The organism is Paraburkholderia sp. BL6665CI2N2 (assembly GCF_004366535.1).
Classification (GTDB): domain Bacteria; phylum Pseudomonadota; class Gammaproteobacteria; order Burkholderiales; family Burkholderiaceae; genus Paraburkholderia.
The window spans coordinates 4364485-4595170 of the sequence record NZ_SORC01000001.1; the positions used below are offsets into that span (position 1 = coordinate 4364485).

General features: G+C 63.4%; 194 protein-coding genes, 9 tRNA genes and 2 pseudogenes (2 of these 205 running past the window's edge). 82 read left to right on the forward strand and 123 right to left on the reverse strand.

Features of this window, described 5'->3' with window-relative positions; genetic code table 11:
- The 7 genes from thrS to B0G81_RS19480 all read right to left on the reverse strand — a co-directional run.
- On the reverse strand, positions 1-298 hold the start of the coding sequence (gene thrS / locus B0G81_RS19445) for a threonine--tRNA ligase (RefSeq protein ID WP_134138043.1). The gene continues 1610 nt to the left of window position 1, outside the view; 298 of the gene's 1908 nt are visible here — the first part of the coding sequence; it begins with the start codon at positions 296-298; the stop codon falls past the left edge of the window.
- Between the two features lie 253 nt (positions 299-551).
- Positions 552-628, reverse strand: a tRNA-Val gene (locus B0G81_RS19455).
- Between the two features lie 132 nt (positions 629-760).
- Positions 761-3004: a bifunctional (p)ppGpp synthetase/guanosine-3',5'-bis(diphosphate) 3'-pyrophosphohydrolase gene (locus tag B0G81_RS19460; RefSeq protein ID WP_134138044.1), complete on the reverse strand. Its 2244-nt coding sequence runs from the start codon at positions 3002-3004 to the stop codon at positions 761-763.
- Positions 3005-3062: 58 nt separating this feature from the next.
- Positions 3063-3416 carry a RidA family protein gene (locus tag B0G81_RS19465; RefSeq protein WP_106279733.1) on the reverse strand — a complete coding sequence of 118 codons (354 nt, stop codon included), beginning with the start codon at positions 3414-3416 and terminating at the stop codon, positions 3063-3065.
- An 83-nt stretch (positions 3417-3499) separates the two neighbouring features.
- Positions 3500-4414, reverse strand: coding sequence for an alpha/beta hydrolase (locus B0G81_RS19470; RefSeq protein WP_134138045.1), 915 nt, complete (start codon positions 4412-4414; stop codon positions 3500-3502).
- A gap of 288 nt (positions 4415-4702) precedes the next feature.
- The gene (locus B0G81_RS19475; RefSeq protein ID WP_106279198.1) at positions 4703-5344 is read right to left on the reverse strand and encodes a CoA transferase subunit B; all 642 of its coding nucleotides are present in this window, start codon (positions 5342-5344) and stop codon (positions 4703-4705) included.
- A gap of 2 nt (positions 5345-5346) precedes the next feature.
- The gene (locus tag B0G81_RS19480; protein ID WP_106279196.1) at positions 5347-6051 is read right to left on the reverse strand and encodes a CoA transferase subunit A; all 705 of its coding nucleotides are present in this window, start codon (positions 6049-6051) and stop codon (positions 5347-5349) included.
- 241 nt (positions 6052-6292) lie between these two features.
- Here B0G81_RS19480 and B0G81_RS19485 point away from each other — a divergent pair, with 241 nt between their 5' ends.
- A complete protein-coding gene (locus B0G81_RS19485) occupies positions 6293-6838 on the forward strand; it encodes a LuxR C-terminal-related transcriptional regulator (RefSeq protein WP_106279195.1) in 546 nt (181 codons plus the stop codon).
- Positions 6839-6980: 142 nt separating this feature from the next.
- On the opposite strand, the gene B0G81_RS19490 is transcribed toward B0G81_RS19485, so the two are convergent.
- Positions 6981-7412 (reverse strand): thioesterase family protein, encoded by a 432-nt coding sequence (locus B0G81_RS19490; protein WP_041758509.1) that lies wholly within the window; start codon positions 7410-7412, stop codon positions 6981-6983.
- Between the two features lie 186 nt (positions 7413-7598).
- A complete protein-coding gene (locus tag B0G81_RS19495; protein WP_012433748.1) occupies positions 7599-8375 on the reverse strand; it encodes an SDR family oxidoreductase in 777 nt (258 codons plus the stop codon).
- A gap of 187 nt (positions 8376-8562) precedes the next feature.
- On the opposite strand from B0G81_RS19495, the gene B0G81_RS19500 reads away from it, so the two are divergent.
- Positions 8563-10236, forward strand: coding sequence for an electron transfer flavoprotein-ubiquinone oxidoreductase (locus B0G81_RS19500; protein WP_134138046.1), 1674 nt, complete (start codon positions 8563-8565; stop codon positions 10234-10236).
- 66 nt (positions 10237-10302) lie between these two features.
- Here the strand turns inward: B0G81_RS19500 and B0G81_RS19505 are convergent, their stop codons facing one another.
- From B0G81_RS19505 to B0G81_RS19520, 4 genes are all read right to left on the reverse strand, one after another.
- Positions 10303-11781, reverse strand: coding sequence for a tetratricopeptide repeat protein (locus B0G81_RS19505; protein ID WP_134138047.1), 1479 nt, complete (start codon positions 11779-11781; stop codon positions 10303-10305).
- A gap of 54 nt (positions 11782-11835) precedes the next feature.
- The gene (gene aroC / locus B0G81_RS19510; RefSeq protein WP_106309582.1) at positions 11836-12936 is read right to left on the reverse strand and encodes a chorismate synthase; all 1101 of its coding nucleotides are present in this window, start codon (positions 12934-12936) and stop codon (positions 11836-11838) included.
- A gap of 374 nt (positions 12937-13310) precedes the next feature.
- Positions 13311-15248, reverse strand: coding sequence for an MFS transporter (locus B0G81_RS19515; protein ID WP_134138048.1), 1938 nt, complete (start codon positions 15246-15248; stop codon positions 13311-13313).
- A 280-nt stretch (positions 15249-15528) separates the two neighbouring features.
- Entirely contained in the window at positions 15529-15990 is a 462-nt protein-coding gene (locus B0G81_RS19520; RefSeq protein ID WP_012433753.1) for a CBS domain-containing protein, read from the reverse strand.
- 240 nt (positions 15991-16230) lie between these two features.
- Here B0G81_RS19520 and B0G81_RS19525 point away from each other — a divergent pair, with 240 nt between their 5' ends.
- The 3 genes from B0G81_RS19525 to B0G81_RS19535 all read left to right on the forward strand — a co-directional run bounded on the left by B0G81_RS19525 (position 16231) and on the right by B0G81_RS19535 (position 18903).
- Positions 16231-17574 (forward strand): O-acetylhomoserine aminocarboxypropyltransferase, encoded by a 1344-nt coding sequence (locus B0G81_RS19525; RefSeq protein ID WP_134138049.1) that lies wholly within the window; start codon positions 16231-16233, stop codon positions 17572-17574.
- Complete coding sequence (locus tag B0G81_RS19530; protein WP_134138050.1) at positions 17571-18404, forward strand: alpha/beta hydrolase; 834 nt, start codon at positions 17571-17573, stop codon at positions 18402-18404. The genes B0G81_RS19525 and B0G81_RS19530 overlap by 4 nt, the downstream gene beginning before the upstream one ends.
- 178 nt (positions 18405-18582) lie before the next feature.
- Positions 18583-18903 carry an Mpo1-like protein gene (locus B0G81_RS19535; RefSeq protein ID WP_012433756.1) on the forward strand — a complete coding sequence of 107 codons (321 nt, stop codon included), beginning with the start codon at positions 18583-18585 and terminating at the stop codon, positions 18901-18903.
- Between the two features lie 44 nt (positions 18904-18947).
- Here the strand turns inward: B0G81_RS19535 and B0G81_RS19540 are convergent, their stop codons facing one another.
- Entirely contained in the window at positions 18948-20261 is a 1314-nt protein-coding gene (locus B0G81_RS19540) for a YihY family inner membrane protein (RefSeq protein WP_208328545.1), read from the reverse strand.
- 121 nt (positions 20262-20382) lie between these two features.
- On the opposite strand from B0G81_RS19540, the gene wrbA reads away from it, so the two are divergent.
- From wrbA to B0G81_RS19565, 5 genes are all read left to right on the forward strand, one after another.
- On the forward strand, positions 20383-20985 hold the full coding sequence (wrbA, locus tag B0G81_RS19545) for an NAD(P)H:quinone oxidoreductase (RefSeq protein WP_106309597.1): 603 nt from the start codon (positions 20383-20385) through the stop codon (positions 20983-20985).
- Positions 20982-21506 (forward strand): DUF2069 domain-containing protein, encoded by a 525-nt coding sequence (locus B0G81_RS19550; RefSeq protein ID WP_134138051.1) that lies wholly within the window; start codon positions 20982-20984, stop codon positions 21504-21506. The genes wrbA and B0G81_RS19550 overlap by 4 nt, the downstream gene beginning before the upstream one ends.
- A gap of 55 nt (positions 21507-21561) precedes the next feature.
- Positions 21562-22980: an FAD-binding oxidoreductase gene (locus tag B0G81_RS19555; RefSeq protein ID WP_134138052.1), complete on the forward strand. Its 1419-nt coding sequence runs from the start codon at positions 21562-21564 to the stop codon at positions 22978-22980.
- A gap of 49 nt (positions 22981-23029) precedes the next feature.
- On the forward strand, positions 23030-23836 hold the full coding sequence (locus B0G81_RS19560) for a metallophosphoesterase (protein WP_134138053.1): 807 nt from the start codon (positions 23030-23032) through the stop codon (positions 23834-23836).
- Positions 23837-24170: 334 nt separating this feature from the next.
- Positions 24171-24893 carry an SOS response-associated peptidase gene (locus tag B0G81_RS19565; protein WP_134138054.1) on the forward strand — a complete coding sequence of 241 codons (723 nt, stop codon included), beginning with the start codon at positions 24171-24173 and terminating at the stop codon, positions 24891-24893.
- 173 nt (positions 24894-25066) lie between these two features.
- Here the strand turns inward: B0G81_RS19565 and B0G81_RS43730 are convergent, their stop codons facing one another.
- Both B0G81_RS43730 and B0G81_RS19570 read right to left on the reverse strand, forming a co-directional pair.
- Positions 25067-25225, reverse strand: coding sequence for a hypothetical protein (locus tag B0G81_RS43730; protein WP_166679038.1), 159 nt, complete (start codon positions 25223-25225; stop codon positions 25067-25069).
- A gap of 227 nt (positions 25226-25452) precedes the next feature.
- Positions 25453-26391, reverse strand: coding sequence for a LysR family transcriptional regulator (locus tag B0G81_RS19570; protein WP_106286393.1), 939 nt, complete (start codon positions 26389-26391; stop codon positions 25453-25455).
- Positions 26392-26546: 155 nt separating this feature from the next.
- Here B0G81_RS19570 and B0G81_RS19575 point away from each other — a divergent pair, with 155 nt between their 5' ends.
- From B0G81_RS19575 to B0G81_RS19590, 4 genes are read left to right on the forward strand one after another with little or no spacing between them, the layout of a single operon-like run.
- Positions 26547-28286 (forward strand): efflux transporter outer membrane subunit, encoded by a 1740-nt coding sequence (locus B0G81_RS19575; protein WP_134138055.1) that lies wholly within the window; start codon positions 26547-26549, stop codon positions 28284-28286.
- A gap of 2 nt (positions 28287-28288) precedes the next feature.
- On the forward strand, positions 28289-30508 hold the full coding sequence (locus tag B0G81_RS19580) for an FUSC family protein (RefSeq protein WP_134138056.1): 2220 nt from the start codon (positions 28289-28291) through the stop codon (positions 30506-30508).
- The gene (locus B0G81_RS19585) at positions 30498-30698 is read left to right on the forward strand and encodes a DUF1656 domain-containing protein (RefSeq protein WP_106286390.1); all 201 of its coding nucleotides are present in this window, start codon (positions 30498-30500) and stop codon (positions 30696-30698) included. The genes B0G81_RS19580 and B0G81_RS19585 overlap by 11 nt, the downstream gene beginning before the upstream one ends.
- 13 nt (positions 30699-30711) lie before the next feature.
- Positions 30712-31587 (forward strand): HlyD family secretion protein, encoded by an 876-nt coding sequence (locus tag B0G81_RS19590; protein WP_106286389.1) that lies wholly within the window; start codon positions 30712-30714, stop codon positions 31585-31587.
- A 223-nt stretch (positions 31588-31810) separates the two neighbouring features.
- On the opposite strand, the gene B0G81_RS43735 is transcribed toward B0G81_RS19590, so the two are convergent.
- Together B0G81_RS43735 and B0G81_RS19595 are read right to left on the reverse strand one after the other, a co-directional pair.
- Positions 31811-31966 (reverse strand): hypothetical protein, encoded by a 156-nt coding sequence (locus B0G81_RS43735; protein WP_166679039.1) that lies wholly within the window; start codon positions 31964-31966, stop codon positions 31811-31813.
- Between the two features lie 360 nt (positions 31967-32326).
- A complete protein-coding gene (locus tag B0G81_RS19595; protein WP_116117830.1) occupies positions 32327-34000 on the reverse strand; it encodes a methyl-accepting chemotaxis protein in 1674 nt (557 codons plus the stop codon).
- 502 nt (positions 34001-34502) lie between these two features.
- Here B0G81_RS19595 and B0G81_RS19600 point away from each other — a divergent pair.
- Together B0G81_RS19600 and B0G81_RS19605 are read left to right on the forward strand one after the other, a co-directional pair.
- Positions 34503-35777, forward strand: a complete 1275-nt coding sequence (locus tag B0G81_RS19600) for an MFS transporter (protein WP_134138057.1) — start codon at positions 34503-34505, stop codon at positions 35775-35777.
- 267 nt (positions 35778-36044) lie between these two features.
- The gene (locus B0G81_RS19605; protein ID WP_134138058.1) at positions 36045-37949 is read left to right on the forward strand and encodes a propionate--CoA ligase; all 1905 of its coding nucleotides are present in this window, start codon (positions 36045-36047) and stop codon (positions 37947-37949) included.
- 75 nt (positions 37950-38024) lie between these two features.
- Here the strand turns inward: B0G81_RS19605 and B0G81_RS19610 are convergent, their stop codons facing one another.
- Positions 38025-39011, reverse strand: coding sequence for a 5'-methylthioadenosine/adenosylhomocysteine nucleosidase (locus tag B0G81_RS19610; protein WP_134138059.1), 987 nt, complete (start codon positions 39009-39011; stop codon positions 38025-38027).
- The gene (locus B0G81_RS19615) at positions 39008-41359 is read right to left on the reverse strand and encodes a UvrD-helicase domain-containing protein (RefSeq protein ID WP_134138060.1); all 2352 of its coding nucleotides are present in this window, start codon (positions 41357-41359) and stop codon (positions 39008-39010) included. The genes B0G81_RS19610 and B0G81_RS19615 overlap by 4 nt, the downstream gene beginning before the upstream one ends.
- Before the next feature lie 306 nt (positions 41360-41665).
- On the opposite strand from B0G81_RS19615, the gene B0G81_RS19620 reads away from it, so the two are divergent.
- Both B0G81_RS19620 and B0G81_RS19625 read left to right on the forward strand, forming a co-directional pair.
- Positions 41666-42805, forward strand: coding sequence for an IS481 family transposase (locus B0G81_RS19620; RefSeq protein WP_134138061.1), 1140 nt, complete (start codon positions 41666-41668; stop codon positions 42803-42805).
- A 265-nt stretch (positions 42806-43070) separates the two neighbouring features.
- Positions 43071-43298 carry a sulfurtransferase TusA family protein gene (locus B0G81_RS19625; protein ID WP_134143172.1) on the forward strand — a complete coding sequence of 76 codons (228 nt, stop codon included), beginning with the start codon at positions 43071-43073 and terminating at the stop codon, positions 43296-43298.
- Between the two features lie 127 nt (positions 43299-43425).
- On the opposite strand, the gene galU is transcribed toward B0G81_RS19625, so the two are convergent.
- From galU to B0G81_RS19640, 3 genes are all read right to left on the reverse strand, one after another.
- Positions 43426-44307 (reverse strand): UTP--glucose-1-phosphate uridylyltransferase GalU, encoded by an 882-nt coding sequence (galU, locus tag B0G81_RS19630; RefSeq protein ID WP_116117836.1) that lies wholly within the window; start codon positions 44305-44307, stop codon positions 43426-43428.
- A 70-nt stretch (positions 44308-44377) separates the two neighbouring features.
- Positions 44378-47257, reverse strand: a complete 2880-nt coding sequence (locus tag B0G81_RS19635) for a valine--tRNA ligase (RefSeq protein ID WP_134138062.1) — start codon at positions 47255-47257, stop codon at positions 44378-44380.
- Positions 47258-48172: 915 nt separating this feature from the next.
- The gene (locus tag B0G81_RS19640) at positions 48173-49900 is read right to left on the reverse strand and encodes a ShlB/FhaC/HecB family hemolysin secretion/activation protein (RefSeq protein ID WP_134138063.1); all 1728 of its coding nucleotides are present in this window, start codon (positions 49898-49900) and stop codon (positions 48173-48175) included.
- Between the two features lie 409 nt (positions 49901-50309).
- On the opposite strand from B0G81_RS19640, the gene B0G81_RS43740 reads away from it, so the two are divergent.
- Positions 50310-50471: a hypothetical protein gene (locus B0G81_RS43740; RefSeq protein WP_166679040.1), complete on the forward strand. Its 162-nt coding sequence runs from the start codon at positions 50310-50312 to the stop codon at positions 50469-50471.
- A 281-nt stretch (positions 50472-50752) separates the two neighbouring features.
- Here the strand turns inward: B0G81_RS43740 and B0G81_RS19645 are convergent, their stop codons facing one another.
- The 3 genes and pseudogenes from B0G81_RS19645 to B0G81_RS19655 form a co-directional block, all read right to left on the reverse strand.
- Positions 50753-51562 (reverse strand): hypothetical protein, encoded by an 810-nt coding sequence (locus tag B0G81_RS19645; RefSeq protein WP_134138064.1) that lies wholly within the window; start codon positions 51560-51562, stop codon positions 50753-50755.
- Positions 51559-52110, reverse strand: coding sequence for a hypothetical protein (locus B0G81_RS19650; RefSeq protein ID WP_134138065.1), 552 nt, complete (start codon positions 52108-52110; stop codon positions 51559-51561). Before B0G81_RS19650 ends, B0G81_RS19645 begins: the two co-directional genes overlap by 4 nt.
- Positions 52111-52648: 538 nt before the next feature.
- Positions 52649-56467, reverse strand: a pseudogene (locus B0G81_RS19655) (hemagglutinin repeat-containing protein); the annotation flags it as partial.
- Positions 56468-56572: 105 nt separating this feature from the next.
- Between B0G81_RS19655 and B0G81_RS19660 the strand changes: the two are divergent.
- A complete protein-coding gene (locus B0G81_RS19660; RefSeq protein WP_134143108.1) occupies positions 56573-57955 on the forward strand; it encodes an IS4 family transposase in 1383 nt (460 codons plus the stop codon).
- A gap of 9 nt (positions 57956-57964) precedes the next feature.
- Here the strand turns inward: B0G81_RS19660 and B0G81_RS19665 are convergent, their stop codons facing one another.
- From B0G81_RS19665 to B0G81_RS19685, 5 genes are all read right to left on the reverse strand, one after another.
- Positions 57965-62995 carry a filamentous hemagglutinin N-terminal domain-containing protein gene (locus B0G81_RS19665; RefSeq protein WP_243856547.1) on the reverse strand — a complete coding sequence of 1677 codons (5031 nt, stop codon included), beginning with the start codon at positions 62993-62995 and terminating at the stop codon, positions 57965-57967.
- 294 nt (positions 62996-63289) lie between these two features.
- On the reverse strand, positions 63290-63571 hold the full coding sequence (locus B0G81_RS19670; RefSeq protein ID WP_243856549.1) for a hypothetical protein: 282 nt from the start codon (positions 63569-63571) through the stop codon (positions 63290-63292).
- A gap of 114 nt (positions 63572-63685) precedes the next feature.
- On the reverse strand, positions 63686-64729 hold the full coding sequence (locus B0G81_RS19675; RefSeq protein ID WP_134143174.1) for a Gfo/Idh/MocA family oxidoreductase: 1044 nt from the start codon (positions 64727-64729) through the stop codon (positions 63686-63688).
- Complete coding sequence (iolG, locus tag B0G81_RS19680) at positions 64729-65745, reverse strand: inositol 2-dehydrogenase (RefSeq protein WP_116117843.1); 1017 nt, start codon at positions 65743-65745, stop codon at positions 64729-64731. Before iolG ends, B0G81_RS19675 begins: the two co-directional genes overlap by 1 nt.
- Entirely contained in the window at positions 65738-66619 is an 882-nt protein-coding gene (locus B0G81_RS19685; protein ID WP_106309638.1) for a MurR/RpiR family transcriptional regulator, read from the reverse strand. The genes iolG and B0G81_RS19685 overlap by 8 nt, the downstream gene beginning before the upstream one ends.
- 274 nt (positions 66620-66893) lie before the next feature.
- On the opposite strand from B0G81_RS19685, the gene B0G81_RS19690 reads away from it, so the two are divergent.
- The 7 genes from B0G81_RS19690 to iolB all read left to right on the forward strand — a co-directional run bounded on the left by B0G81_RS19690 (position 66894) and on the right by iolB (position 75924).
- Positions 66894-67940 (forward strand): sugar ABC transporter substrate-binding protein, encoded by a 1047-nt coding sequence (locus tag B0G81_RS19690; RefSeq protein WP_106283663.1) that lies wholly within the window; start codon positions 66894-66896, stop codon positions 67938-67940.
- A 147-nt stretch (positions 67941-68087) separates the two neighbouring features.
- The gene (locus tag B0G81_RS19695; protein WP_106283664.1) at positions 68088-69245 is read left to right on the forward strand and encodes an ABC transporter permease; all 1158 of its coding nucleotides are present in this window, start codon (positions 68088-68090) and stop codon (positions 69243-69245) included.
- 13 nt (positions 69246-69258) lie between these two features.
- Positions 69259-70119, forward strand: a complete 861-nt coding sequence (locus B0G81_RS19700) for an ATP-binding cassette domain-containing protein (RefSeq protein ID WP_243856551.1) — start codon at positions 69259-69261, stop codon at positions 70117-70119.
- Positions 70120-70183: 64 nt separating this feature from the next.
- Positions 70184-72229, forward strand: a complete 2046-nt coding sequence (iolC, locus tag B0G81_RS19705) for a 5-dehydro-2-deoxygluconokinase (protein ID WP_134138066.1) — start codon at positions 70184-70186, stop codon at positions 72227-72229.
- Complete coding sequence (iolD, locus tag B0G81_RS19710; protein WP_134138067.1) at positions 72226-74199, forward strand: 3D-(3,5/4)-trihydroxycyclohexane-1,2-dione acylhydrolase (decyclizing); 1974 nt, start codon at positions 72226-72228, stop codon at positions 74197-74199. The genes iolC and iolD overlap by 4 nt, the downstream gene beginning before the upstream one ends.
- Positions 74200-74209: 10 nt before the next feature.
- Positions 74210-75127 (forward strand): myo-inosose-2 dehydratase, encoded by a 918-nt coding sequence (iolE, locus tag B0G81_RS19715; protein WP_134138068.1) that lies wholly within the window; start codon positions 74210-74212, stop codon positions 75125-75127.
- Entirely contained in the window at positions 75124-75924 is an 801-nt protein-coding gene (gene iolB, locus B0G81_RS19720) for a 5-deoxy-glucuronate isomerase (protein ID WP_134138069.1), read from the forward strand. Before iolE ends, iolB begins: the two co-directional genes overlap by 4 nt.
- A gap of 40 nt (positions 75925-75964) precedes the next feature.
- On the opposite strand, the gene B0G81_RS19725 is transcribed toward iolB, so the two are convergent.
- From B0G81_RS19725 to B0G81_RS19765, 9 genes are all read right to left on the reverse strand, one after another.
- Positions 75965-78322 (reverse strand): hypothetical protein, encoded by a 2358-nt coding sequence (locus tag B0G81_RS19725; RefSeq protein WP_134138070.1) that lies wholly within the window; start codon positions 78320-78322, stop codon positions 75965-75967.
- Between the two features lie 392 nt (positions 78323-78714).
- The gene (locus B0G81_RS19730) at positions 78715-79428 is read right to left on the reverse strand and encodes an ABC transporter ATP-binding protein (protein ID WP_106283670.1); all 714 of its coding nucleotides are present in this window, start codon (positions 79426-79428) and stop codon (positions 78715-78717) included.
- A complete protein-coding gene (locus B0G81_RS19735) occupies positions 79425-80177 on the reverse strand; it encodes an ABC transporter ATP-binding protein (RefSeq protein WP_134138071.1) in 753 nt (250 codons plus the stop codon). The genes B0G81_RS19730 and B0G81_RS19735 overlap by 4 nt, the downstream gene beginning before the upstream one ends.
- Positions 80174-81466, reverse strand: a complete 1293-nt coding sequence (locus B0G81_RS19740) for a branched-chain amino acid ABC transporter permease (RefSeq protein ID WP_134138072.1) — start codon at positions 81464-81466, stop codon at positions 80174-80176. Before B0G81_RS19740 ends, B0G81_RS19735 begins: the two co-directional genes overlap by 4 nt.
- Entirely contained in the window at positions 81459-82397 is a 939-nt protein-coding gene (locus B0G81_RS19745) for a branched-chain amino acid ABC transporter permease (RefSeq protein ID WP_134138073.1), read from the reverse strand. Before B0G81_RS19745 ends, B0G81_RS19740 begins: the two co-directional genes overlap by 8 nt.
- Positions 82398-82401: 4 nt before the next feature.
- Positions 82402-82851 carry a thioesterase family protein gene (locus B0G81_RS19750; protein WP_134138074.1) on the reverse strand — a complete coding sequence of 150 codons (450 nt, stop codon included), beginning with the start codon at positions 82849-82851 and terminating at the stop codon, positions 82402-82404.
- A gap of 178 nt (positions 82852-83029) precedes the next feature.
- On the reverse strand, positions 83030-83560 hold the full coding sequence (locus B0G81_RS19755; protein WP_134138075.1) for an NUDIX domain-containing protein: 531 nt from the start codon (positions 83558-83560) through the stop codon (positions 83030-83032).
- 57 nt (positions 83561-83617) lie between these two features.
- Positions 83618-84649 (reverse strand): low specificity L-threonine aldolase, encoded by a 1032-nt coding sequence (locus tag B0G81_RS19760; protein ID WP_106283676.1) that lies wholly within the window; start codon positions 84647-84649, stop codon positions 83618-83620.
- A gap of 124 nt (positions 84650-84773) precedes the next feature.
- The gene (locus B0G81_RS19765) at positions 84774-86108 is read right to left on the reverse strand and encodes a YbfB/YjiJ family MFS transporter (protein ID WP_134138076.1); all 1335 of its coding nucleotides are present in this window, start codon (positions 86106-86108) and stop codon (positions 84774-84776) included.
- Positions 86109-86222: 114 nt separating this feature from the next.
- Between B0G81_RS19765 and B0G81_RS19770 the strand changes: the two genes are divergently transcribed.
- Complete coding sequence (locus B0G81_RS19770) at positions 86223-87140, forward strand: LysR substrate-binding domain-containing protein (RefSeq protein WP_116117854.1); 918 nt, start codon at positions 86223-86225, stop codon at positions 87138-87140.
- Positions 87141-87303: 163 nt separating this feature from the next.
- On the opposite strand, the gene alaS is transcribed toward B0G81_RS19770, so the two are convergent.
- Positions 87304-89928, reverse strand: a complete 2625-nt coding sequence (gene alaS / locus B0G81_RS19775; RefSeq protein ID WP_116139849.1) for an alanine--tRNA ligase — start codon at positions 89926-89928, stop codon at positions 87304-87306.
- Positions 89929-90238: 310 nt separating this feature from the next.
- Here alaS and B0G81_RS19780 point away from each other — a divergent pair, with 310 nt between their 5' ends.
- The gene (locus tag B0G81_RS19780; RefSeq protein ID WP_134138077.1) at positions 90239-91459 is read left to right on the forward strand and encodes a CaiB/BaiF CoA-transferase family protein; all 1221 of its coding nucleotides are present in this window, start codon (positions 90239-90241) and stop codon (positions 91457-91459) included.
- Positions 91460-91568: 109 nt separating this feature from the next.
- On the opposite strand, the gene B0G81_RS19785 is transcribed toward B0G81_RS19780, so the two are convergent.
- Positions 91569-92129, reverse strand: a complete 561-nt coding sequence (locus B0G81_RS19785) for an alpha/beta hydrolase (protein WP_134138078.1) — start codon at positions 92127-92129, stop codon at positions 91569-91571.
- Positions 92130-92217: 88 nt separating this feature from the next.
- Positions 92218-93945: a gamma-glutamyltransferase gene (gene ggt / locus B0G81_RS19790; RefSeq protein ID WP_134138079.1), complete on the reverse strand. Its 1728-nt coding sequence runs from the start codon at positions 93943-93945 to the stop codon at positions 92218-92220.
- 570 nt (positions 93946-94515) lie between these two features.
- Between ggt and B0G81_RS19795 the strand changes: the two genes are divergently transcribed.
- The gene (locus B0G81_RS19795) at positions 94516-96225 is read left to right on the forward strand and encodes a glutamine--tRNA ligase/YqeY domain fusion protein (protein ID WP_134138080.1); all 1710 of its coding nucleotides are present in this window, start codon (positions 94516-94518) and stop codon (positions 96223-96225) included.
- A 140-nt stretch (positions 96226-96365) separates the two neighbouring features.
- Positions 96366-97340, forward strand: coding sequence for a transporter substrate-binding domain-containing protein (locus B0G81_RS19800; RefSeq protein ID WP_116119600.1), 975 nt, complete (start codon positions 96366-96368; stop codon positions 97338-97340).
- A 26-nt stretch (positions 97341-97366) separates the two neighbouring features.
- Here B0G81_RS19800 and B0G81_RS19805 read toward each other — a convergent pair whose 3' ends face one another.
- Both B0G81_RS19805 and B0G81_RS19810 read right to left on the reverse strand, forming a co-directional pair.
- A complete protein-coding gene (locus B0G81_RS19805) occupies positions 97367-97816 on the reverse strand; it encodes an NUDIX domain-containing protein (protein WP_134138081.1) in 450 nt (149 codons plus the stop codon).
- Positions 97817-97922: 106 nt separating this feature from the next.
- Positions 97923-98312, reverse strand: coding sequence for an RT0821/Lpp0805 family surface protein (locus B0G81_RS19810; protein WP_134138082.1), 390 nt, complete (start codon positions 98310-98312; stop codon positions 97923-97925).
- A gap of 294 nt (positions 98313-98606) precedes the next feature.
- Here B0G81_RS19810 and B0G81_RS19815 point away from each other — a divergent pair, with 294 nt between their 5' ends.
- Positions 98607-98846 carry a hypothetical protein gene (locus tag B0G81_RS19815; RefSeq protein ID WP_134138083.1) on the forward strand — a complete coding sequence of 80 codons (240 nt, stop codon included), beginning with the start codon at positions 98607-98609 and terminating at the stop codon, positions 98844-98846.
- A gap of 48 nt (positions 98847-98894) precedes the next feature.
- On the opposite strand, the gene B0G81_RS19820 is transcribed toward B0G81_RS19815, so the two are convergent.
- Positions 98895-100277: a cytochrome c peroxidase gene (locus B0G81_RS19820; protein ID WP_134138084.1), complete on the reverse strand. Its 1383-nt coding sequence runs from the start codon at positions 100275-100277 to the stop codon at positions 98895-98897.
- Between the two features lie 248 nt (positions 100278-100525).
- Here B0G81_RS19820 and B0G81_RS19825 point away from each other — a divergent pair, with 248 nt between their 5' ends.
- Positions 100526-102103, forward strand: coding sequence for an acid phosphatase (locus tag B0G81_RS19825; protein ID WP_134138085.1), 1578 nt, complete (start codon positions 100526-100528; stop codon positions 102101-102103).
- A gap of 247 nt (positions 102104-102350) precedes the next feature.
- The gene (locus B0G81_RS19830) at positions 102351-102734 is read left to right on the forward strand and encodes a DUF427 domain-containing protein (RefSeq protein ID WP_134138086.1); all 384 of its coding nucleotides are present in this window, start codon (positions 102351-102353) and stop codon (positions 102732-102734) included.
- Between the two features lie 67 nt (positions 102735-102801).
- Here B0G81_RS19830 and B0G81_RS19835 read toward each other — a convergent pair whose 3' ends face one another.
- The 3 genes from B0G81_RS19835 to B0G81_RS19845 all read right to left on the reverse strand — a co-directional run bounded on the left by B0G81_RS19835 (position 102802) and on the right by B0G81_RS19845 (position 104870).
- Positions 102802-103314: a universal stress protein gene (locus B0G81_RS19835; protein WP_243856553.1), complete on the reverse strand. Its 513-nt coding sequence runs from the start codon at positions 103312-103314 to the stop codon at positions 102802-102804.
- A 342-nt stretch (positions 103315-103656) separates the two neighbouring features.
- Positions 103657-103733, reverse strand: a tRNA-Arg gene (locus B0G81_RS19840).
- 306 nt (positions 103734-104039) lie between these two features.
- A complete protein-coding gene (locus tag B0G81_RS19845; RefSeq protein WP_106283690.1) occupies positions 104040-104870 on the reverse strand; it encodes an undecaprenyl-diphosphate phosphatase in 831 nt (276 codons plus the stop codon).
- Positions 104871-105522: 652 nt separating this feature from the next.
- Here B0G81_RS19845 and B0G81_RS19850 point away from each other — a divergent pair.
- The 3 genes from B0G81_RS19850 (at position 105523) to B0G81_RS19860 (ending at position 107878) form a co-directional block, all read left to right on the forward strand.
- Entirely contained in the window at positions 105523-106431 is a 909-nt protein-coding gene (locus B0G81_RS19850) for an aldose epimerase (RefSeq protein WP_134138087.1), read from the forward strand.
- A gap of 196 nt (positions 106432-106627) precedes the next feature.
- Positions 106628-107338, forward strand: a complete 711-nt coding sequence (locus B0G81_RS19855) for a peptidoglycan DD-metalloendopeptidase family protein (protein ID WP_134138088.1) — start codon at positions 106628-106630, stop codon at positions 107336-107338.
- A gap of 213 nt (positions 107339-107551) precedes the next feature.
- Complete coding sequence (locus B0G81_RS19860) at positions 107552-107878, forward strand: hypothetical protein (protein WP_134138089.1); 327 nt, start codon at positions 107552-107554, stop codon at positions 107876-107878.
- Positions 107879-108703: 825 nt separating this feature from the next.
- On the opposite strand, the gene B0G81_RS19865 is transcribed toward B0G81_RS19860, so the two are convergent.
- A complete protein-coding gene (locus tag B0G81_RS19865) occupies positions 108704-109432 on the reverse strand; it encodes a pentapeptide repeat-containing protein (RefSeq protein WP_134138090.1) in 729 nt (242 codons plus the stop codon).
- Positions 109433-109540: 108 nt separating this feature from the next.
- On the opposite strand from B0G81_RS19865, the gene B0G81_RS19870 reads away from it, so the two are divergent.
- Both B0G81_RS19870 and B0G81_RS19875 read left to right on the forward strand, forming a co-directional pair.
- The gene (locus B0G81_RS19870) at positions 109541-109849 is read left to right on the forward strand and encodes a DUF2288 domain-containing protein (RefSeq protein ID WP_134138091.1); all 309 of its coding nucleotides are present in this window, start codon (positions 109541-109543) and stop codon (positions 109847-109849) included.
- Positions 109846-111213: an MATE family efflux transporter gene (locus B0G81_RS19875; protein ID WP_134138092.1), complete on the forward strand. Its 1368-nt coding sequence runs from the start codon at positions 109846-109848 to the stop codon at positions 111211-111213. The genes B0G81_RS19870 and B0G81_RS19875 overlap by 4 nt, the downstream gene beginning before the upstream one ends.
- Positions 111214-111421: 208 nt before the next feature.
- On the opposite strand, the gene B0G81_RS43745 is transcribed toward B0G81_RS19875, so the two are convergent.
- Positions 111422-111592, reverse strand: a complete 171-nt coding sequence (locus B0G81_RS43745; RefSeq protein WP_166679041.1) for a hypothetical protein — start codon at positions 111590-111592, stop codon at positions 111422-111424.
- 182 nt (positions 111593-111774) lie between these two features.
- On the opposite strand from B0G81_RS43745, the gene B0G81_RS43750 reads away from it, so the two are divergent.
- The 5 genes from B0G81_RS43750 to B0G81_RS19895 all read left to right on the forward strand — a co-directional run bounded on the left by B0G81_RS43750 (position 111775) and on the right by B0G81_RS19895 (position 114451).
- Positions 111775-111948: a hypothetical protein gene (locus B0G81_RS43750; RefSeq protein ID WP_166679042.1), complete on the forward strand. Its 174-nt coding sequence runs from the start codon at positions 111775-111777 to the stop codon at positions 111946-111948.
- Between the two features lie 354 nt (positions 111949-112302).
- A complete protein-coding gene (locus B0G81_RS19880) occupies positions 112303-112461 on the forward strand; it encodes a DUF3309 family protein (protein WP_106283697.1) in 159 nt (52 codons plus the stop codon).
- A 93-nt stretch (positions 112462-112554) separates the two neighbouring features.
- Positions 112555-112631, forward strand: a tRNA-Pro gene (locus B0G81_RS19885).
- Positions 112632-112851: 220 nt separating this feature from the next.
- On the forward strand, positions 112852-113310 hold the full coding sequence (locus B0G81_RS19890; protein WP_106283715.1) for a histidine phosphatase family protein: 459 nt from the start codon (positions 112852-112854) through the stop codon (positions 113308-113310).
- Positions 113311-113638: 328 nt separating this feature from the next.
- Positions 113639-114451 carry a GNAT family N-acyltransferase gene (locus B0G81_RS19895; protein WP_106283716.1) on the forward strand — a complete coding sequence of 271 codons (813 nt, stop codon included), beginning with the start codon at positions 113639-113641 and terminating at the stop codon, positions 114449-114451.
- A gap of 120 nt (positions 114452-114571) precedes the next feature.
- Here B0G81_RS19895 and ppx read toward each other — a convergent pair whose 3' ends face one another.
- Positions 114572-116197, reverse strand: a complete 1626-nt coding sequence (ppx, locus tag B0G81_RS19900; protein ID WP_106283717.1) for an exopolyphosphatase — start codon at positions 116195-116197, stop codon at positions 114572-114574.
- A gap of 200 nt (positions 116198-116397) precedes the next feature.
- Between ppx and ppk1 the strand changes: the two genes are divergently transcribed.
- Positions 116398-118461 carry a polyphosphate kinase 1 gene (gene ppk1 / locus B0G81_RS19905; protein WP_106283718.1) on the forward strand — a complete coding sequence of 688 codons (2064 nt, stop codon included), beginning with the start codon at positions 116398-116400 and terminating at the stop codon, positions 118459-118461.
- A 100-nt stretch (positions 118462-118561) separates the two neighbouring features.
- On the opposite strand, the gene phoR is transcribed toward ppk1, so the two are convergent.
- From phoR to B0G81_RS19960, 11 genes are all read right to left on the reverse strand, one after another.
- Positions 118562-119875, reverse strand: coding sequence for a phosphate regulon sensor histidine kinase PhoR (phoR, locus tag B0G81_RS19910; RefSeq protein ID WP_134138093.1), 1314 nt, complete (start codon positions 119873-119875; stop codon positions 118562-118564).
- 109 nt (positions 119876-119984) lie between these two features.
- Positions 119985-120686 (reverse strand): phosphate regulon transcriptional regulator PhoB, encoded by a 702-nt coding sequence (phoB, locus tag B0G81_RS19915; RefSeq protein WP_006051991.1) that lies wholly within the window; start codon positions 120684-120686, stop codon positions 119985-119987.
- Between the two features lie 26 nt (positions 120687-120712).
- Positions 120713-121417, reverse strand: coding sequence for a phosphate signaling complex protein PhoU (phoU, locus tag B0G81_RS19920; RefSeq protein WP_106283720.1), 705 nt, complete (start codon positions 121415-121417; stop codon positions 120713-120715).
- A 27-nt stretch (positions 121418-121444) separates the two neighbouring features.
- Positions 121445-122293, reverse strand: coding sequence for a phosphate ABC transporter ATP-binding protein PstB (gene pstB / locus B0G81_RS19925; RefSeq protein WP_106283721.1), 849 nt, complete (start codon positions 122291-122293; stop codon positions 121445-121447).
- Positions 122294-122310: 17 nt separating this feature from the next.
- Complete coding sequence (gene pstA, locus B0G81_RS19930; protein ID WP_106283722.1) at positions 122311-123207, reverse strand: phosphate ABC transporter permease PstA; 897 nt, start codon at positions 123205-123207, stop codon at positions 122311-122313.
- Complete coding sequence (gene pstC, locus B0G81_RS19935) at positions 123204-124205, reverse strand: phosphate ABC transporter permease PstC (protein WP_121307444.1); 1002 nt, start codon at positions 124203-124205, stop codon at positions 123204-123206. The genes pstA and pstC overlap by 4 nt, the downstream gene beginning before the upstream one ends.
- Before the next feature lie 160 nt (positions 124206-124365).
- Positions 124366-125397: a phosphate ABC transporter substrate-binding protein PstS gene (gene pstS, locus B0G81_RS19940; protein ID WP_134138094.1), complete on the reverse strand. Its 1032-nt coding sequence runs from the start codon at positions 125395-125397 to the stop codon at positions 124366-124368.
- A gap of 453 nt (positions 125398-125850) precedes the next feature.
- The gene (gene glmM / locus B0G81_RS19945) at positions 125851-127209 is read right to left on the reverse strand and encodes a phosphoglucosamine mutase (RefSeq protein ID WP_134138095.1); all 1359 of its coding nucleotides are present in this window, start codon (positions 127207-127209) and stop codon (positions 125851-125853) included.
- Between the two features lie 28 nt (positions 127210-127237).
- Positions 127238-128137 (reverse strand): dihydropteroate synthase, encoded by a 900-nt coding sequence (gene folP / locus B0G81_RS19950; RefSeq protein ID WP_134138096.1) that lies wholly within the window; start codon positions 128135-128137, stop codon positions 127238-127240.
- 83 nt (positions 128138-128220) lie between these two features.
- Positions 128221-130110, reverse strand: coding sequence for an ATP-dependent zinc metalloprotease FtsH (gene ftsH, locus B0G81_RS19955; protein ID WP_012433842.1), 1890 nt, complete (start codon positions 130108-130110; stop codon positions 128221-128223).
- Positions 130111-130298: 188 nt separating this feature from the next.
- The gene (locus tag B0G81_RS19960; protein WP_134138097.1) at positions 130299-130961 is read right to left on the reverse strand and encodes an RlmE family RNA methyltransferase; all 663 of its coding nucleotides are present in this window, start codon (positions 130959-130961) and stop codon (positions 130299-130301) included.
- Between the two features lie 183 nt (positions 130962-131144).
- On the opposite strand from B0G81_RS19960, the gene B0G81_RS19965 reads away from it, so the two are divergent.
- Positions 131145-131672 (forward strand): YhbY family RNA-binding protein, encoded by a 528-nt coding sequence (locus B0G81_RS19965; protein WP_134138098.1) that lies wholly within the window; start codon positions 131145-131147, stop codon positions 131670-131672.
- A 146-nt stretch (positions 131673-131818) separates the two neighbouring features.
- Here B0G81_RS19965 and B0G81_RS19970 read toward each other — a convergent pair whose 3' ends face one another.
- From B0G81_RS19970 to gloB, 7 genes are all read right to left on the reverse strand, one after another.
- Complete coding sequence (locus B0G81_RS19970; RefSeq protein WP_106309784.1) at positions 131819-132328, reverse strand: DUF4149 domain-containing protein; 510 nt, start codon at positions 132326-132328, stop codon at positions 131819-131821.
- 20 nt (positions 132329-132348) lie between these two features.
- Positions 132349-132825, reverse strand: a complete 477-nt coding sequence (gene greA / locus B0G81_RS19975; protein WP_012433846.1) for a transcription elongation factor GreA — start codon at positions 132823-132825, stop codon at positions 132349-132351.
- Positions 132826-132976: 151 nt separating this feature from the next.
- Positions 132977-136231, reverse strand: a complete 3255-nt coding sequence (carB, locus tag B0G81_RS19980) for a carbamoyl-phosphate synthase large subunit (RefSeq protein ID WP_106283729.1) — start codon at positions 136229-136231, stop codon at positions 132977-132979.
- A gap of 241 nt (positions 136232-136472) precedes the next feature.
- On the reverse strand, positions 136473-137627 hold the full coding sequence (gene carA, locus B0G81_RS19985) for a glutamine-hydrolyzing carbamoyl-phosphate synthase small subunit (RefSeq protein WP_134138099.1): 1155 nt from the start codon (positions 137625-137627) through the stop codon (positions 136473-136475).
- Positions 137628-138121: 494 nt separating this feature from the next.
- Positions 138122-139363 (reverse strand): MFS transporter, encoded by a 1242-nt coding sequence (locus B0G81_RS19990; protein WP_134138100.1) that lies wholly within the window; start codon positions 139361-139363, stop codon positions 138122-138124.
- Between the two features lie 208 nt (positions 139364-139571).
- Positions 139572-141266, reverse strand: a complete 1695-nt coding sequence (locus B0G81_RS19995) for a transglycosylase SLT domain-containing protein (protein ID WP_134138101.1) — start codon at positions 141264-141266, stop codon at positions 139572-139574.
- 156 nt (positions 141267-141422) lie between these two features.
- On the reverse strand, positions 141423-142214 hold the full coding sequence (gene gloB, locus B0G81_RS20000) for a hydroxyacylglutathione hydrolase (RefSeq protein ID WP_116117953.1): 792 nt from the start codon (positions 142212-142214) through the stop codon (positions 141423-141425).
- A 19-nt stretch (positions 142215-142233) separates the two neighbouring features.
- On the opposite strand from gloB, the gene B0G81_RS20005 reads away from it, so the two are divergent.
- From B0G81_RS20005 to B0G81_RS20025, 5 genes are all read left to right on the forward strand, one after another.
- Positions 142234-143097 (forward strand): class I SAM-dependent methyltransferase, encoded by an 864-nt coding sequence (locus B0G81_RS20005; protein WP_116117954.1) that lies wholly within the window; start codon positions 142234-142236, stop codon positions 143095-143097.
- Complete coding sequence (gene rnhA / locus B0G81_RS20010) at positions 143094-143540, forward strand: ribonuclease HI (RefSeq protein ID WP_106283734.1); 447 nt, start codon at positions 143094-143096, stop codon at positions 143538-143540. Before B0G81_RS20005 ends, rnhA begins: the two co-directional genes overlap by 4 nt.
- 84 nt (positions 143541-143624) lie before the next feature.
- Complete coding sequence (gene dnaQ / locus B0G81_RS20015; protein ID WP_134138102.1) at positions 143625-144359, forward strand: DNA polymerase III subunit epsilon; 735 nt, start codon at positions 143625-143627, stop codon at positions 144357-144359.
- A gap of 48 nt (positions 144360-144407) precedes the next feature.
- Positions 144408-144482, forward strand: a tRNA-Val gene (locus tag B0G81_RS20020).
- A 497-nt stretch (positions 144483-144979) separates the two neighbouring features.
- The gene (locus tag B0G81_RS20025) at positions 144980-146860 is read left to right on the forward strand and encodes an ABC transporter ATP-binding protein (protein WP_134138103.1); all 1881 of its coding nucleotides are present in this window, start codon (positions 144980-144982) and stop codon (positions 146858-146860) included.
- Between the two features lie 185 nt (positions 146861-147045).
- Here the strand turns inward: B0G81_RS20025 and B0G81_RS20030 are convergent, their stop codons facing one another.
- The 3 genes from B0G81_RS20030 to B0G81_RS20040 all read right to left on the reverse strand — a co-directional run bounded on the left by B0G81_RS20030 (position 147046) and on the right by B0G81_RS20040 (position 149822).
- The gene (locus B0G81_RS20030) at positions 147046-147510 is read right to left on the reverse strand and encodes a DUF2214 family protein (protein ID WP_134138104.1); all 465 of its coding nucleotides are present in this window, start codon (positions 147508-147510) and stop codon (positions 147046-147048) included.
- 151 nt (positions 147511-147661) lie between these two features.
- Positions 147662-148522 carry a hypothetical protein gene (locus tag B0G81_RS20035; protein ID WP_134138105.1) on the reverse strand — a complete coding sequence of 287 codons (861 nt, stop codon included), beginning with the start codon at positions 148520-148522 and terminating at the stop codon, positions 147662-147664.
- A 235-nt stretch (positions 148523-148757) separates the two neighbouring features.
- Positions 148758-149822, reverse strand: a complete 1065-nt coding sequence (locus B0G81_RS20040) for a glycosyltransferase family 4 protein (protein ID WP_134138106.1) — start codon at positions 149820-149822, stop codon at positions 148758-148760.
- A 690-nt stretch (positions 149823-150512) separates the two neighbouring features.
- Here B0G81_RS20040 and B0G81_RS20050 point away from each other — a divergent pair.
- Positions 150513-152348 (forward strand): ABC transporter ATP-binding protein, encoded by a 1836-nt coding sequence (locus B0G81_RS20050; protein WP_106283741.1) that lies wholly within the window; start codon positions 150513-150515, stop codon positions 152346-152348.
- Positions 152349-152464: 116 nt separating this feature from the next.
- On the opposite strand, the gene otsA is transcribed toward B0G81_RS20050, so the two are convergent.
- Both otsA and otsB read right to left on the reverse strand, forming a co-directional pair.
- Positions 152465-153925 carry an alpha,alpha-trehalose-phosphate synthase (UDP-forming) gene (gene otsA / locus B0G81_RS20055; protein WP_134138108.1) on the reverse strand — a complete coding sequence of 487 codons (1461 nt, stop codon included), beginning with the start codon at positions 153923-153925 and terminating at the stop codon, positions 152465-152467.
- Between the two features lie 55 nt (positions 153926-153980).
- Entirely contained in the window at positions 153981-154730 is a 750-nt protein-coding gene (otsB, locus tag B0G81_RS20060) for a trehalose-phosphatase (RefSeq protein ID WP_134138109.1), read from the reverse strand.
- A gap of 406 nt (positions 154731-155136) precedes the next feature.
- On the opposite strand from otsB, the gene B0G81_RS20065 reads away from it, so the two are divergent.
- The 3 genes from B0G81_RS20065 to B0G81_RS20075 are packed head-to-tail and all read left to right on the forward strand — an operon-like array spanning position 155137 to position 157127.
- Positions 155137-155751 (forward strand): SCO family protein, encoded by a 615-nt coding sequence (locus B0G81_RS20065; RefSeq protein WP_134138110.1) that lies wholly within the window; start codon positions 155137-155139, stop codon positions 155749-155751.
- A gap of 18 nt (positions 155752-155769) precedes the next feature.
- Positions 155770-156231, forward strand: a complete 462-nt coding sequence (locus B0G81_RS20070; RefSeq protein WP_134138111.1) for a copper chaperone PCu(A)C — start codon at positions 155770-155772, stop codon at positions 156229-156231.
- Positions 156232-156248: 17 nt separating this feature from the next.
- Positions 156249-157127: a cytochrome c oxidase assembly protein gene (locus B0G81_RS20075; RefSeq protein WP_134138112.1), complete on the forward strand. Its 879-nt coding sequence runs from the start codon at positions 156249-156251 to the stop codon at positions 157125-157127.
- A 51-nt stretch (positions 157128-157178) separates the two neighbouring features.
- On the opposite strand, the gene B0G81_RS20080 is transcribed toward B0G81_RS20075, so the two are convergent.
- The 9 genes and pseudogenes from B0G81_RS20080 to uvrC form a co-directional block, all read right to left on the reverse strand.
- Positions 157179-157673, reverse strand: coding sequence for a GNAT family N-acetyltransferase (locus B0G81_RS20080; RefSeq protein WP_134138113.1), 495 nt, complete (start codon positions 157671-157673; stop codon positions 157179-157181).
- A 74-nt stretch (positions 157674-157747) separates the two neighbouring features.
- Positions 157748-158037: pseudogene (locus B0G81_RS20085) on the reverse strand (GGDEF domain-containing protein); the annotation flags it as partial.
- Positions 158038-158219: 182 nt separating this feature from the next.
- Positions 158220-158978: a TraB/GumN family protein gene (locus B0G81_RS20090; protein WP_134138114.1), complete on the reverse strand. Its 759-nt coding sequence runs from the start codon at positions 158976-158978 to the stop codon at positions 158220-158222.
- A 287-nt stretch (positions 158979-159265) separates the two neighbouring features.
- Positions 159266-159412 (reverse strand): hypothetical protein, encoded by a 147-nt coding sequence (locus B0G81_RS44750; protein ID WP_243856556.1) that lies wholly within the window; start codon positions 159410-159412, stop codon positions 159266-159268.
- A 526-nt stretch (positions 159413-159938) separates the two neighbouring features.
- A tRNA-Cys gene (locus tag B0G81_RS20100) sits at positions 159939-160012 on the reverse strand.
- Positions 160013-160117: 105 nt separating this feature from the next.
- Positions 160118-160193: transfer RNA gene (locus B0G81_RS20105), tRNA-Gly, on the reverse strand.
- Positions 160194-160255: 62 nt separating this feature from the next.
- A tRNA-Gly gene (locus tag B0G81_RS20110) sits at positions 160256-160331 on the reverse strand.
- A 217-nt stretch (positions 160332-160548) separates the two neighbouring features.
- On the reverse strand, positions 160549-161139 hold the full coding sequence (gene pgsA / locus B0G81_RS20115) for a CDP-diacylglycerol--glycerol-3-phosphate 3-phosphatidyltransferase (protein ID WP_106283830.1): 591 nt from the start codon (positions 161137-161139) through the stop codon (positions 160549-160551).
- A gap of 155 nt (positions 161140-161294) precedes the next feature.
- Positions 161295-163478, reverse strand: a complete 2184-nt coding sequence (gene uvrC / locus B0G81_RS20120; RefSeq protein WP_134138115.1) for an excinuclease ABC subunit UvrC — start codon at positions 163476-163478, stop codon at positions 161295-161297.
- Positions 163479-163746: 268 nt separating this feature from the next.
- On the opposite strand from uvrC, the gene earP reads away from it, so the two are divergent.
- The 4 genes from earP (at position 163747) to B0G81_RS20140 (ending at position 168104) form a co-directional block, all read left to right on the forward strand.
- The gene (earP, locus tag B0G81_RS20125) at positions 163747-164940 is read left to right on the forward strand and encodes an elongation factor P maturation arginine rhamnosyltransferase EarP (RefSeq protein WP_134138116.1); all 1194 of its coding nucleotides are present in this window, start codon (positions 163747-163749) and stop codon (positions 164938-164940) included.
- 408 nt (positions 164941-165348) lie between these two features.
- A complete protein-coding gene (gene efp / locus B0G81_RS20130) occupies positions 165349-165906 on the forward strand; it encodes an elongation factor P (protein ID WP_012433870.1) in 558 nt (185 codons plus the stop codon).
- A gap of 282 nt (positions 165907-166188) precedes the next feature.
- A complete protein-coding gene (locus tag B0G81_RS20135; RefSeq protein ID WP_012433871.1) occupies positions 166189-166395 on the forward strand; it encodes a CsbD family protein in 207 nt (68 codons plus the stop codon).
- A gap of 326 nt (positions 166396-166721) precedes the next feature.
- Positions 166722-168104, forward strand: a complete 1383-nt coding sequence (locus B0G81_RS20140) for a sigma-54 dependent transcriptional regulator (RefSeq protein WP_116148300.1) — start codon at positions 166722-166724, stop codon at positions 168102-168104.
- Positions 168105-168210: 106 nt separating this feature from the next.
- On the opposite strand, the gene nagZ is transcribed toward B0G81_RS20140, so the two are convergent.
- The 22 genes from nagZ to B0G81_RS20255 form a co-directional block, all read right to left on the reverse strand.
- Positions 168211-169239 carry a beta-N-acetylhexosaminidase gene (gene nagZ, locus B0G81_RS20145; protein ID WP_116117969.1) on the reverse strand — a complete coding sequence of 343 codons (1029 nt, stop codon included), beginning with the start codon at positions 169237-169239 and terminating at the stop codon, positions 168211-168213.
- A 69-nt stretch (positions 169240-169308) separates the two neighbouring features.
- On the reverse strand, positions 169309-169734 hold the full coding sequence (gene acpS, locus B0G81_RS20150) for a holo-ACP synthase (RefSeq protein ID WP_116117970.1): 426 nt from the start codon (positions 169732-169734) through the stop codon (positions 169309-169311).
- 15 nt (positions 169735-169749) lie between these two features.
- Positions 169750-170514 (reverse strand): pyridoxine 5'-phosphate synthase, encoded by a 765-nt coding sequence (gene pdxJ, locus B0G81_RS20155; RefSeq protein ID WP_134138117.1) that lies wholly within the window; start codon positions 170512-170514, stop codon positions 169750-169752.
- On the reverse strand, positions 170511-171419 hold the full coding sequence (recO, locus tag B0G81_RS20160) for a DNA repair protein RecO (RefSeq protein ID WP_134138118.1): 909 nt from the start codon (positions 171417-171419) through the stop codon (positions 170511-170513). Before recO ends, pdxJ begins: the two co-directional genes overlap by 4 nt.
- Entirely contained in the window at positions 171406-172305 is a 900-nt protein-coding gene (gene era, locus B0G81_RS20165; protein WP_134138119.1) for a GTPase Era, read from the reverse strand. The genes recO and era overlap by 14 nt, the downstream gene beginning before the upstream one ends.
- Positions 172306-172358: 53 nt before the next feature.
- The gene (rnc, locus tag B0G81_RS20170) at positions 172359-173642 is read right to left on the reverse strand and encodes a ribonuclease III (RefSeq protein ID WP_134138120.1); all 1284 of its coding nucleotides are present in this window, start codon (positions 173640-173642) and stop codon (positions 172359-172361) included.
- A gap of 185 nt (positions 173643-173827) precedes the next feature.
- Complete coding sequence (lepB, locus tag B0G81_RS20175; protein WP_134138121.1) at positions 173828-174721, reverse strand: signal peptidase I; 894 nt, start codon at positions 174719-174721, stop codon at positions 173828-173830.
- Between the two features lie 31 nt (positions 174722-174752).
- A complete protein-coding gene (gene lepA / locus B0G81_RS20180; RefSeq protein WP_106283758.1) occupies positions 174753-176546 on the reverse strand; it encodes a translation elongation factor 4 in 1794 nt (597 codons plus the stop codon).
- 261 nt (positions 176547-176807) lie between these two features.
- Positions 176808-177071: a glutaredoxin family protein gene (locus B0G81_RS20185; protein ID WP_134138122.1), complete on the reverse strand. Its 264-nt coding sequence runs from the start codon at positions 177069-177071 to the stop codon at positions 176808-176810.
- Positions 177068-178585: a DegQ family serine endoprotease gene (locus B0G81_RS20190; RefSeq protein WP_106283760.1), complete on the reverse strand. Its 1518-nt coding sequence runs from the start codon at positions 178583-178585 to the stop codon at positions 177068-177070. Before B0G81_RS20190 ends, B0G81_RS20185 begins: the two co-directional genes overlap by 4 nt.
- A gap of 35 nt (positions 178586-178620) precedes the next feature.
- The gene (locus B0G81_RS20195; protein WP_106283832.1) at positions 178621-179664 is read right to left on the reverse strand and encodes a MucB/RseB C-terminal domain-containing protein; all 1044 of its coding nucleotides are present in this window, start codon (positions 179662-179664) and stop codon (positions 178621-178623) included.
- A gap of 4 nt (positions 179665-179668) precedes the next feature.
- A complete protein-coding gene (locus tag B0G81_RS20200) occupies positions 179669-180289 on the reverse strand; it encodes an RseA family anti-sigma factor (protein ID WP_134138123.1) in 621 nt (206 codons plus the stop codon).
- An 84-nt stretch (positions 180290-180373) separates the two neighbouring features.
- Positions 180374-180973: an RNA polymerase sigma factor RpoE gene (gene rpoE, locus B0G81_RS20205; protein WP_006051939.1), complete on the reverse strand. Its 600-nt coding sequence runs from the start codon at positions 180971-180973 to the stop codon at positions 180374-180376.
- 101 nt (positions 180974-181074) lie between these two features.
- Positions 181075-181560, reverse strand: coding sequence for a hypothetical protein (locus B0G81_RS20210; RefSeq protein ID WP_347877465.1), 486 nt, complete (start codon positions 181558-181560; stop codon positions 181075-181077).
- Positions 181561-181574: 14 nt separating this feature from the next.
- Positions 181575-182813, reverse strand: a complete 1239-nt coding sequence (gene fabF / locus B0G81_RS20215) for a beta-ketoacyl-ACP synthase II (RefSeq protein ID WP_106283835.1) — start codon at positions 182811-182813, stop codon at positions 181575-181577.
- 232 nt (positions 182814-183045) lie between these two features.
- Positions 183046-183285 carry an acyl carrier protein gene (gene acpP / locus B0G81_RS20220; RefSeq protein ID WP_004197638.1) on the reverse strand — a complete coding sequence of 80 codons (240 nt, stop codon included), beginning with the start codon at positions 183283-183285 and terminating at the stop codon, positions 183046-183048.
- Between the two features lie 151 nt (positions 183286-183436).
- Complete coding sequence (gene fabG, locus B0G81_RS20225) at positions 183437-184186, reverse strand: 3-oxoacyl-ACP reductase FabG (protein ID WP_134138124.1); 750 nt, start codon at positions 184184-184186, stop codon at positions 183437-183439.
- A gap of 99 nt (positions 184187-184285) precedes the next feature.
- Positions 184286-185221, reverse strand: a complete 936-nt coding sequence (gene fabD / locus B0G81_RS20230; RefSeq protein WP_134138125.1) for an ACP S-malonyltransferase — start codon at positions 185219-185221, stop codon at positions 184286-184288.
- 111 nt (positions 185222-185332) lie between these two features.
- On the reverse strand, positions 185333-186322 hold the full coding sequence (locus B0G81_RS20235; protein ID WP_134138126.1) for a beta-ketoacyl-ACP synthase III: 990 nt from the start codon (positions 186320-186322) through the stop codon (positions 185333-185335).
- Entirely contained in the window at positions 186322-187428 is a 1107-nt protein-coding gene (plsX, locus tag B0G81_RS20240) for a phosphate acyltransferase PlsX (protein WP_106283764.1), read from the reverse strand. The genes B0G81_RS20235 and plsX overlap by 1 nt, the downstream gene beginning before the upstream one ends.
- A 172-nt stretch (positions 187429-187600) precedes the next feature.
- On the reverse strand, positions 187601-187780 hold the full coding sequence (gene rpmF, locus B0G81_RS20250) for a 50S ribosomal protein L32 (RefSeq protein WP_006051932.1): 180 nt from the start codon (positions 187778-187780) through the stop codon (positions 187601-187603).
- Positions 187781-187881: 101 nt separating this feature from the next.
- Complete coding sequence (locus tag B0G81_RS20255) at positions 187882-188523, reverse strand: DUF177 domain-containing protein (RefSeq protein ID WP_134138127.1); 642 nt, start codon at positions 188521-188523, stop codon at positions 187882-187884.
- A 258-nt stretch (positions 188524-188781) separates the two neighbouring features.
- On the opposite strand from B0G81_RS20255, the gene B0G81_RS20260 reads away from it, so the two are divergent.
- A complete protein-coding gene (locus B0G81_RS20260; protein ID WP_134138128.1) occupies positions 188782-189399 on the forward strand; it encodes a Maf-like protein in 618 nt (205 codons plus the stop codon).
- Complete coding sequence (locus tag B0G81_RS20265) at positions 189396-190115, forward strand: SAM-dependent methyltransferase (protein WP_134138129.1); 720 nt, start codon at positions 189396-189398, stop codon at positions 190113-190115. Before B0G81_RS20260 ends, B0G81_RS20265 begins: the two co-directional genes overlap by 4 nt.
- A gap of 89 nt (positions 190116-190204) precedes the next feature.
- Here B0G81_RS20265 and B0G81_RS20270 read toward each other — a convergent pair whose 3' ends face one another.
- From B0G81_RS20270 to B0G81_RS20285, 4 genes are read right to left on the reverse strand one after another with little or no spacing between them, the layout of a single operon-like run.
- Entirely contained in the window at positions 190205-191209 is a 1005-nt protein-coding gene (locus B0G81_RS20270) for a S49 family peptidase (RefSeq protein WP_134138130.1), read from the reverse strand.
- 34 nt (positions 191210-191243) lie between these two features.
- The gene (locus tag B0G81_RS20275) at positions 191244-191648 is read right to left on the reverse strand and encodes a Rieske 2Fe-2S domain-containing protein (RefSeq protein WP_134138131.1); all 405 of its coding nucleotides are present in this window, start codon (positions 191646-191648) and stop codon (positions 191244-191246) included.
- On the reverse strand, positions 191645-192304 hold the full coding sequence (locus B0G81_RS20280; protein WP_134138132.1) for an HAD-IIIA family hydrolase: 660 nt from the start codon (positions 192302-192304) through the stop codon (positions 191645-191647). Before B0G81_RS20280 ends, B0G81_RS20275 begins: the two co-directional genes overlap by 4 nt.
- Positions 192297-193322 (reverse strand): RluA family pseudouridine synthase, encoded by a 1026-nt coding sequence (locus tag B0G81_RS20285; RefSeq protein ID WP_134138133.1) that lies wholly within the window; start codon positions 193320-193322, stop codon positions 192297-192299. Before B0G81_RS20285 ends, B0G81_RS20280 begins: the two co-directional genes overlap by 8 nt.
- Before the next feature lie 729 nt (positions 193323-194051).
- Between B0G81_RS20285 and B0G81_RS20290 the strand changes: the two genes are divergently transcribed.
- The 6 genes from B0G81_RS20290 to B0G81_RS20315 all read left to right on the forward strand — a co-directional run bounded on the left by B0G81_RS20290 (position 194052) and on the right by B0G81_RS20315 (position 201520).
- Complete coding sequence (locus tag B0G81_RS20290) at positions 194052-197354, forward strand: Rne/Rng family ribonuclease (RefSeq protein ID WP_134138134.1); 3303 nt, start codon at positions 194052-194054, stop codon at positions 197352-197354.
- Positions 197355-197558: 204 nt separating this feature from the next.
- Positions 197559-198668: a GTP 3',8-cyclase MoaA gene (gene moaA, locus B0G81_RS20295; RefSeq protein WP_106283773.1), complete on the forward strand. Its 1110-nt coding sequence runs from the start codon at positions 197559-197561 to the stop codon at positions 198666-198668.
- Positions 198669-198678: 10 nt separating this feature from the next.
- Positions 198679-199293, forward strand: coding sequence for a molybdenum cofactor guanylyltransferase MobA (mobA, locus tag B0G81_RS20300; RefSeq protein WP_134143178.1), 615 nt, complete (start codon positions 198679-198681; stop codon positions 199291-199293).
- A 74-nt stretch (positions 199294-199367) separates the two neighbouring features.
- Complete coding sequence (gene glp / locus B0G81_RS20305) at positions 199368-200669, forward strand: gephyrin-like molybdotransferase Glp (protein WP_134138135.1); 1302 nt, start codon at positions 199368-199370, stop codon at positions 200667-200669.
- Between the two features lie 87 nt (positions 200670-200756).
- Positions 200757-201032: a hypothetical protein gene (locus B0G81_RS20310; protein ID WP_106283775.1), complete on the forward strand. Its 276-nt coding sequence runs from the start codon at positions 200757-200759 to the stop codon at positions 201030-201032.
- Positions 201032-201520, forward strand: a complete 489-nt coding sequence (locus tag B0G81_RS20315) for a GNAT family N-acetyltransferase (RefSeq protein ID WP_134138136.1) — start codon at positions 201032-201034, stop codon at positions 201518-201520. The genes B0G81_RS20310 and B0G81_RS20315 overlap by 1 nt, the downstream gene beginning before the upstream one ends.
- An 85-nt stretch (positions 201521-201605) precedes the next feature.
- On the opposite strand, the gene rmuC is transcribed toward B0G81_RS20315, so the two are convergent.
- The 5 genes from rmuC to pncB form a co-directional block, all read right to left on the reverse strand.
- Entirely contained in the window at positions 201606-203054 is a 1449-nt protein-coding gene (gene rmuC, locus B0G81_RS20320) for a DNA recombination protein RmuC (protein WP_134138137.1), read from the reverse strand.
- On the reverse strand, positions 203051-204040 hold the full coding sequence (locus tag B0G81_RS20325; RefSeq protein ID WP_134138138.1) for a D-glycerate dehydrogenase: 990 nt from the start codon (positions 204038-204040) through the stop codon (positions 203051-203053). The genes rmuC and B0G81_RS20325 overlap by 4 nt, the downstream gene beginning before the upstream one ends.
- A 42-nt stretch (positions 204041-204082) precedes the next feature.
- Positions 204083-205513 (reverse strand): sodium:proton antiporter, encoded by a 1431-nt coding sequence (locus B0G81_RS20330; RefSeq protein ID WP_134138139.1) that lies wholly within the window; start codon positions 205511-205513, stop codon positions 204083-204085.
- 74 nt (positions 205514-205587) lie between these two features.
- A complete protein-coding gene (locus B0G81_RS20335; protein ID WP_134138140.1) occupies positions 205588-206250 on the reverse strand; it encodes a lactate utilization protein C in 663 nt (220 codons plus the stop codon).
- Between the two features lie 141 nt (positions 206251-206391).
- A complete protein-coding gene (pncB, locus tag B0G81_RS20340) occupies positions 206392-207588 on the reverse strand; it encodes a nicotinate phosphoribosyltransferase (RefSeq protein ID WP_116117991.1) in 1197 nt (398 codons plus the stop codon).
- A gap of 299 nt (positions 207589-207887) precedes the next feature.
- On the opposite strand from pncB, the gene fdxA reads away from it, so the two are divergent.
- The 8 genes from fdxA to B0G81_RS20380 all read left to right on the forward strand — a co-directional run bounded on the left by fdxA (position 207888) and on the right by B0G81_RS20380 (position 212645).
- Positions 207888-208211, forward strand: a complete 324-nt coding sequence (gene fdxA / locus B0G81_RS20345; protein WP_064268471.1) for a ferredoxin FdxA — start codon at positions 207888-207890, stop codon at positions 208209-208211.
- 117 nt (positions 208212-208328) lie between these two features.
- Positions 208329-208404: transfer RNA gene (locus B0G81_RS20350), tRNA-Asn, on the forward strand.
- 62 nt (positions 208405-208466) lie between these two features.
- Positions 208467-208542 (forward strand) — tRNA-Asn (locus B0G81_RS20355).
- Positions 208543-208732: 190 nt separating this feature from the next.
- Positions 208733-209209, forward strand: a complete 477-nt coding sequence (locus tag B0G81_RS20360; RefSeq protein WP_116148296.1) for a CreA family protein — start codon at positions 208733-208735, stop codon at positions 209207-209209.
- 98 nt (positions 209210-209307) lie between these two features.
- On the forward strand, positions 209308-210138 hold the full coding sequence (locus B0G81_RS20365; RefSeq protein ID WP_134138141.1) for an AraC family transcriptional regulator: 831 nt from the start codon (positions 209308-209310) through the stop codon (positions 210136-210138).
- Between the two features lie 367 nt (positions 210139-210505).
- Positions 210506-211267 carry an AzlC family ABC transporter permease gene (locus B0G81_RS20370; protein WP_134143179.1) on the forward strand — a complete coding sequence of 254 codons (762 nt, stop codon included), beginning with the start codon at positions 210506-210508 and terminating at the stop codon, positions 211265-211267.
- On the forward strand, positions 211264-211587 hold the full coding sequence (locus B0G81_RS20375; RefSeq protein ID WP_106283783.1) for an AzlD domain-containing protein: 324 nt from the start codon (positions 211264-211266) through the stop codon (positions 211585-211587). Before B0G81_RS20370 ends, B0G81_RS20375 begins: the two co-directional genes overlap by 4 nt.
- Positions 211588-211871: 284 nt before the next feature.
- The gene (locus tag B0G81_RS20380) at positions 211872-212645 is read left to right on the forward strand and encodes a DUF4088 family protein (protein WP_116117995.1); all 774 of its coding nucleotides are present in this window, start codon (positions 211872-211874) and stop codon (positions 212643-212645) included.
- Between the two features lie 87 nt (positions 212646-212732).
- Here B0G81_RS20380 and B0G81_RS20385 read toward each other — a convergent pair whose 3' ends face one another.
- From B0G81_RS20385 to B0G81_RS20395, 3 genes are all read right to left on the reverse strand, one after another.
- Complete coding sequence (locus B0G81_RS20385) at positions 212733-214886, reverse strand: ATP-dependent helicase (protein WP_134138142.1); 2154 nt, start codon at positions 214884-214886, stop codon at positions 212733-212735.
- Positions 214887-215121: 235 nt separating this feature from the next.
- A complete protein-coding gene (locus B0G81_RS20390; RefSeq protein ID WP_106283786.1) occupies positions 215122-215385 on the reverse strand; it encodes a hypothetical protein in 264 nt (87 codons plus the stop codon).
- Between the two features lie 102 nt (positions 215386-215487).
- The gene (locus B0G81_RS20395; protein WP_116117998.1) at positions 215488-215934 is read right to left on the reverse strand and encodes a hypothetical protein; all 447 of its coding nucleotides are present in this window, start codon (positions 215932-215934) and stop codon (positions 215488-215490) included.
- 315 nt (positions 215935-216249) lie between these two features.
- Here B0G81_RS20395 and B0G81_RS20400 point away from each other — a divergent pair, with 315 nt between their 5' ends.
- The 5 genes from B0G81_RS20400 to fumC all read left to right on the forward strand — a co-directional run bounded on the left by B0G81_RS20400 (position 216250) and on the right by fumC (position 222935).
- Positions 216250-216468, forward strand: coding sequence for an RNA-binding S4 domain-containing protein (locus tag B0G81_RS20400; RefSeq protein WP_011489423.1), 219 nt, complete (start codon positions 216250-216252; stop codon positions 216466-216468).
- A gap of 287 nt (positions 216469-216755) precedes the next feature.
- On the forward strand, positions 216756-218168 hold the full coding sequence (locus tag B0G81_RS20405; RefSeq protein WP_134138143.1) for an MATE family efflux transporter: 1413 nt from the start codon (positions 216756-216758) through the stop codon (positions 218166-218168).
- A 454-nt stretch (positions 218169-218622) separates the two neighbouring features.
- Complete coding sequence (locus B0G81_RS20410) at positions 218623-219582, forward strand: bile acid:sodium symporter family protein (protein ID WP_134138144.1); 960 nt, start codon at positions 218623-218625, stop codon at positions 219580-219582.
- Between the two features lie 302 nt (positions 219583-219884).
- Positions 219885-221519, forward strand: coding sequence for a phospholipase D family protein (locus B0G81_RS20415; RefSeq protein ID WP_166679147.1), 1635 nt, complete (start codon positions 219885-219887; stop codon positions 221517-221519).
- A gap of 15 nt (positions 221520-221534) precedes the next feature.
- Positions 221535-222935, forward strand: coding sequence for a class II fumarate hydratase (gene fumC / locus B0G81_RS20420; protein ID WP_116139655.1), 1401 nt, complete (start codon positions 221535-221537; stop codon positions 222933-222935).
- A gap of 136 nt (positions 222936-223071) precedes the next feature.
- Here fumC and B0G81_RS20425 read toward each other — a convergent pair whose 3' ends face one another.
- The 4 genes from B0G81_RS20425 to B0G81_RS43755 all read right to left on the reverse strand — a co-directional run bounded on the left by B0G81_RS20425 (position 223072) and on the right by B0G81_RS43755 (position 226505).
- Positions 223072-223578 (reverse strand): acyl-CoA thioesterase, encoded by a 507-nt coding sequence (locus tag B0G81_RS20425; RefSeq protein WP_106283791.1) that lies wholly within the window; start codon positions 223576-223578, stop codon positions 223072-223074.
- Between the two features lie 146 nt (positions 223579-223724).
- A complete protein-coding gene (locus B0G81_RS20430) occupies positions 223725-224990 on the reverse strand; it encodes a helix-turn-helix domain-containing protein (RefSeq protein ID WP_134138146.1) in 1266 nt (421 codons plus the stop codon).
- A complete protein-coding gene (locus tag B0G81_RS20435) occupies positions 224990-226246 on the reverse strand; it encodes an MFS transporter (RefSeq protein WP_134138147.1) in 1257 nt (418 codons plus the stop codon). The genes B0G81_RS20430 and B0G81_RS20435 overlap by 1 nt, the downstream gene beginning before the upstream one ends.
- 115 nt (positions 226247-226361) lie before the next feature.
- Positions 226362-226505: a hypothetical protein gene (locus B0G81_RS43755; RefSeq protein ID WP_166679043.1), complete on the reverse strand. Its 144-nt coding sequence runs from the start codon at positions 226503-226505 to the stop codon at positions 226362-226364.
- A gap of 227 nt (positions 226506-226732) precedes the next feature.
- Here B0G81_RS43755 and B0G81_RS20440 point away from each other — a divergent pair, with 227 nt between their 5' ends.
- Complete coding sequence (locus tag B0G81_RS20440) at positions 226733-227452, forward strand: helix-turn-helix transcriptional regulator (protein ID WP_134138148.1); 720 nt, start codon at positions 226733-226735, stop codon at positions 227450-227452.
- A gap of 181 nt (positions 227453-227633) precedes the next feature.
- Positions 227634-230288, forward strand: coding sequence for a DUF6600 domain-containing protein (locus B0G81_RS20445; protein WP_134138149.1), 2655 nt, complete (start codon positions 227634-227636; stop codon positions 230286-230288).
- A 106-nt stretch (positions 230289-230394) separates the two neighbouring features.
- Here the strand turns inward: B0G81_RS20445 and B0G81_RS20450 are convergent, their stop codons facing one another.
- A protein-coding gene (locus B0G81_RS20450) for a thymidylate synthase (protein WP_134138150.1) crosses the window boundary here: on the reverse strand, positions 230395-230686 show its 3' end. It continues 680 nt past the right edge of the window; only the last 292 of its 972 coding nucleotides appear in the window; the start codon falls outside the window, past its right edge — the gene reads right to left on this strand; the stop codon is at positions 230395-230397.

Genomic DNA, 230686 nt, shown 5'->3' on the forward strand with positions numbered 1-230686 from the left:
TGTCGATGACCGGGCCGATGGTGACCTGCGCTTCCGGGTAGAGATCCTTCACCGCGTATGCGAGCAAGTGCGCGGTGGAGTGACGGATGATATCGAGACCGTCCGCGTCTTTCTCGGTGACGATGGCCAACGCCACGTCGTGATCGATCAGCGTAGATGTATCGACCAGTTCACCGTCGATCTTGCCGCCAAGCGCGGCTTTCGCGAGGCCGGGGCCGATCGAGGCGGCCACTTCGGCGACGGTCACCGGATGCTCGTACTGTCGAACAGAACCGTCAGGCAGACGTATCGAAACCATTGCGTTCTCCGAGGTGCCGACCGGCGGTGGCACATACAACCAGGTCAAAAAAACAAAAAAAATGCGGCCCCGCTTTCGAGCGGGCCGCATTCACATTTCCTGCTAACTACAGTGGCGAAAGTGGTCCTCGACTAGCGTCGCTCCGAAGTAGTCTCGGTCAACGTTCGCGGTGTCATAACCGTATTCGCCTTTTGCGCCAAAGGCGCTTACTGCAGCTTGCGAAACCCCGGCAAAGCCGGAATTTCTCTTTCGTTGGTAGGCTCGATTGGACTCGAACCAACGACCCCCACCATGTCAAGGTGGTGCTCTAACCAGCTGAGCTACGAGCCTGAAGAAACGAGATTATATGGAGCGCCACACTGCTTGGCAAGTACTTTTATGCACCGACTTTAAATTTCTACTCACGCGCTCGTGCATCCACCAGCGGATACGTCAATTGGCCATGCGTGCGCCGCACACTCGTCAACTCCTGCGTGAAGCGCGCACCACGCCCGTGACTTCGCCGAGCAACGTGCACGCGCGCTGAATCTGCGCCGCGCTCGACACCTCGACGGTAAATTGCATGAACGCAGCGTTACGGCGCGTCTGCGTTTTCACGCCGATCACGTTCATCTTCTCGCGCGCGAACACTTCGGAAATATCGCGCAGCAAGCCCTGCCGATCCGTTGCATCGATCGAGAGATCGACCGGATAGACCGACTGCCCGCGGCCGCTCATCACCTCCGCCGACCACGCCGTTTGCAACACGCGCTCCGGCGCGCGATCGGCCATGCGCAGGAACGTCGGGCAATCGCTGCGATGAATCGACATGCCTTTGCCGCGCGTAACGAAGCCGCAGATATCGTCAGGCGGCGCGGGCCGGCAGCAGCGCGCGAGTTGCGTGAGCAACGCATCGACACCGACCACCAACACACCAGTGGACGCGCCGCGCGCCACGCTCGCGCCACTACTGCGCTTCTCGAATTGCTCCGGCGCTTCGACCACCGGCTCAGGCGGCGGCGCATCGTGCAGCGCCTGCTCGACGAGCCGCAAGCTGAATTCTTCCTTGCCCACCACGGAGAACAAATCGTCGGTAGTCTTGAAGCCAAGCTTGGCCGCGAGCTGATCCAGATTGACCGACGTCTTGCCCTCGCGCTGCAAGGTCTTCTCGACCATCGCGCGGCCGCTCGCGATATGTTCCTGCACTTCGACCGCATTGAACCACGCGCGCACCTTCTGCCGCGCGCGCGGACTTTGCAGATAGCCGAGTTGCGGGTTAAGCCAGTCGCGCGACGGCCCGCCCTCCTTCACCGCGACGATCTCCACCGTCTGACCGTTTTGCAAAGGCGTGTTCAACGGCACCATCGCGCCGTCGACGCGCGCGCCGCGGCAACGGTGCCCCAACTCGCTATGCAAGTGGTACGCGAAATCGACAGGCGTGGCGCCGTGCGGCAACGGAATCACCCGCGCCTGCGGCGTCAGCACATAGATGTGGTCGTCGTCGAGCGTGGCCTGGCGCAGTTGTTCCCACGGCTGCGACGCGCGCTTCTCACCGTGCTCGCCTTCGGAGACTTCATCTTTCCATGCGAGCAACTGACGCAGCCACGCGATCTTCTCGTCGTACTTCTCGTTGGCGGCGAACTGGCCGCCGTAGCCGCGCGTGCCGGCTTCCTTGTAACGCCAATGCGCGGCCACGCCGTATTCGGCGAACTGATGCATTTCATGCGTACGGATCTGCACTTCGAACGCGCGGCCGTCGTCGCCGATCACCACCGTGTGCAGCGACTTGTAGCCGTTCGGCTTGGGCCGCGAAATGTAGTCGTCGAACTCTTTCGGCACCGGTTGCCACAGGTTGTGCACGATGCCGAGCACCGTGTAGCAATCCTTGATGTCCGGCACGATCACACGAAATGCGCGCACGTCGTACAGCTCGGCGAAATCCAGTTCCTTGCCGCGCATCTTGCGCCAGATGCTGTAAATGTGTTTTGGCCGACCGCTCACTTCCGCGCGAATATGCGCCGCGGCCAATTCCTTTTGCAGGCGTTCGATAGCCTGCGCGACATAGCTCTCGCGCTCAACGCGTTTTTCGTCGAGCAGTTTGGCGATGCGCTTATACGTGACCGGCTCTTCGAAGCGCAGCGCGAGATCCTCGAGCTCCCACTTCAGTTGCCAGATCCCGAGACGGTTGGCGAGCGGCGCATAGATATCGAGCGTCTCGCGCGCCACGTCCGGTGAAGGCGTGATTTTCGCCGCCGCGTAGTAACGCAGCGATTGCAGGCGCGATGCGAGCCGGATCAGCACCACCCGAATATCCTGCGCGAACGCGAGCAGCATCTTGCGCAGCGCCTCGACCTGCGCGCGGCGCGCGGTCTGCGCATCGCGCCCGGCTTCAGGCATGGCGTTCTGCGCGGCCCGCATGCTCACCGTGCCAAGGCGCAGCAACTTGCGCACGTCGCCGACCAGTTGCGCGACTTCTTCGCCGAAGTTGTCGGCGATCAGGCGCTCCGGGTCCTGCAGATGCGGCGTCAATGCAAACAGCGCCGCCGCCAGCACCGCCGGCGGATCGACATTGAGCTTGCGCATGATCGACGCCGTGCCCGCCGCGTGATCCGCCAGCATTTCGCCCGACGACAGCCGCACGTCGCCCGCATGTTCGCGCACGAACGCCATCGCTTCATCGAAAGAAGGAAGAGGGTTCGGCGCGTTCGTAACGGTTTCAGTATTCATGGTGCGACGGCCCACCGGGCCAGACGATTCAACGGAATTTCAACTGCACGTGCCCAGCTTACGCGCGCTGCGCAGCGACTACACAGATTTCGACCAGGCACTTCGGATTGGCGAGCTTTGCTTCCACGGTTGCGCGCGGCGGCGTGGCGCCTTGCGCAACCCACTCGTCCCACACCGCGTTCATGCCGGCGAAGTGCACCATGTCCGAGATGTAGATCTGCACCGACAGCAAGTGCGACTTGTCGCTATTCACCTCGCCCAGCAGACGGTCGATGTGGCCGAGCACTTCGCGCGTCTGACCCGTGATGTCCTGATCCGCGTCTTCGGCGATCTGGCCCGCGAGGTACACGGTGCCGTTATGCACGGCGATTTCCGAGAGGCGCTTACCGACGTGGTGACGAATGACTGCCATGGCGAATCCTGAGTTGGTTTGAAAATTGATCGGAGATGCGTTGCGCATCGCGCCTCGTCGAGGACGCCGCGCGGAACTGCATATTATGACGCGTCGGCGGCCGGTCCGATAAAGAACTGCCTCGCGATGTCGATCTGATCGGCCGACAGAAACGCCGGCGCGTGTCCGACACCGGCGATTTCCGCGCTCGACACCGCACGCCCGGTCTCGACCATCTTCGCAACGGTTTCACGCGAGAGCAGATCGGACAGCTCGCCACGCACCACCAGCACCGGCCCTTGAAACGAGGCCAGCGAATGCCACAGCGCGGCCTCGCCGAGCTTGGCCGCTTCCTCGGTGGTTGCCGTAAAGGGCTGCGCGATCCGCGGGTCGTAACGGAACAGCCACTTGCCGTCCTGTTCGTGCAGAAGCGGGGTGTTGATTTCGCGCCAGTCGTCAGGTGTGAGCGGACCAAAAGTCTGCGCGAGCAAGGCCGCGTAGTCGATACCTTGCTGCAGCGTTTCAAACTGCACGGGCTTGCCGAGATACTCTCCGATGCGTTGTACCGCAGCCGGCTCCAGATGCGGACCCACATCGTTCAGCAACATTTTGCGGATCGGCGTTTCGGGCAACCCGGCAAGTCCAAGCCCAATCAAGCCGCCCATGGACGTGCCGAACCAGTCGACCGTCTCGACATTCAGGCGCGCGATCAGCGTGACCATGTCGGCGACGTATTGCGGCACCGTATAAAAGTTGGGGTTGGCAAGCCACGATGACAAGCCCCGCCCCGCGACATCCGGGCACACCACGCGGTAAGTGCCCGCGAATTCCTCCGCGAGCCGGTCGAAATCGCGCCCTGAACGGGTCAAGCCGTGCACGCACAACAGCACGCGCGGATTGGCCGGGTCGCCCCACTCGGTATAAGCGATGCGGTGCAAGCCACCGGCGCTCGCGCACTGCACATAACGTTGGCGCGGCGCAAGCCGTCCGGTGATGGAAGCGAACGTGGTTGCGGTCATCTGGGTTCCTTGCAAAAGCGCTGCGAGTTCGGCCTGGGCACGGCAGGGACAGATATGCGTTCAATCTTCAAACGATTGTAAACCGCTTTGCCGAGCGGCAAGAGTCGGCCGGATGGCATAGGACGGCTCGAAACGAATGTCCGGCGCACAAAACAAAACGGGCGAGACTCACGCCTCGCCCGCCTGGGAACCGCCTCGCGGCCGCCTGCTGCTCACACCAGCCGCATCCGGCCGCACAGCGGCCTCAACAAGCCTCAAACCGCTTCAGACGGCCTCGCCGCGCGCCATTCAGCTAACCGCGCTCACATCGAGCGGCGCGCCCGTCTTGGCCTTGATTTCCTCGACGCTCACGCCCGGCGCCAGTTCGGTCACCTTCAGCCCGTTGTCCGTGACTTCGATCACGCCAAGGTCGGTGATGATCTGGTCGACCACGCCCACGCCCGTGAGCGGCAGCGTGCATTCGTCGAGGATCTTGTGCTGATCGCCCTTCGCGACGTGCTCCATCAGCACGACCACGCGCTTGACGCCCGCGACCAGATCCATCGCGCCGCCCATGCCCTTGATCATCTTGCCCGGGATCATCCAGTTGGCCAGATCGCCCTTCTTGCTGATCTGCATCGCGCCGAGAATCGCCAGATTGATGTGGCCGCCGCGAATCATCGCGAACGAATCCGCCGACGAAAAAATCGACGAACCCGGCAGCGTGGTCACCGTCTGCTTGCCCGCGTTGATCAGGTCTGCGTCCACTTCTTCTTCGGTCGGCGATGGGCCGATGCCGAGCAGGCCGTTTTCCGACTGCAGCCACACTTCGACGCCCGCCGGCACGTGATTGGCGACCAGCGTCGGCAAGCCGATGCCGAGGTTCACGTAGAAACCGTCCTGCAATTCTTTCGCCGCGCGTGCGGCCATTTCGTCACGAGTCCATGCCATGATCAGTCTCCTTTCGCGCGGACAATGCGTTGTTCAATGCGTTTTTCCGGATTCGCATTGAGCACAATGCGCTGCACGAAAATGCCAGGCGTATGGATCGCGTCCGGATCGAGTTCGCCCACTTCGACGATCTCTTCGACTTCCGCGACGGTGATCTTGCCGGCCATCGCGCACATCGGGTTGAAATTGCGCGCGGTGCGGCGGTAGATCAGGTTGCCCGACTTGTCGGCCTTCCACGCCTTCACCAAAGCGACGTCGGCCGTCAGCGAGTGTTCCAGCACGTAGTGGTTTTCGCCGAACTGGCGGGTTTCCTTGCCTTCGGCGATCAGCGTGCCGTAGCCGGTATTGGTGAAAAACGCCGGGATGCCCGAGCCGCCCGCGCGCAGCTTCTCGGCGAGCGTGCCTTGCGGCGTGAATTCGAGTTCGAGTTCGCCGGCCAGATACTGGCGTTCGAACTCCTTGTTCTCGCCGACATACGACGAGATCATCTTCTTGACCTGGCGCGTTTCGAGCAGCAGACCGAGGCCGAAACCGTCGACGCCCGCATTGTTGCTGATGCAGGTGATGCCCTGCACCTTCGAATCGCGCAGTGCGCCGATCAGCGCCTCCGGAATGCCGCACAGCCCGAAGCCGCCGACGGCAAACGTCTGCCCGTCCTTGACGATGTCTTTCAGCGCCTCGGCGGCGCCTGGATAGACCTTGTTCATCAGTATGTCCCTTCCTTTATGGAAACCCGAATTCGGATCGTTGCGGCTGATACGACGTTGCGCGGGCTCGAGCCCGACACGTCATTCTAGTCATCCCCGGCGGGCCGCGCCCCGATTTCGCTGCGCGTAGTACAAAGCCCGCCGCGGACGGCTTCGCCGCGTTGTCATGTGCTCGAAAGAGTACGCTGGGCGCGCCATGCGGCACAATACGCAAAAATACATAAGTACTTGCCGCCAATTCATGCCCGCACTGGATTATCAAACCGCGTTCCAGCTCGCTCCAATCGGACTCGTCCTGTCGCGCGAACGAACTATCGAAGACTGCAATGACGAGCTTGCGTCCATATTCGGCTGCACGCGAGAGTCGCTGCTCGGCCAGTCGTTCCAGGTGCTGTATCCGTCCACAGACGAATTCGAGCGGATCGGCGCGCGGATTCCGCCCATCATGACGGCGCACGGCAGCTACGCGGACGACCGCATCATGAAGCGGGCCAACGGGGAATTGTTCTGGTGCCACGTGACGGGCCGCGCGCAGGAACGCGCCGACCCGCATGCGGCGGGCGTCTGGACCTTCGAGGACTTGAGCGCGACACGGCGCGTGGCGGTCGAGCTGACACCGCGCGAACGCGAAATCGCCGCGCAACTGGTGACGGGAAAGACCAGCAAGCAGATCGGCCGGGTGCTGGATATCAGCCCGCGCACCGTCGATGTCTACCGGGCGCGGCTAATGCGCAAATACGATACGGGTAACGCGACGGAACTGTTGCAGCGCCTGCTCGGGCATTGAAGCAGCGGCGCGTGTGTCGGGACGCTGGTTCGCGCGACGCTGAGTCGCGCCTTTAGCAGGCCACCTCAAAGGCAAGCGGCAATGCACGGCGACGTTAGCGAACGCCGCCAGTTCGCCACGAAAATCGGCTGAGGGCCGGCTATTACGCCACCTTGACCAGCGCCGCCCGCTCGATAGTTTCGCGCAGCAGGTCCGGCACCGGCACCGACTTGCCCGCCGCGTAATCGATCCAGACGCAGCGCGCGGCGCCGCGTGCATAGACGGTATTCGGATCGTCCGCGCGCACGAGTTCGAAACCCGTGTCAAAGCTGCTGCGGCCGGGCGTGGCCACCGTCATCCGGCCGATCACGTCGCCGGGATAATGCAGTTGCTTGAGAAACTCCATCGACGCATTGACGATCACCGGACCCTGGCCGTCGGCGTTGTTACCGGCCAGGCCCAGCTGTTCGAACCAGGAAATCCGCACCTGCTCCATGTAGCGGAAATAGACCGTGTTGTTCACATGGCCGAAGGCGTCCATGTCGCCCCAGCGGATCGGCATCGACATCTCGAAAACTGCGTGAAAATCGCTCATCGTACTTCTTTAACGGGTTGAAATCAGGTTGAAGCCGGCGCGCGGACCGGCGTAGAGACAGGCAACAACATAGCGCGCGCCCTCAAAGAGACAAAGGCCCGAGGTTGTAAAACAGTTTCTTCGAACGGACGCAAATCCGGGCCCTCGCGACCTGCAAGCACGAGCGCCGGCCGCGCCGTCTTGCGTTCAGGAGAGCCCGAAGCCGTCGTCGGCGGCAATCACCGAGCCGTTGATGAACTGCGATTCGTCCGCCGCCAGCAGCAGCAGGAGCCCGTCCAGATCTTCCGGTTTGCCGACGCGGTGACGCGGCAGCATCGACACGAGCTTCTGCCCTTGCTCCGTCGACCAGTGATGGTGATTGATCTCCGTGTCGATATAGCCCGGGCAGATCGCGTTCACGTTGATGCCGTGCTTGCCCCACTCCAGCGCCATGGCTTTCGTCATATGCACGACAGCCGCCTTGCTGATCGAATACAGGCCGATCTGCGGCAGCACGCGCAAACCCGCCATCGACGCGATGTTGATGATGCGGTACGACGGCTTCTGCGCGCCGTTGCCGCGCATGATCATGCGCTTGGCGACTTCCTGAGCGACGAAGAACGCGCCGCGCGTGTTGGTATCGAACACATATTCGAAGTCGGCGGGCGTGACTTCCGAGAGCTTCTGCGTGGTCGACACGCCCGAATTGTTCACCAGAATATCGATCGTGCCGGCCTCGGTCTCCGCATGGGCGACCGCCGACTTGATGCTCTGGTAGTCGGTCACGTCGAGCGAAACGACGTGCGCCGCGCCGCCGGAGGCCTCGATCTCGGCGCGCAACTCCTTCAGACGCTCGGTCCGCCGGCTCGCCAGCACGACCTTGGCGCCCGCCTGCGACAACACTTGAGCAAAGCGCTTTCCCAACCCGCTTGAGGCGCCGGTAATCAGCGCGACCTTGCCTTCCAGATTGATCGAACGGCCCATTGTCGTTCCTTGTTCGGTTGTTGTTACGGCTGCGGTTGACGGGTGCGGTAAGACCGTCACTACGGGTCATACCGTATCATAGAAATAGAACGATCGTGCTAATCTCTGCTCATCTGGTTGCAGTGCGGGTGTGCATCGCCCACAATACGAACCCGAAAAAAGCATTCTAACGGTAAGAGGAGCATCAATGACCCCCGCAAGTCTCATTGAGCAATACGGTCCACGCGAGTCGATGGAATACGACGTCGTGATCGTCGGTGGAGGCCCGGCCGGCCTGTCCGCAGCGATCCGCCTGAAGCAGCTGGCAGCGGAAAAAGGCGTCGAGCTTGGCGTGTGCGTACTGGAAAAAGGCTCGGAGATCGGGGCGCATATTCTCTCGGGCGCGGTGATGGATCCGCGCGCGATCACCGAACTGATTCCGGACTGGAAAGAAAAAGGCGCGCCGCTGACGGTGGACGTGACCGAAGACAAATTCCTGTTCCTGACCGAAACCGGCTCAAAGAGCGTGCCGACCTGGGCGTTGCCGGACAATTTCAAGAATCACGGCAATTACGTGATCAGCCTCGCGAATGTCACGCGCTGGCTGGGTCAGCAGGCCGAAGCGCTGGGCGTGGAAATCTTCCCGGGCTTTCCGGCGGCGGAGATTCTGTATAACGACGATGGTTCGGTCAAAGGCGTCGCGACCGGCAACCTCGGCATCGGCAAGGACGGCGAGCCGACCGAGAACTTCCAGCTCGGCATGGAACTGCACGCGAAGTACACGCTCTTCTGCGAAGGCGCGCGTGGGCACCTGGGCCGTCAGCTGAACGATAAATTCAAGCTGCGCGAAGGCGCCGATCCTCAGGTCTACGGGATCGGCATCAAGGAACTGTGGGAAATCGATCCTTCGAAGCACAAGCCCGGTCTGGTGATGCACACCGCCGGCTGGCCGCTGGAGAACGATACTTACGGCGGCTCATTCCTGTATCACATGGACAACAACCAGGTGGTGGTGGGCTTTGTAGTCGGCCTCGGCTACACGAACCCGTATCTGTCGCCGTTCGAGGAATTCCAGCGCTACAAGACGCATCCGGCGATTCGCGCGGTGCTCGAAGGTGGCAAACGTGTGTCGTACGGCGCACGCGCGATCACGGCCGGCGGCCTGATGTCGCTGCCAAAGCTGGTGTTCCCGGGCGGCGCGCTGGTCGGCGACGATGCGGGTTTCCTGAATGCGTCGCGGATCAAGGGCTCGCATGCCGCGATCAAGACCGGCATGCTGGCTGCCGAAGCTGCTTTTGAAGCCGTGCAGGCAGGTCGCACCAGCGATGAACTCACCGCGTATCCGGAGAGTTTCAAGACTTCGTGGCTGCACACCGAACTGCACCGCGCGCGTAACTTCAAGCAGTGGATGAGCAAGGGCCTGTACCTCGGCACGCTGATGGTGGGCATCGAGCAGAAGCTGCTGGGCGGCAATGTACCGTGGACGCTGCATCACCAGCATTGGGATCACGAGATGCTGAAACCTGCGTCCCAATGCAAGCCGATCGTGTATCCGAAGCCCGATGGCAAGCTCACGTTCGACCGGTTGTCTTCCGTGTTCATCTCGAACACGAATCACGAAGAGAATCAGCCGGCTCACCTGACGCTGAAAGATCCGTCCGTGCCGGTGAATGTGAACTGGCAGACCTATGCCGGGCCGGAGTCGCGCTATTGCCCCGCTGCGGTTTATGAGTTCGTGAAGAACGACGACGGCAGCGAACGCCTCGTGATCAACGCGCAGAACTGCGTGCACTGCAAGACCTGCGATATCAAGGATCCGACGCAGAACATCGTGTGGGTCACGCCTGAAGGTGGCGGCGGTCCAAACTATCCGAACATGTAATCGATGCTTCACTTGCCTTCGCAGCGCCTGCTTCTGAAAGCGGGCGCTCTGTGAAGGCAAGCAAACTCAACCCCGCCCCACCGCTTCAATCCGCTCTCGCACCTTCGCCACCACCGGCGCCCAGTCGCCGACATGCGGCTGTCGAACTAACTCGATCGAATCGTACCAGGCCGTCTCCGGCGATCCATCGCCCCAGAACCAGGCGGACACGTGGTCGATCATCAAACAGGTCGGCACGCCGAGCGCCCCCGCAAGATGCGCGGGCCCGCTATCGATCGTGACGACCAGATCCAGATTCGCAAGCAACGCTGCGACATCGTCGAAGCCTGATTGAAAATGATGCGTTAGATCGACGACGTCGAGACCCTTGGCCCGCCACTGCGCGACCGTCTCTCCGCGCCCCGGCGACACAGCGAAATAGGTCACACCGGCTACATTCAACAGCGGTTCGATTTGCTCGGCCGGCACCGAACGCCGCATATCGCGGATATGGTCCGGATTGCCGTTCCACACCAGACCGACCTTGCGATTGCCGCGCTTACCCGCCGTGTGCGCTTCGACTCGCTCACGCCATGTCTGCTCAAGAGCAGGATCAGCGCTCAAGTACGGCGCGCCCCACCCCGTTGCGTCGACAATACCAAGCCGCAGCGGCAGGCTCATCAGCCCGCAATGAAAATCCGGCTGCGTCTCCAGACTCGTTTCGAGCGGCAAATCGGCGGGCAGCATTCTTTCGAATAGATGTCGCAACGGTCCGTCGTGGCCGAAAATCACGCGGCCGCCCTCGCGCCGCGCCCGCTCGGCCAGCATCGGCAAAAAACGCACTGCCCAGAGGCAATCGCCATTGCCTTGTTCGCCGTACACCACCAGCGTTTTGCCGGCAAGCGATTCGCCCTGCCAATGCGCGCTGATCGCCGCGAGGGCTTGCTGCGCGTTATTCAGCTCGCCCGCCGCGAACGCGATGCGCGACTCGTAATGCGTCCAGCCATCGGCAAAACGTCCACTGCGAATCTCGAGTTCCGACAGATCGAACAACGCATGGGCGTTGTGCGGCGAAAGCGCCAGCACTTGCCGTAGCAACGCCTCGGCCTCGGCGAATCGCGCCTGCTCCTTGATACACAGCGCCAGCTTGTGAAGCGCGACCGGATTACCCGGCACGACGCGCACGGCTTCGCGTAAATACGCTTCGGCTGCGGCGAAGTCATCGCGCTGCTGGACGGCCGCCGCGCGCCAGATCAACGCGTTGGCGTCTTCGGCATGACGCGCGAGCAGCAGGCCGGTGGCCGAGTCGACCAATGCCCAGTCGCGCAACACGAACGCCGTTTGCGCAATCGTATGCAGCAGTGTCGGTTCGCAGGAAGGATCGAGTTGATAGGCGCGCACCAGCGCGGCAAGTGCCTCGCGCTGGCTCGCCTTGTCGCGGCCGGCGTGTTGCAGCAGCGCCAGACCGAACGCCAGGCAGTCGCCTGCGGCGGCGTCGGGCGCGGCGGCTTGCGCACGCAGACCCGCGAGCTGGCTCGCGGACGGCGCGGAGTTGAGATCGGTCATGGAGAAAGGCACTGCCCTCGGAGAACGGGTACAGAGCTGCCTGAAGCAGGCCCGTTAAGGCGCGCTCGCCGCGATCTTCGGCGTGCTGACGGCTACGTCGCCGCATTGCGCGCGATGGCGCAGCGCATGGTCGATCAGCACCAGCGCGAGCATGGATTCAGCGATCGGCGTCGCGCGGATGCCGACGCACGGGTCATGCCGTCCGAACGTTTCGACGACGACCGGCTGCCCCGCCTTGTCGATCGAGCGGCGCGGAGTGCGAATGCTCGACGTCGGCTTGATCGCGATCGACACTGTCACGTCCTGGCCGGTCGAGATACCGCCGAGCACACCGCCCGCGTGATTGCCGACGAAACCCTCCGGCGTCAATTCGTCGCCATGCACCGAGCCGCGCTGCGCGACGCTGGCAAAGCCCGCGCCGATCTCGACACCCTTCACTGCGTTGATGCCCATCATGGCGTGCGCAATGTCCGCGTCGAGGCGGTCGAACAACGGCTCGCCGAGGCCGACCGGCACGCCCGACGCCACGACGTTGATGCGCGCGCCGATCGAGTCGCCGTCTTTGCGCAGCGCGTCCATGTAGGCTTCGAGCTGCGGCACGATCTGCGCGTTAGGCGCGAAGAACGGGTTCTCGCGCACGTGCGCCCAATCGACGAACGGCACGTCGATCTCGCCGAGCGCCGCCATATACCCGCGAATCTCGGTGCCGAATTTCTCGCGCAGCCATTTCTTGGCGACCGCGCCCGCGGCCACCGTCGGCGCCGTGAGGCGAGCCGACGACCGGCCGCCGCCGCGATAGTCGCGGATGCCGTATTTCTGCCAATAGGTGTAGTCGGCGTGGCCCGGGCGGAACGTGTCGGCGATGTTGCCGTAGTCCTTGCTGCGCTGGTCCGTATTGCGGATCAGGAGCGCGATCGGCGCGCCGGTGGTCTGGCCTTCGAACACGCCCGACAGAATCTCGACCTTGTCTTCTTCCTGACGCTGCGTGACGTGGCGCGACGTGCCGGGCTTGCGGCGGTCGAGTTCGAACTGGATGTCGGCTTCGTTGAGCGCCATGCCCGGCGGGCAGCCGTCGATCACACAGCCGATAGCGGGACCGTGCGATTCGCCGAAGGTCGTGACAGTGAAAAGCGTACCGAGCGTGTTGCCGGACATGGGCGTCGTCCAAAGAAATGCGGGGAAAGCGTCATTATGCCAGCCCCGTGGCGTCTGGACCGCGTCGCGCGGCCGCTTTGGCCGATCGGCCAGGGGTGCCTGCACGAGCGCTTCCCGCTCGATCACCCAGTTTGTCAGGACACACGCCGCGCGATGTAGGAACGTTCGCATCGCCGCCGGCCCAAGTCACTCAGGCTGCGGGAACGCAAAACATCGCGAGTCGGAAATTTCTGCGCCGATATTGCGCACAGCCTGGCCGGGCAATCTACGCCTGGCCGGCGCCGGCATTTCACCACCTTTCACCCGAGCCCCGCCCGCGCTGGCATCTTTCGTTTTCCGTGACGCCGTTGGCGGGCTTCAGCGCCGTGGTCACGCTATTTCCGTGCTCCGCGCAACTCGGTGACGATCTGCTGCAACTTCTCCGGCGTCGCCAACGCCGGCTCGATCGGCTCGCCCACCGCCAGCGTCAGGCGACTCATGACGCCCTTCTGGATCGGCCGCGGCCAGCGCGCGTCGCCCGCGCGCGAAAACACGCTGCCCCACAGGCCGCGCAACGCCATGGGAATGACCGGCGCCGGCGTGCGCCGGATGATCTCGGTGACGCCATGACGGAACGGATTCATGTCGCCGGTTCTGGTCAGCTTGCCCTCCGGGAAGATGCAGACCAGATCGCCCTCCGCGAGCGCCTGCGCGCAGCGCTCGTAGGCGCGCGTCAGCAGTTGGGGATCCTGATGCGCGGGCGCGATCGGAATCGCTTTGGCGTGACGGAACACCCAGCCGGCGAACGGCGATTTGAAGATCTGATGGTCCATCACGAAACGGATCGGCCGCGGGCTCTCGGCCATGATGACGATCGCGTCGACGAAACTCACGTGATTGCAGACCAGCACGGCCGCGCCCTCTTCCGGAATGCGCTCGGCATGGACGAGGCGAATCCGGTAGAACGTGTGCACCAGCACCCATGCGATGAAGCGCAGCAGAAACTCCGGCACCAGCGAGTAGATATACGTCGCCACCACGATGTTGAGGAGCGCGGTGACGAGGAAAATCGCGGGAATGCTGAAGCCCGCAGAAGTCAGAGCGACGGCCATCAGCGACGAGACGATCATGAACAGCGAGTTCAGGATATTGTTCGCCGCGATGATGCGCGCACGGTGGCTCGGCTGGCTGCGGCTCTGGATCAGCGCATACAGCGGCACGCTGTAGAAGCCGCCGAACATGGCGAGCAGGAACAGATCGGCCAGCACTCGCCAGTGCGGGGGCCGCAGAATGAACTCGCCGACGCTCAGCAGATGTCCCGGCAGCGGCAACGCGTGGCTGGCGAAAAACAGGTCGATCGCGAACACGCTCATGCCGATCGAACCGAGCGGCACGAGCCCGATTTCGATGCGCCGCTTCGAGAGCTTTTCGCACATCAGCGAGCCGAGGCCGATGCCGATCGAGAAGGTGCCGAGCAGCACCGTCACGACGTCCGGATCGGCGGACAGCACGTTCTTCGCGAAACTGAAAAACGACGACAGGAAAATCGCGCCGACGAACCACAACCAGGAAATCCCGAGCAGACTCAGAAACACGGTGCGATTCTCGTGCGCCAGTTTGAGGTTGCGCCACGTCTCGCTGACCGGATTCCAGTTGATGCGCAAATCGGCCTGCGGCGCCGGCGTGGCCGGCACAAAGCTCGACACCACGCGCCCCACCAGCGCGATCGCGACGCACGCGCAAGCCAGCACCACCGCGCCATGTTCGACAAAACCCGCGCCCACCCCGCCGACGATCGTACCGATCAGGATCGCCACGAAGGTGCCCATTTCGACCATGCCATTGCCCCCCACCAGTTCCGACTTCGACAGATGCTGCGGCAAATAGGAGTATTTGACCGGCCCGAACACGGTGGAATGCACGCCCATCAGAAACGTGCACAGGTACAGAAGCGGCGCGCTATGCAGCCAGAAACCCGCGCCGCCAACCAGCATCACGACGATTTCGAAACTTTTGACGAAGCGCGTGAGCATCGCCTTGTCGTACTTGTCGGCGATCTGGCCGGAAGTGGCCGACAGCAGCACGAACGGCAGAATGAAAATGGCCGAGATCAGGAACGCCGCCGTTTTCGGATCGACTCCGGAAAAGCGCGCCGCCTGATACGTGACAAGCGACGTGAAGCCGATCTTGAACACGTTGTCGTTCATCGCGCCGAGGAACTGGGTCCAGAAAAACGGCGCGAAACGGCGCTGACTGAGCAGCCGGAACTGGGATTCGTGCGCCTCGTGTTGACGGGCAGCGCGGCGGGCAGCAGGTAACGGACGATCGCTCATGGAATTCCAAACACAGGCTGGAAGAACGACATGGAAGAAAGTGCCATGCACGGTGTTGCGTGTGGGCGGGTCGCCGGGCGGCGCGCGGTGCCGGACTGCAAATCCATTGCGCGCGCTCGCACCGGCCTCGGCGTCGAGCCGGCCACCGAACTGGACAGCAAACTGCAACTGAGGCTGAACCCAGCGCCGGACACAAAAAAAGCGCACGCTTTCGCGCGCGCCTCGACTGCCTTTTCGCGCTCACAGCAACGACCAGCGCGTCGCAGTGAATCGCCGCGCCTTAACGCGCCGGCTGCTGTTCCTGCTGTTCTTCCGGCCAGTCGCGGATGTAGGCCTTAAGCATGCGGTTTTCGAAGCCCTGCTCTTCGACCACTGCCTTGGCGACGTCGTAGAACGAAATCACGCCCATTAGCGTGCGGCTTTCCAGCACCGGCAGATAACGCACGTGATGCTCGAGCATCATGCGGCGGACCTCGTTGACGTCCGTTTCCGGCGTGCAGGTGAGAGGATGGTCGTCCATCACCTTGCGGATCGTGGAAGTTCCGACGCTGCCGCCATTCTTGCTCAGCGTCAGCATGATTTCGCGGAATGTGAGCATGCCGACGAGGTCGCCGTACTCCATCACCACCAGCGAGCCGATGTCGTGTTCGGCCATGGCATTGACTGCGTCGTGCAGCGTGGTATCCGGCGTGACCGTGAATAGGGTATTGCCTTTGACTTTGAGAATGTCGCTGACTCGCATGATCTGTCTCCCGTAGTGCCCGCTAAGCTGGTAAAGCATCGATGTTTTTCGATCCTAGCGGAAAGACCCATAAAAGGAAAGCGGCCCGCCCACCAAGGCGCAGCGGGCGTTCGCCGGTTCGAAGCGGTGCTTGCGCGCGCACCCGCATCGGGAAAACCGCGCTTGAAGCGCCGCATGCCGGTGATAGGATGGCCGCCACTTTCACCATTCGCGAGGCCGTCCGTGGCCTCGCCGTCCAGCATGTCCGCCAACCGTTTCGACACGCTTGCGCTGCACGCCGGCGCTGCTCCCGACCCGACAACCGGCGCGCGCGCCACGCCGATTTACCAGACTACCTCGTTTTCGTTCCGCGACTCGGACCACGCCGCGGCGCTCTTCAATATGGAGCGCGCCGGTCACGTGTACTCACGCATCTCGAACCCGACCGTGGCCGTGTTCGAGGAACGCGTCGCCGCGCTGGAAAACGGCGCGGGCGCGATCGGCACGGCGAGCGGCCAGGCGGCTTTGCATCTGGCCATCGCCACACTGATGGGCGCGGGCTCACACATCGTCGCCTCCAGCGCGCTGTACGGCGGCTCGCACAATCTGCTGCACTACACGTTGCGGCGCTTCGGTATCGAGACGACCTTCGTCAAGCCCGGCGACCTCGACGCGTGGCGCGCCGCGCTGCGTCCGAATACGCGGTTGCTGTTCGGCGAAACACTCGGCAATCCGGGCCTCGACGTGCTCGATATCGCCGCCGTGGCGCAGATCGCGCATGAGCACCGCGTGCCGCTGCTGGTCGACTCGACGTTCACCACGCCTTATCTGCTTCGACCGTTCGAACACGGCGCGGACTTCATATATCACTCAGCGACCAAATTTCTCGGCGGCCATGGCACGACGATCGGCGGCGTGCTGGTGGACGGCGGCACGTTCGACTTCGAAGCCTCCGGGCGTTTTCCCGAAGTCACCGAGCCTTACGACGGCTTTCACGGCATGGTGTTCAGCGAGGAAAGCACCGTCGCGCCGTTCCTTCTGCGAGCACGCCGCGAAGGCCTGCGCGACTTCGGCGCCTGCCTGCATCCACAGGCCGCGTGGCAACTGCTGCAAGGCATCGAAACGCTGCCATTGCGGATGGAGCGGCACGTTGCCAATACACGCCGCGTGGTCGAATTCCTGGCCGGTCACGCGGCAGTCGAATCGGTCGCCTATCCGGAGTTGCCCACGCACCCGGATCACGCCCTTGCGAAGCGCCTGCTGCCGCGCGGCGCCGGCGCGGTGTTCAGCTTCAATCTGCGCGGCGACCGCGCCGCCGGGCGCAGTTTCATCGAGGCGCTCTCGCTGTTCTCGCATCTCGCGAACGTGGGCGACGCGCGCTCGCTGGTGATCCATCCCGCATCGACCACGCACTTTCGCATGGACGCCGCCGCGCTCGCCGCGGCCGGCATCGCCGAAGGTACGATCCGCCTCTCGATCGGCCTTGAAGACCCGGACGATCTGATCGACGACCTCAAGCGCGCGTTGAAAGCCGCACAGAAAGCGAGCGCGACGAGCGCGCCGCGTGACGGCTCAGCCGCCCAACCCCGCCCGGAGTCAGCATGATCCTGACCGTTCAAGGCAAACCCGCCTACGCGTACACCGGCGGCAAAGCGTTCGATGCGAACCTGCCGACCGCCGTCTTCCTCCACGGCGCCGAGCACGATCACAGCGTGTGGGCGCTGCAAACCCGCTACTTCGCGCATCACGGCTTTGGTGTGCTGGCCGTCGATCTGCCCGGCCACCGCCGCAGCGCGGGCCCGGCTATGACCGCGGTGCCGGCCATGGCCGACTGGCTGGCCGCGCTGCTCGATGCCGCCGGTGTGCAACGCGCCTTCGTGGCCGGCCACAGCATGGGCTCGCTGATCGCGCTCGACTTCGCGGGCCGCTATCCGGAGCGGGCAACGCATCTCGCCCTGCTTGCCACGGCGATTCCGATGGCCGTCTCCGACGCGCTGCTCGACGCCGCCTTGCACCGTGAGCCCGAAGCGATCGCCATGGTCAATCAATGGTCGCATTCGACCTTCGCAGCCAAACCGTCCTTCCCCGGCCCCGGCTTCTGGCTGCACGGCATGAACCAGCGTTTGATGGAGCGTGTCTCGGCAAGCGGCGAGCCGAACCTGTTCCACACCGACTTCGCCGCCTGCAACAGCTACGCGGACGGCCTCGCCCGCGCCGCGCAGGTGCGCTGCGCCGTACGCCTGATCGTCGGCCGGCGCGATGCGATGACGCCGCCGCGCGCCGCCAAAGCACTTGCGGGCGCCCTGGCGCAGGCGGGCGTACCGGTCGACACGGTCACGCTCGAAGCCGGTCACGCGCTCATGTCCGAGCAACCCGACGCCACGCTCGACGCCCTCTTCGGCTTCGCTTCCAGAACGCCCCGCGAGGTCCGATAAACGTCACGAGCCGTCACGATAACCGCGCGAAGAGTGGCGCGCCATCGGCCGAATGGCCAGGTTGCGCGCGTCGGCCGATAGCCGCACAATGGGCCAAGCCTGTCCTGTTTTCGAGCGCGTGCATCTGCATATTCGTACGCGCCGAAGCATCGAGAAGCGTCGCAATCCGGAGGCCGTGATGGCTCAAACCGCGCACACCGATCACTTCGCGAGTTTCGCGGAGTTCTATCCGTACTATCTGAGCGAGCATCGCAACACGGTCTCGCGGCGGCTGCATTTCGTGGGATCGCTCGGCGTGATCGGCTGTCTCGCCATGGCGCTCGCCACTGGCGACTGGTTATGGCTGCCCGCCGCCGTGATCTGCGGATACGGCTTCGCCTGGGTCGGGCATTTCTTCTTCGAGAAGAACCGGCCGGCTACCTTCCGGCATCCGCTTTACAGCCTGATGGGCGACTGGGTGATGTTCAAGGACATCTGCGTCGGCAAGATTTCGCTGTAGCAATGCGCTGGTTTTCAGCGCCGACAGTACGCATTCCACGCGACTCAAGCCGCCTGATGCGGCATGGAAGGTGTGCCGGGTTCGCTCTGCTCGGCAGGCGCCGCACGAGCGGTCGCGCGCGCGGTCATCAACGCGGCGAGTGTGACTTTCAGCTTGTCGTTTTCCAGCGCCGCCAGCAGCATCTGGCCATCCACGCGGGTGGACGCCAGTTGCAGCTGATACTCGAGTTCGGCGCGGTCGATCACGAACAGCTCGAACAGGCGCTCAACCGTGATCTGCGCCGGATTCGCCAGCAACAGGAAGTGCGGACGCATGCCGTCCTCCTGCAAACGCGCGATCCATTCGATCTCCTCGAGTTTCTGCAGCAGGTTGATGGTGGTGTCCATATCGCGTCGAAGCATTCGCGAAAGTTCGGGTACGGTGTAGCCGCGCTTGCCGGCCTCACGCGCTTCCGAGAGCCGCGCGAGCAGTTCGAGCGAGTCGAACAGATTGCTGCCCTCGAAGGTGGGCCGATGAAACTGGCCGATGCGAATGGCCGGCAACGCGGACGCGATCATCGCGCCGGCAAGCGTAATGAACCAGCACAGATACATCCACACCAGGAATAGCGGCACGGCCGCGAAGGCGCCGTACACCGCGGTGTAGGTCGGAATGCGCCGCACGTAATAGCCGAAGCCGCGCTTCGCCAGTTCGAAGGCGATCGCCGCGGTCACGCCGCCAATCACCGCGTCGCGCCATTCCACGCGGCAATGCGGCAGGTAGACATAGAGAATCGTGAAGGCGAGCGCGGTGAGCGGCAGCGCCGCGCCCGCGAGCGCCCACTCGATGACGGGCGTCATGCGCTGCGCCGCCGTGAAGGTCATGGACTGCGTGAACAGATACGACGATATCGACAAACTCACGCCGATCAGAATCGGCCCGAGCGTGATGATCGCCCAGTACACCAGGATGCGCTGCGCGATAGGCCGCGCTTTGCGCACGCGCCAGATCACGTTGAAAGCGGATTCGACCGTCATCATCGTCATCACGGCGGTGACGAACAGAAAGATCATGCCGATGGTCGTGAGGCCCTTCGCCTTCGACGCAAACTGATTCAGATAGTTAAAAATCTGACTGTTGAGCTGCGCGGGCATCAGATGGTCGGCAAGAAAAATCTGCAGCGACATCTGGAACGAAGCAAAGATCGGAAACGCGGTGAACAGCGCGAACGCGACCGTCGCGAGCGGCACGAGCGAGAGCATGGTGGTGAACGTGAGGCTGCCGGCCACCTGCGGAATGCGGTCTTCGCTACTGCGCTGCGCGGCAAATTGCGCGAGCCGTTTGAGCGTGTCGAGATCGAAACGCACCCTGGACAACAAACCCCACCTCCTTGCTGCATGCACCGGTATGACAGGACCGCGCGCGAGACCTGGCCGAATGGCTATGGGCGGCCTGTGGAGCGGACCCAGCCCCTATAATACCCGTTCACCGATGAGGCCTATGAAAGACATTCTCGTGCTCTATTACAGCCGTCACGGCGCCACGCGCGAGCTCGCGCTGGCGATCGCGCACGGCGTCGACAGCGTTCCCGGCATGCAGGCTCGCGTGCGTACGGTGCCGGCGGTGTCCACCGTCTGCGAAGCGACCCAGCCCGATATTCCCGCCGAGGGGCCGCCCTACGTCGAACTGCGCGACCTTGAAGATTGCGCCGGTCTCGCGCTCGGTTCGCCTACCCGCTTCGGCAACATGGCCGCGTCGCTGAAATATTTTCTCGACGGCACCACGCCGCAGTGGCTGTCCGGTGCGCTTGCCGGCAAACCCGCTTGCGTGTTCACGTCGACCGGCAGTTTGCACGGCGGCCAGGAATCCACCCTGCTCTCCATGATGCTGCCGCTTCTGCATCACGGCATGCTGATCGTCGGTATTCCGTACACGGAGAGCGCATTGAGCACCACGCAAACCGGCGGCACGCCGTACGGCGCGTCGCATTTCGCGCGCGCGGGCAGCGCCGAACATGGTATCTCCGCGGACGAGAAGACGCTCGCCATCGCGCTCGGCGCGCGCGTCGCGCGCACGGCGGCATCCATGAGTGAAAGGCCGTGAACGAGCCGCAAGCGCAACCGGCCGCCGCGCCGAACACCGGCACCGCAACGCAGGCGCCCACGCCTCCAGCCGCTCCGCCCGTGCCGCGAAATCGCGCCGCCGCGCTCGGCGCCACCACGACCCTGGTTGCGCTGATCGTCGTGTCCGTCGTGTGGGAATGGTGGCTCGCGCCGCTGCGTCCCGGCGGTTCGGCGCTTGTGCTCAAGGCGGTGCCGTTGCTGCTCGCATTGCCTGGCGTCTGGCGGCATCGGCTCTATACGCTGCAATGGGCGTCGATGCTGATCCTGCTGTATTTTGCCGAAGGCATTGTGCGTGGCTGGAGCGACCGCGGGCCGAGCGCAGGGCTCGGCTGGCTGGAAGCCGTGCTCTCCGTGGTCTTCTTCGTCTGCTCGCTGGCCTACGTCGCGCCGTTCAAACGCGCGGCGAAACGAGCAGCAAAGCAGGCTGCAATTCGGCCCGAAATTCAGCCAGCCAATCACGCCGGAAGCGAGCCGGCAAATCACGCCAATCCGTCCGGCTGACAAAAAACGCTCCACCTCGCCCGACATTTCCGCCCGAATACGCTGACCGACCGACATGACCCAAACCGCTTTCCTCGCCCCCTGCCGCGACGCCGTCGGCACCGCGCAGGTGCTGACCGATCCGCATGACACCGCCCCGTATCTGACCGACTGGCGCCGCCGCTACACCGGCGCGGCGTGCGCGGTGCTGTGCCCGGCCACACCTGACGAAGTCGCGGCACTCGTGAAGCTCGCCGTCGAGCATCGCATCGCGCTGGTTCCGCAAGGCGGCAACACGGGCCTCGCCGGCGGCGCCACGCCGGACGCAAGCGGCGCGCAGGCGGTCATCAGCTTGCGGCGTCTGAACCGGGTGCGCGACATCGATCCGCACAACAATACGATCACGGTCGAAGCCGGCGTGATTCTCGCCGAAGTGCAGAAGCACGCCGACGAGGCCGGCCGCCTCTTCCCCTTGAGCCTTGCCGCCGAAGGCAGTTGCACGATCGGCGGCAATCTCGCCACCAATGCGGGCGGCACCGGCGTACTCCGCTACGGCAACGCCCGCGAGTTGTGCGTCGGGCTCGAAGTGGTCACGCCGCAAGGCGAACTGTGGGACGGCCTGCGCGGACTGCGCAAGGACAACACCGGCTACGATCTGCGTGACCTGTTCATCGGCGCGGAAGGCACGCTCGGCATCATCACCGCCGCCGTGCTCAAGTTGCATCCGCAACCGGCCGCGCGCGTCACGGCGCTCGCCGCGCTCGCGTCGCCGCATGCCGCGCTCGACTTTTTGTCGCTCACGCAGGGTGCCGCCGGGCCGCTGTTAACCGGTTTCGAATTGATGTCCGATTTCTGCCTGCGGCTGGTCGGCCGGCATTTCGAGCAGATGCGCTATCCGTTCGCCGAGCCGCACGCGCAAGTCGTGCTGCTCGAACTGTCGGACAGCGAAAGCGAGGAGCACGCGCGCCAACTGTTCGAGCGTCTGATGGAGACGGCGCTCGAAAGCGGCCTGGTGCAAGACGCGGTGGTCGCGGAAAATCTCAGCCAGTCGCGGGCGTTCTGGAATCTGCGTGAACACATTCCTCTCGCCCAGGCCGAGGAAGGCCTGAACATCAAGCACGATATCGCGGTGCCGATCTCGAGTATCGGCCACTTCATCGAGGAAACCGACGCGGCGATCGCGCGGGCCGTGCCCGGCGCGCGCATGGTGACGTTCGGCCATCTCGGCGACGGCAATCTGCACTACAACGTGCAGGCGCCCGAGGGCGGCGACGCGAAAGCGTTCCTCAGGCAATACCAGAGCCCGATCAACCGGATCGTCTACGACAGCGTGCACCGGCATCGCGGCAGCATCAGCGCGGAACACGGGCTCGGCCAGTTGAAGATCGACGAGGCGATGCACTACAAGCAGGACGTCGAGGTGCGGTTGATGCGAACCGTCAAACATGCGCTCGACCCGCTGAATCTGATGAATCCTGGCAAGGTGCTACGCTAACGTCTGAAGCTCCGCGTCCCCTGCGGAGGCCATTGCAGGAGTCGTGGTCGTGAAGATTCGAGTGCTGTCCGATCTACATCTGGAGAACGACGAGCCCGAGCTGATTCCGCATGCGCAGGCGGATCTGATCGTGCTGGCCGGCGACATCCACAATCACGCGGCCGGACCGCGCTGGGCCGCGCAAACTTTCGACGGCTCCGTGCCGGTGGTCTACGTGCCCGGCAATCACGAGTACTACGACGGCGAGTTCGGCGCGCTTGACGCCGCGCTTTATGACGCGGCAGCGCAGGTTGATAACGTGCACGTTTTGAACAACGCCGCGCTGGTCGACCCGCAAGGCCGGTGGCGCGTGCTCGGCACGACCCTGTGGACCGACTTCGCGTTGTACGGAAACGATCCGGACATGCTCGCCGAATCGATCGAGGCGTCGCGAAAGGCGATGCTCGACTTCCGCGGACTGATCCAGATGAACTGGCCGCACGACACCCACGACGCCACGCGCGACTTCACGCCCGGCGACTCGCTCGCGTTGCACCGGCAAGCGCGCGCCTGGCTCGAAAGCGAGCTGGCCAAACCGTTCGGCGGCAAGACGATTGTTGTCACGCATCACGCGCCGCATCGGCTGAGTCTGGCCGAGCGCTATGCACAAGACCTCGTGTCGGCGGGCTTCGTCAATCACTTGCCGGACCTCGTGGGGCCGCCTGTCGCGCTGTGGATTCATGGGCATACTCATACGCCGTTCGACTACAGCGTGAACGGCACGCGCGTGGTCTGCAATCCGCGCGGCTATCGCGACCGGCGTACTGGCCAGTTGGAGAATCCGCTTTTTGCGTGGGATAAGGTCGTCGAGATTTAGCGGTCGCTTGAGGTGGCTTGGGGCGCGCACGACTTGGCGCCGCTGATCGCTCGGGACGGCTGGGCTGGGCTGGGTTCGGCTGGGCTGGGTTCGGCTTGGCCGGTGCGGCGTTGCTCGGGTCGGCTTCGCTTAAATCCGCTTGGCTTGAATCGGCATGGATTGGATCCGCTTAGAGCCACTCGGGCCGACTCGAGTCCCTCGGCATAGTTGCCGCCTTGGGGCCGATCTGAATAGCGCGCCCGCACAGCACGCACTACGCTGTCGTAGGTTGTCGAATCGCGGTTATCCAGCCGCGGTGATCGAAACCCAGGCCGGTCGTCCCCGGAGGTCGCTCATGTGTGGTCGAATCAGCCAGTATCGCGAGCCGCGTTTCTACGCCGAGCACCTCGGCCTCGCCGACCCGCTCATGCTCTTCGATTCCGCCGACCGCCGTCCCGGCTACAACCTCGCGCCCGGCACCCACCCGCTCGCCATCTACCCGGATCAAACGGTGCACGCGATCCACTGGGGTTATTGCCCTGACTGGGCGCGCGAACAGCATCTGCCGCAGACGATCAATGCACGCGCCGACGCGGCGCCGAACGGGCGCTACTTCAAGGGGCTGTGGAAAACCGGACGGGTATTGGTGCCGGCAGACGGCTGGTTCGAGTGGCGCATGGAAACCGCGGCCGTGTCCACCATCGAGGATCGTAAGGACAGACCAGACGAGCCGTCAGGCCGCCAGCCCTACTTCGTGCATTTGAAGAGCGACGCGCCCATGTATCTCGCGGCGCTCTCAAGCGTGCGCGGCACTGAACCGCAAACGGAAGGCATGGGGATGGTGATCGTGACGGCCGTCGCCGACGCGGGCCTCGTCGATGTGCACGACCGCCGTCCGCTGGCATTCGCACCGGACGCGGCGCGCCACTGGCTAGACCCTGAATTGGCGCTCGATGAACTTGAGCAGTTGACGCGCACCGCCGGCATCGCCGCCGCGCGCTTTCGTTGGCATAGAGTGAGCCACGAAGTGGACCGCACGCTGAACGACGAGCCGGGTCTGATCGCAGCAGTAAGCTGAATTTGAGCGCCTGATAGGGGCGCGGAAGGCGGGTGAACCACGGCGGGTCAAGGCTTAAGCGCCCAATCGCCGTACACAGAACTCAACGTAAGCGAGGGACGTGAGCCCGCGTCACCCCCAATACCCCAAGGACAAAAAACAGGCTGCCCGCTAGCGAGGCGCTGCGTCGAATCTCAACGATCGCGCCGCTGCCCCTGCAAATCCGGGCGTTCGACCTTGACCGGCACCAGTTGCGGCTGCTGTTCGCGCAGCCGGCGCAGCAAATCGCGCGACGCGGCAATCCCGATCAAGCCAAACATGACGGCCACGCCGATCATCAGATGCGTATCCATGAATCCCTCGTCCTTCTGTCGTTGCGATTTGTAGCGATTTGCCGAACGGCGGCGAATTCAACGCGTCCGGTGCGCGAGGTGCAGGACCACAGCGCATAAGCGACACGTTAGCAAATCGACCGCGCGGCAGAAGTAAGGAAATGTTGCGACGCGGCAGTTATGTAACAGGCGCTCGCGCCAACTCCGGCGACCGTCGACAATCCTCGGAACCCTCGCGCGGCGAGGCTTCAGGTCCGCGCGAACTCGCGCAACTCCTCCTGGTCGGCGGCCAGCGTGGCGGGCAATTCGTCGCGCAGGAATTCGACCCACGTGCGAATCTTGGCGTCCAGGTACTGCCGCGACGGGTACAACGCGTACAGATTCATTTCCTGCGACGTGTATTCCGGCAGCAGCCAAACGAGTTCGCCCTTTCGCAAACCACTGATCGCCGAGTAGATCGGAATCAGCCCGACGCCCATGCCGCTCGACACGGCGACCGCCATGGCTTCGGCCACGTTCACCTGAAACGTGGTCGCGCCAAGGGCGATGGTTTCCTCACCGTTCGGGCCGTCGAAAGTCCACTTGTCGGTCGGGAACACCGGCGTGACCATTTGCAGACACGCGTGGCGCGAGAGGTCCGCCGGCGTTTGCGGCACGCCGTGCCGCTCCAGATAGGCAGGCGACGCGCAAGCAATGCTGAACGCGCTACCGAGCCTTTGCGACACCAGCCCCGAATCCGGCAGACCGGTGGCGAGCGTGAGCGATACGTCGAAGCCTTCGTCGAGCAGATCGGGCATGCGCTGCGCCAGCGTCAATTCGATTTGCACGTCCGGGTAACGGTCCTGATAGCGGCCGACGGCCGGCACCACATAGTGCTGGCCGAAGCTCGTCATGGCGTGGACCTTCAGCTTGCCGGACGGGCGGGCGTGGGCGTCGCTCGCCTCGGCTTCCGCCTGGTCCACGTACGCGAGGATCTGCTCGCAGCGTTGCAGGTAGCGCTCGCCGGCCTCGGTCAACGCGATGCGGCGCGTGGTGCGGTTCAACAAGCGCGTGCGCAGATGCGCTTCCAGATCGGACACCGCGCGCGACGCGTAGGCCGTGGTCGTATTCAGATGCTGCGCGGCGCCCGTGAAGCTGCCCGCTTCGACGACACGGACAAATACGCGCATGTTTTGAAGCGTATCCATAACTTTCCCTTGTATCCGGAAGCGATTGTTACACGATTCGCAAAGGCGATTGTCTCATATCTCGTAAAAATGCCTTGCATCTTTACCGGTTATTCCCCAATCAATCAAAAAATATAATGACGCACATGCTTCTATAGTCAATTTTGGAGGAAATCGTGCAGTCTCCGGTACAGAAAGGGATCGCCGCAGCCGCGGTTCTTACGATCCTATTAACAATCGCCGGCTGTGCAAGTACCGGAGGCGTCGCGCCGCAGGCCAGCGGAATCGAACCCGCTTCGCTCGACGCGGGCAACGCGATCCGCGCCGCCAATGCGGACGCCCAATGGCCCGCGGTCGACTGGTGGCGCGCCTATAACGATCCGCAACTGAACCAGTGGATCGAAGAGGCGCAAACGGGCAACCCCAGCCTCGCCGCCGCCCAGGCGCGCGTGCGCGAAGCCATGTCGATGGCCGGCGTAGCCCGCTCGGCGCTGTCGCCGCAAGTCAACGGCAGCCTGTCGATCCAGCGCCAGAAGTGGGCCGACAATCTTTACTACGGCCCGGGCCCGCTGGCCGGCGAGCAATCGTGGAACAACACTGGCACGCTCGGCCTGTCGTATCACCTCGACATCTGGGGCAAGGACAAGAACGCCGCCGAGCGCGCTCTCGACGCCGCGCACGCGAGTTCGGCGGATGCGCGCGCTGCCCAGCTCGAACTGGAAGGCAACGTGGTGCGCACCTATATCGAGATGTCGCTGAACTACGCGCTGCTCGACATCGCCAAAGCCACCTTGCAGCAACAGCAGCAGATCGTGGATCTGGCCAACCGGCGTCTGAAAGGCGGCATCGGCACGCAGCTCGAAGTGAGCCAGGCCGAAACGCCGCTGCCGGAATACGAACGCCAGATCGACGAAATCGAAGAAAAGATCGCGCTCGGCCGCAACCAGCTGGCCGCGCTGGCCGGCAAGGGTCCGGGCGCGGGCGATTCGATCCAGCGCCCGAGCCTGTCGCTCGAGATGGGGCCTGCCGGCCTGCCGAGCGCGTTACCCGCGGACCTGATCGGCCATCGGCCGGACGTGGTCGCGGCGCGCTGGACGGTCGCGGCGCAAGCGCGCGGCATCGATGTCGCCAAGGCGGACTTCTACCCGGACATCAACCTGCTGGCGTCGATCGGCGGTTATGCGGCGATGGGGCCGCTGTTCCAGTTCCTGAAGAGTCCGTCGCATAGCTGGAGCGCGGGGCCGGCGCTGTCGCTGCCGATCCTCGATGGCGGACGGCTGCGTTCGCAACTCGGCGCGGCGTCGGCGGGCTATGACGAAGCCGTCGAGAGCTATAACCAGTCGATTGTCGGCGCGCTCAAGGACATTTCCGATCAGGTGATCCGCATCCGTTCGCTCGCCACGCAGGCCGAGGATGCCGACCGTTCGGTCGCGGCGGCGCGCAAGAATTACGATTTGTCGCGCGAAGGATATCGGCGCGGCCTGACCGATTATCTGAACGTGCTGATCGCGCAGAACCAGTTGCTGCGCGCGCAGGAAGGCGTGGCGAAGATTCAGGCCGAGCGGCTGGGCGCGCATGCGTCGCTGGTGACGGCGTTGGGCGGGGGACTCGACGACCCGGCTAACGGTCCGCAGGCGAATGAGACGCTGGCGGCGCATGGGAAGGGGAAAGTGGCAGCGGGTTCGGCCGTTGGCGTTTTGCCGGCGAACACGTCGGCGAGTTCGGGTGCCGGATCGAAGTCGTCGAACGGGGCGGTGAAGTCGAGCGCTGGGTCAATGTCGGCGAATGCGGCGGCGAACTCGAACACTCTGTCCACGTCGCCAACGACATCGGCGAATTCGCGCGCTGGATCGACACCCGCAAACGCGTCGGCGAGCACTAACGCTGCTGCCCGGTCGGCCAAGTCAGGAAGCTGATCATGTCCGCCTCCCCTGCTTCCGCGTCGCGGTCGGCGTTTACAGCGAAGTTCGCCGCGTTCTACGCGGCCGCCGCCGACTGGGCCCGCAACGACGGCCTCACGTGGATCTACCTCTTCAAAGCGCTCGCCGCCTGCTTCCTCGCGCTCGGCGTCGCAATGAAGCTCGACCTGCCGCAGCCGCGCACCGCGATGACCACCGTATTCATCGTGATGCAGCCGCAAAGCGGCATGGTGTTCGCCAAAAGCTTCTACCGGATCTGCGGCACGCTCGTCGGTCTCGTCGTGATGCTCGCGTTGATCGGCCTGTTCGCGCAGCAGCCCGAACTGTTCATCGTCACGACCGCCATCTGGGTCGGCATTTGCACCGCCGGCGCCGCACGCAACCGCAACTTCCGCTCGTACGGTTTCGTGCTGGCCGGCTATACCGCCGCGCTGATCGGCATTCCCGCCTCGCAACATCCGGACGGCGCGTTTCTGAGCGCCCTCACGCGGGTGGCGGAAGTGGTGGTCGGCATCGTCTGCGCGGGCGCGGTGAGCGGCCTCGTGTTTCCGCAGTACGCCGGCTTGCAGATCCGCGGCACCGTGCGCGCGCGGTTCTCGGCGTTCGTCGAGTATGTGTCGGCGTCGCTTGCCGGCCGCAACGACCGCGCGCAGATCGAAGCGACCAACGCGCGCTTTGTCGCCGACATCGTCGGTTTCGAAGCGGCGCGCAGCGTGGCCGTGTTCGAAGGCCCCACTTCGCGCATGCGCGGCGGCCGTCTCGCGCGTCTGAACAGCGAGTTCATGACCGCGTCGACGCGCTTTCACGCGCTGCATCAGTTGATGAACCGCTTGCGCAACACGAACACCAGCGGCGCGGCCACCGCGATCGACGCGCTCGAGCCGTACTTCAAGGAAATCGCCCCGCTGCTCGCGAAGTCCGGCGAACCCGTGCTGAGCGCCGCCGATGCCGCGCATGCCGCCGCGCAACTCGAAGCCTACAAAGCCGAGTTGCCCAAGCGGGTGCGCGCGACGCGCGCGGAACTGGAAACGCATCCCGAGGCGCCGCTGCTCGACTTCGACACCGGTGCCGAACTGCTGTACCGCTTCATCGACGATCTGCATGCGTACGCGGCCACCTACGCGTCGCTTGCCGTCGATACGCACGAGCGCGAGCGCTGGATCGAGCGTTACGAACCGAAGACGAATGCGATCGCGGCGGGCGTCGCGGGCGTGCGCGCCGCCATCGTGATGATGGCGCTCGGCGCGTTCTGGATCGCGACCGCGTGGCCGAGCGGCTCGACCTTGACGCTGAATGCCGCGGCGATTTGCGCGCTGGCGTCGTCATCGCCGAATCCGAAGCGCACCGCCTTCCAGATGGCCGGCGGCACACTGGTCGCCACGGTGATGGGCATGATCGCGGTGTACGGTGTATTTCCGCACATCGACGGCTTTCCGCTGCTGTGCGCCGCGCTCACGCCGTTCCTGCTGCTCGGCGTGTTCATGACGACGCGTCCCGCGCTGGCCGGCTATGGCGTTGGCTACTGCATCTTCTTCTGCTTTCTTGCCGGACCAGACAACGTGATTCACTACGACCCGAGCGCGTTCATGAACGATGCGATGGCGCTGGTGCTGTCGATGCTGGTGTCGTCGATCGCGTTCGCCGTGCTGCTGCCGCCTTCGACGCCGTGGCTGCGCAACCGCCTGCTGGTGGATCTGCGCCGCCAGGTCGTGCTGGCGAGCCGCGCGGGCCTGCGCCGCGTAAGGTCGCGCTTCGAGAGCGGCGCGCGCGATCTGATGTTCCAGATCAATGCGCTCGCTCAGCACGAGCCCGAACTCAAACGCGACACCTTGCGCTGGCTCTTCTCGGTGCTCGAAGTGGGCAACGCGATGATCGACCTGCGCCGCGAAGTGGCGGCGCTACCCGCCGACGCGCGCTATGCCCGGTCGATGCCGTGGCGTGTCGCGTTGCGTTCAATGCGCGATGCACTGGCCGCGCTCTTCGAGCGGCCGCGTGAAGAGCGCTTCGACCGCGCGCTGGCCGCGACCTCCGATGCCATCGCTGCCGTCCAGCAGATGCTGGCCGCTTTCACGCCGCCGCGTGAAGAGCGGCATCGGCTGCAACGCATTTTGAGTCAACTGCATTTCATTCGTACCGCGCTGCTCGATCCGCAATCGCCGCTTGAACCGCTGATGAGCGGACGTGCCGACGCGTCAGAAGGAGTTCTTCATGCCACGTGATATCGCCGTTTTCGACGCCTACGTGCCGGCCATCGTACTGCTGTTTATCGCAGGCGCCGCGCTCACCTGGATGTTGGACCGCGTGATCGCCTATACGGGTTTGTATCGCGTGGTGTGGCATCCGTCCTTGTTCCGGGCCAGCTTGCTCGTGTGTGTGTGCGGCGTGCTGGGTCTCGCCGTTTATCGTTGATCAGAGTCGAAACATGACCATCCGAAATCTTGTGGGCTTCGTCGCGACAGCCGTCATTTTTATCGTCGCGATTTTGATTGGACGCGTGCTGTGGGTTCATTACATGGATGAACCGTGGACACGCGATGGGCGCGTGCGCGCCGAGATCGTGAATGTCGCGCCGGATGTTTCCGGCGCGGTTGTGGATCTGCCTGTGAAGGACAATCAACTGGTGAAGAAGGGCGATCTGCTGATGCAGATCGATCCGTCGCACTATGAGATTGCGGTTGAGCAGGCGCAGGCTGCGGTGGCGGCGCGAAAGGCCGAATTGCAGATGAAGCGCGATGATGCGCAGCGGCGCGCGGATATGGATGCTTTGGTTGTGTCCAAGGAGAGCCGGGAGAATGCGACTCATACGGCTTCGGCTGCGGAGGCTTCCTATCAGCAAGCTTTGGCGGCTCTGGATGCGGCCAAGTTGAATCTTTCGCGGACGCGGGTGGTGTCGCCGGTTGATGGGTATGTCACCAACCTCAGCGTGTTTCGCGGCGATTATGCGACGGCGGGTTCGGCCAAGCTGGCGATTGTCGATAGTCACTCGTTCTGGGTGTATGGATACTTTGAGGAGACCAAGCTTCCTCATGTGCGGGTCGGGGATAAGGCTGAAGTTCGGTTGATGAGCGGTGGCACGCTGCAAGGGCACGTCGAAAGTATTTCTCGTGGCATCTATGACCGCGACAATCCGGAAAGCCGCGAATTGCTCGCCGATGTGAATCCTACTTTTAATTGGGTGCGGTTGGCGCAGCGCGTGCCTGTGCGGGTTAGGATTGATTCCGTGCCGGAAGATGTTGTGTTGGCTGCCGGGATTACTTGTACTGTTGTTGTTACGCCTGAAGTTCGGAAGGCTGGGTGAGTTGTTCGGATTTCTAAGTGGTTGGCCTTTCCTTGTTTTGCTGGTGGTCTATTAGCGTTGCCCCTGTGCGGGGCGGCACCTACTTCTCTTTGCCGCCGCAAAGAGAAGTAGGCAAGAGAAAGCGGCTCACACCGCTAATTCTTAAGCGGGTCTCTCGCGCAGTTGCGGTAGTGGCGCATCTGGAATCCGTGTTCTCGCACACTCCGCGTAAGTGACAAAGCCGTCATTCTTCCGGCGGCGCTGCGCGCGCCGTCGTGGTCGTTCGGCACGCAATCGCACTGGCTATTTTCGGATTTTCAATAGTTTGCGATCCGAAATTTAAGATGCTGAACGGCAGGCTAAAGCCATGCAGAAAATTCGGCAGCTCGTCTTCTTTCACCCACCAAAACCAGGGCAAAGCTGATAGCCCCACAGCGCGCATGCGCACCCACTGGTTTTCAGGCAGACCGCTCCGACTAGCGCGCAGCGCGAGGCGGGAAGAATGAGTCCCTTGTCACTTACGCGGAGTGTGCGAGAACACGGATTCCAGATGCGCCACTACCGCGACTGCGCGAGAGACCCGCTTAAGAATTAGCGGTGTGAGCCGCTTTCTCTTGCCTACTTCTCTTTGCGGCGGCAAAGAGAAGTAGGTGCCGCCCCGCACAGGGGCAACGCTAATAGACCACCAGCAAAACAAGGAAAGGCCAACACCCTAAGCATCCCAAAACAATCCCACCCGCCAAGGCAAAAACCCCCAAACTCACAACCTGAACTTCCCGACCATCGCCTTCAGACCTCGCGCCTGATCGTCCAACGACCTGGCCGCCGCCGTCGCCTGCTCCACCAACGCCGCGTTCTGCTGCGTCCCGGAATCCATCTGCGTCACGGCAAGGTTGATCTCTTCGATCCCCGCGCTTTGCTCGGAAGAAGCCGCCGAAATCTCGCCCATGATGTCGGTCACGCGCTTCACCGCCTTGACCACTTCGTCCATGGTTTGTCCGGCGTCCTGAGCCAGGGTCGAGCCATTGCTCACGCGCTCCACAGAAGTACTGATCAAGCCTTTGATCTCCTTGGCAGCCGCAGCGCTCCGCTGAGCCAGATTCCGCACCTCGGCAGCGACAACAGAAAATCCCCGCCCTTCCTCACCCGCCCGCGCAGCCTCGACCGCCGCGTTCAGCGCCAGAATATTGGTCTGAAACGCAATCCCTTCGATCACCCCAATGATGTCGCCGATACTGCGCGCGCTATCGTTGATATCGTTCATCGTCGCGACCACGCGGCTCACCACCGCGCCGCCCTTCTCCGCGATCTCCGACGCGTTGTTGGCCAGCGTGCTCGCCTGCTTCGCGTTATCGGCGTTCTGGCGCACCGTCGACGTCAACTGCTCCATACTGCTAGCCGTGCGCTCGAGTGCCATCGCCTGCTGCTCCGTGCGCTGCGACAGGTCGAGATTACCCATCGAAATCTCACCCGATGCCGTCGCAATCGCGTCCGCGCTCGACGCGATGTCGGCGACTGTGGTCGCGAGCCCACTTTGCATGTCGTGCAGCGCGAACAGCATGCTCGACTTGTCCTTGCGACCGAGCGCGATCTCGATCGACAGATCACCCGCCGCGATCCGGCTGGCAATTTCCTTCGCATACGCCGGCTCGCCGCCGAGCTGACCGGCGAGGCGCCGGACCACCCACTCGCTGATGCCGAACGCGAGCACGATCAGACCAAGCGTCGCCACCGCGATCATCACGAACGACGAGTGGTAAATAAATCCCGACGCCTCGATGGTCGCCTTGGCCGCCGTGCCGCGCTGCGCGACGAGGTCGTCGACCATTTTTTCCAGCTTGCCGGTTTCGACCAGCATCGACACGTCCTGCGTGCCGACCTGCCAGTTCATCTGCGAGAGATCGAGCGGCTGCGCTTTCACGAGCGTCACGAAGTCGCGCAGATGCGCACTCCACACCGTCACGGCAGCGGCAAATTTCTTCTGCTGATCGACGGCCTTCGCGTCGGACGTGTCGACGTACTGTTGCAGCGTGCCGAGTTGCGCGGCGAGACCGCTCAGGCCCGCTTCGATGTCGGTGCCGAGTTCATCGCGCTCTTTCGCGGTGGTCGCGGTGAGCAGCATTTTTTGAGCGCGGCTCGCACGTAGCATGTAGCCGCGCGCTTCTTCCGCGGCGCGGCTGGCGACGTGCCCCTGATCGTAGATGGATTGAGCGGACGCATTCAGACGGCTGATCTGGGTCAGCGAGAACACGCCGATCAGCAGCGTACCGACCAGCAGCACGGCAAACGCGAGGCGCAACATCGCCTTCACCGACAAACCCTTGAGCCTTACCGCCCGCGAGCGGCTGCTCTGGCCACGCGGCGGCTGGCCCGCCGCTTCTCCTTCCGCAACGAATCCCGCACCCGTCTGGCTGCCCAGCGAAACTGCTTTCATATTCCCCGTCCCCACGTTTAGAACTGCCGGAAAGGTCGGTTCCGGCATTGCTTCTTATCTCTCCGGGTCTACGGCAAGAACGCCCGCGATCTTTAACGTCGCTCGCGAAATGCCGGCCGGCTTTCGCCGCAAGTGTCGCCCGGTCCTCGACGCGCCGCTTTGTGAGCCGCGCGCCCGCGACCGTTTTATACATGGCCAAAAATCGCCGGTCGGCATATATCAGCCGACTTGCCAGCAGCGCGCGATCATGGCAGCACGCGCGTGCCCGGCACCGTCGAGGTGCGCGCGGTTCCCAGTTTCGGCGCACAGTCTCTGGCCCTTATCAGCAGCGCGTGTCCGATTCGCGACAAAACTTGTCCTTACAATTCGGTCAGGCCACATTAAACTTCGACGAATAGTTGCCGACGCAAAACACCGCGTCGAAATGCCGCAGCGTTGAAAAGCTTGCTTAAACAGCGCCTTGGCGGCTTCAGATCTCTCTTTGTTCTCACTTATCTAGCGTATGGAAACGAGCCTCGATAAAAGCGCCCTCGCCGGCGCGCCAGCCGTAGCTGGCCAAGCAACAGGGACCGGCGCGGGCAGCACCGCGCAACCCGCCGCCAAGGTGCAGCGCACGGTCTACTCCGTGCTCGGCGCGATCAGCTTCTCGCACCTGCTCAACGACATGATCCAGTCGTTGATTCTGGCGATCTACCCGATGCTGAAAGACAACTTCTCATTGTCGTTCGGCCAGATCGGCCTGATCACGCTGACCTATCAGATCACCGCGTCGCTGCTGCAACCGCTCGTCGGCAGTTACACGGACAAGCATCCGAAGCCTTATTCCCTGCCCGTCGGCATGGGCTTCACGCTCGCGGGTCTGCTGCTGATGTCGGTCGCGCCCAGCTTCGGCGTGCTGCTGGTGGCGGCCGCGCTGGTCGGCTGCGGTTCGTCGGTGTTCCATCCGGAATCGTCGCGGGTCGCGCGCATGGCGTCGGGCGGCCGTCACGGGCTCGCACAGTCGCTGTTTCAGGTGGGCGGCAACGCGGGTTCGTCGCTCGGGCCGCTGCTCGCCGCATTGATCGTGATTCCGCACGGCCAGCGCAGCATCGCGTGGTTTTCGGTGGCGGCGCTCGTTGCGATCGTCGTGCTGACGCAGATCGGCCGCTGGTACAAGGCACATCCCTCGGTGAAGAAGGCGCGCAGCGTCGCCGGTCACGCCACGCTCTCGCGCAACAAGGTCATGTTCGCGATGGGCGTGCTGATCCTGCTGGTGTTCTCGAAGTACTTCTACCTGGCGAGCATCAACAGCTACTTCACGTTCTATCTGATCGACAAGTTCCATCTGCCGGTGCAGGCCGCGCAAGTGCATCTGTTCGTGTTCCTCGCGGCTGTCGCGGCGGGCACGGTGATCGGCGGTCCGATCGGCGACAAGATCGGTCGCAAGTACGTGATCTGGGTGTCGATCCTCGGCGTGGCGCCGTTCACGCTGCTGTTGCCGTATGCCAATCTGTTCTGGACCGGCGTGCTGACGGTGATCATCGGGGTGGTGCTGGCCTCGGCGTTCTCGGCGATCCTCGTGTATGCGCAGGAGTTGATCCCCGGCAAGGTGGGCATGGTCGCGGGCCTCTTCTTCGGCTTCGCGTTCGGCATGGGCGGGATCGGCGCGGCGGTGCTCGGGCAACTGGCCGATGCCACCAGCATCACATACGTCTACAAGGTCTGCTCGTTCCTACCGCTGATCGGCGTGCTAACGGTGTTCCTGCCGGATGTGGAAGGCAAGCGCGCGAAGGCGTGAGGGCCGACTGACCGCAGGTCTGGTGAAAAAAGGCGCTTCGGCGCCTTTTTCTTTGTCTGTACGAGAGGCCGGCGACCATGGCGCACTGTCGGAAGCGCGACTCTTCACCACTCCGACACCACTCCGCACCGCTCATGGTGAACCCGCGTTGTCCGCCGAGCCACGCCTGCTCTATGCTTGTGCGGATACACGCCCTGCTCTCGCGCCGCGCCACACGGCCGCACGACCCGACATCCGTTCACCCACGCAGCAGAAGGATCGCCGCAGATGACAAGCTATCGCGACTTCCACCGCCGTTCGATCGAAGACCCGGAAGGATTCTGGCGCGACGAAGCGCGGCGCATCCATTGGCACACGCCGTTCGACACCGTGCTCGACCGTTCGAATCCGCCGTTCGCGCGCTGGTTTGTCGGCGGCCGCACGAACCTGTGCCATAACACGGTGGACCGCCATCTGGCTGAGCGCGCGCAGCAGAACGCGCTGGTGTATGTGTCGACGGAAACCGGCATCGAGCGGCGCTACACCTACGCCGAACTGTACGGCGAGGTCAACCGGATGGCGGCGGTCATGCGCTCGCTCGGCGTGAAGCGCGGCGACGTGGTGCTGCTCTATCTGCCGATGATCCCCGAGGCCCTGTTCGCGATGCTCGCCTGCGCGCGGCTCGGCGCGATTCACTCGGTGGTGTTCGGCGGCTTCGCGGCGCCGAATCTCGCGGCCCGCATCGACGACGCGAAGCCGGTGCTGATCGTCACCGCCGACGCCGGCGCGCGCGGCGGCAAGGTGATCGACTACACGCCGCTGATGGACGAAGCGCTCGCCCGCGCGAAACACAAGACGCCGCATGTCCTGCTGATCGACCGGCAACTCGCGCCCGAGCGGCTCAATGCCAGTTATCTCGTCCCCTACGAACCGTTGCGCGAGCAGTTTTTCGACGCCCATGTGCCGTGCGAGTGGCTCGAATCGAACGAGCCGTCCTATGTGCTGTACACGTCGGGCACGACCGGCAAACCGAAGGGCGTGCAACGCGATGTCGGCGGCTACGCAGTCGCGCTGGCGGCGTCGATGGAGCACATCTTTCAGGGCAAGCCGGGCGACGTGATGTTCACCGCGTCGGACGTGGGCTGGGTGGTCGGCCACAGCTATATCGTCTACGCGCCGTTGCTCGCGGGCCTCACCACCGTGATGTACGAAGGTACGCCGATCCGTCCGGACGGCGGCATCTGGTGGCGTCTCGTCGCCCATCACCGGATCAATCTGATGTTCACCGCGCCGACCGCCTTGCGCGTGCTGAAGAAGCAGGATCCGGCGCTGCTGAAGCAAGCCGACCTGACGAGCCTGCGCGCGCTTTTCCTCGCCGGCGAGCCGCTCGATGAACCGACCGCCGCCTGGATCGCCGGCGCGCTCGGCAAGCCGGTGATCGACAACTACTGGCAGACCGAAACCGGTTGGCCGATGCTGGCGATTCCGCGCGGCGTCGAAGAACTGCCGACCAGGCTTGGCTCGCCCGGCGTGCCGTCGGCGGGATTCAATCTGACCCTGCGCAACGAGTTAAGCGGCGAGCCCTGCCCGCCCGGCGAAAAGGGGGTGCTGACGCTAGACTATCCGCTGCCGCCGGGTTGCATGTCGACGGTATGGGGCGATGACGAACGCTTCGTCAGCACGTACTGGTCGAGCATTCCGAACCAGCAGGTCTATTCGACCTTCGACTGGGGCGTGCAGGACGAAGACGGCTACGTGACGATCCTCGGCCGTACCGACGACGTGATCAACGTCGCCGGCCACCGGCTCGGCACGCGCGAGATCGAGGAAGCGCTGTCGAGCCACGCGGCCGTCGCGGAAGTGGCGGTGGTCGGCGTAACGGATCCGGTGAAGGGTCAGGCGGCGATGGCCTTCGTGGTGCTGCGTGACGCGCAGGCTTACGCGGACACGAAAAAGCGCGGCAAACTGGAAAGCGAACTTACGACGACGGTAGACCGCCAGCTTGGCGCGATTGCGCGGCCGTCGCGGGTCGTGGTGGTGTCGATGCTGCCGAAGACACGCTCCGGCAAGCTGCTGCGCCGTGCGATCGCGGCGCTCGCCGAGGGACGCGAGCCGGGCGATCTGCCGACAATCGAAGATCCGGCGGCGTTGCAGCAGGTGCGCGAGGCGCTGGACGACGCCGGGGGGAAATAGCTTGCAAGGGCTGCGGCGGTGGCTGAAGCGCGGGTTGCTATCAATGCGTCGACATGCGCGCCGCGACGCCGGCCGTCAGATCGTCGAACTGCGTGCTTCTAAAAACCGCGTCAGGATCGCGTTCGAATACGTGCCCGCGATCGCCGTGAGAAACGACACGAAAGACTCGGGCGCGTGATCGTCGGCGGTATCGGAAACGGTACGCACGACCGCGCACGGCACGCCGTATTCGTAACAGACCTGCGCGATCGCCGCGCCTTCCATTTCCACGGCGAGCGCATCCGGCAACGCCTCGCGCAAGGCCTGAACGCCCGCGGCGCTGGCCACGAACTGATCGCCGCTGATGATCAACCCGCGATGCACGCGCGGCTCGCGCGTGCCGAAACGCGCCGCCGAGGCCGCGCCCTCTTCCGCGACGAACCGCTCGCAGGCCGCGGCGAGTTGATCGGCGAGCGTCACATCGGCGTCGAAGCGCGAGATGCCCAGCAACGGCACTTCGAAACGCGGAAACAGCGGCGATGCGTCGAGATCGTGCTGCAGCAACGCGTCGGCGACCACGATGTCGCCGACCCGCACCTCGCGCCCCACGCCGCCGGCCACGCCCGTGAAGACGATCGCCTCGACGTCGAATGCATGGATCAGCGCGCTGACCGTGGCCGCCGCCGCGACCTTGCCGACGCGTGCCAGCGTTACGACACACGGCGCGCCGTGGACACTGCCCAGGTGATAGTCGCGCTGACCGTGCGTGATCGTGCGCACGCCGGACTCGGCGCGCATTGCTTCGATCAGATCGCCGAGTTCTTGCGGCAGCGCCGCCAGAATCCCGAGCGGCCGATGCGAAACCGGCGCGCCGCTGCGGTTCGGATCGATCGCGGACAGGCTTGCGGCTGACGAGTCACCCACAACCGCTGGCATGCCGGCAGCTTCCACGCCGTGAGCCTCGACGCCCACCGTTCCAGCGCCATGCGCCTCTTTGCCCGCTGCGTCGACGCCAGATGCCCCGACGCCCGCGCCTGGCGCGTCTGCGCCCGTGCCTGGCGCGTCTGCGCCCGTGCCGCTCATTCCACCGCCTGCAATTTAGCGACCGCGAGCGCCAGCCATTTCTCGCCGTGCCGCTTGAACTTGACCTGTGCTTTCGCGTCGGTGCCGCCGCCTTCGAGCGCCGTGATCGTGCCTTCGCCGAACTTGGTGTGGAACACCTGCTGGCCGACGCGAAAACCCGTTTCCGCCGCACGCTGTTCGTTCGCGAACGCAGGCAACTGCGCGGGCGTGGACGATGCGGGCCCGGTATAACCCGGCCGCGCGAACCAGTCGCGCCCATAACCCGCGTTGTCCGAGCGGCCGCCCCAGCGCGCGCCCGCCTCGACCTTCGGCGTGAGCCACTTGAGCGTTTCCTGCGGCAGTTCGTCGAAGAAACGCGAGCGGATGTTGTAGCGGGTCTGGCCGTGCAGCATGCGGCTCTGCGCGAATGACAGATACAGCCGCTCCTTGGCGCGCGTGATCGCCACGTACATCAGGCGGCGCTCTTCTTCCAGACCGTCCGACTCCATCGCGCTGTTTTCGTGCGGGAACAGCCCCTCTTCCAGACCGGTGATGAACACCGCCGTGAACTCGAGGCCCTTCGCCGCGTGCACCGTCATCAGTTGCACGGCTTCCTGGCCGGCTTGCGCCTGGTTGTCGCCCGCTTCGAGAGATGCGTGCGACAGGAAGCCGGCGAGCGGCGTCATCGTGTCCGGGTTTTGTGCCGGGTCGGCGATGCCGGGCGCGTCGAGCACGACGATATTTGGATCGTGGGTCGCGACAGCCAGTTCAGGCGCGGCGCTCGCGCCCGGACGCAGCGGAATGGAGCGCGCCGGCGTGTCCATGCCGTAGCCCTCTTCGCTGACGAACGCGGCGGCCGCGTTGACCAGTTCCTGCAAGTTCTCCAACCGGTCCTGGCCTTCGCGTTCGTTCTGATAGAACTCCGAGAGACCGCTCGTGCGCACCACGTATTCGACGGTTTCCGGCAGGCTCATCTGCTGCGTTTCCGCGCGCATCTTGCCGATCAGATTGGCGAAGCCCGCGAGGCTCGAACCCGCCTTGCCCGCCACGTACGGAATCGCCGCGGCCATCGAGCAGTTGTACTGACGCGCCGCGTCCGCGAGTTGCTCGATAGAGCGCGCGCCGATGCCGCGCGTCGGAAAATTGACGACACGGGCGAACGCGGTGTCGTCGTTCGGATTGTCGATCAGGCGCAGATAGGCGAGCGCGTGCTTGACTTCCTGGCGCTCGAAAAAGCGCAAGCCGCCGTACACGCGATAAGCAATGCCCGCGTTGACCAGCGTGTGTTCGATCGTGCGCGACTGCGCGTTGCTGCGGTACAGAATCGCCACTTCGCTGCGCGACGTGCCGGTGCTGATCAGCGCCTTGATTTCCTCGACGATCCAGCCGGCTTCCTGCGAATCGGTCGCGGATTCATACACGCGAACCGGTTCACCGTGACCCGCGTCGGTGCGCAGATTCTTGCCCAGACGGCGCGAGTTGTTGGCGATGAGCTGATTCGCCGCGTCGAGAATATGGCCATGCGAGCGGTAGTTCTGCTCGAGCTTGATCAGATGGCGAACATTGAACTCGTGTTCGAAGTCGCGCATGTTGCCGACGTTCGCGCCGCGGAAGGCGTAGATCGACTGGTCGTCGTCGCCGACGGCGAAGATCGAGTTGGTCTGGCCCGCCAGCATCTTCAGCCACGCATATTGCAGCTTGTTGGTGTCCTGGAACTCGTCGACCAGAATGTGCCGGAAGCGCGCCTGGTAGTGGGCGCGCAGCGGCGGATTGTGCGCGAGCAGTTCGTAGCAGCGCAGCAGCAGTTCCGGAAAATCGACCACGCCCTCGCGTTGGCATTGCTGGTCGTAGGCTTCGTAGAGCTCGACGAATTTGCGGTTGAAGTTGTCGGTCGCGTCGACGTCTTTCGGGCGCAGGCCTTGTTCCTTCGCGTTGTTGATGAAGTACTGGAGATTTTTCGCCGGGTACTTTTCGTCGTCGATGTTGAGGCCCTTCATCAGACGCTTGATCGCGGACAGCTGGTCGGCGGTATCGAGAATCTGGAAGGTGGCCGGCAGTCCCGCGTCGCGGTGATGCGCGCGCAGCATGCGGTTACACAGGCCGTGGAAGGTGCCGATCCACATGCCGCGCGTGTCGATCGGCAGAAGCGCCGAGAGGCGCGACATCATTTCGCGGGCGGCTTTGTTGGTGAAGGTCACCGCCAGAATCGTGGCGGGCGATGCCAGGCCGTGCTGGATGAGCCACGCGATGCGGGTGATCAGAACGCGGGTCTTGCCGCTGCCCGCGCCGGCGAGAATGAGGGCGGGCTCGTTGGGGAGCGTGACGGCGGCGTGTTGTTCGGGGTTTAGATTGGCTAGCAGGTCGGGCATTTTTTCGGAAGGGCGGCGGGTCGTTCGACATTATATGCCCCGGACGGGGGGGTGATTTTTTGCCTGCTCGGCGGGGTGGGTTGGTTTGTGGTTCTCTGGTTTTTTGTTGGGCTTTGCTTGCGGTCGCTGGGGGTGGGTTTGCTTGCTGGGTGGGCCTTTTCTTGAAGTCTTTGTGGTTTATTAGTGTTGCCCCTGTGCGGGGCGGCACTCCCTTTCTTTGCCGCCGTGTATGGACCGGAGACATGGGTAACAGGTGTGCGGAGACATGGGTAACACTCTGGGCGAGCGAATCGCCTGGAGCCGGTTATGCCCTGGAACCCGAGAGACACCATGAATCTGCGTCTGGAATTCGTTCAGCTGGCCTCGCAGGAAGGCGCCAACCGTCGTGAACTGTGCCGGCGCTTTGGCATCAGCCCGAAGACCGGCTACAAGTGGCTCGATCGCCACGCGCAGGGCGGAGCCACCGCGCTGACGGATCATTCGCGACGGCCCCGGCAGAGTCCGGCACGCACGACAGCGTCGGTCGAGCAGCGCGTGGTCGAACTGCGGCGGGCGCATCCGGCCTGGGGTGGACGCAAGATCAGCCGACGTCTGTGCGATCTGGGTCACACGGACGTGCCCGCTCCCAGCACTGTGACCGATATCCTGCATCGCCACGGGTTGATCGACCCGGCCGCTTCCGATGCCGCCACGGCCTGGCAGCGCTTCGAGCATGCGCAGCCCAACGATCTCTGGCAGATGGATTTCAAGGGCTGGTTCGACCTGCAGGACGGACGGCACTGTTCACCACTGACCATGCTGGACGATCATTCGCGCTACAACGTGACACTCGATGCCTGCATCTGCACCGACACCCGGATCGTCCAGCATCATCTGGAGCGCACGTTCCGCCGCTACGGGCTGCCGCTGCGCATCAACGCGGACAACGGTTCGCCGTGGGGCAGCCCCAGCCAGCCGGGCCAGTTGACCGAACTGGCCATCTGGCTCATCCGGCTGGGCGTGCGACTGTCGCACAGCCGCGTGGCGCATCCGCAGACCAACGGCAAGGAGGAGCGGTTTCACCGCACGCTGAAGGCCGAGGTGATCGCCGGGCGCCATTTCAGGGACCTGCCCAGCGCCCAGCAGGCGTTCGATGAGTGGCGCCCGGTCTACAACCATCAACGCCCGCATCAGGCACTGGACATGGCGACCCCGGGCACGCGCTATCGACCGAGTCCACGCGCCTACCCCGAAATCCTGCCGCCGATCGAGTACGGCGCAAACGACCACGTGCAGTGCGTGAAGTGGAACGATGAACTACGCTTCAGGAACCGGCGATTCAAGGTATCGAACGCATTGCAGAACCTGCCCGTGGCCATCCGCGAGCGCGTCGATGAAGAGAGCTGCTACGACCTGTTTTTTGCGCATCACCGTTTCGGAACCATCAACCTGAACCAGCAGGAATGAGCGGATCATGTGTTACCCATGTCTCCGCACACCTGTTACCCATGTCTCCGGTCCATACACGGCGGCAAAGAAAGGGAGTGCCGCCCCGCACAGGGGCAACGCTAATAAACCACAAAGATTTCAAGGAAAGGCCCACCCAGAGACCAAACAGCGACCAAACAGCCAAAAAACCCACCTCCCGGCAACCACAATAAGCCTGCTGTAGAATTTGACCCACCGGCGTCAAAAACCACGCCCACTCCCCCGAAGGTCATCGTCGATGCAAATTCAGATTCACAAGGAAGTCGATGCACGCGGGCTCATGTGCCCGCTGCCCATTTTGCGCGCCAAGAAGGCGCTCGCCGACATGGAAAGCGGCCAGATTCTCAAGGTGCTCGCCACCGATCCGGGCTCGCAGCGCGATTTCGCCGCGTTTGCGAGACAAACCGGCAATGAAATCATCGAAAGCTCCGCGCATGACAAGGTTTTCACCTTCCTGATGAAGCGCCGCTGACGTCGACGCACCAGCGCGCGCCCCGAGCGATCGCCAGAAAACAAAAGGCGCTGTGCCCACGAATGCAGGCACAGCGCCTTTTAACTTCGGTTCAACGCTACCGGGTGGCTAACGGCTCACAGCCCGCTCAACCTTCCAGCACCGGCGAACGGGTGCGCAGATATTCCTCGAAATCGGCGGCCACTTCCGGGTGACGCAAGGCGAACTCGACGGTTGCCTTCAGATAACCCAGCTTGCTGCCGCAGTCGAAACGCGTGCCGTGATACTTGTACGCCAGCACCTGTTCGTCGGCGAGCAGCGACTGAATCGCGTCCGTGAGCTGCAATTCGCCGCCCGCGCCCGGCTTCAACGCACGCAAATGGTCGAAGATGCGCGGCTTCAGCACATAACGGCCGACCACGCCGAGATTCGACGGCGCCACGCTCGGCTCCGGTTTTTCGACGATGCCCGACATCTTGATGATCGAGTCTTCCCACTCCTTGCCGTCGACGATACCGTACGACTTCGTCTCCTGAGCCGGGATCTCTTCGACGCCGATCACCGAGCTGTGATAGTGGTCGAACACCTCGATCATCTGCGTCATGACGGGCGGCGTGCCGTACAGCAGGTCGTCCGCAAGAATGACGGCGAACGGGTTGTCGCCCACCAGCTTTTCGGCGCACATCACCGCGTGGCCCAGGCCCAGCGCTTCCGGCTGACGTACGTAGAAACAGTCCACATGGCTCGGCTTGATGCTGCGCACGAGCTCCAGCAGCTTGTCCTTGCCGCGCGCCTCGAGTTCGGCCTCGATTTCGTATGACTTATCGAAGTGGTCCTCGATCGCGCGCTTGCTGCGACCCGTGACGAAGATCATTTCGGTGATGCCGGCCGCCATTGCCTCTTCCACCGCGTACTGGATCAGCGGCTTGTCGACAATCGGAAGCATCTCTTTCGGGCTCGCCTTCGTGGCAGGGAGGAACCGGGTGCCAAGACCTGCTACCGGAAAAACCGCCTTTGTAACTTTTAGCATGTGATTACCCTGAATCCTCTGAATTAGCGATCGGTCCTTGCCCGCCGCCTGGGACGGGCACGGAGCGTGATCAAACCGGCAAGCGCGCCAGTTGGGCTTTCAGCTTGCCCACTGTCGCTTCGAATTCTGCCAGTCTTTTCTGCTCCTGCTCAACGACTGCCGGCGGTGCCTTGGCAACGAAACTTTCGTTCTGCAATTTGCCGTTGCACTTGACGATTTCCGTACTCAACCGCGCAATCTCCTTCGACAACCGCTCGCGCTCGACTGCCACATCGATTTCCACTTTCAGCACGAGCTTGTCATTCCCAACGATAGCAATTGGCGCGCCATCTGCCTGCGCATCCAGGCTTGCCTCGTCGGCAATGATCTGCACTTCGGACAAACGGGCCAACGCCTGCGCGTACGGAGCAAAGGTGCGCAGGCGCTCCGCGTTGCCGGTAGCGAGCAACGGCACCTTGACCGCCGGCGACAGATTCATTTCGCCGCGCAGGTTCCGGCACGCATCGATCACCGCTTTCAGATCGGCCGCCCACTGTTCCGCTTCTTCATCGATCTTCGACGGTTCGGCGACGGGGTACGGCTGCACCATGATGGACGCTTCGCCCTCGGCTTTGTCCTTGGGATAACGCCCGGCCAACGGCGCCACTTTTTGCCACAGCGCCTCGGTGATGAACGGAATCACCGGGTGCGCCAGTCGCAGCACCGTCTCGAGCACGCGCAACAGCGTGCGGCGAGTTGCGCGCTGCTGGTTCGGCTGACCCGTCTGGATCTGAACTTTCGCGAGCTCCAGATACCAATCACAGTATTCGTCCCATACGAACTTGTATAGGGCGTTGGCCACATTATCAAAACGATAATCGGCGAAACCCTTGGCGATTTCCGCTTCCACGCGCTGCAGCCGCGAGACGATCCAGTAGTCGGCCTGGGAGAAATGCAGGTGCCCGTCCGGGCCGCATTCGCCGCATTGTTCCGGCTTGCCGAAGCCGCAATCGTGGCCTTCGCAGTTCATCAGCACGAAACGGGTGGCATTCCACAGCTTGTTGCAGAAGTTGCGATAGCCTTCGCAGCGCGCCAGATCGAAGTTGACATTGCGCCCGAGCGTGGCCATCGACGCCATCGTGAAGCGCAGCGCGTCCGTGCCGAATGCCGGGATGCCGTCGGGGAATTCCTTACGGGTTTTCTTCTCGATGGACGCGGCCTGCTTCGGATTCATCAGGCCGGTGGTGCGCTTGGCGACCAGCGCGTCGAGGCCGATGCCGTCGACGATATCGATCGGGTCGAGCGTATTGCCCTTGCTCTTCGACATCTTCTGGCCTTCGGCGTCGCGCACGAGGCCGTGCACGTAGACCGTGTCGAACGGCACCTTGCCGGTGAAGTGCGTGGTCATCATGACCATGCGCGCGACCCAGAAAAAGATGATGTCGAAGCCGGTGACCAGCACCGACGACGGCAGGAAGTGCTTCAGTTCCGGCGTTTCGTTCGGCCAGCCGAGCGACGAAAACGGCACCAGCGCGGACGAGAACCACGTGTCGAGCACGTCTTCATCGCGCTTGAGCGCGCCCGTGTAGCCGGCGGCCGCTGCCTTGGCGCGCGCGCCTTCCTCGGTCTTCGCGACGAAGATTTCGCCGTTTTCGCCGTACCACGCCGGAATCTGATGGCCCCACCAGAGCTGGCGCGAGATGCACCAGTCCTGGATGTTTTCGAGCCACTGATAGTAAGTGGTGGTCCAGTTTTCCGGCACGAACTTGATTTCGCCGCTGCGCACCACGTCGAGGGCCGTTTCGGCGATCGATTTGCCCGGATTGAAGGTGCCTTCCGGTGCCGGCTTGCTCATGGCGACGAACCATTGGTCCGTCAGCATCGGCTCGATCACGACGCCCGTGCGGTCGCCGCGCGGCACCATCAGCTTGTGCGGCTTGACCGATTCGAGTACGCCGAGCGCTTCGAGGTCGGCCACAACTTGCTTGCGGGCTTCGAAGCGGTCGAGGCCTCGGTATTTTTCCGGCGCGTTGTCGTTGATCTTCGCGTCGAGCGTGAGGATTTCGATCATCGGCAGCTTGTGGCGCAGGCCGACCTGATAATCGTTGAAATCGTGCGCGGGCGTGACCTTGACGACGCCGGTGCCGAACTCGCGGTCGACATAATCGTCCGCGATGATCGGCACTTCGCGGCCTGACAGCGGCAGCGTGACCGTCTTGCCGATCAGATGCGCGTAGCGCTCGTCTTCCGGGTGGACCATCACGGCGGTGTCGCCGAGCATGGTTTCCGGGCGCGTGGTGGCGACCGTCAGATGGCCGGAGCCGTCCGTGAGCGGATACTGGATGTGCCAGAGCGAGCCGTTTTCTTCTTCGCTGACCACTTCGAGGTCGGAGACGGCGGTGAGCAGCACCGGGTCCCAGTTCACGAGGCGCTTGCCGCGGTAGATCAGGCCCTGTTCATACAGGCGCACGAAGACGTCGCGCACGGCGGCCGACATCTTGTCGTCCATCGTGAAGTATTCGCGCGACCAGTCGATCGAAGCGCCCAGGCGGCGCACCTGGTTCGTGATGGTCGAGCCGGATTCCTGCTTCCATTCCCAGACGCGTTCGACGAATTTTGCACGGCCGAGGTCGTGGCGCGAGATGCCTTGTGCGTCCAGTTGCCGTTCGACGACGATCTGCGTGGCGATGCCCGCGTGGTCCGTGCCGGGCACCCACAGGGTGTTTTCGCCGAGCATGCGGTGATAGCGGGTCAGGCCGTCCATGATCGTCTGGTTGAACGCATGGCCCATGTGGAGGGTGCCTGTGACGTTCGGCGGCGGCAACTGGATCGAGAAATCTTTCCGGTTTTCCTCGATGGTGGGCGTCGCGTAGGCGCGCTTTTCCCATTCGGGGCCCCAGTGGGCTTCAATGGTGTGGGGCTCAAAGCTTTTGGCAAGCGTAGAGGTGGTGTCGCTCGGGGTCTCGCTCATTTGTGTCGGTTCGGCTGGTGAATGCTGAGAATGGTTGATTATAAGCGGCGCCTGGCGGGCGGGCGGGTTTTGGGTGTTTTGGTCGGATGGTTCGGTTGCCTGGCGTGTGGGCCTTTCCTTGATTTGTTTGTGGTTTATTGGCGTTGCCCCTGTGCGGGGCGGCACTCCCTTTCTTTGCCGCCGCAAAGAAAGGAAGCAAAGAAAGCGGCTTCACACCGCCAGCTTACAAGCGGGTCCCCAGGCTTGGAGGAGGCAGTGGCACATCTGGAATCTGTGCCCTCGCGCATTCGGAGCTTGTGACAAGGCCGTCATACCGCCCGCCTCGCGCTGCGCGCTCGCCGGAACGGTCTGTCCAAAAACCCGTCGCTGCGCGCGTGTGCAGTGGGGCCACCGGCTTCGCCCCGGCGATGCCGCGAAGCGGCCGGCGGTCTTGAAGGCGGCGGCCGCGGTGGACGGAGCCGGCACCACGGGAAATGCCGTCGGACGTGGAAAATGACGAGACGAAAACAGTTGCGCGCAAAAAAGCAGAGTACCCTGGCAAGCCGCCCACGCGGGAAATCCGTCCACGACTCATTGAACGCTTGGCATCGAAACGACCGACGTTTTGCAGAACGACCGCGACGGCGCGCGCAGCGCCGCCGGAAGAATGAGCGCCTTGTCACGAACGCGGAAGGCGCGAGGGCACGGATTCCAGATGCGCCACTGCCTCCTCCAAGCCAGGAGACCCGCTTACAGGCTGGCGGCGTGAAGCCGCTTTCTTTGCTTCCTTTCTTTGCGGCGGCAAAGCAATTATCGCCGTACAACCCTTATGGGTAGGCGCTTCTAGCGATTAATGCAATTCGTTACCCTCAATCCTACCCCCAATACAATTTTTGACGCATTGACGCAAAGTTACGAGCTGTCCGGCGCTTTCGCCTAGAACTGCGCGGTCATTTGAAAGCCGACCGTCGCGCGTGCTGTCGGAAAGCCTGACGGCTTGTAGATCGGTGTTCCGGCGAACAGGTCGTAGGACAGGCCTGCAATCTTTGCGGGCACACCACCGCGAATGCCGATCACCGCGCCCGCCAGTTGCGTCCCCGCCAGAAATGCCGTGTTCGGCCCGAACACGTGCCCGTAGTCGATCCCCGCATACAACGTCTGTCCTGTCTGGAAGACCGGCCATTGCAGTTCGTTGCGCCAGTAGAAGCCTTTCTCTGCTGCGAGCATCGTTTCGCCGTCGAAGCCTCGCACCGTGTAGCGGCTGCCGATGGTCAGGTCGTCCAGATAGAACAGCGTGTCGTTGGTGAACTGGCCGTGAACCGTCGTCACGTAGCGGAAATTCTGTGTTGCGACGGCGAACGGCACCGACAGGTTCGCGTCGAGCACGGCCATGTGAAAGCGGTACGTCGGGCCGTCCGGGTACGGGTTGGGCGTCGCGCCGAGTCCGCCGATGCCCTGACGGTATGCAAGCGTGCCGTCGAACTGCGCCGCGCCGAAGTAATGCCGGTCGGTCGCGCCGAGTTCGAGAAATGTATTGTTGCGCGCCTGTGTCGGAATGCTCGCATCGTCCATGAAGCTGTCGCCGAAACGCTTCGATAGCTGCACGTATCCGCCCAGCACGTCGTTCTGGCCACGCGAGAGAACGCGTGCGATGCGCAGCGCGGCCGTCTGTGAATTGCCGCTCGATACGACAGTATCGTTCACGACGGCGATGTTCTGATAGTACGTGTTCGTGTTGCCCGAGAGGGTCGCCGTCCAGTAGCCGAACGGAATGGAGTACGAACCATTGAACCCGTGCGAGCCAAGCGACTTGTTGCCGAACGACAGATCCTGATTCGCGCCAACCGTGAACACGTCATTGAGCCCAAGCGGGTTATCAATGCCAAGGCTGACGTTGCCTTGCCACTTGCCCGTCGACGACGTGCCCGAGTTATCGACCGAAGCGACGAACGTCCACGGCTTCGCGCGCCTCACTGTCACGACGACATCGCTTTCGCCTGGGATGTCGGTCGGTTCGATCTTCATGTCCACGTCCTGACTTGCAACGCGCTTCATCTGCTCCAGACCTTGTTCCAGATCGCGCATGTTCAGCAGGTCGCCACCGCTGACGGGAAACGCGTTCTTCCACGTTCCCCACATGGAAGGATCGGCCAGCCGGACCTGTCGCACCAGACCCGGCACGAGCGCGAACGACAGCGTGCCCGCCGTCAAATCCTGCTGAGGCACGAGTACGCGCGTGGTCACGTACCCGCGACCTAGCACGGCCTGCTGCAATCCCTTGCTCAATATGTCGATGCCTTGCTTGCCGACGCATTGCCCCTTGTAGTGGTCGAGCCATTCGCGCGCGAAGGCGAACGGGTCGAGCGGCAAAGCCGATGCGCCTTTCGCGTGCGCTGCGGCCGAAAGCGTGTCGGGCACATCGAGCGCGAACCGGTCGATGCGAAAGCACGGCGTTTCAGCCGGCAGCACGGGAAAGGCTTCGATCTTCGTCACAGCCGAGCGCACGGCGGGCGCCGATACTGCCGCTTCGCGCTGCTGCGCGTCGCGCCGCTGCTGCTGGTTCTGTTCGGTTTCTATACCGCCGAGGCTTTGCCCCTGCACGTTGGCCGCGAGCGCGACCAAAGCCGATAGCGGCAGCGCCGCCAGGCTCTTTCTGATTCTCATAACTATTTGTTCCGTGATTCAAAACTTGTAGTTCAGTAGTTCGCTACAACCCCGATGACGACCAAACAGGTGCCCATTGCCATTTCTACAATAAGTCGATTAGTCCAACCCCTTTGCAGGGGATAAAACGTCTTTGCGTACCTTGTTTTGTACGGCAGTCGTAGCGTCCATTTTCGGCAAGCCCCTATAAAACACGAGACCCCAAGCACAGGTATCATTAACCGCGCCACCACGTCTGCATCGACGCCGCGCGGCACCCCGAATACAGGGATCGCGATAAACACTGCGGCTCCTATTGTCAAACTAACGCACAGAAACACATAAACAGGCGTTATAAATTTCTTGCAGCAGTTGGTTGCAATGGAAGACATCTATTTAGCGGCCCGACGATTTTTTCTCGTAAAGCTAAATGATCAGCGCGCAACGCAGCATGGCAGGGACAATCAGCTTTACCCGCTTTCACCACGTTTCCGCGACGAGCGCGCCGCTGACCATTGCGCTTCGCTCGCAGGTCTGGGCCGCGCATCGTCAAGTTGAAGATTGTGTGTTCGGCTATTTCATCGAGCAATAAACTCGCTCTTTTCCTTTTGCCATTACTTGAACCACGGCCCAAAACGCGAAGGCGGGTCACTCAACAGCCCCATCTTTCGAAGGGACTTAAAAATCTTGTCAACAAAAGGAAAAGCAAAACTGCTGTGGGCACGAAGACAATTCACATCGACTGTATGTCGTCCAAATGGAACACCAATCTGTACAATCCCGAAAACTGGAAGGCCCAAAACGCCGCGATGAATGCGGCGAATAGCCCAACGGTGACGCAAATTTCCAACGTCGAATAAAGTCTTCGCCAGTTCATTTTTTCGATCCTGCCTGCGTCGCGTCCTTGATTAGGGTTGCCCCCTTGCTGGCAATACCGTAGGCCGAGATTGCCTGCGTCGTTCCGTATGGCGCAGCCGTGTTTAAGAACGGAACGAGCGTATTGTTGTTCATCCGCGGTACAGTCACATCGAAGATGGTTCCCGATCTGTTCATGCCGTCTGCTACACCCATTTTCAAAGGCACTTGTGCGCGAAGCGCGAGGGCAGACGCACCCAAGTTGAGGGTATCGTACATAGTATCGTCCCATGTAGGGCTTACCTCGTTGAACACGTAACGTAGCGGATTAACGCCAGATGAGTTGATCCCGTCATAGCGGTTGTATAAACTCTCCATCCCTTCGGCCATGTCGCTTGTGCTGAACGCAGCCATTGGTACTCCAGCCGAACAACCGAGTGCAGTGGCGCAGAGTCCCACGCCTGTTTTTACAGTGACAGCACCGACAACTACCTTGGCCGCATCTTTCGCAATACCCAACGGATCGCTCTTAACCATGTCGGTGACCTTCTGCTCCGGCGTGTAATTGAACAAACCCGCTTCCTTCTGATTTTTCACCCACGACAGTTCCGGCACGAGTTGCGACGCATCAAGCTGACTCACGTAATTCGCGTTGTACTGGTCGCTGCCCTTCGGATATTCGGCCCAGCATTTCACCGCATAGCACGCCGCTTTGGTCAGCTTCACCTCTTCAGCTTTGTCTCCGTTCGCCTGATCCGTGATCTTTTTCTCGCCCGGATGCAACTGGCGGTTGAACCGACAGGGAGCGACGTTAGAAATAACGGTCACTTAACCGCAGGTTTGTTCGCACTACCTTCGCTGATGCGCACCAGTTCGAAATCTGCCGATCCGCCATTCTTATAGGATAGGAAGAGGTGATATTCACCGGGATTGATTTCAAATGTTTTATCTTTGAAAATGAGATTATTTGATTTCAATGTCATTGGAAAGCTGTCGAAGATAAGGAACGGCGCATTGGACATCATACCCGTTAGCCCGCACCTCACGTAAGTCCCATCACTACCTTCGGGCTTCTTGTGCGTGCTCGAGGTTTCGCACACGCGCGGCGTGATTGTGTCGAACTGTCTGCCGTCTTTTCTGTAGAGGCGAAACAGTGGGAGGTTATTTCCGGCGGCATCACCACGGATGACTAATACAGACGATACATCCCAGTTGCGGCCTTTCGTGTTTGCCACTTGATAGGTTCCATAAAATTGTTCCAGGCTTTCCGCTGCCTGACCTTTTAGGCCCTGATTTTCATCTGCCATATCCGGGACAAGCGCGGAGCACGCGCTAACGACTGGGAATAGAAGCGCAACAAAGTATCGGATACTCATGAATTTTCTCTCAAGGCAAATAGCTAAAACGGTTTTTAAAAAACAAATCCGTGCTGCCGCAGGCAGCGACGAATCTGCTGTTACTGCGATCGTCTTTCAGCATGGCTATTAAGATAATTGCCGCTGCCAAAACGTCCATTTGGCGTGTACATTTCGACCGTTCCGCAGCGACGAGACTGTAAAGAATCAGCCGGGCAATACAGGCAGATAAAAACACAATGAATGCATAAGTCGATCTGCCATGCAATAAAGGCACCGGCAAGGCAGATTATCCAAAAAAATAGAGACCTTATTGGCAATCTGACCATTTATTTTTGACCACCTAAAAATATGCGTGTGATGAATTGCAGGCCAGGTGGCAAAGCCGGCAAGAACCGGGCTGCCCTTTCGCCCAGTTCTAAAAAAAGAACTTTTTAATGGCGAGTGACACCAGAATTACAATGACGACCCCAACAAATATCTTGTAGGTTCGTTTTTGTTCTGGCGTCATACGCTTCCATTCTTCATCCGTTGGCCCTCGCATATTTTTCCTCCTGAATCATTTCTTGTCATTGACCAAAACCGAATGGCTCCAAGGGACGACGCCTGCGGTAAAACCTCCAGGGGTAGTAACGCCCAATTCAACAGCCGTCGAACCGCCATACGCGTGGGTTATTGCACCCATGACGTTAACTCTTCCCGCCGGGATAGAAACGTAGATTTGATTCCCGTCTCCATTCATAAATGCGTTGGTCGAGGAAGCATCGTGTGATCCCCAAACCCAACCTAGCGTAGCGGCTCCGCCCGGTGCCCACGATGCAGGCGGGAATGACTGGCTAACACCATACGACAGATAAGTCGTGCCGTCGTAGAGGTTCACTGCTCCGCCAAGGGTACCCGATAAGCTGCCGGTGCCAACAGTTGCATAGTTCGGCGAAATCGCAGAAATAATGGATGTTTGATTTACTGCTTGCGCCAGATCGCCCTGCGCCTGAATCGCTGCGTTCAACGTCGCATCGCTACACTGAGCACCTGCGGGACACACCTGCGCCACCAGATCCTTCTGATTCACCGGCTTGCCATTGGCATCGAACTGGCGGTTGAACCGGTCCACGTCATAGCCCGAGAATGCGCCGGCATTACCGCCGACCGCCGCGCCCGCGCCAGTCGCAATCGCGTTTGCCACGATGTTGCCGAGCGCTTCATTCATTGAAGCGTTGCCGGCCGGGTTCGAGTCAGCAATTGCGTTGCTCAGCTTATTCAACTGACCCGCCGCAAGCGACACGATACCCGCGCCTGCCGCACCGCCGATTGCGTTTCCGCCAGCCAGCCCCGTCACCAGCGCGGCGCCCGCCGCCTGCATCATCGCGCGATTGGTCCCGCCTTCCTGCCAGCCGCCGCCGTCACCACCCGCTTCCTTCGCCTTGGCATCGGCGTAGTCACCAATCCGCCGCGACACGGTTTCACCCGCCGCGCCTGCCGCCGCCATCATGTCCGCCTGACGGTCCAGCAGGTTGTTTACGTCCGGCAGCTTTGCCACGGTGCCGTTGGTGTTCGACGTATCACGGTTCAGGCTCGCGATGTCCTGCGTCTGATGGGCCGTATCTGTCACGCTGATGGTCCCAGCGCTGACGCCGCCGCGCGTGGTCGCGCTGTCTCTGCCGCTGTCGTTCTGGCTCAGCATCGGTGCGACGCCGCCAGCGTTCGAGCCGGATGTGCTGCCGTGCGTGCTGTAATTCGCGCCGCCATCGCCGACCGTCACGCCGCCGCTGATGCCGCCCGTGTGCGCGGTGTAATTCGACGAGTTCTGGATATCGCTGTAGGTCAGCGTCCCCGTTGATAGTGTGTTCTTCGACGCATCCGCGCCGCTCGCAATCACCGCACCCTTGAGGTCCGTATTACCGACGACGCTGACATTGAACCCACCATCGCCCGCGCTGATGCCAGCCTGTTCATTCACCCCCGCATAACTGCCGCTCGCGTTCGCATTGGTGTGGCTGAAACTTGCGCTCCCGCCGCCCTGGCTGATCGCAAACCCGCCGCCCGTGCTTTCCTGATGGGCCGCGCTTGTCATCGTGTCCTGCACGCTCGCGATGTTCAGGTTGCCGCCGACCGACGCATTCACCTGATTGCCGCTCACGTTCGCGCCGATGATGTTGGTATCGCCACCCGAAATGATCGTCGCGGTGTTCGCCGTGCTCACGTGCGTGTTGTTCTGGATCGCGGTGTCGCTGTTCGCGTTGCCGTTGGCCTTCGACATCGACGCATCGACGCCAAACCCCTGCGTGCCATACGAAATACCGACGCTCGCGCTGCTCGACCGGTTCGTGCTGCGCGTCGAATCCGTGTCGGTCGTGTTCAGCAGGTTGACCTGGTTCTTCGCCGCGAGAATCACGTCGCCCGCATTCACATTCGAACCCGCAATCGTCACGTTGCCGCTGCCCGGCGTGCCGTTGCCAGTCGCGACGAACGCAGCCGTGCCGCCCGCCGAAACGTTCGAGCCGCGATTCGTCGTGCTGTTCTCGGCGAAGGTATTCTCGCTATGGCTGCTGCCGTAGCTCAGTTCAATCTTGGCCTCGGGTGCCGCGCCGCTCGCCAGCGCGCCAAGCGAACCCGCTGCATCCACCGCACTACTGGCCGCCGCCATCCCGTGCAGGGCCGCCGCACGATCATCCCGGCTACGGCTGGCCGCATGCGCCTGATCGACGGTGTTCGAAATCGCATCGATCACCGGCGCCTTGATCGCGAGCGTAAAGCCGCTCTTGCTGACGGTCTGTTTCTCGTCGTGGTTGTACGTGTCGGTCGCCGAATCGATCGTGACGTTCGCACCCGTACCCGTGACGTTCTGCGCTGCAATCAGGTCGCTCCCTGTTACGTGCAGGTCTTTACCCGCCGCAATGTTCACGCTGCCGTTGAGCGAGCCGACCGTGCTTGCATTGTTCGTCACGATGGCATTGTTGGCGGTATTGGTCTGCGCTACGGTGCCGTAGGAGATACCGATGCCGCCGCCCGCGCCAAAGCCCGTACTACGTTCGCTGTAGGATGACTTCGAAGTCTGCGTGTCCTGCGACGTCGTGATATTCACGTCACGCGCAGCATTGAGCGCAATGTCGTTCGTGCCAACAATCGTGCTGCCGGCGACATTGATATCCTTGCCGCTCGCGATGGTCACCGCGTCCGCCGACACCATGCTGCCTTGTGAGAGCGTGGCGCTGGTGTTGCTCGAACTCGCCACTTCCTTGCCGCTCACGACATTACTGTGCTTGTGCTGCTCCTGCGTATTCTCGACGTGCGTTTCCGTTGCCGCGCCGATGTTGACGTTGCCCGCCGCTGCAAGGGTCGCGGTTCCCTTGTCGAGCGTGACCGCGCTGCCTGTGACGTTGATATCCTTGCCCGATGCCACGGTCAGCGAATTGCCCGCGTTGAGCGTGGTTGCGGTAAGCGTGTCGTCCGAGCGGTGCAGCGATTCCGAATAGCTGCCGTGGCTGTCGCTGCCTGAACTGTTGCTATCCGTCGTTGAGGTCGCCTTGGCGGCCTGCAAGGTCACGTTGCCGTTCGCCGCAACGACGCCACCGCCGCCAAGATTGATATTCGCGCCGGTCGCCGTCAGGTCGCCGCCGACGCCAATCTGCGAAATGCCACCGACCTTGATGGAACTGCCGGTCGTCTGGTTGATGTCGGTGTTCGACACGCCGTTCGCACGCTCGACGATCTTGTGTTCGCCGGTCTGTACCGAGCCGATATCGTAGTTGCCGCCCACGGCCATACCGAGATTGCCACCGACGTTCAGATTGCCCGCGTTCTGCTCGACGTTACCGCCCGTGACGATGACCGCATTGCCCGCCACGTTCAGGTTCGCAATGGGGCCAAGCGTGGTCGTGGTGCGCGTCGCACCCGTCGCGCTGACCTGGTCGACAGTCCTGACCGCCGTATTCAGCAACAGGTCGCCGCCTGCGTTCAGCGCGAGACTGCCGGCGTTCACGGTGGCTGAAGTCAGGTCGACGTTGCCCTTCGTCGTCAGCGACATCAGGCCGCCGCTTTGCAGCGTGCCGAATGCATTGCTGATCTGGTTGCCCTGGATCGACAGCGCATTGCCTGCCTGTATCGTGCCGCTGTTCGTGAAGGTCTGCGCGTTCCGGATGTCGATGTCGGTTGCCGCAATCAGCGGGCCGTTCATGTTCTGCTGGCTTGCCTTCGCGAGATAAATGACGGGCACGAGTACCTGCTGACCGTTGACGGTCTCGGTTTGCATGATGATGACGTTGCCCGTAAGCGCCGCCACCTGTTCAGCCGACAGACTCATGCCGAGCGGCAGATCGAGCGACTTCGACAGCGTCGCGCCCGCATCCAGCAGCGACTGATACATCCCCTGAAGGTCTCAGGATTCCCCACAACTTTTTGTGTGGCAGGAGTGAATGATCGCTTGTAAACGGTCGGCGTCGATGTTAACTTTGGCCCATTCTGTTCGCGACGGCAGTTGGAATTGGTCGACGGAAACGATACTGACGACTGGGCGAGTGCCGAATTCAGCGAGGCGAATCTGGGGGACGCGCGCCTTGCACAACGTCTTGTTGCGTTGGCTCGCCGCCTCGCGCACAGTCCGCAGGGTTCGTTTCCCCAGTCACTCAAGCCAGCCGAACTGAAGGCCGCCTACCGCTTCTTCGATAATGAGCAGGTGGACACAAACGGGATCCTTGCGCCTCATATTGCACAAACGCTCGATCGCATGAGGCAGGTGCCGGTCGTGCTGGCAATTCAGGACACAACGGAGTTCAACCTGTCGCATCTGCCCGCGACTGAAGGCCTGGGTCGCGGCACCGGCAACAATGAGCAAGGCTTCATGATGCACAGCCTGCTGGCGGTCACGCCCGAGGGCTTGCCGCTAGGGGTGCTGGGCATGAAGACCTGGGTGCGCCCCCAAGAGGTGTTCGGCAAGAGGGCCCCTGCGGTTACGCGCCCGATCGAACAGAAGGAAAGTAACAAATGGCTTGAAGGAATCGACCATCTCGCGGCACTCAAGGTACGTTGTACGCAGACGCGGTTTGTCTGTGTTGGAGACCGCGAGAGCGACCTGTACGAGCTATTTGTCGCCGAACGCCCCGACGGGGTGGACTGGTTGATCCGCGCAGTACACAACCGCGTGGCGCGTCACCCGCAAGGCTACCTTTGGGAGGCTGTTCTAGCCACCCTGCCTCTTGGCGACACTGAACTGCGGGTGCCAGCCAGGGGCACACTTCCTCAGCGCACAGCACGGCTGACTTTGCGTTGTGCGAGCGTGCGACTACACTCTCCAAGAGCGCGCGCCAGCCGCCGAAGCCTGCCTGAGATTGACGTCTTTGCGATTCACGCCATTGAAGATAACCCCCCGGATGGCGTCGAACCGCTTGAATGGATGCTGCTGAGTTCGGTGCCCACGACCTCGCTTGATGAAGTTCTCGAACGGCTGGCCTGGTACGCGCGGCGCTGGACCATCGAGACGTGGCATCGCGTGCTCAAAAGCGGCTGCCGTATCGAGGCGCGCCAGTTCGGCACGCTCGACCGGTTCGTGAGAGCGACAGCTCTGTTTGCCGTCATCGCGTGGCACATCCTGTATGCAACACTGCTCGCGCGAACTGATACGCAGCTATGCTGCGAAGTACTGCTGCAACCCGTTGAATGGCAGGCGCTCTATTGCCACACCCACCGAACGACGCAACTGCCAGAGCAGGTTCCGACGCTGCAGCAAACCATCGTGTGGATAGGTATGCTCGGCGGTTATCTGAATCGTAAGCATGACCGGCCACCAGGACCGACCGTCATATGGCGCGGGTTTCTCGTCCTGCACGAAATTACGAAGATGTATCAGCTCTTCAAGCAAAGCGGATAGCGCGGCCTCTCAACTTTGTGGGTAAACCTGAGCCTGAAGGTCGGTGTATGGACCGAGTACCGCCTTGCCGGTCAGCGACGTAATCTGGTTGCGTACAAGCTGCTGCTCGTAGAAGCCATCGCCCAGGCGCTTTTCCGTCGTCTGCGGATTCAGGCCAAGCTGTTGCAGATAGTAGTCGCTCGAAACGAACGTCTTCTGGTTCGTGAATGCCGGGTTCGTTTCGATCAGGTAGGTGACGCCCGGTGCGGTCGCGGGGCTGAACAGCCCGCCTTGCGGAATCGAGAGGTTTTGCAGCACGTTCTGCGCGGTGGCGCTCGCAATCGCCGGATTGACCATGCTGCTGCCGCCATTCACCGACGCCGCGCCAGATTTCCCGCCGCTCGCGTTACCGCTCACTCCGTTGATATTGACGCCGGACATAGCCTGACCCGGTGCGAGACCGGGCGAAGGAATGCCGGCGTTGCCCGCCGTGTTGTCGATGCTGATGCCGTTGCCCGAGAGCGTGCCGCCCGCGACAAAGCTCGACTCATGGGACGGCAGTGCGTAGTTGCGGATATCGGCGGGTGCTGCCTGCGTGTAGCCGCCCGGAGTGGAGCCCGTGAACGGCGCATCGCCAAACGGCAATGTCCAGTCCGCAATGCTGTGGTCGTAGTTCGTGTAGTGGTAGTAGCCTGAATACGTGACCTGCACACCAGGCGCCGTCTGACCCTGCCAGCTATTCTGGTCGAGCGAGACGGGCGCTGCGATGCTGCCGACCGCCGCGACCGCGCTCCAGTAGTTCTGCAACAGACCGACCGACGAGGCATCGAGATTGCCCCCGGCGATGATCTGTCCTTGCGGGCTGATGCCTGCAATCAGGTTCGCGACCGCTACACCGGTATAGGTCGTGTACTGGTAGCCGCTGTTCCACTGGCCGCCGTGCGGCGGGTCCGTATTGACACCGCCGATCATGTCCGGGGTCGCATTGGACCAGCCGACAGTCTGCCCCGAGCACGCGGCCATCGTTACTGCCGTACATCCGGACAGGCTGATACCCAGTTGCGCCAGCAGCGCCGGATCGACCGGCTGGTTGAGGCCGGTCGTCGTCATCCGCGTGCGCGTGTTCGTTACCTGGGCGGCGTGCAGTTCCATGTCGCCGGCCGATTCGATCAGCCCCGACTGGTTGCGAATCAGGCCCGCGTTCGTGTAACTGCCGTCCGCATTTTTTCCGCCCGCCAGTACCACCTTGCCGAGACCGTAAATCGCCGTCGTCGCCTGAGTGTCGGTCGCCGTGGTGTCGTCGCGGTTTTCGATGTCGTTCGACAGCAGTTCTAGCGTCCCGCTACTGTCGGTTGCGCCAATCAGCGCGGTCGGCCCCGTGTTCGACAGCGATTGCGTCGCGTTGAGCGCGACGCTGCCGCCGACCAGCGTCCCCGTGTTCTCCAGCGTATTCGAGTGCGTCGCGAGGGTGCCGCCGGCCATCATCACGCCGCTGTTCCGGACATCGCCCGCATTGACGTTCAGGTTATTCGCCGCCTCGACGAGTGCGTTATTGCTGAATGTTCCCGGCAGGGTAAAGGACAGGTCGTGACCCGCGTTGAACTGGACATCCGGCGTGGGCGCAAAGTCGCCCTGAACGCTGACCATAACGTCATTGGCCGCGCTGTACGCGCCGCCGCCTGTGAGCGTCGCGGCAGTCACGGCGAGGTTATGCGTGGCGCCAATCTGGCCGCCCGCGTTCGTGACCGCGCCGGTCGTCGTAATCGACACGTCGCCGTTCGAACCGGCGAAGGTGCCGATCTGGCCGCCGCTGTTGTCGACGGTGTCGCCTTGCACGGTGACGCCCGCACCGCTGATCTGGCCACCGCGCTGGCCGTTCTGCGTATTGACGAGTGACGAAGTATTGACGGCAACATTGCCGTTGCCTGTTATCACGCCGCCGCTGTTGACGGTCTGGTTGCCGCCTTGCAAGGTCGTATTCCCCGAGCCGAGATTGCCGACGAGGCCGTTCGTGTTGTTGACCGACGAGGCCTGAATGCCGAGCGTGCTCACGTCGCCGGCCGCGCCTGTGCCGGACTGGATCTGTCCGTTCGTGTTCGTCAGCGCGCCGCCGCTCGCGAGTGACAGCGACGAGAGCGAACGAATGGAGCCTTGCGTATTGTTCAGGTCGCCGGCGATATTCGCTGCGATATTGCCATGCGCCGCGAGCACGCCGTTGGCGTTGTTCAGGCTTGCGGCGCGTGCCGCTATCTGTCCCGCCGCGATGATCGTGCCGCCGACGTTCGAGAAGTTGCCCGCGCCATTGCCGGGAGCAATCGTCAGCGTGCCCGTACCGGCGTCGATGATTGACCCGCCATCGTTGACCAGCGCGCCAGGGGCAAGCGTCAGGTCGGTGCTGTTGGTCTGGAATGTGCCGCCGTTCGAATTATCGAACGTGCCGCCGATGGTAAAGCCCATTGACGACGTGCCATACTGCGTGATCGTGCCGCCGCGGTTCAGCAGGTCCGTCGCTTTCAGTGTGAGCTGGTTTGCCTCGATGTCGCCGCCGCTGTTGTCGAGCGTCGCTCCCGTCGTCAGCGTGAGGTCAGGCGCGACAATCGAGCCGCCGCTGTTCGTCAGCGAACCCGTGCTGATCGTTTCCTTTGTGCCCGCACCGATCTGGCCGCCGTTGTTATTGAGCGTGCCGCTCGCAATGCTCGTATCGGTGTTCGAAAGCAGCTTGCCGTTCGTGTTGTCCAGCGCGCCGCCGAACGTCGCCGTCAGGCCGTCCTGTCCAATGATCGAACCCGATGCGTTATTGAGCGCGCCGCCCTGAATCGAGCCCTGGCCATTCGTGGCAATCCTGCCGCCGACGTTCGAGATTGCGCCCACGCCGTTCCCCGCATTGATCGACAGCTTGCCGGTCCCGGCGTGCGTGATCGTGCCACCGTCGTTATCGAGTGCAGCCGGTGCGAGCGTCAGGTCCGTGCTGTTACTTTGCAGCGTACCGCCCGCTGAGTTGTCCAGCGTGCCGGTCACGTCGAACGTCGTCGCGCCGGTTCCGGTCTGCGTGATCGTGCCGCCATGATTCACGAGGTTTGCGGCGTGCAGCGCGATCTGGCTGGCGCTTGCAGTGCCGCTGCTGTTGTCGAACGTCGCAGCCGACAGAGCGAGCACACGCGCCGCCCCAAACTGACCGGCGTTCGTGAGCGTCGTACCGGCCGACAGCGTCATGTCCGCATTGGTAGCGAACGTGCCGCTGTTGAACAGGGTCTGCACGGCAGACGCAATCAGACTCTGGACCGCCGTAATCGAACCCGCGTTGGCAATCTGGCCGCCTTGCAGTGCGACGCTTCCATTGCCACCGATGCTGCCACCCGCGCCATTGTTCAACAGACCCACGGACGAGAGGACGAGACCGTCGGTATTCAGCGATGCGACGTGTCCGGCGGCGTTATCGAACGAACCGGTGGACGCCTTCAATCCGGCCGCCGCCTGCATCGTGCCGCCCGCGTTCGAGACGGCGCCCATGACGTTCGCGTTCAGCGCGCCGCCCGACGCAATCTGGCCATTGCGGTTCGAGAGCGCACCGGCATTCAGCAACTGCGCGCCGCCCGACGAAAGCGCGCCGCCATCATTGTTCAGCCCGCCCGTTGCGTTGGCGACGAGCGTGCCGCCCGCGGTTGTTGTTGCGCCTGATGTGTTCAGGTCGCCGCCCGTCGCGGTCAGTACGAGATTGCCTTTTGCGGAGTTGGTGCTGCCTGCGACGTTGACCGCTGCCCCCTGCAAGTTCGCATTGCCGCCCGCCACGTTGCGGCCGGTTGACGTGAGCGCGCCGGACGCGCTCACGTTCAGGTCGCCGGTCTGCGCCAGCGAGCCGTCGCCGTTCACGCCCGCGGCAAGCGTGCCGGTCGAGGCGACGCTACCCGCGGCAATGCTCGTGTTCTGCTGCGCGGTGAGCATGCCGCTGTTCGTCAGCGCGCCAGACGTGGTCAGGCTGACGTTCTGCTGCGCGTAGGTCGTGCCGCTGTTGTCGATGTCCGGTGCGTTCGCAACGATATTGCCGCTTGCATTCGTCTGGCCTGCCAGCACCAGCTTGCCCGCCGATGTCAGTACGAGGTCGCCCGATTGCGCAGCCGCGATGCCCTTGAGCGAAACTCCTACGCCCAATTCTGTCCCGACCAGCTGGATGCGGTTCGCGTACATGCCGCCGAGATTGCTGACGTCAATCGAAACGCCAGGCGCGGGGCCGTTGCCTGTAATGGGTGTTGCATTGAGCGTGTTGTAATCGACGCTGTTTGCGCCGGTCACCACGTTCAGACTGGTCTTCGCGTAGACCGCCGCATTCGCCTGCACGGCGCGAGACAGCAAATCAACCTGATCGACGTTCGACGCGTTCAGACCGGCGCCGCTGACCGTGATGTTGCCGCCCGTGACATTAAAGCCAGACACGGAGCCGTCCGCGGCATAATTCGGAATGCCGGTTGTCAGCGTCGCGCGGCTCGTGTTGATGAATGTCCCACCGTTGACGGAAATCCCTGACGGACTTGCCAGAATCACGTTTGTGCGTTGGCCCGCGACTTCGAGCGCGCCGTTGAACTGTGACGCGCTCGCGCTATTGACCTGGTTGACGATGATCTTCGCGGCCTGTCCCGGCGCGAAATTCGGATTGCCGTTAATCATGCCGCCGAGTTGCGACTGAACCATCGTCGGCGAGTTGTTCAGGATGGCGCCGCGCTGCTGTACGTCGAACTGGTTGTAGGTGTTGACCGACACGCCCGCACCAGACGGACGGTTGATATTCACCTGACCCACGCCGTTCGGCGCCTGGATGACGGACGGGGCGTGCGCGCCGCCCGGTACGATCTGCGCGGCCGTCCACGACGGCAGCGCACCGAGTAGCGCGAGGGCGGCAAACGCAATCTGCCGCAAGGTGAATAGCGCGGTATGACCCGCTGGATTGCCGTGGCTGAAAACCTTGGTCTGCCCGTTTTCTTTTGCTGTCGCCGTGGCGGTTTCCTCGACGGCGACAAGCATGTTTCTCAGCCGGCTGAATACGAGCCGGTAATTATTCCTGTTCATCTGGCCTGTTCGTTATGCTAATTTGTATCGCCGGGTAAACTAGCGCCAGATGAAACGGAAAGCTCGAACTGACGGTCAGTCTTGCGCTGGAAGCAACGCTTCATGTCAAATCGGATTTGTCCTATCGAACATTGGCCGGATATGGAATAGCCAGAACAGGCAAGAAATAAAGCCCGCGCAAGGCGGGCATAAAAAGGCTATCGACGCAAGGTACGAAAAGCGGTCAGCAATGTGGCGCGCAGAAGTGTCTGTGCCGGTCGCCTGTGAATGTTGCGGTTTATCTAGCGTGTCACGTCATCGGCTGAGCCGTTGTGCGCTGCTTGCGCAGCGGGCCATACGAACATCGGACAAGGCACTCTCGAACAGACCGAAAATCGACACCTGCCCAACTGTGTCGAGTCCAGTGAACTGCTCGGCGACTTCTTCAAGGCTCAAGAGTCCCGCCAGAGCCTGCAACTGGTCAACGCGAATGACGGCGGCATCGAATGCGGCATCGTTTTGCTGCCGGTCTGCGTGCAGAAGGTCTATTAGTGTTTCCCGCACAGGGGCAACCCCAACAAACCACAAAGATTTCAAGGAAAGGCCCACATCGCAAGCAAACCAGACCTTGGTGACAGCAAGAAAAGCCCAACACCCCAAAAAAACACAACCCACCGCGTAAAGGCAAAAAAAACAAAAAGACAAAAAAACCTACAACCTAACAGCCTCCCCGCTCAACAAAGACTCCCGCAACGCCACCCCAATCCGCGTAGCCTCCAACGCATCAGCAAGTGAAGCCCCAGCCTGCGCAACAGAAGACCCCATCCCATCCCGCACAGCCATAACAAACGCCCGCGCCTCAAACAAAAACGCATCCTCGAACCGCTCGAAAAAATTCGGCGTGCACTCATTCCGAATCCCCGTGGCGTCGTAGATCTCAACCCGATTCGCCCGCGGATTACGCCCGATAGCCAGCGCTCCAGCCGTGCCGATCACCTCGCTATGCGTATCATTACCATGCGCCTGCGTCCGAGACGCATAAAACATGGCCAGCTTCCCGCCCTCGAACTCGCAGATCGCGACACCGTTATCCACATCGCCGAACTCGCGCAAGCCTTCATGCATCACCGCCGCCCCTGCGGCAAACACGCGTTTCGCACGCGGCTTGCCGAGTAGCCACCGCGCGACATCGATATCGTGCACCGTGCAATCCAGGAAGATCCCGCCAGAGGTCGCCGCAAAACGCACGAAAAAACCATCGCTGTCGTTCTGATCCGCGGTCTGCGAGCGCACCAGAAACGGCCGGCCGATCTTGCCCGCTTCGATCTTGTCGAGCGCGTCCTTATAGCTCGGGTCGAAGCGCCGCATGAAGCCAATGGTGGCCTGCAGGTGCGGATAGCGCGCGGCCTCCGCCAGCACCCCTTCGCACTCGGCGACATCCAGCGACAACGGCTTCTCGCAGAACACATGCTTGCCGGCCTTCAAGGCGTCGACAATCTGCTGCGCGTGCAACGAAGACGGCGTGACGAGCCACACCGCATCCACCTCGCGGTCAGCCAGCAGTTCCGCATAATCCTCGTATAGACGCGGCGCGGGCAACGCTTCACGCGCCCAGGCCAGCTCTTCTTCCACCGGACTGCAGGCGGCCACGAGCGACGCGCCCGGCACGCGATACGCCAGATTCTCCGCGTGCCGCTTGCCGAGACGCCCGAGGCCGACTACGCCCACACGAACCCGCGCCGCCGCGGCCGTCATCACGACGCCTCACCGAGCTTGACCGCGCGCCCCTCGCGCCACGAACGGGTCGCGGCGTCGGCGAGTTCGAGCGCCTTCAAACCGTCGGCGACGGTCGTGCGAACCGGCTTGCCATGTGTCACCGCATCGAAGAAATGCGCGATTTCATGCGCGTAAGCCGCGCGGTAGCGTTCGAGGAAAAACGCTTCGGGCACGTCGCTCGACACCTCGGTTTTCGAATAAGCCGTGACTTCCGTGGGACGCACATTGCCCGCTTGCAACATGCCGTGGCTGCCCAGTACTTCGAAACGCTGGTCGTAACCGTACGCGGCGCGCCGGGCGGTGTTGATCTGGCACAGGCGGCCGCGCTTCGTGCGGATCGTGACCGCGGTCGAATCGATATCGCCCGCCTCCGCGATCGACGGATCGCTCAAACAACTGCCGGTGGCGTGCAGCGTGTCGGCTTCGTCGTCGAGAATCCAGCGGAAGATGTCGAAGTCGTGAATCAGCATGTCCTTGAAAATGCCGCCGGAATGCTTGATGTACTCGACCGGCGGCGCGCCCGGATCGCGACTCGTCACGACCAGCATCTCCGGCGTGCCGATCTCGCCGGCATCGAGTCGCGCTTTCAACGCCGAGAAAGTCGGATCGAAGCGGCGCTGAAAACCGATCATGCACACCACGCCCGCGCGCTCCACCGCGACCGCGCAGGCACGCGCACGCTCCAGCGTCAGATCGACCGGCTTCTCGCAGAACACATGCTTGTTCTGCGCGGCGGATTGCATGATCAGATCGGCATGGGTGTCGGTGCTCGAACAGATCACCGTCGCGCCGATCGACGCGTCGCCCATCGCGCCGTCGATATCGGCGACCTGCGCGCCGTGCTCGGCGGCGAGTGCCGCGGCGGCTTCACGATTCACGTCGACCACGTATTTGAGTCGCACGCCCGGCTGCCGCGCGAGATTCGCCGCATGAATCTTGCCGATGCGCCCCGCGCCGAACACCGCTACGTCGATCGTCTTTGCCCCATCAGTCATCGTATCCTCCAGTGTCTTTGGATTCTTCAACATTCAATTCGAGCTTGTACGCAAGCGCGATAAACAACGCCTGGCACAAACAGATCGTGCTGGTCAGCGAGCGGAACGCGAACGCGCTGCCCTCTTTCACATACAGTTGCGTGCTGGCATAACGCGCGAGCGGAGATAGTTGGCTATCCGTAATAACCAGCGTTCTGGCCTGGTGATGATGCGCGACCCGCAAGCAATACTGCGTCTCTTTGCCGTAGGGCGCGAAGCTGATCGCGATCACCACATCGCCCTTTTTCACACTGCGAATCTGTTCGCGATACATGCCGCCGAAACCGGACACGAGATGCACGCGCTTGGGCGTGTGCTGCAGCGCGTAGACGATATAGCTCGCCACCGGGAACGAGCGCCGCACGCCAATCACGTAGATGTTGTCGGCTTGCTGCAGCATCTTCACCGCGGCGTCGAACTCCTTGTCGTCGAGGCCCGCCTCCAGTTCTTCCAGCCCGCCGCGCGAGGCCGCGATGAATTCGCGCGCCACCGAACCGCCGGACAGCGCGCCCGGCTTCTCGTCGATCAGCTTGCGAATGCGTTGCTGATAACTCGGCGACGAACTGCCCTGCCCCGTGTAAGCCTGCCGAAAAACCGCCTGCAGATCGGAGAAGCCGGAAAAGCCGAAGCGCTGCGCAAAACGCACCACCGCGGACGGATGCACGCCGCAACTCGCGGCAATGTCGCTGGTGCGGTCCACCATCACGCTGGAGCGATGCTGCTCGATATACGTCGCGACGTTCTTCAACTGACGCGGCAATGCGTCGTAGTTTTCCGCGATGCGCTGCATCAATTCTTCGACGCTGGGCAATTCCTCGGTGCTCTCTTCCGCCATGGCTCTCTCTCGGGTGCTTTATTGCAGTGCCGCAGCGGCTTCAAACGCCCGCCCCACGGCCTCCTGACGCTGCCGATTATAGGCAGCAGGCCAATCAAATGGAACGTATTTTCTATTTTTATTTTCAATGAAATTTTCATTGCAACACCTTGGAAGATCGCCTAATCTTGGTCGTGAGCGATGGTGCTTTGGTGGCTACCCCGGGTTTGTACCAGATGGAAAGCCGCCGCCAGACGCTCCCTTCAAAAACGACATACCGAGAAAGGTGGAGACAATGAGACTTTGCAAGGGCAAGGCTACGCTCAGGATTCTGGTGACGGCATTGACGTTGGCGACGGGATTCGGCGCGGCCTCGGCCGCCCGCGCGGCTGACGCGCACTTCGTGCTGATCAGCCACGCGCCGGATTCGGATTCGTGGTGGAACACCATCAAGAACGCCATCAAACAGGCCGACGAGGACTTCAACGTCGAGACCGACTACCGCAATCCGCCGAACGGCGACATCGCCGACATGTCGCGTCTGATCGAACAGGCGGCCGCGCGCAACTACGACGGCGTGATCGTCACCATCGCCGACTTCGACGTGCTGAAAAGCTCGATCAACAAAGTGACCGCGAAGAAGATTCCGCTCGTCACGATCAATTCCGGCACCGAGGAACAGAGCGCGCAACTCGGCGCGATCATGCATGTGGGCCAACCCGAATATGTCGCGGGCAAAGCGGCCGGCGAGAAGGCCAAGGCCGCGGGCGTGAAGTCGTTCCTGTGCGTGAACCACATTGCCACCAACACGGTGTCGTTCGACCGTTGCCGTGGTTTCGCCGAAGCGCTCGGCGTCGACTACAAGGCATCCACGATCGACTCTGGCCAAGACCCGACCGAAATCCAGTCGAAGGTCAGCGCGTATCTGCGCAACCATCCGAACACCGGCGCGATCCTGACGCTCGGACCGACCCCGGCTTCGGCCACGCTGAAAGCGGTCACGCAAATGGGTCTGGCGGGCAAGATCTATTTCTGCACGTTCGACTTCTCCGACGACATCGCCAAGGCGATCCAGAACGGCACGATCCAGTTCGCGATCGACCAGCAGCCGTACCTGCAGGGCTACATCCCCGTGGCCGTGCTGGCGATCGTGAAGAAAGAGCACACCACCGATCCCGCGAAGATCCGCCAGATTCTCGAAGCCAATCCGAAGTTCAAGGAACGGCTTGCAACCTATGGCCTCGCACCGTCGTATGGGCCGAAGAACATTCGCTCGGGCCCGGGTTTCATCACCAAGGAAAACCTCGACAAGGTCATCAAGTACGCAGGGCAGTATCGCTGATTCTTTTCTTTAGCTAGTCACGCGCACGGCGGGCACCGCTTCGATTCGGAGCGGGCCGCCCGCCGCCACCGCGCATTTCACCGGCTGTCGTTCTCGCCACGCATCCTCGCGTGCGAGCTGCACACGGCCGGGCTCCAAGGAGACATCATGGGTGTAGCCGGCAAACACTTCCCACCGCACGTCAAGACGAATACCGGCGAAGCAGCGCCCTCGCTGCCCGATTCGGATGAACGGCTGCGCAAGGAATCCCGATTCGGCCACGTGCTGAATCGCCCCGAATTCGCCGCGATTTCCGGCGCGGTACTGGTGTTTCTCGTTTTCGCGCTGACGGCCGGCGGTTCCGGCATGTTCAACCTCGACGGCGTGATGAACTGGTCGCAGGTCTCCGCGTATCTCGGCATTCTCGCCGTAGGCGCCTGTCTGTTGATGATCGCCGGCGAGTTCGATCTGTCCATTGGCTCGATGATCGGTTTCGCCGGCATGATGGTCGCGATTCCCTCGGTGTATTTCCACTGGCCGATTTCACTGGCGATTCTCTTCGCGTTCGCCGGCTCCATGTTGCTCGGCGCACTGAACGGCTATCTGGTGATGCGCACGCGCCTGCCGTCGTTCATCGTCACGCTCGCGTTTCTGTTCATCCTGCGTGGTCTCACGCTCGCGCTCTCGATCATGTTCGCGGACCGCACGATCGTCTCCGGTGTCGGCGACCTCGCGCAGAACGACTGGTTCGCGAATACGCTGTTTCATGGCGTCGCGCTGAACGGCCTGTTCACGATGCTTGCGCGCCACGGCATAGGCACCATGCTCGATAACGGTCATGCGCTCGTGCCGGGCATTCCGAAGGTGATTCTGTGGTGGCTCGGACTCGCCGCGGTGTGCGCGTTCGTGCTGGCAAAAACGCGCGCGGGCAACTGGATTCTCGCGGTGGGCGGCGACGCCAACGCGGCCAAGAATGTCGGCGTGCCGGTGCGTCGCGTGAAGATTTCGTTGTTCGTGCTGACCGCGTTCTGCTCGTGCCTGTTCGCTGTACTGCAAGTGTGCGACATCGGCTCGGCCGCGGCCGACCGCGGTCTGCAGAAGGAATTCGAAGCGATCATCGCCGCGGTGATCGGAGGCACCTTGTTGACAGGTGGTTACGGTTCGGTGGTCGGCGCGTGTTTCGGTGCGTTGATCTTCGGCGTCGTGCAGATCGGCATTACCTACACCAACGTCAGTTCCGACTGGTTCCGCGTGTTCCTCGGCGTGATGCTTTTGATCGCCGTGCTGTTCAATCACTATGTGCGCCGCCGCGTTTCGCAGGCGTAAAGAGGAGACGAACATGTCCGATATGAATCCCGCGGCGAACGCCTTGCCTGAATCGAACGCAAACGCAAGCGCGACCGCAGCCGCGCCGCACGAAGACGTGATCCTCGCATTGGAAAACGTCAACAAATACTTCGGCAAGGTGATCGCATTGAGCGGCGTGACCCTGCACCTGAAACGCGGCGAAGTGCACTGCCTGCTCGGCGACAACGGCGCGGGCAAGTCGACGCTAATCAAGACCCTCGCGGGCGTGCATCAGCCCTCTTCCGGCCAGTATCTCGTGGACGGCAAACCGGTGCTGTTCGAGTCGCCGAAAGATGCGCTCGATCTCGGCATCGCCACTGTGTATCAGGATCTCGCGCTGGTGCCGCTGCTCTCCGTGGCGCGCAACTTCTTCATGGGACGCGAGCCGCAAAGGAAACTGTTTGGTTTCCTGAGCGTGATGGACCTCGAAACCAGCGCCACCACCGCGCGCGAGAAGCTCGCCGAAATGGGCATCAACGTGCGCGACGCGCATCAGCCGATCGGCACCATGTCCGGCGGCGAGAAACAGTGTCTCGCGATCGCGCGGGCGATTCACTTCGGCGCGCGCGTGCTGATTCTCGACGAACCGACCGCCGCGCTCGGCGTGAAGCAGAGCTTCAACGTGCTGAAGCTGATTCACAAGGCGCGCGCCAAAGGCATTTCGGTGATCTTCATCACGCACAACGTGCACCACGCATATCCGATCGGCGATTCGTTCACGGTGCTCAATCGGGGCAAATCGCTCGGCACGTTCACCAAGGAAACCATCAGCAAGGACGAGGTGCTCGACATGATGGCCGGCGGCGCGGAGATGCAGAAGATGATCGGCGAACTCGAAGGCGCGACGATCTGATTCATTCGCGCGACGGTTCGGCGCAGTCGCGCCGGCCGTCGCGCCCAGCTATTCAGGAAACTTCATGGATCATTCCAGCACATCCAGCGGCATCACGTCCGCTTCGGCGCCGGCCACCGGCAGCCGCTTCGCGTCGGGCCGTAGCCGCGATATTGTCTGCCTCGGCCGCCTCGCCGTCGATCTGTACGCGCAGCAAGTCGGCGCACGACTCGAAGACGTGTCGAGCTTCGCGAAGTATCTCGGCGGCTCGTCGGCCAATATCGCGTTCGGCTGCGCGCGGCTCGGCCTTGCCTCGTCGATGCTGGCGCGCGTCGGCAACGATCACATGGGCCGTTTTCTCACCGAGACGCTCACCAAGGAAGGCTGCGACGTCAGCCACGTGCGCATCGATCAGGAGCGCCTGACCGCTCTCGTGCTGCTCGGCCTCAAAGACCGCGATACTTTCCCCCTGATCTTCTATCGCGAGAACTGCGCGGACATGGCCGTCGACGAAGCGGATTTCGACGAAGCCTACATTGCGTCGTCGAAAGCGCTGTTGATTACCGGCACGCACTTCTCCACCGAGCAGGTGAACCGTACGAGCCGCCGCGCGCTGGACTATGCGCGCCGCAACCAGGTGCGCACCGTGCTCGATATCGACTATCGCCCGGTGCTGTGGGGCCTTACCGGCAAAGCAGACGGCGAAACCCGCTTCGTCGCGAGCGAGGGCGTCACCGCGCATTTGCAGCGCATTCTGCCGCTGTTCGATCTGGTGATCGGCACCGAAGAGGAATTCCGCATTGCCGGCGGCAAGACCGAATTGGTCGACGCACTCGCGATGGTGCGCGCCGTCACGCCGGCCACGCTGGTGCTGAAACGCGGACCAATGGGCTGCCAGATCATCGACGGCGCGGTGCCCGCCTCGCTCGACGATCTGCCGATTCACGGCGGCGTGGAAGTCGAAGTGCTCAACGTACTCGGCGCGGGCGATGCGTTCGCCTCGGGTTTTCTCTCCGGATGGCTGCGCGATCAACCGCTGGAAGCCTGCGCGCGCATTGCGAACGCGAGCGGCGCGCTGGTCGTCTCGCGTCACGGCTGCGCGCCGGCCATGCCAACGCCCGCCGAACTCGACTACTTCCTGCGCGAAGCGAAAGCCGATCCGCAGCGCATGCGCCGCCCGGATCGCGACGCAACGCTCGCACGGCTGCATCGCGTCTCGCCGGCCCGCAAACAATGGGACGAAGTGCTTGGTTTCGCCTTCGACCATCGCAACCAGTTCTTCGAACTCGCGCAGCAAACGGGCGCCGACGAAGCGCGCATCGCGCGTCTGAAGGGCCTGTTCGTCGAAGCCGTCGCGCAAACCGAAAGCGCGCTGGGGTTGCAGAACCGCATTGGCGTGCTGATCGACGACCGTTATGGCCAGGACGCGCTGAACGCGGCCACCGGCCGCGGCTGGTGGGTCGGCCGCCCGGTGGAATTGCCGGGCTCGGTGCCGCTCGTGTTCGATCATGGCCGCTCGATCGGCACCACGCTGATCCCCTGGCCGCAGGAACATATCGTCAAGTGCCTCGTGCAATTTCATCCGGACGAGCCCATCGAGCAGCGTCTCGAACAGGAAGCGCAACTGCGCGCGCTTTATGACGCGACGCAAGCAAGCGGCCATGAATTGCTGCTCGAAGTAATTCCGCCGAAACACGCGCAACTGCCGCAAGCGCCCGACACCGTGTATCGCGCGTTAAAGCGCCTGTACAACATCGGCATCTATCCCGAGTGGTGGAAGCTCGAACCCATGGACGCCGCGCAGTGGCGCAACGTCGACGCGTTGATCGCCGAGCGCGATCCGTATTGCCGGGGCGTGGTGCTGCTCGGTTTGTCGGCGGCCGTCGAGCAGTTGGACGAAGGCTTTCGCGCGGCGGCGCAATCGGCGACGTGCCGTGGCTTCACGGTCGGACGCACGATCTTCCACGAGCCGAGTCATGCGTGGCTCGCCGGAGAAATCGGCGACGACGAATTGATCGCGCGCGTACGCCGCACCTTCGAAACACTGATTGCTTCGTGGCGTGCAACGCGTGGCGCATGCGCCGCGCAGCCCAGCGCGCCGAACCCTGTCCAACAGGAGCAAGCCGCATGAATCAGCGCGTATTGCATCACGACGCGGCGTCCGCCAACGACGCCAGCCACGCTGGCACGCGCCCGGGTGGCACGGTGCGCCTGACGACCGCGCAGGCTTTGGTCCGCTATCTCGCCGCGCAACGCGTCGCGACTGAAGACGGCGAAGGCACCGAGCCGCTGTTCGGCGGCGTGTTCGCGATCTTCGGCCATGGCAACGTGGCGGGGATCGGCGAGGCGCTGTATCAGCACCGCGACGAACTGCCGACCCTGCGCGCCCACAACGAACAGGCGATGGCGCACAGCGCGATCGCCTATGCGAAGGCGCATTTCCGCCGCCGCATGATGGCCGTCACGACGTCGATCGGACCGGGCGCCACCAACCTTGTGACCGCGGCCGCCCTCGCTCATGTGAACCGTTTGCCGGTGCTGCTGTTGCCCGGCGACATCTTCATCTCGCGTGCGCCCGATCCGGTCTTGCAGCAAGTCGAAGACTTCCACGACGGCGGCGTCTCCGCCAATGACGCGCTCAAGCCCGTGTCGCGCTACTTCGACCGTATCGTGCATCCCGCGCAATTGCTGAGTGCGTTGCCGCGCGCGGTGCGCGTGCTGACGGACGCCGCCTTGTGCGGGCCCGTCACGCTCGCGTTGCCGCAAGACGTGCAAGCGCAGGCATGGGATTTCCCCGTCGACTTCTTCAAGCCGCGCGTCGTCACGTTTTATTCGCCCGCACCGCGCGTCGATGAAATCGAAGCCGCTATCGCGCGTCTGCGTCATGCCAAGCGGCCGCTGATCGTCGCGGGCGGCGGCGTGCTCTATGGCCGCGCAAGCGACGCGCTGCACCGCTTCGCGACCACGCACGGCATTCCAGTGGCGGAAACCCAGGCCGGCAAAGGCTCGCTCGCGTGGAACGATCCGCTGAACGCGGGCGCGCTGGGCGTGACGGGCTCGCCCGCCGCGAACGCGCTCGCGCACGACGCCGATTGCGTGCTGGCCATCGGCACGCGCTTGCAGGACTTCACCACCGGCTCGAACACCTTGTTCACGCAAGCCGACGTGATCGCCATCAACGCCAATGCGTTCGACGGTATCAAGCATCGCGCGCAAGTGGTCGAAGCCGACGCGCGTCTCGCGCTCGAAGCGCTCGCCGAACCGCTGCAAGGCTGGCACGCGGAACGCGCGTGGACCACCCGCGCGCACAAACTCGCGGCAAGCTGGCGCGATACGGTGGGCACACTCACGCATGCACCGCAGCGCGACGCCGTGCTGCCTTACGAGGGTGATGTGATCGGCGCCGTGCAGCGTTCGAGCGCCAGTTCCCCCGCGAACGATATCGTCGTCTGCGCAGCCGGAACCCTGCCCGCCGAATTGCACAAGCTCTGGCGCGCCGGCAAACCGGGCGCGTATCACGTCGAGTACGGCTACTCGTGCATGGGCTATGAGATTGCCGGCGGACTGGGCGTGAAGCTCGCGCGGCCCGCGCGTGAAGTGATCGTGATGGTCGGCGACGGCAGCTATCTGATGATGAACAGCGAGATCGCCACCTCGGTGATGATCGGCGCGAAGCTGATCGTCGTAGTGCTCGACAATCGCGGCTATGGCTGCATCAACCGCTTGCAGCAGGCGTGCGGCGGTGCGCCGTTCAACAACCTGCTCGAGAACTGCATGCAAGGCCCGCTCGGCGCGCCGCAGATCGATTTCGCCGCGCATGCGCGTGCGCTCGGCGCGCAGGCCGAACATGCGGCGAATGTCGCTGAACTCGAAGATGCTTTGGAACGCGCCCGCGCGGCGGATCGCACCTACGTCATCAGCATCGATACCGATCCCGCTCGCACTACCGACGACGGCGGCTGGTGGTGGGAAGTGGCCGTGCCGGAGGTCTCGCCGCGCCCCGCCGTGCGCGACGCGCGCGCGAAATACGAAACGCAACTCGCGGCCCGCGCCGAACCGGCCGGCTCCGCGCAGAACACCGGCTCCGCCGACAACGAATGAGGACGCCCGCATGACTGCTTTCGACGTACGTATCGGCATCAATCCGCTTTCGTGGATGAACGACGATCTGCCTTCGCTCGGCGGCGAAACGCCGCTCGAAGTGGCGCTGACGGAAGGCCGCCAGATCGGCTATCAAGGCTTCGAACTCGGCAACAAGTTTCCGCGCGAACCGCAGGCGTTGAAGTCACTGCTCGCGCAATACGATCTCGCGCTGGTTTCCGGCTGGTATTCCGGACGCCTCGCGCGACGCAGCGTCGAGGAAGAAATCGCGGAGGTCGGCCCGCATCTGGAACTGCTCGCGCAAAACGGCGCGACGGCGATGGTGTACGGCGAGGTCGCCGATTCGATTCAGGGCGCAGCCCAACCACTTTACCAACGCCCGCGTTTTTTCAGCGAGAAGCAATGGGCCGAATATGCGGCACGTGTCGACGAATTCGCGCGTTATACACTGAGCCGCGGCGTGCGGCTCGCCTACCATCACCACATGGGCGCTTATGTCGAAACACCGGCCGACGTCGATCAACTGATGGCACGCACCAGCGACGCTGTCGGCCTGCTGTTCGACGTGGGACACATCACGTTTGCCGGCGGCGATCCGCTCGCCGTGCTCGACAAACATATCGGGCGCGTTTGCCACGTACACTGCAAGGACGTGCGCCCCGCCGTCATGAAGCTCGCGCGCAATCGCAACTGGAGTTTTCTGGACGCGGTCATCGCCGGCGCCTTCACGGTGCCGGGCGACGGCGCGGTGAATTTCCCCGCGATCATCGAGCGCCTGAAGCGGCACGGTTATTGCGGCTGGCTGGTGGTGGAAGCCGAACAGGATCCGGTCGTGGCGCCATCGTTCGACTACGCGCAGAAAGGCTACAAGACGTTGCGCGCGCTGGTCGATGCGCCGCTCGACGGCACACAGCAGGAGGCAGCATGAGTTTATTGGTGAAGGCGCAGCGCGAAGGCCAGACGATCGCGCGAGTGACACCGGAGTCGGCGTGCTGGCGTTATGTCGGTTTTGCCGCTTACCGGCTGGGCGAAAACGAAGTCGTGCACGTGTTCGAACCGTCGCGTGAAGTGTGCATTGTCGTGCTCACGGGCGCAGTGGATATCGAAGCCGCGGACACCAAATGGAGTTCGCTGGGTTCGCGCGACAGCGTCTTCGAAGACGCCGCGCCATATGCGGTCTATCTGCCGCCGAATGTGCGGGTTACGGTACGCGCTTGCCGCGATGCCGAGATCGGCGTGGCGAGCGCACCGGCCAAAGGCGAACTACCGGCGCGGCTGATCGAGCCGGGTTCGATGAAACGCTCGACACGCGGCAAAGGGCTGAATACGCGATACGTATGCGACATTCTTCCGCAGACCGAGCCCGCGGAGTCGCTGCTGGTGGTGGAAGTCAGGACGCCTGGCGGACACGCTTCGAGCTACCCGCCGCACAAGCACGACACCGACAATGTCCCGCACGAGAGTTCGCTCGAAGAGACTTACTATCATCGGCTCGATCCGCCGCAAGGGTTTGCGTTTCAACGCGTGTACACCGACATGCGCGATATCGACGAGTCGATGGCCGTCGAGAATCACGACGTCGTGATGGTGCCGCGTGGCTATCATCCGGTGATCGTGCCGTACGGGTACGACTCGTACTATCTGAACGTGATGGCGGGCGGACAGCGAGTCTGGCATTTCCGCAACGACCCGGCGCACGAATGGATCATCAAGAAGGACGCTTGATGTAGCAGCCCGCGCGGCGCTTTCAAAAGCGCCGCGCGGGTTATTTTCTAACGGCCAGATCGACGTCCAGGCCGCCGTCTTCGCCCATCTTCACCGTTCCCTTCGACACGTCCTTGCGATAAGCAAACAGATCGAACTTCATCACGCCGGGGTTCGAACTGTCCTTGATGAAGGTGCGCGTATTCGTCACCAGCGAGTTGAACATCTTCACGTCGCCGGATTCAATCCAGACGAAGCTCTTGCCCGCGCCCGCAGGCGGCCTCGCGGCGACGACGTTGCCGTCGCGCTTGAACTTCAGCACGAGACCTTCGTCGGTGACCGTCGCGCTGGCGAGACGCCCTTGCAAAACCGGCGGCGGAAACACGGTGTACTGATCGAACACCAGCTCGTTGCCCTTCAGCGCGACGCCCTTGCGCGTGAACGGCGTGAGCGACGCCAGCGGAATATCCAACGCGCGCAGCAAGCCGGCCTGCGGCACGCCGAGGACCTTCACCGAGGTCGGCTCATACACGAGATGCCGCTCATCTCTGGCGACGATCGTGCCGCTCATCGTGGTCGGCAGCCAGACACCGGGAAAGTGATTCCATAACTTGATGCCACCGCTCACTTCCAGCTTGCCGTCCAGCGGTTTCAACTGCAAATCGTTGAGCGAGCGCGGCTCGTAGTCGAGCAGATAGTCGTTGAAAAGCGCCGCCATCGCGGGCCACGGCTCCACGACCTCGCCGCCGATGATATGGATATCGTACTGATCGGGATCGTCCAGATCGACCGGTTGTCCCGCCTTTTTCGGCACCATCTGCGCGTCCAGCGTACGCACGTGAAAACCGATGCGCCCCGACACGTAGAAGTCGACATTCTCGACGTGAATCAGCGGTGCGGGTCCGGATGAATGACGCTCGTCGCTCAAAGCCGAACCTGGCGTCGCCATGCTCTGCCCCGCGAATGCAGCGCGCGTGCCGACCGGAATCGCGCGCGCCACCGAGGCGGTCCGCACCGTCTGCGGCGCGTGTTGCCACACGAGCCGCGCCTGCGCGAGCGCGGCCTGCTGCGCGCGAATGAAGCTGTCGTTAAAGCGTGCGCTCGCGCTGCCTGTTTGCAGAGGCGTGTCTTTGTCCGCGCCGGCTAGCGTCGTATATGACGGCAGATGCACATTCAGTGCGCCCGCTTCGTCGAAGGTGAAATAGCCCGCCGCCATCTGCTCGCGATAGTGGTACAGGTCCAGCACGAACGGCGCTTTGCCGTCGACCGGCGTGAGCGCCATGTCGATGTTCATCGGCATGGAGCGCATGAATTTGACGTCGCCGCCCTGCACCAGCATGCCGCGTGCGGGCATCGTCGCGGGCCAGACGATGCCCGGCATGGTACGGTCGTCGAGCGTGAAGCGTACGCCTGCCGCGCTGGTTTCAATCTGCGTGATCGTCATACGCAACGCGGGCGGCGGCGTCAGTCTGGCCACCTGCATCACGACGTCGTCGCCGTCCAGACGCGCGATCGGCGTGTCCACTTTCAGCAGGTCGGCCATCTTCACGTGCGCGGCCTGCATCAGCTTGTCGGCGCCGACACCGGCCACTTCGACGTGATCGGCGTGAAAGACGAGTTCGTCGGCATCGCGCATGGACAGCGATCCGCTCAGCACGATCGGCACCCATGTCTCACGATGCATTTCGCCGGTAATGCGCAGATTGCCGCCGTCCTGCGGCACGACGCGCATGTTGCGCAGCGGCGAGCCCTGATACTGGAACAGGTAACGGTTGAAGATTGCCGTGAGCTTCGCCGTGTCGAGCGTTACATGGCCGCGGTGGACGTTGATCGTCACGCTGGTCGGATCGTCGAATACGATCGGCTGACCGCGCCGCGCCGGGCTCAGCGTCGCCGCCATGTCGTGAATCATGAAGCCGATATCGCCGGTCACGCGAAAGTCGACGTCGCGCGCGAACATCAACGAGCCGTCGATGCCGGAATCGCGCAGCGTTAGCGGACGGCTGCGTTTCTCGCTCATCCCGCTCGCCGAGGGCACGCGCGCGGCGACGCTTTGCTCCGCGGCCAGTTGTCTGGCCTTGGCGAGTTCGAGTGAGGGGCGCGTCCACGAGGCAGGTAGAGCGGCGAGCGCGGCGTCCGGCGCTGTAGTGGCATTCGCGCGGCGGTCAGCGGTTCCGGCTTCGTCGCTTGACGCACCGACTGTGGTGTTCGCGGAATTGGACGGCGCCGACGCCGCGTCGCCGGTTGTCGAACTGGCGTCGGCGCAGGCGGACATCAGCAGCGCGGCCGTCAACAAGGCCGTGCCCGCGCAGATCGGCGTATACCACCACGCGTGCTTCGACTTCAAATCTTGCAGAGAGTACGTGGACTTCTGCACATCGTTCGCCGACGCCACATGCAATGCGCGTCTCCGTCTCATGATGTCTCCTCCTGAAGCCGCGATGCGCCTCTCGCGCGCCGGGCACGACATGGTTCGTCGCGCATACGGCGGCTTTAAACGGCAAGCCGCCGTCGCACGTCTTTTACCCAATTGTCTTTATTTGTCGGCGCGCTGCCGACAAGATTTCTGGAGGACGCTCACCAAACGATCAAGCGTTTAAATCGCTGCGGCCGGCGAGCGGAGAACCGCGTGCACGTGGCGTGAGCGGCGCGTGGACAAATAGGATTCAAACGGCACGATTGGCGCGATCCGAGCGCTCTGCGCGGATCGAACGATTCGTTCGACGTGAGAGGCATTCGGCAAGGACAGCGCAACGGTCACTCATCACGGTGCGGCGCCGCAATAAAGCGCCGCCAGTGGACGTGAGTCGCTCAGCCGACGCCGAGCCATTCCCGCATCACGTCCGCCCGCTGCAAGAACGACGCGAGCGCGCCGTCGAACACGATTTCGCCGTGCCCCATCACCGCGACGCGGCTGGCGATATCCTGCGCGATCACGAGACGCTGCTCGATCAGCAGCATCGCCACGCCGCGATCACGCAAGGTCCGCAAGCATTGCGCGACCTGCTCCATCACGAGGCTCGCGAGACCCTCGCCGGGTTCGTCGATGACGAGCAGATCGGGGTCGCCGAGCAGCGCGCGGGCCAGCGTCAGCATCTGCTGCTCGCCGCCCGAGAGCGCGCCCGCGCGCGCGCGCTTTCGTTCGCGCAGCACGGGGAAAAGCGCGTAGGCGTCGTCGAAGGTGAAGCGCGGCGCGCGGCCGCGATCCCGTGGCGCGACGCCGAGTTGCAGATTCTCGTGCACGCTCAGCGTCGGGAAAACGTCACGATGTTCCGGTACGTAACCGAGCCCGAGACGCGCGATCTCGAAGGTGCGCAGACCGCCGAGCGGTCGGCCCGCGAAACGCAACTCGCCTTCGCTGCGCACGAGGCCCATGATCGCGCGTGCAAGCGTCGAGCGGCCCGAGCCGTTACGGCCGACCAGCGCCAACACTTCGCCCGCTTCGATGCTGAGCGTGACGCCGTGCAGCGCCTGGCTCGCGCCGTACCACGCGTTCAGCGCGCGAATCTCGAGCAAGGCGCTCATGTGCCGAACCCTTCGCCGAGATAGGCGGCGCGCACGGTCTCGTTGGCGCGGATCGCCGCCGGCGTGCCGCTCGCGATGATGCGCCCTTGCACGAGCACCGAAATGCGATCGGCGATCGCGAAGACCGCGTCCATGTCGTGCTCGACCATCAGCAGCGTGCGGCCCGCCGTGGTCTCGCGAATCAGTTCGACGGTGCGCGCCGCCTCCGCGCGATTCATGCCGGCAGTCGGTTCGTCGAGCAGCAAGGTATGCGCGCCGCCCGCAAGCGCGATGCCGAGATCGAGCGCGCGCTGCTCGGCATAGCTGAGCGTGCCGGCCTGAACGTGGCGGCGCTCGCCCAGGCCCACCGCGTCCAGCACGTGTGCGGCGCGCGCGTCGACCGTTGGCGAGCCGCTGAAACGCTGCCACCAGCGCGTGCGGTCGCGCTCAGCCAGCATCGCCGCGCAGCGCAGGTTGTCGAACACGCTGAGCCGCGCGAACACGCTGGTGCTCTGGAAGCTGCGCGCCAACCCGCGACGCGTGATCGCGGCTGGCGCGAGCCGGGTGATCTCGGCGCCGAACAGATCGATGCGCCCCGCGTTCGGCCGCGCGCCGCCGGCGATCAGATTGAAGAGCGTCGACTTGCCCGCGCCGTTCGGACCGATCAGCGCGTGGCGCTCGCCGGGTTGGATCGCGAGATCGACGCCGCGCAGAATCCGCGTCGAGCCGAAGCGTTTTTCGATGCCGTAGAGCGCGAGCGCGGGGATCATCGCGAGGCTCCGGCGGTGGGCGTGGCGCTTGAGCGCGGGCTCATGAGCAACGCTTGGGCGCGCCTCGCGAAATGCGCGGTCAGTGCGCCCAGCGTGGCCAGCACAAAGACCGTGGTGCCGAAGTAAAGTGGTGACGCGATGATCCACGACGGCACGCCCGGCACATCGAACGCCGCGCCGTCGCTTGCGCCGGATTGCGCCGCGTACGCCCATTGCACGGCGAGCACGGCGGCCACGGTCCACAACAATGCGGCAGCCGTGCCCCACCAATACGCAGCGGCGCAGCGGCGCCAGCCGTGCGCGGCGACTCGCGCCATGAAACGCTGCGCGAAGCCCGCCAATCCATCGGGCGACATCGCCACGACCACGATGAAGAACAGTCCCAGATAGAACAGCCAGGCGCGCGTGACGATCGCCACCACGACGCTGAAAAACGTCAGAACGACCGCGCCCGCGACCGGCCCGAAAAACGCCGCCGTGCCGCCGACCACCGTGGCGATCAACACCGCGCCCGAGCGCAGCATGCCGACGCTTTCCGTCGACACCAGTTCCACATTGATCAGCGCCAGCGTCCCCGCGATACCCGCGAAAAACGCTGACATCACCACGACGCCATAGCGAATGCGACGCGGATAGCAACCAATGGCCGCCGCCCGCACGGGGTTGTCACGCACGGCATTGGCGAGGCGCATGAAAGGCGTGCGCGAAAGCGCGAACATCGCCGCGCACGCGAGCAGGCACCACACGGCAATCAGCGCATACGCCTCGCGCGCCGGGCCGAAGCTCCAGCTTCCCAGCGGCACGCCGCTCGCGCGATCGATCGCCACGCCCGCCTCGCCGCCGAACCAGTCGGGAAGCGTCCACGCCGCGGCCGCGACGAGTTCGCCGAGACCGAGCGTGATCATCGCGAAGGCGGTGCCGGCACGCCGCGTCGAAATAAAGCCGAACGGCACGCCGCACAGCGCGCCGCCAATTCCACCCACCAGCGGCAGCAGCGCGAGCGGCACACCGATCCGGTTGAACACCTGCGCGGCCACCAGCGCGCCCAATCCCGAGTAAGCGGCATGACCGAACGACAGCAGCCCCGTCTCGCCGAGCAGCAGGTTGTATGAAAGCGCGAACACAATCATCGTTGCGGTCTGCGCGAGATAGGCGAGCAGCCAGCTTTGCGGCCAGACGAAGGGCGGCACGGCGAGCAACAGAAGCAGCGCAAGCCACGGCGCGAGCAAGCGCCACAGCGCACGCGGCGCGCTCGCGGACAGCGCCGATGATTCCTTGGCCTCACGCATGATCGTCGCGCCGTCCGAGCAGGCCGCGCGGGCGCAGCGCCAGCATCGCCACCAGCAGCAGATACGGAATCAGCGGCGCGAGTTGCGCGAGCGTCAGCGCGTCCCATTCGACGGGGAGCGTTGCGTCGAAAATCGACAGGACGTCGCCCAGCGACACATTGCTCGCCACAGCCAGCGTCTGCACGCAACCGACCAGCAGCGACGCTGCCAGCGCGCCCGTCAGCGAACCCAGCCCGCCGATCACGACCACCACGAACACGATCGAGCCGAGCGACTCCGCCATCCCCGGCTCGATCACGAAGAGCGGCGCGCCGATCACGCCGGCCAGCGCGGCGAGCGCCGTGCCGGCCGCGAACACGCCGGTGAACACGCGCGGCACGTTGTGGCCGAGCGCTTCGACGGCGCTCGCGTGCGTGAGCGCGGCGCGCACGATCAGGCCCGCCTTCGACACGCGCAACACCGCGAACAGTGCAGCGAGCATTCCGAGCGACACCGCCATCATAAAAGCGCGGTAGCGGGCGAACGCCGCGCCGTAGATCGTGAAAAGCGGCCCGTCGAGCACGGCGGGCACGGTTGCGGACAGCGGACTCAAGCCCCAGCCGAGCTTGACCAGTTCGCCCAGCAGATACGCGGCGCCGAACGTCAGCAGCAACTCGGCGAGATGGCCCTGCACGCGCACGCGCCGCAACAGCCAACGCTCGAGAGCCGCGCCGATCAGCCCGACGACGAGCGGCGCGACGACTAACGCGCTCCAGAACCCCGCGCGCGCCGCCACCGAAAATCCAACATACGCGCCGAGCATGTAAAAACTCGCATGCGCGAAATTCAGCACGCCGAGCATGCTGAAGATCAGCGTCAGGCCCGCCGACAGCATGAACAGCAGCAGGCCGTAACTGACGCCGTTGAGCAGATTGATAACGAACGACTGCACGCGCCTAATCCGGCTGATCCGCGACGCTCAACGGTTCGAGCGCCGCGCGCAATTGCGCGGGCAGATTCACCGGGCGCCGTGTGACACGATTCACATACACATGCACGAAGTGTCCTTGCGCGGCGGGTTGATCCTCGCCTTCCTTGAAGAGACCGACCTGATAGCGCACGCTCGACGTGCCGAGCCGTATCACGCGCAGGCCCGCGTCGATCCGGTCGGGGAACGCCAGCGGCGCGAAGTAGTTGCATTGCGTCTCCACTACAAGGCCGATCGTCTCGCCCTGCTCGAAATCGAGCACGCCGGCGCGGATCAGATACTCGTTCACCACGGTGTCGAAGTAGCTGTAGTAGACGACGTTGTTCACATGACCGTAGACGTCGTTATCCATCCAGCGGGTCGGAATCGTCAGGAAGTGCGGGTAGGCGCCGCGCGGGGCGGATGCGGGTTTGTTCATGCTGGCGTGGTCGTCTCGGGCGTTATCGTGAACGTTGTGCGGCTGGTTGTTTTCGTCAATGCGATTCGGTCAGCACGCGCTGCGAGCGCCTTCGCTGACGGCGCGTGATCAGACAGGAGATATGAGCCGTGCCGCGCTACTCGCCCAGCATGACTCATCGGCGAACTCGTCAACCGGCTCACTGCCCCGGTCTTTCGACGAACTCGAACGGCAGGCCGCGCCGCCGCATCCATTCGCCGAGCGCCTGGCCGGTGCCCGCGCGCCACGGCCGCAATCTGGCCGGCTCGACCAGTCGGTACTCCAGCAATTCCGGCGACAACGCGATCGTGCCGTACGCCTTCACGTGATACGCGATGATCAGTTCGTTCTTGCGCATGAATTCGTACACGCCGATCAGCTCGGCCGTTTCCGCGTGCAGCGAGGTTTCCTCGAACACTTCGCGGGCAATGCCCTCTTCCGGCGTCTCGCCGTTTTCGAGGAAGCCCGTGATCAGTGCGAACATGCCCTCCGGCCAGGCGGCGTTGCGCGCCAGCAGAATCTTGCCTTCGTATTCGACGATCGCCGCCACCACCGGCAGCGGGTTGTTCCAATGGACGTAGCCGCACGCCGTATCAGGACAGCTCTGACGGATGCGGCCGCCTTCGTGTGCGGCGTCGGCGCGCTCGGTCAAAGGCGTGGCGCAGCGTGGGCAAAATCGGTAATCGGTCATGGCGAGGAGGACGTCTTGTTGTCCTGTGTAATCGTGTTTGTCGTTAGCTTCTGGTTTTCACGCCGCGCACAACTCGCGCACCTCGGCGGCGAACCGCTCGACCGTTTCCGGCTGCGTATCCCACGCGCACATCAGCCGGCATCCGCCCGCGCCGATGAATTCGTAGAACTTCCAGCCGCGCGCGCGCATGGCCTTGGCGGCTTGCGCGGGCAGTTGCGCAAAGACCGCGTTCGATTCTCCGGGGAACATGATGCTCACGCCCGGAATTTCCCGCAACCGCGTTTGCAGCAGTTGCGCCATCGCGTTCGCGTGACGCGCGTTGCGCAGCCACACGTCGTTGTCGAGCAGGCCGAGCCACGGCGCGGAAATGAAGCGCATCTTCGAGGCCAGTTGGCCGGCTTGCTTCAGGCGGTAAGCGAAATCGTCGGCGAGCGCGCGGTCGAAGAACACCACCGCTTCACCCACCGGCAAGCCGTTCTTGGTGCCGCCGAAGCACAGCACGTCGACGCCCGCGCGCCACGTGATCTCCGACGGATGCACGTCCAACGCGGCGACCGCGTTGGCGAAACGCGCGCCGTCCATATGCACCTTCAGATGACGCCGTTTGGCGATCGCCGCGATCGCCCGCACTTCCTCGACGCTATAGACCGTGCCGACTTCCGTCGATTGGGTCAGCGTGACGACTTTCGGCTTCGGGTAATGGATGTCGGCGCGGCGCGTGACGACGGCTTCGATCGCATCCGGCGTGAGCTTGCCACCGATGCCCGGCGCGGTCAGCAGCTTCGAGCCGCCCGAGAAGAACTCAGGGCCGCCGCATTCGTCGGTTTCGATGTGCGCGAGTTCGTGGCAGATCACCGAGTGATACGACTGGCACAGCGAAGCGAGCGCCAGTGAATTGGCGGCCGTGCCGTTGAACACGAAGAACACTTCGCAGTCGGTCTGGAACAGGTCGCGCAGACGGTCGCACACCTGGTTGGTCCAGGAATCGTCGCCGTAGGCTGGTTCGTGGCCGCTGTTGTTGGCGGCGATCAGCGCGTCGAGCGCTTCGGGACAAATGCCGGCGTAGTTGTCGGACGCGAAATGTTGCATGGCGGGCGGCGCGTCCGGCGATGGGCGCGCTGGAATGACGGAAAGCGGTCATTTTAGTGCGCGCTGCGGTTATTTGTTGTCCGCTAGCTGCAGCGTGGGCAGCAACGCCTTTATCGACGTGCGCTCAGTGGCAGCCGCAATCGGGCATGCGGCCCCGGCCGCGCGGCATGCGCGCGACGACGATTAGCCCGATCGCGCCCAGCAACAATGCCCCCGCCGCCAGCCACAAGGCCGGTGAAAACGATCCGGTCTGCTCGGCGATCGGCGCGGCGACCAGTGGGCCGACGATCTGACCGACGCCATAGGCCGCCGTCGCGTAGCCCATCAGGCCGGCAGCGTCGTCGCCACGCAGACGCCGCGCATCGCGCATCGCGAATAGCGTGATCGCGGTGAACGGCAGGCCGATCAGGATGCTGCCGAACGAGAAGCCGGCCGCCGTCGGCCGCACGATGCCAAGGGCGATGCCGCACGCCTGCAGCACATAGCAGCCGGCCAGCAGCGTGCGGTTGTCCCAATGAACGGGCAAACGCGCCGCCAGCAATGCGCCGACGATCAGCGCCGCGCCGAACATTGGCCAGAACAGGTCGGGCCACGACGAGCCGGGCAATGCGTGACGCGCGATGACGGGCAGGAACGTCGCGGTGATGATGTAGCCGAACCCTGGGATGCCGTAGAGGAGGACGAGCCAGAGGGCGTCGGCGTGGTGGGTTGCGTGGGTGGGCGCATCTTGGACTGCGGCGCGTGCAGTCGCGCCGGCCTGGCCGGCGACACGCTGGCTCGTCTTGCCGGCACGCACCTGATCGCCACTACCGGAACCGACCATGCGAGCGCTTCGAGCCTTCGCTCCACCGCCGGACGCAGTCCCGAACACCGGCCAGACCACGACCGACAGAATCGCCGCGATCAGCCCGAACCCGATCCATCCCGCGGCGGCCCCGTACCCGCCTGCCACGCTGACCAGCAAGCCCGTGCCGACGATGCCCACGCCCGGCCCCGTATAGATCACCCCGCCCCATCCGTGCGCCCCGACTTCGGCGAGCCGCCGCAGGCCCCACTGGGACGCGAAGACGAACGTCCAGGCACTGACCGCGCCCGCGACAAACCGCACCGCCGCCCAGATCCAGAACTGGCTAGTCACGCCCATCGTCAACGTCAGCAGCACCGTGGCGGCGAGTCCCATGCGCACCATCCGCGCCGGCTCGATGCGCAGCGCCGCGCACGTGACCGCGCCGACGAAATACCCTGCGTAATTGAACGACGCCAGCCAGCCGCCATGCTGAATATCGAGCTGCGGCTGACCGGATCCGCTGCCGTGAAGCATCAGCGGCAAGAGCGGCGTGAATGCGAATCGCCCGATGCCGAGCGCGACGGCCAGCGTGACCATGCAGGCAAGCGCCGCGCGGCGGGCGGCGTGGCGCTCGGCGAAGCTGCCGTGTGGGGTGGAGGCGAGGTCGTTCATGGGCGGCGGCAATGAATGCAGTCAACGGGTCGGATGGCGGATATCCATACTAGCTTGACCTTTCAATCACGAAAAATGAATAATTCGGATATCACCCATCGCCTAGAGAGAATCATGGACCTGGCCGCTTTGACCATTTTTCGCGCCGTCGTGCGGGAAAACGGCGTGACGCGCGCCGCCGCCAAGCTTAATCGTGTGCAATCGAACGTTACCACGCGTATCAAGCAGCTCGAGGAGCAATTGGGCACCGACCTGTTCATCCGCGACGGCCGCCGTCTCGTGCTGACGCCCGCCGGCGAGACGCTGCTGCCGTATGCCGAGCGCCTGCTCGCGCTCGCGGATGAAGCGCGTCACGCGGTGCGTGAGGATCGTCCAAGCGGACGGTTGCGTTTGGGCACGATGGAAAGTGTCGCGGCAACGCGTCTTCCTGCCCTGCTCGCGCGTTATCACCAGCAGTGGCCCGCCGTCGCGCTGGAACTCGAGACCGGCACGACCGGCAAGCTGATCGAGCGGGTGCGCGAATTCGAAGTGGATGCGGCGTTGGTGGCGACGCCGTTGGATCCGGCCACGCTCGGTGATTTATTCGAGTCGGTGCCGGTGTTTCGGGAAGAGCTGGTAATGCTGACGCCGCGCGGCCATCGGCCGATTCGCGACGTTCGGGACATTGCGTTGTCCACGCTGATCGCGTTCGAGCGCGGCTGTGCTTACCGGTCTTATATCGAGAAGTGGTATCTGGAGCACGGCGTGAGGCCGGCGCGCGTGCTGGAGCTGGGCTCTTATCACGCGATCGTGGCCTGCGTGGCCGCAGGCGCCGGGGTGGCGGTCGCGCCGCGGTCGGTGCTGAATTTGCAGACCGACGCCAGCAATATCGCGGTGCATGAACTGCCCGATATCGGCGTGATCGAGACGCTGCTGGTGTGGCGGCGCGGACACTTTTCGTCCGCGCTGAACGCGCTGAAGCAGGCGCTGGTGATGCGGCAGGATGCGGTGAATTCAACTGGGATCGCGACCGCGGCGGAAGGCGCGGTCTGATCTTTGGCTACAGGGCCGGCATCCGTCGAAACGAACACTGCGAGCAAAATCGACGCTCGGCGCGGCGCCCATTCGCAACCCGGCGCGCCAGACTCCGAAAAAAACTCGGGCCACGCGAGACGCTCGATCTTCCAGCGCCTCGCCTGGCCCAATCACATCAGAATCAAAGCTGGCCTTCGACCCAACCCTTGACGCCGGCCAGCGCCGCCGGCAGATTCGCCGGCTCGGTGCCGCCAGCCTGAGCCATGTCCGGACGGCCGCCGCCCTTGCCGCCAACCTGCTGCGCCACGAAGTTGACCAGATCGCCTGCCTTGACCTTCTTGCTCGCGTCGGCCGTGACGCCGGCGATCAGGCTCACCTTGCCGCCTTCGACCGACGCCAGCACGATCGCTGCGCTCTTCAGCTTGTCCTTCAGCTTGTCGACGGTTTCGCGCAGCGTCTTGACGTCCGCGCCTTCGAGCGTAGCCGCCAGCACATGCACACCGTCGACTTCGATCGCCTGACCGGCCAGCTCGTCGCCCTGGCTCGACGCCATCTTCGACTTCAGCGCGCTCAGTTCCTTCTCCAGCGACTTCACCTGGTCCTGGACCTGGGTGATCCGCTGCGTCAGTTCCGACGGTTGCGCCTTCAACACAGCCGCGGCCGCGTTAATACGCGCGTCGAGGTCCTGCACGAAGCGCACGGCGTTGTCGCCCGTGATCGCTTCCACGCGGCGGATGCCCGCCGCCACGCCGCCTTCCATGACGATCTTGAAGAGGCCGATGTCGCCGGTGCGATGCACGTGCGTACCGCCGCACAATTCACGCGAAAAGCCCAGGTCGAGCACGCGGACTTCGTCGCCGTACTTTTCGCCGAACAGCGCCATCGCGCCGCCCTTCACCGCTTCGTCGAACGGCATGACGCGCACGATGCCAGGCGCATTCGCCAGCACTTCGGCGTTGACGATTTCTTCGACGCGGCGGATCTGCTCGTCAGTCATCGGCGCGTTGTGCGCGAAGTCGAAACGGGTCTTGTCCGCGTCGACGAGCGAGCCCTTCTGCTGCACGTGCGAACCGAGCACTTCACGCAGCGCTTTATGCATCAGGTGAGTGGCCGAGTGATTGCGTTGCGTGCGAGCGCGGCGCACCGCGTCGATTTCCGCCTTGACGACGTCGCCCACCTTCAGCGTGCCCTGTTCGAGCGTGCCGTGATGACCGACCACGTCGGCCTGCACCTTTAGCGTATCGCTCACCGCGAAGCGGACGCTCGCGTTGGCGAGCACGCCCTGGTCGCCGACCTGGCCGCCCGACTCGGCGTAGAACGGCGTATGGTCCAGCACGACGACAGCCTGCTGGCCGTCACGCACTTCCTGCACGGAGGCGCCATCGACATACAACGCGATAACCTTCGCGTCGTCGAAGACGATTTCTTCGTAGCCGTGGAACGTGGTCTTCGCGCCCGAGTATTCGAGGCCTTGCGCCATCTTGAACTTGCCCGCCGCGCGAGCCTGCTCGCGCTGACGCGCCATGGCTTCGTCGAAGGCGGCTTCGTCGACCGTCACTTCGCGCTCGCGGCACACGTCCGCCGTCAGATCCAGCGGGAAGCCGTACGTGTCGTGCAGCTTGAATGCGAGTTCGCCGTCGAGCGTCTTGCCGCCCTTGGCTTCGAGGTCGGCCAGCGCGCTCTCGAGAATCGACATGCCGTGCTCGATGGTCTCGAAGAAGCGCTCTTCTTCCTGACGCAGCACGTCGGTCACGCGTTGTTCGGCTTCCTTCAGTTCCGGGTATGCGCCGCCCATTTGCGCGACGAGATCGCCCACCATGCGATGGAAAAACGAACCCTTCTTGCCCAGCTTGTAGCCGTGGCGGATCGCACGGCGCACGATCCGGCGCAGCACATAGCCACGGCCTTCGTTGCCCGGAATCACACCGTCGACGATCAGGAAAGAGCACGCGCGGATGTGGTCGGCGATCACCTTCAGCGAGTTGTTGGTCAGATCGCTCACGCCGGTTTCGCGGCCGGCGGCCTTGATCAGCGCCTGGAACAGGTCGATCTCGTAGTTGCTGTGCACGTGCTGAAGCACGGCGGCGATACGCTCCAGACCCATGCCGGTGTCGACGCACTGCTTGGGCAGCGGCGTCATGTTGCCTTGCGCGTCGCGGCTGAACTGCATGAACACGAGATTCCAGATCTCGATATAGCGGTCACCGTCTTCCTCGGGCGATCCGGGCGGGCCGCCCCAGACTTCCGGGCCGTGGTCGTAAAAGATTTCCGAGCACGGGCCGCACGGACCGACGTCGGCCATCTGCCAGAAGTTGTCCGATGCGTAGCGCGCGCCCTTGTTGTCGCCGATGCGGATGATGCGCTCGACCGGCACGCCCACCTCTTTCGCCCAGATGTCGTGCGCTTCGTCGTCTTCGTGATAGACGGTGACCCAGAGCTTGTCTTTCGGCAGCTGATACACGCCCGTCAACAACTCCCACGCGTAGTGGATCGCGTCGCGCTTGAAGTAGTCGCCGAACGAGAAGTTGCCCAGCATTTCGAAGAACGTGTGGTGACGCGCGGTGTAGCCGACGTTTTCCAGATCGTTATGCTTGCCGCCGGCGCGCACGCTGCGCTGCGCGGTCGTGGCGCGCGAGTACGGGCGCGATTCCGCGCCCAGGAACACATCTTTGAACTGCACCATTCCCGAATTGGTGAAGAGCAGCGTCGGGTCGTTGCCGGGCACAAGGCTCGACGAGCGAACGATCGTATGGCCCTTCGATTCGAAGAACTTGAGGAATTTCTCGCGGATTTCGGCGGCTTTCATGGCGTGCGGGGGACGGGTTTGCCAGTTCCCTGGCTGTTACCGGCGGCATCGTGGGATGCGCCAACTGTGTGTTTCTTAAACGACTGATTATACGGGATCGGCGCCCGTGCGCGGCGGCGCGGGCTGTATGGCTGGCCGTTCGGCCAGGATCGAGCGGGCGCCGTGGGACAGGGCGGCACTTTGCGAGGCCCGTCATTCGTCCTATACCGTTCGGCCGACTGCGCCAGCGCGCGGGAATCGCTTAAGATTGCCTCCATCCCGCAGCGCCTCGCGCGCCGCCTTGGCCACGAAGAAGGAGACATCGAACAATATGGGCGCTCTAAGTCATATCCGCGTGCTGGATCTCACACGCGTACTCGCCGGCCCCTGGTGCGCGCAGACGCTCGCCGATTTCGGCGCCGACGTGATCAAGATCGAACGCCCCGAAGTCGGCGACGACACCCGCCACTGGGGGCCGCCGTACCTCAAGACGCCCGAAGGCGAAGACACGCGCGAGGCCGCGTACTACCTTGCGGCGAACCGCAACAAGCGCTCGGTCACCGTGGACATCGCCTCGCCCGAAGGCCAGCGGATCATTCGCGAACTGGCCGCGCAGAGCGACGTGGTGCTGGAGAACTACAAGGTAGGCCAGCTACAGAAGTATGGCCTCGACTACGCATCGCTCAAAGAAGTGAAGCCCGACATCGTCTATTGCTCGGTGACCGGCTTTGGGCAGACCGGCCCGTATGCGCAGCGGGCCGGGTACGACTTCATCGTGCAAGGCATCGGCGGCTTCATGAGCATTACCGGCGAGCGCGACGGCCAGCCGGGCGGCGGTCCGCAGAAGGCCGGCGTCGCGATTGCCGACCTCATGACCGGCATGTATTCGACCATCGCCGTGCTCACCGCCCTCACCCACCGCGACCGGACGGGCGAAGGCCAGTACATCGACATGGCGCTGCTAGACGTGCAGGTCGCGATGCTCGCGAACATGAACTCGAACTACCTGGCAAGCGGCCAGCCTCCGGTGCGCTGGGGCAATGCGCATCCGAACATCGTGCCGTATCAGACCTTCCAGACGAGCGACGGGTGGATCATCGTCGCGGTCGGCAACGACAGTCAGTTCCGCAAGTTCGTCGAAGCGGGCGGCCGCCCGGAACTGGCGGACGACGAGCGCTTTGCCACCAACCCGGCGCGGGTGCGCAACCGCGACATCCTCGTGCCGATTCTCGCGGAGATGGTCCGCCTGCAGGGCAAGCAGCAATGGATCGCCGCGCTCGAGGCGGCGGGTGTGCCGTGCGGGCCGATCAACGATCTCGGCGAAGTGTTCGAGAACGAGCAGGTGCTGGCGCGTGGGCTCCAGGTGGACCTGCCGCATCCGTCGGGCGGAACGGTCAAGCTGGTGCGCAATCCGATCAATATGACCGGCACGCCGCCTGAAGCGCTTACGCATCCGCCCATGCTCGGGGAGCACACAGAGAGCATCTTGCGCGACGTGCTGGGCTATGACGAAGCGAGGATTGCGGCGTTGCGGAGCCAGTCCGTGATTTGAGTCCGCAGTCAGGCCGCCGCAAGCTCCGAAGATGCGAGGTGCGCCGCGGAGCGCAACGTCGCGATGAACCCAGCGCGGAAACGGACTCCCAAATCGACGGCGCGGGCGGCTAGCGCGGTCCGAACGACTCCAGCCACTTACGCCCTTCGTCCCAATCGCCGAGCCCGCTGTCCGCGTTGATATGGCCGCGCGAGCCGAGGTCGATCCAGCGGCTGCCCCACGCGTTCGCACAGGTCTGTGAAAACGGCACGCCGCCGTAGGGATCGTCGCTGCTGGCGACAACAATGGTCGGAAACGGCAACCGCTCGAGCGGCACAGGCGCGAAACCGCGCGCGTCCCGCGGAAAATGCGCCTCGGCCGGATCGGGCGGCGCGACCAGCAACGCGCCCGCCACCTTCGCAAGCTGCGCGGCGCTCGCATATTGCGCCGCCCAGAAAGCCGTCGTCAGGCAGCCGAGGCTGTGCGCGGTGAAGACCACGGGCGCATCGGCGGCGGCCACGGCGGCGTCTAGCGTGCGGCACCAGGCGTCGCGTTCAGGATGATCCCAGTCCGGCATCCGCACCCGCGCGAAGGCCGGATTCAGTTCTTCCCAACGCGTCTGCCAGTGGCCGGCGCCGGAATTCTGGTAGCCCGGCAGCACCAGCGTGGTGGGTTGTTTTCGTACGCTCATCCGCGTTCCCCGTGTCGGTTGTTAGTCGCAGTTTATTGTTTTTGGCCTGTGGTTTTTGCTCGCGCCGGCGCAAGCCCGCATCGCCGCGTCAATGCATTACGCGCCCCACGCCCACACCGCGCGGATCCGCCGCCGGCACGGGCGTCGTGCCCTCGATGCGGATCATCTGCACGTCGCCGTTGAATGACTGCCCTTCGAGTGTGTAGCCCTTGGCCTGCAACTGCTCGGCCAACTCACCCGTGATGGGACGATACGGCTCGAAATAGATTGTCTTCTGCGGCAGCAACTGGTGGTGAAACCGCATGGCGGCGAGCGCGTCGGTGGGCGACATGTTGAAGTCGTACAGGTCGGTCATCACCTGGAAAATCGACGTCAGGATGCGCGAACCGCCGGGCGTGCCGATCACGAGCGACACCTTGTTGTCCTTCAGCAGAATGGTCGGCGTCATCGACGACAGCGGACGGCGTCCCGGCGCCACGGTGTTCAGTTCGGCACTGTTCGCGCCGGCGGGTTTGGTCACGAAGTCGTCCATGGCGTCGTTCAGCAGGAAGCCGGCGCCGTCCACCACCACGCCCGAACCGAAGTCTCCGTTCAGCGTGTAAGTGTTCGACACGGCATTACCCCACTTGTCGACCACCGAGAAATGCGTGGTTTGCGCCTTCTCCGGAACAGCGTCGCCGAGTCCCGGCTTGACCGGCGTCGCGCCCGGCACTTCGTCGGGCTTGACTTCGTCGGCGCGCTGCGCGAGGTAGGCGTCGTCGATCAGTTTGGCGGTCGGCACTTTGTACGCGTCCGGATCGCCCAGGTATTGCTGGCGATCGGCGAACACGCGGTCCTCGATTTGCGCAATCAGATGTATGTACGGCACGGAATTCAGTTCGAGGCCGTCGAAGGCCGGCTTGAGGTCGGCTTTCATCTTCAGCATCTGGATCAGACCCACGCCGCCCGAACTCGGCGGCGGCGCGGTGACGACCTGATAGCCGTTCCAGTCGGCGGTTAGCGACTGACGCCACACGGCCTTGTACTGAAGCAGATCCTGTTTCGTGACCAGACCGTGGCCGTACATCTGCTGGGCGATCAGGTCGCCGGTGCGGCCTTCGTAGAATTCGCGCCCGCCGTCGCTTGCGATGCGCGACAACGTCTGCGCCAGTTCAGGCTGGCGGTATGTCGCGCCCGCCTTGAGACTGGAGAAGTAGGCATCGAAATTGGTCTTGCCGGCGAAATTACTCGCGGCTGCGTCGTGGCGTTGCTGCAACCACGGTTCGACCTGGAACCCGTCGGTGGCGTAGCGGATCGCGGGCGCGAGCACCTGCTTCCACTTCAGTTTGCCGAAACGCTGGTGCGCTTCCCACATGCCCTCGACGGTGCCCGGCACGGCCACCGCGCGATGGCCGACGGCGCTCATGCCCGGCAGCAGATTGCCCTTGTCGTCGAGATACATGTCGCGGGTCGCCTGTCGAGGCGCGCTCTCGCGATAGTCGAGGAAATACGGCTTGCCGTCCATGAACACCGTCATGAACCCGCCGCCGCCGAGGTTGCCCGCATCCGGCGCGGTCACGGCCAGGGTGAAGGCGACGGCGACAGCGGCATCCACCGCGTTGCCGCCGGCGGCAAAGATCTGCTGCGCCGTGTCCGCGCTGTAGCGGTCCGGCACGGCCACCGCCGATGCGTCGAACACGGCCTTGGGCGGCGGCGTTTTCGCCAGCGCGACCGTGCCGCCCGCGAAGGAGGCGAGCACGGCCGACACGGTCAGGATCCGGGCTAGGGAAAGAAAAGTGAAAGGCGCGCGAGGCGCGCCGTGCGTCGGGACAGACATCCGAGAAACTCCGGCAACTGAGGGCGCCATGGTGCACGAACGGCAGGAATTCGTGCAAGGCGACAAGGGGCGGTGCGGCCTGCGAGGATCGCTGCGACGAGCGCGCGCGCTGCGTGTTGTGGGCAAGCTGCACTGCCCCGCGAAAAATCGGGGGCGGGCATTCAAGGCGCGATGAGGCGGCTAATCCACCTCTGCTAATGCACCTCTCGATGCGCGCTGGTCGCCCGCCCGAGGACTCAGGCCGCACGAAATGCGGCCTGACCAGAGGCCCGATGCAACGGGCCGAAAGCGGGCGCATACGGCCCATTGCGACGCCAGCACACTTGACGCGGACAAACCCGCGCAGCCAGCGTGGGCGAAGCCGCGCCGCTCGCATCCTAAGTCGGCGGCGCTCACGTGAACAAAACGTTTTACCTCCTGTTACAGCGCCGGCCTGCCCCTTCAATCACCGTCAAAATGGCTCAAACGTTGGCTGCGCGCCGCACTCGCCTGTCGCAACGGGGCTCGTCAGGTAGAATTGTCGTATAAGAGGACGCATTGCGCGCCCCCGACAGACTCTCACCTTCTCGCATGAATACCGAACGCAACGACGCGCCAGCGGCATCCAATTTCATCCGCAACATCATTGACGACGACAACCGCACCGGCAAGTGGGGCCAGCGCGTCGAAACGCGCTTCCCGCCCGAGCCGAACGGCTATCTGCATATCGGTCACGCCAAGAGCATCTGCCTGAATTTCGGCGTGGCGCGCAGCTACGGCGGCGTCTGCCATCTGCGCTTCGACGACACCAACCCGGAAAAGGAAAGCGTCGAATACGTCGACTCGATCATCGACGCCGTGCGCTGGCTCGGCTTCGAGTGGGAGAAAGACGGCAAGTCCGAGCTCTACTACGCGAGCGACTACTACGACAAGCTGTACGAATTCGCCGAACTGCTGATCGAGCGCGGCAAGGCGTACGTGGACAGCCAGTCGGCCGAAGAAATGCGCGCGAACCGCGGCTCGGCTACGGAAGTCGGCACGCCGTCGCGCTTCCGCGAGCGTTCGGTGGAGGAGAATCTCGACCTGTTCCGTCGCATGAAGGCCGGCGAGTTCCAGGAAGGCGAGCACGTGCTGCGCGCGAAGATCGACATGGCGTCGCCGAACTTCAACATGCGCGATCCGGTGATCTACCGGATTCGTTTCGCACATCACTACCGTACCGGCGACAAGTGGTGCGTGTACCCGATGTACGACTACACGCACTGCATCTCGGACGCGCTGGAAAACATCACGCATTCGCTGTGCACGCTGGAGTTCGAAGACCATCGTCCGCTGTACGACTGGATTCTGAACGAGCTCGCCGAGGCCGGCATTTTCACGCGCCCGCTGCCGCAACAAATCGAATTCTCGCGACTGAATCTGACTTACGCGATCACCAGCAAGCGCAAGCTGCTGCAACTCGTGACCGAAGGCCATGTGGACGGCTGGGACGATCCGCGTATGCCGACCATCGTCGGCGTGCGCCGGCGCGGCTTCACGCCGGAAGCGATCCAGTTGTTCTGCGAACGCATCGGCGTGACCAAGGTCGATTCGTGGATCGACATGAGCGTGTTCGAAGGCGCGCTGCGCGACGATCTGGACGAGAAGGCGCCGCGTACCGCCGCCGTGCTCGATCCGGTCAAGCTGATCATCGACAACTTCCCCGAAGGCGTCACCGAGCCGTGCCATGCGCCGGTCCATCCGCATCATCCGGAAATGGGCGTGCGCGAGTTTCCGATTTCGCGCGAACTGTGGATCGAACGCGACGACTACAACGAAACGCCGCCGAAGGGCTACTTCCGCCTGTTCCCGGGCAACAAGGTGCGTCTGCGTTACGGCTACGTGATCGAATGCGTCGGTGCGGATAAAGACGAGAACGGCAACATCGTCGCGGTCCATTGCAACTACTTCCCGGATAGCAAGTCGGGCACCGAAGGCGCGAACAACTACAAGGTCAAGGGCAACATCCACTGGGTCAGCGCGGCAGCCGCGTGCCCGGCCGAAGTGCGCATCTACGACCGCCTCTTCAAGGAGCCGCAACCGGACGCCGGCGGCCGCGATTTCCTCGAAGCGCTGAATCCGGATTCAAAGCGCGTGGTCAACGCCTACCTTGAGCCGGGCGCGCGCGAAGCGCTGCCGGAACAGCGCTATCAATTCGAGCGCCACGGCTATTTTGTCGCCGACCGCGTCGATTCGAAGCCGGGTAAGCCCGTATTCAATCGCATCGTCAGTCTGCGCGACAGTTGGGGCAAGCCGGCGTAAGCTGGAACGCACCCTTTTGCCGCGCATCTGAGGTTGGTTACGGCGTGCGTCTTGATCGAAAGATGCACGCCGTTTTGTTGCACCATGTTTCCATCGACGGCGGCGGCGCGGCATCCGCACACGCCAGTCCGGGAGGTCCGATGAAAGTTGCAGGCCGTCGCGGGGCCCGTACCCGGCACACGACGGGGCACACGGCATACGCTGCGCGTTTCGCCCATGGCGCGGGCTGCGCGCTCGTGGCGCTGATCACCTTCGCAGCAGCGTCGCTCAGTTGCGCCGCTGAGGCGGATGAACTCACCGGCACGCTGAGAAAAATCCACGACGACGGCGTGGTCGTGCTCGGCGTGCGTGAAGCTTCGATCCCTTTCTCTTACTTCGACGGCAAGGGCACGGTCGGCTACTCGCAGACCATCGCGCTGCAGATCGTCGAAGAGATCAAGAAGACGCTCGGCATGCCGCAACTGAAGGTGCACGAGATCACGGTGACCTCGTCGAACCGCACGCCGATGTTGCTGAACAACCAGATCGATCTGGAATGCGGCTCGACCACCCACACCGTGGAACGCGAAAACGTGGCCGCGTTCTCGAACAGTTTTTTCCAGTACGCGGTGCGCATGATCGCGCGCAAGAACGCCGGCATCACGGATTTTCAGGATCTGGCCGGCAAAGCGGTCGTGACGACCGCGGGCACCTCGGATGAACGCCTGCTGCGCCGCCTGAACACCGACAAGCTCCTGAACATGCGCATCACCAGCGCGCGCGACCATTCCGAGGCCTTCAACGCGCTCAAGGACGGCCGCGCCGTGGCCTTCGTGATGGACGAGCCGATCGTGTACGGATTCAAATCGACCGATCCGCGTCCCGACGACTTCGTGGTGACCGGCACGCCGCTGGGCTACGAAGTCTACGCGTGCATGTTCCGCAAGGGCGACGAGCCGTTCCGCGCTCTCATCAACGGCGTGATCGCGCGCGGCCAGACATCCGGCGAAGCGGAGCGTCTGTACAAACAGTGGTTCACGCAACCCATTCCGCCGCGCGGCATCAATCTGAATTTTCCGCTGTCGGAGCAGAATCGCGCTCTGTTCGCGCATCCGAACGACCGCGCGCTCGACTGAGGCCTCACGCGGTCACGGCCTCGCCGCTATAGCAACCGATGCAGTTCCGCGAGCGACAGCGTGGTCTGAAAGAGCCGCGTGAGACTGCGGCTCGCATACTTGTCCACTTCGTCGGGCGCGGCCCAGCGGTAGGCATCCATTTCGGGAATCAGCGTGCCGTCCGAGCGGCGCGGAAAGAGCGACGTGCAGGTGCACACGCTCAGATCGAGTTCATCGACGGTGGCACGCGCGCCGAACAGATGCAGATCCTTGTCGCGCCGATAGACGAACAGGCCGAGGTCTTTCAGACGCTCGGGCGCTATGGCGATACCGGTCTCCTCGACCATCTCGCGCAGCGCCGTGACATGCGGCGCCTCGCCTTCTTCGCCGTGTCCTTTCGGAATGTCCCAGTGCGACGTTTCGGTGGCGTGCGCAAGCAGCACGCGGCCGTCCGGGTCGAGCAAAACGATGCCGCACGAAATAATCCGTGTGCTCATCGCCGCACCATCTCAGGCAAACGCGCAGATTCATCGACACGCATGCGCGCGGCCTCGGGCCGCGTCGGCTGCCAAGGGGCGCGCGCCGCCATCAAGACCTGCACCTTCAGTGCTTTTTCTGCAATTGCCAGGTGCCGCTGCCCTGCTTGCAGAACTGCGGGCGCAGGTTCATGGATTGTCCCTTGGCGCTCAGCACGACGCCGAGGTCGCGGCAGGTGCGATCGCCCTCTTTGGCCGTGCTGGCCATCGTGATCGCGGCGTCGATCTTCACGCTATTGCCCGTGCCTTCGTTGACCCAGTTCGCGGTTTCGCCGTCCTGCTTGTCGTTCAATGCGGCGAACACCGCCTTTTTGACGGAGTCAATGTCGCGTTGCTTCATGTAGCTGATCGGCGTGTCGTTCAGAAAGCCAAGATTTGCCGCTTGCGCGCCGATCGCAGCACCCAGCAACAGGCTGCCGGCGGTCAGTTGAGACAGGACGCGGGTTCGCATCGACATGAAGGGTTCTCCTCGGAAGTGTTCGGCGGTCTCGAGCGCGCATGGCGTCTCATGATCTGGACCCCAAAAGCATAGCATGTCCCTCTCGAAGGGACCGCGAGAAACGACCGCCTGCCGAAGCGGATAAAACGAGGCCAGCCTCGCACAGGACGTGCCTCATTTCCGGGGAGCGCGCGCCGTCGGCCCAGTGAGCGTCCCTAATTTTAGGACAGATCCCATTCCTGCCACTAGGACGCTTTCTTAAGATTGTTCGGTTGCGCCTCCGCGCCAATCAGAATCTGAAGAGGCCTCACCATGCACACCCTCTCCGTCCTCAAAACCATTGCTATCGCGCTTGCGCTGCTGTGCGCCGCGCTCGCACCGGTTGCGATGGGCCGCGATCCCGGACTCGCGCGGCGCGCCGTGCGGATGGACGCGCTGCCTCACGCCCGCTGGCCCAATCTGCTGACGCGCGTCGGCATCGCCTGCCTGTTGCTGTCCTTCGCGCTGCTGCTCGCCGGCTGCTATTACATGCTGGCGAACGCCGGCAATTAATCTCGACTCTAGCGACCGGCTACGCCAGCCGTCATCGCGTCACCCGCCTCACTTCGCGGCCACTGAATCGGCCGCCCCGCTCCCCGCCTTATATCCGTCTGTCAGCGTATTCAGGAACGCGACCACGTCCTTGATTTCAGCCTCGTCGAGCGCCGGCTTGTCACCCGGCTTGCGGTCGAACGGTGGATCGGTATTCAGATTGGCCCAGTACTGCTGAGGCAGATCGTCGAATTTCCGCACTTTGCCTTTCGTCACCGGATAGAACTTCTCCGGGTTCGTGTCGCGCTCTGCATAGAAACGCACCACCTGATCAAGCGAATGGTAGATGCCGTTGTGGAAAAAGCTCTTCTTCAACGCCACATTGCGCAGCGTCGGCGTGCGGAAGATGCCGCAAAACTCGCCACGTCCCTTCAGATCGGTGCGCTCTGGGCCGCAAGCGCCGAGGTCGTAGAAACGCGGATCGCGATTCACGGACAGCGCGCGATTGCGCGGCACGCCGATCGCGATCAGGCCGAAGTCGCTGAACTGCGGCGGCGCGCCGTCCAGGGTGCGCTGGCTGATGTGGCAGCTCGCGCAATTGCCTTTTTTCTCGTCGTTGAAGAGTTGCAGGCCGCGCAGTTCGGCTTGGGTCAACTGCGCTTTGCCCGCCAGATACGCGTCGTACTTGCTGGTGTACGGATAGAAGGTTTCCGGCGTCTGCTCGAAGGTTTCGAGCGCCTGCAGCACCGCTTTGAAGGTGGCGTCGTCGCTATCGAAAATGTGTGCGCCGAATGCCGCGCGGAACGCGTCGGCGTATGGCGCGGCCTTGACGGCCGCAGTGACCTTGGCCGGCGTGCTGCCCATTTCGAACGACGACAGCAGCGGGATGCGCGCCTGGTCGCCGCCCCGGTCGACGCGGCCATCCCAGGTCAGGCCGCCGGTGGGTCCGGCATCGACGCTTTCGTCGCCTTCGTCATCCGACTCGTGATAGTGCTCGGCGAATGCCGGCACCGACTGTAGATACTTCAGCGTCGGCGCGGCGCGCATGCCGGTGCGGTGCATATCGCTGCCGCCCAGTTGCACCGACAACGCATTGGCCGGCGAGAACCCATGGTCCGGACTGTGACACGACGCGCAAGCGAGCTTGCCCGAACCGGAGAGCGACGCGTCGAAAAATAGCTGCTTGCCGAGCGCTGTCATCTGTCGCACGGATTCGTAGACCTGGGCGCGAGACTGGCCCGCTTCATGAGCCGCCACCTGCACCGCCGACGCCGCCACCGGCGTGGCCGAAGCCGCTACGCCTGCACCGGTGCCCGCCGCGGCTGCCGTGCCTGGCGCACCCGCATCGCAGGCGGCAAGGGTCAAGGTCATGGCGGCCAGGGCGAACGCCGTCGCTTGCCACAGGCGCGTCGTCGCGAGCCCGGCGTCACGCCGTGCGTGGACCCGAGCCATTATTTTCCGAATCCCCGTCAGACCTGGCCGCATATGAAAGATGTGAGTTTGCGATGGTGAAGTCCGCGAGCGTATTTCATCTGCATGTCGTTTAAATGACATACAGCCGACGTTATTTTGCAATCAGAAGCAATTCGTAAATAGTTACATCTTTCTGTCAAATTGCCTTGCCAAACTTTCGCCCACGGTCATCCGTGTAAGGAGTTCAGATGACCCGTCCCCAACGCGAGAGAGAGAAACCACATCAAATGAACAAGAAACTGATCTGCGCGACGCCTATCGCGATCGCAGCAGCGCTAAGCCTGTATGCGTGCGGCGGTGACAAAGTCAACGAACCGGACATCACGTCGATCAAGAATGTTGTGGTGATCTACGCGGAAAACCGCAGCTTCGACAACCTGTACGGCAACTTCCCGGGCGCCAACGGTCTGCAGAACGTGACGGCGACGAGCGCCACGCAGGTGGATCGCAACGGCACCGTGCTCGCGACGCTGCCGCAGGTGTGGAACGGCTTGACGCAAACCGGCGTGACGCCGGTGGTCACGCAGGCCATGACGGCGAATCTGCCGAACAGCCCGTTCGCCATCGACGACCCGAAGGGTTTCAACACGCCGATCACGGCGACGACGCGCGACCTGTACCACCGCTTCTACGAGAACCAGATGCAGATCAATGGCGGCAAGAACGACAAGTTCGCCGCGTGGGCGGATTCGGGCGGTCTCGTGATGGGCCACTACACGCTCAACGCCGACAAGCTGCCGCTGTGGAAGATCGCCCAGCAGTACACGCTCGCCGACAACTTCTTCATGGGCGCGTTCGGCGGCTCGTTCCTGAACCACCAGTGGCTGATCTGCGCGTGCACGCCGACTTATCCGAACGCCGACAAGAGCGTGGCCGCCGGCTCGATCTCGTCGGTGGAGAGCGACGGTGTCACGCTGAAGCTCGCGTCCAACTCGCCGGCTTCGGCGCTGAGCGGTCCGCCCAAATACGTGAATTCGGGCAACCTCACGCCTGACTTCTACGCGATCAACACGATGCAGCCGCCGTATCAGCCGAGCGGCAACAAGCCGGCGAGCGGCGGCGACGCGAATTTCGCCGATCCGACCCAGGCCACCACCCTGCCGGCGCAGACGCAGCAGCATATCGGCGATCTGCTGAACAACGCGAAGGTGTCGTGGGCATGGTACGGCGGCGCGTGGGGCGCTGCGGTGTCGGCGGTGCAAAACGGCACGTCGAACGTGATTTACGGCGCGAATCTGACGGCGCCGAATTTCCAGCCGCATCACCAGCCGTTCAACTACTTCGCCGACCTGGCGCCGGGCACCGCAAACCGTTCGCAGCATTTGCTCGACGGTGGCCTGGCCGGCTCCGAGTTCATCAAGGCGATCGACAGCGGCACGCTGCCGCAAGTGTCGTTCTACAAGCCGCAGGGCAACCTGAACGAACATCCGGGCTACACGGACGTGGCGTCGGGCGACCAGCACATCGCGGACGTCATCTCGCATCTGCAGAAGAGCCCGCAGTGGAACAACATGGTGGTTGTCGTGACGTACGATGAAAACGGCGGCTTCTGGGATCACGTGTCGCCGCCGAAGGCCGACCGCTGGGGTCCGGGTACGCGTATTCCGGCGCTGATCATCTCGCCGTACGCGAAGAAGGGTTACGTCGATCACACGCAGTACGACACCACGTCGATCCTGCGCTTCATCACGCACCGCTTCTCGCTGCCGACGCTGCCGGGTATCGCGGCGCGCGACGCCGCGCTGGTCAGCAACGGCGGCAAGCCGATGGGCGACCTCACGGCTGCATTGAACATCAAGCAGTGAGCGAGAGGCGCAACTTGTCCGAGATTGGACGGAAGAGGTTAAGCGTTAAGCAACAGTCCGCCTGAGGGTGAGACTTTCACGGGGCAGCTTCGGCTGCCCTTTTTTATGGCTGTGCCGTGAACGCCGGGTCCGACGCGTTTTCATGAGCGGCGTATGCTTCGAACCAGGCCGCGATCGCCTCGTCGATCGCGGCTCGATACCTTCCGCAACACGTTGCAGGCTTGCCCACATTCAGGAGTTCAACAGCATGACTGAAAGAACCATCAAGGTGCCCGGTCCCGACCATCCGATCACGGTCGAGCCGTCCAACGCGCGCGTGGTCGTGACCGTCGCCGGCAAGGTGATCGCGGATACCCTCAAGGCGCTCGTGCTGCGCGAAGCGTCGTATCCGCCGGTGTATTACGTTCCGCGCAACGACGTCGAGATGACGCTGCTGGAGCGCACCGATCACGCGACCTACTGTCCGTACAAGGGCGATTGCGCGTACTACAGCATTCCGTCGGGCGGTGAAAAGACAGTCAATGCGGTGTGGACTTATGAGTCGCCGTATGCGGCCGTGAAGGAGATCGCGCAACATCTGGCGTTCTATCCGAACCGCGTCGACTCGATCGATGTGAAACCGGCGCAGTAACAGTCGCGCGTGGCGCGGCCGGGCGAATGGGCTAGCGCCTGTCGCGCGTCATGAGTTGGCGCTTGTGTCAGCCCTTGTCCCGGGTTTCGATCAGTACCGCACAGGGCGACCGTTCGATGACTTCTCCACTGGTCGAAGGGTTCGCCCAGCGGCGCAGCCGTGACAAATGGTGATGTCCCATCACAATGACCTCCGCGTTCAGCAGTCGGGCTTGTTCGACGACGACATCGGCCGGACGATTTCCCGCGCACAGGTGCTGTTCCACCGTGAGATTCCGGTCGGCAAGCTGTGCGCCTGCGGCAGTCAGGACGGATTGTGCGAAAGATGTCTGCGCGTATGCGGACGGGTAGGTCTGGCCGTCGGGCGCGACATCGCTTTGGCTACCGGGCGGCAACAGATAGGAAGGGTCGACGACGCACAGAAAGTGTACGGTAGCCGTCCCTGACGCCGCGACGCGACTGACCAGGTCGATGACGTGGACGCTCTGGGGCGAGCCGTCCAGCGGAACGAGGAGGATGTTGAACATGGCTGGAGATAAGGTCAATGTGATGCGACGCGTGTCGCCTTCGGCCGCTCGCATGGCCTATCTAACAGTAGGCGAAAAGCTTAGAACTTTGAATTGGTAAGTGACGGCTGAGCGAGACATAACTCGACGCGTGATCGGACATTGAAGGAGCATGCGGGAGATTTTTGCTCTCTACTTTTCGCATGAATTCTGCCTCGTCACGGTGCATGCGAGAACCAGGCGCGACACGTGTTTCTACGCGCTCAGTTGACCCCGAAGGAGAAGAGCTTTCAGCTTAAGGTCGATCTCGACTCACCTTACTCAAGGGTCACTCTCAGATCGGGGGCCGACGCCCTGCACGAAGAAATCTGGCAGCTAGCCAGGTCGCGAATTACCCTGGTAACAGCTTGAGTTTATTGGTACGGCAGGAGGGACTCGAACCCCCCACCCTCGGCTTAGAAGGCCGATGCTCTATCCAGCTGAGCTACTGCCGTATTGAACTGAGGCGATGCAGCCGCGTACAACGTGCATCGCCCGCAATGAGATCCTGCTCTCGGGTATTGGAACCTGTGGCTCTGCAAGCAACAGGGTTCGTGGGATACCGAAATTCTAACTGACCGTGCCGTAGACAGGAAATCCACTCCGACGCGTGCGTGGCAGACAATCTGCGCGTCACACCGGCCGCCGCACGTCAGGAAACGGGCCACCAAACAAACAGGCCCGGCAAGCTGAGCCGGGCCCGGATTATAACCGATCGTCCCCTGCCCGCCAGCGCACGCTAGCGGACATGGTGAACGCCATCAGACCGTCTGCGGATGGAGCATGAACCAGCCGAGGAACACGATACCGGCGATCACGCAATATACGCCGAACGACGCCAGACGTCCGCGGCCTTCGAAATAGCGCATCAGGAACCGCACGCTGAGATAGGCCGCGATCGCGGTCAGCACGCCGCCGAGCAACGCATCGGCGAGTTGGCCCGGCGCATGGAACAGCTTCGGCAACTCGAGCACGCCTGCCGCGAAAATAATCGGCGTGCCGAGAAGGAACGAGAATTCCGCCGATTTTTCCGCCGTGAGGCCAGCAGCGTTGCCGGCAATCATCGTCAGGCCGCTGCGGGAGAAACCCGGAATCAACGCGCCGATCTGCGCAAGACCGACAAAAAACGCCTGACCGAAACTCAGCTTCTCCGGTGCCTGATGCGCGCGCGAACGCTGCAGGCGATCGCCGAACCACAACAGCACGCCGTTGACGATCAGTGCGATTGCGACGATCCGCAAGTCGTGAAAAAGCCGTTCGAGCCGCTTTTCCAGAATCAGTCCGACCAGACCCGCCGGAATGGTGCCGATGATGAGCGCCCACATCATGTGCGCGTCGTCGTTGCGACGGCCGCCGAACGACGCGAAGAAACCGCGCACCAGCGCGCACCAGCGTTTGCGGAAGTACCAAAGCAGCGCGAGCGCCGTGCCGAGATGCAACGCGACGAGGAACGGCAGCAATTGCGGCGCGTGTTTGTCGATATGCATGCCGAACAGGGCGGGCACGAGCAGCGTATGGCCGAGGCTGCTCACCGGAAACAGTTCGGTGACGCCTTGCAGCACGCTCAGGAAAATGAGAAACGACAGGTTCACGCGGGGCGTCCTTGTAAGGAAAATGTCGGGGACAAGCGCACCGGATAAGGAATCCACGGGCGCCTCAAAGCGCACCGATTATGCCTGGCTGCAATGTCAGCGCCAAGCGTTTGAACCGCATTCGGGGAAATATTGTGCGTTGCGTCACAACTCGAAACCGTTGTTACGCCGCAGAAAAAGGAGCGGGCGCCGCGAACGGCCGCCCTGTGGGATCAGCGAAATGACGTGAAACGAACCGCGCGGTACGCGGTAGAAGAAGCCGTGTCCAATAGCCCGACGCCTCTGACGGGCAAAGCCAGCAGGCGTGGAATGCCTGGATCAGCGTTCGAGCTTGTAAAAGAAGTAGACCGTGCTTGCTGCGAACATGCCGAACAACGTAACAGCCATTGCCATTGCGAGATCCATACAGCCTCCTGAGGCAGTCTCGCCCGGTCGTCGAAGTTACCGGGCAGTCAGACGAATTATCGGCAAGGATAGCCTTGCGGCGACACCCGCAATTTCCCCAGAAGGGTTTCCCCGTAGCGGAAAGCAGCGCAAAATCATTCTCTCGCGCGGCGCCGCGCGGCAAATTCCGACGCGCGTACGCCAGGATGGCGCCGTCTCCGGCCATGCCGGATCTGCCTTCAACCTCTTACTCATCAATCCATCGACCATGCCCCTCTCCCCGCAACAGGACATTCTCGAGATCACCCAGGACGCCTCCGTGCTTCGTTTCGCGCCGCAAGCCGGCGGCAGACTGATGTCGTGGACGATCGGCGGCGAAGAAGTCATCCATTGGCCGGAGCACGCCGACTGGAGCCAGCCGGCGCGGATTCGCGGCGGCAATCCGCTGCTGTTTCCATTTCTCGGCCGGCATCGTGTCGACGGCAAGATCGGTTTCTGGCGTGACGCTCAGGGCACGGTGCGCGAACTGCCGATGCACGGCTTCGCCCGCGACCTGCCGTTCGAAGCCCACGCCGACGTGCACGGCGCCGGCCTGCGCATGATCCTCACCGACAGTGAGGCAACCCGCGGCGGCTATCCATTCGGCTTCCGTTTCGAGGCCGCCTACGACCTCGTGGATGTGCATACGCTCGACGTCACGTTCACCACCACCAATACCGGCGATACGCGCCTGCCCTACTACGCCGGCCATCACTTCTACTTCACGCTGCCGCACACGCAGCGTGGCGAGACCTCGCTCGAACTGCCGCGCACGCAACGGTGCTTTCAGCAGGAAGACGGTTCGATCAGCGCCGCCGAGCCGGGCGAAGCGCGCTATACGCTCGACGAGGCGCGCATCCATGACCGCTTCCATTGCCTCGTCGGCACACCGGATCAACCGGTGCGGCTCGTCGCGCCAGGCCTCGACCGGCTCATCACCATCGACCTGCAACGGCCGGGCTCGGTGCCCTGGTACGCCGTGACCACGTGGACCGAAGCACCGGAGTCGGACTTCTACTGTGTCGAACCGTGGCTCGGACTGCCGGACGCGATTCACAACGGCTTGGGTCTGCGCTGGCTCGAAGCGGGGCAGACAGAGGTCGCGGCGCTGCGCATCAGCGTGGCCAGGCTGGGTTGATTGCGGGGATTCCAGACTAAGCGGCGTGGTCGGCTTTAAGGCGAATTTCGCTGCATTTCGCCGCAGCCTGCGCCGCGCGTGCCTGCCTCGCAGCCCGCTTTTCGCGTGCTGCAGCGCAAAACCGTTAGAATCGAGCGATTTGTATCTACCTGCCGCGTGATCGGGATCGGCGCGCGGCAGCGCTTTGCGAGGTCCAATGGTTAACACAACAAGAATGATGAAACGGCTCGCCTGCGCGTCGTTGGTGGCACTGCTCGCCGCGTGCGGGTCGGCGCCGGTGGAGCCGGGCTTTTATCGGGTGGAACGGGGCGATACGCTGTCGAAGATCGCGCGCAGTAGCCGGCAATCGGTGCAAAGCATCGTGCGCTGGAACAATCTGACCAATCCGGACAGCATCGAGGTCGGCCAGGTGCTGCGCGTCGCGCCGCCGGGTGGCGCCGCATCGACCAGTGGCGCGGTACGCAGCAGCGGAAGCGGCAGCGCTTCGGCCACGCCACGTCCGGCCCCGGTCGATAGCGCACCGTCCGCGCCGCCGGCTTCGACGATCTCGCTGGTATGGCCGGCCGACGGCACGGTCATCCGGCGTTTCGACGGCGGCAGTTCGAAGGGCATCGATATCTCGTCGGCAGCGGGCACGCCCGTCGTTGCCGCGGCGCCCGGCACGGTGGTGTACGCCGGTAACGGTTTGCGCGGCTATGGCAATCTGCTGATTCTCAAACACAACGCCGAGTATCTGACCGCCTATGCCCACAACCGCGTGCTGCTGGTGAAGGAAGGCGAGTCGGTCACGCGCGGCGAGAAAATTGCCGAGATGGGCGACACCGATACAGACCGCGTGATGCTGCACTTCGAACTGCGCTATCAGGGCCGCTCAATCGATCCGTCGCGGGCTCTGCCGCCACGCTAGACGCTGGCTGAGGGGTTGGTACGGGCTGTCTCGCCAGCGGGCGCTCCCAGCCCGCTGTGCCGCCCGCGTGGTGTCGCGCCGCGTACGCCGCCTATTGCCGGGCATGCGTTCTGCAACGGCGGCCGCGGGAACCCGGCGTGTTATAAAACGCTCAATCAGGACACGACGTGGCTTCGCGTCACGTCTTTCTCCGTCTATCTGTAAGGAATCTGTATGAAGAGCGCATTTGCGTCCGTCGCGACGGCTGCGGCGATCGGTCTCGGCCTGCTGACGCTGGGCAGCCTCGGCGGCTGCTCCAGCACCACCACCATGACCTACCTGCCTAGCGGCGACACCGGCTTTGCAATCAACTGCAGCGGCAGCGATGCAAGTTCGAGCTGGGCCGAGTGCTACAAGCAGGCGGGTCAGGTCTGCGGCAACTACGGCTACGACGTCGTTTCGAAAGATGTCGACAACGGTGCGACCGCGGGCGGCACGGTGGGCGGTATTTTCGGTGCGAACGTGAAGAACCGTTCGATGGTGGTTCGCTGCAAGCAATAACGACGACGCCACGCGCGCCGCAGCCGAGCTAGCGGCGGCGCCAGCGTCCTGAGCGCGGATCGATGCGCGCGGCGAACGCGACCAGGACGCCGAGCGCGAGCGGGCAGATGCCGAGAAAAATGATTAGCGCGGTCATGCTCGTGCAAGGAAAGGTAAGCTTTCATGATCCACTGCACATGTGAACCAGTGGTGACTCGGACGTAGCGCGGCAAGAAAAAAAGCCCGGCACGAGGCCGGGCTAACGGGGGTTCGGCGCATATCGGCAAAGGACCGGTTCACCATGCGCCAGAACGAAATCTAACAATCCCCTTTTACAAGCGCAATATATTAATTTCGCAGTCAGTGTGATGCGGCGTACGGATTCCGCGCTATGTGAACGGGAAAAGTCGGAATCATACAGGCTAAATGCGCCCGCCGTTTCAACATGAAACGCTTTAAAGGGCGCGAGTCGAAACCCGATATTACCCGCAGAACCGGGCGAGGCAAGGGATCCGCCAGGAAACGACCCGAAAAGCCTGAGGAAAGGCCACTGGCGGATTTCTGCTAACCTATCCAGCATGATTCGGACGCTTTACGTACTGCGTAGCTTTAGTGCGCCACCGCACTCTTTCGCATTATTATCCGATATTGACCGACTTAATCAAAGTAGCCGGCTTCTTTTCAGCAATTCGCAAACAGCGTAAATATCAAGCGATTAAATCCGCCGACAAATTACAGCAGTGAAAATGGGCTGGCTTAATTGATTCGACCATTCGAATGATAAGCATCAGCATCCAATCGTTCAAGCAGGCCGATTGGCTAAAATCGGCCAACTTGAGGGCTCGCTCACACGACTCGCAAACCCAGCTCGGTGACGAGCACGGCCGCCTGAGCATGCGAGATCGTCGCGCCCTTGAAGAGCGCAGCGTCCACCAGCCGCACGCCGCTGAGGTCGGCTTCGCGCAGGTCCGCGCCGTCGAAGCGGGCGCCCTTCAAATGGGCATCCTTCAGGCTGCCGCCGTCGAAGATCGCTTCACGGAAGTCGACGCCGGCCAGGTCGGCATCGGAGAAATCCAGTTGTTGCAGGGTGGCTTTGCGAAACGACAGGCCGCGCAGGTGCGCGCCGACCAGCAGCGTTTCGACGAAGCTCAAACCCAGCGCCGTGCACGCTTCGAAATTGGCGCCGGTCAGCTTGCAGCTATGAAACGACGCCGAAGCCAGCTTGGCGCGTCGCCAGCCGGTATTGTTGAGATCGCTCGACTGAAACGCCGCGTCGACCAGATCGGCCGACGCGAAATCCGCCTCGCGGCCGCGGCAACGGACCCAGCGGGTATGCGAGAGCGTCGCGCCGAAAAACGACGTCTCGACGATCGTGCAGCGATGAAACTCGGCGCCGCGCAGATCGAGACGCGACAGGTCGACGCCTTCGAAATCGCAGTCCGTGAAATGAAGCGGCGCTTTATTGCCGGCGAGGCTTGCCGCGATGAGCCGTTCCACCTCCGCGCGCGTGAGCGTGGCGTCGGTCACGACGTGAGCTTGCGCGGCCGAAGCCGGCGCCGTTGAATCCAGTGACATGAAGGTTCAGAATGAATTTCGCAGGACCCATAGCCTACCGGAGCGCGCGCCGCACTGGCGGCCCGCGCCGATGGTTTATAGTAACGGCCCCGCCGGAACCCCCTTACGATGACTTCCAACGACGCCACCCATAGCCCGCTGTACGCCAAGTTGCTTGCCGAAACCGCCAAGATCGGCTGGGTCGAACTCGAACGCTTCTTTGCGCGCGGCATTCTGCTGCGCGTCGCGCGCGACCTCGATCTGGTGAGCGTGGCCGAAGCCATCGCCAGCGACGACACCACGCAGGTCACGCAATGGCTGTCCTCCGGGCTCGTCGAGCGCGTGCAGGCGGAAACCGCCGCGGACTTCGCCGAGCGCGACCCGGATCTCTGGGCCGTCGTCGTCTCCCCCTGGGTGTGCGTGCAGGAACGCAGTTGAGCGAAGCCGCGCGCGACGCTGACACGTCGGCAGCGGCACCCGCTGTTCCCGTGCACTGGCACCGCCGGGTGCTGGCGCTGGCGTTTCCCATCGTTCTCGCCAATCTGACACAGCCCATTCTCGGCGCGGTCGACACCGCTGTGGCGGGCCATCTGGACGGCGCGTCGTATCTCGGCGGCGTGGCGCTCGGCGGCCTGTTCTTCAACTTCGTGTTCTGGGGCTTCGGCTTTCTGCGCATGGGCACGACCGGTCTGGTCGCGCAATCGCACGGTGCGGATAACCAGGTCGAACTGCGCAACAACGTCGTCCGCGCACTGTTGCTGGCGGCCGCGATCGGCGCCGTTGTGCTGGCGCTGCAAATGCCGCTGATCGATTACGGACTGCGCGTGATCGGCGGCAGCGACGCGGTGCAGCGCAACGCACGGCTGTACTGTCACGCGCGCATCTGGGCCGCGCCGCTCGCCCTCGGCAATTACGTCGTGCTCGGCTGGCTGCTCGGCACTCAGCAGGTGCGGCTCGCGCTGCTCTCGCAGGTGTTCATCAACAGCGTGAACATCGTGGCCGTGATCCTGTATGTGCACGGCTTCGACTGGGGCGTGTCCGGGATCGGCGCGGCCACGGCCACCGCCGACGCGCTCGGCTTCGTGCTCGGCGCCGCCCTGCTCTGGCACGGCAGGCCGCGCGGCCTGCCCGCGTTGAATCGCGCCGCCTTGTTCGACGCGGCGGCGCTCAAGCGGCTCGTGGTGCTCAATCGCGATATCTTCGTGCGGACCTTGTGCCTGCTCTCATCGTTTGGCTGGTTTGCGCACCTGGGCGCGAAGCAAGGCGATGCCACGCTCGCGGCCAACGCGCTGCTGCTCAATTTTCAGACGTTCATGGCCTACGGACTCGACGGTTTCGCGCACGCCGCCGAAGCGCTGGTGGGCGCAGCGATCGGCGCGCGGGACCGGCACGCGTTCACGCAAGCGATCAAGGTGACGGCGTTGTGGTCCACGCTCGGCGCGCTGGGGTTCTCGCTGGTGTACTGGGGCGCGGGCTCGTGGATCGTCGAACGTCTGACGGATCAGGCCGCCGTGCGCGCCACCGCCGAACTGTATCTGCCGTGGGCCGCGCTCTCGCCAGTGGTGTCCGTGTGGGGCTTTCTGCTGGACGGCGTGTTCATCGGCGCGACTCGTACGCGCGAACTCATGATGTCGATGGTGGTGTCGTTCGCGCTGTTCGTGGCGGCGTCGTGGGCCCTGCTGGCGCTGTACGGCAATCACGGCTTGTGGGCCGCGATGCTGCTCTTCATGGCCCTGCGCGGCCTCACGCTCGCGCGCTATGTGCCGGGCGTCGTGCGCGGCATGGCGGGCGCGGCGGCTTGAGCGCGCGGGCTTGCCCATTTCGCATCGCGGCACCCGGTTACGGCTTGAAACAAGCGCATACAAGTCACGCGCGACGCTCGCCCTAGAATAACTTCAGCCCGCGCTCTCCGCGCGAACAGTCTGCGCGGGTCAGAAGCGCCGGCGTGCCCGCGCCGGGGCTTCGCCTCTGCTTTTCGTCACCGTTGCCGGAGCCGTTATCAGCCGCTGCTCAAGGCGAGACCGGTGGAGGCACCATCGTGGGCGGACGGCTGTCGGTGGGCACGCCGTGGTAGTCGGCCGGATCTTGCGGCGGAGGGCCGCCGTGATGGCCCGACGGACCATTCGCACAACCGGCAACGCCGGCAACCACCAGCAACGCAATCATCGAAACGCGGATCATAAAAGAGTCTCTCGAAACAGAATGAAAGAGCGGCTTACCCGCGGCGAGCGGGCAAGCGCGAGCGCCTGGAGTCTAACCGCAAAGCGCATTCCGCGCCGCCGCGCCGACCCGCGTAACCCCTCCCCCATTTGGTTGCGCGTGACCTACTATAAAGTCACGGTCGCGTCTCATAGGAGGCTGCCATGGATGCTGAAACGATCGCGGGTCTGGTTGGACTTGCAATAGGTCTGCTCGTGTTGCTCGTGTTGTCGATCTACGAATCGAGAACCTATCGGCGCGAACACGATGGCGAAGGCATGGTGCACCATTGGCTGACTCATCAGCACATGCCGCATTGGATGCGTCGCCGGCACTGAACGGAAATGCAGGTGCCAACGGCGCCTGCACACAGTCCGAGCGGTTGAAGGATTGATGCGCCGTATTTCACGTGCGAGTCCGCGCTCGCACATCGACTCCTTGCGCGGTGACGCCTGCGGCTGTCCACTGTAACCGCGCAAGTTTCTCCTGGCTGCCCTTTTCCTGACGCGTCGCTGGTCGCGACCGAAGCATCCAGTCGCCCGCCATTTCCCTTTCCGCCCAAATCTGCTTTAGGCACACGCCTTGCTGCTGGTAGGCGTGCAGGAAGCGCGCGGCTTGCGCGTCGAGCGTCCCGGCGCGTATGCGCCGAACCAACCAGACTAACTGGCTCAGGCCAGACAGGGAGAACTCGAATGACCATTGGAACCATACTGCTTATCGTGCTCATTCTTCTGCTGATCGGCGCGTTGCCGAGCTGGCCGTACAGCAGCGGCTGGGGCTATCGGCCGACCGGCGTCGTGGGCGTCGTGCTGATCATCGTGATCGTGTTGCTGCTGATGGGTCGCATATAACGCCGCCGACTCGCGCACTCGACCCGCCGTTTTGCTCCGGTGCAATTCGTGATTGACTCTGGCACCCAATGCCACGTAGAATCTCGGATTCGTCGGAGCGTAGCGCAGCCTGGTAGCGCATCTGATTTGGGATCAGAGGGTCGAAGGTTCGAATCCTTTCGCTCCGACCACGAAAAGCAACACGAAACCCGCGTAGCCTCCGGCTTCGCGGGTTTTTGCTTTTTGGGCTTTTTCAGGCTCGCGGGCTCTCGCCTGCGATATACCGGCGTGCTTATACGGTTACCCCGAGCCATTGCCTTGCGGCCCAACGAGTCCACGTGCGACAGTGACTGAAACTTGGCGCAGGCCTGATCGGGCCCAAGCGCCGCAAGCACAGTGAAGGAGACACGCATGGATCTGATTCTCTGGCGTCACGCCGAAGCCGAAGACTTCGCCAGCACCGACCTGGCGCGAGCGCTCACCACCCGAGGCCGCAAGCAGGCGCAAAACGTCGCCAAATGGCTGCGCACCCGCCTGCCCGACGACGCCGTCGTGCTCGCAAGCCCTGCTGTGCGTACCATCCAGACTGCCGAGACGCTGAGTGATCAATATCGCGTAGTACGCGAACTCGCGCCCAACGCAAGCGCGGACGACGTGCTCAACGCCGCAGGCTGGCCCAAAGGCATCGCGCAAACGGTGGTGATCGTCGGCCATCAGCCGACGCTCGGCCACGTCGCCGCCCGGCTGCTCGGCAATAGCGACGCGAGCTGGCCGCTGAAGAAAGCGGGCGTGTGGTGGATCGCAAGCCGCGAGCGCGACGGCGACGACCAGGCCGTGCTGCGAGCCGCCATGACACCCGATCTGGTCTGAGCCGGATTCACTTCAACCAGGCGGGGGTTGCACCCCTAAAAACCCACGCGTCACACGAAACGGCGCCGAAGCAAGCAAACCGATTACACGCATCACCCACAGCGCCGGGACCTCACCATCCCGGCGCTCGCATCGCCCCCACCCGTTTCCTCAATTCCCACCTTTCGCGCGGAAACAACACTCGTCGTCCCCGCTTGCGATATTACAAGCCGCGGGCACGCAGCTTACGGGCAGTCATCCAATCGTCATGGGTTTGCCATGCGAGCGTCACCAGGCGTTACTACATTGGCGAAAAAAGAAATCTCCCTTTTTTCGACCAGGACCCCCCATGCGAGAACTGCCGACGCCTACCCTGCCCCTCGCTTCGATCTTCGAGTCGCGCCGTCTGCCGCGCGCCGAGGAAACGGTCACCGCCCAGCATCGCCTGCAAGTCACGTGGGCTCGCACCGACGAAGAACTGCGCGAAGCCCAGCGTCTGCGCTACCGCGTGTTCGCCGACGAAATGGGCGCACGGCTGACGGGCCCCGCGGGTCTCGACGTCGATTCGTTCGACGCCTACTGCGATCACCTACTGGTTCGCGATCTCGACACGTTGAAAGTGGTCGGCACGTACCGCGCGTTGCCGCCGCATCAGGCCGCGCGTATCGGCCGGCTGTACGCTGAAAGCGAGTTCGACGTGTCGCGTCTGACGCACCTGCGCGCCAAGATGGTCGAAGTGGGCCGTTCGTGCGTGCACCCCGACTATCGCAGCGGCTCGGTGATCATGTCGCTATGGGCCGGCCTTGCCGCCTACATGAAGCACAACGGCTATGAGACGATGCTCGGCTGCGCGAGCGTGGCGATGGTCGACGGCGGCCACTACGCGGCAAATCTGTATTGCTCGCTGCGCGACAGCGCGCTGACCGCGCCGGAATATCGCGCGTTTGCGCACACGCCGCTGCCGGTCGATGAACTGCAAACGGGCGCCGAGGTGGCGCCGCCGCCGCTGGTGAAGGGGTATCTGCGTCTCGGCGCGAAGATTTGCGGCGCGCCGGCATGGGATCCCGATTTCAATACCGCGGACTTTCTGACGCTGTTCCGCTTGTCCGATATCAATGCACGTTACGCTCGCCACTTCCTCGGCGATGCGCTGCCGCGCTGAGCGGATTCGCGTGCAAGACGCGCTGTGACGCGCGTCGGCGAAGCAAAAACAAGCGGCCGCAAAAAAGCCCGGCACCGGCCGGGCTTTCTCATTCATTCGCAGTGCGCCATGCGCAAGGCTTCATTCGTCCGTATAAACCACGCGATACGGAATGCCGACCTTCTCCCACTCCGCGGCTTCCTGAATCAGGCTGTAGTCGGTCAACGGATTGTTGGCCACCCACTCGTTCGGCAACCGCACCTCGTAACCGCCGTTGACCTGTGTCACCGAGATGCCCGGCAAGCCGACGTCGGCACGCCGGCGGCACAGCAGCGCCGCGAGCCGCAGACAGAACAGCAGCGGCCACTCCACTTCGCGCGTTTGCGATAGCTTGCCGAGCTTGCCCGCATGACCGAGCACGAGCGCGGCAAGCCGCGCCTGATCGGTGCGCGAAAAGCCCGGCATGTCCGCGTTGCTGGCGATATAGGCCGAATGCTTGTGATACGCGCTGTGCGAGATCGACAGACCGATTTCGTGCAACGCAGCCGCCCAGCCGAGAAACATGCGGTTTTCGACGCGGCGTTCTTCGTCGGGTTCCTCGAACTGTTCGTAGAAGCGCACCGCGAGTTCGCCGATGCGCCCCGCCTGCGCGCGATCCACACCATAGCGGCGCATGAAGCCTTCCACCGTGACCGTACGCATGTCTTCGTGCTGCGAACGGCCTAACAGGTCGTATAACACGCCGAGGCGCAGCGCGCCGTCCGTCGTGTCGACGTAATCGACACCCAGTTCGTCGAACACCGCGATCATGATCGACAGGCCGCCGGCCAGCACCGGAATGCGATCGCCCTTCAACGCGACGAGCTTCAGCCGGTTGACGTTCTCCGCCTTGATCAGCGCGCGCTTGAGGCGTTCGAGCCCGCCGCGCGAGATGCCATGCGTGACGCCTGGATCGTTGAAGTTATTGGCCTCCACCAACTCGGCCAATGCGCGCGCGGTGCCCGACGAGCCGATCGCCTGCTCCCAGCCGGTCTTCTTGTACTCGGCGGAAATGATCTGGATTTCGCGGCCCGCGGCGAGTTCGGCCTGGCGCATCGTGTATTCGTCGACGTTGCCGGCAGGGAAAAACGCCCGGCTATGACTCACGCAGCCGATATACAGGCTCTCCATCTTGATGGGCGTGTAATGCGAGCCAATGATGAATTCCGTCGAGCCGCCGCCGATATCGACCACCAGACGTTTGCCCGGACTCGCGGGCACGGAGTGTGCAGCGCCCGCGTAAATCAGGCGCGCCTCTTCACGCCCGGCGATCACTTCGATCGGGAAACCGAGCGCGGCTTGCGCCTCACCGAGAAATTCGCCGGCATTCTTGGCGATGCGCAATGTATTGGTAGCGACCGCGCGAACGTGATCGGGATGAAAGTCGCGAAGACGCTCGCCGAAACGCTTGAGCGCGTCCCAGCCGCGCACCTGCGAAGCTCGGTCGAGCATCTTGTCGCGCGACAGACCGGCGGCCAGACGCACCGGCTCACGCAAGGCATCGACCTGGTAGATCTGGCTGCCGGCGTCAGTTTCCTCGACCCGGCCGACAATCAGCCGGAAGCTGTTCGAACCGAGATCGACGGCGGCGAGGAGTTGCGGAGTATTGACCATCGAGTAAGCGGACTCCATGCGCGCGAGCGCGGCGGCGTTGGATGCGGGAAACGCTCCGTGTCCATCGGGTGCCCTGGGCGCCTGACGGCCGGCCGCGCGGTTCAAAGACGCCATTCTAAGCGTACCGGGCCTCACGATGTCACCTCGCAGCAATGGGGGTGGCCGATGGTCCCATACAGACTGCGTCATATTGACGACACGCGGCGATTACGGCGTAGAATAAAAAATCGAAAATGTCATAACAACGTCATCATACTGTGAGAATTTCCGAGCGTCTTTCCGCCTCTCTTCCTGACATTCCATTCTCGCTGCCGATGTCCATCCGCTACCCCTTATTGAATCGCGAGCTGGGCATTCTGGGTTTCAACGAGCGTGTGTTGGCACAAGCTGCCGACCCAGCCGTCCCTTTGCTCGAACGCCTGCGTTTCATCTGCATCACCAGTAGCAATCTCGACGAATTCTTCGAAGTCCGCATGGCCGGGCTACAGGAACAGATGCGCGACAACCCCGGCGCGCTATCGCCGGACGGCATGTCGCTGCAGCACGTGTACGACCTCGTGGTCGAACGCGCGCAGAAACTCGTGCATCGCCAGTACACCATGCTGCACGACACGGTGCTCACCGCGCTCGAAGCAGAAGGCATCTATTTTCACGGCACGGAAGCGTGGAACGAAGCGCAGACCGAATGGGCGCGCAACTACTTCTTCGACGAACTGTTGCCCGTGCTCACGCCGATCGGCCTCGATCCGGCGCATCCGTTTCCACGCGTGCTCAACAAGAGCCTGAACTTCGTCGTGGAACTGGAAGGCAAGGACGCGTTCGGCCGTCAGGCGATGATGGGCATCGTGCAGGCGCCGCGCGCGTTGCCGCGGCTCGTGCGCATGCCGCAGGAACTGTCGGGCTACCCGCATGGCTTCGTGCTGCTGAGCTCCCTGTTGCAACGCTTTGTCGGCGAACTGTTTCCGAACCTCGTGGTGCGCAGCTGCAACCAGTTTCGCATCACGCGCAATAGCGAACTGTTCGTCGATGAAGATGAAATTACCAATCTGCGCGTCGCGTTGCAGGGCGAATTGCCGGCGCGGCATCTGGGCAACGCGGTGCGGCTCGAAGTGTCGGCGGAAACGCCCACGCATGTCGTGCGGCGCCTGCTCGACGAAAGCGGCCTGTCCGACAAGGATTGCTACTACGCCGACGGCCCCGTCAATCTGGTGCGGCTGATGCAATTACCGGAGATGGTGGACCGCCCCGATCTGAAGTTCGTGCCGCACATCCCCGCGATTCCGCCGCAGGTCGCCAACAGCGCCAGCATGTTCGACGTGATCGATCAGGGCGACGTGCTGCTGCATCATCCGTACGAAAGTTTTCAGCCGGTGCTCGAACTGCTGCTGCAGGCGGCCAAAGATCCGAACGTGGTCGCGATCAAGCAGACCATCTATCGCACGGGCACCGATTCGCCGCTAATGGACGCGCTGATGCAAGCGGCGCGCAACGGCAAGGAAGTCACGGTAGTAGTCGAACTGCTCGCGCGTTTCGATGAAGAAACCAACATCAACTGGGCCTCGCAGCTCGAAGCAGTCGGGGCGCACGTGGTGTACGGCGTGGTGGGCCACAAGTGCCACGCGAAGATGATGCTGATCGTGCGGCGCGTGTCGGTGGGCGGCAAGACCACCCTCAAGCGCTATGTGCACCTCGGCACCGGCAACTACCACCCGCGCACGGCGCGTCTTTACACCGACTTCGGTTTGATGACCGCCGACCAGAAAATCTGCGAAGACGTTCATCACGTGTTCCAGCAACTGACCGGCATTGGCGGAGAACTGAAGCTGCACGAGTTGTGGCAATCGCCGTTCACGCTGCATCCGAAACTGGTCGAAGCCATTCGCGCCGAAGCCGAGCATGCGCGCGCCGGCAAGAAAGCACGCATTGTCGCGAAGATGAATGCGCTGCTCGAACCCACGGTGATCGCCGAGTTGTACGAGGCCGCGCAGGCGGGCGTCAAAATCGATCTGATCGTGCGTGGCGTGTGTTCGTTGCAGCCAGGCGTCGCGGGGCTTTCGGAGAACATCACCGTGCGCTCGATCGTCGGGCGCTTTCTCGAACACCACCGCATCTTCTATTTCTACGACGGCGGCAAGGAGCAGGTGTATCTGTCGAGCGCCGACTGGATGGACCGCAATTTCTTCCGGCGTGTTGAAGTTGCCTTTCCGATCAACAACCGGCGTTTGAAGCGGCGTGTGATCGCTGAAGGTCTGTCTGCGTTTCTCGGCGACAATCAATCCGCGTGGCTGATGCAAAGCGACGGCCATTACCGGCGCCGCCGGCCGGGCAAGTCCTCGCGCAACGCGCAGATGAGTCTGCTGGGGAAATTCTGTTCGTAGCGTGAGTGACTGCGCCCGCCTCGGCGGGCCGCCAACAAAAGTGGCACGCGTAAAAAAGCCCGCTATGTGCGGGCTTTTCTTCATTCCGATGCGGCTACGCTCAAACCGGCGCCGGTTGCCGGCGCGCCGTGCGATACACCGGAAAACGCACGGTGAACGTGCTGCCTCGCCCTTCCTCGCTCTTCACATCGAGCTGTGCATCGTGACGTTGCAGCACATGCTTGACGATCGCAAGACCGAGGCCCGTGCCGCCGGTATCGCGCGAACGGCTGCGATCGACGCGATAGAAACGCTCCGTCAGCCGCGGTATGTCCGCAGAGGGAATGCCGAGTCCGCTGTCCGTCACCGAAAATATCGCATTGCCGCCCTGCGCGTGCCAAACCACTCTGATCGCGCCACCGTCCGGCGTATAGCGGATCGCGTTCGTGACGAGGTTGCCGAGCGCGCTGAGAATTTCCGTCTCGACGCCGGTGACCGTCAGCCCTTCGTCGGCATCGAATGTGATCTTGTGATGATCGCTCGACAGGCTTTCCGCGTCGTCGTGCAAATGCCGCAACACCGCGCGCATATCGATCATCTGATCGCTCGGCGGCTTGTTGTCGCCTTCGAGTTTGGCGAGCACGAGCAAATCGTTGACGATGTGGCGCATGCGCGAAGCCTGCTGCTCCATCAGTTCGAGATAGCGCGAACGTTCGCCTTCGCTCAATGGCAACTCGCGCATGGTCTCCAGAAAACCCGAGAGCACCGTGAGCGGCGTCTTCAGTTCATGCGAGACATTGGCGACGAAGTCGCGCCGCATTGCATCCGTGCGTTCGAGCTCGGTGATGTCTTGCGACAGCACCAGTTTGCGATTCTCGCCGTACGGAAACACCTGCACCGACAGCACGTTCTGCCGCTTGTCGCCCATGCCGCGCATGATCAGCATTTCTTCGTAGCGATGCGAATTCAGATAGCGCACGAAGTCCGGCTGGCGCACCAGATGTGTGATGTGCTGGCGCAGGTCGCGCTTCGCATCCAGGCCGAAATGGAGTTCGGAGATCGCGTTGCACCACTCGATCTGGTCGTGATCGTCGAGCATCGCCACACCGTTAGGCGAGGCCTGGATCGCCTGAATAAAGCGCGAGTGCTGTTGCTCGACCGAGCGCACCTGGGCATGCCAGCGCTTCGCGAGCTTGTGCAGACGGTAGTAGATTTCGCCCCAGATGCCGGGGGCGCTCGGCACTTCGCCGTAAACCGGCGCGTCGAGCAAACGCCACAGGCGCTGCTTATGAAAGGTGCTGAAAAGGCTCTGCGCGAGCAGCATGACGATCGCGAGGACGAGCGCCGCCTTGACGTTCACGAGTGCGCCGACCACCACGCACAGAACAGCCAGCAGCACGACCGACACGATGGAGCGCGCCCAGATGATGTTCATGGTCTAGCGATCGAAGAGAAAAGCCTATGCGCCGGGATGAAAATCGCGGCGCCTATGGTTGCGAACAGACGTACCCGACGCGGGCGGCGCAACGCCGCTAATGCGCGCCTCAGGCGCTCTTCGCAAGCCGGTAGCCGCTGCCGCGTACCGTCTCAATCATAGCATCGCACCCGGCGGGCTTGAGTGCCGCGCGCAAGCGCTTGATATGCACATCCACCGTGCGCTCTTCGACGAATACGTGATCGCCCCACACCTGATCGAGCAGTTGCGTGCGGCTGTGCACGCGCTCCGGGTGCGTCATGAAGAAATGCAGCAGACGGAATTCCGTCGGACCGAGATCGAGCTTGATCTCGCTACCTTCCGCATGCGCGGCCACGCGGTGTGTGGCCGGATCGAGCTTGAGGCCATTGATCGCGACCACGTCTTCGGTCAACTGCGGGGCGCGGCGGCGCAACACCGCCTTGATGCGCGCCATCAGTTCCTTCGGCGAGAACGGCTTGGTGACGTAGTCGTCGGCGCCGATTTCGAGGCCGAGCACCTTGTCCTGCTCGTCGCCGCGCGCGGTCAGCATGATGATCGGGATATGCTTGGTGCGCTCGTTGTTGCGCAGATCGCGCGCGAACGCAATGCCCGATTTACCCGGCAACATCCAGTCGAGCAGGACGAGGTCCGGCAATACGTCGCTGATCAGGTTCTGCGCCTGCTCCGCGTTGTACGCGCGAATCGGGCAGTGTCCGGCGTGTTGAAGATTGACCGAAATCAATTCGGAAATGGCGGGCTCATCTTCAATGACGAGAATGCTGCTGGGCATCGGCACCTCTGGTCCTTATATCTGGATTAACTGAGTGCTTCGCGCTCGAGCGCGTCGCGCGACTTGTGCCGCACGTCCGTACCCTTCACGATGTAAATGATGAATTCGGCGATGTTCTTCGCGTGGTCGCCGATCCGCTCAATCGCCTTGGCGATAAACAGGAAGTCGAGGCCCACCGAGATCGAACGCGGATCTTCGGTCATGTACGAAATCAGCTTGCGCACGAAGGCGCGGAATTCTTCGTCGATCGCTTTATCGTCACGAACGATCTGTGCGGCAGCGACCGTATCGAGGCGCGCGAACGCGTCCAGCGCGCGGCGCAGAATCGACACCGCCATCTCGCCCGACAACTTGATTTCAGCGATGTTGATGGTGCGCGACGCGCCGTCTTCCATCAAACGCTTGGTGCGCTTGGCGATCTTTTCGGCTTCGTCGCCGGCGCGCTCGAGATTCGTGATGGTCTTCGAAATCGCGATCAACAGACGCAGGTCACGCGCGGCCGGCTGACGGCGCGCGATGATGTTGCTGCACTCTTCGTCGATGTCCACTTCCATCTTGTTCAGACGCTCTTCCGCGGCGATCACCTGTTCGGCGATGTCGAGATCGAATTCGTTGAGCGCCTGCATGGCCTTGACGATCTGCGATTCGACCAGGCCGCCCATTTCGAGCACCTTGGAGGAAACCAGATTCAGGTCGGCGTCGAACTGGCTGGACAGGTGTTTGTCGGACATGTCGTACTCCCTTATTTGTTCGGCGTGTTAACCGAAGCGGCCAGTGATGTAATCCTCGGTTTCCTTGCGGACCGGCTTGATGAAGATCTTTTCGGTGTCGCCGAATTCGATCAACTCGCCGAGGTACATATAGGCAGTGTAGTCCGAACAGCGGGCCGCCTGTTGCATGTTGTGCGTGACGATCACCACCGTGTAATCGCTCTTCAATTCGGCGATCAGTTCTTCGATACGGCCCGTCGAAATCGGGTCCAGCGCCGAACACGGCTCGTCGAGCAGGAGCACTTCCGGACGGATCGCGATACCGCGCGCGATGCACAGACGCTGCTGCTGGCCGCCCGACAAACCGTAGCCGCTCTGGCCGAGCTTGTCCTTCACTTCGTTCCACAGCGCGGCCTTGGTCAGCGCCCATTCCACGCGGTCGTCCATCTCCGAGCGCGGCAGCGTTTCGAACATCTTCACGCCGAACGCGATGTTGTCGTAGATCGACATGGGAAACGGCGTCGGCTTCTGGAACACCATGCCGATCCGTGCGCGCAGCAGCGAAATATCGCGCTTGGAGGTCAGCAGGTTTTCGCCGTCCATCAGGATCTCGCCTTCAGCGCGCTGTTCCGGATAGAGCGCGTACATCTTGTTCAGCGTACGCAGCAGCGTGGACTTGCCGCAACCCGACGGGCCGATGAACGCGGTCACCTTGCCTTCGGGAATCTGCAGATTGATGTTCTTCAGCGCGTGATACTTGCCGTAGAAGAAGTTCAGGTCGTTGATCTCGATCTTCGGGCGCGACGGCGCCTGCGACTGGCCGCTCTGGGCGGGATCGAAACCGGCGGGCGCGGTAGGACGCGCGATCGGATTGAGTTGAGTTTCTGCCATATTCATCGGATTACACTCCGCCCTTACTTGTTCGAGAAGATCGTGCGCGCGAGGATGTTGAGTCCCAGCACCGCGAGCGTGATCAGGAAGACGCCGGCCCACGCGAGCGATTGCCACTGCGCGAACGGGCTCATCGCAAACTTGTAGATCGTGACCGGCAGGTTCGCGACCGGCTGGCCCATGTCCATCGAGAAGAACTGATTCGACAGCGCCGTGAAGAGCAGCGGCGCGGTTTCGCCTGCGATACGCGCCACGCCGAGCAGCACGCCGGTGACGATACCCGCGATGGAAGCCTTCAGCGTGATCGACAGCACCATCTTCCACTTCGGCGTGCCGAGTGCGAAGGCTGCTTCACGCAGTGCGTTCGGCACCAGTTTCAGCATGTTTTCCGTGGTGCGGATCACGATCGGGATCTGCAGCAAGGCAAGCGCGAATACGCCGGCCCAGCCGCTGAAGTGGCCCATCTTCGCCACCACCAGCGCATAGACAAACAGGCCGACCACGATCGACGGCGCCGACAACAGAATGTCGTTGATGAAACGCGTGACGCTCGCGAGCCAGCCCTTCTGGCCGTACTCGGCGAGATAGACGCCAGCCAGAATACCGATCGGCGTGCCGACGAAAGTCGCGAGTGCGACCAGCATCAGACTGCCGACGATCGCGTTGGCGAGACCACCGCCATCGGTGTTCGGCGGCGGCGTCGATTGCGTGAACAGCTCGACCGACAAGCCGCCGATACCCAGGCGCAAGGTCGTGTACAGAATCCAGATCAGCCACAGCAGACCGAACGCCATCGCGGCGAGCGACATGGTCAGCGCAACCGCGTTCTTCATGCGGCGGCGGCCTTGCAGACGCACGCGCATTGCTTCGAGCGCGACGGCGTCGTTCGAACCCGGCATATTCAAAGTGGGCTGGCTCATTTCGCGCCCTCCCCTTTTTCGAGGCGAAGCAGCATGACCTTGGAGATCGCCAGCACGATGAAGGTAATCACGAACAGAATGAGGCCGAGTTCCATCAGCGCCGACGTATGCAGGCCCGGATCCGCTTCGGCGAATTCGTTGGCGAGCGCCGACGTAATGCTGTTGCCCGGCGAAAAGAGCGACACGTTGTCGAGCAGATTCGTATTGCCGATCACGAACGTGACAGCCATGGTCTCGCCGAGCGCGCGGCCCAGACCCAGCATCACGCCGCCGATCACGCCGCTCTTCGTAAAGGGCAGCACGATCTTCCACATCACTTCCCACGTCGTGCAGCCGATGCCGTATGCCGATTCCTTCAACAGGACCGGCGTGACTTCGAACACGTCGCGCATCACCGAGGCGATATACGGAATGATCATGATCGCGAGAATCACGCCCGCGCACAGGATGCCGATGCCGATCGGCGCGCCCTGAAACAACGCACCGACAAACGGAATGCCGCCGAGCACGACGCCGAGCGGTTTTTCAAAGTACGTCGCGAAGATCGGCGCGAACACCAGCAGACCCCACATGCCGTACACGATCGACGGAATCGCGGCGAGCAGTTCGATCGCGATGCCGAGCGGACGGCGCAGCCACGCGGGCGCGAGTTCGGTCAGGAAAAGCGCGATGCCGAAGCTGACGGGCACCGCGATGATGAGTGCAATGATCGAGGTGGCGATCGTGCCGTAGATCGGCACCAGGGCGCCGAATTGCTTGCTGGGTGGATCCCAGTCGGCGGTCCACAGGAAGCTGAGGCCGAATTGCTTGATCGACGGCATGGACGCGACGATCAGCGAAACGATGATGCCGCCGAGCAGCAGCAAAGTGATGATGGCGGCGAAGCGCGCGAGACCGCCGAAGATCACGTCGCCGGCGCGGCTGGGCGCTTTCTGCTGCGACGCGCTGCCGGGCGGGGTCGACCTGCTCGCGCCGGACGCTAATTGGATATCGGACATGAGAGCCTGATGGACCTGTTTCCAGTTGCCGTACGACACGTGTCGTGCGGCCGGTAATGCCGGGGGTCAAAGCCATTGGCCGTCCTCACATGAGGACGGCCAATGTGTTACGTACTGCCGGTGCCGGGTGCTTTGCTCATTGCCGCACCCGTTGCTTCGCTTACTCGGCGATTGCCTTGCCCGAAGCGTCCTTCACCTTTGCCTTCCATTGCGTGCGGATTTCCGCGACGACCGAATCCGGCAGCGAGATGTAGTCCAGATCGTTTGCGGCTTGCGTGCCGTTCTTGAACGCCCAGTCGAAGAACTTCAGCGTTTCGGCGCCTTGCGCCGGCTTGTCCTGCGCCGTGTGCAACAGCACGAACGTCGCGCCGACGATCGGCCATGCGTTCTTGCCCGGCTCGTTCGTCAGGATCTGATAGAACGACTTCGACCAGCCCGCGCCTGCTGCCGCTGCCTTGAAGGTCTCCGTCTTCGGCTCGACAACCGTGCCCGTCGAGTTCTTCAGCGCGACATACGTCATGTGGTTCTGCTTCGCGTACGCCCATTCCACGTAGCCGATTGCGCCCGGCAGACGTTGCACGAAGGCCGCGACGCCGTCGTTGCCCTTGCCGCCCGTGCCCGTCGGCCAGTTGACCGTCGAACCTTCACCGACCTTCGACTTCCAGTCTGCGTTGACCTTCGACAGATAGTTCGTCCAGATGAAGCTGGTGCCCGAACCATCGGCGCGGCGAACCACGGCGATGTCGGTATCCGGCAGCTTGACCTTCGGGTTCAGCGCAACGATCGCCGGATCGTTCCACTTCTTGATCTTGCCCAGATAGATGTCGCCGAGCACTTCGCCCGACAGCGTCAGTTCAGCCGGCTTCACGCCCGGCACATTGACGACCGGCACCACGCCGCCGACCACCGTCGGGAACTGGAACAGGCCTTCCTTGGCGAGTTCGTCGTCCTTCAGCGGAGCGTCCGAACCGGCGAAGTCGACGGTCTTCGCGACGATCTGCTTCACGCCGCCCGACGAGCCGATGCCTTGATAGTTAACCTTGCCGCCGCCCGACTTCTGATACGAGTCGGCCCACTTCGTGTAGATCGGTGCTGCGAAGGTGCTGCCCGCGCCGGTGATGTCTGCGGCTTGCGCTGCGATCGCGAAAAGCGCGCCAGCGACGCCAGCGAACACGGTTTGCATCAATTTCATGAGACCTCCAAAGGTGTGAGCGGTGTGAGCGTGTAAGACGAACACCGCGAAGCTTAGGGTCTCTTTGTGACAGTAACGTGACTTAACGTGAAACGGATGTGACAGTAAGATTACACGGCTGAAAGCCGATTTGTCAGGGAAAACCTGATCTTCCGGCGAAAGTCGTGACGCTCTTTAGATTAGTCGAAGAAAGATGGGGCGCGAACGTTTGCGAGTGCGCGTTCGGGAAAAAGATGCGGCGTGGGTCGTGCGGCAATGGGCCGCGGGTGAGAGGGTGGTTCGGGCGTGGCTGTGAGCGTTGGGACTGGCTTTTGATTTTGTGTTTTTGGGCGCTGGCCTACTTTGCGATGTGCCTTTTGTGCGGTTCGCCGACTGAGACTAAGCGCAGCGAGCGAGGGCGTCAGGACACGATGCGCATCGTCCCAACGCCCCCCACCGTAAGCGCGTGTGGCTTTACGCCGTGGCCTCTTTGACCGCGCCGGCAATCGATTCCGCATGAAGAAGTGCGTCGGCGGCACTTTCCGCTTCCACCATCACGCGCAGCACCGGCTCCGTGCCGGACGCGCGGATCAGCACGCGGCCGCGGCCGTTCAGCGCGCTCTCCGCCTTGGCGATGGCGCGGCGGATCACGTCGCTACTCTTCCAGTCCGCGCCAGGCTTCATGCGCACGTTGATCAGCTTCTGCGGGAACAGCGTGACGCCGTCGAGCAGATCGGCGAGCGTTTTCTCGCTGCGCTTCATGGCTGCCAGCACCAGCAACGCAGAGACAATGCCGTCGCCCGTGGAATGACGGTCGAGCGAAAGAATATGGCCGGAGCCCTCGGCGCCCAGTTGCCAGCCGTGTTCGCGCAACTGTTCGAGCACGTAGCGATCGCCGACCGCCGCGCGCACGAACTTCACGCCGGCTTCCTGCAACGCCACTTCCACCGCCATATTCGTCATCAGGGTGCCGACTGCGCCGTCCACTTTGCCGTCGGTCGCGACACGGTCCTTGACCAGGATGTAGAGCAGTTCGTCGCCGTTGTAGAGACGCCCTGCCGCGTCGACCACCTGCAGACGATCGGCGTCGCCATCGAGCGCGATGCCCAGATCCGCATGATTCGCGCGCACAGCGCGCACCAGCGCATCCGGTGCGGTCGCGCCGACCCCGTCGTTGATGTTGAAGCCGTTCGGCGCGACGCCGATCGGAATCACTTCGGCGCCGAGTTCGTGGAACACGTGCGGCGCGACGTCATAGGCGGCGCCATGCGCGCAGTCGACCACCAGCTTCAGGCCGTGCAGGTCGAACGCCGCCGGAAACGTGCTCTTGCAGAACTCGATGTAGCGGCCAGCCGCGTCGTCGAGACGCCGCGCCTTGCCGAGTTGCTCGGATGCCGCGCAGGCGAGCGGCAGATCGAGTTGCTCCTCGATCTGCGCTTCCACTTCGTCCGGCAACTTGTTGCCGTCGGCGGAGAAAAATTTGATGCCGTTGTCGTAGTACGGGTTATGCGATGCACTGATCACCACGCCCGCGGCGAGCCGCAACGCGCGCGTCAGGTAGGCGATGCCGGGAGTGGGCATCGGACCGGCCAGCATCACGTCCACACCTGCTGCGGAGAAACCTGACTCGAGCGCGGCTTCGAGCATGTAGCCCGACACCCGCGTGTCTTTGCCGATCAACACGGTTGGCCGCGTGCCGCTTTTGGCCCAGCGGTCCGCGCCTGCCAACACCTTGCCGGCCGCGTAGCCGAGCCGCAATACAAACTCCGGCGTGATAGGTCCTTTGCCGACTTTGCCCCGAATGCCGTCCGTTCCAAAATAACGACGTGCCATGTTTTATCTTCCTCCTTGGCTTGTGGGTTCAACCGCGCGCGCGGCTGTGCTTCGCCGCGTCGCGCATGGTTGCCCATACTTTCAATGCATCTACAGTTTGCGCGACGTCGTGTACACGCAGAATCGCAGCGCCCCGTTCAGCGGCGCACACGGCCGCCGCAATACTGCCCGCGACGCGTTCCGGCGCCGGGCGTTCCACCACCGCGCCGACCATCGACTTGCGCGACATGCCGGCAAGAATGGGATAAGGCGGCTCAGCTCGCGGCGCCGTGTCCGGCAGATGCGCGAGCAGCGTGTAATTATGCTCGACTACGGTCTTGCCGAAACCGAAACCTGGGTCCACGCTGATACGAGCACGCGCAATGCCCGCCTGCTTCAGCGCCGCGACCCGCTCCTCGAGAAAATCGCGAACCTCGCTCACCACATCGTCATAGACGGGCTCACCGACCTGCATGGTCTGCGGCTCGCCGAGCATGTGCATGACGCACACGCCGCATTGACTGTCGCGCACCGCGTCGATTGCGCCCGGCATGCGGAAGCCCCAGATGTCGTTGATCAGATCGGCGCCGGCGGCCAGCGTATGGCGCATCACTTCAGGCTTGTAGGTGTCGATCGACAACGGCACATTCGCACCACGCAGTTGCTCGACGAGCGGGATCACTCGATCCAGTTCTTCGTCGAGCGACACCGGCGGCGCGCCCGGACGCGTCGATTCGCCGCCGATATCGATAATGTCCGCGCCGTCGAGCATCATACGCTCGGCCTGGCGCAACGCATCGCCGCGCATAGCGTATTTGCCGCCGTCGGAAAAAGAATCGGGAGTGACGTTCAGAATGCCCATGACCAACGGGCGTTCAAAGGTCAGCTTGAAACGGCCGCACTGCAGCGGCTCGGGAATAGGCAAAAAAGGGAATTCGACTTTCGACACGTGGAAGTGCTTCACGCAAACGGATAAATGCAAAACGGGCCGGTGTGAAAACACACCGGCCCGCACTTTCTACTGGTCGCCTATCAGGCCGGCGCGGTCGCGCTGCCCGGTTTGACCTCGGTGCCCGGGCTGCCGCCCGACGAGGCGTCGGTTGCCGACGGCGGCGAGCTCTTCGGCGAACGCGGCGGACGGCCTGCCATGATGTCGTTGATCTGATCGGCGTCGATCGTTTCCCACTCCATCAACGCGGCGGTCATCGCTTCGACCTTGTCGCGGTTCTCGTCCAGCAGGCGCTTCGCGAGATTGTATTGCTCGTCCAGCACGCGACGGATTTCGGCGTCGACCTTCTGCTGCGTCGCTTCCGAAATGGTGCGCGTGAAACCGCGGCCAAACGGCGTGGCGTCGTTTTCGTCGTCGACGTAGACCATCGGTCCAAGTGCGTCCGTCATGCCGAAGCGGGCCACCATGGCGCGCGCTGTTTGCGTCGCCTTGTTGAAGTCGTCCGACGCGCCGGTGCTGAGCAGGTTCAGGAACAACTCTTCCGCGACGCGGCCACCAAACAGGATCGCCAGGCGATCCAGCAGGTAGTCCTTCGAATACGTTTCGTTGTCATGCTCCGGCAACTGCCAGGTCACACCCAGCGCACGGCCACGCGGAATAATGGTGACCTTGTGCACCGGATCGGCCTTCGGCAACAGCTTGGCGATCACCGCATGGCCCGACTCGTGGTACGCCGTGGCACGCTTCGATTCTTCGCGGATCACAGCCGACTTGCGCTCCGGACCCATGAAGATTTTGTCTTTCGCATCTTCGAAGTCGTTCATTTCGACGATGCGCTTGCCGCGGCGAGCCGCAAACAAAGCTGCTTCGTTCACGAGGTTCGCCAGATCGGCGCCCGAGAAGCCCGGCGTGCCGCGTGCGATCACCGCTGCGTCGACGTCGTTCGAAATCGGCACCTTGCGCAGGTGAACCTTCATGATGTGCTCACGGCCGCGAATGTCCGGCAGACCGACGTACACCTGACGGTCAAAACGGCCCGGACGCAGCAGCGCTTTGTCGAGCACGTCCGAACGGTTCGTTGCGGCGATCACGATCACGCCCGAGTTCGCTTCGAAGCCGTCCATCTCGACGAGCATCTGGTTCAACGTCTGCTCGCGTTCGTCATTACCGCCGCCCATGCCGGCGCCGCGATGACGACCGACCGCGTCGATTTCGTCGATGAACACGATGCAAGGCGCATGCTTCTTGGCCTGCTCGAACATGTCGCGCACCCGAGCCGCGCCGACACCGACGAACATTTCGACGAAGTCCGAACCCGAGATGCTGAAGAACGGCACTTTCGCTTCACCCGCGATAGCACGCGCCAGGAGCGTCTTACCGGTTCCCGGCGGGCCGACCAGCAGCACGCCGCGCGGAATGCGGCCGCCCAGCTTCTGAAATTTCTGCGGATCGCGCAGAAAGTCGACCAGTTCGGAGACTTCTTCCTTGGCTTCGTCGCAACCGGCGACGTCGGTGAAATTGATTGCGTTGTTGTTTTCGTCGATCAGACGTGCACGGGATTTGCCGAACGAGAACGCACCGCCTTTCCCGCCCCCCTGCATCTGTCGCATCATGTAGAACCAGAAACCGATGATCAGGATCGTCGGTCCGAGGTAGTACAGCGCGGACACCAGCGCATTGGGTTCGTCATCAGCCTTGCCGCTCACCTGAACGCCATACTTCATCAGATCGCCGACCATCCAGATGTCGCCGGGCGACACGATCTGGTACTTCTGGCCGTCTGCTGGAGTGACCGTGAGGTTCCGCCCCTGGACAATGACGTTCTTGACTTTGCCGTTCTTCGCGTCGTCCATGAACTGCGAATAGGAAACGCCTTCCTGGACACGGGGCTTGTCGAACTGCTTGAACACCGTAAACAGCACCAGTGCGATAACCAGCCACACTGCTGCTTTCGAAAACATATTGTTGTTCAAAGCACCACTCCTTCACTTAGACGGGCGCCTACATTTGCCTTGCGGCACCACGAAAGCATTCTAATCCAGTCCGCAGACCCCTGCCATAAGGTTTCACTACCACAGAAATAGGACAGCGGGTCAGTGCCGCACCCATTTCCGAGGCCATGATCGCATTATCGGCAGATGCGGAACCGTCCTGCAGCGTCCTATGCGGGCCGCTTGAGATGCTTACCCAAAATAAACGTTTCTGACGATTTATCCCGCGACGCTTTCGGCTTGCGGGCCGCCACCACCTTAAATTGATGCTTGAACTTTTCGACAATCTGGCTGTAACCGCTGCCGTGAAAGCATTTGACTAAAAGGGCACCATCCTGCTTGAGGTGATTTTGCGAGAACTCCAGCGCGAGATCGCACAGATGCTCGATTCGCGCGGCATCCGCCACCGCCACTCCCGACAGGTTGGGCGCCATATCCGAAATTACAAGATCAACCTGCCGTTCGCCGACCAATTCTTCCAGTTGACCGACCACGCTGTCTTCGCGGAAGTCGCCCTGAACGAAAGTGACGTCGGCAATCGGTTCCATCGGCAGGATGTCCAGCGCGATGATCGTGCCGTCGATGCCACCTTCGCGCTCGGCGTCGCGCTGCGAACCCTTGGCAAGCTTGTTACGCGCGTACTGACTCCAACTGCCGGGCACCGAACCGAGGTCGACGATCACCTGGCCGGGACGGATCAGCTTGTCCTGTTCGTCGATTTCCTTGAGCTTGTAGGCCGCGCGGGCACGATAGCCCTCCCGCTGCGCCATTTTTACGTACGGGTCGTTGATGTGATCATGCAACCACGCCGTGTTGAATTTGTTTTTTGCCATTAAGCGTTGAACTCTTGCTGCGTTATGACACGCTTTAGGGGATAATACGCGGTTAATTCGCGCGGACGCCGCCAAAACTGGCAGTCATCCGCGATTCTGTTGTTCTGACGCGCCGCCCTGCGCGATTGGCCGAATCTCTCGGTTATGCAGGTGCCGCCATTTTAGTCGAGTCTCCCACTTTCCATGCCCGCCCTCAAAGTCTCTTCCGACCAACGCGCCGAGTTGCGCTCCCAGGCACATGCGCTCAAACCGGTCGTGCTCGTCGGCGCCGAAGGCTTGACCGACGCTGTGCTCTCCGAGATCAAGGTGCACCTTGGCGCTCATCAGCTCATCAAAATCCGCGTGTTCGGTGACGAACGCGAAGAGCGCATCGCGATCTACGAAGAAATCTGTGACAAGCTGAACGCCGCGCCGATCCAGCATATCGGCAAGCTGCTGGTGATCTGGAAGCCGGAACCCGCCCAACCGGCGGTGAAGACCAAACGCGGCGCCCTGCCGAGCGCCCGCGAAGCCGCTGTCGAAGCCAAACCGGGCAAGGGCCGCGCGCCGCGCGTCGTGACCGTGGTGAAGCCCAGCGAAATCCCGATGCGCAAACCCAAGGCCAAAGCCGTCGTGGTGCGTGGCAATGAACGCGTGACGCAAGGCGGCAACATCAAGCGCGCCAAGAAACGCCAGGCCAGCGCGAAGCGCTCGCATCAGTCGTCGAAATAAGCGAATGATGAAAGGTGCGGGCGGCGTCCGCACCTCGACGTGGGGCGGCTTGATCACGACTTCAAAACTTGAGATCGCTCAGCAAGCTCGCCGCGTTCTGGCTTGCGTACTCAGCGGCTGAAAGGAACGCGCCATGGCCGCTGGTGTCAGCCGGCCACGTTCCCTGCCGTGCCACGAGCACCCTGCTCCGCCGACGCCACACCTGCGCCCGCAGGCAGTTTCCACACCAGCGCCACGCCCAGCAGACTTTCGATCAGGTAGAACAGACTCGACACGCCGTGCAAAATGCCGAAGCGTGTTGCATAAGCCGAATGTCCGACATCGCTGCCCGCTTCGAGCGCGGCAATACGCATTGCATTCATAAACGGCTGCAACGCGAAGTAACCCACCAGCACGCACACCAGCATCCCCGCGATCAGCCAGCGCAACCGACGATATGCATCGCTGCCGCGCCGAACTAGCACGTTCGCGAGACCGAGTAGCAAAATGCCGCACACCGCACCCAGTACGCCTTCAATGCGGAACAGTTGCGCGGCCACCGCGCCAGCGGTCATCCGGTCGAGCGAGGTGAACAGCACAGGCGCGACCGCATAGCCGATAGTCAGCAGACTACCGACCCACACCACCGTCAATAAGCGGAAAAAACGATGCGGCATCAGGGACACCGGAGCCGCCTTCACACGTAGCTAACCGCGATGATTTCGTATTCGCGCACGCCGCCCGGTGCCTGCACCGACGCAACGTCGCCTTCCGACTTACCGATCAGGGCGCGCGCGATCGGCGAGCTGATCGAGATCAAACCATGATCGATGTCCGCCTCGTCGTCGCCGACGATCTGGTATTTGACCGACGCTCCCGAATCCAGGTCTTCCAGTTCCACGGTCGCGCCGAACACAACGCGCCCGTCCGCTTCTACTGCCGCCGGGTCGATCACTTGCGCGCCGGCCAGCTTCGATTCGATTTCAGCGATCCGGCCTTCGATAAAGCCCTGCTTTTCCTTCGCCGCGTCGTATTCCGCGTTTTCCGACAGATCGCCCTGGGCACGCGCTTCCGCGATCGAATTGATCACCGAAGGACGCTCAACCGATTTCAGGCGCTGCAATTCATCGCGCAACATTTCCGCGCCGCGCTTCGTCAATGGAACAGTGCTCATAAACAACTCTATGCAAAAAACAGCCGTAAAAAAAATCACCGCGGTTAAGTGCATTCCGCGGGGGCCAGAGCGCCGGGAAAAACCCGGCGCCAAGCACCTGCGGAACGCCGCTTAACCGCGGCACTTACATCTTGGACAGGTATTCGAAGCCTTAGTTTAGGCGAGCGTGCAGGCCTTGTAAATCATAGACTTCCAGATCCTTCAAATAGCGCAACCCTTCCACTGCGGCACGCGCGCCGGACATGGTCGTGTAGTACGTGACCTTGTTCGCCTGCGCGCTCATGCGGATCGAGCGCGAGTCCGCGATCGCCGCGCGGGTTTCGTCGACGGTCGTAAAGACCAGCGCGATCTCGCCGTTCTTGATCATGTCGACGATGTGCGGACGGCCGTCCTTCACCTTGTTGACGACCTTCACCGGCACGCCGGCCGCTTCGATCGCGGCAGCCGTGCCCTTGGTCGCGACGATCGGATAGCCGAGTTCGTGCAGCATGCGCGCCACTTCGACGGCCTTCGGCTTGTCGGCGTCCATCACGGTCAGCAGCACCGTGCCCGACTCCGGCAGACGCGAACCCGCCGCGAGCTGCGACTTGAACAGCGCTTCGCCGAAAGTCTGACCCACGCCCATCACTTCGCCGGTTGAACGCATTTCCGGTCCGAGCACCGGATCGACTGCCGGGAACTTGACGAACGGGAACACGGCTTCCTTCACGCTGAAGTATGGCGGATCGATTTCCTTCGTCACGCCTTGTTCAGCGAGCTTCTGACCGACCATGGCGCGCGCCGCGATCTTCGCGAGCGGCAGGCTGGTCGCCTTCGATACGTACGGCACCGTGCGCGAAGCGCGCGGATTCACTTCGAGCACATAGATGACGTCTTCTTTCGAGCCGTCCGCCTGCGGCACCTGCTGGATCGCGAACTGCACGTTCATCAGGCCGATCACGTTCAGCGCCTTCGCCATCGCGCCGGTTTGACGCTTCAACTCAGCCACGGTTTCCTTCGACAGCGAATACGGCGGCAGCGAGCAGGCCGAGTCGCCCGAGTGCACGCCCGCCTGTTCGATGTGTTCCATCACGCCGCCGATGAACACAGCTTCGCCGTCGGAGATGCAATCCACGTCGCATTCGATCGCGTCGTTCAGGAAGCGGTCGAGCAGCACCGGCGAGTCGTTCGACACCTTCACGGCCTCGCGCATGTAGCGCTCGAGGTCGCGCGGCTCGTGGACGATTTCCATCGCGCGGCCGCCGAGCACGTACGACGGACGCACCACCAGCGGATAGCCGATCTCGTCGGCCAGCTTGAGCGCTTCGTCTTCGGCGCGCGCGGTGCGGTTCGGCGGCTGACGCAGACCGAGGTCCTGCAGCAGCTTCTGGAAACGCTCGCGGTCTTCGGCGGCGTCGATCATGTCCGGCGACGTGCCGACGATCGGCACACCGTTCGCTTCGAGGTCGAGCGCGAGCTTCAGCGGCGTTTGACCGCCGTATTGCACGATCACCCCAACCGGCTTTTCCTTGTCGACGATTTCGAGCACGTCTTCGAGCGTGAGCGATTCGAAGTACAGACGATCGGACGTGTCGTAGTCGGTCGAAACGGTTTCAGGGTTGCAGTTGACCATGATCGTTTCGTAGCCGTCTTCGCGCATGGCGAGCGCGGCGTGCACGCAGCAGTAATCGAACTCGATGCCCTGGCCGATCCGGTTCGGGCCGCCGCCCAGCACCATGATCTTTTTGTTGCTGGTCGGGTTCGCTTCGCACTCTTCCTCGTAGGTCGAGTACATGTAGGCGGTTTTCGTGGCGAACTCGGCCGCGCACGTATCGACGCGCTTGTACACCGGGCGCACATTCAACTCGATACGGCGTTGACGCACTTCCGCCGGCTTCGCGCCAAGCAACTTTGCCAGACGACGATCCGAGAAGCCGCTCTGCTTCAGATACTTCAGCTCTTCCTTCGAGATGCTTGCGAGCGTGCGGCCCGCCAGCGCCTTTTCCTTCAGGATGATCTGTTCGATCTGCGCGAGGAACCACGGATCGATCGAGGTTTCTTCGAAAATTTCCTGCGCCGTCATGCCGATACGGAACGCGTCGCCCACGTACCAGATGCGATCCGGACCGGCTTCGCCGATCTCGCGGATGATCTCGTCGCGGTTATCGGTCTTTTCGTCCAGACCGTCGACGCCGACTTCCAGTCCGCGCAGCGCCTTCTGGAACGATTCCTGGAAGGTGCGGCCAATCGCCATCACTTCGCCGACCGACTTCATCTGCGTGGTCAGGCGCGAATCGGCTTCGCGGAATTTTTCGAACGCGAAACGCGGGATCTTGGTGACGACGTAGTCGATGGTCGGTTCGAACGATGCCGGGGTCTGGCCGCCGGTAATTTCGTTCTTGAGCTCGTCGAGCGAGTAGCCAACCGCCAGCTTCGCGGCGATCTTCGCGATCGGGAAACCGGTCGCCTTCGACGCCAACGCCGACGAGCGCGACACGCGCGGATTCATTTCGATCACGACCATGCGGCCGTCTTTCGGATTGATCGAGAACTGCACGTTCGAGCCGCCCGTATCGACGCCGATCTCGCGCAGCACGGCGAGCGATGCGTTACGCAGAATCTGATATTCCTTGTCCGTGAGCGTTTGCGCCGGCGCGACGGTGATCGAGTCGCCGGTGTGGATGCCCATCGGGTCCAGGTTTTCGATCGAGCAAACGATGATGCAGTTGTCCTTCTTGTCGCGGACCACTTCCATCTCGTACTCTTTCCAGCCGAGCAGCGACTCTTCGATCAGCAGTTCGCGCGTGGGCGACAGGTCGAGACCGCGCTTGCAGATCTCTTCGAACTCGTCGCGGTTATACGCGATGCCGCCGCCCGAGCCGCCCAAGGTGAACGACGGACGGATCACGACCGGATAGCCGCCGCTGCCCGTTTGCGCAGCGATGTCCGCTTGCACCGCCAGCGCTTCTTCCATGGAATGCGCGGTGCCCGATTTGGCCGAACCGAGGCCGATCTTGGTCATCGCGTCCTTGAACTTCTGGCGGTCTTCCGCCTTGTCGATCGCTTCCGGCGACGCGCCGATCAGCTCGACCTTGTACTTTTCCAGCACGCCGTGCGCGTGCAGATCGAGCGCGCAGTTCAGCGCGGTCTGGCCGCCCATCGTCGGGAGGATCGCGTCGGGGCGCTCCTTGGCGATGATGCGCTCGACGACTTCCCACGTGATCGGCTCGATGTAGGTCACGTCGGCCGTGTTCGGGTCGGTCATGATCGTCGCCGGATTGCTGTTGACGAGAATGACCTTGTAGCCTTCCTCACGCAGCGCCTTGCATGCCTGCGCGCCCGAGTAATCGAACTCGCACGCCTGGCCGATGATGATCGGACCCGCGCCGATGATGAGGATGCTCTTGATGTCTGTCCGCTTGGGCATAACGCTCTCGCTAATGTATTCCTGTGTCCACCGGAGTTGGCGCTTTAGCGCCTTACTCCGGTGCCATGCAACCTGGTTGCTATTCTTTCCGTCGGCGCGCGCCGCCGTGGCGTTGCGCGCGCTCTACTCTGTCCGGTGCGGCTCGCCGCGTGTGCGTCGCTTTACGCCATGTACTTCGGCGTGTGCGCCGGTCACGCGCGGCGCGGCGTGAGCCAAGCGCCGCCGGGACTTGTCTGCCGCTTTATGCCGCTGCGGTCTTGCCAGCCTTCTTCGTGTCCATCAACGCCGTGAAGCGGTCGAACAGATAGGCGATGTCATGCGGACCAGGCGACGCTTCCGGGTGACCCTGGAAGCAGAACGCCGGCTTGTCGGTCAGCGCGAAGCCCTGCAGCGTGCCGTCGAACAGCGAAACGTGCGTGGCGCGGGCGTTGGCGGGCAGCGTGTCGGCATCGACCGCGAAACCGTGGTTCTGCGACGTGATCACCACGCGGCCATCCTCCAGATCTTTCACCGGATGGTTCGCACCGTGGTGGCCGGTCTTCATCTTCATGGTTTTGGCGCCGACCGCCAGACCCATGATCTGATGGCCGAGGCAGATACCGAAGGTCGGAATGCCGCGCTCGATCAGCTCCTTGGTGGCCGTGATTGCGTAATCGCACGGCTCCGGGTCGCCAGGACCGTTCGACAGGAAAATGCCGTCCGGATTGAGAGCGAGCGCGTCAGCAGCGCTGGCTTGCGCCGGCAGCACGGTGACGTGGCAGCCGCGTTCGGCCAGCATGCGCAGGATGTTGTACTTGACGCCGTAGTCGAACGCCACGACGCGGTACTTCGGCGCCGTTTGCGTGCCGTAGCCCTCGCCCAGTCGCCATTCGGTCTGGGTCCACTCGTAGGTTTCCCTGGTCGACACGACCTTCGCGAGGTCCATGCCCGAGAGGCCCGGGAACGAGCGCGCGAGTTCGATGGCTTTGGCTTCGTCGTCCGAACCGGCGAGGATCGCGCCGTTCTGCGCGCCCTTGTCGCGCAGAACGCGAGTCAGCATGCGGGTATCGAGACCGGCGATGGCAACCACGCCTTCGTCCTGGAGATATTGCGGGAGCGTGCGCTCCATGCGGAAGTTCGACGCGAGAACCGGCAGATCGCGAATGATCAGGCCGGCGGCATGGACTTTCGTAGCTTCGACGTCTTCGGCGTTCACGCCGACGTTGCCGATATGCGGATACGTGAGGGTCACGATCTGGCGCGCGTAGCTCGGGTCAGTCAGGATTTCCTGATAGCCGGTGATAGCGGTGTTGAACACGACTTCGCCGATGGTATGCCCGGGGGCGCCGATCGAGTAACCACGAAAGACCGTGCCGTCGGCGAGCGCGAGCAGAGCGGGAGAAAATGACGGCAACACGGGAGACTCCTTGGGGGAACACCCTGTTGCCGACCTGTCTATCCGACTGCGAGCCGCAGCGAAACGCATCCGGGATGCGCGCGCAGACTCGCTCGCGAACTGCCGTTGACGTTGCAAGGGGCGCGATGAGTCCATTGTGTGGACGGATCGGCTCGGGGCGTGGCCCTGCTTGCTACGCCGGTGGCGCGCGGCGGATGAACGGTATGGGAGAGGTAGGCGCTAGGGTGCGGGTTGATAAGCTCAAACCTCGGAATTATAGCGTGAAACTGCCCTTCCCTCCAAATCCGAGATGGCATCGGCATATGGCACGGTGCGGCTCGAAATCGCTGAAACTCTTGTCATGTCTGGCGCGGACGGTGATCTGGAGCGTTTCTGCCTGCGCAAATCGGGACAGTGCGGGGAGATGGGGCACCACCGGCGAATCACCCGGCGCCAGTGCCGTGACGACCAGCGAATGGGCGTGCCCGGCGGCAGACTGCGGGCTTGATTTTGCTTCAAGCGTCCTGCTCGGCGCGGACCTCGGCCGGGTGAACCAGCTTACGGCCCGGCAAGACATACCAGATCGCGCTCGCCACCTGCAACGCCACGAGAATGCCCCAAGCTGTCAGATGCGCGGCCGCCGGATAATGACCGCCGCTCGCCGGCCAATGCGACAGCACCCCGCCGACGCCGATCTGGAAGCCGAAAATCAGCAGGAAGATGATCAGCGTCAGCGTGGTATTCACGCGGCCGATCATCTGCGCCGGGAAGTGCCGCGCCATGACCGCGTAGCTGAGAATGCCGGTGCCGCCGAAAATGCCGTACGCCGCCCACAACAGGCCCGCGGGCAGCGGCGCCTTGAACATGATGAGCAACTGGGTCACGACGTACAGCGCCATGCCGATGCCGCAAAACGCGTAAAGCGAGATGCCGCGCCGTTCGAGACCGCGCGCCGCCGCGCCGAAGCCCACGCAGCCGGCCATCATCGCGAAGCCGAGAATCGAAACAAGCGCCGCGGCTTCGCGCGGCTCGAAGCCCTGCACGTCACGCAGCCACGCACCGACCCACAGCGACTGCATCGCATAGAAGACGCCTTGCGTGACCACCGAGAACGACGCGATCTTCCAGAACGCCGCGCTGCGCAGAATATGCAGCGTGCCTTTGAACTGGGCACCCAGACTCGCCTGATGATGCAATTCCTTCGTGTCCGGCGCGAGCGTCCACTGCGCCAGCGCGACCAGCACCGTCAAGATACCCAGCCCGACGCAGACGGTGCGCCAGCTGGCGAACGTCAGCACCCACGTCAGCGGCGAGCCGACCATCACGCCGCCGAAGCCGCCGATCGCCATCACGAGGCCGTTCATTAGCGGCAGGCGCGCGGCGGCGAAGTGTTGCGCCAATGCCTTGAATGCGGCGCCAAGACACACGGAGACGCCGACGCCGATCAGCAGCCGCCCCACCATCATCACGCCGACGCTATGAGCGGCGCCGAACACCCAAATGCCGAGCGCGGCAAATAGCAGCGTGACGGCCGTGACACGCCGCGCGCCGAAGTGATCGAGCAGGACGCCAGCCGGAATCTGAGCGCCCGCAAAGCCGAGAAAATAAAGACTCGTGAGCAAGCCCAGATCCGCAGCCGACAGGCCGAGATCGTGCGTAATGAACGGCGCAAAGCCAAGATTGACGCCGCGGAACACGTAGGAAACGAAATAGCCGGCGGAGAACAGCAAGAAGACGCGCAACTGGGTCGACGACATGAGTTTTGAGTTAGGCGGCTGGCCGAATGGGTTTGACCGAAGCACGAAAGATAAAGGAAAAGCGCCGGCTTTGCGCGAAACGATCTGCACAATGAAAAACGCCGTCACCACAGGTGACGGCGTTGGAAAAGCGCGGTGCGTGATCGGAGCGCAATGCATGCGCTGCCCCGCAACGCATGCGGTCGCTACCGTGTGAGCCGCTATTGGTCTACTTACTCTTCTTCGCGCTGGCCGCGGTCTTCGGGCGGCTCTCTGCCGCAGCCTTCGACGCCTTGCTGGACGTGGAAGCCGACACCTTGGTCACCTTGCCCTTGCTGGCGCTGGATGCCGTCGGCTTGACGACCCTGCCTACCGGCTCGGAAACTTTCACTACCTCGGCCCGGCCACGACCCTTCTTTTTGTCGTAGCGCGATTCGCTTCTGGTGTCCGCGACGCGGGTGCCGATCTTCTCGACGCCGCCGCCTTGCACATCGGTCGCGATGCGTTCCGGACCCGGCTCGCTAGGCATGGCCTTGCCGACCGGCACGTGCAGCACGATCACCTGACCGCGCGAAACGGCATCGCGATGCGTACGGTTCCATGCCTTCAACTGCCCGACCGATACGCCATAACGCACAGCGATGGCTGCCATCGACTGATTGCGACGTACGCGAATCAGCATCTTGCGCGTATCGGGGACGTCGGGCTCCATAGCCAGCACGGCGCTTTCGGCGACGTCGGCGCTAATGTCCTCGTCGTCGTCCGAGCCGCGCGGCACCACGATCGTGGAGCCGGGTTTCAACCGCATGCCGACCGGAATCTTGTTCACTTCCATCAGCGTGTCGGCGTCGACACTGATCTTTTGCGCGATTGCCGCGGGTGTCGCGCGCTCGGTGACCGTGTACGTGGTCCACGACGACAGCGAGCCTGAGTAAGTCTTCAGATTGCGCTCGAAGGCGCTGGCGTTGTCGAACGGCAGCAAAATCTGCGGCTGCGTGGCGCCGAGAATCACCGGCTTCCTGAACGACGGGTTCAGCGAGCGGAACTCGTCAAGGGACAGATTGGAGAGCTTGGCGGCCATGTCCACGTCGATGTCGTGCGATGTGGTCACCGTCACGAAATACGGGTGGTTCGGAATGGTCGGCAGCGTGAGTCCGTACATTTGCGGGTTCATCACGATGTTCTTCACCGCCTGCAGCTTCGGCACGTAGTTACGCGTCTCGTTCGGCATGCGCAGGCTGAGGTAGTCGGTGGGTAAGCCCGCCGCCTCGTTGCGCGCAATCGCGCGCTGCACGTTGCCCTCGCCCCAGTTGTACGCCGCGAGCGCCAATTGCCAGTCGCCGAACATGTCATGCAGACGCGACAGATAGTCGAGCGCGGCGCTGGTCGACGCCAGCACGTCGCGGCGCTCGTCCTGCCACATGTTCTGCTTGAGGTTGTAGGTGCGGCCCGTGCCCGGCATGAACTGCCACATGCCGGCCGCCTTCGCCACCGACAACGCCTGCGGGCTATACGCCGATTCGATAAACGGCAGCAACGCGAGCTCGGTTGGCATATGGCGCGCCTCGAGCTCTTCGACGATGTGATACAGGTACTTTTGCGAGCGCTCGGTCATGCGCTGCACGTAATCAGGACGCTGCGCGTACCAGTTCACCTGCATGTCGACGAGGTCGGTTTGCAGGTCCGGCATCTGGAAACCACGGCGAATACGGCCCCAAAGGTCGGCGTCGGCGCTCGTCAACTGAGTGACGGAGCCTTGATCGACGTTGATCGTCTCTTTGGCGGTGGCTGACTTGCGAAGGGCGTCTGCTACGGCTTGCTGACTGGCGGGGTTGGTTGCGGTGTTCGGAATGCTCGTCGTCGGTCCCTGGCTCGCGCAGGCGGCGAGCGTCAGGACCAGCAACGCACTAAAGATAAATCGCATGAAAATCTCGGCTTCCACAAGGGCTGGAATTTGCAGCCGATAGTACGAAACGGCAACGTTTACGTCAATCGGAAAATTACGAAAAAATCAAGTAAATCTTGGGCTTGGCGAATTTTTCCGATTCTTCGCGTGAGGATTACCCTGCCAGGAGGCGCGTCAACGGAAGCGGTTTTTCCATTCGCGCATCAAGGTAAAGGCTGTTAATCGATCCGGCACCTTCTCGTGCAACTGCTCCTGCAAGGTCGCCTGAACCGCCGCAACGCCGGCGCGCAAAAACGGATTCACGGCGCGTTCATGGGCGATCGTGGTGGGCAGCGTGGGCACGTCGCGCGCGCGCAGTTCGCTCGCTTTGTCCCGCCAGGCTTGCAGTTCGGCGTTGCCAGGCTCGCAGGCGAGCGCGAAGCGGATATTCGACAGCGTGTATTCGTGCGCGCAGTGAACCTCGGTCGCGCCGGGCAGCGCGGCCAGCGCGTCCAGCGAGGCGAGCATCTGCTTCGGCGTACCTTCGAACAGCCGGCCGCAACCGCAGGCGAACAGCGTGTCGCCGCAAAACACGTGCGGCGTGCCGTGCGGGTCGGCCGCCTGGAAATAGGCGATGTGGCCGCTCGTATGGCCCGGCACGTCGAGCACGCTTAATTCGAGCGCGGGCGCGGCAATCGACACGTGATCGCCATTTTTGAGACGATGCGTGAGATGCTCGATCGCTTCACCAGCGGGGCCGTAGACGGGCACGGCCTGGCCATTCAGCAGATCGGCCACACCGCCGACGTGGTCTTGATGATGGTGCGTGAGTAAAATAGCGCTCAGCCGCCAACCCCGTTTCGCCAGATAGGCTTTTACGGGGGCGGCCTCACCCGGATCGACGACCGCCGCGTGGTGTCCGTCGGAAACGACCCAGATGTAATTGTCATCAAACGCCGGGACCGGTACGTACTCGAGCGCATTCATAGGCGACGCATTCTTTGATATGACTGACCGAGCGATTATAGACTGGCCCGCCTGGACCGACTCGCCACCTGGCCGATACGTACTCGAGTGGGAGCAAACCCAGCTCGACCGCGTGGTGTCGGACGTGTTCGGTTACCATGCGCTGCAACTCGGCTTGCCGCAACTCGACGCCTTGCGCGAGAACCGGATGCCGTGCCGCGGGCTCGTGCTCGACGCCGCGAGCGGAGCGAGCGCGCCGTATGCGTATCCGCGCGGCGCGGGGCGTGCCGGCAATGGCGATCGCAACGGTTCGCATAACGGCACCACACAGAGCGGACTTGTGGGCCTGCCGGCGCCGGCTGGACGGAGCGCCGTCTGGTGCGACCTGCTGGACCTGCCGTTCGAAGCGCAAAGCGTCGATCTGATCGTCATGCCGCACACGCTGGAATTCACGAGCGACCCGCACCGTCTGTTGCGCGAAGCCGAGCGCGTGCTGATGCCCGAAGGCCAGTTGATCATTCTCGGCTTCAATTCGCTGTCGCTGTGGGGCGCGCGGCAATCGGTCGGCAAGATGACCGGCCGGCCGTTCGTGCCGGCCGCCGTCGACCTGATCGCCTTCACGCGTCTGAAAGACTGGATCAAGCTGCTCGGCTTCGACCTTGAACGCGGGCGTTTCGGCTGCTATCGTCCGCCGCTTGGCAGCGAGCAATGGCTCGCCCGCTACGGTTTCATGGAAGCCGCCGGCGACCGCTGGTGGCCGATTTTCGGCGCCACCTACATGATCAAGGCGATCAAGCGCGTGCGCGGCATGCGTCTCGTCGGCCCGCTGAAAGTGAAGAAACCCGTCCTCGCCGCAGGCCTCGCGCCCGCCGCCACACCGAATACACGTAACCATACTCAATGACTTCCGATCTCATCGATATTTATACCGACGGCGCCTGCAAGGGCAACCCAGGCCCGGGCGGCTGGGGCGCGCTGCTGCGCTTCGGCGACCAGGAAAAAGAACTGTTCGGCGGCGAAGCCAACACCACCAACAACCGCATGGAATTGATGGGCGTGATCGCCGCGCTTGAAGCACTAAAGCGCCCTTGCAAAGCGGTCGTGCACACCGACTCGCAATACGTGCAGAAAGGCATCAGCGAATGGATCCACGGCTGGAAGAAGAAAGGCTGGATCACCGCCGCGAAACAACCGGTCAAGAACGCGGATTTGTGGAAGCGGCTCGACGCGCTCGTCGCGCAACACGAAATTGAGTGGCGCTGGGTGCGCGGGCACAACGGCCACCCGGAAAACGAGCGCGCCGATCAGTTGGCCAATCGCGGCGTCGCATCACTCGCGCAGATGTAACTCCTGCCGCGACGGCGCGCGCCGGGCCAGCTAGCCGCGTGCACATCCTTTTTTCTGCAAATATTTTTAGGCAGCTAATCCGACATGCGTCAACTCATCCTCGATACCGAAACCACGGGCCTGAATGCCCGCACCGGCGACCGGATCCTTGAACTCGGTTGCGTCGAAATGGTGAACCGTCGGCTGACGGGCAACAACCTGCACTTCTATATCAACCCGGAACGCGACAGCGATCCGGGCGCGCTGGCCGTGCACGGACTGACCACCGAGTTCCTGAGCGACAAGCCGAAGTTCGCCGAGATTGCCGATCAGTTTCGCGACTTCATCCAGGACGCGGAACTGATCATCCATAACGCACCGTTCGATATCGGCTTTCTCGATGCCGAGTTCGCCTTGCTGGGTTTGCCGCCGGTGAAAACCTACTGCGGCGAAATCATCGACACGCTGGCGCGCGCCAAGCAGATGTTCCCCGGCAAGCGCAATTCGCTTGACGCACTGTGCGACCGCTTCGGCATCAGCAACGCGCACCGTACGCTGCACGGCGCCCTGCTCGACTCGGAACTGCTCGCCGAAGTCTATCTGGCGATGACGCGCGGCCAGGAAAGCCTTGTCATCGACATGCTCGGCGAGTCGCACGGCGGCGGCGATTCGCATGCGCCGCGCGTGGCGATCAGTTCGCTCGACCTGATCGTGATTTCCGCCAGCGACGATGAACTCGCCGCGCATCAGTCAGTGCTCGACGGTCTCGACAAGGCGGTCAAGGGCACCAGCGTGTGGCGCCTCGAACCGGCGCCCGCTGCGGATGAGCAAACCGCTTAAAAAATACTGGACGAGCCCGAAAATTGCTGACATAATTCGGCTCTCTTCGGGTGGTTAGCTCAGCGGTAGAGCACTGCCTTCACACGGCAGGGGTCACTGGTTCGATCCCAGTACTACCCACCAGAATTTTGGTGTGTCGATCACCGAAGACTAAAGGGCTTACGTAGAAATGCGTGAGCCCTTTTTCATTTCGTGTTTGGCCTATAGAACAGCGTGCGGACACCGTACGGAATGCCAGGCAGATTCCAACACTCAACGTCGGACCCAGTCGTCAACTCCGAATCTTCGTACGTTTGCGACCGCCTGAAACTACTGATATAGTTCGCACTCGGGCTTTCGCCCCGTCCATCTTTCCACTTCATTCGACCATAGGGAGGCGTCACATGTTTGCAATGCGTATCGCCGTCCCCGGCATGGTCTCGCGAGCGTTTTCGCGATCTTAATCTGTCCGATTAAGTCGCCGAATTGCCGTTCACGTGGTGTCGCCTGAATCAGGCACTCCGCGCATTCCCAGACAGTCCGCAGTTCAATCGCCGATGTATTCCGGCGCGTTTTGACTGTCTCGCCCTTTCGCTTCTGACTGGAACCTCGCTGCGCTCATGCGCCACGGGGCGTGACAAATGACCAGAAAAAAACTCGACTTTCGCGGACAAGCCTTCAAGGACGTCCTCGGCTTTACCTTCCTCCACTGGGCGCAGCAGCCCTGGCGCATCGTCGTCATCACAGCGCTGGTGCTGCTCTCGGCATTGGCCGACGTACTCACGCCAATGTTCGCGGGACGCCTCGTGGACGCCATCGCGTCCGGCGCGGCGAGCAACACCGTCGCCTGGCATGCCGCGCTCACGGCATTCTGCGTGCTGGGCGCGCTCGGCCTCGGCGCCACCTTGCTGCGGCAAGGCGTGTATTTCAACATCATCCGGCTCACGCTCAAGATGATGAGCGAGATCGCGGCCAACGCGTTTCATCGCGTGCAACGCTTTTCGACCGACTGGCACGCCAACAGCTTCGCCGGTTCCACCGTGCGCAAGATCACGCGCGGCATGTGGGCGCTCGACCTGCTCAACGACACGCTGCTGATCGCCCTGTTGCCGTCTCTCGTCATGCTGCTCGGCGCGACCGTTCTGCTCGGCTGGCGCTGGCCGATGATGGGCGCGGTCGTCGGCATCGGCTCGGTGCTCTACATCGCGGTGACGGTGGCCATGTCGCTGGGCTTTGTCGCGCCGGCCGCACGTCTCGCGAATGCGTGGGACACGCGCATGGGCGGCGCGCTCGCCGACGCGGTCAGTTGCAACGGCGTGGTCAAGGCGTTCGGCGCGGAAGAGCGCGAAGAAGCGCTGCTCGCGCGCGTGATCGCCAAGTGGCGGCACCGCACGCGCCGCACATGGATGCGCGGCACGATCAACGGCGGCGTCCAGGGCGGCATGCTGGTGGCGATCCAGACCGCGATCCTCGGTGCGGCGCTGCTGTTGTGGGCGCGTGGTGAGGCGGGCGTCGGCGACATCACGTTCGCACTGACCATGTTCTTCATGCTGCAAGGCTATCTACGCGAAGTGGGCATGCACATCCGCAACCTGCAACGCTCAGTCAACGACATGGAGGAACTGGTGTCGCAGGAAAGCCAGCCGCTCGGCATCGAAGACCGCCCCGGCGCGGGTCCGATCACGATCGGCAAAGGCGAGATCCGGTTCGAGCACGTCACCTTCCACTATGGAACGAACGGTCAGCCGCTTTACGACAAATTCTCCGTGCGCATTGCGCCGGGCGAGCGCGTCGGATTGGTCGGACATTCGGGTTCGGGGAAGACCACGTTCATCAAGCTCATCCAGCGGCTCTATGACATTTCGGAAGGCAGGATCACGATCGACGGTCAGGACATCGCCCAGGTGCGGCAGGCGTCGCTGCGCAGCCAGATTGCGATCGTTCAACAGGAGCCGGTGCTGTTTCACCGCTCGCTCGCCGAGAACATCGCGTATGCGCGGCCCGGCGCGAGCCGTGCCGAGATCGAGCACGCCGCGAAGCTTGCGAGCGCGCACGGCTTCATCACGGCGCTGCCCAATGGCTATGACACGCTGGTCGGGGAACGCGGCGTCAAGCTCTCGGGCGGCGAACGTCAGCGCGTCGCCATCGCACGGGCGTTTCTCGCCGACGCGCCGATCCTGATTCTGGACGAGGCGACGTCGAGTCTCGACAGCGAAAGCGAAGTGTTGATCCAGCAGGCCATGGAGCGGCTGATGATGGGCCGCACCACGTTGGTGGTGGCGCACCGTCTTTCCACCGTGCGCGCGCTGGACCGGCTGCTGGTGCTGGATAAGGGCAAGGTAATCGAGGAAGGCAGCCACGACGCGCTGATCAGACTCGAGAACGGCCTGTACCGGCGGTTGTTCGAACGCCAGGCGCTGGAGCTGATCAAGGGTCTGGGTGAACCGGAACTCGCGACGACTCGGGCCGCGCGGCAGAGCGTGAACCGGACCGACGACTCCAGCTTGCTGGTCGGGAAGTAAATTGAAGTGGGCGTGCGGGACGTCAGCTAGAAATCGCGAGTATTCAGGCGCGCTTTCGGTTGGCGTTCCACCGCCCGTTTTTTACGAGCGCGGACGCGGGTTCTAACGCGCAAGTGTTAGTGCTCACCGGCGCGAACCGTCCAAACGCCTCGTTCATGCGCCACACGAACGCCGGGCGCTGCGAATTACACCACGCCCGCAGGCAACCCCACCCCGCGCGCCATCCCGGTCGCTGCGAACACCATCAACACCATCAAAATCGTCTGAATCACGCTATAGCGTGCGTAAGAGCGCGCGTTGTGCAGATCCGGCGCGGCGCCTTTCCTGATTGCGGCGCGCCATCGCATCAGCGCGAGCATCGACGGGACTTCGAGGATGAGAATGATCAAGAGCAGCGTCATCTTGAGATGAAAGAGCGGCTCATGGAGATAGTAGTCGGCGCCCTTTTCGAAACCGCCGAAAGCGCGCATCACTCCGGTGACGATCAGCACCAATGCCGAGATGCCCCACCCTGTATCCGCCCGGAACACGGAGCGCAGCGCGGCGGGTACGGTGGCACGGCGCAACGCCCAGGTGCGCCGCAGAATCGACGCGAGCGCAAAGCCATAAGCAAGCAGATGGATGGCGGCAAGCAACCAGCGAACCAGCATGGCGACTCCTGCAAAGGACGCGACACGATCGTTGTATGTCTCACTCGCCCGCGCTGAAGCGCCGGGCGCCATGACTTCATTATCGACTACGGCTCAATCTACAACGCCTGCTTCGGCCACGGGGTGTGGCCGACTGCACAAATCGGCAGATTCAGACCTGCTGCAAGGATGTGTCAAGCGCGCGGGCGGCGACCCGATCGCCTTCGGTCGTCAGCGCGGTGCGGAACACGGTTTGACGGTTGTGGCCCGCAGCGGCCGGCGAATCCCACAGTAACTCGATCTTCGGACGGCGGCCGAAGGCGCCGCGGGTCAACGACGGCGCAGCCGCCGCACCAAGCGACGCGCCGGATCCATTCGACTCGCCGACGGCGCCGAACGCCACGGCGGGAGTGGGCGTTGGCGTCGGCGTGGCTCGTGCGTCGTGCCCCGCTGCCCAGCGCACGGTCAATTCGCGAGCGTCGTATTGCCCCACCTTGCGGCGCTCCGCCCAGACGATCACCGTCCGCGTGGCCGGATCGAGCGCGACCGCATAGCGGCCGATCGCGAAACGGCGCGCGGCGATATTGGTGCGCCACAGCGCGCGCGGCCGGCAGATCCACAGCACCGCCGCGTACAGCGCCGGCGCGGCCAGCAACCAGCCGTTGGAGGCCGCCACCGCATTGGCGGCACGCCGCCAGCCGGCGCTCGCGGCAAACGCGCCGACCGACCAGACCGCAAACAGGAACCCGAGGAAAGCAAACAGACGCAGCGCCTGCCGCAGCCATTGCGGCAGCGGATGAAACGGGCGCTCGGCCACGGCGCGCGCGCCCGGCAGGAAGATCAGCAGAAACAGGAAGACAAGGTTGATGCACGCCCACGGCGAGGACAGCATGGCCAGCAGCGACGCGCCCGCATCCAGATCCGCCATGGAAAATAGCCAGCGAGCGAGGATCACGAGACCGATGGCGCGCAGCGCGAAAATCGTTCCGGCGCCGGGCGCCGCGTTCGCACGCGTCTCTTTCGTTCTCGCCAAGGCATCCTCCTGTCGTCGGCGGCACCGCAGCCAAATTTGCGGCAGGGCCATTATAGGGATATTACGGACAGCGGCTCATTCTTACGGGCCGAAACCCGCACTTTCGTCGGTTGAAAGAAAAAAACGCGGCGCGCTTGCAACAACGCCCCGTGAGCGGATGGCGCACGGGGCGTTGCTGGCGGTCATCGAAACGCGTGGGCGCTTCTCGAACCGAGACGACTTTACCTGACGCGCATTAGCTGGCGTTGACTTCGCGCAGCACCGTGCGGTGCTTCTGACGCAGCAGTTCTTCGTAAGTCGCGACGTAGTTCTTCGCCATGACCTTCGACGAGAAGCGCGACTCGAACGCCTTGCGCACACCGGCGCGCGACAGCGTGTGCAGACGCTTGACTGCGGCGACCGCGCTGATTTCGTCTTCCACGACGAAGCCCGACACGCCGTTTTCGATCACTTCCGGCACCGAACCGCGGTTGAACGCGATCGCCGGCGTACCGCACGCCATCGCCTCGATCATGACCAGACCGAAGGGCTCCGGCCAGTCGATCGGGAACACCAGTGCATGCGCGTTGCCGAGGAACTCACGCTTTTCGGCTTCGCCGATTTCGCCGATGTACTCGACGTGCGGGAGCGCCATCAGCGGCTTGATCACTTCTTCGTAATAGGCGCGGTCGGCCTTATCGATCTTGGCGGCGACCTTGAGCTTCATGCCTGCCTGGCCGGCGATGCGGATCGCGCGGTCAAGGCCCTTCTCCGGCGAGACGCGGCCGAGGAAAGCGAGGTAGCCCGGCTCGACGTCGGGGATCGGCGTGAGCACATTTTCCGGCAGACCGTGATAGACGGTTTGCAGCCAGTTTGCCTGTTGCAGCGGAATGCGCTGGTTGTCCGAAATCGACACCACCGGCACGTCGTTGAACGTATTGAAAATGGGTTGCAGTTCCGGCAGATCGAGACGGCCGTGCAGCGTGGTCAGGAACGGCACCGGCTGACGGGCGAACAGCGAGAACGGGTAGTAGTCGATGTGGAAATGCAGCACGTCGAATTCGTCCGCGCGGCGGCGCACTTCTTCGAGCAGAAGCATGTGCGGCGCCATGACGTCGCGGATGGTCGGGTCGAGGCGCAGCGCCTGCGGCCAGAAAGCTTCGAGTTTCGCCGAGGTTACCGAATCGCCGCTCGCAAAGAGCGTGACGTCGTGGCCCTGCTCGACCAAAGCTTCAGTCAGATAAGACACCACGCGTTCCGTACCGCCATACAGCTTGGGAGGAACCGCCTCGTGCAACGGAGCGATTTGAGCGATTCGCATATGAAAAACTCCTCGTAAAAAATCAGGCAAAGGTGCTGCGTTTGATAAAAGCGACTCGCTTGCTCGCCAGGGCAGTCTGGCCGGACTTGCCGGCGCGGGCCTGATTCTTTCGAGAAATCCTGCGATGGATCGCTTGGGTAGTGAGCCCAGACCCGTGATCAATGTCTGCGCATGTGCCGGTAAACGCACACATGACACCTACGTTGACAAACTGTCAGAAAATTCGGTGGGCCTACAGAGCACGCATTATCGATGCCGGGGTTCACGCTGCACCACAACATTTCAAAGTCTTTACGTTGTTACAAACGCGAAACACTTTGCAAACCCTTGTTTTCTAAGACAGTTCTACAGTGGCAACTGGCTTGCGGCACGGGACCGCCGAAGGGGTCCGGCAAGCGCCTGCGTCAACTTTGCCGGCAAGCGTTGAAGAAATGCCGCACTGCGGTTGAATGCAATTTGTAATTATATCCCGAAATTTTCCGCAACCCGCGCGGCCCCCGGCCTTTCAGGCGGGTCGAACAGCCGCAGGTGGCGGACGTCTATCGCGAAATCAATCGCGCCACGGCCCGGATACACAGGGCGCAATCGCTTTTGCATGTTTACAATGCGAAGCATCGGCTTCGCGGCGAACCTTTCCATGTGGCCCACGCTTTGCATGCACAACCCGAAACATACGAACCTCACGCTCAATTGGAACATTTAACCATCGCCCAGCGTAATGCCGAGAACGCAAAGCTCGCGAGCTATGCGCACCGGCCGCTCGCGTTCCTTTTCCGCTTCATCCGTCGCCATCCGCTCGCGCATGCGATCGTCCTGTGCAGCGTGTTTGCGGCCGTGGGCTGCGCGCTCGCTTCGCAGTACGCGATCAAACATCTGATCGACGTGCTGGGCGAGGGCCGGCACCATCCGGGCCCGCTGTGGGGCGCGTTTGCCATCCTGGTCGGCCTGATCGCCGCCGACAACCTGCTGTGGCGGGTCGGCGGCTGGGTCGCCGCGCATACGTTCGTCGCCGTGACCGGCGACCTGCGGCGCGACCTGTTCCAGTATCTGAGCGGACACTCGCCCACCTACTACTCCGAGAAGCAGCCGGGCATGCTCGCAAGCCGGATCACGGCGACCTCGAACGCGGTCTACACGGCCGAGAACACCACCGCGTGGAACGTGCTGCCGCCGTGTATCGCGGTGCTGGGCGCGATCGTCATGATCATCGCGGTGAATCCGCTGATGGCCTGCGGCCTGATGCTGTGTTCGGCCATTCTGTCGGTGGTGCTGTACAAGCTCGCCGGGCGCGGTTCCGCGCGCCATCACCATTTCGCGACCAAGGCGGCGTCGGTGGACGGCGAATTGGTCGACGTGATCAGCAACATGGGCCTCGTGCGTGCTTTCGGCATGACGTTTCGCGAGCAGCAGCGCTTCGGCGCAACGGTCAAGGCCGAGATGGACGCGCGCCAGCAGAGCCTGCTGTATCTGGAAAAGCTGCGCCTGCTGCATGCGGTGATCACCGCGCTGCTGTCGGCGGGCTTGCTGGGCTGGGCGCTGTGGCTATGGGATCAAGGCAAAGCGACCTCGGGCGACATCGTGCTTGTCAGCTCGCTCGGCTTTACGATCCTGCACGGCACGCGCGACCTCGCCGTGGCGCTCGTCGACGTTACGCAGCACGTGGCGCGTCTGGCGGAAGCCGTACGCACGCTGCTCGAACCGCACGGCATGCCGGACCGCGACGGTGCAACCGAACTCGTGCCGCAAGGCGGGCGCATCGATTTCGAAAGCGTGACGTTCGCCTATCCGCGCCGCCGCCCGATTCTCGATCACTTCGATCTGCATATCGAACCCGGCCAGCGCGTCGGCCTGATCGGCAAGTCGGGCGCGGGCAAATCCACCGTGCTGGCGCTGCTGCAGCGTTTCTACGAGACGCAAGGCGGCGCGATCAAGATCGACGGCCAGGACATCGCCACCATCACGCAGGACAGCTTGCGCCATGCGATCGCGCTGGTGCCCCAGGATATCTCGCTGTTCCACCGCACGGTGTACGAGAACATCGCTTACGGACGTCCGGAGGCGAGCCGCGAAGAAGTGCTCGCAGCCGCGCGCGAGGCGCGTTGCGCCGATTTCATCGAGGCGATGCCGGAAGGTTACGACACGATCGTCGGCGACCGCGGTGTGAAGCTGTCGGGCGGCCAGCGTCAGCGGATCGCCATTGCACGCGCGATCCTGAAGAACGCGCCGATTCTGCTCCTCGACGAAGCCACCTCGGCGCTCGACAGCGCGTCGGAGGAAGCGATCCAGAAGGCGCTCGACCGGCTGATGGTCGGCCGCACCGTGGTCGCGATCGCACACCGGCTGTCGACGCTGAACAACTTCGACCGGATCATCGTGATGAGCGCCGGCAAGGTCATCGACGACGGCAGTCCGGAAGAACTGCGCCAGCGTCCCGGCCTGTATCGCGATCTGCTGACCAAGCAGTATGGCAAGGGCCACACGCTGCACATCGGCGGCAAGAAGGTCGACGAACAGCACGTGGTGTAAGCCTGCGAGCGCGGCATGCTTCGAGCCGCGCGCCGTCGTCGCCATCCATAAGAAAAGCCGCTCGATAGCGGCTTTTCTTTTACGCACATTGCCACAACGGCAGTTCCGACCACAGCCTACCCAGCCTGCGTCTCCCGCGTCGCCTTTTTCCCCGACACCGCGCGCGCCCTCCCGTTTTGGGTGCTCTTTGCACCAGCGACGCCCTGCAAATCGCGCATGAAGTTATCGCGCCACACCGACACATTGTTCTCGCGCAACTGCACCATCATGTCGCGATGACGCGCCTGACGCTCCGCGAGCGGCATGTCGAGCGCCCGTGCGAGCGCCTCGGCCATGCCGTCGATATCGACCGGATTGACGATCAGCGCGCCGTCCAGTTCCTGCGCGGCGCCGGCAAAGCGCGACAGCACGAGCACGCCGGGATTTTCCGGATCCTGCGCCGACACATACTCCTTGGCGACGAGGTTCATGCCGTCGCGCAATGGCGTCACATAACCGACGTGCGCGGTGCGGAACAGCGCGGCCAGCACCGAGCGCTCGTACTGCTTGTGGATGTAGAGAATCGGCGTCCAGTCCAGTTCGGCGAAACGCCCGTTGATCCGCCCCGACTCCCCTTCCAGCTGCAAGCGGATGTCCTGATAGGCGTGCATGTCGGCGCGCGTCGGCGGCGCGATCTGCAGGAACGACACCTTGTTGCGTTGCGCGGTGGCGTGTTCGAGCAGACGCTCAAACGCACGAAACCGCTCGACCAGTCCCTTCGAATAATCGAGCCGGTCCACACTCATGATCAGCTTGCGCGAATGCAGCGTCGCCTTCATGGTGCGCACCGGTTTGCCGCGCTCGCCCGCTTTCGCAAGTTCGGCGATCTCGTCCGGATAGACGCCGATCGGATACGCCGCAGCGCGCAGCGTGCGGCCGAACGCGTCGATCGTCAGCGGGCCTTTCGCCGATGCGTCGACCGAGCCGTTCGCCTCATTGATGATGTAGTCGCAAAACGCGCGCAGATCCGGCGCTGTCTGAAAGCCGAGCAGATCGAATGAACATAGCGCTTCCACCAGTTCGCGATGCGGCGGCACTGCCAGCAGCACCTGCGAAGCCGGAAAAGGAATATGCAGGAAAAAGCCGATGCGATTCTTCACGCCCGCGGCGCGCAGCGCCTGCGCGAACGGAATCAGATGGTAGTCGTGGACCCAGATCACGTCGTCGTCGCGCAGCAGCGGCACGAGTTGTTGCGCCAGCCACGCATTGACGCGGCAGTAGCCCTCGAAATCGTGCCGGTCGTATTGCAGCAGATCGGCGCGATAGTGGAACGCGGGCCACAGCGTAGCGTTCGAGAAGCCGCGATAGTACTGATCGTAGTCGCGGCGCATCAGCGCGATGGTCGCGAAAGTCACCGGGCCGCGCTCCTCGACCTTGATCTGCGGCTGGCCCGAGCTGAGCACGTCGCCGCTCCAGCCGAACCACATGCCGCCGGTTTCCTTCAGCGCGTCGTACACGCCGACCGCCAGACCGCCCGCCGCCGGGCCGCCCTCCGAGATCGGCGCAACCCGGTTCGATACGATGATCAGTCGGCTCATGAAGCGCGATTCCCGATGCACTGCCTGGTTTGCCTGGGGCGATGCGACGCGGCCATCATGCGGTGCGCGCCGCCGCGACGATCGATGCCAGCCAGTCGAGCAGATGCGACACCGAGTCGATACGCGTATGCGCCAGCGTCTCGCCCGGACCGACCTTGATCGACACGCCGCCGCGTTCGTTGACGACCGCGAAGCCTTTCTCGTCGGTCAGATCGTCGCCGGCAAAGACCGGCTTGCGGCCGACGAATGGCGGCTCGTCGAGGAAGGCACGCAATGCGCGGCCCTTGTCGACATCTTTAGGTTTGATTTCGTAGACCATCTTGCCGGGCTGCAGCACGTAGGAGCCGGCGTAATCGGCCACCAGCCGCTCGGTCGCCTCCCGCGCCACCGGCTCGCGATCCGGCGCATTGCGGTAATGCAGCGCCACGGCCGCACCCTTGATTTCGAGGAGCATGCCGGCGTTCTCGTTGACCACCTGCGCGAGCACCTGCTCCATGCGCAGCAGCCGCTCGTCATTGAAGCCAATGCGCTGCGTGTCGCCGTTCGCGTCGCGCCGCTCGGCGCCGTGCAGGCCGGCGATCGGCAAATCGGGCATGTGGAGGAAACTGTCGATGCTCTCAATCCCGCGGCCCGATACAACCGCGACCGCGCCGTTCGTCAAGCTGCGCAGTTCGGTTAGCAAATCGATCACGCGAGGCTGCACCAGCACGCCGTCCGGCGTGGGAGCGAGTTCGACGAGCGTGCCGTCGAAATCGAAGAAAAATGCTGTCTCACTCGGAGACAGAACAGCCGGAAGTGCTTGCATCGGTTAGTTTTGCCTTTCAGCCTTCTGCGGCCGGAAAAGTGTGCGCATCTTACCGCGCATCCATCAATTTTTCGAGAAAGTAAGGCTGGACACCAGCCCAGCGGGGGGTCGCAGCCACGGCCGACGGCGATTGCGTTCAAAATGGGAACAATCAGGCTTCACCCGGCTTTCAGCCGCCTGCGTCAAATTGCCTCGCAAACCGTGCGCCCGTGGGCGCTGCGCGACGTCATCGGGAAAATTGCGCTAAAGTCGCAGCCACGCGAAACATTGCGGTTACGACCATATTTGCACACTATGACCGCGCAAGCGCGGCACGCGCATCGAGCGGCGCCGCAATTCAATCGAGTAACTAAACCCTGCTTTGTTCCCGATCTTCTCATCCCGGCACTCGCAACCGCTCTTCGCAATGTCACGCAGGCTGTGGTCCGCGCGCCTGCCCGCGCTGACGCTGACGCTGGGCGCGCTGACCGCGCTCGCCGGCTGCACGCATCGCACGGAAACCTGGCAGTTGACCAATGTGACCGGCCATCTGCCGGATCTCGACTTTACGCTGACCGGCGACGACGGCCGCCCCGTCACCGGCGATTCGTTCAAGGGCCGCACCTCGCTCGTCTATTTCGGCTACACGCATTGCCCGGACGTCTGCCCTGAAACGATGGGCCGGTTGATGCAGGTGCTCGGCAAGCTCGGCCCCGACGCGCAGAAGGTGCGCATCCTGTTCATCACCGTCGATCCCGCGCGCGACACGGCGCAGGCCTTGCACGATTATGTCGGCGCCTTCGACGCACAACACGCCGAAGGGCTGACCGGCACCGACTGGCAGATCGAGTCGCTCGCCAAGCGTTACCGCGTCGCTTATCAGATGGAAAAGCGCGACCCTTCCGGCAACTATGAAGTCACCCATAGTTCCGCCGTCTATGTGTTCGACAGCCAGGGCCACGCGCGCCTGCTGGCCACCGACCACGACACGCCCGATGCAATCGCGCAAGACCTGCGCCGCATCATCGATGACCGTTCCTGACCTTTCCCGAGTTCAACCATGTCGATCAAGATCAAAACGTTCGCTGCACTGAGTTGCGCCCTCGCCCTTTCGTTTGGTGTCGCATCGACCGCGCAAGCCGCGGGCGCCAATGCGGTCAGCGTCAAGGACGCGTGGGTTCGCTGGCTGCCCAACAACCTGCCCGCCGCCGGCTATGCGACGCTCGTCAACGCGAGCGACAAACCGGTCGACCTCGTCGATATCTCCAGCAACGACTACGGCGGCGCGATGCTGCATCAGACCGTGTCGAACGGTTCGTCGCAGAAGATGGTGATGGTCGACAAGCTGACTGTACCCGCGCACGGCCAGGTCTCGATCGCGCCCGGCGGCTATCACGTGATGCTCGAAGACGCGAAGCACAAGGTCGCGCCGGGCGACACCGTGCATCTCAAGCTCAAATTCTCCGACGGCGAAACGCTCGATACGCCGTTCGCCGTCAAGTCGCCGGCGCAAACCAAGTAACCAGGTAACGTGCCGCGATGAATCTGCTCTACTGGCTCGATCCCTGGGAGTTTTCGCCGACCGTCGTGATCGCGCTGCTGGTGCCCGCGATCCTGTTCGTGCGTGGCGCGCGTAAAGCGAAGGTGTCGGTCGCGCGGCGTATCTCCTTCTGGTTCGGACTGGTAGCCTTGTATGTCGCGTTGCATACGCGGCTCGATTATTTCTTCGAGCATGAGTTCTTCATGCATCGCGCGCAGCACTTGGTGCTGCATCACCTCGGGCCGTTTTTCATCGCGCTCTCGTATCCGGGCACCGCGTTACGTGCGGGTATTCCATTCAGCTGGCGGCAACGCTTCGTGCGGCCCGCGCTCGAAACTCCGGTGGTCCGCAAGTTCCTCGACGTGGTGATGCATCCCGTGGTCGCGGTGACGCTGTTCGTCGGGCTGATCTACTTCTGGCTGATGTCACCGATTCATTTCGTGGCAATGCTCGACTGGCGGCTTTATCGCGTGATGAACTGGAGCATGGTGATCGACGGCCTGCTGTTCTGGTGGCTGGTGCTCGATCCGCGTCCCGCGCCGCCCGCGCGACTGTCGCCGGGCAAGCGCGTGCTGGTGGTAATCGCCGCGATTCCGCCGCAGATCATTCTCGGCGCGTTCATCTTCTTCACGCCGCATGAGCTGTATCCGATCTACTCGATCTGCGGCCGCGCATTCACGTGGTTGAGCCCGATGCGCGATCAGCAGATCGGCGGGCTGTTGCTGTGGATTCCGGGTTCGATGATGAGCGTGATCGGCGCGCTGCTCGCGTTGCGTCACTGGATGCGGCTGTCGGCGCGCGGACGTTTGCGTGGCGAACGGCGCGCGAAGGCGAAGCAGGCGCCTACCGCTTCAGCGCCGGCGCGCGGTCAACGCTGAGTCACGTCGCGGCAAGTCGCCATGCGCCGCGCGCAGCTCGATTTAACCGCTTCAGGCCGACCGCATCCACACATGCGGGATGCCGTCTTCCTCGTGAATCTCCGAAACCGGCGTGAAGCCAAACGCACCATAGAAACCTTGCAGATGCGCCTGCGCATGCAATCGAGTCGGCGTGCCAGGCCACTGCGCGCGAATATGCGTCAGCGACCGCTCGAGCATCGCATTGCCCAGACCGATGCCGCGGAATCCGGCGGTCGTGAGCACGCGGCCGATGCGGATATCGCTGTCGTCCGCATCGGGCAGCAGCACGCGCAGGTAACCCGCGAGCGCCGGCCGTTCTTTATCGGAGCCGTAGACCAACAGGTGCCACGCATCCATGTCGAGCCCATCGATATCGCCGTACAGGCAATTCTGTTCGACGACGAACACCGCGGCGCGTGCGCCCAGCATCGTATAGACCTCGACGCCCGAGAGTTCATCGAAGAATTTCCAGCGCCAATCGAGGAGCGCGAGCCGCATGGCGGCGGTTTGCTGCGGTTCAGTCATGACAACGTTCTAAGAGAAGAGTCGCACCGCACTTGAAGCGGCGATGCGTGATTATGCCGCGCGTGGCGGTTTCGCCGCTCGTCCGCGAGCGTGTCGGGCACCATTAGGATTCGTCGCCCAGAATCGCGTGCGCGCAGAACGATACGTCGCGCGAGGTCTCGCTCGCCTTCAGGCCGACGCATGACTTGAACCATTGACGTTCCGCGTCGACCAGACTCACGAGCGCGATGGGCACACTGAAGAGCCGCCTGGCGAGCCGGGTCAGACGATCAAAGCGCTCTTCCGGCGACGTATCGAGAATATGCAGCGCACGCAGGGTGTCGAGACGGGCGCTTTCGTTACTGGGCGTCGGTGGGACATGCATGTTGTATTCCCTGGGTCGGCCGGCGTGGCTGAAGTGGCTGGCAAGCAGTGTATAGCGACGTTCTTTACGCCGGGGCAAAACCGGGGCGCGAGAGTTCCCGCCGATTTCGTGTGCGCGCCGGATCCCCGTTCGCGCCGATGCTGGTTGCATCGCCCTGACACGCTCGTGCGGCTATGGCTCTGTTACGGGCTGGCGAAGACCGGTTCGACAGGCTGCGCGAGACAGTCGATCAGATTGCCGGGACCGCACAGATGCAGCGCGCCGACCACCACCAGCGTGCGCTCCGGTCGCGTGAGCAACCCGGTCAGGCGAGCTGCCCATGCGCGATTGCGCGCGTCGAGAATCGCATGCCGGATGCCCGGCAGATTGAACATCGGCGACTCGATAGCGATCCGATGCACAGCGAGCAGGTCGCCATTCAGCCAGGCCGCGTGCATGCGCTCGAGCGTGCGCTGTGGTTCGGCGAGATCGGCCATGAGCAGGCCGAGCGCCGCGCCGACGGCATCGAGCGGAATCGATTCGAGCGCCGCCGCAACCTCCTCCGCGGTCTCGAGATACCGATAAGGTTTGGCCTGCGTGATCGCCGAACGCAGCATGCGCGGCTCGACACCTTCGACGACCTGCTGGAACAGCGTCGGCGCGACGATCAGCGCAGCCCACGGACGCAGATCCGCGAGCGGCGCCAGTGGTCCTTCGGCGGGCCATGCCGCGTGAAGTTGCCGCCATGCGTCGGCGGATAGCAAGGGCTGCAGTTGCTCCGCGCTGCCCTGCCCGTCGGCCTTTAGAAACGGCAGGATCGTCGGCGGATCGGACTCGAAGACGAGCGCCTCGGCCCAGTCATAGGCCTCGGCGATCCACGGCGGCGTTCTGCGGCTTGTCGCCGGAAACAGATGCATCGAGCCGAGCAGGCGAACTTGAGTGCCGGTGAGTTGTAGGTACATGCAGCCTCGGTGTGGACAGGCAATGACGCGGGAGTCGAAAACGCGCCGGCCGATCGATTACGTGCAGGACGAATTGTGCGCCGCATCCGCCACGATAACGGCAACGCATAGAATCAGCCCGTATAAAAACAAAGCCGCAAGCAATGCGGGCTCTACTGGACGAAAAAATCTGCCGATGCTTATTTGCATGGGAGGCGGCTATTCAGCGCTTTTTTTAAACGACTCCAGCTCATTCGTATAACGCTCATTTCGTACGCCATTGCTGGCGTAATACTCATCTACCGACTTTACCCATTGGCCATGGCCGTATCGCCTTGCTGGACCCGCACGGCCTGCATGACCGTCTGCGCCGGTTCGAGTTGCGCGACCCGGTCGCCTTCCGCTTCGACCTTGATCGCGTGGAACTTGCCCGCCGGCACTTCGACGGTTTCCATATCCATCATCCGATAGTGCCTGCTCCACTTTTCCGAAGCATGCATCTTGTTCGGATGCCATTCGGTGTAGTCGATGTTCCAGCAGTTGTCGCGAGTGTGCCCGGCCGCGTGCTTTCGCTATACAAAGGATTGCCATCAAGAATCGATGACAAGCAATGCTTATGAACGCGAGAATGCTATTGCACACGCTACATTAATGGTAATTGCCGAATGCGCTCAATGCATCGTTCTGTGTATTCAACGATGGGCCAAACAGGTTTGAGAGACTATGAAACGAAGGTGAAAGTGCGGGCAAGGCAAATGGTAAATAAGCATTTGATGCCGGTGGTCGAACCTGCCGCGCAGCACCGATCGTTCGCCCCCACTCGAAGCGCTGATGATCGCAAGTGGGCAACGTGCTCTCGCTACTCTGTGGCCTTGCATCGAAACCTGCAACCGCGCGAGCGCCCGCAGCCGCTTCGCCAGCGAAACCGACGCCGAAAAAAGAAAAGCCCCGACTGGCGGGGCTTTTCGGCACATCAACTACTGGAGGCGCGAGCCGGAGTCGAACCGGCCTAAACGGCTTTGCAGGCCGCTGCATAACCGCTTTGCTATCGCGCCGCAAGCGGACTGGAACCTAGCAACAGATTCGCAGATTTTGTCTGGCGGGCAACCGGAAGAACCGGGCCACCAAACAAAAAGGGAAGCGTTGCTTCCCCTTATGTATGGAGCGGGAGACGAGGCTCGAACTCGCGACCTCAACCTTGGCAAGGTTGCGCTCTACCAACTGAGCTACTCCCGCATTGAACTGCTTCACAACGCGCTGCACTTCCACTTGCCAAACAATGCGCTGCTTTAAAAATCTGGAGCGGGAGACGAGGCTCGAACTCGCGACCTCAACCTTGGCAAGGTTGCGCTCTACCAACTGAGCTACTCCCGCATTGTGCTGCTTTTGCCGTGCTATCTGCTGCCTTGTTACTGCAAATGCTCGCTTACTGCCGCCGATGTTTCGAACTGCGTGCATCGGAGAAACGAGATTATGGAGAAACGACTGAAACGTGTCAACCCCTTTTGCGAATCTCTTTTACCGAACAAATTTCACTCATGCGGCAGCGAAGTTCGGACATACACCGCACGCGCTCCACTACGACGAAAACTCAGGCCACGCCGCCCCGTTCGCGGATCTGCGGCCACGCGAGCTTCATGTAGTAGAGCATCGACCAGATCGTCAGGAACGCGGCCAGATAGATGAGCCACAGGCCCCACACGCGCGTGTCGATCACCACGCCGCCGAATGACAGCGGGCCGTAGAACAGCAGCATGGGAATCGCCACCATCTGGCAAACGGTCTTGAGCTTGCCGAGCGAATTCACCGCGACGCTCTTCGACGCGCCGATCTGCGCCATCCATTCGCGCAACGCCGAGATCGCGATTTCGCGCCCGACGATCACGAGCGCAATCGCAGAATCGATACGCGTGAGTTGCACGAGCACCAGCAACGCGGCGGTCACCATCAGCTTGTCGGCGACCGGATCGAGGAACGCGCCAAATGCCGAGGTCTGATTCCACTTGCGCGCCAGATAGCCGTCGAACCAGTCGGTCAGCGCCGCCAGAATGAAGATGGTCGCGGCCGCCAGATTGCGGTGCGCGGGGCTCATCATCATGTTGGGCAAATAGAACACACCGACGACGAGCGGGATCAGGACGATCCGCAGCCAGGTCAGGAAAATCGGGAAATTAAACGGCATGGGCAGGCGCAGCGTCTGGCAAGGGAGATGCAATTGTGCCGTGTCATAAGGCCTGCCACAAGCAAAGCGGCGGCAAAGCAGCGCGCAGATGTTGCCGTGCGCGCCGCCGCGGCGCTGCTCGAAAGCGGTTGAGCGGCCGGCCGCGACCGCCGCCATCAGTGCAATTGCCGGTAAATCTGCTCCGCGAGCGCCTGCGAAATGCCTTCGACGCTCGCCAGATCCTCGACACTGGCCGCAACCACGCCGCGCAATCCACCAAAGCGCGCGAGCAACCGTTGACGCCGCTTCGCGCCCACGCCTTCCAGCTCTTCCAGCCGCGAGGTCTGGCGCGTCTTGGCGCGCTTCGCGCGCATGCCGGTGATGGCGAAGCGGTGCGCTTCGTCGCGGATCTGCGCGACCAGCATGAGTGCGGCGCTTTCCTTGCCGAGTTCGAGCGGCGCGCGGCCGTCGGCGAAAATCAGGGTCTCGAGGCCGACCTTACGCCCTTCGCCCTTCGCGACGCCGACCAGCATGCCGGTATCGAGACCCAGTTCCGTGAACACCTGACGCGCGATTTCGACCTGGCCCTTGCCGCCGTCGATCAGCACGATAGTCGGCAGGATGCCGCCGGCCGCGACCGGCTCCGCGGCGTCCGGCGTGAGCGACGGATCGGCGGCCGCATCGCTCTGCAACTCGGCGGCTTCGTCGGCGGCGTTCGCGGCGGCTTGCTCGACCATCTTCTCGTAGCGGCGCGTGAGCACCTGGCGCATCGCGGCATAGTCGTCGCCGGGCGTAATGCCGGTGATGTTGTAGCGGCGGTATTCCGATGACTGCATCTTGTGATGGTGATACACCACGCACGAAGCCTGGGTCGCCTCACCCATCGTGTGGCTGATGTCGAAGCATTCGATACGCAAATGCGCCAGATCGTCGCACTCCATGCCGAGCGTGTCCGTCAGCGCGCGCGTGCGGGCTTGTTGCGAGCCCTGCTCCGACAGCAGGCGCGCGAGCGCGAGCCGCGCGTTCTGTTCGGCCATCGCGAGCCAGGCGCGCCGTTGCCCTTGCGGCTGGCGCAGCACGGTGACCTTGTGGCCGGCTTGCTCGATCAGCACGTCGACCAGTTCGCGATCGGCGGGTGCGTGGCTGACCACCAGCACCGGCGGCACGCGGTTGCCCAGGTAATGCTGGGCGATGAATGCTTCGAGGACTTCGGATTCGATTCCACCGGTTGCAGCACGACCTTTGCGCGGCTTTGCGGGTTCTGAGCCGGCTTCGGCGGCTTCGTCGGCGGCGTCCTCCTCGTCCTCTTCGTCTTCAGACGGCATCTCTTGAGCGAGCGCAAGAGCGTCACTGGCATCGGCCAACCCCGCCGTTTCATCGTCGATGACACTGTCTTGCGCGAGCGGGTTCGACGCGAGCGCGACATCGGCCAACGGCGCGCCGTCTTCTTCCAGTCCGCCCTCGTCGGCTGTCAACGCGCTTTCCACGTGCGCCGGGAAATACGCCTTGTCGCCGAGATGCCGGCCGCCGCGCACCATCGCCAGATTCACGCACACGTGGCCGCCCAGCGCGACGACCGCGAGAATATCCACGTCGCTGTCGCTGCCGACTTCGATCGCCTGCTGATGCAGCACCGTCGACAGCGAACTCATCTGGTTGCGCACCGCCGCAGCCTGTTCGAACTTCAGCTCGCTCGCGAAGGCATGCATCTTCTGCTCGAGCTCCTTCATCACCTCGCCCTGACGGCCGAGCAGAAAGCGCGATGCGTTGGCGACGTCGCGCGCGTAATCCTCTTCATTGATCGCCGCCACGCACGGCGCCGTACAGCGGCCGATCTGATGCAGCAGACAAGGCCGCGTGCGGTTGTTGAACACGGAGTCTTCGCACGTGCGCAACTGGAACACGCGCTGCAGGATCTGGATGCTCTCGCGCACCGCCCACGCACTCGGAAACGGACCGAAGTACTGATTCTTGCGATCCACGGCGCCACGGTAATACGCCATGCGCGGAAACTTGTGGCCGGTCAGCTTGAGGTAGGGATACGACTTGTCGTCGCGAAACAGAATGTTGTAGCGCGGCGCGAGCGCCTTGATCAGGTTGTTTTCGAGCAGCAGCGCTTCGGCCTCGGAGCGCGTGACGGTCGTCTCGATGCGCGCAATGCGCGTGACCATCATCGCGATGCGCGGCGACAGCAGCGTCTTGGTGAAGTAGCTCGAGACGCGCTTCTTCAGATCGCGCGCCTTGCCCACGTAAAGCACGGCGCCGTGCGTATCGTAATAGCGATAGACGCCGGGCAGATGCGGCAGTTGGGCGAGCACTTTTTTCGGCTCGAAAACGTCGGTTGCTTCGGGTTCGGTCATGCAGAATCGGTCGGGTGGGACGGTCTCGCGAAGCGTTGCTCCGTTGCCGCGCGCCGTGGCGAACCGGAGGGCGCCATGCGCGCGCAATCGTGAACGAGTGCTTTAGAATCGCCAGTTTAGAACATTCCGCGCGCGTCCGAACCTTGTCGGCTTGAATCGGGACACGCATCAGCGGCAGCTTCGTCATCTTGCGGCGAAGTGCAACGCGGTCGCATCGCTCGCACTGCCTCGCTCCCCTCATCCGTTCGAATCCGCGATCCAGGCCATCATGTCTTCCGCTACGTCCCAACCCGAGCAAGCCGCCGACACGCCCCCGGCAATCGCCTGCGATATCTTCTGCGCGGTGATCGACAATTTCGGCGACATCGGCGTGTGCTGGCGCCTCGCGCGTCAACTCGCGAGCGAACACGGCTGGCAGGTGCGCGTGTTCGTCGACGACCTGCATGCGTTCCAGAAGCTGTGCCCGTCGCTGACGCTGGACCATGCGCGTCAGACCGTGGGCGGGGTCGTTGTCGAACATTGGCACGAGCCGGCCCATGCGGGCGATACGCTCGAAGTGGCCGACGTCGTGATCGAGGCGTTCGGCTGCGAACTGCCGCCCATCTATATCGCCGCGATGGCGGCGCGCGAGCGCACGCCGGTGTGGTTCAACCTCGAATATCTGAGCGCCGAGGACTGGGTCGCGGATTTTCATCTGCGGCCGTCGCCTCATCCGCGCTATCCGCTGACCAAGACGTTTTTTTTTCCCGGACTCGGCCCCGGCACCGGCGGCGTGCTGAAGGAACGGCATCTCGACGGCGCGCGCGCGGGTTTTGAAGCGTCGCCCAGCACGCGCGAAGCATGGTGGCGGCAAACCACCGGCCACGCGCCGCCGCCTGCCAGCGCCACCGTCGTCTCGCTGTTCTCCTACGAAAACCCCGCCGTCGACAGCCTGCTCGAACAATGGCGCGACAGCGCGGAGCCGGTCGTCCTGCTCGTGCCGGAAGGCCGCATTACAGGTTCGGTAGCGCGCTTTTTCGACCTCCCGGCATTCGGCGCCGGCTCGCATGCGGCGCGCGGCAACCTCAGCGCACACGCTCTCGCCTTTACCGACCAGCCCGGCTACGACACGCTGCTGTGGGCGAGCGACCTCAATTTCGTGCGCGGCGAGGATTCGTTCGTGCGCGCCCAGTGGGCCGCCAAACCGTTTGTCTGGCACATCTACCCGCAGGCGGACGACGCCCATCTACCAAAGCTCGACGCCGCGCTCGCGCACTACGCGCGCACCCTGCCCGCCGACGCCCGCGACGCGCTCGCGCGCTTCTGGCGCGCCTGGAACGGCATGGGCCGGCCGGACTGGACGGAATTCCAGCGTCACCTGCCGGCGCTCAGGCAACGCGCAGCGGCGTGGGCCCGCGAACTGGCTCAAGTGGGCGACCTTGCCGGAAATCTGGCCTTGTTCGCAAAAAGTCAGTTAAAATAAGCGGTTATCCAACGGCCGACGACGCAAGCGCGGCCCGATCGCAGCGGCGCAATCCAAACAACTCGCTTTGGCGGCCCGTCAACCTTGGCTTCGAAAGAGGCCAGACATCTCCTGAGTCAAAGCTTGATGGGGGGAATGTTAAAAAAGGGACGCATGTTGCGAATCGGCGCCACTCGTGTACACGCCCGCACAGGGTAAAAAAGCAGGTAACGGATTGCTGGAAGTGGCTGAGACCGCGCGTTTGCGGCGCTCCCGCCGCGCCCCGCGGCAAGCCGGCCACGCTTGACTCGCTCGCCCCCGCCAAGCCGCTTCGGCGGTGCGGCACGCAGTGAGCAAAGCGCCGAAGCCGCTTGCGCCGTATGCCGTTGAGCACAAGTTGAAGCTACTTAATTCGTACAGGACAGTTTTATGAAGACCGCACAGGAACTCCGCACCGGCAACGTCGTGATGATCGGCGCAGACGCAATGGTTGTGCAGAAGGCCGAATACAACAAATCGGGCCGCAACTCCGCCGTCGTCAAGATGAAGTTCAAGAACCTGCTGACCGGCGCAGGCATGGAAAGCGTGTACAAGGCCGACGACAAGTTCGACGTCGTCGTGCTGGAACGCAAGGAAGTCACGTACTCGTACTTCGCTGACCCGATGTACGTGTTCATGGACGCCGACTACAACCAGTTCGAGGTCGAAGGCGAAATGATGGGCGACGCCCTTCATTACCTCGAAGACGGCATGGCTTGCGAAGTCGTGTTCTACAACGAGAAAGCCATTTCGGTCGAACTGCCGACCACGCTGGTCCGCGAAATCATCTACACGGAACCGGCTGTCAAGGGCGACACGTCGTCGGGCAAGGTGTTGAAGAACGCCAAGCTGAACACCGGTTTCGAACTGCAAGTGCCGCTCTTCTGCAACATCGGCGACAAGATCGAAATCGACACGCGTACGCACGAGTACCGCAGCCGCGCTTAAGCGCCCTGCTCGCCTGAATCCGGCGCCCCCACTGGGGCGCTGCGAAAAAAATGGCAAAAAAAGCGCCCAATTTGGGCGCTTTTTCTTTTTTGCGCCGCCGTGTATGGTTAAGGAAAACTTTACCGGCAGTCTTCTCGAAATTGCCACACCGCGCACTCAAATTTTCCCGTATGCCGTCGAGCAAACCATTGATAAGTCTATATAAATAGTCGTGGCACAGTCCATGCTTATCTCTGGATACAGCCAATAGGGCTTTATCTTCTTCAACTCTGGAGATGCGGCATGAATAACGACATCGCTGAAGGCAAGTGGAAGCAAATGGTTGGCAAGGCCAAGACCGCTTGGGGGGAGTTGACCGACGACGAATTGACCAAGGCCGAAGGCCGTGCCGACAAACTCGCCGGTTTGATTCAGGAGCGTTACGGCAAGACGCGCGAAGAGGCGGAACGCGAAGTGCGGCGTTTCTTCGACAGCAATCGGGATTTCTGACAGCCGGAGTGAAGGAAATACAGGCGCCGGTTCCAAGCTTAAAAACGTTGGGACTGGCACTCAATTTAATCATGCAAAGGACCCGAACCGCTTGAGTCGAATCGCCGCCGGTGTGCCGGTGCCGTGCCTGGTGTGCGCTCCGGCCGGTCCGCCTATGTCAGCCGGTCGCTCCCGTATCGCGACCGCGCTGGCCGGGGCTACGCATGCGGCACAGGATCCGACTCGGCATCCGACCGACAGTAACGGCCAGCATTGCGCTCGTACCGCGCGCCAACGTATCGGCGCAGCGCATCGGGTATTCCATTCATCTAAAAATTGCGCTCGCCATGCCACACGCCCTGATTGTTGAAGACGATCCTAATAGCCTGTCAGGCCTGTCGGCCATCCTCGCGGCCGACGGCTTTTCCGTCGACACCGCGACGACGATCGCGGAGGCCCGAGCCGCATTGGCGCGCTTCATTCCCGACGTCGTGCTGGTCGACCTGAACCTGCCGGACGGCAGCGGGCTCGACCTGCTGCAGCATCTGCCCGCTCATCCGCCCGGTGGCGCCCTGCCCGTGATCGTGATGACCGGCAATGCGACGGTGGAAAGCGCGATCGAAGGTTTGCGCCACGGCATCTGGGATTACCTGCTCAAGCCGGTCAACATTCCCCGTTTGCGCAGCTTGCTCGCGCGCATCCCGCGCCCCTACGAGCTGACCGAGGAAGTGCAAACGCTACGCGCGTCGCTGCGTCAACTCGGCCGTTTCGGCTCGATGCTCGGCCGCAGCGGTGCGATCCAGCACGTCTATGACACGATCGAACATATCGCGCCGACTGAAGCCGCCGTGCTGATTTCCGGCGAAACCGGCACCGGCAAGCAAATCGCGGCGCGCACCATGCACGACATGAGCCGGCGCCGCAAAGGTCCATTCATCACGCTCGACTGCCGGAGCGCGAACAGCGCGGTCGCGCAACGCTCGCTCGAAAGCCAGCTATTCGGTCACGAACGCGGTGCGTTCAATGGCGCCGAGCAGCGCGAACCGGGCCTGTTCGAACAGGCGAGCGGCGGCACGCTGTTCATCGAGGAAATCGCCGAATTGCCGCGCGCCCAGCAGGAAGCCCTGCTGCGCGCGCTCGACTCGCAGACCTTCATGCGGGTCGGCGGCACGAATCAAGTGGTGACGGACTTCCGTCTGATCGCGTCGACGCGGAAGGCGCCGCGCGCGGCGGTAGCCGACGGCAGCCTGCACGAAGACCTGTCGCTGCGCCTCGAAGCCGCCGCCGTCACGTTGCCGCCGCTGCGCGAACGCGGTGAGGATCCGGCGTTGATCGCCCAGGCGGTCGTAGACGAGTTGAATCACGAAGGCTTGACGCGCGGCACGGCGGAGGTCGCCAAGCAGGTCGCGCCGAATTTCCTGCGCGAGTGCCTCGCTTATGAATGGCCAGGCAATGTGCGTGAGCTGCAGGAGCGTGTGCGGCGCGCGTATCACGCGTCTGGCGACGTGCTGGAGTCGTTGCGCGCCGACGAGGCCGGCTCGGCGAATGGCCGCGATCTGAACGGCAGCCGCGTGCAGGTCACCGTGGGCACACCGCTCGCGGACGTCGAGGAAATGCTGATTCGCGCCACGCTCGATGCCGTCGGCGGCACGCGTCACCGGGCGGCGTCGCTGCTGGGGATCAGTCCGAAGACGCTGTACAACAAGCTGCAGCGCATGCGTTTGAACTAGCAGCGGCAGCGATCGTTTGCGGTTCGCTTTGAGCAAGAAAAAACGGCGCCTTCATATACGAAGGCGCCGTTTTTTCTTGCGGCGCTTGCCGTGTGGCTACGCTGCCCTATGCAAATGCGCTACGCAGCAGCGCCTGCGCTTGCAGATATTGCGGATCGGCAACCAGCTTGCTCCACTTCAACGCCTTGCCGCGCGGCCGCATGCGCTGCAAGCGCCGCTGCGATTCCTTCGACGGCGTGAAGCGCAGCGCATCCAGCACCTTCTCCGCTTCGTCCGGCTGATTGCAGATCAGCACCATGTCGCAACCGGCCTGCAGCGCGGCGGTGGCGCCTTCGGTCAAGGTGCCGCCCTGACGCGCGGCTTCCATCGACAGATCATCGCTGAAAATCGCGCCTTCGAAGCGCAGCTTGCCGCGCAAAATGTCTTGCAGCCAGACACGCGAGAAACCCGCCGGTTTCGAATCGACCTGCGGATAGATCACATGCGCGGGAATCACCGACCCCAACGACAGGCCGAGCCAGTCGTACGGCGCCACGTCGTCGCGCAGAATCGCCTCGAGCGGACGGTCGTCAACCGGCATGGCGACATGCGAATCCGCCTGTGCGAAACCGTGCCCCGGGAAATGCTTGCCGCAATTGCTCATGCCGGCCAGCGCGAGCCCGTGGTTCAGGCTCTTGGCAAGCAATGCCACCACGCGCGCATCGCGGTGGAACGAGCGGTCGCCGATCACCTGCGATTGGCCGTAGTTCAGATCGAGTACCGGCGTAAAGCTCATGTCGATGCCGCACGCGCGCAGTTCCGTCGCGAGGATATAGCCGATGGCCGTCGTCACTTTGGTCGCGTGCAGCACATCGCTGTCCCACAACGTGCCGAGCTTGCCCATTGCGGGCAGCACGGTGAAACCGTCGGTGCGAAAGCGCTGCACGCGCCCGCCTTCGTGATCGACGGCGATCAGCAGATCGTCGCGAATGCCGCGGATCGAATCGGTCAGCGCAATCAGTTGCGCGCGGCTCTCATAGTGGCGCGCGAACAGGATCACGCCGCCCGTCATCGGATGGGCAAGGCGGCGCTTGTCGTCGTCGTTCAGCGTTGTGCCGACCACGTCGAGCATCACCGGTCCGGGAATGGTTTTCATCGATTTGCGTTGGAAAAAAGCTTTTGCAAGGAGAGACGCGGCAGGCTCTTGCCGCGTTCAAGGTATTTTTTATTCGGCGGCGGCGTCGGGCGCACCCGCTTGCGCGGTTTCGGCAATCACGAACGACACCGCGTAGTCACGTTCGTCGCTGATCGTCACGCGCGCCGTGATGCCGCGCGCGTCGAGCCACTCGGCCAGTTCGCCGGACGCGACCACCATAGGTTCGCCGCTCGGCTTGTTGAGCGTTTGCAGTGCGCGCCAGGTCATCGGCCAATGCATGCCGAGGCCGATCGCTTTCGAAAACGCTTCTTTCGCCGAGAACCGCGTGGCGAGAAACGCGAGACCACGCGCCGCCGAACGCGCATGACGCGCGTGATAGACACGCAGTTCGTCCGGACCGAGCACCTTTTCGGCGAAGCGGCCGTTGGTGCGCGTCATGACCGCGGCTACGCGGCTGACCTGGACGATGTCCGTGCCGATGCCGTAGATTGCCATGGGCGGGCCGCCGTACTACGCGCGCGCGCCGAGACGCGCGGCGACCATGATCGCCTTCATCTCGCGCACTGCGTTATCCCAGCCGGCGAAGATCGCGTGCGCGACGATCGCGTGGCCAATATTCAGTTCGTCGATGCCCTCGATCGCGGCGATCTGCTGCACGTTCGTGTAGTGCAGACCGTGGCCGGCATTGACCTTGATGCCGAGCGTCCTGCCGAATTCGACGGCGCGCACCACGCGCTCGAATTCACGCTGCTGTTCTGCGGGATCGTTGGCTTCGGCGTAGCGGCCGGTGTGCAGTTCGATCACCGGCGCGCCGGCTTCGTGCGCGGCGCGAATCTGCGTTTCGTCCGGATCGATGAAGAGCGACACGCGCGAGTTCGCGTCGGCAAGTTGCTTGCACGCGGCGCGCACGGCTTCGAACTGGCCGGCGACGTCGAGTCCGCCTTCCGTGGTCAGTTCCTGACGCTTTTCCGGCACGAGGCACACGTCGTGAGGCTGCACTTCACAGGCGATGTCGAGCATTTCCTGCGTGACCGCGCATTCGAGATTCATGCGCGTCTTCAGGAGCGGGCGCAGCTTGCGCACGTCGGCGTCGACGATATGGCGGCGGTCTTCACGCAGATGCAGCGTGATGACGTCCGCACCGGCCTCTTCGGCCATCAGCGCGGCGCGAATCGGATCGGGATACGAGGTGCCGCGCGCGTTGCGCAGCGTGGCGACGTGATCGATATTCACGCCCAGATCAATCACATTCGGCGACGTAAGAAAGAAGCTCATAAGTTCTGCAAGTCGATCAGGATCTGGCGCGTCGCGAGCGGCGTGCCGCCAAGGTAAGTGTTGAGCAGAAAGCGCATCAGCGTTTTGCTTTGCGCCACGGTCTGCGCTCGATGGTAATCGTCCTGCTCCATGTCGAGCAAGGTTTGACCCGCGACCACCGGCCAAAGCGCCGGCAGATCGTCGGAGGCTTCGCGCACGCCGCGCTCCGGATCGAACACGTAGCGGCCTTCGGCCAGCACCGCTTTGCGCGCGACGGTGCGATCCAGCGCCATCGCGTAGCCGGTTTCGCGCAGCAGCACGCGCTCGAACGAACGCAGCACCTGCACGGGCGGTTCGTCGTGCGCGAGACGGGTCATCGTAACGACGTAGTGATGGAACAGTTGCGGATGCGGATCTTCGCGCGCGCAGAACTTGACCAGCAGTTCGTTCACGTAAAAGCCGCACAGGAGCGCGTCGCCGGCCAGCGGCAACATGCCGCCGACCCATTCGGCGCCGGTCAGCGTACGCACGTCGGATTTGCCCGACCACGACAGCGCGAGCGGCTGGAACGTCTGCAACACGCCGCGCAGCGCGGAGTGCGGACGCTTGGCGCCCTTCGCGACGAGCGCGAGACGGCCGTGATCGCGCGAGAGCACGTCGATGATCAGACTGGTCTCGCGATACGGATAGCTATGGAGAACGAAGGCGGGCTGCTCCGCGATCCGGTAGTCGGACGCGGAGGTGCGCGGCGCGCGGCGAGTTGGCGTTTTACGCGACTCGCCCTCGGCGCCCTGCGCGCTTTTAGTCGATGAAGTTTTTCGGGTGCTACGCGCGGATTTGGACGGCTCGCGTGCCGGCGCGGCCGGCTCCGAATCGTCCGGGTCCGCGTCGGAATTCAGCGTCATCCACGCGTCATTCGTACCCATACGCACGAAGTCCGGCTTCGTTGTCGGCCCAGCCGCTCTTCACCTTGATGAAGGTTTCCAGATACACCGGACCGTCGAACAGCTTTTCCATATCGAGGCGCGCTTCAGTGCTGATCTGTTTCAGCTTGGCGCCCTTCTGGCCGATGATCATCGCCTTATGCGTGTCGCGGTCGACCATGATGGTCGCGAAAATGCGGCGCAGACGCCCCTCGGTTTCGAACTTGTCGATCAGCACGGTGCTCGTGTACGGCAGTTCGTCGCCGGTCCAGCGAAACACTTTTTCGCGCAGGATTTCAGCGGCCAGGAAGCGCTCGCTGCGATCGGTCAGGTCGTCTTCGCCGTAGATCGGCGCGCCTTCCGGCAGGAACGGCTTGACGGTCGCCATCAGACGTTTGATGTCGTCGGGATGTTTCGCCGACAGCGGCACGATTTCGGCGAACTTGTGCAGCGTGCTCACCTGCTGCATGAACGGAAACAGCGAATCCTTATCGGTCACGCGATCGAGCTTGTTCGCGATCAGCAGCGTGGGCACCGACGGCGGGATCAGGTCGAGCACCTTCTGATCGTCCGGGCCGAAACGGCCGGCTTCGATCACGAACAGGATCGCGTCGACGGAAGTCAGAGTGGACGTGACCGCGCGATTCAGCGAACGGTTTAGCGCGCCGCTGTGCTTGGTCTGAAAACCCGGCGTGTCGACGAAAATGTATTGCGCGTCTTCGAGCGTGTGGATGCCCGTGATGCGATGGCGCGTGGTCTGCGCCTTGCGCGACGTGATACTGACTTTCTGGCCGACCAGCGCATTCATGAGCGTGGATTTGCCGACATTGGGACGGCCGACGATCGCGACCATGCCGCAGCGGAAACCAGGGGGAGTGGGAGTGTTCATATTGGGCTACGGCAAGTTCGGCTCGACGCGCGGGAATGGCGCGCCGATGGCAATCAATGGCCCGCGTCGGCGACGCGCGTTTGCACCGCGTCGGCTACGCCGGGTTCGTGTTCGGTCGGCGCCGCCGCTGCGCTCGGCACGGGCGCGACAGAACCGGGGGTCGCCTCGCGGCCGCGGTGTTTGTCGACGCTACGGACGGCTGCGGTTTCTGGCCTAGCTTCCGGCTTGCCTTCCGGCTGCACGTCGGGTTTGGCTTCGGCAGATTTCGCCTGGGCGAGTTTGGCGTCGGCGGGCTTCGTGTCCGGCTGCCTGGCTTCACCCTTCTCGGCAGTTTTGTCTGCCGGTCTGTCGCTCGCGTCAGCGGCCGTCTTGTCTGCCTTCTCGGCGCGCTCGGCTTTGTCCTGTCCGCTGTACTCCACGTGCGCGGCGCGAATCACCGCCAGCGGCGCGAGTGCGGCCGCGAACGCGGGGCGTTCTGGCATCGGTTCCGCCGCGGCAGCCTGTGCGCGCGATTCACCGCGTCCCGCTCCGCGCTCGCTCTTGCGATCCGGACTACGCAAATCCAGCGCGGCTTGCACGCCCGTTACACCGGGCACGATCTCCGGCTCGGCGTGCTTCGCCGCGCGAGCGCCTTTCGAGCGCTTGGGCTTGGCGACCACGGCGGGCGCCGCAGCCATGACCTCGTCGAGCGCTTTCTTGGCCGCCGCCTGCTCTGCCGCGCGACGGCTGGCGCCGGAACCGGAGACTTTCACCTCCAGCTTAGGCACCGTGCATTCGACTTCGAATTGCTGATTGTGCGCCGCACCATGCGTCGCGACGACCGTATAAGTCGGCAGCGCGATCTTGTGGCCTTGCAGATACTCCTGCAGCAGCGTCTTGGCATCCTTGCCCAGCGTGCGCGGGTCGATGTGATCCAGAATCGGCACGTAAAGGCGCTTGATGACCGTCTGGGCGGCGTCGAAGCCGCCGTCGAGGAACACTGCGCCCAGCACCGCTTCGAGCGTGTCAGCGAGGATAGAGGGCCGGCGGAAGCCGCCGCTACGCAACTCGCCTTCTCCAAGCCGCAAGCCTTCTGAAATATTCAGGGCTTGAGCAATTTCGTAAAGCGACTGCTGTTTGACCAGATTGGCACGGACGCGCGACAGGTCGCCCTCGTCCAGTTTGCCGAAACGTTGGAACAAAAGCGCGGCCACCGCGCAATTTAGAACAGAATCGCCGAGAAACTCGAGCCGTTCATTATGCGTGGAACTGTGACTGCGGTGCGTTAAAGCCTGGCGCAACAATTCCGCATTGCGAAATTCGTAGCGCAGACGGCTTTCCAACGGAGATAGGGGCATGGGCAGAGTATAACGCGGGCGCCAGACCCGGCGAAAACGCGGGGCGGCCAGCGGAAAAAGCGTGGTGAAGCGACGTTACCGCGGGATCTTAAAGTAGCGTGATAACACGCCGCGGCTCACGTGGCCTGGTGAAGGCCAACTGCGAGTCAACCACGCGGCGTGTCGTGCAATCAATGCACACGAACTCAGTTGAACGTGCCGATGCGTTTCAGATTGCTGAAGTTCATCCAGATGAAAAACGCCCGGCCGACGACATTCTTGTCAGGCGCGAAACCCCAGTAGCGGCTATCCGCGCTGTTGTCGCGGTTGTCGCCCATCATGAAGTAGTTGCCCGGCGGCACCTTGCAGATCACGCCGCGTGCGTTGTACGTGCAGTTGTCGCGATACGGATAATCTTCGGCGCCGACGATGAACGGCGGCACGGCGGGATTGTTCAGAATCGCGTTCTTGCGGCCGTCGAGATCCTCTTCGAACTGTTTCGCGTAACCCATGCGTTCGTCGTCGAGATAATCGGGCAGCGGCGTTTCCGGCACCGGCTTGCCGTTGATCGTGAGCTGCTTGTCCTGATACGCGACGGTGTCGCCCGGCAAGCCGATCACGCGCTTGATGTAGTCGACCGATTCGTCTTTCGGGTAACGGAACACCACCACGTCGCCGCGTTGCAGCGGACGGCCTTCGGTGATCTTCGTGTTGGTAATCGGTAGACGGATGCCGTAGTCGAATTTATTCACGAGAATGAAGTCGCCCACCAGCAGCGTCGGCACCATCGAACCGGAAGGAATCTTGAACGGCTCGACCACGAACGAGCGCACCACGAACACCACCAGAATCACCGGGAAAAAGCTCGCCGAATACTCGAGCCACCACGGCTGGCGCAGCTTGTCGTCACGCAGACGCGCGCGCGTTTGCGCCGCGTTTTCGTCGGCGAAACGCTCGCCGATGCGTGCCTGCTGGCGGTCGAACTCGGCGACCGCGGCTTCCGCCGCGCGGCGCCGTTGCGGCATGAAAACCAGTTTGTCTGCGACCCATGCGACGCCCGTCAAAATGACGAGCACAAAAAGAATCAGCGCAAAATTCATAAAGTTCCGTTGTTCGTCTTCGTTGTTCGTCTTATTTGTCTTCGACACGCAGGATCGCGAGGAAAGCCTCTTGCGGAATCTCGACCGATCCCACCTGCTTCATTCGCTTCTTGCCTGCCTTTTGCTTTTCCAGCAGCTTCTTCTTACGCGAGATATCGCCGCCGTAGCATTTTGCCAGCACGTTCTTACGCAACGCTTTAATGTTCTCGCGCGCAATAATATTCGCGCCGATGGTGGCCTGAATCGCCACGTCGTACATTTGGCGCGGAATCAGTTCACGCATTTTCGACGCCACTTCACGGCCGCGGTACTGGCTTTGCGAGCGGTGCACGATGACCGACAGCGCGTCCACCTTGTCGCCGTTGATCAGCATGTCGACCTTCACGACGTCTGCCGCGCGGTATTCCTTGAACTCGTAATCCATCGACGCATAGCCGCGCGAGATCGACTTCAGACGATCGAAGAAATCGAGCACGACTTCGCCCATCGGGATTTCGTAGGTCAACTGCACCTGACGGCCGTGATACTGCATGTTGATCTGCGTGCCGCGCTTTTGCGTGCACAGCGTGATCACCGAGCCGACGTAGTCTTGCGGCATGTACAGGTTCACGGTGACGATCGGTTCGCGCACCTCTTCGATCTTCGACGGCTCCGGCATCTTGGCCGGATTCTCGACCATGATGGTCGTGCCGTCGCGCTGCAGGACTTCGTACACCACGGTCGGCGCCGTGGTGATCAGGTCCATGTCGAACTCGCGCTCCAGCCGTTCCTGCACGATCTCCATATGCAACAGACCGAGGAAACCGCAACGGAAACCGAAGCCAAGCGCCTGCGACACCTCCGGCTCGTACATTAGCGAGGCGTCGTTCAGCTTCAGCTTTTCGAGCGAATCGCGCAGCGCGTCGTACTGGTTTGCTTCGACCGGATAGAGACCGGCGAACACCTGCGGCTTCACTTCCTTGAAACCCGGCAGCGGCTCGGCGGCCGGACGGTTCACGAGCGTGACGGTGTCGCCCACCTTCGCCGCAGCCAATTCCTTGATGCCGGCGATGATGAAACCCACCTGCCCGGCCGACAGCGATTCGAGATTCTTCGACTTCGGCGTGAACACGCCGACATGTTCGACCGGATACTGCGCGCCGGTCGCCATCATGCGGATCTTGTCCTTGGGACGCAGCGTGCCGTTGACGATACGCACCAGCATCACGACGCCGACGTAGTTGTCGAACCACGAGTCGATGATCAGCGCCTGCAACGGCGCTTCCGGGTCGCCCTTGGGCGGCGGCACTTTGGCGATCAGCGCTTCGAGCACGTCTTCGACGCCGAGGCCGGTCTTGGCGCTGCAATGCGTGGCGTCGGTCGCGTCGATGCCGATCACGTCTTCGATTTCGGCGATCGCGTTTTCAGGGTTCGCGGCCGGCAGATCGATCTTGTTGAGCACCGGAATCACGTCGACGCCAAGCTCGATCGCCGTGTAGCAGTTGGCCACGGTTTGCGCTTCCACGCCCTGGCTCGCGTCCACGACCAGCAGCGCGCCTTCGCATGCAGACAGCGAGCGGCTGACTTCGTACGAGAAGTCGACGTGGCCCGGCGTGTCGATCATGTTCAGGTTGTAGACTTGCCCGTCACGGGCTTTGTATGTCAGTGCGGCGGTTTGTGCCTTGATGGTGATGCCGCGCTCGCGTTCGAGATCCATCGAATCGAGCACTTGAGATTCCATCTCGCGGTCGGACAGGCCGCCGCAAATCTGGATGATGCGATCGGCGAGCGTCGACTTGCCATGGTCGATGTGCGCAATGATCGAGAAGTTACGAATATGATCCATTCAGTGCCGATCAAGCAAAAAAGGCGCGCTCGGACAATAGCGGAGCACGCCTTGTAAGTAGGTGAAAAACCTATCTATTTTAGCCGAAAAGGCTATCGCTCGGCGCATCTTGCGAAGCTCGGGCGGAAAAGACGGCTCAGCAACCGGGTTGCATGGGACCAGAGTAAGGCGCTAAGGCGACAACTCGGGTCGACAGGAGAGACGTGAAGCTCGATGTGAACGGCGCGGCGTTGGCGCTGTGTTCGAACCCTTGAGTCGAACTCAGGGCCTGGCCCCAACCCGTGCGGCGAGCGCGGCACGAACCCGCGCTTCGTCGAGGCGATAGTGACACAGTTCGACGCCGTCGCAGACCAGAACCGGCACCAGTTCGTTGTAACGGGCTTCCAGCAAGGGATCGGTGTCGACGTCGATCACCTGGACCTGCGCGCCGAATTCGGCCAGCAACGGCTCGAGCGCGGCACGCAGGTCGTCGCAAAGGTGGCACCACGCGCGCCCGTAGAGCGTGAGCGGCGCCGCCTTCGTCATTTCTGGACGCTGCGCGGCCGGACCGGCACGAACTGCGTGTTCTCGCCGCGGCGAACCAGCAGCGCGACCATCTTCTGCGGATCGAGGTGCGAACTCACCTCGTCGAACTGCTTCGCACTGGTGATGTCCGTATCGCCCACCCGCAGGATGATGTCGCCCTTCTGCAAGCCGACGCGCGCTGCGGGACCGTCCGCGGCGTCGATCTGCACGCCGTTGCGCAGCTTCAACGCCTTCAGCTGGTCGGCGGGGATATCACTGACGGCCACGCCCAGCGCGTTGGTGGCGCGCTGCTTTGGCGGTTGCGGTTTCTTCTGATCCGCCTTGGCCGATTTGTCCGGCTGCATCTCGGCGATCGTCACCGGCAGATCGCGCGTCTGGCCCTTGCGCCAGATCGTGATCGTCGACTTGGTGCCCGGCTTGGTGTCGCCGACCATGCGCGGCAGGTCCGTTGCAGTGTCGACCGAATGGCCGTTGAACTTCAGGATGATGTCGCCCGGCTGCACGCCGGCTTTGTCTGCCGGGCCACCCGGTTCGACGCTGCTGACCAGCGCGCCCTGCGCCTTCGGCAGGCCGAGCGAGTCGGCCACGTCTTTGGTCACTTCGCCGATCGCTACCGCGATCCGCCCGCGCACGACCTTACCCGACGCCTTCAGCTGATCGGCCACGCGCATGGCTTCGTCGATCGGAATCGCGAACGAGATGCCCATGAAACCGCCCGTGCGGCTGTAGATCTGCGAGTTGATGCCGATCACCTCGCCCTGCATGTTGATCAGCGGACCGCCCGAATTGCCCGGATTGACGGCCACGTCGGTCTGGATGAACGGCAGATAATCGCCCGTATCGCGCCCCTTGGCGCTGACGATGCCGGCCGTCACCGTGTTCTCAAGACCGAACGGCGAACCGATCGCCACGACCCACTCGCCCACGCGCACCTTGTTCGAGTCGCCGATCGTGATGGTCGGCAGATTGGCGGCGCTGATCTTCACGACGGCGACGTCGGTCCGATCGTCCACGCCGATCAGCTTCGCCTTGAACTCGCGCTTGTCGGTGAGTGTGACGTAAATGGTGTCCGCGTCGTCGATGACGTGCGCGTTGGTCATCACGTAGCCGTCCGCCGACAGAATGAAGCCCGAGCCGACGCCGCTGTTCTGCTCGGCATCGCTGTTATCCGGCAAGTCCTGGCTGCCGCCACTGCCGCCGTTGTCGCCGCCACGCGGCGAACCGGGCGCACCGGGCGATTGCGGCGACTGCGGCAACGGAATGCCGAAGAAGCGCCGGAAAAACTCCGACATGTCGCCGTCGTCCATACCCGGCGGCAAACCGCCGCGAGCACCGCTGTTCGACACGCGTGTAGTCGTGCGAATGTTGACGACCGCCGGGCCGACCTTGTCGACCAGATCAGTGAAGTCGGGCAGATTGGCGGCCGGAGCCGCCGACGCCGTATGCGGTACGAGCGGCAAACAAGCCGCCACCACCGCGGCCGCGAGGAATTTGCGCACCGAGAAAGTCGTCATATCGTAGCAAGCCGAGGGATTCAGGATTCGGAGGATTACTTCGGAGCTTTGTATTCTATGGCAGACGCAAATTGCTGCAATGTGGCCTGGGGCACTTCACCAAGCAGAGTAATCCAGAAGTCGCCGCGACGCTTGACGAGCACGTGCGTAGCGCCGCTGCTGCCCGCGCCTTCCTTGCGCGTGTTGTTTTCGACCGGCTCGACGAATACCGAAATGGCTGCGAGGCCGTCGGAGAACACCGCCTGGTCCACCGGAATGGTCGGCTGACCCGGATCGCGCGCGGCCATGGGACGGCGCAGTTCACGAATCTTGCGGAAGCCCGGCACCGTCGGCGTGATCTGCCAGCCTTGCGCGGCCATGTCGACCGGCTCGACCGGCGGACGCACCACGGTCCACCCCGCCGTATTACGAATACCGTTGACGATGCCGGCCTTGTCGACCGGCACGCCGATGCGAATCTGGGAAAACGACAGTTGCTCGAGCACCTGACCATTCGGGTCAAGCGTCTGGGCACGCAGCAGCAGGCCGGTTTTCTTGTCGGCCCACAGCTTGTACGCAAAGCGATACGCGTCTTTCGGATCGAGTTCGATCACCTGACTGTCGACGCCCGCGACGCGGTCGTCGCCGAGCAGCTTGGGCTCGTAAACCGATAGCACCTGCTCGCCGCTCACGGCCAGCAGCGCTGGAAATGAATCCTTATTCTGACGCTTCTCGACGACGCACAAGTGCCGCTCCGGCACGAACGTGTAGAGCTCGTCGTTATGACGCAGCATTTTTCGCGGCTTGCCGTCGAGGCTTTCGAGTTGCTCGAATTCACCGTCCGCACGGGTCGCGTAGTGCGCGATCCGCGACGTCTGAACGAAATTGCCGCGCTGGTAGACGAACGCGCCCTCGTAATTCTGCTGTTGCGCAGCCTGATGGATGCGATCGAGCAGATCCGCGGCCGTGCGACGGGCAACGAGCGGGTCGTCAGTTTGTGCAAAGACCCGCGGTGTAGCGGACAACAATACGGCTGCGCAGAACAGAAATGCCGGCAGCCGCCCCCAGATAGTCGTTTTATTCAACCGCGGAGTCTGCATCAAACTATTGGCCTTGCGTAGAAACGGCGGCAGCGCGAATCAGCGGCATCGAGCCCGGCATGACCGGTTGTTGCGCGAATTGCTGGTGAGCTTCCAGATACTGGTCGAGACTGGCGTCGCGAATGATGTTGGCGTCTTGCGCGACCGGCTGGACCGCAGCCGGCGCCATGGCCACGCGTTGCAGCGAGTCGCCATGCTGAACCGACGCGATTTGCGACGCGCCCGGACCGCCCGGCACACCTTGCAGCTGCGGCACGACGATCCACGTCAGCGTGGCAGCCGCAGCCGCGACGGCAAACGCCGGCACGACCCGGCGACGCAACGCCAGCAAACGACGCGCAACCGGCATGGCGGCGGGCGCCAGCACGTGCGGTTCGTTGTCGAGGCGCGCGGCGAAACCGCTGAGAAACGCGCTGCTCGCCGCCGGGCTGACCGCCAGATCGTCGGAACGCAATGCGTCGCCGATCAGGTGATAGCTCGACCAGGCGGCGCGATCCTCGCCGTTCAGCCCAGAAATAAACGTGTCCAGATTCAGATGCTCTTCGCCGAACAGCTGACCGTCGACAAAAGCGGACAGACGCTCGCCGCGCGAGCTGGCTTGCGATTGCATCGAGACCGACCCCATGATGCTCCCCATCTTACAAATACCCCGTAGTGACACCACTAATCCAGATATTGCACCCGCGCCCCATCTAGCAGCGCTGGTGGTTTACCAGCGCTTGCCTTCGGGTGTGTCAAGCAACGGACGCAATTTTGCCGCAATGGCTTCGCGAGCGCGGAAAATTCGCGATCTGACTGTGCCGATTGGGCAACCCATCATCTCAGCGATTTCCTCGTAACTCAAACCTTCAATTTCACGAAGAGTAATGGCGGTGCGCAACTCTTCCGGTAAAACCGCCATCGCAGCATTGACCGTCTCAGCGATCTGCTTGCTCATCAACATCGACTCAGGCGTGTTGATATCCCTTAGTTGGTCCGCGTCCGAGAAAGTTTCAGCTTCTTCAGCATCTGCTTCGGTCGAGGTCGGCGCGCGTCGTCCTTGGGTCGCAAGGTAGTTCTTTGCCGTGTTCACGGCAATCCGGTACAACCACGTATAAAAGGCCGATTCGCCGCGAAACTGCGGCAACGCCCGGTACGCCTTGATAAAGGCGTCCTGAGCGACGTCTTCTACCTCGGCGGGATCCCGCACGAGACGCGAGATCAGCCGGAGAATCTTGCGGTGGTATTTGGAGACCAGTAGCTCGAACGCGGCCTTGTCGCCCTTCTGGACGCGTTCGACCAGCACCTGATCAATTTCTTTTTCGCTCACCTGATAAATCCGTTAACTATAGGGCGCATAGCGGGGCACCATTGTAGCGTTCCCGTCATGAGGGCACGTTACGCCGGTAACAGCGGTTACAGTCGTTACAGTCAGGCGCCGGCGCCACGTCGGCCCAGCACGGCCAGTTCCCGGAAAACCGGCGCCGGGAGCGCGTCGGCGGCAAGCAGTACCGTACGCGTGCGGCCCCGTTCCGGCATCAGCGCAAGAATCAGCAAGCGGCCGCTCCACTGCGAACATCCGGCAATACGCCCCTGCGCCAGCAGCGCACCCGTCCGGCCCGAGACAGACAATCCGTCCGGCCCGATTTTCAACGCGACAGGCTGCGCGCGCTCGTACCGAAGCGCGCAAAGCGCGAGCCATGCCCACGCGGCGAGCGTCAACGGAACGGCCTGCCACGTGCCCAGGTGCGACGCGAGACAAGCAAAGACGGCCGATGTCGCCGTCAGAACGAAAACCCCTAACGCAGCCCAGACGGCGACGGAGCGCCGCAGCGCAATCCGCTGCGGCGCTCCGCCGGGCTGGACCGATTCAGGGGAAAGCGCCGGCACAGCCGGCGCCGTTGACTGACGCGTCACCAACTATCGGGCGATCAGGCGCGCTTGAAGACCAGCGTGCCGTTCGTGCCGCCGAACCCGAACGAGTTCTTCAGCGCGACGTCGATCTTCATCTCCCGCGCGGTGTTGGCGCAGTAGTCCAGATCGCAGGCCGGATCCTGATTGAAGATGTTGATAGTCGGCGGCGACACCTGATGATGCACGGCCAGCACGGTGAACACCGACTCCAGACCGCCGGCGCCGCCCAGCAGGTGACCCGTCATCGACTTGGTCGAGTTCACCACCATGTCTTTCGCGTGATCGCCGAACGCACGCTTGATGCCGGTGGTTTCAGCCAGGTCGCCGAGCGGCGTGGACGTGCCGTGCGCGTTCAGGTAATTCACCTGATCCGTGTTGATGCCCGCGTTCTTCAACGCGGCCAGCATGCAGCGGCGAGCGCCGTCGCCGTCTTCCAGCGGCGCGGTCATGTGATAGGCGTCGCCGCTCATCCCATAGCCGCTGACTTCGGCGTAAATCTTCGCGCCGCGCGCTTTCGCGTGTTCGTACTCTTCGAGCACCATCACACCCGCACCCTCGCCCAGCACGAAACCGTCGCGATCCTTGTCCCACGGACGGCTCGCGGTTGCCGGATCGTCATTGCGTTGCGACAGCGCGCGCGCCGCCGCAAAGCCGCCGATACCGAGCGGCGACACGGTCGATTCCGCGCCGCCCGCGATCATCACGTCGGCGTCGCCGTATTCGATCAGGCGCGAAGCCTCGCCGATACAGTGCAGGCCGGTGGTACATGCCGTCACGATCGCCAGATTCGGACCCTTGATGCCGAACTTGATCGACAGATGGCCAGAGATCATGTTGATGATCGACGCCGGCACGAAGAACGGCGAAATGCGGCGCGGGCCGCGATTGAGCAGTTCGGTTTGCGTCACTTCGATCATCGGCAAGCCGCCGATGCCCGAACCCACCACCACACCGATACGCTCCGAATTCTCGTCGGTCACTTCGAGGCCGCTGTCCTGCATCGCCTGGATGCCTGCAGCCACGCCGTAATGGATGAACGTATCCATGTGGCGCGCTTCCTTACCGGGGATGTAGTCCTCGATATTGAAGCCCTTCACCTCGCCGGCGAAACGAGTCGAGAAGTTCGACGCATCGAACTTCGTGATATTGGCAATACCCGACTTGCCGGCGACCAGATTGGCCCAGCCGTCGGCAACATTATTGCCAACAGGCGAAATCAGCCCCAGGCCTGTAACAACAACACGACGGCGGCTCACGGTAACCCCTTTTTCATAGATGACAAAAGCAAAAGCCACAGCGGCCACAGGAACCTGCCCTGTATGCCCTGTGGCTGTTTAACTCGGCAATCGCGCGAAAACTTGCGCTGTCGACATCGCTGGCTCCTGCTTGGCAAAACGCGCGGCAAAAAGCACCACCCCTGCTGGCGTCGGCAACCGACACGGCAGGGCGTCATACGCCGCCAACGCAGAAACGCGGGCGCGAATGACCTTAGGCCTTGACGTTCGCGCGAGCGTAGTCGATCGCTTGCTGAACGGTGGTGATCTTCTCGGCTTCTTCATCCGGAATTTCCATGCCGAATTCGTCTTCGAGGGCCATCACGAGTTCAACGGTGTCGAGCGAGTCGGCGCCGAGGTCGTTCACGAACGAAGCTTCGTTCTTGATCTCAGCTTCTGCAACGCCCAGTTGTTCTGCGACGATCTTCTTGACGCGCTGTTCGATATTGTCCATTACCCCTCCAAGGGAAAAGAAGTTCAAAAATACAGGTGCGCGCATTTTATCAGGTTTGACCCGGCAAAAAAGCGGCGCATCGGGTTGCTGTCAAGGCATACGCCTTACGCATTTACAAACGCATCAAGGCGCGGATAGTAACCGAATTTGGTTACGACATGTACATTCCGCCGTTCACATGCAGCGTCGTGCCAGTGATATAGCCGGCTTGCGGCGATGCCAGAAACGCCACGGCGTGCGCGATATCTTCCGGGCTGCCGAGGCGGCCCAGCGGAATCTGCGTCTTCAGCGCCGTTTGCTGCTCTTCCGGCAGAGTCTTGGTCATGTCGGTGTCGATGAAACCCGGCGCGACGCAGTTGACCGTGATGCCGCGGCTGCCGATCTCGCGTGCGAGCGCGCGCGTCATGCCCGCCACGCCCGCTTTCGCGGCGGCGTAATTGATCTGCCCTGGGTTGCCGGCCGAGCCGACCACCGACGTGATATTGATGATGCGGCCACCCTTCGCCTTCATCATGGGGCGCAGCACCGCGCGCGACAGACGGAATACCGACTTGAGGTTGGTGTCGACCACCGCGTCCCAATCGTCGTCCTTCATGCGCATGGCGAGCTGATCCTGCGTGATGCCGGCGTTATTCACCAGCACGTGCAGCGCGCCGAATTCCTTCACCGTGCCGTCGATCAGCGCTTCCGCCGCAGCCGCGTCGTTGACGTTGAGCACTGCACCGCGGCCGTTCACGCCCGCCGCGTTAAACGCTTCGCTGATGGCAGCCGCGCCGCTTTCGCTGGTCGCCGTGCCGATCACCGTCGCGCCCTGGCGCGCCAGTTCCATGGCGATTGCACGGCCAATGCCGCGCGAGGCGCCAGTGACGACTGCAATCTGCTTGTCGAGAGTCTTTTCCATCTGTCAGTCCGGATGCCCTTCGGAGGGCTGATTGATTCTGATGCGGAATCCTGATGCCGTCGCGGAGCGCCTGCTGCCAGGCGCGGCGCGACGTTGCGTTCAGCCTGCTTTCACGAGTTTGAGCGTTTCTTCGAGCGAAGCCGGATCGAAGATCGAAGCGCCGACCAGATTGCCGTCGATACGCTTGGTCAAACCCGCAAGGACCTTGCCCGGCCCGCATTCGATCACGTGCGTGACGCCTTGAGCCGACATGGCCTGCACGCTTTCGACCCAACGCACCGCACCGGCCGCCTGGCGCACTAGCGCGTCCTTGATCCCGGCCGGCTCATTGACCACGGCGACATCGACGTTGTTGATGACCGGAATCGCCGGCACCTGCACCTCGACGCTCGCCAGATACTCGCGCAACTGATCCGACGCGGGCTTGAGCAGCGACGAGTGGAACGGCGCCGAGACCGGCAGCGGCAACGCGCGCTTTGCGCCCTTCGCCTTCGCGACTTCGCAGGCCTTTTCAACCGCAGCCTTGTTCCCTGCGATCACGACCTGCGCCGGCGCATTGAAATTCACCGCTTCGACCACGCCCGCGACCGACGCCTCGGCGCACACCGCGCGCACTGCGTCATCGTCGAGACCGAGAATCGCGGCCATGCCGCCTTCACCGACCGGCACCGCCGTTTGCATGGCTTGCGCGCGAAAACGCACGAGCGGCACGGCATCGCGAAACGCGATCGCGCCCGCCGCGGCCAGCGCGGTGTATTCGCCGAGGCTATGGCCCGCGACGATCGCGGGCTTCGGGCCGCCTGCCTGCAGCCACGCGCGATACATCGCGTAAGCGGCGGTCAGCATGACCGGCTGAGTGTTGGTGGTGAGGTTCAGATCTTCGACGGGGCCTTCGGCGATCAGTTTGCCGAGATCCTGGTTGAGCGCGTCGGAGGCTTCCTGAACCGTCTCGCGCACGATCGCGTGATCGGCGAATGCGTTGAGCATGCCGACCGACTGCGAACCCTGCCCAGGAAAAACGAACGCAAATTTCATATCGTCCCCAAAATCGATTTAGTCAGATGTGGGTGGCGCGCCCGGTTGACGGCGAGCGCGCTCATACGCAGCCGAGCGCTGCGAATAGCGCTCGCTGCAACGTCGCCGCCATCAGTAGCGGATAACCGACGCGCCCCACGTGAAGCCGCCGCCGACACCTTCGATCAGCACGTTCTGGCCGCGCTTGATGCGGCCGTCGCGCACCGCGACGTCGAATGCGAGCGGAATGGACGCAGCCGACGTATTGCCGTGCTCGCCCACCGTGACGACCATGCGTTCCTGCGGCAAACCGAGCTTGCGACAGGTGCTTTGCATGATGCGGATATTCGCCTGATGCGGAATCAGCCAGTCGATCTGTTCAGCCGACAGATTGGCCTTCTCGAGCGCTTCGACCGCGACTTTTTCGAGCACGTTGACAGCGAGTTTGAACACCGCCTGCCCGTCCATATGCAGGAACGCGCTGCCCGCCACGACACCGCCGTTCACGTTGCCCGGCGTGCAGAGAATGTTCGAGTGGCTGCCATCGGCGTGCAATGCGCTGGCCAGCACGCCCGGCTGTTCGGATGCCTGCAGGATCACCGCGCCCGCGCCGTCGCCGAACAGCACGCAGGTAGTGCGGTCGTTGAAGTCGAGAATGCGCGAGAAGGTTTCCGCGCCGATCACGAGCGCCGTGCGATGCTGACCGCTGCGAATGAAGCTGTCCGCCGTGGCCACCGCGTAGGCAAACCCGGAACAGACGGCTTGCACGTCGAACGCCGCGCCGTGGTTCTTGATGCCGAGTTTGTTCTGCAACAGGCACGCCGTGCTCGGAAACACGAAGTCCGGCGTGGAGGTAGCGACGATGATCAGATCGATGGACTGCGGGTCGATGTCCGCTGCCTCGATCGCGCGTTGCGAAGCGATGAGCGCGAGATCGCTAGTCGTGACATCAGGGTCCGCAAAGTGGCGCGCATGAATGCCCGTGCGGGCGACGATCCACTCGTCGCTCGTCTCGACACCTTGCTTGGCGAGACGTTCGGCCAGATCCTGATTGGTGACGCGGTCGGGCGGCAGATAGCTGCCGGTGCCCAGCACGCGGGAATAAATTGTCGATTGAGCCATTATGCCTTCGAGGATTGCGCAGCGTAGGGCTCGGCTGGCTGGCCGGCGATCGGGCTTGCGTGACCCGCACCGCTCGCGTCGCGCGCCGCCTGTTCGAGAGAACCCGCATTCTCTTCCATCGCTCGCGCAAGGCGTTCCAGCACGCCGTTTTTGACGGCATCATACCCGCGTTTGATAGCCCACTCAAACCCGTAAGCATCCGCCGAACCGTGGCTTTTGATCACCAGCCCGCGCAGGCCGAGTAACGCGGCGCCATTGTATTGCCGATGATCGACGCGTTTCTTGAAGCGCATCAATACCGGCAAGGCGAGCACCGCCATCACCTTGGTGAGCCACGAACGGCCGAACTCTTCCTTGATGATGTTGGACAGCATCTGCGCGAGGCCTTCCGACGTCTTCAGCGCGACATTGCCGACAAAACCGTCGCAGACGATGACGTCGACCGTGCCCTTGAAGATATCGTTGCCTTCAACGTTACCGTGAAAGTTAAGTGTACTCGCGCGCAGCAGTTCGCCGGCACGTTTGATGGTGTCATTGCCCTTGATGACTTCTTCGCCGATGTTGAGCAGGCCGATGGTAGGCCGATCCTTGCCCTCGAGCGCGGACACGAGCGCATGCCCCATCTCCGCGAACTGCAGCAGATGCTGCGGCTCGCAATCGACGTTGGCGCCCAGGTCGAGCATCATCGTGTAGCCATTGGGATTGGGCAGTGCCGACGCGATGGCCGGGCGTTCGATGCCCGACAGCGTTTTCAGCACGTAACGCGAAACCGCCATCAGCGCGCCGGTATTGCCGGCGGAAATGCAGGCTTGCGCCTCGCCTTCCTTGACGCGGTTTAGCGCCACGCGCATGGAGGAATCTTTTTTCTTGCGCAGCGCGACTTCGACCGAATCGTCCATGGCGACGATCTCGGAAGCGGGTACGACGGTCAGCGCCGGCAGGTCCTGAGCCTTCAACCTCTTCAGCTGCGCACGAATCGCACTTTCGATGCCGACGAGCAGCAGCTCAGCATCGGGATGCGATCGAACGAAGTTGACGGCAGCGGGAACGGTCACGGACGGGCCGTGGTCGCCTCCCATGCAATCTATCGTGAGCTTTACTGTCATGGAGTGCGACGAATTTCAGACGCCCTGCATGGGATCATAGCAAGCGCCGGAGCGCCAACTGCAATCGACACAAAAAAGCGGCAATTGAATGCCGCCTTTTTGCCGAGCCGGGAAAATGTCAAGCGAGCCGATCGCCACGCGAAACGCCACAAGGCGCAACGCAGTGAAACGATTAGTCGTTCTTCGTCTTGACGACTTTCTTGCCGCGATAGTAGCCGTTCGGGCTAACGTGGTGACGCAGATGCACTTCGCCCGTGCTCGGTTCCACGGCCAGCGGCGCTGCCGTCAGGAAATCGTGCGAACGGTGCATGCCGCGCTTCGACGGCGACTTCTTGTTTTGTTGAACTGCCATGACTAACTCCTAAAAATTTTTCGGATTCTAACACAGCCCGACTCGGTGTCCGCCACTGGCCGAGTGGCCAATGCGCCCGCATCGCGCTCCAATGCAACTGTTCAGTGCTTCTTGTCCGGCTCGCCGCGCTTGAGACTCTGGAGCGCCGCAAACGGATTGGGCCGTTCGGGCTCGCCGCCCTCACCTGCTTCGTCCAGTGCGCCCTCGTCGCCCTCGCCTTCGGCACCGGCCACACCAGAGACGAGGCTCTCGTGCACTTCGGGACACATCTCGTGCTTGGGCACGAGCGGCAAGGAAAGCAGCAATTCTTCCTCGATCAAGTCGATGAGATCGAAATGGTTCGAACCCACGATCACTTCGACTTCATCCTCGTCGAGCGGAAACTCTTCGGCTTCCGCCTCAGTGTTGACGATCCGGTAAGTTGCATCGACGTTGAATGCCTGCTGGTACGGTGTCATGCACCGCTGACATTCGAGCCATGCAGCGCCGTGAATCGCCATCCGCAAATAAGGCTGGGGACCCTCGGTGCCGTCGTCCTGCAATTCCGGCTGCGTCGCCCCCTCGGCTTGCCAGGTGAACGCGGCATCGCGGTCTGGCGCTTCTGCCGGGACTTCGTTTAACATGCGCGGCAGTTGCAAGACGCGCACGACTCCCGCGGCCTGACGCCCACTCCGCGCGAATTCGAACAGATCGATATCGTGCGGGTCGGATAGACCTGCAGGGTTGCCAGGATGTTGAGTCATGTGCGCTCCTGCGTCGGCAAGGATTTCGCCGTATATAACCGCGAGGTATAACCGATTTGCGAGACAGCCCGTGAGACTCTTGTATTTGCCCGCAGTGATCACTGCACGGCACGCACCGAGACTCGCCTAGCGCAAGCATACCGATGAAAAGCCCGAAATCATATCCGTTTTGTCTTTTCGAGTCAAACACTTAAGCCCGTACGCACGCGAGCTTCGCGCAAGCTTGTACGCCCCGCCTCCCTAGCCGTCGATTAACCCATGCCTGATTCTCCCAATCGCCCGCCACGCCTGATTCTGGCGTCGAGTTCGCCTTATCGTCGCGAACTGCTCGAACGCCTGCGCGTGCCGTTCGATGTCGTCGTGCCCGCAATCGACGAGACGCCGCTCGCCGGCGAAACGCCGGAAGTCACCGCGCTGCGGCTTGCGCAAGCCAAAGCGCGCGCGGTCGCCGGCGGACTCGGCGCCAGCGAAGCCGCGCTCGTGATCGGCTCCGACCAGGTCGCCACTTACGACGGCCTGCAGATCGGCAAGCCCGGCTCGCACGCCAAGGCGCTCGCGCAATTGCAGGCGATGCGCGGCCGCGAAGTGCTGTTTCATAGTGCGCTGTGCCTGTTCGACAGTCGCTCCGGCACCGTGCAAGCCGTCGACGTGATCACCCGCGTGCATTTCCGCGATCTGCCGGATGCCGCTCTGCAAGCCTATTTGCTGGCCGAAACGCCGTACGACGTCGCCGGCAGCGCCAAATCCGAGGGGCTCGGCATTGCCTTGCTCGAAGCCATCCATTCCGACGATCCGACCGCGCTCGTCGGCCTGCCGTTGATCGCGCTGTCGCGCATGCTGCTCGCAGTGGGTTATCCGTTATTGGGGGCTCAATGAGCGGTACGCTCTATCTGATTCCAAATACATTAGGCGAAGGCGATACCGAGGCTCTCGACGCCGTCCTGCCCGCGCCGGTCCGCGCCCGTGCCGCGTCGCTTCACTATTACATTGGCGAAAACGCGAAAACCACGCGGGCTTTCCTGAAAAAAGTCGGCACGGAACGGCCGATCCAGGAAATCGAGATTCGCGAACTGAATGTGAATACGCCGGCCGGCGAGATCGACAAGCTGCTTGCGCCGCTTCTGGCGGGCACCGACGCCGGTCTTGTTTCCGAAGCGGGCTGCCCGGCGGTCGCCGACCCCGGCGCTCTGCTGGTGCGCCGCGCTCATGAACGCGGCGTGAAGGTCGTGCCGTTCGTTGGCCCGAGCTCGATTCTGCTGGCTTTGATGGCGTCAGGGCTCAACGGGCAGAGCTTTGCGTTCCATGGCTACCTGCCGGTTGACGCCACGGAGCGCGCCAAGCGTCTGCGAGATCTGGAGCAGCAGTCGCGCAAAGGCAAGCAAACGCAAATTTTTATCGAGACGCCGTACCGCAACCGCGCATTGCTCGCCACACTGCTGGCGACTTGCGCGCCGTCCACGCTCGTTTGCGTGGCAGTGGACCTAACGCTCGAGACGGAAACGATCGCCAGCCGTACGGTGGCCGACTGGAAGAAAAAACCGGCGATCGATCTGCACAAGCGTCCGGCTATTTTCCTGATCCTGGCCGTTTGACTGGGTCGGACAACGACGCAGCAAAAAAAGCGCCGCGCGATCGTCGAAACGGGGACCGCGCGGCGCTTCTTGGAATTGTCACCAATAATTCACCGCAAATTCATCTTCTCACCGAGTGCCATGGCGTGAACCGCGCCGCTACCAACCGCCGCGCCGAACTTGCGAGCAACACGGTCCGTAATGCTCTCTTTTACGGTGTAGTCGACGATATCCGGCGCTTTGAACAGGTCGCGGGCCACGTAATCCGCGTCGCCCAAACCGTCGGCAAGGCCTAGTTCGACGCTCTTCTGGCCAGTCCAGAAAAGGCCGGAGAACATGTCGGGCGTTTCATGCAGGCGTTTGCCGCGGCCCTGACGAACCGCTTCGATAAACTGCGCGTGGATCTGATCGAGCATATCCTGAGCATGTTCGTCCATCTTCGGCGTTTCAGGCGAGAACGGATCGAAAAAGCCCTTGTTCTCACCGGATGTGTGCAAGCGCCGCTGAATCCCGAGCTTATCCATCAGGCCGGTGAAGCCGAAGCTGTCCATCAGCACGCCGATCGAACCGACGATGCTTGCCTTATCGACATAAATCTTGTCGGCGGCCGCGGCCGCATAGTAACCACCCGACGCGCACATGTCGCCCACGACCGCGTAGAGCGGAATTGAAGGATATTTCGCGCGCAAACGGCGAATTTCGTCGTAGATGATGCCCGCCTGCACCGGGCTGCCGCCCGGACTATTGCAGCGCAAGATCACGCCGGCCGTGCCCGCATCATCAAACGCGCTCTGCAGCGCTGTGTTGATATCTTCCGCGTTTGCGTTCCTATCCGCCGATATCTCACCGTCAAGCGTGACCATAGCCGTGTGCCGGCCGGTGGCGGCTACCTTGTCGCCGGAGAAGTCGATGGCTACCCATATCGCGAGTAGCACGACGACCAGAAACGCAAAGCGGAAAAAAATCTTCCAGCGCCGCGCCGCGCGCTGCTCATTGATCGCCGCGAGCGCGATACGCTCGAGCGCGGCGCGTTCCCAACCCGGCTCATCGGCAGGCGTACGGGGGCGGCCATTCAGGGACGGTTCCTTCGGCTCGGGAGTGAAATTGTCGGACATGCGGTGCAGTGGAAAGATCGAAGAAGAGAAAAAATCAGGGTGTGGCCGGGCGCAGTTCGCCGTCCGGCAGCCAGAAAACGGCTCGGCCTTCCGGCGTATCGCGTTCGTCCACCTGAACCGGCCGCAACCTGCCGCCGCGGCACGGACCGCCGACGCATTTGCCCGTATCAGGCGCGTAAATCGCGCCATGTGTAGCGCACATCAAGTATAAACCGGACGATTCGAAGAACTGCCCTTCGGCCCAGTCCAGCTCCGTCGGAACGTGCGCGCAGCGGTTCAGGTAGCCGTACGCGCGGCCGTCGTAGCGGACAAAAAACACGACGACGTCGTCGCCGCCGAGCTTCGCCGCACAGCGCACGCCCGCGCCGCCGTCGAGCAGTTCGTCCGATGCGCAGACGCGAACCGCCTCCTCCGGCGCTTGCGTGGCGGCGGTGCTCATGCGTTCTCTCGCAGCCAGCCGGACAGCACGCTGACGCTCGACGCAACGAACTTCGGCGACAACGCGCCCAACGAATCCGCAGGATGCGCGCCATACGTGACGCCGATACCCGCGACGCCCGCGTTGATCGCCATTTGCAGATCGTGCGTCGTATCTCCGACCATGACCGTGCGCGCATTGTCCTGGCCCAATTCGCGCGTCAATTCGTGCAGCATCGCCGGGTGCGGCTTCGAGAACGTTTCGTCGGCGCAGCGCGTGCCGTCGAACAGGCTCGTCAGGCGCGACTGATCCAGCGCGCGGTTCAGCCCGACGCGGCTTTTGCCCGTCGCCACGGCCAGCAAATAGCCCTGATCGCGCAGTTCCTGCAACATCTCGCGCACGCCGGTGAACAGCTCGGTGGTCTGGTCCTTCACCAGATAATGGAAGCGGTAACGCTCGGCCAGCCGCGGATAGTCCGACGGATCGAGCGTGGGCGCGGCAATCTGCAGCGCGTCGCGCAAGCCGAGGCCGATCACATAGCTGGCCGCCTCGTCGGCGGGAACCGGAAGACCGAGGTCGCGGCACGCCGACTGGATGCTGCGCGTGATGTGCGCGGTCGAATCCATCAGTGTCCCGTCCCAGTCGAAGACGATCAGATCAAATTGCTCTCTAGCCATGCGGTGTCGTCTCCGGGTGTGACCCATTTCGTAGTTCGTTGAGTTGCGCGATAAAGCTGCGGCATTCGGCCGGCAGCGGCGCCTCGAACTGCAGCGGCGCGCCGGTTGCCGGATGCGCGAGCTTCAGCCGGTAAGCGTGCAGGAACATGCGCTTCAGGCCCGGCTTGGCGTTGGCACGCGCCAGTGCCTTGTTAAGGGCAAAGTCGCCGTACTTGGCGTCGCCGACAATCGGCAGTTCCAGATGCTGCAAGTGGACCCGGATCTGATGCGTGCGGCCGGTCTTCAGTTCCGCCTCGAGCAACGCGTATTCCGGCCAGCGGTCGATCAGATTGAACACCGTATGCGACGCAAGGCCGTCCGACTGCACGCGCACGCGGCGCTCGCCGTCAGCCGTCAAGTACTTGTGCAGCGGCTCCTTGACCGCGCGGCGGCGGCCCCAGTCGCTCGCCCAGTCGCCGTGAACGCAAGCATAGTAGCGCTTGTCCATCTTGTTCTCGCGAATCTGCTCGTGCAGATTGACGAGTGCCGAACGCTTCTTGGCGAGCATCAGGATGCCGGACGTTTCACGATCCAGCCGATGCACCAGTTCGAGAAATTTTGCCTGCGGACGCGCCTCGCGCATCTGCTCGATCACGCCGAACGCGACACCGCTGCCGCCATGCACCGCGACGCCGGCCGGTTTGTCGATGACCAGCATGTGGTCATCTTCAAAAATAATTTTGAAATGCGCGGCCGGGACTGGCGCTTGGGAGGCCGTTTCGCTCGGCTGAGCGACGCGGATGGGCGGCACGCGCACCAGATCTCCCAGTTCGAGACGGTACTGCGCGTCTATCCGGCCCTTATTCACACGCACTTCCCCGCTGCGCAGGATGCGGTAAATATGGCTTTTCGGCACGCCTTTACAGACGCGCAACAAAAAGTTGTCGATGCGCTGTCCGGCCGCGCCGTCATCGATTTCGATCATCGAGACCTGGTCGCTTGCGACCGATTTCTGGGATATTTTGCCTAACTCTTTCATTCTGAATATAATTTGCCCAGCAGTCTGCGGCGGCCGGCGCAGTGTCCGGAATTCGGGCGGATTGCGCAGGTGCAAGCGATAAACCGTTATTTTACTTGCGCCGGGGTCTGGTTGCTCACCCTGAAAATGAGATGCAACAAGTTGCACGCACGAAGTCAGCACCCGGCAGGGACGGCGCCCACAGGCGCGTTCGGTCAAGGTCGGCTTCGACGGTAACGGAATTTTGGTAAAAAAGAATTTAACTTTCAGCTTCGGTATCGGGCGGTCTGACGCCCTGCTGTACGAAGCTGCAGGTTGCGAAAATACGGCGTGCGCCCAAGGCGTCTTGTAGAAAATACAAGACATGGCGACGTCAAAATGAGGCGAGACACCCCCAGCAGGAAAAGACGCGCCGACTGCGCGAACTTCCCGTTGCGGCACGACCGCAGCCTTCGACCCTCCGGTCACGCGCCCAGTTGGCGCACCGGCGCGAGTGGACGAAGGCTTATGAAGGTCGGCCGGCAGAACCCGCGGCGTGTCGGGTCGTTATTTGAAGCCGTGTTCGCATGTGCCCTGCGGCACCGTGTCCATTTTATGGGCCGGGCCCTCTCAGGCAATTCTCCCACCAGCTTTCCCGCTCCAGCGTGCTTGTGAAAACACAATAAGGCGCGGCATGCCGCTGCCCGCTTCGCCCTCGCGACTGACAACCGCGCGGCGGAGGGGCAGGCTAAGCCGCTCTGGAGCCGTTCAATGAAACGAATGTTGTTCAACGCGACGCAGCAGGAAGAACTGCGCGTCGCCATCGTCGATGGGCAAAAACTCATCGATATCGACATCGAAACCGCCGGGCGCGAACAGCGCAAAGGCAACATTTACAAGGGCATCATCACCCGCATCGAGCCGTCGCTCGAAGCCTGTTTCGTCAACTACGGCGAAGACCGCCACGGCTTCCTGCCGTTCAAGGAAGTCGCCCGCCAGTATTTCCGCGACGGCGTCGACATGCGCTCCGCGCGTATCCAGGACGCACTGCGTGAAGGCCAGGAACTGATCGTTCAGGTCGAAAAAGAAGAACGCGGCAACAAGGGCGCGGCCCTCACCACGTTCATCTCGCTCGCCGGCCGCTATCTGGTCCTGATGCCGAACAATCCGCGCGGCGGCGGCGTGTCGCGCCGGATCGAAGGCGACGACCGGCAGGAACTGCGCGAAACCATGGCGCAGCTGCAATTGCCGGAAGGCATGAGCATCATCGCGCGCACGGCCGGCATTGGCCGCAGTGCCGAAGAACTGCAGTGGGACTTGAACTACCTGATGCAACTGTGGCGCGCGATCGAAGCCGCGTCGCAAAGCGGTTCGAGCGGTCAGCCGATGCTGATCTATCTCGAATCGAGCCTCGTGATCCGCGCGATCCGCGATTACTTCCAGCCGGACATCGGCGAAATTCTGATCGACACCACCGAAATCCATGACCAGGCCCGCGCCTTCATGGACATCGTGATGCCGGATAATGTCAGCAAGGTGAAGCGGTATCACGACGACGTGCCGCTCTTCTCGCGCTTCCAGATCGAACACCAGATCGAGACGGCGTACTCACGCACCGTGCCGCTGCCCTCGGGCGGCGCGATCGTGATCGACCACACCGAAGCGCTGGTCGCGATCGACGTGAACTCGGCACGCGCCACCAAGGGCGCCGACATCGAGGAAACGGCCGCGCGCACCAACCTCGAAGCCGCGGACGAAGTCGCCCGCCAGCTGCGTCTGCGCGACCTGGGCGGCCTGATCGTGATCGACTTTATCGACATGGAATCGGCCAAGAGCCAGCGCGAAGTCGAGCAGCGCCTGAAAGACGCGCTCAAGCACGACCGGGCGCGCGTCCAGATGGGCAAGATTTCGCGTTTCGGCCTGATGGAACTGTCGCGTCAGCGTCTGCGTCCGGCCCTCTCGGAAGGCAGCCACGTGACCTGCCCGCGCTGTAACGGCACGGGTCATATCCGCGATACCGAATCGTCCGCACTGCAAGTGCTGCGGATCATTCAGGAAGAAGCGATGAAGGAAAACACCGCGGCAATCCATTGCCAGGTGCCGGTCGAAGTGACCGCCTTCCTGTTGAACGAAAAGCGCGCCGAGATCAACAAGATCGAATCGCGTTTCAAGGTCAACGTCGTGCTGATCCCGAACAAGCACCTCGATACGCCGCATTACAAACTCGAACGTCTGCGTCACGACGACGCGCGCCTCGACGATCCGCGCGCTTCGTGGAAGATGGCCGAAGAAGCGGCCCGCGAACTGGAATCGGAAACCGGTTACAGCAAGCGCACCGAAGAAGTGAAGCCGAAGCAGGAAGCGGCGGTCAAGGGCATCACGCCTGAAAAGCCGGCGCCGAGCGCGCCGGTTCGCCCGGTCGCCGCCCCGGCTCCGGTCGCGGTCACGCCGGCAAGCGGCGGCTTCATCGGCTGGTTGAAGAATCTGTTCGGCGTGCAGCCCGCCGCTCCGGCGCCTGTCGCACCGGCGCCGGCTGACAAGCAGGCACGTCCGCAACGCGGCGAACGCACGGAGCGCGGTGAGCGCACCGGCGAACGCGGCGGCGATCGCAACCGTAATCGCCGTACCGGCACAGGCACTCGCGACGCAGCGGGCCGTGGCGAAGGCACGACCGGCGGCCGTCAAGGCCAAGGTCAACAGCCGTCGCAACGCCGTGAAGAGCGCGAGCCGCGTGAAGGCCGTGAGGTGCAAGCACGCGAGGGCCGCGAGCCGCGCGAAGCACGTGAAGCGCGCGAACCGCGCGGCAATCGTGAGCCGCGTGAAGCCCGCGAAGGCCGTGAACCGCGCGAGGCACGCGAGGCCCGTGAGCCACGCGAGGATCGTGAAAACCGTGATCGCGACAATCGCGGCACCGAGCGCGCGGAAACGGCGGAAGCCGCACCGCGTGGCGAACGTCCGGAACGCGGCGAGCGCCGTGAGCGTGGCGAGCGGGCTGAACGTGGCGAACGCCGCAAGCCGCAAGGAGAAACCGCGGACGCATTGACGCAAAGCGAAGCGCAAACGGCGGAAGACTTGGTGCAAAACCAGACCGCTCTGGGCGAAAACGGCGCGCCGATCGATCAGGAAGCAGTGGCGCGTGAAGGCGAAGAGCGCCGTCGTCGCCGTCGCGGCCGTCGCGGTGGCCGTCGTGAGCGTGAAGAGGACGTGAACGGCAATCTGGCGGCGGACGTCGCGGAAGCTGAAGGCGACAACGCGAGCGCAACCGACGAAGCGCCGGTGCGCACGGCGCATCAGCCGGTCGAACGCAAGCCGGAAGTTGTCGAGGCTAAGGACGTGACGCCGGTGGAAGTGGTGGTCGCTGCTGTCGCAACGGAAACCGTCGTGGTAACCGAGCTACACGCCGTAAGCGAAACACCGGCTCTGGCCGTCGAAAAGGCTGCGAAGACGGAAACGGTGGTACCGGTCGCGCAAGCGCCGGTTGCGCCGGCCGCCGTCGAGCCGGTCGCCGAAACGCCGGTGGCGCAAGCCGCTGCGGAGCCGGTCGAAGCAGCGCAAGCTGCGCCGGCCGCTAGCGAAACGGTTTCGCTGGTCGAACCGGTCGCACGTGCCCAAGCCCCGGCTCAAGCGCAAGTTGAAGCGCCGGCAGTTGCGCCGGTTGTCGAAGCGCAAGCCGCTGCTCCGGCTCCGGTCGAAACCGCGGCTCCCGCTGTGGTGGTCCAAGCGCCTGCTGTTCAACCTGCACCGCAGGCTGAGATTGTCGAACCGCAGCCGGTCGTGGCAGCGGTAGCACCGGCAGCCGAATCGGCAGCGATCGAACCGGCGCCCGTTGCCGTCGCACCGCAAGCTACGCAGCAAGCGCCGCGTCAGGCCGCTGTGTCGGCGGAAGCCCTGCAGCCGGTGCTGGAACAAGCCGGCCTCGTCTGGGTGAACACCGACGCCGACAAGCTGCGCGCGGCTCAGGAGGCTGCTGCGCAGACCGTCAAGCCGGCTCGTGTGGTGCGCGAACGCAAACCGCTGCCGCCGCTCGACAGCGCGCCGATGCAACAGGTGGAAACAGGCGGCCACCCGCAGTAAGCCGCCCCGCCGCACTCAAAAAGCCCGCCCTCACCGGCGGGCTTTTTTTATGGGCGCGCGCCGCAGCTCGAACGCGCCGCGATAAGCCACTCCCCGTATACCCCGACACGGCCTGGGGTACCCCTGCCGCCTGAAGCATTTCCGATAGAATGAATATCTAGCTCTAATTTCAAGCACAAACCGACGCATTCATCGAAGCAATTCATGTCCCGACGCATCATCCCTGTTGCCGATCTCAGCGCCGTGCCGGTCATTGCCGGCCCCGTGCAGACGCCCAGCGGCGCGCTGCACGACACGCTTGCGCGGCCGCTGCGCGACCTGCGCATTTCGGTCACGGATCGCTGCAATTTCCGGTGCGTCTATTGCATGCCTCGCGCTGTGTTCGACAAGGACTACACGTTTTTGCCGCACAGCGCCTTGCTGAGCTTCGAGGAAATTGAGCGGCTAGCGCGACTGTTCGTCGCGCACGGCGTCGAGAAAATCCGTCTGACGGGCGGCGAACCGCTATTGCGTAAGAATCTGGAATTCCTGATCGAACGCCTCGCGCAGCTGACCACGCCGGCGGGCCGTCCGCTCGATCTGACGCTGACCACCAACGGTTCGCTGCTGGAACGCAAGGCGCGCAGCCTGAAAGACGCCGGTTTGACCCGCGTCACGGTGAGCCTCGACGCGCTCGACGACACGCTGTTCCGCCGCATGAACGACGCGGACTTCGCCGTCGGCGACGTGCTGGACGGCATTGCCGCGGCGCACGCGGTGGGCCTCGCGCCGGTCAAGGTCAACATGGTCGTCAAGCGCGGCACCAACGACAGCGAAATCGTGCCGATGGCGCGTCACTTCAAAGGCTCGGGCGCGGTGCTGCGCTTCATCGAATACATGGACGTGGGCACGTCGAACGGCTGGAACATGACGGAAGTGCTGCCGTCCGCCGACGTCGTGACGCGCATCGCCGAACACTTCCCGCTTGCGCCGCTCGAAGCGCACAGCGCCGCCGAGACCGCGCAGCGCTGGGGCTACGTCGACGGCGGCGGCGAGATCGGTGTGATTTCGAGTGTGACGCGCGCGTTTTGCGGCAGTTGCACGCGAGCGCGTCTGTCGACCGAAGGCAAGCTCTACCTGTGCCTGTTCGCCTCGTCGGGGCACGACCTGCGCGCGCTGGTGCGCAATGGCGCGAGCGACGCCGACATCGCCACCGCCATCGCCGAAATCTGGCAGGAGCGCGGCGACCGCTATTCGCAACTGCGCGGCAGCAACGCCGCCGAGTCGCTCGTGCGCGATGGCCGCCGCGTCGAGATGTCGTACATCGGCGGCTGAGCGGCGGCACGTGAAGCCGACGCGCGACCACATCACCGGACTGTTGCTTGCGGGGGGCCGCGGCATGCGCATGGGCGGCGCCGATAAGGGGCTGCAAATGCTGCATGGCGAGCCGCTCGCCGCCCATGTGCTCAAGCGCCTCGCGCCGCAAACCGGCGCCCTGCTGATCAGCGCCAATCGTCACCCTGAGGCCTACAGCGCGCTCGGTGCGCCGTTCGACGCCACGGTAGTGGCGGACACGCTGGCCGACTTTCCGGGCCCGCTGGCAGGCTTGCTCGCCGGCTTACGCGCAGCCGGTGGCGATTATCTACTCAGCGCTCCCTGCGACTCACCGTGGCTGCCCGCCGACCTGGCCGAACGCCTCGCGCACGCGCTGGACTCGAACGGGGCCGACATCGCCACGGTCACCACCATCGACGCGCACGGCCAAACGTCCTTGCATCCGGTCTTCGCGCTTCTGCGCACGAGTCTCGCCGACGATCTCTCGGCCTTCCTCGAAGCCGGCGAGCGCAAAGTGCGCGCGTGGTACGCGCGCCACAAGACGGTGGAAGTCGTCTTTACCGACGAGCGCGCGTTTTACAATATCAATTCGCTACAGGAACTCGCCGACCTCCAGCGTGATTGAGGCCACGGTTGAAATCCCGCTCCGGCCGCACGGCAACCGCCGCTCCCGCCGCCGGTCGCGACGCTCAGCTCTTCATGACCACGCCTAACGAATTTTCCCGCTGCGTCGCGCAGTACGATCCTCACGCGCTGCCTGTCCCGGCCGCACAGGCAATTGTTCGCCAGTGGGCCGCGCCGGTCACGGCCATTGAACGCGTGGCCTTGCGCGACGCGCTCGACCGCGTGCTCGCGGCCGATATCGTGTCGCCAATCGACGTCCCCTCGCACGACAATTCCGCCATGGACGGCTACGCGTTCAATCGCGCGGCACTCGCCACGGGCGCCGCCACGGTCGAATTGGCGATCGTCGGCAAGGCGCTGGCCGGGCATCCGTTCGCCGGCCGCGTCGAGGCCTCGCAATGCGTGCGCGTGATGACCGGCGCCTGCATGCCGGCCGACTGCGATACGGTCGTTCCGCAAGAGCTCGTCGAGCGCGGCGCCGATTCCGTTTCCATTCGCTTTGCGGCCAATGCAGTAACGGCCGGCGCAAATCGGCGCCTCGCCGGCGAAGACCTCGCGCGCGGCCATGCCGCGCTGCGATCGGGCCGCATCATGCGTGCGTCGGACCTCGGCTTGCTGGCCTCGCTCGGTATCGGCGAAGTCAATGTCAGGCGGCGTTTGCGCGTCGCTTTCTTCTCGACCGGCGACGAATTGCGCTCGCTCGGCGAGCCGCTCGATCCAGGCTGCGTGTACGACAGCAACCGCTACACGCTGTTCGCCATGCTGCGGCGCCTGAATATCGACACACTCGACCTCGGCGTAGTGCGCGACGAACCCGCCGCGATGGAAGACGCCTTGCGCAGCGCCGCGGCGAATGCCGACGTGGTGCTGACCTCGGGCGGCGTCTCGGTCGGCGAAGCGGATTTCACCAGGCAACTGCTGCAAACTTTTGGCGACGTCGCGTTCTGGAGTCTCGCCATGCGCCCGGGCCGACCGCTCGCCTTCGGCCGCGTCTGGTCCGGCGAGCGGCCGGGTGTCGGGCGTCCCGCGTTATTCTTCGGTTTGCCGGGCAATCCGGTCGCCGTGATGGTGGCGTTCTATCAGATCGTGCGCGAAGTGCTGCTGCTGATGTCGGGCGCCACGCCGCAACCGCTGCCGGTCATTCACGCCATGAGTCGGCGGGCCATCCGCAAACGCGCCGGACGCACCGAGTTCCAGCGCGGTCTGGCCGAGCAGGACCCGCATGGACAATGGCACGTCACGCCGACCGGTTCGCAGAGCTCCGGCGTGCTGAGTTCGATGAGCGAAGCTAATTGCTTCATCGTGCTCGGGCACGATGAAGGCGAGATCGCCGAAGGTGAGCGCGTCGCCATCATGCTGTTCGACGGACTCATCTGACGGCTGACGCGGGGCAGAGGCAACGCACCCGCCGGCGCTCATTTGCTGCTTTACCCATTACTACTACGACACACGGGTTTGACTTACATGAAAAAACAGATCTCGTTCATTGCACCGGGACAGACGGCCAAAGCACTCATCCTCGTGTACCTGACGTTTTCGGTGCCGATCGTGCTGCTGGGCGTGCTGGTCGCGTTCGTGCGCTATGGCTCGGTAGAACTGAGCACGGTGTTCAGCGCGCTGCTGCTGAATGCGATTCTCGGTTTCATCCTGCTGTGGATCGCATGCCATGCGTATAACTGGGTGGCGTCGCGCTTCGGCGGCATTGAAATCCATCTGACCGACGCACCGGAAGAGGCGTAATGCCCGCGACGATCCGCGCCGCCACGTCCGCGGACACCGGCGCCATCTTCGCGCTGACGTACGAACTCGCGCAGTTCGAAAGTCTCACGCATGTGTTCGTGGCGACCGAAGATGGCTTGCGCGACGCGCTATTCGGGGCGCGGCCTTCAATCGAGGCATTGGTGGCGGAAAACGAAGGCCGCATCGTCGGCTATGCACTGTTCTTCCACAATTACTCGAGCTTCGTCGGCAAGCGCGGACTGTATCTCGAAGACGTCTACGTGCAACCCTCGCAACGCGGTAGCGGTCTTGGCACCGCGTTGTTGCAGCGTCTTGCCGCATTGGCGGTGGAACGACAATGCGGGCGGTTCGAATGGACTGTGCTGGACTGGAACCAGCAGGCCATCAGCTTCTATGAAAAGTTGGGCGCGACTGTCATGCCGGATTGGCGTGTGGTGCGTCTGACAGGTGAGGCGCTGGAACAGCTGGCGGCGGGCGCAGGCGCCTGAGCGAGTGCCGGACGTGTTCTTGCGTTGCTTTTCGCGGAGCCAGTTTGCCGCGCCGCCGCGACTACCCCACCGCTAGCAGCATCCGTCACTGCTCGTCGGGATCTACACCCGACAGCGCATCGCCGAGCAACCCGCTCGCCTCTTCGCCCGGCAACGCCTCGACGTCGCGCAATCGGCGGCTCATGACGCGCGTGCGCGTTTCCGCCGCTTCAATGGAGCGCGTCACCGTCTCCAGTTGCGCCTTCGTCTTGGCCAGCACATCGCCGAATTTGCCGAACTCCGTTTTCACCGCGCCGAGCACCTGCCATACCTCGCTCGATCGCTTCTCGATCGCGAGCGTGCGGAAACCCATCTGCAAACTATTGAGCAAGGCGGTCAGCGTGGTCGGCCCCGCAATCGTCACGCGATAGTCGCGTTGCAACAGGTCCGTCAAGCCCGGCCGGCGCAATACTTCCGCATATAACCCTTCGGTCGGCAGAAACAGCAGCGCGAAGTCGGTGGTGTGCGGCGGCGACACGTACTTCTGCGCGATCATGCGCGCCTCGGCACGAATCCGCGCTTCGAGCGCACGCGATGCGTCCTCCACCGCGACCGGATCGGCGCGCTCCTGCGCTTCGATCAGACGCTCGTAGTCTTCACGCGGAAATTTGGCATCGATCGGCAGCCACACCGGTGTGGCCGCAGCGCCCTGCTCCGCGCGTCCCGGCAGCTTGATCGCGAACTCGACGCGCTCCGTGCTTTTCGGCACCGTCGCAATGTTCTTCGCGTACTGGTCGGCGGTGAGCAGTTGTTCGAGCAACGCTTCGAGCTGCACTTCACCCCACGTGCCGCGCGTCTTCACATTCGTGAGAACCTTTTTCAGATCGCCGACGCCGGCGGCCAGCGTCTGCATCTCGCCCAGTCCGCGGTGCACCTGTTCGAGCCGGTCCGACACCAGCTTGAACGACTCGCCCAAACGCTGTTCAAGCGTAGCGTGCAATTTTTCGTCGACAGTGCGGCGCATTTCGTCGAGCTTGAGCGAGTTGTTCGCCTCGATATCCTTGAGCCGCTGCTCGATGGTCGCGCGCACTTCGGCAAAGCGGCGGTCGTTCGCCTCGGTGAGTTGCCCCAACTGCAGGCTCAGCGTGTCGCCGAACTGCTTGAGCGAGCGGCCCTGCTCGTCGCGCGCCTGCTGGGCCTGCGCCTGCAGACTGTGGCGCACGGCGTCGAGCTGCTGGGCGAAACCGTCGATCTTGCCGCCCTGCACCGTCGTCATGCTGCTGAACTGCGCGGCCAGCGTCTGCTGAAAATGCGCGAAGCCGCTGCTCTGTTCGGTACGCGACACGCGCGCCGTCTCGGTGATGTCGTTGCGCAGTTGCCGCTCGAGCCGCTCGTAGGCGTGCGCTTGCGCGTCGGCCGTGGCGTCCATGCGTTCGTTGAGCAACTCGAACTGCTCGTTGTCCTCGGCCCGGCCATGAGCACGCATCAGCAAAACCAGAGCAATAACCAACGCGACCGCCAGCACGGCAACGGCCGCCACCAGATACATTGTCATGAACGCGCCTTGCCGATGACCTCGGGGTTGACCGGATTCGGCGGCCGCCCCGCGCGCGGACCTTCGCCCAGGCCTGCGATCAGGTTGTCAGCGGCGAGATTCGCCATGGCGCGCCGCGTGGCTTCAGTGGCGCTGGCAATGTGCGGCGTGAGCACGACATTCGGCACGCTAAGCAGATCCTGATTCAGATTCGGCTCGCCTTCGAACACATCGAGACCGGCGGCGGCAATCTGCTTCGAGCGCAACGCTTCGACGAGCGCCGCGTCGTCGACGATACCGCCGCGCGCGATATTGGTGAGCGTCGCGCTCGGCTTCATCAGCGCGAGTTCTGCCGCGCCGATCGTGTGATGGTTCTCCTTCGTGTACGGCAGCACGAGCACGACGTGATCGGCGCGCCGCAACAGATCCTGCTTCGATGCGTACTCCGCGTTCAGCTCGGCTTCGATCTCGGGCGCCACGCGCGAACGGTTGTGATAAATCACCTGCATGTTGAAACCTTTCGCACGACGCGCGAGCGCCTGGCCGATACGGCCCATGCCGATCACGCCGAGCGTCGAGCCGTGCAGATCGCTGCCGAGAAACGCGTCGTACGCCCACTTCTGCCACTGGCCCGCGCGCAGCCAGTGCTCCGATTCGGTGATGCGCCGCGCCGCCGCCATCATCAGCGCCCAGCCGAAGTCCGCGGTCGATTCGTTGAGCACGTCCGGCGTATTGGTGCCGAGCACGTTGGCCGCGTTGAAGGCTGCCATGTCGAAGTTGTTGTAGCCCACCGCCATATTCGACACCACGCGCAGACGCGGCGCCGCGGCGAGTTCGGCGGCGCCGACCGGATCGCCCGCGGTCAGCGCGCCGTCTTTATCCGCGAGACGAAGTTTCAGTTCGTCGGCGGGCAACACGTCGCCCTGATTCCAGTCGACGTCGAAATACTGTTTGAGCCGTTCGATCACATCGGGAAAAATCGGCCGGGCGACGAGGATCTTCTGCATTGCAATTCTCCGTAAAGCGCGTCGAGTTCGATTGCCTCGGCGTCAAAAAAAGAGCCAGCCTGTGACCAGGAAAAGCGGCAACAACACGGCGGCTGACCAGCCCATATACGCGAAAAAACCCGGCATGCGAACGCCGCGAGATTCCGCGATGGCCTTCACCATGAAGTTCGGCGCATTGCCGATATACGTGTTCGCGCCCATGAACACCGCGCCCGCCGAGATAGCCGCGAGCGTGGTGGCGCCGGTGGTCATCAGCGTCTGCGCGTCGCCGCCGGCCAGGTTGAAGAACACGAGGTAAGTCGGCGCGTTGTCGAGAAACGAAGATAGCAGGCCGGTCGCCCAGAAGTACATCAGATCGTGCGGCTGGCCCGAGGCGTCTTTGACCAGATGAACGATGCCCGCGAACGCGCCCGCCTCGCCGGCGCGCAGAATCGTGATGACCGGCGCGATCGTCACGAAGATGCCGGCGAACAGTTTGGCCACTTCTTCGATCGGCGCCCAGTTGAAGTCGTTGCCCGCGCGAGCCGCGCGCGGCGTGAGCGCCAGCGAGAGCAGAGTGACGACGATCAGCGCGGCATCGCGCACGGCACTCTGCAAAGCCACGTGCGTACCGAACACGTCGAACTCCACGCCCGGTTTCCACAGCCCGCTCATCAGCACGAGCGCGATCACCACGGCCAGCAACACGAAATTGATTTTGCCGTCTATGCCGAGTGGCGGCGTGTCCGGTGTCGGATCGAGAAAAAGCGAACGCTCTTCCTCGCGCCGATGAAAGTAGTATGAGTCCAGCGCATAGAACGCGATCAGCAGCACACCGCAGACGAACAGCATCGGCAGCGCGAGATGCACGGTGGTCCAGAAGAAACTCACGCCCTGCAGAAAGCCGAGAAAGAGCGGCGGGTCACCCAGCGGCGAAAGCGACCCTCCCGCGTTGGCCACGAGGAAGATAAAAAACACGACCACGTGAACGACGTGCTTGCGATTGTCGTTGGCGCGCAGCAGCGGGCGAATCAGCAGCATCGCCGCGCCCGTCGTGCCCATGATGCTGGCGAGCAAGGTGCCGAGCGCGAGGATCGCCGCGTTCAGCCGCGGCGTGCCATGCAGATTGCCGCGTACGCAGACGCCGCCCGCCACGGTATAGAGCGCCGTCAGCAACACGATGAACGGTATGTATTCTTCGAGCAGCGCATGCACGAGCGTGCCGAATGCGACGCTGCTACCGTAGTTGACGGCGAACGGCACGAGAAACACAAGCGCCCACGCCGCCGCAATCTTGCCGAAATGGTGATGCCAGAACGCCGGCGCGATCAAGGGAAATACCGTGATCGACAGCAGCACGCCCGCGAACGGCAGCCCCCACAGCGCCGACAAAGCCGCGCCGTCGAGCGTTGCGGCAGATGCCAACTGCGGCCAGCCACCCAGCGTCAATGCAGCCGCGAACCCCATGCCCGTCCAGGCGGCACGTTGTTTCATAGATTTGAAGTCCTTGTTATTGCCTAAGGCCGCACAGCGGAGCATGCGTCCTGATGCACGGGCGCGCTTGCTGCTCAGGCGCCCTGCACGACGATCACGTGCACCCGGTACGGCCCATGCGCGCCGAGCACGATGGTCTGTTCGATATCGCCGGTACGCGAAGGCCCGGAGACGAAGTTGACCGCACGCGGCAGTTCGCCACGTTCCTTGCGGATCAGTACGAACGCCTCTTCGTGACCTGAGACGATGCGCGAAGCCGGCACGATCGCAATGTGCGTTTCCGGCAGCAGACCAGCCGAAGCATAAGTTTCCGGCCCCGACAGCAGCACCAGCGTGCCGGTCTCGGCGGTCGCGCAGAAGCAGCCGGTGAGACCGACCACGTCGCCGTCTTGCGGCTTGCGAAACTCGACGGTGAGGCCGGCTTCGGCCCAATGCAGATCTTGCAGCGTTTGCCACGCGATGGCCTGCAGCGGCAACGCATGCTGCGTGAGGTAGCGGTGCGCCGCGGCCGGCACGTCGCTCAGTGCTTCAACCGAGTCCACCGTGGTCGCCATTTTTTGTGCTTCGTCGATGAAGCGCGCAACGAGGTCGGCAGGCATGTCCGGACGCGGGCCGGCAGGATGACGCGCGAGATAGTCCGCGGCGGCCTCGCGCTCGGAAGCGGACGGCTCGGGCTCACGCCCTTGCGCCGCGCGGATGCGCGCCAGGATGTTGCGGCGTGCAATCGATGTGTCCATGTGCGAAATCCTCGTGTCGACAGCCGTGCGATATGGCGAGAATTATACCGGCCACCCTGCGCGCGAACACCCTGGCCGAACGGTCTATTGCCGCGCATCGCACGCGCGGCATAAGCTACCGGCAGCTAGCGATGAACCGCGTTACTTCGCCGCCTCTTCCTCTGGCTGCGCAATGCCGAACACCTGGCGCAGGTAAGCGAGGTAAGCCTTGTCTTCGCACATGTTCTTGCCCGGCGAGTCCGACAGCTTCGCCACCGGCTGACCGTTGCAGCGAACCATCTTGATGACGATCTGCAGCGGGTTGTAGCCAAGGTCGTTGGTCAGATTCGTGCCCACGCCGAAAGCCAGCTTGCAGCGGCCGCGGAAGCGCTCGTAGAGTTGCAGGACTTTGGGAATGTCGAGCGCGTCGGAGAACACGAGGATCTTGGTGCGCGGGTCGCAGCGGTTCGCTTCGTAGTGCTTGAGCAGGCGTTCGCCCCAGTCGAACGGATCGCCGGAATCGTGGCGCGCGCCGTCGAACAGCTTGCAGAAGTACATGTCGAAGTCGCGCAGGAACGCCTCCATGCCGTACACGTCGGAGAGCGCGATGCCCAGGTCGCCGCGGTATTCCTTGGCCCACATTTCGAAGCCGAAGATCTGCGAGTCGCGCAGCCGCGGGCCAAGCGCCTGGCACGCCTGCAGGTATTCGTGCGCCATCGTGCCGAGCGGCGTGAGGCTGTGCTTCATTGCGTAGAACACGTTGCTGGTGCCGGCGAACTGCTCGCCGAGGCCTTCCTTGAGCTTAAGGATCACTTCCTCGTGCCATTGCTTCGAGAAGCGGCGCCGTGTGCCGTAGTCGGCGATCTTGCAGTCGGCGAATTCCGGACGCGCGCCGAGCAGTTGAATCTTGTCGACGAGGCGCCCGCGCCCTTCGCTGTAGTCCGGCATTTGCTGGGTGTTGCGGAAGTAGACTTCATTGACGATCGCGAGCATCGGAATCTCGAACAGGATCGTATGCAGCCACGGCCCCTTGATCTCGATATCGATTTCGCCATTGCCCTTGGGCGACGCTTCGATCGAAATGTATTTTTCGTTCAGATGGAACAGCGCGAGAAACTCGATGAAGTCGCCCTTGATGAAGCGCATGCGCCGCAGGTAGTCGAGCTCGTCGTCGGTAAAGCGCAGCTGGCAGAGCTTGCGCACTTCGTCGCGAATTTCGCCGATGTACGGCACGAGATCGACATTCGGCGTACGGCAGCGGAAGCGATACTCCACGTTCGCCGCGGGAAAGTGATGCAACACCACTTGCATCATCGTGAACTTGTACAGATCGGTGTCGAGCAGCGAAGTAATAATCATGATGGTGCGAACTGGACTGCGGAAAACGGAAGGCCTGCCACGAAAGCCGACTCACCCATGCGCGACGGCACGCCCCGTGCGTACCGACCTGACGCATGTTACCCGAATGCGTCGGCATTCAGCGCGCCGCCAGACGCTCGCGCCGGGCGCTCAAGGGAGCCATGCGGCGCACGCCATAAACTAATCACGAAAACGTATAAACGGTGTCGCGCGATGCCGCATGCGCCTCTTGACGTTACGATACAATAGCGCTTTTGGCGTTTCCGCCTCCCCAGATACCGCATGCAGGAGCTGCCTGAATGACTCACGTTGTGACCGAAAGCTGCATCAAGTGCCGCTATACCGACTGTGTCGATGTGTGCCCGGTGGACTGCTTTCGCGAAGGTCCCAACTTCCTCGCGATCGACCCCGATGAATGCATCGACTGCGCCGTGTGCGTGGCCGAGTGCCCGGTGAACGCCATTTATGCCGAAGAAGACGTGCCGGGCGACCAGCAGAACTTCATCGAACTGAATGCCGATCTCGCGAAGAACTGGCCGAGCATCACCAAGACCAAGGCGCCGCTGCCGGAAGCGGACGAGTTCAAGGACGTGAAGGAAAAGCTTGAGCTGCTCGTACGCTGAGCCTCGCTGCCTGTGGCGTGCATCGCCGGATTCGAATGAAATCGAGATGAACACAAGGTATTGACAGGCGCTTAAGCTGCTCCTACAATTTCGTTTCTCTGCTGTTTGTTGTTCTGTTCCTCGATAGCTCAGTCGGTAGAGCGCCGGACTGTTAATCCGTAGGTCCCTGGTTCGAGCCCAGGTCGAGGAGCCAAGAATTGCAAAAGCCCGTTAACCAAGACGGGCTTTTTTATGTAGGTTAAGTTGTACTGCTGTTCCTCGATAGCTCAGTCGGTAGAGCGCCGGACTGTTAATCCGTAGGTCCCTGGTTCGAGCCCAGGTCGAGGAGCCAAAAAATTTGGAAGGCCCGCATTCGTGCGGGCCTTTTTCTTTTTGCGCGCCGCACGCCGCCGAACCGCGTCACCCTGACCTGGTCGATCCCCCGCTCGCGTCGCCCGAGACTGCCGGCCGTTATACGATGGCAATTCCCGGCGCACGCCCCGCGCCCAACCCAGGCGCTCAATTTCCAGCAAGCACATTCCATGAAACCCACTTTGTTGCGCATCTCGCTTGCGGCGGCCGCCGCCCTCCTGCTGCCTTCGGCGCATGGCGAAGAAGTCGGCAGCGTCAATACCAATTTCCGCGTCACGGGCTCCGACCGCGTGGTCGTCGAGGCCTATGACGATCCAGCGGTTCAGGGCGTGACCTGCTACGTGTCGCGGGCGCGTACCGGCGGCGTCAAAGGTACGCTCGGCATCGCCGAAGATCCCACCGAGGCGTCGATCGCCTGTCGCCAGGTCGGCGAAATTCACTTCACGGGCCCGGTGAAGAAACAGGCCGACGTGTTCTCGGTGAGCATGTCGTTCATCTTCAAGTCGCTGCATGTGGTACGGGTGGTCGACGCGAAGCGCAACTCGCTGGTGTATCTCACCTACAGCGACCGGGTGGTCAGCGGCAGCGCAAAGAATAGTGTGAGCGCCGTGCCGATGCCGGCCGGAACAACGATCCCGGTCAAGTGAACGCCGCCCTACGGCAAAACGCAGTCGGCCGGCACGTCAGCGCGTGACGCGGCAGGGTCGCGACGCGCTACACTGACCGGCCCAGCTGGAATTTCATCGTGACCGCCGCCCATCGTTTCCAGGATTCCGCCCGCTACTGGCGCACGCCGCTTCTACCCGGCGCGGACCTGCTCACGGCCGAATATCACGATCACGAGTTCACGCCGCATTGGCACGATGCGTACACGATTCCGGTGATCGTGGCGGGCGCCGAGGGGTATCGGTATCTCGGCTCCGACTACGTCGCCGAAGCCGGCAGCGTACCGATCATCAATCCCGGCGAGTTGCACACCGGCTCGAAGGCGGTCGAGGCGGGTTGGCGGTATCGCGTGATGTATGCGCCGGTGGATTTCATCCACGCCCTTGCCAATGAGGTCAGCGGCAGGCCTCAGGCGTTGCCGTGGTTTGCGCCGGGTGTGATCCGCGATCCGGATCTGGCCGCTCGGCTGGCGCATGCGCATCGTCTGCTGGAGGCGGGCGACGACGCGCTCGCCGCCGAAGCCGCCATGCTCGACGCCTTGTCCACGCTGCTGGTGCGTTACGCGCAAACCCAACCCGCGCGTTCGCGCCTCCCCACCGACGACGCTCGCGTGACGCTCATGCAGGAGCGCCTGACAGGCGACCTCGTCGAGCCCGTTACGCTCGCTGAAGTCGCGCAGGTGGCGGGACTCTCGCCATTTCACGCGGCGCGTCTTTTCGCCCAGACGACCGGCCTGCCGCCCCACGCGTGGCGCAATCAGGTGCGCTTGCAGCGCGCGCTCGCGCCACTGCGCGCGGGAGTTTCTGTCACGGAGGTCGCCGCCGCCAGCGGTTTCACGGACCAGAGCCACTTCACGCGACACTTCCGGCGCATGTTCGGCGTGCCGCCCGGGCGCTGGCAGGGCGTCTGACGCGGCGCGGGTGCGTGCGTTGCCGGCGAGCTGCGCGTCCTGCTGCCTCAAGCAGTCCAGCCGCACCGCAAGGCGCAAGTGCGTACTCTTTCCCACGGCCTGCCTGCCCGGCTGCCTCGACCACCCCATGTGCTCGCCAGTACGCGAACGGTTGCCGCCTATACGCTGCGGCCTGACCAATCCAACCGACAGACACGATGCCAGCGTCTACATTACTGGCGACCCGGCGCGCCATCTTATTTGCTCATTCCGGCGGCATGACATGCCGTGGCGCGCGCGCCGCCGCATCGAACCATTGCCCATCCGCAAGAACGTACAAGCCCCGCCCAGCCACCGCCGCTATGCTTCCCGAATCAAGGAGGCCAGATTGACCCATCCCACCGCAGGCCGGCCCACAAACCCAGGCCATTTCAAAGAGTTCACCGCCGGCGCGCGCGACATCATCCCGATGATGGTCGGCGCGGCGCCTTTCGGCGTCATTTTCGGCACGCTCGTCGCATCCGGCCCGCTGCATCTTTGGCATGGCCAGTTGATGTCGCTCGTCGTGTTCGCCGGCTCCGCGCAGTTCATCGCGCTCGGCCTGATTGCCGGACACGCGAGTTTTGCCGTCGTCTGGGCGACCACGCTCGTCGTCAATCTGCGCCATGTGCTGTACAGCGCCACGCTCGCGCCGCACGTCGCGCATCTGCCGGCACGCTGGCGCTGGGCGCTCGGCGCGCTGCTCACGGACGAAGTCTTCGCCGTCGCGTGGGAACACTACCGGCATCGGGAGCCCGGCACGGTCGGCCCGCACTACTTCTTCGGCGCCGGCTTGGCCATGTATCTGAACTGGCAGCTCTGGACCGTCGGCGGCCTGCTGTTCGGCGCGGCTTTCCCCGGCCTGCAATCGCTCGGCCTCGATTTCGCCATGGTCGCCACGTTCATCGCGATCGTCGTGCCGCAACTCGTCGCGCTGCGCTATATCGCGGCGGCCGTCACCTCGGGCATGCTGGCCTTCTTCTGGCAGGCGTGGCCTTACAAGCTCGGTTTGCTTGGCGCCGTGTTCGCGGGCGTGGCGATCGGCGTCCTGCTGTCGACGTCGCGGGCCAACCTGCGCGGCAACGGCAAAACCGCGGAGGCATCGCGATGAACTACGTCGTCCTGATTCTCGGCATGGCGGCGATCACGTGGGTGATTCGCGCCGCCGTCTTCGTGCTCGGCGACCGGCTGGTATTTCCGCCGCTGGTGCGCACGGCGCTCGGCTTCGTGCCGGTCACCGTGCTGACTGCGATCATCGTGCCGATGGCGGTTGCGCCGCACGGCGGCGACGCCGAGCTGACCTGGCGCAATCCGCAGCTGGTCGGCGCGCTGGCCGCGGTGCTCGTCAGCGCGTTGACGCGGCGGCCGCTGCTGACCATCGCCGTCGGGCTGACGGTCTTTTTTGTCTGGCAATGCGTCGTGCTGAAATAGACCCACGCCGCTTTCAAGGCAGCAACAGCGTCGGCCGGCTCGCGCCACACCCGCGCAAGCCAGGCGACGCTTCCCTCTAAAGCGGGCGCCCCCGCCCCGCGCTCCCTTAAGTTTCCCGCCGATCCGCCGTTATGCAGTCGAGGTCCGCTCGTCGGGATACGTCCCGCTGGTTGTGCGGCATCAGGCAGGAATCAAGCGCGCCGGCATCGAACGCCGCGTCTCCCAAGGCCCGCGCGGCCAGGCGGCGTGGCGAGGCCGCGCGGCAGGACCAAACGGGATAACACATGGGTCAAATCACCCTCACGCTCAAAGACGAGACCATCGCGACGCTGCGCAAGGATTTCGACGCTTTCCTGCGGGTATCGCTGAAGCTCGATCCGCAGTTCGCGACGCCGTCGTTTGAGGATTTTTTGCGCGCCAAGCTGCTCGACAACATGGTGCCGCTGACCGAACACGCGGTTCAGCGGATGTTGCAGGGCGGCCAGTACGCCTGGGCGAAACGCACACTGGACAAGGAGTTTCCGGATGTCGTCGCGATTCTGATGCGGCAGGCGGGCGAGTTCGGCTTCGGCTTCGCGGCCCGCTCGGAATGGACGCCGGAGGAACTCGCCAAGCAGTGCCGCGACTGGGCGGCGGCCATCGTCAAGGAAGCGGAAGGCGACGCCGTGCTGATCGACCCGCTCGCGGCGCAGATCAAGAGCGCGGCGCAAGACATTCAGGCGCTCGAGGAAGTCATGCAGACGCCGGCGTGGCGGCTGGTGGAATCGCTGCGTCAGCGTGTCTACGAGGCCAAGGTGGCGTGCGAAACCAGCGTGGGCAGCACCGCGCGTGAAAAGCTCGGCGAACTGCGCGGGCTGCTGCGGCTGGGTATTTCGCACGGCTCGTTCCAGAAGCAGGAAGCGCAGCAGATCATGGAGTTCCTGCGCCTGCTCAAGCCGGAAATCTTCGTGGAAGAGCCGTACGACGTGTTTTCGCGGATGGCAGCCTGGCTGCGTAATTTCTTCGTGCCGCCGCGTCCGGCGCCGCAGCAACAGCAGCGGCAGTCGCAGCCGCGCTGAGGCTAAAGAGCCCAGGAAGCTACCGGTGAGCCGCCGGTAGCCAACGGCGGCATCAGATGCGCAGCATTAAAGCTCTTCGCCGCGCTCTCAATCCCACATCTTCCTGAGTTTCGCGCCGATCTCGATCTTCGCCTGCGCCGCCGCGGCCAGCCCGGCCGCCGTGGGCGCGCTCGGAACCGGGACGCGCGGCCACGCATAGGCATCGAACAATGGCATCAGATGCGCCGGAATGAAGCGCGTGCGCGAGGCCCACACGTGACGATCGCCCATGTGCGTCTGGTTGTGCACGTAAAAGCGCTGCGGCACGACGATATGCAAGTCCTCTTTCGCGCGCGTCATCGCCACATACAGCAGACGGCGCTCCTCGTCGATTTCCTCCTCGCTGCCGGTGCCGAGATCGGACGGAATGCAGCCGTCCACGCCGTTCAGCATGAACACGTTGCGCCACTCCTGCCCTTTTGCCGAATGGATGGTGGACAGGATCAGGTAGTCCTCGTCGATCAGCGGCACGCCGGATTTGTCGCTGGTGGCGTCGGGCGGATCAAGCGTCAACTCGGTCAGAAACCGTTCACGCGACGGATACGTGCCCGCGATGCTCTCCATCTGCAACACGTCCGCGTGACGGATCGCCGCGTCCTCGTGATTGCGCTCGAGATGCGGCTCATACCAGCGACGCACCATTTCGAACTCGGCGGGCCACGGTGTCTGGCGCCCGTACACGCTCGACATCAGCTTGACGAACGGATGCCAGTCTTCCTGCGCCCGAGCCGGCGCGGCGAAGGCCGCCAGCGCGCCGCCGGCGGTGTCGGCGGGGTTGCCGCTGCCCGCGCGCGCGACGACCTCGTCGAGCACCTTTGCCGCGGTAGCCGGTCCCACGCCCGGCAGTAACTGCACGACGCGAAACCCGGCCACGCGATCACGCGGATTTTCCGCCCAACGCAGCACGGCAAGCACGTCTTTCACGTGCACCGAGTCGAGAAACTTCAGCCCGCCGAACTTCACGAACGGAATGTTGCGCCGGGTCAGTTCGATCTCCAGCGCGGCGCTGTGGTGCGCGGCGCGGAACAGCACCGCTTGCGACTTGAGCTTCATGCCCTGCTCGCGCGCTTCCAGCACCTGCTCGACGATGTAGCGCGCCTGATCCGCCTCATCGGCGACGGTCACCAGACGCGGGCGCTGAGCGGAGGCCTTGTCGGTCCACAGATTCTTCGTGTAGCGCTCGCTGGCCAATTCGATCACCGCGTTCGACGCCGCCAGGATCGGCGCGCTCGAGCGGTAATTGCGCTCCAGCGTGACCTGTTTGGCCGGCGGGTCGAAATGCGCGGGGAAATCGAGAATGTTGCGCACGGTCGCGCCGCGAAACGAATAGATCGACTGGGCGTCGTCGCCGACCACGGTCAGGCCGCGGCCGTCCGGTTTCAACGCGAGCAGGATCGACGCCTGCAGACGATTGGTGTCCTGGTATTCGTCGACCAGCACGTGATCGAAGCGTCCCGACAGGTCGGCGGCAATGGCCGGCTCGGCGGCCATGTGCGACCAGTAGAGCAGCAGGTCGTCGTAGTCGAGCACGCTCTGCTTCTGCTTCGCTTCAACGTAAGACGCGAACAGCATGCGCAGATCGGCCTCCCATTCGCGGCACCACGGAAACGCCTTGTCCAGCACCTGGCCGAGCGACGCGCCGGTGTTCACGACGCGCGAGTAAATGGCAAAGCACGTGCCCTTGGCCGGGAAACGCCGCTCTTTCGCCGACAGCCCGAGTTCGTGGCGCACGAGGTTCATGAGATCGGCGGAATCCTCGCGGTCGTTGATCGTGAAGGCCGGCGCAAGACCGATCAGATCCGCGTATTCGCGCAACAACCGCGCGCCGACGCTATGGAACGTACCCGACCACGTCAGCCCTTGCGCGAGCGCGGCTCGCGAACCGAGCGCCGCGCCGGCGATGCGCGTGACGCGCCGGGTCATTTCGAGCGCCGCGCGGCGCGAAAAGGTCAGCAGCAGGATGCGGCGCGGATCGGCGCCCTTCACCACCAGATTGGCGACCCGGTGCGCAAGCGTATTGGTCTTGCCGGAGCCGGCGCCGGCAATCACCAGCAGCGCGCCGGGCGGTGCGGCGGGCGTGTCGGCGCCGTAGTCGACGGCTTCGCGCTGCGCGTCGTTGAGCTTCGCCAGCCAGGCGGCGGTGTCGGAAGTCGGCGACGTCGGGGACGGCGAGGAAGGCGCAGGTTCGGCGACTGGAAGCACGATTGTTTTAGGCGTTGGATGGATTCAGAGCGGCGACGCATACTGTATATCCATACAACCCACGCCGACAAGCGACCCTTTTTTAGCCGGATGCGAGGTCTGCATTTCATGTGGGCCGCGCGGGCGAATACGAGCACAAAAAATGGCCCGTCGCACGAGTGTGCACGGGCCATTTTTCGCAGGCACGACATCGAGACGTCCGCGCGCCCCGCGTCGGCCTGAGGCGCGAAGTCTGCTATTGCTTCTTCGCGTCCTTGACGTTTGCGTCGGCAGCGGCCTTATCGGCGTCGGCCTGCGCATCGGTCTTCTTCTTGTCGGCCTTGGCCTGCGCGACGGACGCTTTCTTGTCCGCCTTCGATTGTTCCTTGGCTGCCTTCTTGTCGGCGTGGGTGACCGGCGCCGCGGCCGGATCGCTAGCCTGCGCGAATGCAGCGGACGACAGGCAGCCCGCGATCAACGCGGCGACAAGCGTGGTCTTCGTGGAATTTGCGATGCTCATGCGATACCTCCGTTGAAACGAGATGCCCGGACTCAGCAGTCCGGTAACGCAGCGGCCGTGGCGGCGAACCGCGCCGCCGCGCCGCTCGGTCGAAACTCAGCCTCAATGCTTGACGTCGGCGCCGTCCGACTGGTCGCCCGTCTGGCCTTGCATGTTCATCTTCATTTCGTTATTGGCGGTCTGCTTATCCGCCTTCTGATTGATCTTGGCGTCGCGCACCTGCTCCTTGTACTGAAGCTTGGCGGCCTTCTGCTGATCCTTCAGCTCCGCCTTGGATGCCTTCTTCGACGCGCGATACTCGGCATTAGCCTTCGCGTTGGCGTCGCGCTTCTGCACCAGCGGGTCGGTTGAGCCCGACGCCGTCAGACGCGTCGGCGCCGGCGTCACCGGCTGCACGCCCTGCGCGGCGGGCGCCGCGTCATTGACTTGCATCTGAACCTGCGGCTGGCCTTCCGCGCCCGCTGCCGGTTGCGCGGTCTGTGCGAACGCGGCTGTGGAAGCAAGGGCCGTGAAGGCGGTACCGATCAGAAGCGTACGAATCTGGGTCATGGCTAATCCTCTCTAAGGTTTTTGTGACGCGGGCGACCGGTCCGGCTCTGCGCATTTCAGCGCTCATGAGCGCGGTCTGCGTCCTCGCCCGGTCTGCTCGCTGCCAGATAAAAATCGAGCAGGCTTTCCCTACTGACCTGCACTTTACGAGTGGAGTTCGTGTTTTACGACCACCGTTACGGAACGTTTCACTTTCTGACAAACGCATAACATCTGCTTGCAGATGCTCACATGACGGCGGCGCACACCGCGAACTTCATCCAGGGCAAGCTTCTGGCTTATGATGCGAACCCTTTGCCTGAAGGTGCAAACGCCATGCCCAACCTCGATTTCACGCTCACCGGCGACTACGTCGAACTGCACAATCTCCTGAAGATAACGGGGCTGGCGGACAGCGGCGGCTCGGCAAAAATGATGGTGGCGGACGGTGCGGTCACCGTCGACGGGCGGGTTGAAACGCGTAAAACGTGCAAGATCCGCGCGGGTCAGGTCGTCCTGCTCGGCGACACGCGGATTGCCGTCCACGAGGCCTGATACACCGCTAACCGGCGGAGCTAATGAGCGGAGCTAAAACACGGGCCCGTCACCCCGCGGTCCGAAAACTCGGAGGAACGCACGCACCAAAATCGTGCCTCTTCCATCGACATCGCCGCGCCTAAGCAATAAGCTGTCAGTTTCAACAGACCAACAATCGGCTGACACACCGGCCGGCGGCTGCCTCGAGCGTCCGCCGAGGCTCATCGAGCCGCTGCCCTCGCCACCGCTCGCGCGTTCGTCGCGCCCGCCGTCGCGCTGTCGCCACTTCCGCCGCCAGGCGCTCCATGACTCAATCCGGCATCACCCGGGTGGCCGCCCGGCCGCCGACCCTGACCCGCCATGCGGCGGACACCGCGCGGCTCGCCGCGCCGCTCGCCATCGCGCAGCTTTCGCAAATGGCGATGGGCGTCACCGACACGATCCTGCTCGGCTCGCTCGGCCCCGACGCGCTCGCCGCCGGCGGCCTCGGCGCGAATCTGTTTTTCGTGGTGGTCACGCTGCTGCAGGGCGTGTTGACCTCGGTCAGCGTGAGCGTGTCGCACGCACGCGGCGCCCAGGACGAAGGCCGCGTGCCGCACATCTACTGGACCGGCCTGGTGCTGTCGGTGCTGCTGTCGGTGCCGGCGTTCTTCCTGCTCTCGTTCGCCGGGCCGGTCCTGCTCGCCTTCGGCGAACCCGCGCTGCTTGCGCACAACGTTGGCGAATATGCGGCGGTGCTGCGCTGGGGCGCGCTCGGCAGCCTGATCGGCGTGGGCCTGATGCGTTCGTTCCTGCCGGCGATCGGCGCGGCGAAGCGGCTCTTGTGGGTGTCGCTGGCGAGCGTCGGCGTGAACGGTTTTCTCAATTACGGCCTGATCCACGGCGCCTATGGCCTGCCGCGACTCGGCTTTCTCGGTTCGGCGGCCGCGACCTCGATCACCGTCTGGCTGAGCGCGCTCGTGTTGATGGCGCTGTTGCACCTGCGCCCGCGTTATCGCCATTTCGTCGTCGCTACCCGGCCGAACGTGCCGCTGATGGGCGAACTGTTCGGCATCGGCTGGCCGGTCGCGATCACCTACGGCGTCGAGTCGACACTGTTTCTCGCCACCGGCCTGATGGTCGGCCTGCTCGGCGAGTCGCAACTGGCCGCGCACCAGATCGCGCTGAATGTGGCCTCGGTGGCCTTCATGGTGCCGCTCGCGATCGGTCAGGCGGCCAACGTGCGCGTCGGCTTCTGGTCCGGGGCCGGCCAGCCGCTCGCCGCGCGCCACGCCGGTTTCGTCGCGCTCGCGCTCGGCGTCGCCTTCATGACGCTGTCCGGCCTCGTGCTGATCGCCGCGCCGCACTGGATCGTCGGCCTCTATCTGCATCTCGACGATCCGGCCAATGCGGCCACGGTCAAGCTCGCGAGCTCGCTGCTCGGCGTGGCGGCAATCTTCCAGATTGTCGATGGCATGCAGACGGTCGGCTCCGGCTGTCTGCGCGGCTTGAAAGACACACGTGTGCCGATGATCGCGGCCGCCTTCGGCTACTGGGTGATCGGTTTTCCGACCGGCTACACACTGGCGTTTCACTTCGGCCTCGGCGCGCGCGGGTTGTGGTGGGGGTTAGCGGCCGGCCTCGCCAGCGTCGCGCTGCTGATGACGCTGCGCTTTCACAAACTGAGCCTGCGGCGCGTGCCGGCAACGTCCGGCGGGTCGCCGGTCAAACCCGTTTGACGCCGGGTTAAAGGCGCCGTGTTGCCCGACCCGGCGGGTCGCGGATCAATCACGCGCGAAGTTACACCCGCGCCGCCATCGGACAACGCGCGGCCCGTCGTCGGCCAAATCCGCGTGAAGCCTAACCTGCAACGCGGTACTGCCCCGCTCGGCACGCCGCCGCCCGACTCAGGTGGAACGGTGCGCACCTGGTTGCACGTGCAACCATAGACGCACGTGCAATGCGCCGCGAACGGTAAAATATCGTGTTCCGGCTGAGAGACGCGCACCCGCGCCCCACGCCAAAAACCCGCTCGCGCGCCTCAAAAAGGCCAGCGCCGCCCGAAGGCCCATCATCCGCCGACAAGGCTTGCCGCATTCACGCGGCAGACTCCCGCAAGCGCGCCACCGCCGGTGGCGCGCCGCTCGACCCACCCTGCTTCTCGCGATAAAACATAATCAAGGACCACCCGTCATGCTCGCCCGCGTCACCCGTCTTTTCCCGCTCTGGGCCGTGCTCGTTTCGATTGCCGCGTACTTCTCGCCCGCCTCGTTCGCCGGCGTCGCGCCACACGTCACCACGCTGCTGACGATCATCATGCTGGCGATGGGCGTCACGCTCTCCGTGGCCGATTTCCAGCGCGTCTTCACGCGCCCCGCACCGGTGATCGCCGGCATCGTGCTGCACTATCTCGTCATGCCGCTTGCGGCCTGGGTGATCGCCAAGGCGCTGCGCATGCCGCCCGATCTCACCGCCGGCATGGTGCTGGTGGGCAGCGTGGCAAGCGGAACGGCGTCGAACGTGATGATCTATCTGGCGCGCGGCGACGTCGCGTTGTCAGTCACGATCAGCGCGCTGTCGACGCTCGTCGGTGTCTTCGCGACGCCGCTGCTTACGCGTCTGTATGTGGACGCGTCGATCGCCGTCGACGTGCACGGCATGCTGATGAGCATTCTGCAAATCGTCGCGTTGCCGATCGTGGTCGGCCTGATAGTCAATCACCTGCTCGGCAAGTTCGTGCGCAAGATCGAACCGATCCTGCCGCTGATCTCGATGGTCGCGATCGTGCTGATCATCGGCGCGGTGGTGGGCGGCACGCAAAAGAGCATCGCGTCGGTCGGCCTCGTGGTGATGCTGGGCGTGGTGCTGCATAACGGGATCGGTTTGCTCGGCGGCTACTGGGGCGGCCGTCTGCTTGGTTTTGACGAAGCCGTGTGCCGCACGCTCGCAATCGAAGTGGGCATGCAGAACTCGGGCCTCGCCGCGACGCTCGGCAAGCTCTATTTCACGCCGATCGCGGCCTTGCCCGGCGCGCTGTTTTCAGTGTGGCACAACCTGTCGGGCTCGCTGCTCGCGGGGTACTGGGCAGGACGTCCCGCAAAAGGTTCGACGCATGTGGACGGCGGAGAAGTGTTGAACGCCGAACGCGGATAACAGGCGAGCCGCGCGCGTTGCACCTGTCACGGCCCGATGCGCGCGGCCTGCACGATCGGCGTTCAATAACGGTTACTGCGGCTGTCTCCACGGCGTAACCGCAAAGCCCGCAACGCGCGTGCTTCAAGACGAAAGCGCGCGCCGCGATCATCTGCAAGATCAAAAGCTCATCAGCCTGATTCCCCTTAGAATGGATTTCTCGGCAGCGTGAGCCGTGCGCCCGCTGCCGCCATGACAAGTCTGCAAACTAGGGGAAAAGCGTGCCGTCGCATCAAGATCAAAGCCGGGCCGCACTGCAACGCATGGGCGAGTCCGGCATGCCTCAAAGAAAATCTGCCTTGGGGACAACGAGACATTTCTTCCTTCTGTGCTGCGCAACGGCATTTTTGACTGCCTGCGCGAGCCGACCGCCCGCCACCGCATTCGACCGTCAGGTCACGCACGCACTCCCCGCCACCGAAACGACGCCGCTGCACACGGCGCTCGCGCCGCTCGAAGCCGCGCATCCGGATCAATCCGGTTTCCGTGTGCTCGCAAGCGGCACCGACGCCTTGCAGATGCGCATCGCGCTCGCACGCGCCGCGACCAAAACCCTCGACATGCAGTACTACATCGCCAACGAGGACACCACCGGCAAGCTGCTGCTCGGCGCCGCGCTTTATGCGGCCGACCACGGCGTGCGGGTGCGCATGCTGGTCGACGATCTGAACTTCAAGGACATCGACCGGGTGATGGCGGGCCTGAACTCGCACGACAACATCGAGATTCGCGTGTTCAATCCGTTTGGCAGCGCGCAACAAGGCGTATTCGAACGCACGACCAACGTGTTCACGCAGATCGGCCATTTCACGCGCCGCATGCATAACAAGGCGATGATCGCGGACAACCAGATCGCGATCGTGGGCGGCCGCAATCTCGGCGACGAATATTTCAGCGCGAGCGAAACGCTGCAGTTCCGCGATCTCGACGTGCTGGCCGCCGGCCCGATCACCGCCGACATCTCCGCGAGTTTCGACGACTACTGGAACAGCAGCATTGCCTATCCGTTGCGCGTGCTGAACAAGCAGAAGTTCGACGCGAAGGAATTGGACCAGACGCGCGACGACTTGCGTCAGCACTGGCGCACCAACGCCGATCCGTACAACGCCAAGCCGCTGAACGCGACGCCGCTCGCCGCGCAGATCGCCAACGACCAGCTCGGCTTGACCTGGGCGCCGGCCGAGTTCAAAGCGGACTTGCCGGAGAAGATCGTGCATCCGTCGCCGGATTATGTGAGTCCGCCCATGGAGCGGCTCGGCGAATTGATGCGCGACGCGCAGAAGGACTTCCTGATCATTTCGCCCTACTTCGTGCCGCACGATTCGGGCGTCAAGGCGGCCGGCGAACTGACGCATCGCGGCGTTCGCATCGCCGTGCTGACCAATTCGCTCGCCGCCACCGACGCGGTCGCCGTGCAGGCGGGCTATAGCCCGTTTCGCGTGCCGCTGCTGAAACAGGGCATCGAGTTATACGAATTCAAGCCGCAGCAGGACACGCCAACCGCGGGCGTTGCCGGCTCGCGTTCGCGCGCCAGTCTGCACGCGAAAACCTATGTGATCGATCGCAAGATTCTGGTGATCGGCTCGATGAATCTCGACCCGCGTTCGGCCAATCTGAACACCGAACTTGCGCTGGTGATCCACAGTCCGCCGCTCGCCGAACAGGTCGCGGGAATTTTCGAGCGCGCCACCGGGCCCGAGGAAAGCTATCGCGTCACGCTCGCGGACGACGCGCAACTCGCCTACCTGCGCTCGATCGGCGCGCCGCTCTCGCCGCTCGTGTGGACCGACGTCGAAAACGGCGCGCGCCGCACCTACATTTTTGATCCGCAGGCCGGCTTGTACCGGAATGCGCTAACAGGTCTATTCTCCTTATTGCCCGTCAACGCAGAACTTTGATCAGCGGAGTGGAACATGACTGAAGACGTACGAATGGAGCGCGACACATTCGGCGAAATCGCCGTGCCGAACGCGCGTCTATGGGGCGCGCAGACCCAGCGCTCGCTGCAGAATTTCCGCATTTCGACCGAGAAGCAATCGCCCGAACTGATCACCGCGCTGGCCGTGATCAAGCGCGCCGCCGCCGAAGTCAACCTAGGCCTCGGCGTGCTCGACGAAAGCAAGGCGAAGGCGATCATGCAGGCCGCCGACGAGATCATCGAGGGCAAGCATCCGGATGAATTTCCGCTCGCCGTGTGGCAGACCGGCTCCGGCACGCAGACCAACATGAACCTCAACGAGGTGATCGCGAATCGCGCCAGCGAGCTGCTCGGCGGCGAGCGCGGCGAAGCGCGTAAAGTGCATCCGAACGACGATGTGAATCGCGGGCAATCGTCGAACGACGTGTTTCCGACCGCCATGCACGTGGCCGCGGCGTACGCGATCGTCAAGCATTTGCTGCCGGCGCTGAAGACGCTGCGCGACACGCTCGACGGCAAGGCGAAGGCGTTCGCCGGCATCGTCAAGATCGGCCGCACGCACTTGCAGGACGCCACGCCGCTCACGCTCGGTCAGGAGTTTTCCGGCTACGTCGCGCAACTCGACCATGGCAGCCGTCACGTGGAATCGGCGCTGCCGCATCTGTACGAACTGGCGCAGGGCGGCACCGCGGTCGGCACCGGTTTGAACGCGCATCCGCAGTTCGCCGACAAGGTGGCGGCCGCGATCGGCAAGCTGACCGGTTTGCCGTTCGTGTCGGCGCCGAACAAATTCGAAGTGATGGCCGCGGCCGATGCGCTGGTGTTCGCGCACGGCGGGCTGAAGACTGTGGCGGCGAGTTTGAACAAGATCGCCAACGACGTCCGCTGGCTGGCAAGCGGCCCGCGCTGCGGTCTCGGCGAACTGTCGATTCCGGAGAACGAGCCGGGTAGCTCGATCATGCCGGGCAAGGTCAATCCAACCCAGTCAGAAGCGCTGACGATGCTGTGCGCGCAGGTATTCGGCAACGACGTCGCGGTGAATATCGGCGGCGCGAGCGGCAATTTCGAGTTGAACGTGTTCCGGCCGATGATCGCGCACAACGTGCTGCAATCGGTGCGTCTGCTCGCCGATGGCGCGCGCAGTTTCAACGACAACTGCGCGGTCGGCATCGAACCGAATCGCGAACGCATCGAGACCTTGCTCAACGAATCGCTGATGCTGGTGACGGCGCTCAATCCGCACATCGGCTACGATAAGGCCGCGAAGATCGCCAAGAAGGCGCACAAGGAAGGCACCACGCTGAAGGCCGCGGCGTTGGCGCTCGGTTTCGTCACCGAGCAGCAGTTCGATGAATGGGTGCAGCCGAAGGATATGGTCGGCAATTCGGCGAGTTAAGCGAATGCCTGTGATCACGCGCGCGGCGGCTGGCCTGGCGGGCCGCGTGCTTCGCCGAGCAGCATGATTCAAAACGACAGCAGTCCGCGCGGATTTCAGCTTCGCGCGGTCCGCGAGCGGCGCCTTGGGGCGTCGCTTAAACCTTCCCCTGCGCCACCTCTTCCGGCTTTAGTTCGACGATCGCGTCGAGCGCTTCCTTCACGTCCATCGCGTACCTGGCGAGGCGCTTCTGTTCGTCCGTCTCCGGTACGAAGGCCGGCACGGGCACCGGCTGACCGTTCTCGTTGACGGCGACCATCACGATCAGGCAATCCGTGGTTTGCAGCAGTTCGCCGCCTTTCGGGTCGCCCGCGTGGACCGAAACATGAATGTGCATGCTGGTGCGGCCCGTGGCCACCACCCGGGCGCGCAACTCGACCAGGTTACCGACGAGAATCGGCCGGCGAAAGCGGATATTGCCCACGCTGACCGTCACGCAATAGCGACCGGACCACACCGCCGAGCACGCGTACGCGGTTTCGTCGATCCACTTCATCAACGCGCCGCCGTGCACCTTGCCGCCGAAGTTGACCGAGCTCGGCTCGGCCAGAAAGCGGAAAGTGGTTTCGGAACGGTCCAGCGGCGCTACGGAAGGGTTGCTCATCTTGACTCCGGTCAATCGGATGCATTGAAAGGAGGCGATTATACGAGCGCAATATTGACCCGTCGTAGCTGCGCATGCGGCGCGCGGGAAAAGTCCGGCGGGAGCGCGAGTTTTGCTTTCGGGGAGCTTTCGCTGTGGTTGCGCGTTCAACCCGCCTCGGCAATCTCGGAGGCGGCTTCGGAAACGGCCGCGTTTTGCGGCGCGGCCGCCGACATGAAGCGCTCGCGATAATCGAGCGGCAGCACGCCGAAACGCCGCAGAAAAGCCCGTCGCAAGTTCTGTTCGCTGCCGAATCCGCAGTCGAGCGCGATCCGCTTGAGCGGCCGGCGCGATTCGGCGAGCGCGCGCGAAGCCGCCTCCAGTCGCAGCGCCGAGACGGTTTTAGCCGGCGTGCGGCCAACCTCGTCGACGTAGCGCCGCGCGAAGGTGCGCGGGCTCATCCGGGTTCGTTCAGCGAGCCGCTCGACCGACAGGTCGTCGCGCAAATGCGCCGTCATCCAGCTATGCAGCGCCTCGAACGGCCCATTCGCCGAGGCCTGCGCCGCCAGCGCCGCGCTGTACTGCGACTGGCCGCCCGGCCGCTTCATGAAGACCACCAGCCGCCGCGCAGCCTGCATCGCGACCGCGTGGCCGACGTCCTCCTCGATCAGCGCCAGCGCCAGATCGATGCCCGCCGTCACGCCCGCCGAGGTCCACACGACGCCGTCGCCTTCGCCGCGCCCGGCGTCGCGGATAAAGATCGGATCGGCATCCACGTGGACGTTGGGAAACCGCTGCGCAAGGCGCGGCGCGTCGCGCCAATGCGTGGTCGCGCGACGGCCGTCGAGCAGGGCCGCCGCCGCCAGATAGAACGCGCCGGTGCACACCGAGCACACGCGCCGCGCACGCGGCGCATGGCGCCGGATCCACGCGACGAGTTCCGGCTGCAGCGTGCAGTGCTCGTCGATGGGGACGCCGGGAACGATCAGGGTGTCGATCGGTTGATCGTCGAGTGAGTCGAGCCGTTCGGTGACGATCGGCAAGCCCGGGAAAGTCTGCAAGATGCCGCCGTCGATCGAGGCCACTGTCGTGCGGTAGGCCACGGGTTGCGGCACGCGGCGGCTGGGGCTGGGTGAACTGGCCGAAGTGGCTGAACCGGCTGCACTAGCCGCGCTGTACGGATTGGCCGCGTCGTCCGAACTAGCCGAACTTGCCGAGTTAGCTGGACCAGCCGAATTGGCCGAACTGATCGATATGCCCGTTCGGCCCGCGTCGCAGGCGACTCCCTCATCGCTGCCCACAGCTTGGGCCACGCCAGCGCGAGCCGTTCCGGCGACCGTCAACTCCGCACGCCAGAACGCCTCCAGCGGTCCGCAGGCGTCGAGCAGCACCAGATCCGGTGCGACCGAGAAAACGATATGACGCGCCGCCATCAGGACACCTCCGCCATTAACTGCCGCTTGCGCGACCACGCGTACCCGAGCGTGGCCAGCGCCGCCGCCGCGAGCAGCGGAAATATCGCGGCATTGATCGTCGCCCAGCCGAAACGGGCCAGCAACTGACCTGCAAACAGCGAGCCCAACGCGGAAAACGCGAACGTCGTGAACTCGCTGGTGGCCTGCGTCTTGGCCCGCTCCGACGGCCGGTACGATTGCGCGAGCAGCGTCGAGCCGCCGACGAACATGAAATTCCAGCCCACGCCGAGACAGGCCAGCGCCGCGTAGAAATGCGGCAGGTCAGTCGAACGCAAGGCGAGGACGCCGCACAGCGCAGACAGCGCAATGCCCGCGCCGATCACCCGCAGCACGCCGAAGTGTTTGATCAGCCGCGCGGAAAAGAGCGACGGCGCGAACATGCCGACCAGGTGCCACTGGATGATCTGCGCGCCGTCGCCGATCGTGTGGCCGCAGGCGACCGCAGCGATCGGCGTCGCGGTCATCACGAACATCATCACGGCGTAGCCGAGCGCGTTGTTGGCGAGCGCCGCCGCGAAGATCGGCTGCCGCACGATCTCGCCGAGCGGCCGCGCCGCCTCGCGGGCGCCGACGGTGCTCGCGATGGGCGCCTTGTCGCGATACAGCAGTGTCAGCAACGCAATCGATAAAAGCCCGAAGCCCGTGACCAGCGCATACGAACCCGCGAATGCGACCGGCGCCAGCCAGTCCTTGCTCCACGCGGCAAGCAATGGTCCGCAGACGGCGGCCACCACGCCGCCCGCCAGCACGGTCGAAATCGCGCGGCTTTTGTCGTCGATGCCGACCGCGTCGGCGGCGGCGAGACGGTAGTACTGCGCGAACGCCTGGAACACGCCAACTGTCGCTGTACCGGCGCAGAAAGCCCAGAAACTCTGATGAAAGATCGCCCATACGGACACCGCGCCGCCGAGCGCGCCGACGCCCGCGCCGAGCACGAAGCCGGCACGCCGGCCGACGCGCGCCATCAGGAATGACGCGAAGATGGTCGTCAGCGCGGCGGCGACGGTGATCAGCGAGAACGGCAGTGTGGCGAGCGCTTTATCGTCGGCGAGTGCGTAGCCGACCAGACCGGTCAGCGTCAGATCGATCGATACCGATGACGTGTACAGCGCCTGGCACACCGCCAGCACGCGCGCGGCGCGCCGGTCGTGTGGATCGGTGTCGCGCAGGCCGGCTGAATGGGCGGGAACGGTGGAAGCGGCGGACGGTGGCATCGAAAGGTCCAAGGCGGCGGAAGGGAGATGACCCGATCGTCACATGAATGCCGGTGGCAGAAATGCCAATGGTGCATCAATTTCTGCCACACGTGGTCAGTGGCCGGCCGCTCGCCTATTTGCGGACCGAGATACCTTCGTCGATGGTGCCGTACATCGTGATGCTGCCGGTGCCCGCGCCTGAGCCCGACGCGCCGCCGCCCTGCGCACATGCGGCGAGCAGCAATGCCGCGGCAACGACGGCAAGGAGAGTTTTCATGGCTGCGTGTTTCCTGCTAGGACAGGCTTCGATTCTAGCCTGGCGGTCTTGGGTGGCGCCGGAGCGCGGCTCGGGGGCCAACACCCAACCCGCGACACGCTACCCGCCTGCCAGGTTTTCGTAGCTGCTGCATCCGACACTTCACGCTAAGCTGAAACATCGAATCGCGCAGCCCGATACAGTGGCCTACATGGCGCGACAAAAGCGCCGCTCTCCGGAGACATCAGATGCCAGCCACCCTCGCAGACGAACAGAACCAGCACCATTTCCCCGGCTTGAGCCGCATCGGCGCACTGCTCGCCGATCCCGGCCGCGCCGCCATGCTGTGGGCACTGATGGACGGCAGCGCTCGCCCGGCCGGCGAACTGACGATGATCGCGGGGCTCTCGCCGTCGGCGGCCAGCGCCCATCTCGCGCGCCTGACCGACGGCGGCCTGCTCGCGCTCGAAGTGCGCGGCCGGCATCGCTATTTCCGGATCGCGTCGCCGGATATCGCCGCGTCGATCGAAGCGCTCGCCAACGTCGCGCAAGTCAGCGCGCCGCAGCGTCCCGTGCCGCGCCCCGTGCGCACCGTGCCGCTCGATATGCGTTACGCGCGCACCTGCTACGACCACATGGCCGGCGAATTGTCGGTGCGCGTGTTCGAGCGGCTGGTCGAATGCGGCCTGCTGACGCTGCATGGCACGTCGCTGGAAGCGACCGCCGACGGCATTGCCCGCCTCGCCGACTGGGGCATCGACACGTCGGCCCAGAAAACCCGGCGCCGGCGCTTTGCCTGCACCTGCCCCGACTGGAGCGAACGGCGTCCGCACCTGGGCGGCGCCCTCGGCGCAGCACTGCTCGATTCGTGGACGTCGCACGGCTGGGTCGAGCGCACCGAGCGGCCGCGAATTCTGCGCATCACGCCGGCTGGGCATCGTCATTTCGACGCGTTTCTCGCCGCGTGAGACGCCCTTGAGTGCGTGACCCGGTTACAGGAAATCGGCAACCAGCTTACGAATCGCCTTATCGAGACCTTTTGTTACACGCTGGTGAGGCGGCCTTACAAAAGTGGGGGTCTTGAAACAAACGCCGCGGGTACAGTGACTGCACGGATGCCGCACAATCCGCGTCCGTCGGAGCCAAATCATGAGAACAGTCATCCCACACCGCTATTCGAACCGCCGCATGATCGGCTATACGCTGATCGCAGCCGCCACCTTCCTGCTGGCAGGCCAGGCCACCTTTGCTCAGGAAATCGAACAGGCGCCGCAGAGCGCCGCCGCCGCGCAGAACACGGATCCGCCTGGCCGCGTCGCGCGTCTGAACTACACGGCGGGCGCCGTGACCACCGAACCGGCCGGCGCCACCGACTGGTCATACGCGCAGGTCAATCGCCCGCTCACCACCGGCGACCAGTTGTGGAACGATCAGAACGCGCGCTCGGAGTTGCATATCGGCTCGACCGCGGTGCGCCTCGGACCGTCCACCAGCCTCGATCTGCTCAACCTCGACGACAACAGCGCGCAACTCAAAGTCGCGCAAGGCACGTTGACGGCGCGCGTGCGCGAACTCGCACCGGGCTCGTCCTACGAGATCGATACGCCCAATCTCGCGCTCGGCCTGAACGGCCCGGGCGACTATCGCGTCGATGTCGCACCCGACGGCAGCAGCACGACCGTCACCGTGCGCAGCGGCGGCGTCACGGTATACGGCGACAGCGGCCAGGTGCCGGTCGCGGCCGGCCAGCAGATCCGCTTTGGCGGCACCAACCTGCAACAGCTCGCCGACAATGGCGCGCCTGGCCTCGACGCCTTCGACCAATGGGCGGCCAGCCGCGACGCCGCGGAAGACCGCTCGGTGTCGGCGCGCTACGTGTCGCGCGACATTCCCGGCTACCAGGACCTCGACGCCAACGGCACGTGGCAAAGCTCGCCGCAATACGGCGAAGTCTGGGTGCCGCGCGGCACGCCCGCCGGCTGGGCGCCCTATCGCGACGGCCACTGGGTGTGGCAGGCGCCGTGGGGCTGGACCTGGGTCGACGACGCGCCGTGGGGCTTCGCGCCCTACCACTACGGCCGCTGGGCTCAGGTCGACGACTCGTGGGCGTGGGTGCCGGGACCGGTCGCGGTCAGCGAGCCGCCCGTCTATGCGCCAGCCCTCGTTGCCTTCGTGGGCGGCGGTGGCGGCGGCGTGAACTGGGGGGTGGATCTGGCGATCGGCGGAGCGGTCGCCGCCGGCGTCGCGTGGTTCCCGCTCGGGCCGGGCGAGCCGTGGCATCCGCATTGGGGCGGTCACGATCACTGGAGTCCCGGCTACTACAACCGCGTCAACCGGACGACGATCGTCAACAACTACAACCGCAACGTGAATGTGACCAACATTCACAACACCTACATTAACTACCGCACGCCGGGCGCCGTGACCGCAGTGCCGGCGACGGCCTTCGTGCACGGACAGCCGGTCGGGCGCTTTGCCCAGAAGGTCGATCCGCGGCAATGGCGCAACGCACAGATCAACCCGGGCGGTCCGGGCATCGCGCCGGTGCGGGAGAGTTTCGGGCCGGGCCAGCGCAACGCGAATTACCGGCCGCCGGCGGCGGTGATGACACGGCCGGTGGTGGCAACGCGTAGTCCCGTGATGCCGGCGGCCTACCACGACAGCCTCGCGCAGCGTTTCGCGCAAAGCGGCGGACGGGTGCCGGGCGGCGGTCAGCCTATCGTGCGGACCTCAGTGCCGGCGCACATGACGGGCGGACCGGGCGCGCTGCCGGTGCAGAACGTGCGGGTCGTGCAATCGCATATCGCCGGACGTGCGCCGGGGATGGCAGCCGGTGCGCCGGGTGGACCGAATGGGATGCAGCAGCGACCGGGCGAAGCACCGCGCGGCGCAGAGCAGCAAGCGCATCCAGGGATGCCGCCGGGCGCGCCGGGTGGAGCCGGCGCCATGCAACAACAGGCCGCTCAGCGACCGGGCGAAGCATCGCATGGCGGCGAACCGCAAGCGCGGCCGGGCATGCCGCCGCAGATGGACAGCCAGCGGCCGCAGGCTGGCGAGGCGGGTCATCCGTCGAACGGTGTGCCGCGTCCGCCGCAAGCGAACAGCGGCAACCCGGCGGGGTTTGCACAGCAGCAGCAGCGGGGTATGCCGCAGCAGGCGGGTCAGCAGCCAGGCGCGGACCCCGGTTTAAACCAGCGTCACGAGCCCGCCTGGACCCAGCCGCACACGCCGATGGCGCAGCAAGCCCAGCAGCACGGCGGCCCGCAGCCGCAGACAGGACGGCCGGAGTTCGCGGCGCAACAGCCCGGCGCGCAGCAGCACGGCGCGCCGCGTCCCGGGGAGAATCCGGCGGTCCAGCAGCAACAGCAGCAGGCGCGTCAGCAGGAGATTCGCCCGCAACCGCAACCGCCGCAGCAGCAGGCCCAACCGCAGCGTCAGCCTGAGCCGCGGGCGCCGCGTCCGGCAGAAATTCAGGCGCAGCAACAGCCGCGTCAGGAATATCATCCGCAGCCCGCGCAGCAACCGGTGCAGCCGCCGCGCCAGGAACCGCGTCCGGAGCCGCGTCCACAGCAGGTGCAGCAGCAACCCCGGCCGGAGTTCCATCCGCAGCCGCAGCCTCAACAGCAGCCGCGCCAGCAGCAGGTGCAACAGCAGCCCCGGCCGGAGTTTCATCCGCAGCCGCAACAGCAACCGCGTCAGGAGCCGCATCCGCAGCAGGCGCAGCAGCCGCGTCCTCAGGCACAGCCGCAGCACGGCGACCAGCATTCGGGCGGCGGCAACCACGACGAGCATCGCAGAGGCTGAGCGCCTTCCGCCGGCGGGTCGGCACGGAGCGTAAAAAAACCGCCGCGATTCGCATCGCGGCGGTTTTTCTTTATGCGAGTGGGCGGCTTTCCGATCCGCCCGACGATCAAACGGCCATCGGCGCCGTGAGCGGCTCATGATGCCGGTAGCCGACCAGCGAGAAATCCGACGGCTCGATCTTTTCGAGCCATTCCGGCTCGTACACGCCGGTTTTCGCATACTCCGGCACGCGCTCCGAGATCGCGAAGGCCGGGCTTTCGTACGGCTCGCGCTTGAGCTGCTGCTGCAACATGTCGAGCTGGTTCTCGTAGATGTGCGCGTCGCCGATGAAATAGGTGAACCAGCGCGGCGTGTAACCCGTCAGTCGTCCGACCAGATGCAGCAACGCCGCGCCTTCG

Bases quoted from the DNA above. Each gene is read 5' to 3' on its own strand.
- otsA (WP_134138108.1), bottom strand. From the start codon at position 153,925: ATGAGCCGACTGATCATCGTATCGAACCGGGTTGCGCCGATCTCGGAG.
- B0G81_RS20330 (WP_134138139.1), bottom strand. From the start codon at position 205,513: ATGAAACAACGTGCCGCCTGGACGGGCATGGGGTTCGCGGCTGCATTG.
- B0G81_RS20235 (WP_134138126.1), bottom strand. From the start codon at position 186,322: ATGGCTCAATCGACAATTTATTCCCGCGTGCTGGGCACCGGCAGCTAT.
- carB (WP_106283729.1), bottom strand. From the start codon at position 136,231: ATGCCCAAGCGGACAGACATCAAGAGCATCCTCATCATCGGCGCGGGT.
- ggt (WP_134138079.1), bottom strand. From the start codon at position 93,945: ATGTCTGTCCCGACGCACGGCGCGCCTCGCGCGCCTTTCACTTTTCTT.
- iolC (WP_134138066.1), top strand. From the start codon at position 70,184: ATGGATCATTCCAGCACATCCAGCGGCATCACGTCCGCTTCGGCGCCG.
- B0G81_RS19960 (WP_134138097.1), bottom strand. From the start codon at position 130,961: ATGGCAAAAAACAAATTCAACACGGCGTGGTTGCATGATCACATCAAC.
- pdxJ (WP_134138117.1), bottom strand. From the start codon at position 170,514: ATGAGCTTCTTTCTTACGTCGCCGAATGTGATTGATCTGGGCGTGAAT.
- B0G81_RS20275 (WP_134138131.1), bottom strand. From the start codon at position 191,648: ATGAGCACCGCCGCCACGCAAGCGCCGGAGGAGGCGGTTCGCGTCTGC.
- B0G81_RS20190 (WP_106283760.1), bottom strand. From the start codon at position 178,585: ATGACGACTTTCTCGGTGCGCAAATTCCTCGCGGCCGCGGTGGTGGCG.
- B0G81_RS19690 (WP_106283663.1), top strand. From the start codon at position 66,894: ATGAGACTTTGCAAGGGCAAGGCTACGCTCAGGATTCTGGTGACGGCA.
- uvrC (WP_134138115.1), bottom strand. From the start codon at position 163,478: ATGACCGAACCCGAAGCAACCGACGTTTTCGAGCCGAAAAAAGTGCTC.
- B0G81_RS19665 (WP_243856547.1), bottom strand. From the start codon at position 62,995: ATGAACAGGAATAATTACCGGCTCGTATTCAGCCGGCTGAGAAACATG.
- iolD (WP_134138067.1), top strand. From the start codon at position 72,226: ATGAATCAGCGCGTATTGCATCACGACGCGGCGTCCGCCAACGACGCC.
- pgsA (WP_106283830.1), bottom strand. From the start codon at position 161,139: ATGCCGTTTAATTTCCCGATTTTCCTGACCTGGCTGCGGATCGTCCTG.
- B0G81_RS20335 (WP_134138140.1), bottom strand. From the start codon at position 206,250: ATGGACACATCGATTGCACGCCGCAACATCCTGGCGCGCATCCGCGCG.
- B0G81_RS19460 (WP_134138044.1), bottom strand. From the start codon at position 3,004: ATGAATACTGAAACCGTTACGAACGCGCCGAACCCTCTTCCTTCTTTC.
- B0G81_RS20285 (WP_134138133.1), bottom strand. From the start codon at position 193,322: ATGAAAGAGTTAGGCAAAATATCCCAGAAATCGGTCGCAAGCGACCAG.
- B0G81_RS19500 (WP_134138046.1), top strand. From the start codon at position 8,563: ATGACCCCCGCAAGTCTCATTGAGCAATACGGTCCACGCGAGTCGATG.
- rpmF (WP_006051932.1), bottom strand. From the start codon at position 187,780: ATGGCAGTTCAACAAAACAAGAAGTCGCCGTCGAAGCGCGGCATGCAC.
- B0G81_RS20415 (WP_166679147.1), top strand. From the start codon at position 219,885: ATGGGCGAGTCCGGCATGCCTCAAAGAAAATCTGCCTTGGGGACAACG.
- B0G81_RS19820 (WP_134138084.1), bottom strand. From the start codon at position 100,277: ATGGCTCGGGTCCACGCACGGCGTGACGCCGGGCTCGCGACGACGCGC.
- B0G81_RS19635 (WP_134138062.1), bottom strand. From the start codon at position 47,257: ATGAGCGAGACCCCGAGCGACACCACCTCTACGCTTGCCAAAAGCTTT.
- rnc (WP_134138120.1), bottom strand. From the start codon at position 173,642: ATGCCCCTATCTCCGTTGGAAAGCCGTCTGCGCTACGAATTTCGCAAT.
- ppk1 (WP_106283718.1), top strand. From the start codon at position 116,398: ATGTCCATCCGCTACCCCTTATTGAATCGCGAGCTGGGCATTCTGGGT.
- B0G81_RS20005 (WP_116117954.1), top strand. From the start codon at position 142,234: ATGACTGACCGAGCGATTATAGACTGGCCCGCCTGGACCGACTCGCCA.
- B0G81_RS19850 (WP_134138087.1), top strand. From the start codon at position 105,523: ATGCCCCTCTCCCCGCAACAGGACATTCTCGAGATCACCCAGGACGCC.
- phoU (WP_106283720.1), bottom strand. From the start codon at position 121,417: ATGTCCGACAAACACCTGTCCAGCCAGTTCGACGCCGACCTGAATCTG.
- alaS (WP_116139849.1), bottom strand. From the start codon at position 89,928: ATGAAAGCCGCCGAAATCCGCGAGAAATTCCTCAAGTTCTTCGAATCG.
- B0G81_RS20260 (WP_134138128.1), top strand. From the start codon at position 188,782: ATGCCTGATTCTCCCAATCGCCCGCCACGCCTGATTCTGGCGTCGAGT.
- B0G81_RS19965 (WP_134138098.1), top strand. From the start codon at position 131,145: ATGCCCGCCCTCAAAGTCTCTTCCGACCAACGCGCCGAGTTGCGCTCC.
- B0G81_RS20360 (WP_116148296.1), top strand. From the start codon at position 208,733: ATGAAACCCACTTTGTTGCGCATCTCGCTTGCGGCGGCCGCCGCCCTC.
- B0G81_RS19565 (WP_134138054.1), top strand. From the start codon at position 24,171: ATGTGTGGTCGAATCAGCCAGTATCGCGAGCCGCGTTTCTACGCCGAG.
- B0G81_RS19755 (WP_134138075.1), bottom strand. From the start codon at position 83,560: ATGACCGATTACCGATTTTGCCCACGCTGCGCCACGCCTTTGACCGAG.
- B0G81_RS19695 (WP_106283664.1), top strand. From the start codon at position 68,088: ATGGGTGTAGCCGGCAAACACTTCCCACCGCACGTCAAGACGAATACC.
- B0G81_RS19725 (WP_134138070.1), bottom strand. From the start codon at position 78,322: ATGAGACGGAGACGCGCATTGCATGTGGCGTCGGCGAACGATGTGCAG.
- otsB (WP_134138109.1), bottom strand. From the start codon at position 154,730: ATGCAAGCACTTCCGGCTGTTCTGTCTCCGAGTGAGACAGCATTTTTC.
- B0G81_RS19535 (WP_012433756.1), top strand. From the start codon at position 18,583: ATGGCTCAAACCGCGCACACCGATCACTTCGCGAGTTTCGCGGAGTTC.
- B0G81_RS20030 (WP_134138104.1), bottom strand. From the start codon at position 147,510: ATGCTGGTTCGCTGGTTGCTTGCCGCCATCCATCTGCTTGCTTATGGC.
- B0G81_RS19895 (WP_106283716.1), top strand. From the start codon at position 113,639: ATGCGAGAACTGCCGACGCCTACCCTGCCCCTCGCTTCGATCTTCGAG.
- B0G81_RS19590 (WP_106286389.1), top strand. From the start codon at position 30,712: ATGACCATCCGAAATCTTGTGGGCTTCGTCGCGACAGCCGTCATTTTT.
- galU (WP_116117836.1), bottom strand. From the start codon at position 44,307: ATGCTAAAAGTTACAAAGGCGGTTTTTCCGGTAGCAGGTCTTGGCACC.
- B0G81_RS20185 (WP_134138122.1), bottom strand. From the start codon at position 177,071: ATGACGAAGGCGGCGCCGCTCACGCTCTACGGGCGCGCGTGGTGCCAC.
- lepB (WP_134138121.1), bottom strand. From the start codon at position 174,721: ATGAATTTTGCGCTGATTCTTTTTGTGCTCGTCATTTTGACGGGCGTC.
- B0G81_RS20080 (WP_134138113.1), bottom strand. From the start codon at position 157,673: ATGACTGAACCGCAGCAAACCGCCGCCATGCGGCTCGCGCTCCTCGAT.
- fabG (WP_134138124.1), bottom strand. From the start codon at position 184,186: ATGGAAAAGACTCTCGACAAGCAGATTGCAGTCGTCACTGGCGCCTCG.
- B0G81_RS20380 (WP_116117995.1), top strand. From the start codon at position 211,872: ATGGGTCAAATCACCCTCACGCTCAAAGACGAGACCATCGCGACGCTG.
- B0G81_RS20430 (WP_134138146.1), bottom strand. From the start codon at position 224,990: ATGGCGGCGCGTCATATCGTTTTCTCGGTCGCACCGGATCTGGTGCTG.
- B0G81_RS20200 (WP_134138123.1), bottom strand. From the start codon at position 180,289: ATGGGGTCGGTCTCGATGCAATCGCAAGCCAGCTCGCGCGGCGAGCGT.
- B0G81_RS19520 (WP_012433753.1), bottom strand. From the start codon at position 15,990: ATGCGAGTCAGCGACATTCTCAAAGTCAAAGGCAATACCCTATTCACG.
- B0G81_RS19495 (WP_012433748.1), bottom strand. From the start codon at position 8,375: ATGGGCCGTTCGATCAATCTGGAAGGCAAGGTCGCGCTGATTACCGGC.
- B0G81_RS19870 (WP_134138091.1), top strand. From the start codon at position 109,541: ATGACTTCCAACGACGCCACCCATAGCCCGCTGTACGCCAAGTTGCTT.
- B0G81_RS19640 (WP_134138063.1), bottom strand. From the start codon at position 49,900: ATGAGAATCAGAAAGAGCCTGGCGGCGCTGCCGCTATCGGCTTTGGTC.
- pstA (WP_106283722.1), bottom strand. From the start codon at position 123,207: ATGAGCCAGCCCACTTTGAATATGCCGGGTTCGAACGACGCCGTCGCG.
- B0G81_RS19470 (WP_134138045.1), bottom strand. From the start codon at position 4,414: ATGACCGCAACCACGTTCGCTTCCATCACCGGACGGCTTGCGCCGCGC.
- B0G81_RS19795 (WP_134138080.1), top strand. From the start codon at position 94,516: ATGAATACCGAACGCAACGACGCGCCAGCGGCATCCAATTTCATCCGC.
- B0G81_RS19890 (WP_106283715.1), top strand. From the start codon at position 112,852: ATGGATCTGATTCTCTGGCGTCACGCCGAAGCCGAAGACTTCGCCAGC.
- B0G81_RS20290 (WP_134138134.1), top strand. From the start codon at position 194,052: ATGAAACGAATGTTGTTCAACGCGACGCAGCAGGAAGAACTGCGCGTC.
- B0G81_RS19605 (WP_134138058.1), top strand. From the start codon at position 36,045: ATGACAAGCTATCGCGACTTCCACCGCCGTTCGATCGAAGACCCGGAA.
- B0G81_RS19835 (WP_243856553.1), bottom strand. From the start codon at position 103,314: ATGCGAGCGGCCGAAGGCGACACGCGTCGCATCACATTGACCTTATCT.
- B0G81_RS19740 (WP_134138072.1), bottom strand. From the start codon at position 81,466: ATGCGTGAGGCCAAGGAATCATCGGCGCTGTCCGCGAGCGCGCCGCGT.
- B0G81_RS19860 (WP_134138089.1), top strand. From the start codon at position 107,552: ATGAAGAGCGCATTTGCGTCCGTCGCGACGGCTGCGGCGATCGGTCTC.
- plsX (WP_106283764.1), bottom strand. From the start codon at position 187,428: ATGACAGTAAAGCTCACGATAGATTGCATGGGAGGCGACCACGGCCCG.
- iolG (WP_116117843.1), bottom strand. From the start codon at position 65,745: ATGACTGATGGGGCAAAGACGATCGACGTAGCGGTGTTCGGCGCGGGG.
- B0G81_RS19805 (WP_134138081.1), bottom strand. From the start codon at position 97,816: ATGAGCACACGGATTATTTCGTGCGGCATCGTTTTGCTCGACCCGGAC.
- B0G81_RS19880 (WP_106283697.1), top strand. From the start codon at position 112,303: ATGACCATTGGAACCATACTGCTTATCGTGCTCATTCTTCTGCTGATC.
- B0G81_RS19530 (WP_134138050.1), top strand. From the start codon at position 17,571: ATGATCCTGACCGTTCAAGGCAAACCCGCCTACGCGTACACCGGCGGC.
- B0G81_RS19465 (WP_106279733.1), bottom strand. From the start codon at position 3,416: ATGGCAGTCATTCGTCACCACGTCGGTAAGCGCCTCTCGGAAATCGCC.
- B0G81_RS19525 (WP_134138049.1), top strand. From the start codon at position 16,231: ATGTCCGCCAACCGTTTCGACACGCTTGCGCTGCACGCCGGCGCTGCT.
- B0G81_RS19800 (WP_116119600.1), top strand. From the start codon at position 96,366: ATGAAAGTTGCAGGCCGTCGCGGGGCCCGTACCCGGCACACGACGGGG.
- B0G81_RS19480 (WP_106279196.1), bottom strand. From the start codon at position 6,051: ATGAACAAGGTCTATCCAGGCGCCGCCGAGGCGCTGAAAGACATCGTC.
- B0G81_RS19825 (WP_134138085.1), top strand. From the start codon at position 100,526: ATGAACAAGAAACTGATCTGCGCGACGCCTATCGCGATCGCAGCAGCG.
- B0G81_RS19865 (WP_134138090.1), bottom strand. From the start codon at position 109,432: ATGTCACTGGATTCAACGGCGCCGGCTTCGGCCGCGCAAGCTCACGTC.
- fabD (WP_134138125.1), bottom strand. From the start codon at position 185,221: ATGAAATTTGCGTTCGTTTTTCCTGGGCAGGGTTCGCAGTCGGTCGGC.
- B0G81_RS20440 (WP_134138148.1), top strand. From the start codon at position 226,733: ATGCCAGCCACCCTCGCAGACGAACAGAACCAGCACCATTTCCCCGGC.
- B0G81_RS20390 (WP_106283786.1), bottom strand. From the start codon at position 215,385: ATGAGCATCGCAAATTCCACGAAGACCACGCTTGTCGCCGCGTTGATC.
- B0G81_RS19570 (WP_106286393.1), bottom strand. From the start codon at position 26,391: ATGGATACGCTTCAAAACATGCGCGTATTTGTCCGTGTCGTCGAAGCG.
- B0G81_RS43740 (WP_166679040.1), top strand. From the start codon at position 50,310: ATGATCAGCGCGCAACGCAGCATGGCAGGGACAATCAGCTTTACCCGC.
- B0G81_RS20265 (WP_134138129.1), top strand. From the start codon at position 189,396: ATGAGCGGTACGCTCTATCTGATTCCAAATACATTAGGCGAAGGCGAT.
- B0G81_RS43750 (WP_166679042.1), top strand. From the start codon at position 111,775: ATGGATGCTGAAACGATCGCGGGTCTGGTTGGACTTGCAATAGGTCTG.
- era (WP_134138119.1), bottom strand. From the start codon at position 172,305: ATGAACACTCCCACTCCCCCTGGTTTCCGCTGCGGCATGGTCGCGATC.
- B0G81_RS20280 (WP_134138132.1), bottom strand. From the start codon at position 192,304: ATGGCTAGAGAGCAATTTGATCTGATCGTCTTCGACTGGGACGGGACA.
- rmuC (WP_134138137.1), bottom strand. From the start codon at position 203,054: ATGACAATGTATCTGGTGGCGGCCGTTGCCGTGCTGGCGGTCGCGTTG.
- B0G81_RS44750 (WP_243856556.1), bottom strand. From the start codon at position 159,412: ATGGAAACCGTCGAAGTGCCGGCGGGCAAGTTCCACGCGATCAAGGTC.
- B0G81_RS19970 (WP_106309784.1), bottom strand. From the start codon at position 132,328: ATGCCGCATCGTTTTTTCCGCTTATTGACGGTGGTGTGGGTCGGTAGT.
- B0G81_RS20375 (WP_106283783.1), top strand. From the start codon at position 211,264: ATGAACTACGTCGTCCTGATTCTCGGCATGGCGGCGATCACGTGGGTG.
- pncB (WP_116117991.1), bottom strand. From the start codon at position 207,588: ATGATTATTACTTCGCTGCTCGACACCGATCTGTACAAGTTCACGATG.
- pstB (WP_106283721.1), bottom strand. From the start codon at position 122,293: ATGAATATGGCAGAAACTCAACTCAATCCGATCGCGCGTCCTACCGCG.
- B0G81_RS20405 (WP_134138143.1), top strand. From the start codon at position 216,756: ATGACTCAATCCGGCATCACCCGGGTGGCCGCCCGGCCGCCGACCCTG.
- B0G81_RS19475 (WP_106279198.1), bottom strand. From the start codon at position 5,344: ATGGCATGGACTCGTGACGAAATGGCCGCACGCGCGGCGAAAGAATTG.
- iolB (WP_134138069.1), top strand. From the start codon at position 75,124: ATGAGTTTATTGGTGAAGGCGCAGCGCGAAGGCCAGACGATCGCGCGA.
- B0G81_RS20040 (WP_134138106.1), bottom strand. From the start codon at position 149,822: ATGCGAATCGCTCAAATCGCTCCGTTGCACGAGGCGGTTCCTCCCAAG.
- B0G81_RS20445 (WP_134138149.1), top strand. From the start codon at position 227,634: ATGAGAACAGTCATCCCACACCGCTATTCGAACCGCCGCATGATCGGC.
- aroC (WP_106309582.1), bottom strand. From the start codon at position 12,936: ATGTCCGGCAACACGCTCGGTACGCTTTTCACTGTCACGACCTTCGGC.
- B0G81_RS19995 (WP_134138101.1), bottom strand. From the start codon at position 141,266: ATGCGATTTATCTTTAGTGCGTTGCTGGTCCTGACGCTCGCCGCCTGC.
- greA (WP_012433846.1), bottom strand. From the start codon at position 132,825: ATGAGCACTGTTCCATTGACGAAGCGCGGCGCGGAAATGTTGCGCGAT.
- B0G81_RS43755 (WP_166679043.1), bottom strand. From the start codon at position 226,505: ATGAAAACTCTCCTTGCCGTCGTTGCCGCGGCATTGCTGCTCGCCGCA.
- B0G81_RS19675 (WP_134143174.1), bottom strand. From the start codon at position 64,729: ATGACGGCCGCGGCGGCGCGGGTTCGTGTGGGCGTAGTCGGCCTCGGG.
- acpP (WP_004197638.1), bottom strand. From the start codon at position 183,285: ATGGACAATATCGAACAGCGCGTCAAGAAGATCGTCGCAGAACAACTG.
- B0G81_RS19990 (WP_134138100.1), bottom strand. From the start codon at position 139,363: ATGTCGTCGACCCAGTTGCGCGTCTTCTTGCTGTTCTCCGCCGGCTAT.
- B0G81_RS20310 (WP_106283775.1), top strand. From the start codon at position 200,757: ATGAAAAAACAGATCTCGTTCATTGCACCGGGACAGACGGCCAAAGCA.
- rnhA (WP_106283734.1), top strand. From the start codon at position 143,094: ATGACTTCCGATCTCATCGATATTTATACCGACGGCGCCTGCAAGGGC.
- B0G81_RS20255 (WP_134138127.1), bottom strand. From the start codon at position 188,523: ATGACTCAACATCCTGGCAACCCTGCAGGTCTATCCGACCCGCACGAT.
- B0G81_RS19555 (WP_134138052.1), top strand. From the start codon at position 21,562: ATGACCCAAACCGCTTTCCTCGCCCCCTGCCGCGACGCCGTCGGCACC.
- wrbA (WP_106309597.1), top strand. From the start codon at position 20,383: ATGAAAGACATTCTCGTGCTCTATTACAGCCGTCACGGCGCCACGCGC.
- B0G81_RS19650 (WP_134138065.1), bottom strand. From the start codon at position 52,110: ATGAGTATCCGATACTTTGTTGCGCTTCTATTCCCAGTCGTTAGCGCG.
- B0G81_RS20425 (WP_106283791.1), bottom strand. From the start codon at position 223,578: ATGAGCAACCCTTCCGTAGCGCCGCTGGACCGTTCCGAAACCACTTTC.
- nagZ (WP_116117969.1), bottom strand. From the start codon at position 169,239: ATGAAAACCATTCCCGGACCGGTGATGCTCGACGTGGTCGGCACAACG.
- B0G81_RS19490 (WP_041758509.1), bottom strand. From the start codon at position 7,412: ATGAGCGATTTTCACGCAGTTTTCGAGATGTCGATGCCGATCCGCTGG.
- fumC (WP_116139655.1), top strand. From the start codon at position 221,535: ATGACTGAAGACGTACGAATGGAGCGCGACACATTCGGCGAAATCGCC.
- B0G81_RS19810 (WP_134138082.1), bottom strand. From the start codon at position 98,312: ATGTCGATGCGAACCCGCGTCCTGTCTCAACTGACCGCCGGCAGCCTG.
- fdxA (WP_064268471.1), top strand. From the start codon at position 207,888: ATGACTCACGTTGTGACCGAAAGCTGCATCAAGTGCCGCTATACCGAC.
- B0G81_RS19600 (WP_134138057.1), top strand. From the start codon at position 34,503: ATGGAAACGAGCCTCGATAAAAGCGCCCTCGCCGGCGCGCCAGCCGTA.
- phoB (WP_006051991.1), bottom strand. From the start codon at position 120,686: ATGCCCAGCAGCATTCTCGTCATTGAAGATGAGCCCGCCATTTCCGAA.
- glp (WP_134138135.1), top strand. From the start codon at position 199,368: ATGACCACGCCTAACGAATTTTCCCGCTGCGTCGCGCAGTACGATCCT.
- B0G81_RS19815 (WP_134138083.1), top strand. From the start codon at position 98,607: ATGCACACCCTCTCCGTCCTCAAAACCATTGCTATCGCGCTTGCGCTG.
- lepA (WP_106283758.1), bottom strand. From the start codon at position 176,546: ATGGATCATATTCGTAACTTCTCGATCATTGCGCACATCGACCATGGC.
- B0G81_RS19830 (WP_134138086.1), top strand. From the start codon at position 102,351: ATGACTGAAAGAACCATCAAGGTGCCCGGTCCCGACCATCCGATCACG.
- B0G81_RS20400 (WP_011489423.1), top strand. From the start codon at position 216,250: ATGCCCAACCTCGATTTCACGCTCACCGGCGACTACGTCGAACTGCAC.
- B0G81_RS20315 (WP_134138136.1), top strand. From the start codon at position 201,032: ATGCCCGCGACGATCCGCGCCGCCACGTCCGCGGACACCGGCGCCATC.
- B0G81_RS20070 (WP_134138111.1), top strand. From the start codon at position 155,770: ATGTCGATCAAGATCAAAACGTTCGCTGCACTGAGTTGCGCCCTCGCC.
- acpS (WP_116117970.1), bottom strand. From the start codon at position 169,734: ATGGCAATCTACGGCATCGGCACGGACATCGTCCAGGTCAGCCGCGTA.
- B0G81_RS19580 (WP_134138056.1), top strand. From the start codon at position 28,289: ATGTCCGCCTCCCCTGCTTCCGCGTCGCGGTCGGCGTTTACAGCGAAG.
- moaA (WP_106283773.1), top strand. From the start codon at position 197,559: ATGTCCCGACGCATCATCCCTGTTGCCGATCTCAGCGCCGTGCCGGTC.
- B0G81_RS19620 (WP_134138061.1), top strand. From the start codon at position 41,666: ATGCCCTGGAACCCGAGAGACACCATGAATCTGCGTCTGGAATTCGTT.
- B0G81_RS19760 (WP_106283676.1), bottom strand. From the start codon at position 84,649: ATGCAACATTTCGCGTCCGACAACTACGCCGGCATTTGTCCCGAAGCG.
- B0G81_RS20395 (WP_116117998.1), bottom strand. From the start codon at position 215,934: ATGACCCAGATTCGTACGCTTCTGATCGGTACCGCCTTCACGGCCCTT.
- B0G81_RS19485 (WP_106279195.1), top strand. From the start codon at position 6,293: ATGCCCGCACTGGATTATCAAACCGCGTTCCAGCTCGCTCCAATCGGA.
- B0G81_RS19505 (WP_134138047.1), bottom strand. From the start codon at position 11,781: ATGACCGATCTCAACTCCGCGCCGTCCGCGAGCCAGCTCGCGGGTCTG.
- B0G81_RS19610 (WP_134138059.1), bottom strand. From the start codon at position 39,011: ATGAGCGGCACGGGCGCAGACGCGCCAGGCACGGGCGCAGACGCGCCA.
- glmM (WP_134138095.1), bottom strand. From the start codon at position 127,209: ATGGCACGTCGTTATTTTGGAACGGACGGCATTCGGGGCAAAGTCGGC.
- earP (WP_134138116.1), top strand. From the start codon at position 163,747: ATGTCTTCCGCTACGTCCCAACCCGAGCAAGCCGCCGACACGCCCCCG.
- B0G81_RS20090 (WP_134138114.1), bottom strand. From the start codon at position 158,978: ATGTACCTACAACTCACCGGCACTCAAGTTCGCCTGCTCGGCTCGATG.
- gloB (WP_116117953.1), bottom strand. From the start codon at position 142,214: ATGAATGCGCTCGAGTACGTACCGGTCCCGGCGTTTGATGACAATTAC.
- B0G81_RS19785 (WP_134138078.1), bottom strand. From the start codon at position 92,129: ATGAGCGTACGAAAACAACCCACCACGCTGGTGCTGCCGGGCTACCAG.
- B0G81_RS20325 (WP_134138138.1), bottom strand. From the start codon at position 204,040: ATGCAGAAGATCCTCGTCGCCCGGCCGATTTTTCCCGATGTGATCGAA.
- B0G81_RS19700 (WP_243856551.1), top strand. From the start codon at position 69,259: ATGTCCGATATGAATCCCGCGGCGAACGCCTTGCCTGAATCGAACGCA.
- B0G81_RS20140 (WP_116148300.1), top strand. From the start codon at position 166,722: ATGCCACACGCCCTGATTGTTGAAGACGATCCTAATAGCCTGTCAGGC.
- B0G81_RS20435 (WP_134138147.1), bottom strand. From the start codon at position 226,246: ATGCCACCGTCCGCCGCTTCCACCGTTCCCGCCCATTCAGCCGGCCTG.
- pstC (WP_121307444.1), bottom strand. From the start codon at position 124,205: ATGTCCGATATCCAATTAGCGTCCGGCGCGAGCAGGTCGACCCCGCCC.
- B0G81_RS19750 (WP_134138074.1), bottom strand. From the start codon at position 82,851: ATGAACAAACCCGCATCCGCCCCGCGCGGCGCCTACCCGCACTTCCTG.
- B0G81_RS20270 (WP_134138130.1), bottom strand. From the start codon at position 191,209: ATGTCCGACAATTTCACTCCCGAGCCGAAGGAACCGTCCCTGAATGGC.
- B0G81_RS20195 (WP_106283832.1), bottom strand. From the start codon at position 179,664: ATGCAGACTCCGCGGTTGAATAAAACGACTATCTGGGGGCGGCTGCCG.
- efp (WP_012433870.1), top strand. From the start codon at position 165,349: ATGAAGACCGCACAGGAACTCCGCACCGGCAACGTCGTGATGATCGGC.
- B0G81_RS19780 (WP_134138077.1), top strand. From the start codon at position 90,239: ATGGGCGCTCTAAGTCATATCCGCGTGCTGGATCTCACACGCGTACTC.
- recO (WP_134138118.1), bottom strand. From the start codon at position 171,419: ATGGGTACGAATGACGCGTGGATGACGCTGAATTCCGACGCGGACCCG.
- pstS (WP_134138094.1), bottom strand. From the start codon at position 125,397: ATGAAATTGATGCAAACCGTGTTCGCTGGCGTCGCTGGCGCGCTTTTC.
- B0G81_RS19595 (WP_116117830.1), bottom strand. From the start codon at position 34,000: ATGAAAGCAGTTTCGCTGGGCAGCCAGACGGGTGCGGGATTCGTTGCG.
- B0G81_RS43730 (WP_166679038.1), bottom strand. From the start codon at position 25,225: ATGGATACGCATCTGATGATCGGCGTGGCCGTCATGTTTGGCTTGATC.
- B0G81_RS19585 (WP_106286390.1), top strand. From the start codon at position 30,498: ATGCCACGTGATATCGCCGTTTTCGACGCCTACGTGCCGGCCATCGTA.
- phoR (WP_134138093.1), bottom strand. From the start codon at position 119,875: ATGAACATCATCTGGGCGCGCTCCATCGTGTCGGTCGTGCTGCTGGCT.
- B0G81_RS19515 (WP_134138048.1), bottom strand. From the start codon at position 15,248: ATGAGCGATCGTCCGTTACCTGCTGCCCGCCGCGCTGCCCGTCAACAC.
- B0G81_RS20025 (WP_134138103.1), top strand. From the start codon at position 144,980: ATGACCAGAAAAAAACTCGACTTTCGCGGACAAGCCTTCAAGGACGTC.
- B0G81_RS43745 (WP_166679041.1), bottom strand. From the start codon at position 111,592: ATGATCCGCGTTTCGATGATTGCGTTGCTGGTGGTTGCCGGCGTTGCC.
- B0G81_RS19855 (WP_134138088.1), top strand. From the start codon at position 106,628: ATGGTTAACACAACAAGAATGATGAAACGGCTCGCCTGCGCGTCGTTG.
- B0G81_RS20135 (WP_012433871.1), top strand. From the start codon at position 166,189: ATGAATAACGACATCGCTGAAGGCAAGTGGAAGCAAATGGTTGGCAAG.
- B0G81_RS19615 (WP_134138060.1), bottom strand. From the start codon at position 41,359: ATGCCCGACCTGCTAGCCAATCTAAACCCCGAACAACACGCCGCCGTC.
- B0G81_RS20075 (WP_134138112.1), top strand. From the start codon at position 156,249: ATGAATCTGCTCTACTGGCTCGATCCCTGGGAGTTTTCGCCGACCGTC.
- dnaQ (WP_134138102.1), top strand. From the start codon at position 143,625: ATGCGTCAACTCATCCTCGATACCGAAACCACGGGCCTGAATGCCCGC.
- B0G81_RS20065 (WP_134138110.1), top strand. From the start codon at position 155,137: ATGTCACGCAGGCTGTGGTCCGCGCGCCTGCCCGCGCTGACGCTGACG.
- B0G81_RS19735 (WP_134138071.1), bottom strand. From the start codon at position 80,177: ATGATCCCCGCGCTCGCGCTCTACGGCATCGAAAAACGCTTCGGCTCG.
- ppx (WP_106283717.1), bottom strand. From the start codon at position 116,197: ATGGCGTCTTTGAACCGCGCGGCCGGCCGTCAGGCGCCCAGGGCACCC.
- B0G81_RS19770 (WP_116117854.1), top strand. From the start codon at position 86,223: ATGGACCTGGCCGCTTTGACCATTTTTCGCGCCGTCGTGCGGGAAAAC.
- B0G81_RS19765 (WP_134138076.1), bottom strand. From the start codon at position 86,108: ATGAACGACCTCGCCTCCACCCCACACGGCAGCTTCGCCGAGCGCCAC.
- B0G81_RS19685 (WP_106309638.1), bottom strand. From the start codon at position 66,619: ATGGCGGAAGAGAGCACCGAGGAATTGCCCAGCGTCGAAGAATTGATG.
- B0G81_RS20410 (WP_134138144.1), top strand. From the start codon at position 218,623: ATGCTCGCCCGCGTCACCCGTCTTTTCCCGCTCTGGGCCGTGCTCGTT.
- B0G81_RS19730 (WP_106283670.1), bottom strand. From the start codon at position 79,428: ATGAGCGCCTTGCTCGAGATTCGCGCGCTGAACGCGTGGTACGGCGCG.
- iolE (WP_134138068.1), top strand. From the start codon at position 74,210: ATGACTGCTTTCGACGTACGTATCGGCATCAATCCGCTTTCGTGGATG.